Annotated in this window: 261 protein-coding genes, 1 tRNA gene, 3 pseudogenes, 3 riboswitches and 3 other annotated features (1 of these 271 only partly in view); of the genes and pseudogenes, 201 read left to right on the top strand and 64 right to left on the bottom strand. The window is 36.0% G+C overall.

Annotated elements, in window-relative coordinates; translation table 11 throughout:
- The first annotated feature begins 107 nt into the window (after positions 1-107).
- The 7 genes from AC1DMU_RS03350 (at position 108) to AC1DMU_RS03320 (ending at position 5072) form a co-directional block, all read left to right on the top strand.
- The gene (locus AC1DMU_RS03350) at positions 108-1055 is read left to right on the top strand and encodes an ABC transporter substrate-binding protein (RefSeq protein ID WP_048541454.1); all 948 of its coding nucleotides are present in this window, start codon (positions 108-110) and stop codon (positions 1053-1055) included.
- A 5-nt stretch (positions 1056-1060) separates the two neighbouring features.
- Complete coding sequence (locus tag AC1DMU_RS03345; RefSeq protein WP_137034970.1) at positions 1061-2089, top strand: FecCD family ABC transporter permease; 1029 nt, start codon at positions 1061-1063, stop codon at positions 2087-2089.
- Positions 2076-2894, top strand: coding sequence for an ABC transporter ATP-binding protein (locus tag AC1DMU_RS03340; protein ID WP_088064451.1), 819 nt, complete (start codon positions 2076-2078; stop codon positions 2892-2894). The genes AC1DMU_RS03345 and AC1DMU_RS03340 overlap by 14 nt, the downstream gene beginning before the upstream one ends.
- On the top strand, positions 2861-3256 hold the full coding sequence (locus AC1DMU_RS03335) for an ankyrin repeat domain-containing protein (RefSeq protein ID WP_088064450.1): 396 nt from the start codon (positions 2861-2863) through the stop codon (positions 3254-3256). Before AC1DMU_RS03340 ends, AC1DMU_RS03335 begins: the two co-directional genes overlap by 34 nt.
- Positions 3257-3493: 237 nt before the next feature.
- Entirely contained in the window at positions 3494-4072 is a 579-nt protein-coding gene (locus AC1DMU_RS03330) for a GNAT family N-acetyltransferase (RefSeq protein ID WP_223270625.1), read from the top strand.
- Positions 4073-4128: 56 nt separating this feature from the next.
- Entirely contained in the window at positions 4129-4587 is a 459-nt protein-coding gene (locus tag AC1DMU_RS03325; RefSeq protein ID WP_088064449.1) for a GNAT family N-acetyltransferase, read from the top strand.
- A 107-nt stretch (positions 4588-4694) separates the two neighbouring features.
- Positions 4695-5072: a hotdog family protein gene (locus AC1DMU_RS03320; protein WP_001101451.1), complete on the top strand. Its 378-nt coding sequence runs from the start codon at positions 4695-4697 to the stop codon at positions 5070-5072.
- Between the two features lie 33 nt (positions 5073-5105).
- Here the strand turns inward: AC1DMU_RS03320 and AC1DMU_RS03315 are convergent, their stop codons facing one another.
- A complete protein-coding gene (locus AC1DMU_RS03315) occupies positions 5106-5651 on the bottom strand; it encodes a helix-turn-helix domain-containing protein (protein WP_001020697.1) in 546 nt (181 codons plus the stop codon).
- A gap of 156 nt (positions 5652-5807) precedes the next feature.
- Here AC1DMU_RS03315 and AC1DMU_RS03310 point away from each other — a divergent pair, with 156 nt between their 5' ends.
- Together AC1DMU_RS03310 and AC1DMU_RS03305 are read left to right on the top strand one after the other, a co-directional pair.
- Positions 5808-6212 (top strand): DoxX family protein, encoded by a 405-nt coding sequence (locus AC1DMU_RS03310; protein WP_001071550.1) that lies wholly within the window; start codon positions 5808-5810, stop codon positions 6210-6212.
- A 21-nt stretch (positions 6213-6233) separates the two neighbouring features.
- Entirely contained in the window at positions 6234-7091 is an 858-nt protein-coding gene (locus tag AC1DMU_RS03305; RefSeq protein WP_088064448.1) for a VOC family protein, read from the top strand.
- 17 nt (positions 7092-7108) lie between these two features.
- Here the strand turns inward: AC1DMU_RS03305 and AC1DMU_RS03300 are convergent, their stop codons facing one another.
- The 3 genes from AC1DMU_RS03300 to AC1DMU_RS03290 all read right to left on the bottom strand — a co-directional run bounded on the left by AC1DMU_RS03300 (position 7109) and on the right by AC1DMU_RS03290 (position 12765).
- Complete coding sequence (locus AC1DMU_RS03300; protein ID WP_087985280.1) at positions 7109-7423, bottom strand: 4a-hydroxytetrahydrobiopterin dehydratase; 315 nt, start codon at positions 7421-7423, stop codon at positions 7109-7111.
- On the bottom strand, positions 7404-9158 hold the full coding sequence (locus tag AC1DMU_RS03295; RefSeq protein WP_088064447.1) for an aromatic amino acid hydroxylase: 1755 nt from the start codon (positions 9156-9158) through the stop codon (positions 7404-7406). The genes AC1DMU_RS03300 and AC1DMU_RS03295 overlap by 20 nt, the downstream gene beginning before the upstream one ends.
- A 162-nt stretch (positions 9159-9320) precedes the next feature.
- Positions 9321-9548: a binding site (T-box leader), on the bottom strand.
- 51 nt (positions 9549-9599) lie between these two features.
- Positions 9600-9829 (bottom strand) — a binding site (T-box leader).
- Positions 9830-10017: 188 nt separating this feature from the next.
- Entirely contained in the window at positions 10018-12765 is a 2748-nt protein-coding gene (locus AC1DMU_RS03290) for a S8 family serine peptidase (RefSeq protein ID WP_088064445.1), read from the bottom strand.
- A 298-nt stretch (positions 12766-13063) separates the two neighbouring features.
- Here AC1DMU_RS03290 and AC1DMU_RS03285 point away from each other — a divergent pair, with 298 nt between their 5' ends.
- Positions 13064-14302, top strand: a complete 1239-nt coding sequence (locus AC1DMU_RS03285; protein WP_087985277.1) for a TolB family protein — start codon at positions 13064-13066, stop codon at positions 14300-14302.
- A gap of 42 nt (positions 14303-14344) precedes the next feature.
- Here the strand turns inward: AC1DMU_RS03285 and AC1DMU_RS03280 are convergent, their stop codons facing one another.
- Positions 14345-14467 (bottom strand): DUF4023 domain-containing protein, encoded by a 123-nt coding sequence (locus AC1DMU_RS03280; protein WP_000071861.1) that lies wholly within the window; start codon positions 14465-14467, stop codon positions 14345-14347.
- 69 nt (positions 14468-14536) lie between these two features.
- Positions 14537-14875, bottom strand: a complete 339-nt coding sequence (locus tag AC1DMU_RS03275) for a phosphoglycerate mutase (protein WP_087985276.1) — start codon at positions 14873-14875, stop codon at positions 14537-14539.
- 70 nt (positions 14876-14945) lie between these two features.
- Between AC1DMU_RS03275 and AC1DMU_RS03270 the strand changes: the two are divergent.
- The 3 genes and pseudogenes from AC1DMU_RS03270 to AC1DMU_RS03260 all read left to right on the top strand — a co-directional run bounded on the left by AC1DMU_RS03270 (position 14946) and on the right by AC1DMU_RS03260 (position 16966).
- A pseudogene (locus AC1DMU_RS03270) lies at positions 14946-15651 on the top strand (histidine phosphatase family protein).
- 18 nt (positions 15652-15669) lie between these two features.
- On the top strand, positions 15670-16206 hold the full coding sequence (locus AC1DMU_RS03265) for a delta-aminolevulinic acid dehydratase (protein WP_088064443.1): 537 nt from the start codon (positions 15670-15672) through the stop codon (positions 16204-16206).
- Positions 16207-16465: 259 nt separating this feature from the next.
- Positions 16466-16966, top strand: a complete 501-nt coding sequence (locus tag AC1DMU_RS03260; RefSeq protein WP_088064442.1) for a DoxX family protein — start codon at positions 16466-16468, stop codon at positions 16964-16966.
- 41 nt (positions 16967-17007) lie between these two features.
- Here AC1DMU_RS03260 and AC1DMU_RS03255 read toward each other — a convergent pair whose 3' ends face one another.
- Together AC1DMU_RS03255 and AC1DMU_RS03250 are read right to left on the bottom strand one after the other, a co-directional pair.
- Positions 17008-17886, bottom strand: coding sequence for an alpha/beta fold hydrolase (locus AC1DMU_RS03255; RefSeq protein WP_088064441.1), 879 nt, complete (start codon positions 17884-17886; stop codon positions 17008-17010).
- 15 nt (positions 17887-17901) lie between these two features.
- On the bottom strand, positions 17902-18735 hold the full coding sequence (locus AC1DMU_RS03250; RefSeq protein WP_088064440.1) for a GNAT family N-acetyltransferase: 834 nt from the start codon (positions 18733-18735) through the stop codon (positions 17902-17904).
- Positions 18736-18996: 261 nt separating this feature from the next.
- Here AC1DMU_RS03250 and AC1DMU_RS03245 point away from each other — a divergent pair, with 261 nt between their 5' ends.
- Both AC1DMU_RS03245 and AC1DMU_RS03240 read left to right on the top strand, forming a co-directional pair.
- Positions 18997-20382 (top strand): alkaline phosphatase, encoded by a 1386-nt coding sequence (locus AC1DMU_RS03245; RefSeq protein ID WP_088064439.1) that lies wholly within the window; start codon positions 18997-18999, stop codon positions 20380-20382.
- 55 nt (positions 20383-20437) lie between these two features.
- Positions 20438-20905, top strand: a complete 468-nt coding sequence (locus AC1DMU_RS03240) for a hypothetical protein (RefSeq protein ID WP_048541481.1) — start codon at positions 20438-20440, stop codon at positions 20903-20905.
- 75 nt (positions 20906-20980) lie between these two features.
- Here AC1DMU_RS03240 and AC1DMU_RS03235 read toward each other — a convergent pair whose 3' ends face one another.
- Positions 20981-21631 (bottom strand): GTP pyrophosphokinase, encoded by a 651-nt coding sequence (locus AC1DMU_RS03235; RefSeq protein ID WP_000456212.1) that lies wholly within the window; start codon positions 21629-21631, stop codon positions 20981-20983.
- A gap of 338 nt (positions 21632-21969) precedes the next feature.
- Here AC1DMU_RS03235 and rpmG (AC1DMU_RS03230) point away from each other — a divergent pair, with 338 nt between their 5' ends.
- Positions 21970-22119 (top strand): 50S ribosomal protein L33, encoded by a 150-nt coding sequence (rpmG, locus tag AC1DMU_RS03230; protein ID WP_001265617.1) that lies wholly within the window; start codon positions 21970-21972, stop codon positions 22117-22119.
- 90 nt (positions 22120-22209) lie between these two features.
- Entirely contained in the window at positions 22210-23709 is a 1500-nt protein-coding gene (locus tag AC1DMU_RS03225) for a YcdB/YcdC domain-containing protein (RefSeq protein WP_088064438.1), read from the top strand.
- A gap of 58 nt (positions 23710-23767) precedes the next feature.
- On the opposite strand, the gene AC1DMU_RS03220 is transcribed toward AC1DMU_RS03225, so the two are convergent.
- The gene (locus tag AC1DMU_RS03220; RefSeq protein ID WP_088064437.1) at positions 23768-24634 is read right to left on the bottom strand and encodes a hypothetical protein; all 867 of its coding nucleotides are present in this window, start codon (positions 24632-24634) and stop codon (positions 23768-23770) included.
- 185 nt (positions 24635-24819) lie between these two features.
- Here AC1DMU_RS03220 and sigK point away from each other — a divergent pair, with 185 nt between their 5' ends.
- Entirely contained in the window at positions 24820-25533 is a 714-nt protein-coding gene (gene sigK, locus AC1DMU_RS03215) for an RNA polymerase sporulation sigma factor SigK (RefSeq protein ID WP_000051382.1), read from the top strand.
- A 290-nt stretch (positions 25534-25823) separates the two neighbouring features.
- Positions 25824-26612 (top strand): phosphatidylserine decarboxylase, encoded by a 789-nt coding sequence (locus AC1DMU_RS03210; protein WP_088064436.1) that lies wholly within the window; start codon positions 25824-25826, stop codon positions 26610-26612.
- A 148-nt stretch (positions 26613-26760) separates the two neighbouring features.
- Here the strand turns inward: AC1DMU_RS03210 and sda are convergent, their stop codons facing one another.
- Positions 26761-26916 carry a sporulation histidine kinase inhibitor Sda gene (gene sda, locus AC1DMU_RS03205; protein WP_000853283.1) on the bottom strand — a complete coding sequence of 52 codons (156 nt, stop codon included), beginning with the start codon at positions 26914-26916 and terminating at the stop codon, positions 26761-26763.
- A gap of 247 nt (positions 26917-27163) precedes the next feature.
- Here sda and AC1DMU_RS03200 point away from each other — a divergent pair, with 247 nt between their 5' ends.
- The 8 genes from AC1DMU_RS03200 (at position 27164) to AC1DMU_RS03165 (ending at position 32301) form a co-directional block, all read left to right on the top strand.
- The gene (locus AC1DMU_RS03200; RefSeq protein ID WP_000765308.1) at positions 27164-27676 is read left to right on the top strand and encodes a YqeG family HAD IIIA-type phosphatase; all 513 of its coding nucleotides are present in this window, start codon (positions 27164-27166) and stop codon (positions 27674-27676) included.
- Positions 27677-27679: 3 nt separating this feature from the next.
- Positions 27680-28786, top strand: a complete 1107-nt coding sequence (gene yqeH, locus AC1DMU_RS03195) for a ribosome biogenesis GTPase YqeH (protein ID WP_088064435.1) — start codon at positions 27680-27682, stop codon at positions 28784-28786.
- A 15-nt stretch (positions 28787-28801) separates the two neighbouring features.
- Positions 28802-29635 carry a shikimate dehydrogenase gene (aroE, locus tag AC1DMU_RS03190; protein WP_048541495.1) on the top strand — a complete coding sequence of 278 codons (834 nt, stop codon included), beginning with the start codon at positions 28802-28804 and terminating at the stop codon, positions 29633-29635.
- A gap of 5 nt (positions 29636-29640) precedes the next feature.
- Positions 29641-29943: a ribosome assembly RNA-binding protein YhbY gene (yhbY, locus tag AC1DMU_RS03185; RefSeq protein ID WP_000955225.1), complete on the top strand. Its 303-nt coding sequence runs from the start codon at positions 29641-29643 to the stop codon at positions 29941-29943.
- Between the two features lie 130 nt (positions 29944-30073).
- Positions 30074-30643 (top strand): nicotinate-nucleotide adenylyltransferase, encoded by a 570-nt coding sequence (gene nadD, locus AC1DMU_RS03180; RefSeq protein WP_060488253.1) that lies wholly within the window; start codon positions 30074-30076, stop codon positions 30641-30643.
- Positions 30633-31202 carry a bis(5'-nucleosyl)-tetraphosphatase (symmetrical) YqeK gene (gene yqeK, locus AC1DMU_RS03175; protein ID WP_001078363.1) on the top strand — a complete coding sequence of 190 codons (570 nt, stop codon included), beginning with the start codon at positions 30633-30635 and terminating at the stop codon, positions 31200-31202. Before nadD ends, yqeK begins: the two co-directional genes overlap by 11 nt.
- Positions 31199-31555 (top strand): ribosome silencing factor, encoded by a 357-nt coding sequence (rsfS, locus tag AC1DMU_RS03170; protein WP_000653210.1) that lies wholly within the window; start codon positions 31199-31201, stop codon positions 31553-31555. The genes yqeK and rsfS overlap by 4 nt, the downstream gene beginning before the upstream one ends.
- A complete protein-coding gene (locus AC1DMU_RS03165) occupies positions 31552-32301 on the top strand; it encodes a class I SAM-dependent methyltransferase (RefSeq protein WP_088064434.1) in 750 nt (249 codons plus the stop codon). The genes rsfS and AC1DMU_RS03165 overlap by 4 nt, the downstream gene beginning before the upstream one ends.
- Before the next feature lie 171 nt (positions 32302-32472).
- On the opposite strand, the gene comER is transcribed toward AC1DMU_RS03165, so the two are convergent.
- Entirely contained in the window at positions 32473-33300 is an 828-nt protein-coding gene (comER, locus tag AC1DMU_RS03160) for a late competence protein ComER (RefSeq protein ID WP_088064433.1), read from the bottom strand.
- A gap of 77 nt (positions 33301-33377) precedes the next feature.
- On the opposite strand from comER, the gene AC1DMU_RS03155 reads away from it, so the two are divergent.
- From AC1DMU_RS03155 to AC1DMU_RS03145, 3 genes are all read left to right on the top strand, one after another.
- Positions 33378-33977: a helix-hairpin-helix domain-containing protein gene (locus AC1DMU_RS03155; protein ID WP_088064432.1), complete on the top strand. Its 600-nt coding sequence runs from the start codon at positions 33378-33380 to the stop codon at positions 33975-33977.
- Between the two features lie 63 nt (positions 33978-34040).
- Positions 34041-34598 (top strand): ComE operon protein 2, encoded by a 558-nt coding sequence (locus AC1DMU_RS03150; RefSeq protein WP_000439786.1) that lies wholly within the window; start codon positions 34041-34043, stop codon positions 34596-34598.
- 13 nt (positions 34599-34611) lie between these two features.
- On the top strand, positions 34612-36933 hold the full coding sequence (locus AC1DMU_RS03145) for a DNA internalization-related competence protein ComEC/Rec2 (RefSeq protein WP_088064431.1): 2322 nt from the start codon (positions 34612-34614) through the stop codon (positions 36931-36933).
- Between the two features lie 29 nt (positions 36934-36962).
- On the opposite strand, the gene AC1DMU_RS03140 is transcribed toward AC1DMU_RS03145, so the two are convergent.
- The gene (locus AC1DMU_RS03140; protein WP_000997609.1) at positions 36963-37097 is read right to left on the bottom strand and encodes a YqzM family protein; all 135 of its coding nucleotides are present in this window, start codon (positions 37095-37097) and stop codon (positions 36963-36965) included.
- A gap of 345 nt (positions 37098-37442) precedes the next feature.
- Here AC1DMU_RS03140 and holA point away from each other — a divergent pair, with 345 nt between their 5' ends.
- Positions 37443-38453, top strand: a complete 1011-nt coding sequence (holA, locus tag AC1DMU_RS03135) for a DNA polymerase III subunit delta (RefSeq protein WP_001279932.1) — start codon at positions 37443-37445, stop codon at positions 38451-38453.
- Positions 38454-38534: 81 nt separating this feature from the next.
- On the opposite strand, the gene rpsT is transcribed toward holA, so the two are convergent.
- A complete protein-coding gene (gene rpsT / locus AC1DMU_RS03130; RefSeq protein ID WP_001274014.1) occupies positions 38535-38792 on the bottom strand; it encodes a 30S ribosomal protein S20 in 258 nt (85 codons plus the stop codon).
- 181 nt (positions 38793-38973) lie between these two features.
- Between rpsT and gpr the strand changes: the two genes are divergently transcribed.
- The 32 genes from gpr (at position 38974) to AC1DMU_RS02970 (ending at position 70064) form a co-directional block, all read left to right on the top strand.
- Complete coding sequence (gene gpr / locus AC1DMU_RS03125; RefSeq protein WP_000662625.1) at positions 38974-40077, top strand: GPR endopeptidase; 1104 nt, start codon at positions 38974-38976, stop codon at positions 40075-40077.
- A complete protein-coding gene (locus AC1DMU_RS03120; protein ID WP_002107663.1) occupies positions 40074-40439 on the top strand; it encodes a YqxA family protein in 366 nt (121 codons plus the stop codon). The genes gpr and AC1DMU_RS03120 overlap by 4 nt, the downstream gene beginning before the upstream one ends.
- 210 nt (positions 40440-40649) lie before the next feature.
- Positions 40650-42473 (top strand): elongation factor 4, encoded by a 1824-nt coding sequence (gene lepA, locus AC1DMU_RS03115; protein WP_001030960.1) that lies wholly within the window; start codon positions 40650-40652, stop codon positions 42471-42473.
- Between the two features lie 160 nt (positions 42474-42633).
- Positions 42634-43008: a winged helix-turn-helix transcriptional regulator gene (locus AC1DMU_RS03110; protein ID WP_001293536.1), complete on the top strand. Its 375-nt coding sequence runs from the start codon at positions 42634-42636 to the stop codon at positions 43006-43008.
- A gap of 51 nt (positions 43009-43059) precedes the next feature.
- Complete coding sequence (gene hemW, locus AC1DMU_RS03105; protein WP_000249446.1) at positions 43060-44199, top strand: radical SAM family heme chaperone HemW; 1140 nt, start codon at positions 43060-43062, stop codon at positions 44197-44199.
- Between the two features lie 133 nt (positions 44200-44332).
- The gene (gene hrcA / locus AC1DMU_RS03100) at positions 44333-45349 is read left to right on the top strand and encodes a heat-inducible transcriptional repressor HrcA (RefSeq protein ID WP_000954947.1); all 1017 of its coding nucleotides are present in this window, start codon (positions 44333-44335) and stop codon (positions 45347-45349) included.
- A gap of 114 nt (positions 45350-45463) precedes the next feature.
- Positions 45464-46030: a nucleotide exchange factor GrpE gene (gene grpE, locus AC1DMU_RS03095; protein WP_088064430.1), complete on the top strand. Its 567-nt coding sequence runs from the start codon at positions 45464-45466 to the stop codon at positions 46028-46030.
- Positions 46031-46056: 26 nt separating this feature from the next.
- The gene (gene dnaK / locus AC1DMU_RS03090) at positions 46057-47892 is read left to right on the top strand and encodes a chaperone protein DnaK (protein ID WP_000034697.1); all 1836 of its coding nucleotides are present in this window, start codon (positions 46057-46059) and stop codon (positions 47890-47892) included.
- 193 nt (positions 47893-48085) lie between these two features.
- A complete protein-coding gene (dnaJ, locus tag AC1DMU_RS03085; protein ID WP_088064429.1) occupies positions 48086-49201 on the top strand; it encodes a chaperone protein DnaJ in 1116 nt (371 codons plus the stop codon).
- 28 nt (positions 49202-49229) lie between these two features.
- Positions 49230-50168: a 50S ribosomal protein L11 methyltransferase gene (gene prmA, locus AC1DMU_RS03080; protein ID WP_000872122.1), complete on the top strand. Its 939-nt coding sequence runs from the start codon at positions 49230-49232 to the stop codon at positions 50166-50168.
- 145 nt (positions 50169-50313) lie between these two features.
- Positions 50314-51063, top strand: a complete 750-nt coding sequence (locus AC1DMU_RS03075; RefSeq protein WP_064474770.1) for a 16S rRNA (uracil(1498)-N(3))-methyltransferase — start codon at positions 50314-50316, stop codon at positions 51061-51063.
- Between the two features lie 6 nt (positions 51064-51069).
- Positions 51070-52422, top strand: a complete 1353-nt coding sequence (gene mtaB, locus AC1DMU_RS03070) for a tRNA (N(6)-L-threonylcarbamoyladenosine(37)-C(2))-methylthiotransferase MtaB (RefSeq protein ID WP_000108688.1) — start codon at positions 51070-51072, stop codon at positions 52420-52422.
- 465 nt (positions 52423-52887) lie between these two features.
- Positions 52888-53061: a 30S ribosomal protein S21 gene (rpsU, locus tag AC1DMU_RS03065; RefSeq protein WP_000048061.1), complete on the top strand. Its 174-nt coding sequence runs from the start codon at positions 52888-52890 to the stop codon at positions 53059-53061.
- 15 nt (positions 53062-53076) lie between these two features.
- Positions 53077-53520, top strand: coding sequence for a GatB/YqeY domain-containing protein (locus AC1DMU_RS03060; RefSeq protein ID WP_000054579.1), 444 nt, complete (start codon positions 53077-53079; stop codon positions 53518-53520).
- Positions 53521-53628: 108 nt separating this feature from the next.
- On the top strand, positions 53629-53922 hold the full coding sequence (gene yqfC / locus AC1DMU_RS03055; RefSeq protein WP_000732264.1) for a sporulation protein YqfC: 294 nt from the start codon (positions 53629-53631) through the stop codon (positions 53920-53922).
- A gap of 178 nt (positions 53923-54100) precedes the next feature.
- On the top strand, positions 54101-55300 hold the full coding sequence (gene yqfD, locus AC1DMU_RS03050; RefSeq protein ID WP_000792473.1) for a sporulation protein YqfD: 1200 nt from the start codon (positions 54101-54103) through the stop codon (positions 55298-55300).
- Positions 55301-55303: 3 nt separating this feature from the next.
- Positions 55304-56263, top strand: a complete 960-nt coding sequence (locus AC1DMU_RS03045; RefSeq protein ID WP_000840500.1) for a PhoH family protein — start codon at positions 55304-55306, stop codon at positions 56261-56263.
- A 193-nt stretch (positions 56264-56456) separates the two neighbouring features.
- Entirely contained in the window at positions 56457-58601 is a 2145-nt protein-coding gene (locus tag AC1DMU_RS03040; protein WP_048541521.1) for an HD family phosphohydrolase, read from the top strand.
- A complete protein-coding gene (ybeY, locus tag AC1DMU_RS03035) occupies positions 58598-59068 on the top strand; it encodes an rRNA maturation RNase YbeY (RefSeq protein ID WP_088064428.1) in 471 nt (156 codons plus the stop codon). Before AC1DMU_RS03040 ends, ybeY begins: the two co-directional genes overlap by 4 nt.
- Positions 59065-59418 carry a diacylglycerol kinase family protein gene (locus tag AC1DMU_RS03030; protein WP_000715485.1) on the top strand — a complete coding sequence of 118 codons (354 nt, stop codon included), beginning with the start codon at positions 59065-59067 and terminating at the stop codon, positions 59416-59418. The genes ybeY and AC1DMU_RS03030 overlap by 4 nt, the downstream gene beginning before the upstream one ends.
- A 99-nt stretch (positions 59419-59517) precedes the next feature.
- On the top strand, positions 59518-59916 hold the full coding sequence (locus AC1DMU_RS03025; RefSeq protein ID WP_001086294.1) for a cytidine deaminase: 399 nt from the start codon (positions 59518-59520) through the stop codon (positions 59914-59916).
- Positions 59909-60814: a GTPase Era gene (gene era, locus AC1DMU_RS03020; RefSeq protein ID WP_001080239.1), complete on the top strand. Its 906-nt coding sequence runs from the start codon at positions 59909-59911 to the stop codon at positions 60812-60814. The genes AC1DMU_RS03025 and era overlap by 8 nt, the downstream gene beginning before the upstream one ends.
- A 176-nt stretch (positions 60815-60990) precedes the next feature.
- Positions 60991-61134, top strand: coding sequence for a YqzL family protein (locus AC1DMU_RS03015; protein WP_000883924.1), 144 nt, complete (start codon positions 60991-60993; stop codon positions 61132-61134).
- Between the two features lie 33 nt (positions 61135-61167).
- The gene (recO, locus tag AC1DMU_RS03010) at positions 61168-61914 is read left to right on the top strand and encodes a DNA repair protein RecO (RefSeq protein WP_000487012.1); all 747 of its coding nucleotides are present in this window, start codon (positions 61168-61170) and stop codon (positions 61912-61914) included.
- A gap of 107 nt (positions 61915-62021) precedes the next feature.
- Complete coding sequence (ccpN, locus tag AC1DMU_RS03005) at positions 62022-62654, top strand: transcriptional regulator CcpN (RefSeq protein WP_002077328.1); 633 nt, start codon at positions 62022-62024, stop codon at positions 62652-62654.
- A gap of 29 nt (positions 62655-62683) precedes the next feature.
- Complete coding sequence (locus AC1DMU_RS03000) at positions 62684-63496, top strand: pyruvate, water dikinase regulatory protein (protein ID WP_000368941.1); 813 nt, start codon at positions 62684-62686, stop codon at positions 63494-63496.
- Positions 63497-64094: 598 nt separating this feature from the next.
- Positions 64095-64265, top strand: coding sequence for a DUF188 domain-containing protein (locus AC1DMU_RS02995; RefSeq protein WP_179862445.1), 171 nt, complete (start codon positions 64095-64097; stop codon positions 64263-64265).
- A gap of 82 nt (positions 64266-64347) precedes the next feature.
- Complete coding sequence (gene dnaG, locus AC1DMU_RS02990; protein ID WP_000528234.1) at positions 64348-66144, top strand: DNA primase; 1797 nt, start codon at positions 64348-64350, stop codon at positions 66142-66144.
- A gap of 59 nt (positions 66145-66203) precedes the next feature.
- The gene (rpoD, locus tag AC1DMU_RS02985; RefSeq protein ID WP_000764061.1) at positions 66204-67331 is read left to right on the top strand and encodes an RNA polymerase sigma factor RpoD; all 1128 of its coding nucleotides are present in this window, start codon (positions 66204-66206) and stop codon (positions 67329-67331) included.
- Between the two features lie 385 nt (positions 67332-67716).
- On the top strand, positions 67717-68073 hold the full coding sequence (gene cccA / locus AC1DMU_RS02980) for a cytochrome c550 (protein ID WP_000828141.1): 357 nt from the start codon (positions 67717-67719) through the stop codon (positions 68071-68073).
- Between the two features lie 165 nt (positions 68074-68238).
- Positions 68239-68946, top strand: a complete 708-nt coding sequence (locus AC1DMU_RS02975; protein ID WP_088064426.1) for a tRNA (adenine(22)-N(1))-methyltransferase — start codon at positions 68239-68241, stop codon at positions 68944-68946.
- Positions 68943-70064 carry a Nif3-like dinuclear metal center hexameric protein gene (locus tag AC1DMU_RS02970; RefSeq protein WP_088064425.1) on the top strand — a complete coding sequence of 374 codons (1122 nt, stop codon included), beginning with the start codon at positions 68943-68945 and terminating at the stop codon, positions 70062-70064. Before AC1DMU_RS02975 ends, AC1DMU_RS02970 begins: the two co-directional genes overlap by 4 nt.
- Before the next feature lie 38 nt (positions 70065-70102).
- Here AC1DMU_RS02970 and AC1DMU_RS02965 read toward each other — a convergent pair whose 3' ends face one another.
- Complete coding sequence (locus tag AC1DMU_RS02965; protein ID WP_088064424.1) at positions 70103-71053, bottom strand: 4-hydroxy-3-methylbut-2-enyl diphosphate reductase; 951 nt, start codon at positions 71051-71053, stop codon at positions 70103-70105.
- 89 nt (positions 71054-71142) lie between these two features.
- Positions 71143-71877 (bottom strand): VrrA/YqfQ family protein, encoded by a 735-nt coding sequence (vrrA, locus tag AC1DMU_RS02960; protein ID WP_097907663.1) that lies wholly within the window; start codon positions 71875-71877, stop codon positions 71143-71145.
- 180 nt (positions 71878-72057) lie between these two features.
- Between vrrA and AC1DMU_RS02955 the strand changes: the two genes are divergently transcribed.
- Together AC1DMU_RS02955 and AC1DMU_RS02950 are read left to right on the top strand one after the other, a co-directional pair.
- Complete coding sequence (locus tag AC1DMU_RS02955; RefSeq protein ID WP_000194012.1) at positions 72058-73368, top strand: DEAD/DEAH box helicase; 1311 nt, start codon at positions 72058-72060, stop codon at positions 73366-73368.
- 190 nt (positions 73369-73558) lie between these two features.
- Positions 73559-74455: a deoxyribonuclease IV gene (locus AC1DMU_RS02950; RefSeq protein WP_088064422.1), complete on the top strand. Its 897-nt coding sequence runs from the start codon at positions 73559-73561 to the stop codon at positions 74453-74455.
- A gap of 26 nt (positions 74456-74481) precedes the next feature.
- Here AC1DMU_RS02950 and AC1DMU_RS02945 read toward each other — a convergent pair whose 3' ends face one another.
- Positions 74482-74736 (bottom strand): DUF2624 domain-containing protein, encoded by a 255-nt coding sequence (locus AC1DMU_RS02945; protein ID WP_001048965.1) that lies wholly within the window; start codon positions 74734-74736, stop codon positions 74482-74484.
- A 149-nt stretch (positions 74737-74885) separates the two neighbouring features.
- Here AC1DMU_RS02945 and AC1DMU_RS02940 point away from each other — a divergent pair, with 149 nt between their 5' ends.
- The 4 genes from AC1DMU_RS02940 (at position 74886) to AC1DMU_RS02925 (ending at position 78036) form a co-directional block, all read left to right on the top strand.
- The gene (locus AC1DMU_RS02940) at positions 74886-75764 is read left to right on the top strand and encodes a YitT family protein (RefSeq protein WP_000435955.1); all 879 of its coding nucleotides are present in this window, start codon (positions 74886-74888) and stop codon (positions 75762-75764) included.
- Between the two features lie 241 nt (positions 75765-76005).
- Entirely contained in the window at positions 76006-76776 is a 771-nt protein-coding gene (locus AC1DMU_RS02935) for a metal ABC transporter ATP-binding protein (protein WP_001059648.1), read from the top strand.
- Positions 76776-77609 carry a metal ABC transporter permease gene (locus AC1DMU_RS02930; RefSeq protein WP_000613823.1) on the top strand — a complete coding sequence of 278 codons (834 nt, stop codon included), beginning with the start codon at positions 76776-76778 and terminating at the stop codon, positions 77607-77609. The genes AC1DMU_RS02935 and AC1DMU_RS02930 overlap by 1 nt, the downstream gene beginning before the upstream one ends.
- 13 nt (positions 77610-77622) lie before the next feature.
- Complete coding sequence (locus tag AC1DMU_RS02925) at positions 77623-78036, top strand: Fur family transcriptional regulator (protein ID WP_001054512.1); 414 nt, start codon at positions 77623-77625, stop codon at positions 78034-78036.
- A 79-nt stretch (positions 78037-78115) separates the two neighbouring features.
- Here AC1DMU_RS02925 and ispG read toward each other — a convergent pair whose 3' ends face one another.
- From ispG to AC1DMU_RS02910, 3 genes are all read right to left on the bottom strand, one after another.
- A complete protein-coding gene (ispG, locus tag AC1DMU_RS02920) occupies positions 78116-79219 on the bottom strand; it encodes a flavodoxin-dependent (E)-4-hydroxy-3-methylbut-2-enyl-diphosphate synthase (protein WP_075308387.1) in 1104 nt (367 codons plus the stop codon).
- A 164-nt stretch (positions 79220-79383) separates the two neighbouring features.
- A complete protein-coding gene (gene yqfZ / locus AC1DMU_RS02915) occupies positions 79384-79749 on the bottom strand; it encodes a protein YqfZ (RefSeq protein ID WP_048541536.1) in 366 nt (121 codons plus the stop codon).
- A gap of 71 nt (positions 79750-79820) precedes the next feature.
- Positions 79821-80579, bottom strand: coding sequence for a DUF1189 domain-containing protein (locus AC1DMU_RS02910; protein WP_000021902.1), 759 nt, complete (start codon positions 80577-80579; stop codon positions 79821-79823).
- A 242-nt stretch (positions 80580-80821) separates the two neighbouring features.
- Between AC1DMU_RS02910 and AC1DMU_RS02905 the strand changes: the two genes are divergently transcribed.
- From AC1DMU_RS02905 to glcK, 14 genes are all read left to right on the top strand, one after another.
- Positions 80822-80895: transfer RNA gene (locus AC1DMU_RS02905), tRNA-Ile, on the top strand.
- A 221-nt stretch (positions 80896-81116) separates the two neighbouring features.
- The gene (sodA, locus tag AC1DMU_RS02900) at positions 81117-81728 is read left to right on the top strand and encodes a superoxide dismutase [Mn] (RefSeq protein WP_001052034.1); all 612 of its coding nucleotides are present in this window, start codon (positions 81117-81119) and stop codon (positions 81726-81728) included.
- Between the two features lie 115 nt (positions 81729-81843).
- Positions 81844-83121, top strand: coding sequence for an MFS transporter (locus AC1DMU_RS02895; RefSeq protein WP_088064421.1), 1278 nt, complete (start codon positions 81844-81846; stop codon positions 83119-83121).
- Positions 83122-83230: 109 nt separating this feature from the next.
- Positions 83231-85363 (top strand): peptidoglycan D,D-transpeptidase FtsI family protein, encoded by a 2133-nt coding sequence (locus AC1DMU_RS02890; RefSeq protein ID WP_088064420.1) that lies wholly within the window; start codon positions 83231-83233, stop codon positions 85361-85363.
- 331 nt (positions 85364-85694) lie between these two features.
- A complete protein-coding gene (gene phoX / locus AC1DMU_RS02885) occupies positions 85695-86612 on the top strand; it encodes a phosphate ABC transporter substrate-binding protein PhoX (RefSeq protein WP_088064419.1) in 918 nt (305 codons plus the stop codon).
- Between the two features lie 27 nt (positions 86613-86639).
- Positions 86640-87590: a phosphate ABC transporter permease subunit PstC gene (gene pstC / locus AC1DMU_RS02880; protein ID WP_088064418.1), complete on the top strand. Its 951-nt coding sequence runs from the start codon at positions 86640-86642 to the stop codon at positions 87588-87590.
- Between the two features lies 1 nt (position 87591).
- Positions 87592-88458, top strand: a complete 867-nt coding sequence (pstA, locus tag AC1DMU_RS02875) for a phosphate ABC transporter permease PstA (RefSeq protein WP_088064417.1) — start codon at positions 87592-87594, stop codon at positions 88456-88458.
- A 28-nt stretch (positions 88459-88486) separates the two neighbouring features.
- Positions 88487-89302 (top strand): phosphate ABC transporter ATP-binding protein, encoded by an 816-nt coding sequence (gene pstB, locus AC1DMU_RS02870; RefSeq protein WP_000226689.1) that lies wholly within the window; start codon positions 88487-88489, stop codon positions 89300-89302.
- A gap of 165 nt (positions 89303-89467) precedes the next feature.
- The gene (phoU, locus tag AC1DMU_RS02865) at positions 89468-90124 is read left to right on the top strand and encodes a phosphate signaling complex protein PhoU (RefSeq protein WP_033657724.1); all 657 of its coding nucleotides are present in this window, start codon (positions 89468-89470) and stop codon (positions 90122-90124) included.
- A 384-nt stretch (positions 90125-90508) separates the two neighbouring features.
- Positions 90509-92863 carry a sugar phosphate nucleotidyltransferase gene (locus AC1DMU_RS02860; protein WP_087985250.1) on the top strand — a complete coding sequence of 785 codons (2355 nt, stop codon included), beginning with the start codon at positions 90509-90511 and terminating at the stop codon, positions 92861-92863.
- A gap of 68 nt (positions 92864-92931) precedes the next feature.
- A complete protein-coding gene (gene rpmG / locus AC1DMU_RS02855; protein WP_001265616.1) occupies positions 92932-93081 on the top strand; it encodes a 50S ribosomal protein L33 in 150 nt (49 codons plus the stop codon).
- A 104-nt stretch (positions 93082-93185) separates the two neighbouring features.
- The gene (locus AC1DMU_RS02850; protein WP_088064416.1) at positions 93186-93764 is read left to right on the top strand and encodes a 5-formyltetrahydrofolate cyclo-ligase; all 579 of its coding nucleotides are present in this window, start codon (positions 93186-93188) and stop codon (positions 93762-93764) included.
- A gap of 103 nt (positions 93765-93867) precedes the next feature.
- Complete coding sequence (locus AC1DMU_RS02845) at positions 93868-94068, top strand: YqgQ family protein (RefSeq protein WP_000253699.1); 201 nt, start codon at positions 93868-93870, stop codon at positions 94066-94068.
- Positions 94069-94087: 19 nt separating this feature from the next.
- Complete coding sequence (glcK, locus tag AC1DMU_RS02840) at positions 94088-95071, top strand: glucokinase (protein ID WP_476941467.1); 984 nt, start codon at positions 94088-94090, stop codon at positions 95069-95071.
- An 80-nt stretch (positions 95072-95151) separates the two neighbouring features.
- On the opposite strand, the gene AC1DMU_RS02835 is transcribed toward glcK, so the two are convergent.
- Positions 95152-95325, bottom strand: coding sequence for a DUF2759 domain-containing protein (locus AC1DMU_RS02835; RefSeq protein ID WP_000524847.1), 174 nt, complete (start codon positions 95323-95325; stop codon positions 95152-95154).
- 170 nt (positions 95326-95495) lie between these two features.
- Between AC1DMU_RS02835 and AC1DMU_RS02830 the strand changes: the two genes are divergently transcribed.
- Both AC1DMU_RS02830 and AC1DMU_RS02825 read left to right on the top strand, forming a co-directional pair.
- Positions 95496-96125, top strand: coding sequence for an MBL fold metallo-hydrolase (locus tag AC1DMU_RS02830; RefSeq protein ID WP_000871244.1), 630 nt, complete (start codon positions 95496-95498; stop codon positions 96123-96125).
- A gap of 9 nt (positions 96126-96134) precedes the next feature.
- Complete coding sequence (locus tag AC1DMU_RS02825) at positions 96135-97247, top strand: class I SAM-dependent methyltransferase (RefSeq protein WP_088064414.1); 1113 nt, start codon at positions 96135-96137, stop codon at positions 97245-97247.
- A gap of 151 nt (positions 97248-97398) precedes the next feature.
- Here the strand turns inward: AC1DMU_RS02825 and AC1DMU_RS02820 are convergent, their stop codons facing one another.
- From AC1DMU_RS02820 to metI, 4 genes are all read right to left on the bottom strand, one after another.
- Positions 97399-97689, bottom strand: a complete 291-nt coding sequence (locus tag AC1DMU_RS02820; protein WP_000894375.1) for an ArsR/SmtB family transcription factor — start codon at positions 97687-97689, stop codon at positions 97399-97401.
- 433 nt (positions 97690-98122) lie between these two features.
- Entirely contained in the window at positions 98123-98635 is a 513-nt protein-coding gene (locus AC1DMU_RS02815) for a cysteine hydrolase family protein (protein WP_088064413.1), read from the bottom strand.
- Positions 98636-98796: 161 nt separating this feature from the next.
- Complete coding sequence (metC, locus tag AC1DMU_RS02810) at positions 98797-99960, bottom strand: cystathionine beta-lyase (RefSeq protein ID WP_088064412.1); 1164 nt, start codon at positions 99958-99960, stop codon at positions 98797-98799.
- Positions 99957-101069, bottom strand: a complete 1113-nt coding sequence (metI, locus tag AC1DMU_RS02805) for a cystathionine gamma-synthase/O-acetylhomoserine thiolyase (protein WP_088064411.1) — start codon at positions 101067-101069, stop codon at positions 99957-99959. Before metI ends, metC begins: the two co-directional genes overlap by 4 nt.
- Positions 101070-101228: 159 nt before the next feature.
- A riboswitch (SAM riboswitch) is annotated at positions 101229-101338 on the bottom strand.
- A gap of 204 nt (positions 101339-101542) precedes the next feature.
- A riboswitch (SAM riboswitch) is annotated at positions 101543-101652 on the top strand.
- Between the two features lie 70 nt (positions 101653-101722).
- Here metI and AC1DMU_RS02800 point away from each other — a divergent pair.
- The 6 genes from AC1DMU_RS02800 (at position 101723) to AC1DMU_RS02775 (ending at position 109528) form a co-directional block, all read left to right on the top strand.
- Positions 101723-103555, top strand: coding sequence for a bifunctional homocysteine S-methyltransferase/methylenetetrahydrofolate reductase (locus tag AC1DMU_RS02800; RefSeq protein WP_088064410.1), 1833 nt, complete (start codon positions 101723-101725; stop codon positions 103553-103555).
- Positions 103555-106953, top strand: a complete 3399-nt coding sequence (metH, locus tag AC1DMU_RS02795) for a methionine synthase (RefSeq protein WP_088064409.1) — start codon at positions 103555-103557, stop codon at positions 106951-106953. Before AC1DMU_RS02800 ends, metH begins: the two co-directional genes overlap by 1 nt.
- A gap of 18 nt (positions 106954-106971) precedes the next feature.
- A complete protein-coding gene (gene murG, locus AC1DMU_RS02790) occupies positions 106972-108030 on the top strand; it encodes an undecaprenyldiphospho-muramoylpentapeptide beta-N-acetylglucosaminyltransferase (RefSeq protein ID WP_088064408.1) in 1059 nt (352 codons plus the stop codon).
- 200 nt (positions 108031-108230) lie between these two features.
- Complete coding sequence (locus tag AC1DMU_RS02785) at positions 108231-108491, top strand: DUF3966 domain-containing protein (protein WP_000817963.1); 261 nt, start codon at positions 108231-108233, stop codon at positions 108489-108491.
- A 94-nt stretch (positions 108492-108585) separates the two neighbouring features.
- Entirely contained in the window at positions 108586-108960 is a 375-nt protein-coding gene (locus tag AC1DMU_RS02780; protein ID WP_001012499.1) for a nucleoside 2-deoxyribosyltransferase, read from the top strand.
- Between the two features lie 79 nt (positions 108961-109039).
- Complete coding sequence (locus tag AC1DMU_RS02775) at positions 109040-109528, top strand: hypothetical protein (protein WP_000764275.1); 489 nt, start codon at positions 109040-109042, stop codon at positions 109526-109528.
- Positions 109529-109566: 38 nt separating this feature from the next.
- Here the strand turns inward: AC1DMU_RS02775 and AC1DMU_RS02770 are convergent, their stop codons facing one another.
- Complete coding sequence (locus AC1DMU_RS02770) at positions 109567-109878, bottom strand: hypothetical protein (RefSeq protein ID WP_001093232.1); 312 nt, start codon at positions 109876-109878, stop codon at positions 109567-109569.
- Positions 109879-110132: 254 nt separating this feature from the next.
- On the opposite strand from AC1DMU_RS02770, the gene AC1DMU_RS02765 reads away from it, so the two are divergent.
- The gene (locus AC1DMU_RS02765) at positions 110133-110348 is read left to right on the top strand and encodes a DUF3912 family protein (protein ID WP_001008334.1); all 216 of its coding nucleotides are present in this window, start codon (positions 110133-110135) and stop codon (positions 110346-110348) included.
- Between the two features lie 216 nt (positions 110349-110564).
- Here AC1DMU_RS02765 and AC1DMU_RS02760 read toward each other — a convergent pair whose 3' ends face one another.
- From AC1DMU_RS02760 to AC1DMU_RS02750, 3 genes are all read right to left on the bottom strand, one after another.
- A complete protein-coding gene (locus tag AC1DMU_RS02760; RefSeq protein WP_048562307.1) occupies positions 110565-111959 on the bottom strand; it encodes an L-cystine transporter in 1395 nt (464 codons plus the stop codon).
- Between the two features lie 106 nt (positions 111960-112065).
- Positions 112066-112308: a DUF2626 domain-containing protein gene (locus AC1DMU_RS02755; RefSeq protein ID WP_000440719.1), complete on the bottom strand. Its 243-nt coding sequence runs from the start codon at positions 112306-112308 to the stop codon at positions 112066-112068.
- A 125-nt stretch (positions 112309-112433) separates the two neighbouring features.
- Positions 112434-113129, bottom strand: a complete 696-nt coding sequence (locus AC1DMU_RS02750) for a helix-turn-helix transcriptional regulator (RefSeq protein WP_000434122.1) — start codon at positions 113127-113129, stop codon at positions 112434-112436.
- A 205-nt stretch (positions 113130-113334) separates the two neighbouring features.
- Between AC1DMU_RS02750 and comGA the strand changes: the two genes are divergently transcribed.
- The 10 genes from comGA to AC1DMU_RS02700 all read left to right on the top strand — a co-directional run bounded on the left by comGA (position 113335) and on the right by AC1DMU_RS02700 (position 118951).
- On the top strand, positions 113335-114381 hold the full coding sequence (comGA, locus tag AC1DMU_RS02745) for a competence protein ComGA (RefSeq protein ID WP_476941466.1): 1047 nt from the start codon (positions 113335-113337) through the stop codon (positions 114379-114381).
- Complete coding sequence (comGB, locus tag AC1DMU_RS02740) at positions 114374-115405, top strand: competence type IV pilus assembly protein ComGB (protein ID WP_088064406.1); 1032 nt, start codon at positions 114374-114376, stop codon at positions 115403-115405. Before comGA ends, comGB begins: the two co-directional genes overlap by 8 nt.
- 11 nt (positions 115406-115416) lie before the next feature.
- Positions 115417-115716: a competence type IV pilus major pilin ComGC gene (comGC, locus tag AC1DMU_RS02735; protein ID WP_088064405.1), complete on the top strand. Its 300-nt coding sequence runs from the start codon at positions 115417-115419 to the stop codon at positions 115714-115716.
- The gene (comGD, locus tag AC1DMU_RS02730; RefSeq protein WP_000810391.1) at positions 115713-116168 is read left to right on the top strand and encodes a comG operon protein ComGD; all 456 of its coding nucleotides are present in this window, start codon (positions 115713-115715) and stop codon (positions 116166-116168) included. Before comGC ends, comGD begins: the two co-directional genes overlap by 4 nt.
- Complete coding sequence (locus tag AC1DMU_RS02725) at positions 116161-116463, top strand: competence protein ComG (protein WP_097889617.1); 303 nt, start codon at positions 116161-116163, stop codon at positions 116461-116463. The genes comGD and AC1DMU_RS02725 overlap by 8 nt, the downstream gene beginning before the upstream one ends.
- The gene (comGF, locus tag AC1DMU_RS02720; RefSeq protein WP_098082024.1) at positions 116433-116903 is read left to right on the top strand and encodes a competence type IV pilus minor pilin ComGF; all 471 of its coding nucleotides are present in this window, start codon (positions 116433-116435) and stop codon (positions 116901-116903) included. The genes AC1DMU_RS02725 and comGF overlap by 31 nt, the downstream gene beginning before the upstream one ends.
- A complete protein-coding gene (comGG, locus tag AC1DMU_RS02715; protein ID WP_046956345.1) occupies positions 116900-117271 on the top strand; it encodes a competence type IV pilus minor pilin ComGG in 372 nt (123 codons plus the stop codon). Before comGF ends, comGG begins: the two co-directional genes overlap by 4 nt.
- A gap of 174 nt (positions 117272-117445) precedes the next feature.
- Entirely contained in the window at positions 117446-118096 is a 651-nt protein-coding gene (locus AC1DMU_RS02710; RefSeq protein ID WP_046957539.1) for a 2OG-Fe(II) oxygenase, read from the top strand.
- Between the two features lie 118 nt (positions 118097-118214).
- On the top strand, positions 118215-118712 hold the full coding sequence (locus AC1DMU_RS02705) for a shikimate kinase (protein WP_088064403.1): 498 nt from the start codon (positions 118215-118217) through the stop codon (positions 118710-118712).
- Between the two features lie 38 nt (positions 118713-118750).
- Positions 118751-118951, top strand: a complete 201-nt coding sequence (locus AC1DMU_RS02700; RefSeq protein ID WP_000106081.1) for a YqzE family protein — start codon at positions 118751-118753, stop codon at positions 118949-118951.
- 67 nt (positions 118952-119018) lie between these two features.
- Here AC1DMU_RS02700 and AC1DMU_RS02695 read toward each other — a convergent pair whose 3' ends face one another.
- Both AC1DMU_RS02695 and AC1DMU_RS02690 read right to left on the bottom strand, forming a co-directional pair.
- Complete coding sequence (locus AC1DMU_RS02695) at positions 119019-119651, bottom strand: VC0807 family protein (protein WP_088064402.1); 633 nt, start codon at positions 119649-119651, stop codon at positions 119019-119021.
- A 140-nt stretch (positions 119652-119791) separates the two neighbouring features.
- A pseudogene (locus tag AC1DMU_RS02690) lies at positions 119792-119909 on the bottom strand (GTP pyrophosphokinase).
- Positions 119910-119982: 73 nt separating this feature from the next.
- Here AC1DMU_RS02690 and AC1DMU_RS02685 point away from each other — a divergent pair.
- Both AC1DMU_RS02685 and AC1DMU_RS02680 read left to right on the top strand, forming a co-directional pair.
- Positions 119983-120210: a hypothetical protein gene (locus AC1DMU_RS02685; RefSeq protein WP_000032702.1), complete on the top strand. Its 228-nt coding sequence runs from the start codon at positions 119983-119985 to the stop codon at positions 120208-120210.
- A 97-nt stretch (positions 120211-120307) separates the two neighbouring features.
- Complete coding sequence (locus AC1DMU_RS02680; protein ID WP_000064661.1) at positions 120308-120439, top strand: hypothetical protein; 132 nt, start codon at positions 120308-120310, stop codon at positions 120437-120439.
- Between the two features lie 36 nt (positions 120440-120475).
- On the opposite strand, the gene AC1DMU_RS02675 is transcribed toward AC1DMU_RS02680, so the two are convergent.
- A complete protein-coding gene (locus AC1DMU_RS02675; protein ID WP_001183978.1) occupies positions 120476-121270 on the bottom strand; it encodes a YqhG family protein in 795 nt (264 codons plus the stop codon).
- Entirely contained in the window at positions 121257-122939 is a 1683-nt protein-coding gene (locus AC1DMU_RS02670; protein ID WP_046956347.1) for a DEAD/DEAH box helicase, read from the bottom strand. The genes AC1DMU_RS02675 and AC1DMU_RS02670 overlap by 14 nt, the downstream gene beginning before the upstream one ends.
- 392 nt (positions 122940-123331) lie before the next feature.
- On the opposite strand from AC1DMU_RS02670, the gene gcvT reads away from it, so the two are divergent.
- The 12 genes from gcvT to AC1DMU_RS02610 all read left to right on the top strand — a co-directional run bounded on the left by gcvT (position 123332) and on the right by AC1DMU_RS02610 (position 132483).
- A complete protein-coding gene (gcvT, locus tag AC1DMU_RS02665) occupies positions 123332-124432 on the top strand; it encodes a glycine cleavage system aminomethyltransferase GcvT (RefSeq protein WP_046956348.1) in 1101 nt (366 codons plus the stop codon).
- Between the two features lie 20 nt (positions 124433-124452).
- Positions 124453-125796: an aminomethyl-transferring glycine dehydrogenase subunit 1 gene (gcvPA, locus tag AC1DMU_RS02660; protein ID WP_000903246.1), complete on the top strand. Its 1344-nt coding sequence runs from the start codon at positions 124453-124455 to the stop codon at positions 125794-125796.
- The gene (gcvPB, locus tag AC1DMU_RS02655) at positions 125793-127268 is read left to right on the top strand and encodes an aminomethyl-transferring glycine dehydrogenase subunit 2 (RefSeq protein WP_000795689.1); all 1476 of its coding nucleotides are present in this window, start codon (positions 125793-125795) and stop codon (positions 127266-127268) included. Before gcvPA ends, gcvPB begins: the two co-directional genes overlap by 4 nt.
- Positions 127269-127630: 362 nt before the next feature.
- Positions 127631-127834 carry a DUF3929 family protein gene (locus tag AC1DMU_RS02650; protein WP_000639158.1) on the top strand — a complete coding sequence of 68 codons (204 nt, stop codon included), beginning with the start codon at positions 127631-127633 and terminating at the stop codon, positions 127832-127834.
- A gap of 70 nt (positions 127835-127904) precedes the next feature.
- Complete coding sequence (locus AC1DMU_RS02645; protein WP_000535935.1) at positions 127905-128096, top strand: hypothetical protein; 192 nt, start codon at positions 127905-127907, stop codon at positions 128094-128096.
- A 116-nt stretch (positions 128097-128212) separates the two neighbouring features.
- Positions 128213-128587: a GntR family transcriptional regulator gene (locus tag AC1DMU_RS02640; protein WP_001021351.1), complete on the top strand. Its 375-nt coding sequence runs from the start codon at positions 128213-128215 to the stop codon at positions 128585-128587.
- 3 nt (positions 128588-128590) lie between these two features.
- Positions 128591-129463, top strand: coding sequence for an ABC transporter ATP-binding protein (locus AC1DMU_RS02635; RefSeq protein WP_088064401.1), 873 nt, complete (start codon positions 128591-128593; stop codon positions 129461-129463).
- Positions 129444-130112, top strand: coding sequence for an ABC-2 transporter permease (locus AC1DMU_RS02630; protein ID WP_088064400.1), 669 nt, complete (start codon positions 129444-129446; stop codon positions 130110-130112). Before AC1DMU_RS02635 ends, AC1DMU_RS02630 begins: the two co-directional genes overlap by 20 nt.
- 12 nt (positions 130113-130124) lie before the next feature.
- Positions 130125-130757, top strand: a complete 633-nt coding sequence (locus AC1DMU_RS02625; RefSeq protein ID WP_088064399.1) for an ABC-2 transporter permease — start codon at positions 130125-130127, stop codon at positions 130755-130757.
- Between the two features lie 60 nt (positions 130758-130817).
- Positions 130818-131441 (top strand): ABC-2 transporter permease, encoded by a 624-nt coding sequence (locus AC1DMU_RS02620; protein WP_088064398.1) that lies wholly within the window; start codon positions 130818-130820, stop codon positions 131439-131441.
- Positions 131425-132048, top strand: a complete 624-nt coding sequence (locus tag AC1DMU_RS02615) for an ABC-2 transporter permease (protein ID WP_033662759.1) — start codon at positions 131425-131427, stop codon at positions 132046-132048. Before AC1DMU_RS02620 ends, AC1DMU_RS02615 begins: the two co-directional genes overlap by 17 nt.
- 249 nt (positions 132049-132297) lie before the next feature.
- Positions 132298-132483: a hypothetical protein gene (locus AC1DMU_RS02610; protein ID WP_141542702.1), complete on the top strand. Its 186-nt coding sequence runs from the start codon at positions 132298-132300 to the stop codon at positions 132481-132483.
- A gap of 16 nt (positions 132484-132499) precedes the next feature.
- On the opposite strand, the gene AC1DMU_RS02605 is transcribed toward AC1DMU_RS02610, so the two are convergent.
- The 5 genes from AC1DMU_RS02605 to AC1DMU_RS02585 all read right to left on the bottom strand — a co-directional run bounded on the left by AC1DMU_RS02605 (position 132500) and on the right by AC1DMU_RS02585 (position 135150).
- On the bottom strand, positions 132500-132757 hold the full coding sequence (locus tag AC1DMU_RS02605; RefSeq protein ID WP_087985176.1) for a DUF3975 family protein: 258 nt from the start codon (positions 132755-132757) through the stop codon (positions 132500-132502).
- A 15-nt stretch (positions 132758-132772) separates the two neighbouring features.
- Complete coding sequence (locus AC1DMU_RS02600) at positions 132773-133087, bottom strand: DMT family transporter (RefSeq protein ID WP_000312623.1); 315 nt, start codon at positions 133085-133087, stop codon at positions 132773-132775.
- Position 133088: 1 nt separating this feature from the next.
- A complete protein-coding gene (locus AC1DMU_RS02595; protein WP_088064396.1) occupies positions 133089-133421 on the bottom strand; it encodes a DMT family transporter in 333 nt (110 codons plus the stop codon).
- Positions 133422-133492: 71 nt separating this feature from the next.
- Entirely contained in the window at positions 133493-134074 is a 582-nt protein-coding gene (locus AC1DMU_RS02590; protein ID WP_141474868.1) for a TetR/AcrR family transcriptional regulator, read from the bottom strand.
- Positions 134075-134172: 98 nt separating this feature from the next.
- Positions 134173-135150, bottom strand: a complete 978-nt coding sequence (locus AC1DMU_RS02585; RefSeq protein ID WP_001273975.1) for a LacI family DNA-binding transcriptional regulator — start codon at positions 135148-135150, stop codon at positions 134173-134175.
- 314 nt (positions 135151-135464) lie between these two features.
- On the opposite strand from AC1DMU_RS02585, the gene AC1DMU_RS02580 reads away from it, so the two are divergent.
- Positions 135465-136001: a DNA polymerase III subunit delta gene (locus AC1DMU_RS02580; RefSeq protein WP_141555585.1), complete on the top strand. Its 537-nt coding sequence runs from the start codon at positions 135465-135467 to the stop codon at positions 135999-136001.
- A 39-nt stretch (positions 136002-136040) separates the two neighbouring features.
- On the opposite strand, the gene AC1DMU_RS02575 is transcribed toward AC1DMU_RS02580, so the two are convergent.
- Positions 136041-136424: a rhodanese-like domain-containing protein gene (locus tag AC1DMU_RS02575; RefSeq protein WP_000108656.1), complete on the bottom strand. Its 384-nt coding sequence runs from the start codon at positions 136422-136424 to the stop codon at positions 136041-136043.
- Positions 136425-136594: 170 nt separating this feature from the next.
- Here AC1DMU_RS02575 and AC1DMU_RS02570 point away from each other — a divergent pair, with 170 nt between their 5' ends.
- Complete coding sequence (locus tag AC1DMU_RS02570) at positions 136595-137431, top strand: lipoate--protein ligase family protein (protein WP_000514071.1); 837 nt, start codon at positions 136595-136597, stop codon at positions 137429-137431.
- A 28-nt stretch (positions 137432-137459) separates the two neighbouring features.
- Here the strand turns inward: AC1DMU_RS02570 and AC1DMU_RS02565 are convergent, their stop codons facing one another.
- The 3 genes from AC1DMU_RS02565 to AC1DMU_RS02555 form a co-directional block, all read right to left on the bottom strand.
- Positions 137460-138299, bottom strand: coding sequence for a hypothetical protein (locus AC1DMU_RS02565; protein ID WP_000111931.1), 840 nt, complete (start codon positions 138297-138299; stop codon positions 137460-137462).
- Positions 138300-138499: 200 nt separating this feature from the next.
- Entirely contained in the window at positions 138500-139171 is a 672-nt protein-coding gene (locus tag AC1DMU_RS02560; RefSeq protein ID WP_141542701.1) for a DUF1129 family protein, read from the bottom strand.
- Positions 139172-139176: 5 nt separating this feature from the next.
- Complete coding sequence (locus AC1DMU_RS02555; RefSeq protein WP_476941465.1) at positions 139177-139494, bottom strand: PadR family transcriptional regulator; 318 nt, start codon at positions 139492-139494, stop codon at positions 139177-139179.
- Positions 139495-139650: 156 nt separating this feature from the next.
- On the opposite strand from AC1DMU_RS02555, the gene splB reads away from it, so the two are divergent.
- From splB to AC1DMU_RS02540, 3 genes are all read left to right on the top strand, one after another.
- Complete coding sequence (gene splB / locus AC1DMU_RS02550; RefSeq protein WP_000802100.1) at positions 139651-140676, top strand: spore photoproduct lyase; 1026 nt, start codon at positions 139651-139653, stop codon at positions 140674-140676.
- A 144-nt stretch (positions 140677-140820) separates the two neighbouring features.
- Positions 140821-141249 carry a transcriptional regulator MntR gene (mntR, locus tag AC1DMU_RS02545; RefSeq protein WP_001143070.1) on the top strand — a complete coding sequence of 143 codons (429 nt, stop codon included), beginning with the start codon at positions 140821-140823 and terminating at the stop codon, positions 141247-141249.
- A 54-nt stretch (positions 141250-141303) separates the two neighbouring features.
- Positions 141304-141966, top strand: a complete 663-nt coding sequence (locus tag AC1DMU_RS02540; RefSeq protein WP_048546402.1) for an HAD family hydrolase — start codon at positions 141304-141306, stop codon at positions 141964-141966.
- Here AC1DMU_RS02540 and AC1DMU_RS02535 read toward each other — a convergent pair.
- On the bottom strand, positions 141963-142364 hold the full coding sequence (locus AC1DMU_RS02535; RefSeq protein ID WP_001014467.1) for an SA1362 family protein: 402 nt from the start codon (positions 142362-142364) through the stop codon (positions 141963-141965). The genes AC1DMU_RS02540 and AC1DMU_RS02535 overlap by 4 nt on opposite strands.
- A gap of 79 nt (positions 142365-142443) precedes the next feature.
- Positions 142444-143364: a DUF1385 domain-containing protein gene (locus AC1DMU_RS02530; RefSeq protein ID WP_000807116.1), complete on the bottom strand. Its 921-nt coding sequence runs from the start codon at positions 143362-143364 to the stop codon at positions 142444-142446.
- Positions 143365-143608: 244 nt separating this feature from the next.
- Here AC1DMU_RS02530 and AC1DMU_RS02525 point away from each other — a divergent pair, with 244 nt between their 5' ends.
- The 4 genes from AC1DMU_RS02525 to efp are packed head-to-tail and all read left to right on the top strand — an operon-like array spanning position 143609 to position 146235.
- Positions 143609-144097 (top strand): YqhR family membrane protein, encoded by a 489-nt coding sequence (locus AC1DMU_RS02525; protein WP_000076890.1) that lies wholly within the window; start codon positions 143609-143611, stop codon positions 144095-144097.
- Positions 144098-144149: 52 nt separating this feature from the next.
- Entirely contained in the window at positions 144150-144590 is a 441-nt protein-coding gene (gene aroQ / locus AC1DMU_RS02520) for a type II 3-dehydroquinate dehydratase (RefSeq protein WP_000757087.1), read from the top strand.
- A 4-nt stretch (positions 144591-144594) separates the two neighbouring features.
- Complete coding sequence (pepQ, locus tag AC1DMU_RS02515) at positions 144595-145656, top strand: Xaa-Pro dipeptidase (RefSeq protein WP_048562330.1); 1062 nt, start codon at positions 144595-144597, stop codon at positions 145654-145656.
- Between the two features lie 21 nt (positions 145657-145677).
- Positions 145678-146235 (top strand): elongation factor P, encoded by a 558-nt coding sequence (gene efp / locus AC1DMU_RS02510; protein ID WP_000626521.1) that lies wholly within the window; start codon positions 145678-145680, stop codon positions 146233-146235.
- A gap of 36 nt (positions 146236-146271) precedes the next feature.
- On the opposite strand, the gene AC1DMU_RS02505 is transcribed toward efp, so the two are convergent.
- Together AC1DMU_RS02505 and AC1DMU_RS02500 are read right to left on the bottom strand one after the other, a co-directional pair.
- On the bottom strand, positions 146272-146592 hold the full coding sequence (locus AC1DMU_RS02505) for a hypothetical protein (RefSeq protein ID WP_088064392.1): 321 nt from the start codon (positions 146590-146592) through the stop codon (positions 146272-146274).
- Complete coding sequence (locus AC1DMU_RS02500) at positions 146573-147151, bottom strand: GNAT family N-acetyltransferase (RefSeq protein WP_001165002.1); 579 nt, start codon at positions 147149-147151, stop codon at positions 146573-146575. The genes AC1DMU_RS02505 and AC1DMU_RS02500 overlap by 20 nt, the downstream gene beginning before the upstream one ends.
- A gap of 180 nt (positions 147152-147331) precedes the next feature.
- Between AC1DMU_RS02500 and AC1DMU_RS02495 the strand changes: the two genes are divergently transcribed.
- From AC1DMU_RS02495 to AC1DMU_RS02455, 9 genes are read left to right on the top strand one after another with little or no spacing between them, the layout of a single operon-like run.
- Positions 147332-147613, top strand: a complete 282-nt coding sequence (locus tag AC1DMU_RS02495; protein ID WP_000816054.1) for a YqhV family protein — start codon at positions 147332-147334, stop codon at positions 147611-147613.
- 27 nt (positions 147614-147640) lie between these two features.
- A complete protein-coding gene (gene spoIIIAA, locus AC1DMU_RS02490; RefSeq protein ID WP_088064391.1) occupies positions 147641-148567 on the top strand; it encodes a stage III sporulation protein AA in 927 nt (308 codons plus the stop codon).
- Positions 148561-149076, top strand: a complete 516-nt coding sequence (gene spoIIIAB / locus AC1DMU_RS02485) for a stage III sporulation protein SpoIIIAB (RefSeq protein WP_000238693.1) — start codon at positions 148561-148563, stop codon at positions 149074-149076. Before spoIIIAA ends, spoIIIAB begins: the two co-directional genes overlap by 7 nt.
- 14 nt (positions 149077-149090) lie before the next feature.
- Positions 149091-149294 (top strand): stage III sporulation protein AC, encoded by a 204-nt coding sequence (gene spoIIIAC, locus AC1DMU_RS02480; RefSeq protein WP_000020914.1) that lies wholly within the window; start codon positions 149091-149093, stop codon positions 149292-149294.
- A gap of 23 nt (positions 149295-149317) precedes the next feature.
- Positions 149318-149701 (top strand): stage III sporulation protein AD, encoded by a 384-nt coding sequence (spoIIIAD, locus tag AC1DMU_RS02475; protein WP_079998460.1) that lies wholly within the window; start codon positions 149318-149320, stop codon positions 149699-149701.
- Positions 149702-149711: 10 nt separating this feature from the next.
- The gene (gene spoIIIAE / locus AC1DMU_RS02470) at positions 149712-150884 is read left to right on the top strand and encodes a stage III sporulation protein AE (protein WP_000943696.1); all 1173 of its coding nucleotides are present in this window, start codon (positions 149712-149714) and stop codon (positions 150882-150884) included.
- Positions 150885-150896: 12 nt separating this feature from the next.
- Positions 150897-151529, top strand: coding sequence for a stage III sporulation protein AF (gene spoIIIAF / locus AC1DMU_RS02465; RefSeq protein ID WP_001161039.1), 633 nt, complete (start codon positions 150897-150899; stop codon positions 151527-151529).
- Positions 151519-152181 (top strand): stage III sporulation protein AG, encoded by a 663-nt coding sequence (spoIIIAG, locus tag AC1DMU_RS02460; RefSeq protein ID WP_087985167.1) that lies wholly within the window; start codon positions 151519-151521, stop codon positions 152179-152181. The genes spoIIIAF and spoIIIAG overlap by 11 nt, the downstream gene beginning before the upstream one ends.
- Before the next feature lie 15 nt (positions 152182-152196).
- Positions 152197-152853, top strand: coding sequence for a SpoIIIAH-like family protein (locus tag AC1DMU_RS02455; RefSeq protein WP_476941464.1), 657 nt, complete (start codon positions 152197-152199; stop codon positions 152851-152853).
- Between the two features lie 85 nt (positions 152854-152938).
- Here AC1DMU_RS02455 and AC1DMU_RS02450 read toward each other — a convergent pair whose 3' ends face one another.
- Positions 152939-153133, bottom strand: coding sequence for a hypothetical protein (locus AC1DMU_RS02450; RefSeq protein WP_002107729.1), 195 nt, complete (start codon positions 153131-153133; stop codon positions 152939-152941).
- Positions 153134-153603: 470 nt separating this feature from the next.
- Here AC1DMU_RS02450 and accB point away from each other — a divergent pair, with 470 nt between their 5' ends.
- The 16 genes from accB to AC1DMU_RS02370 all read left to right on the top strand — a co-directional run bounded on the left by accB (position 153604) and on the right by AC1DMU_RS02370 (position 170768).
- Positions 153604-154092, top strand: coding sequence for an acetyl-CoA carboxylase biotin carboxyl carrier protein (gene accB / locus AC1DMU_RS02445; RefSeq protein WP_000472875.1), 489 nt, complete (start codon positions 153604-153606; stop codon positions 154090-154092).
- Between the two features lie 16 nt (positions 154093-154108).
- Positions 154109-155461 carry an acetyl-CoA carboxylase biotin carboxylase subunit gene (accC, locus tag AC1DMU_RS02440; protein WP_000592872.1) on the top strand — a complete coding sequence of 451 codons (1353 nt, stop codon included), beginning with the start codon at positions 154109-154111 and terminating at the stop codon, positions 155459-155461.
- Between the two features lie 23 nt (positions 155462-155484).
- A complete protein-coding gene (locus AC1DMU_RS02435; RefSeq protein ID WP_000807630.1) occupies positions 155485-155877 on the top strand; it encodes an Asp23/Gls24 family envelope stress response protein in 393 nt (130 codons plus the stop codon).
- Between the two features lie 347 nt (positions 155878-156224).
- Complete coding sequence (nusB, locus tag AC1DMU_RS02430) at positions 156225-156617, top strand: N utilization substance protein NusB (protein ID WP_000830244.1); 393 nt, start codon at positions 156225-156227, stop codon at positions 156615-156617.
- Between the two features lie 23 nt (positions 156618-156640).
- A complete protein-coding gene (gene folD, locus AC1DMU_RS02425; protein WP_088064388.1) occupies positions 156641-157501 on the top strand; it encodes a bifunctional methylenetetrahydrofolate dehydrogenase/methenyltetrahydrofolate cyclohydrolase FolD in 861 nt (286 codons plus the stop codon).
- Between the two features lie 26 nt (positions 157502-157527).
- A complete protein-coding gene (gene xseA, locus AC1DMU_RS02420) occupies positions 157528-158886 on the top strand; it encodes an exodeoxyribonuclease VII large subunit (protein WP_000415269.1) in 1359 nt (452 codons plus the stop codon).
- On the top strand, positions 158876-159106 hold the full coding sequence (gene xseB / locus AC1DMU_RS02415) for an exodeoxyribonuclease VII small subunit (protein WP_000428423.1): 231 nt from the start codon (positions 158876-158878) through the stop codon (positions 159104-159106). Before xseA ends, xseB begins: the two co-directional genes overlap by 11 nt.
- Positions 159106-159996 carry a (2E,6E)-farnesyl diphosphate synthase gene (gene ispA, locus AC1DMU_RS02410; protein ID WP_000150365.1) on the top strand — a complete coding sequence of 297 codons (891 nt, stop codon included), beginning with the start codon at positions 159106-159108 and terminating at the stop codon, positions 159994-159996. Before xseB ends, ispA begins: the two co-directional genes overlap by 1 nt.
- 302 nt (positions 159997-160298) lie before the next feature.
- A complete protein-coding gene (gene dxs / locus AC1DMU_RS02405) occupies positions 160299-162191 on the top strand; it encodes a 1-deoxy-D-xylulose-5-phosphate synthase (RefSeq protein WP_046956368.1) in 1893 nt (630 codons plus the stop codon).
- Between the two features lie 3 nt (positions 162192-162194).
- On the top strand, positions 162195-163034 hold the full coding sequence (locus AC1DMU_RS02400) for a TlyA family RNA methyltransferase (protein WP_088064387.1): 840 nt from the start codon (positions 162195-162197) through the stop codon (positions 163032-163034).
- A gap of 142 nt (positions 163035-163176) precedes the next feature.
- Positions 163177-163626: an arginine repressor ArgR gene (argR, locus tag AC1DMU_RS02395; RefSeq protein ID WP_001032581.1), complete on the top strand. Its 450-nt coding sequence runs from the start codon at positions 163177-163179 to the stop codon at positions 163624-163626.
- 266 nt (positions 163627-163892) lie between these two features.
- On the top strand, positions 163893-165632 hold the full coding sequence (recN, locus tag AC1DMU_RS02390) for a DNA repair protein RecN (RefSeq protein WP_000947743.1): 1740 nt from the start codon (positions 163893-163895) through the stop codon (positions 165630-165632).
- 118 nt (positions 165633-165750) lie between these two features.
- Positions 165751-167049, top strand: a complete 1299-nt coding sequence (gene spoIVB, locus AC1DMU_RS02385; protein ID WP_048546381.1) for a SpoIVB peptidase — start codon at positions 165751-165753, stop codon at positions 167047-167049.
- 287 nt (positions 167050-167336) lie between these two features.
- Positions 167337-168131 carry a sporulation transcription factor Spo0A gene (gene spo0A / locus AC1DMU_RS02380; protein WP_033658812.1) on the top strand — a complete coding sequence of 265 codons (795 nt, stop codon included), beginning with the start codon at positions 167337-167339 and terminating at the stop codon, positions 168129-168131.
- A gap of 254 nt (positions 168132-168385) precedes the next feature.
- On the top strand, positions 168386-168949 hold the full coding sequence (locus tag AC1DMU_RS02375; RefSeq protein ID WP_088064386.1) for a PRK06770 family protein: 564 nt from the start codon (positions 168386-168388) through the stop codon (positions 168947-168949).
- Positions 168950-169241: 292 nt separating this feature from the next.
- Entirely contained in the window at positions 169242-170768 is a 1527-nt protein-coding gene (locus AC1DMU_RS02370) for a glycosyltransferase family protein (RefSeq protein WP_476941463.1), read from the top strand.
- Positions 170769-170954: 186 nt separating this feature from the next.
- On the opposite strand, the gene AC1DMU_RS02365 is transcribed toward AC1DMU_RS02370, so the two are convergent.
- Entirely contained in the window at positions 170955-171101 is a 147-nt protein-coding gene (locus AC1DMU_RS02365) for a YycC family protein (RefSeq protein ID WP_001247671.1), read from the bottom strand.
- A gap of 50 nt (positions 171102-171151) precedes the next feature.
- On the opposite strand from AC1DMU_RS02365, the gene AC1DMU_RS02360 reads away from it, so the two are divergent.
- The gene (locus tag AC1DMU_RS02360; RefSeq protein ID WP_048546379.1) at positions 171152-171880 is read left to right on the top strand and encodes a glycerophosphodiester phosphodiesterase; all 729 of its coding nucleotides are present in this window, start codon (positions 171152-171154) and stop codon (positions 171878-171880) included.
- Between the two features lie 48 nt (positions 171881-171928).
- On the opposite strand, the gene AC1DMU_RS02355 is transcribed toward AC1DMU_RS02360, so the two are convergent.
- Positions 171929-172162 (bottom strand): DUF2627 domain-containing protein, encoded by a 234-nt coding sequence (locus AC1DMU_RS02355; RefSeq protein WP_001190198.1) that lies wholly within the window; start codon positions 172160-172162, stop codon positions 171929-171931.
- A 136-nt stretch (positions 172163-172298) separates the two neighbouring features.
- Here AC1DMU_RS02355 and AC1DMU_RS02350 point away from each other — a divergent pair, with 136 nt between their 5' ends.
- The 19 genes from AC1DMU_RS02350 to AC1DMU_RS02260 all read left to right on the top strand — a co-directional run bounded on the left by AC1DMU_RS02350 (position 172299) and on the right by AC1DMU_RS02260 (position 190989).
- A complete protein-coding gene (locus AC1DMU_RS02350; protein WP_048546377.1) occupies positions 172299-174371 on the top strand; it encodes a sigma-54 interaction domain-containing protein in 2073 nt (690 codons plus the stop codon).
- Positions 174372-174566: 195 nt separating this feature from the next.
- The gene (yqiS, locus tag AC1DMU_RS02345; protein ID WP_088064382.1) at positions 174567-175466 is read left to right on the top strand and encodes a phosphate butyryltransferase; all 900 of its coding nucleotides are present in this window, start codon (positions 174567-174569) and stop codon (positions 175464-175466) included.
- Between the two features lie 34 nt (positions 175467-175500).
- Entirely contained in the window at positions 175501-176601 is a 1101-nt protein-coding gene (locus tag AC1DMU_RS02340) for a leucine dehydrogenase (protein WP_088064381.1), read from the top strand.
- Positions 176602-176688: 87 nt separating this feature from the next.
- Entirely contained in the window at positions 176689-177792 is a 1104-nt protein-coding gene (gene buk, locus AC1DMU_RS02335; protein ID WP_000056197.1) for a butyrate kinase, read from the top strand.
- A gap of 4 nt (positions 177793-177796) precedes the next feature.
- Positions 177797-179218: a dihydrolipoyl dehydrogenase gene (lpdA, locus tag AC1DMU_RS02330; RefSeq protein ID WP_000090438.1), complete on the top strand. Its 1422-nt coding sequence runs from the start codon at positions 177797-177799 to the stop codon at positions 179216-179218.
- Between the two features lie 27 nt (positions 179219-179245).
- Positions 179246-180247: a 3-methyl-2-oxobutanoate dehydrogenase subunit alpha gene (gene bfmBAA / locus AC1DMU_RS02325; RefSeq protein ID WP_000852549.1), complete on the top strand. Its 1002-nt coding sequence runs from the start codon at positions 179246-179248 to the stop codon at positions 180245-180247.
- A 13-nt stretch (positions 180248-180260) separates the two neighbouring features.
- The gene (gene bfmBAB, locus AC1DMU_RS02320; RefSeq protein WP_000290073.1) at positions 180261-181244 is read left to right on the top strand and encodes a 3-methyl-2-oxobutanoate dehydrogenase subunit beta; all 984 of its coding nucleotides are present in this window, start codon (positions 180261-180263) and stop codon (positions 181242-181244) included.
- 15 nt (positions 181245-181259) lie between these two features.
- The gene (locus tag AC1DMU_RS02315) at positions 181260-182576 is read left to right on the top strand and encodes a dihydrolipoamide acetyltransferase family protein (RefSeq protein WP_088064380.1); all 1317 of its coding nucleotides are present in this window, start codon (positions 181260-181262) and stop codon (positions 182574-182576) included.
- A 340-nt stretch (positions 182577-182916) separates the two neighbouring features.
- The gene (locus AC1DMU_RS02310) at positions 182917-184095 is read left to right on the top strand and encodes an FtsW/RodA/SpoVE family cell cycle protein (RefSeq protein WP_087985160.1); all 1179 of its coding nucleotides are present in this window, start codon (positions 182917-182919) and stop codon (positions 184093-184095) included.
- Between the two features lie 106 nt (positions 184096-184201).
- Positions 184202-184906: a DUF421 domain-containing protein gene (locus AC1DMU_RS02305; protein ID WP_048546371.1), complete on the top strand. Its 705-nt coding sequence runs from the start codon at positions 184202-184204 to the stop codon at positions 184904-184906.
- Between the two features lie 70 nt (positions 184907-184976).
- Positions 184977-185441: an NUDIX hydrolase gene (locus AC1DMU_RS02300; protein WP_087985159.1), complete on the top strand. Its 465-nt coding sequence runs from the start codon at positions 184977-184979 to the stop codon at positions 185439-185441.
- 122 nt (positions 185442-185563) lie between these two features.
- Positions 185564-185971 (top strand): YjdF family protein, encoded by a 408-nt coding sequence (locus AC1DMU_RS02295; RefSeq protein WP_073516449.1) that lies wholly within the window; start codon positions 185564-185566, stop codon positions 185969-185971.
- 144 nt (positions 185972-186115) lie between these two features.
- Positions 186116-186529, top strand: a complete 414-nt coding sequence (locus tag AC1DMU_RS02290; RefSeq protein ID WP_170968331.1) for a BrxA/BrxB family bacilliredoxin — start codon at positions 186116-186118, stop codon at positions 186527-186529.
- Positions 186530-186781: 252 nt separating this feature from the next.
- Positions 186782-187561 (top strand): transporter substrate-binding domain-containing protein, encoded by a 780-nt coding sequence (locus tag AC1DMU_RS02285; RefSeq protein WP_000735475.1) that lies wholly within the window; start codon positions 186782-186784, stop codon positions 187559-187561.
- Positions 187562-187597: 36 nt separating this feature from the next.
- A complete protein-coding gene (locus tag AC1DMU_RS02280; RefSeq protein WP_001046922.1) occupies positions 187598-188257 on the top strand; it encodes an amino acid ABC transporter permease in 660 nt (219 codons plus the stop codon).
- On the top strand, positions 188250-188972 hold the full coding sequence (locus AC1DMU_RS02275) for an amino acid ABC transporter ATP-binding protein (protein WP_087985156.1): 723 nt from the start codon (positions 188250-188252) through the stop codon (positions 188970-188972). The genes AC1DMU_RS02280 and AC1DMU_RS02275 overlap by 8 nt, the downstream gene beginning before the upstream one ends.
- A gap of 100 nt (positions 188973-189072) precedes the next feature.
- Positions 189073-190041 carry an aromatic acid exporter family protein gene (locus tag AC1DMU_RS02270; protein WP_088064379.1) on the top strand — a complete coding sequence of 323 codons (969 nt, stop codon included), beginning with the start codon at positions 189073-189075 and terminating at the stop codon, positions 190039-190041.
- A gap of 15 nt (positions 190042-190056) precedes the next feature.
- On the top strand, positions 190057-190602 hold the full coding sequence (locus AC1DMU_RS02265; RefSeq protein WP_106382652.1) for a L,D-transpeptidase: 546 nt from the start codon (positions 190057-190059) through the stop codon (positions 190600-190602).
- A gap of 147 nt (positions 190603-190749) precedes the next feature.
- A complete protein-coding gene (locus AC1DMU_RS02260; RefSeq protein WP_000281162.1) occupies positions 190750-190989 on the top strand; it encodes a DUF3894 domain-containing protein in 240 nt (79 codons plus the stop codon).
- 77 nt (positions 190990-191066) lie between these two features.
- Here the strand turns inward: AC1DMU_RS02260 and prli42 are convergent, their stop codons facing one another.
- Complete coding sequence (gene prli42 / locus AC1DMU_RS02255; protein WP_000549038.1) at positions 191067-191159, bottom strand: stressosome-associated protein Prli42; 93 nt, start codon at positions 191157-191159, stop codon at positions 191067-191069.
- Between the two features lie 190 nt (positions 191160-191349).
- On the opposite strand from prli42, the gene AC1DMU_RS02250 reads away from it, so the two are divergent.
- The gene (locus AC1DMU_RS02250; protein ID WP_002008488.1) at positions 191350-191895 is read left to right on the top strand and encodes a GNAT family N-acetyltransferase; all 546 of its coding nucleotides are present in this window, start codon (positions 191350-191352) and stop codon (positions 191893-191895) included.
- Positions 191896-192022: 127 nt separating this feature from the next.
- Positions 192023-193141: a tripeptidase T gene (locus AC1DMU_RS02245; RefSeq protein WP_048546358.1), complete on the top strand. Its 1119-nt coding sequence runs from the start codon at positions 192023-192025 to the stop codon at positions 193139-193141.
- A 44-nt stretch (positions 193142-193185) separates the two neighbouring features.
- Here AC1DMU_RS02245 and AC1DMU_RS02240 read toward each other — a convergent pair whose 3' ends face one another.
- A complete protein-coding gene (locus tag AC1DMU_RS02240; protein ID WP_046956380.1) occupies positions 193186-193386 on the bottom strand; it encodes a hypothetical protein in 201 nt (66 codons plus the stop codon).
- Between the two features lie 144 nt (positions 193387-193530).
- Here AC1DMU_RS02240 and AC1DMU_RS02235 point away from each other — a divergent pair, with 144 nt between their 5' ends.
- Positions 193531-194769, top strand: a complete 1239-nt coding sequence (locus AC1DMU_RS02235; RefSeq protein ID WP_088064378.1) for a DNA polymerase IV — start codon at positions 193531-193533, stop codon at positions 194767-194769.
- Positions 194770-194859: 90 nt separating this feature from the next.
- Positions 194860-194994 (top strand): annotated as a pseudogene (locus tag AC1DMU_RS02230) (DNA polymerase IV); the annotation flags it as partial.
- A gap of 34 nt (positions 194995-195028) precedes the next feature.
- Here the strand turns inward: AC1DMU_RS02230 and AC1DMU_RS02225 are convergent.
- Positions 195029-195280 carry a DUF3932 family protein gene (locus AC1DMU_RS02225; protein WP_000656495.1) on the bottom strand — a complete coding sequence of 84 codons (252 nt, stop codon included), beginning with the start codon at positions 195278-195280 and terminating at the stop codon, positions 195029-195031.
- A 189-nt stretch (positions 195281-195469) separates the two neighbouring features.
- On the opposite strand from AC1DMU_RS02225, the gene rnz reads away from it, so the two are divergent.
- The 4 genes from rnz to sdaAA all read left to right on the top strand — a co-directional run bounded on the left by rnz (position 195470) and on the right by sdaAA (position 198695).
- On the top strand, positions 195470-196393 hold the full coding sequence (gene rnz / locus AC1DMU_RS02220) for a ribonuclease Z (RefSeq protein WP_088064377.1): 924 nt from the start codon (positions 195470-195472) through the stop codon (positions 196391-196393).
- Between the two features lie 553 nt (positions 196394-196946).
- A complete protein-coding gene (locus tag AC1DMU_RS02215) occupies positions 196947-197093 on the top strand; it encodes a hypothetical protein (RefSeq protein WP_179194447.1) in 147 nt (48 codons plus the stop codon).
- A 45-nt stretch (positions 197094-197138) separates the two neighbouring features.
- On the top strand, positions 197139-197798 hold the full coding sequence (gene sdaAB / locus AC1DMU_RS02210; RefSeq protein WP_000877441.1) for an L-serine ammonia-lyase, iron-sulfur-dependent subunit beta: 660 nt from the start codon (positions 197139-197141) through the stop codon (positions 197796-197798).
- 18 nt (positions 197799-197816) lie between these two features.
- Positions 197817-198695: an L-serine ammonia-lyase, iron-sulfur-dependent, subunit alpha gene (gene sdaAA / locus AC1DMU_RS02205; RefSeq protein ID WP_000489470.1), complete on the top strand. Its 879-nt coding sequence runs from the start codon at positions 197817-197819 to the stop codon at positions 198693-198695.
- A gap of 51 nt (positions 198696-198746) precedes the next feature.
- Here sdaAA and proI read toward each other — a convergent pair whose 3' ends face one another.
- Positions 198747-199586 carry a pyrroline-5-carboxylate reductase ProI gene (gene proI, locus AC1DMU_RS02200; RefSeq protein ID WP_000027261.1) on the bottom strand — a complete coding sequence of 280 codons (840 nt, stop codon included), beginning with the start codon at positions 199584-199586 and terminating at the stop codon, positions 198747-198749.
- A 165-nt stretch (positions 199587-199751) separates the two neighbouring features.
- On the opposite strand from proI, the gene AC1DMU_RS02195 reads away from it, so the two are divergent.
- Positions 199752-200705: an MBL fold metallo-hydrolase gene (locus AC1DMU_RS02195; RefSeq protein WP_064474854.1), complete on the top strand. Its 954-nt coding sequence runs from the start codon at positions 199752-199754 to the stop codon at positions 200703-200705.
- Between the two features lie 9 nt (positions 200706-200714).
- Positions 200715-201509, top strand: a complete 795-nt coding sequence (locus AC1DMU_RS02190; protein ID WP_075308096.1) for an SDR family oxidoreductase — start codon at positions 200715-200717, stop codon at positions 201507-201509.
- 29 nt (positions 201510-201538) lie between these two features.
- On the opposite strand, the gene AC1DMU_RS02185 is transcribed toward AC1DMU_RS02190, so the two are convergent.
- On the bottom strand, positions 201539-201724 hold the full coding sequence (locus tag AC1DMU_RS02185; protein WP_088064376.1) for a YqzH family protein: 186 nt from the start codon (positions 201722-201724) through the stop codon (positions 201539-201541).
- 374 nt (positions 201725-202098) lie between these two features.
- On the opposite strand from AC1DMU_RS02185, the gene argC reads away from it, so the two are divergent.
- From argC to AC1DMU_RS02140, 9 genes are all read left to right on the top strand, one after another.
- Positions 202099-203136, top strand: a complete 1038-nt coding sequence (gene argC / locus AC1DMU_RS02180; RefSeq protein ID WP_088064375.1) for an N-acetyl-gamma-glutamyl-phosphate reductase — start codon at positions 202099-202101, stop codon at positions 203134-203136.
- A 10-nt stretch (positions 203137-203146) separates the two neighbouring features.
- Entirely contained in the window at positions 203147-204370 is a 1224-nt protein-coding gene (argJ, locus tag AC1DMU_RS02175) for a bifunctional glutamate N-acetyltransferase/amino-acid acetyltransferase ArgJ (protein WP_142291806.1), read from the top strand.
- Positions 204371-204381: 11 nt separating this feature from the next.
- Positions 204382-205149 carry an acetylglutamate kinase gene (gene argB, locus AC1DMU_RS02170; protein WP_088064373.1) on the top strand — a complete coding sequence of 256 codons (768 nt, stop codon included), beginning with the start codon at positions 204382-204384 and terminating at the stop codon, positions 205147-205149.
- On the top strand, positions 205146-206306 hold the full coding sequence (locus AC1DMU_RS02165) for an acetylornithine transaminase (RefSeq protein WP_476941462.1): 1161 nt from the start codon (positions 205146-205148) through the stop codon (positions 206304-206306). Before argB ends, AC1DMU_RS02165 begins: the two co-directional genes overlap by 4 nt.
- 12 nt (positions 206307-206318) lie before the next feature.
- Positions 206319-207269, top strand: a complete 951-nt coding sequence (gene argF / locus AC1DMU_RS02160) for an ornithine carbamoyltransferase (RefSeq protein WP_088064371.1) — start codon at positions 206319-206321, stop codon at positions 207267-207269.
- A 355-nt stretch (positions 207270-207624) separates the two neighbouring features.
- Positions 207625-208605 (top strand): WXG100 family type VII secretion target, encoded by a 981-nt coding sequence (locus AC1DMU_RS02155; RefSeq protein ID WP_088064370.1) that lies wholly within the window; start codon positions 207625-207627, stop codon positions 208603-208605.
- A gap of 3 nt (positions 208606-208608) precedes the next feature.
- Complete coding sequence (locus AC1DMU_RS02150; RefSeq protein WP_088064500.1) at positions 208609-209127, top strand: SMI1/KNR4 family protein; 519 nt, start codon at positions 208609-208611, stop codon at positions 209125-209127.
- A 466-nt stretch (positions 209128-209593) separates the two neighbouring features.
- Positions 209594-210154 (top strand): DUF2062 domain-containing protein, encoded by a 561-nt coding sequence (locus tag AC1DMU_RS02145; RefSeq protein ID WP_088064369.1) that lies wholly within the window; start codon positions 209594-209596, stop codon positions 210152-210154.
- A 58-nt stretch (positions 210155-210212) separates the two neighbouring features.
- The gene (locus AC1DMU_RS02140; protein WP_060488332.1) at positions 210213-210410 is read left to right on the top strand and encodes a hypothetical protein; all 198 of its coding nucleotides are present in this window, start codon (positions 210213-210215) and stop codon (positions 210408-210410) included.
- A 24-nt stretch (positions 210411-210434) separates the two neighbouring features.
- Here AC1DMU_RS02140 and AC1DMU_RS02135 read toward each other — a convergent pair whose 3' ends face one another.
- Positions 210435-210881, bottom strand: a complete 447-nt coding sequence (locus AC1DMU_RS02135) for a MarR family winged helix-turn-helix transcriptional regulator (protein WP_000445817.1) — start codon at positions 210879-210881, stop codon at positions 210435-210437.
- A gap of 72 nt (positions 210882-210953) precedes the next feature.
- The gene (locus tag AC1DMU_RS02130; protein WP_087985149.1) at positions 210954-211733 is read right to left on the bottom strand and encodes a GDSL-type esterase/lipase family protein; all 780 of its coding nucleotides are present in this window, start codon (positions 211731-211733) and stop codon (positions 210954-210956) included.
- 362 nt (positions 211734-212095) lie between these two features.
- Here AC1DMU_RS02130 and cpdB point away from each other — a divergent pair, with 362 nt between their 5' ends.
- Positions 212096-214480, top strand: a complete 2385-nt coding sequence (gene cpdB / locus AC1DMU_RS02125; protein WP_088064367.1) for a bifunctional 2',3'-cyclic-nucleotide 2'-phosphodiesterase/3'-nucleotidase — start codon at positions 212096-212098, stop codon at positions 214478-214480.
- A 49-nt stretch (positions 214481-214529) separates the two neighbouring features.
- Here cpdB and nhaC read toward each other — a convergent pair whose 3' ends face one another.
- Complete coding sequence (nhaC, locus tag AC1DMU_RS02120; RefSeq protein ID WP_476941461.1) at positions 214530-215903, bottom strand: Na+/H+ antiporter NhaC; 1374 nt, start codon at positions 215901-215903, stop codon at positions 214530-214532.
- A gap of 277 nt (positions 215904-216180) precedes the next feature.
- Positions 216181-216401 (bottom strand) — a binding site (T-box leader).
- 142 nt (positions 216402-216543) lie between these two features.
- Between nhaC and AC1DMU_RS02115 the strand changes: the two genes are divergently transcribed.
- The 8 genes from AC1DMU_RS02115 to AC1DMU_RS02080 all read left to right on the top strand — a co-directional run bounded on the left by AC1DMU_RS02115 (position 216544) and on the right by AC1DMU_RS02080 (position 223306).
- Positions 216544-216900 carry a hypothetical protein gene (locus AC1DMU_RS02115; RefSeq protein ID WP_137011333.1) on the top strand — a complete coding sequence of 119 codons (357 nt, stop codon included), beginning with the start codon at positions 216544-216546 and terminating at the stop codon, positions 216898-216900.
- 122 nt (positions 216901-217022) lie between these two features.
- Positions 217023-218411 (top strand): adenosylmethionine--8-amino-7-oxononanoate transaminase, encoded by a 1389-nt coding sequence (bioA, locus tag AC1DMU_RS02110; protein ID WP_088064365.1) that lies wholly within the window; start codon positions 217023-217025, stop codon positions 218409-218411.
- Entirely contained in the window at positions 218411-219139 is a 729-nt protein-coding gene (gene bioD, locus AC1DMU_RS02105; protein ID WP_088064364.1) for a dethiobiotin synthase, read from the top strand. Before bioA ends, bioD begins: the two co-directional genes overlap by 1 nt.
- A complete protein-coding gene (bioF, locus tag AC1DMU_RS02100) occupies positions 219105-220292 on the top strand; it encodes an 8-amino-7-oxononanoate synthase (RefSeq protein WP_088064363.1) in 1188 nt (395 codons plus the stop codon). The genes bioD and bioF overlap by 35 nt, the downstream gene beginning before the upstream one ends.
- Complete coding sequence (locus AC1DMU_RS02095) at positions 220289-221029, top strand: alpha/beta fold hydrolase (protein WP_087985143.1); 741 nt, start codon at positions 220289-220291, stop codon at positions 221027-221029. The genes bioF and AC1DMU_RS02095 overlap by 4 nt, the downstream gene beginning before the upstream one ends.
- On the top strand, positions 220995-221804 hold the full coding sequence (bioC, locus tag AC1DMU_RS02090; protein ID WP_087985142.1) for a malonyl-ACP O-methyltransferase BioC: 810 nt from the start codon (positions 220995-220997) through the stop codon (positions 221802-221804). Before AC1DMU_RS02095 ends, bioC begins: the two co-directional genes overlap by 35 nt.
- A 1-nt stretch (position 221805) precedes the next feature.
- Complete coding sequence (bioB, locus tag AC1DMU_RS02085) at positions 221806-222804, top strand: biotin synthase (protein WP_088064362.1); 999 nt, start codon at positions 221806-221808, stop codon at positions 222802-222804.
- 181 nt (positions 222805-222985) lie between these two features.
- Positions 222986-223306, top strand: a complete 321-nt coding sequence (locus AC1DMU_RS02080; protein ID WP_000549778.1) for a hypothetical protein — start codon at positions 222986-222988, stop codon at positions 223304-223306.
- 29 nt (positions 223307-223335) lie between these two features.
- Here the strand turns inward: AC1DMU_RS02080 and ribH are convergent, their stop codons facing one another.
- The 5 genes from ribH to AC1DMU_RS02055 all read right to left on the bottom strand — a co-directional run bounded on the left by ribH (position 223336) and on the right by AC1DMU_RS02055 (position 227609).
- Positions 223336-223797, bottom strand: a complete 462-nt coding sequence (ribH, locus tag AC1DMU_RS02075; protein WP_000230900.1) for a 6,7-dimethyl-8-ribityllumazine synthase — start codon at positions 223795-223797, stop codon at positions 223336-223338.
- Positions 223798-223815: 18 nt separating this feature from the next.
- The gene (gene ribBA / locus AC1DMU_RS02070; RefSeq protein ID WP_060488339.1) at positions 223816-225009 is read right to left on the bottom strand and encodes a bifunctional 3,4-dihydroxy-2-butanone 4-phosphate synthase/GTP cyclohydrolase II; all 1194 of its coding nucleotides are present in this window, start codon (positions 225007-225009) and stop codon (positions 223816-223818) included.
- Between the two features lie 12 nt (positions 225010-225021).
- Positions 225022-225666 carry a riboflavin synthase subunit alpha gene (gene ribE / locus AC1DMU_RS02065; RefSeq protein ID WP_088064361.1) on the bottom strand — a complete coding sequence of 215 codons (645 nt, stop codon included), beginning with the start codon at positions 225664-225666 and terminating at the stop codon, positions 225022-225024.
- On the bottom strand, positions 225648-226760 hold the full coding sequence (ribD, locus tag AC1DMU_RS02060) for a bifunctional diaminohydroxyphosphoribosylaminopyrimidine deaminase/5-amino-6-(5-phosphoribosylamino)uracil reductase RibD (protein ID WP_088064360.1): 1113 nt from the start codon (positions 226758-226760) through the stop codon (positions 225648-225650). The genes ribE and ribD overlap by 19 nt, the downstream gene beginning before the upstream one ends.
- Positions 226761-227070: 310 nt before the next feature.
- Positions 227071-227214: riboswitch (FMN riboswitch) on the bottom strand.
- Positions 227215-227402: 188 nt separating this feature from the next.
- Positions 227403-227609, bottom strand: a complete 207-nt coding sequence (locus AC1DMU_RS02055) for a CDGSH iron-sulfur domain-containing protein (RefSeq protein ID WP_001151582.1) — start codon at positions 227607-227609, stop codon at positions 227403-227405.
- 139 nt (positions 227610-227748) lie between these two features.
- Here AC1DMU_RS02055 and AC1DMU_RS02050 point away from each other — a divergent pair, with 139 nt between their 5' ends.
- Positions 227749-227994 carry a DUF2552 family protein gene (locus tag AC1DMU_RS02050; protein WP_000360794.1) on the top strand — a complete coding sequence of 82 codons (246 nt, stop codon included), beginning with the start codon at positions 227749-227751 and terminating at the stop codon, positions 227992-227994.
- A 10-nt stretch (positions 227995-228004) separates the two neighbouring features.
- Here the strand turns inward: AC1DMU_RS02050 and AC1DMU_RS02045 are convergent, their stop codons facing one another.
- Positions 228005-228928: an alpha/beta hydrolase gene (locus AC1DMU_RS02045; RefSeq protein ID WP_088064359.1), complete on the bottom strand. Its 924-nt coding sequence runs from the start codon at positions 228926-228928 to the stop codon at positions 228005-228007.
- Positions 228929-229009: 81 nt separating this feature from the next.
- On the opposite strand from AC1DMU_RS02045, the gene AC1DMU_RS02040 reads away from it, so the two are divergent.
- Positions 229010-229492 (top strand): GNAT family N-acetyltransferase, encoded by a 483-nt coding sequence (locus AC1DMU_RS02040; RefSeq protein WP_088064358.1) that lies wholly within the window; start codon positions 229010-229012, stop codon positions 229490-229492.
- A gap of 99 nt (positions 229493-229591) precedes the next feature.
- Entirely contained in the window at positions 229592-230455 is an 864-nt protein-coding gene (locus tag AC1DMU_RS02035) for a LacI family DNA-binding transcriptional regulator (protein ID WP_060488343.1), read from the top strand.
- Between the two features lie 23 nt (positions 230456-230478).
- On the opposite strand, the gene AC1DMU_RS02030 is transcribed toward AC1DMU_RS02035, so the two are convergent.
- On the bottom strand, positions 230479-230686 hold the end of the coding sequence (locus AC1DMU_RS02030; protein ID WP_088064357.1) for a Na+/H+ antiporter family protein. It continues 1112 nt past the right edge of the window; only the last 208 of its 1320 coding nucleotides appear in the window; the start codon falls outside the window, past its right edge — the gene reads right to left on this strand; its stop codon occupies positions 230479-230481.

Genomic DNA, 230686 nt, shown 5'->3' with positions numbered 1-230686 from the left:
TTTTGTTTTTGTAAAAAATGTATGCGGTTTATATTGACAATGATAATCTTTATCAATTAAAGTAGAATAGTAGTTAATGATTATCATTATCATTTAGAGGTGAAAGAATGAAAAAATCTATTACGCTATTCACAGCGATTTTATCTATTTTTTTCTTGTTAATAGGTTGCAATGCAAAGGGAGACGAAAAAGCATCTGCAACAAAAACAGAAAAAGGAAAAGAGAAAATCGAAGTTACCGACCTATCAGGAAGAAAGGTAACATTCGATAAAGTGCCAGAGAGTTTTGCAACATTAAGTATGGGGGACATGAATATTATTCATGCTTTAGGCGGAAAAATAGTAGGTCGTCCGGATGCAAAAATAACTCTTCCAGAGGATGTAAAGAAAGTACAAGTAATCGGGAATGCACATCAACCGAATTTTGAGCAAATCGCTAGTTTAAAACCGGATGTACTTATTGCTAACAATGGGTTTCAAAAGAATGTTCCAACGGTTGAAGGACAAGGAACGAAAGTAATGATTTCTTCTGCGAATTCTGTACAAGATATTCAAAAGAATATTGAACTATATGGAACGATAATGAAGAAAGAAGATAAAGCAAAAGAACTTAATCAAAAAATTAATGATCAAATGAAGACATATGAGAAAAAGAGTGATGTGAAAGCACTGTTAGTATACGGAGCACCAGGTACTTATTTAGCAGCATTACCAACATCTTTATCAGGTAATATTTTAGAAAAAACAGGCGGAAAAAATATTGCAGCTGATTTTCCGGAAATGAAGGAATATCCGCAATATGCGCAGCTAAGTGTAGAACGTATTATTGAGGCAAATCCAGATGTGATTTATTTAATTACACATGGAGATCCAAATAGCGTTAAAAAAGCATTTGAAGGCGAAATGATGAAAAATGAAGCGTGGAAAAATTTAGATGCAGTAAAACAAAATCGTGTAGTTATTTTGCCACCAGACTTATTTGGATCAAATCCTGGAACAAAAGTTACAGAAGCAATGGACTTTATGTATAAAAGTATACAAGATGTAAGGAAATGATACGTATGGAAAGTAGTGAAGTAGTAAGGGAAAAGGAACATCCTTTTGCGAAAAAAAGATGGATAATAGCAGTTACTTTAGTTGTATTAACGATTCTAGGTCTTTTTTACGGTCTTTTCGCAGGAAGCCTATCCTTTTCTTTACGAGAAATTCTAACAGGGATACAAGATGAAGGTTCGACGGTTCATCGAATTGTATGGGACCTTCGTATACCGAGAGTGCTCGTTGGATTTATAGTAGGAACATGTTTAGCAGCATCTGGTGCACTGCTGCAAGGGGTTATGAGAAATCCTCTTGCAGACCCTGGTATTATCGGGGTTTCATCTGGAGCAGGCCTTGTAGCAATTGTAATTATGATTTTATTCCCTCAGCATATGGCATTTTTACCGCTCGGGGCGTTTATAGGAGCTTTCATAACGGCGATGGTCATTTATGCTTTATCGTGGCAAAAAGGGGCACCGCCTTCAAGGATTGTCTTAGTAGGTGTATCAATCAATGCATTAATTGGTGCAGCGACGTCAGCGTTAATGTTATTACATAGTGACAAAGTACAATCGGTGTTACCTTGGTTAGCAGGTGGCATTGGTGGTGTAAGTTGGGCACATTTAAACATGATTATTTATTATGCAATATTCGCTATTATATTAGCCTTCTTTGGTATAAAACATATTCGAGTATTAATGCTTGGAGATGAAATGGCGAAATTATTAGGTCATAACGTGGAGAGAAGCCGGTTTTATTTAATAGTAGTAAGTACGTTACTAGCTGGAATTGCAGTTAGTGTTTCTGGTCTTATTGGATTTGTCGGTCTTGTCGTACCACATATGTTACGTTTATTAGTTGGAAATGACTATAAATATTTACTGCCATTATCATGTCTTGGCGGAGGGATATTACTTGTTTTCGCGGATGCGATAGCTCGAAGTTGGTTCGATCCAATTGAATTGCCTGTTGGTATTCTATTATCCTTCTTAGGCGGTCCATTCTTCTTATATTTAATTCATAGAGGAGGGAAACAGAGTGATTTCCGTTAACAAAGTGTTTTATGCACATTCTGAAAGGTTTCAAATGCAAAATATGAATGTACATATTAAAGCTGGAGAGGTCGTTAGTTTAATTGGGCCAAATGGATCGGGGAAATCTACTTTGCTTCGTTTAATGGCAAGACTACTTAAACAAAGCGAAGGGGATATCATTTTAGATGGAAAAAGTATTCATACGATGAAAAGTGCCGATGTAGCGAAGCAATTAGCGATGTTACCACAAATGCATGATCATCAATTAGATTTAACAGTGAAAGAATTAATCGAATTTGGAAGAGGACCTCATAAATCATGGAGAGGTCGCTTAAATAAAGACGATGAAAAAATTGTTGATTGGGCATTGTCTGTTACAAATCTTGAAGGGTACGAATATCGCCTTTTGCAATCTTTATCAGGAGGAGAAAGACAACGTGCCTGGATTGCAATGACGCTAGCACAACGTACAAATGTCTTATTATTAGATGAGCCAACAACCTTTTTAGATATCGTTCATCAGTTGGAAGTAATGGAACTTGTGAAACGGTTAAACGAGGAGTTTGGCATGACAATTGTAATGGTTTTACATGATATTAACCAAGCGGCTCAATATAGTGATCGTTTACTCGTATTAAAGCGAGGGCAGCTTCAGTATGACGGTATACCAGAAGAAGTGTTATGTCATGAAATGTTTCAACGTGTGTTCGGTATAGAGGTAGATATTTTTCAAGGAAGTGACAAGCCATTTTTTACACCAAAACGAATTTCTAAAAAAGGAGGAGCAAGATGCGAACAGAAGAATGTATTACCACTGAGTTAGTAAGAGAATTTGTTATGGCAGCTCACGGAGATTTAGAAAAAGTACAAGAACTGTTGGCTGAATCGCCAAGCTTACTTCATGCCTCTTACAATTGGGGCGGATCAGATTGGGAAAGTGCGTTAGGAGCGGCGGCACATGTAGGTCGTAAAGATATTGCTCTCTATTTACTAGAAAAGGGTGCTCGAATGGACATTTTCGCGGCCGCGATGCTTGGAGAATTAGAAGTTGTACAAGCTATTTTAGTAGCACGACCAGAGGCATTGCGTGCATCGGGTCCACATGGTATTTCCCTTCTTCAACATGCACGAATGGGTGGAGAACAGGCACAGCGTGTATTTGAGTACTTAACGGTGATCTCTTAATGACCGCAAAGGTTCTTATGTGCGGTAAACTTTTCACTTTCATATAATTGAAAAGTTTACCGCCCGTTAGAACGGGATAAGTATCTAGTATATTTGAAAATCCTACACCCCCCTCAATTGTAGTTTTCTTTATGCTAGTTATGATATGGATGCAGTAGACAACATTTGTCTACTGTCTTTTTTAGATTCTTGAGGGATTGAATATTCTGTATTTTATTCTTGGTTCATTTATAATAGATAGTAACATTTAGTATACATACAAAACATGATCGTGTAGTTAAGTACAAATTCGTGGGAAGGAGTGCAGAGATGTTTCATACAGATCGTTTACAAATTCGCAAATATACAATGGATGATTTGCAGTTCTATGCTTCGCTATGGGGAAATGAGAAGGTGATGCGCTATATTGGAAATGGGACGTTAAAAACATATATGCAATGTAAAAAAAGTTTGGAGGAGTGGGTGATTCCTAGCTATAAAAACGGTCTTGGTTTATTTGTATTGATTGAAAAGGAAACGGGAATACGAATTGGTCATGCAGGGTTAGTAAAGCAGCAGATAGATGGAAAAGAAGAAATTGAAATTGGTTATTGGTTATTACCTCAGTATTGGGAAAAAGGGTATGCGAAAGAAGCAGCGGCAGCATTTCGAGACTATGGTTTCCAAGCGTTACGAATGAATAAATTAATTTCTCTTATTAATCCGGATCACCCCGCCTCAATCTTTGTTGCTAGAAAAACAGGGCTTAGTTATGAGAAAACAACTTCATTTCATGGGATGGACGTTCTTGTTTATTCCATTAAACGCGTTGGATGAAAAAAGGTAAATTGCATCTTTTGAAGAATGGTATATAAAAATAAAGGGGGGATTACATGTATATTTATCATAATGGCCTTATTATTCGTGAGGGAACGAATGGTGTGCCAGCATATGCAATTAAAACTTTATTCGAAGATGCTGGTTGGAGTAATGATGATATCCCTTCTTGGCAAATTGAAAAATTCACGATAGCATTTGAAAATTCAACATGGGCATTCACAATTTGGGATGAAGAAGAGATGATTGCGATGGTTAGAGTCATTTCTGATGGAATCATGATCGCGAACATAGTAAATTTAGTTGTGAAATGTGAATATAGAGGGAAGGGATTAGGTAAGAGACTTGTCGCTCTTTGTTTGCAAAAGTTGCCACATGGAGACTGGTTTGCACATACATCTGCGAGTAATTTTGATTTTTATAGAAGTTGTGGTTTTGAGGTGAGAGAATTATCGAGAAATGGAACATGTGCGTACTACGGGTATCAAGTAGCAAAAAAAGATGGGCACCGATAAAAGTAAGATAGTGTAGAAAAAGGATGCTATTTAATAATATAAACTGAACTGAGACTCATTTTATGATAAAATAAAAGAAAATTCTGTTTATTAAACGGGGGATAAAAATGAATGTAAAAGTTGGGGATGTATTTAAATACGAAAGAAGATTTACTGAGGAAGAGGTTTTTGAATTTGCAAATATTACAGGAGATAAAGGTAGGCATCATATGGAATATGATGAAAAAGGACGTTTAATGGTTCATGGTTTATTAACTGCTAGTATTGGAACGAAAGTAGGAGAAGAATTACATTACATAGCAAGAGAATTAGTAAGTGAGTTTATTAGACCGGTTTTTACAGGAGATACGATCACTTGTGAATTAACTTTAACAAATATTGAACAGATGGAAGGATATAAAAAGGTTTCAATCGAGTCAGTTTATCGCAATCAACATGAAAAGACTGTACTAGTTGGAACAAGTTATGGCGTTATAAGGGGATAAAAAAGAAGCCTGATTTACAGGCTTCTTTTTTATTTAATAAACACGTTTTCGATTTTCTGCATGACTAGAGATGAGTAATAATGCAGTTTCTTCCCCTATATTACGAACGATATGAGGAACACATGCATTCCAGGAGAAAGAATCACCTTCTTCTACTATTGCAATATCTTCTCCATGTTGAACTTCTAGTTTTCCGCGTAATACAAGGTGACATTCTTCCCCTTCATGGGCATTTGGTATATTTTCTTTCGGAAACCCAGCAGGAATTTCCACGAGGTTTAGGCGGAGGCCACCTTGCTCTGCAACATGTTCAATTCTTTGTTCATCTTTTCCGTATACACTGTATTTACGCTCTACCTTTTTGACAACTTTCAACCGATCTTTTTGTTCTAATAATAAATAGGGAAGGGGAACGTTTAAAAAATTGGAGATTGTTTCTAAAGTTGAGATAGATGGTGATGTTTTATTATTTTCAACCTGACTCATAAATCCTTTAGAAAGACCTGTTCCCTCACAAATTTGTGCGATTGTTATGCCTCTACGTTGACGAATTTCACGTATTGCAGAACCAATATTCATAAAATCAAGCTCCTTTTTGTAAACAACTATTTGTATCATAGCAAAAAAAATATATTTTTTCCCAGTGAAAATGAATTGACGAATAAAAAAAATTAGTGTATGTTTTGTAATGTAAATAAAAGTTTTGTATAAGAAAACTATAAAGGAGAGAATGAAATGAATCAACATATCGGTAACTTAATTATTCGTATCGTGTTAGGGGTAACATTCTTTATGCACGGTTTAACAAAATTCCAATCGGGGATTGACAATATTGCAGGGTGGTTTACAAGCATTGGTTTACCAGGAGGTCTTGCATACGGTGTAGCAACAGCGGAAGTAGTTGGTGGTATATTGTTAATTCTAGGTTTAGGTGTAAGATATATTGGATTATTATTTGCACTTGTAATGGTTGGAGCAATTGTAAAAGTAAAATGGTCAGCTGGTTTATTAGGGGATGGAAAAAATCCTGGCTTCGAATTAGAACTTGCATTGTTAGCAATGGGTGCGTACTTATTTGTTGCGAAAGCAGACGGTTTTGTAGATAATTTCTTAAAAGAGAAAATGTCAAAGAAGAACTAAATTAAATGGGGGGCTAACAAGATGAGTTTTCAACTTCATCCCGATACAACACTTGATGTTGTTCATTTATATGTATCAAATATAAAGAAATCACTAGAGTTTTATACAGAAGTACTAAGTATGAAAGTACTAAAAGAAGATGAAATGGTCGTTACATTTGGGAATGAAAATAACGAACCACTCCTTATCATTGAAGAAAAGAAAGAAGCTTTACCAAAGCAAAGAGGGAGAACGGGGTTATATCATTACGCAATTTTACTACCACGTAGACAGGATTTAGCGAATATTCTTCGTCATCTTGTAGAAATGGTATATCCACTGCACGGCGGAGCCGACCATTACTTTAGTGAGGCCCTCTATTTAGCTGATCCAGATGGAAACGGGATTGAAATTTATCATGATCGCCAAAAAGAAGTTTGGCGTGATGAGAATGGAGAACTACCATTTGTTAGTAACCCGTTAGCTGGTGAAGAATTATTGCAGCAAGGAATTGCGTGGAATGGTTTTCCAGCTGGTACTGTGATGGGGCATATTCATTTCCATGTAGCTGATTTGGAAGAAGCGAAACGTTTCTATGTGGATGGTCTTGGTTTTGAAGTAACAATCCCAGCTCGTAATGGCGCGTTGTTCGTATCGGCAGGTGGCTATCATCACCATATCGGTTTAAATACGTGGCAAGGTGAAGGAATACCGCCGCAAATGCCAAATTCTGTTGGCTTGAAATATTTCACAATTGTACTAGCAGATGAAAAACAAAAAGAGCAAGTATGTGAAAGCTTAAAAAATATTGGAAAGATTGCTACGTACAAAGATGGAATATTACAAGCCCAAGATCCATTTGGACATTGTATCCATTTCAAAATTAAAGGAGAAGCCTAAAAAAGGCTTCTCTTTTTTTACTTTCTTATAATTGCTTTTTCGTTTTGTAAAAATAGTTCATTAAACTGCTTTGCAAGCTCAAAATCTAGTTTCGTTAAACCTTTTGCATTCCAAGATGACAAAGTAATAATGACTGCTTTATACTGGATAAGGATAAATGGATGGTGATTACGTTCTTCTGATAGTTTGGCGGCTTCAGAGACAAATTCGACTCCTTTTAAGTAGTCGGAAAACATATATTTTCGTTCAATCCATTTTTCATCTTTTATCATCCATTTATCCACCTTTAATAATTCCCCTTGAACTTCTTCTTCAGTTAATCGTAGCATCATTTTTCACATCCTTTACATGCAGTAGTGCAAGACCATTGTTAATAAGGCGTGTTACAGCTTCGTCAGTTGTGAAAGTAGAAAGTTGTTGTAATAATGCTGCTGATGTTTCGTGTCCTTTGTTATGCTCTAAAAGTAATTCTAATATTTCAAGGCGAAGCAGCCATTCTTTCAGATAAAATTTATTTAATACCTCTTGAATTGCTACTAATTGATCGACATGTGCGTCGTGTAAAATACCTCCACCTCGAATATCACGAACTGTTTGATACATACGATCCAGCTCAGTTAATGCAAGAGGTGCTGGAGTTTCCTCTGTTTCTTCATCAATTGGGAAAAATGATGCTGCATCTGCTGCTCCTGGGAATACTGAAATGATTTGTGAGCCAACAGCCATATCAAATGCGCCCCATGAAGCATCAAATAATACGCGGGCGTTATAAGTAACTGTGCAATCGATAAAGGAAATAAGAGCAATTTTCTTATCGTTTTTTATAATATCTGTTACTTTTCCTTTTACATGAATACCACTTGCAAAAGTAAACTCAGCAATATTTCCAATTGTAATTCCTAATGATTGTAGTTGTTCATCTGTACAATTTTCTAATGCAATATTTTCAGTGAGTAATCCAATTGGTGTTCCAAAGCCGTCACTGTGTATAGATGTAGAATGATTCGCTAGTTGTTTATTATGAATTGCTAATGCAGTTGGTGAATTTGTTCGCATGTAAATCACTTTACCTGCATCGTTTTCAATTGTCTCGCTGAATGTACCTGTAATCTGTAATCCACTAGTTAGTTCAGCAGTTGCATAGTTTTCAGAGCGAATCGCTTTTTCTAAACCTTCCTTTCCACCTGTTTTAAAGGCCATCGTTTCAGCAAATGTCTCAAGTGCTTCAGTCAGCTCTTCAAATGATTCACAAACAAATAGTTGTGGTTGCATTTTTGTTACGTCATAAGTTGTACCTGTACATGCCTCGATAGAGAATGGAACCTTTTCTACAGCGTCCGTTAAGCAATGTTTGCTTTCGCCAACAGAAGAAAGGAGACCAGCACCATATATTTTTGGAGCATCTATATTTCCGATTAACCCATATTCTACTGTCCACCAGAAAAGACGTGAAATTTGTTCAGCTTCTGATAAACCAGAAACTAATTTTTGTTTTTCAATTACAGTATTTTCAGCAGCGGCAACTTCGTCAGGAGTAGAAGTAGGGCTTTCTTTTACGATTGTTAATGTACGAACAGCTTCAAAAGCATCATGTTCTTCTTTTGTGGAGAAAGCTTTCGCACCAATTTGTCCAAAGCGTTTCACATACTTCGCATATGTAGGATCCAGTAAAATAGGTGCGTGTCCTGCTGCTTCGTGTACGATATCTGGAGCTGGTGTATACTCGATATTTTCTACTTTGCGAATATCTGTTGCGATTGGTAGTAATCCATGTCCTTGGAAATCAAAGAATGCTACGCCGGGAATAAGTCCATCAATTGTTACAGCTCCCCATCCGCTTGGTGCTAAACAGTCATTCATTTCTTCTACCTTTGGAATTGCATCTATATTTATACCAGATGATTGTAGTCCGTTCACATAGGCTGGATGAGCAACGTCTTTTAAGAAACTATGATTTTGTCTCATAATGTAACGCCAAACAGCGTGATTCACCGGTGTATATTGATCATAATGCTGCGTGGATACGAATGGTTTTAAATGCGATGGAATTTCTGTTTTCTTTGTCATTTAGACATCCTCCTTGTTTTCTATAAAATTGAATATTGGTTGGGTATAGCTGAAACCACCACCTTTCAAAATTGTAAGCGCTTATAAAATTTTATCATAAGATTCGGAATTATTTAACATTTGTTTCTGTGAGAAATAGAAAAAGCCCCTATCGGAAAATCCGATAGGGGCGAAAGAATCGCGGTACCACCCTATTTGTAAGTGAAAAAATACTTACATCTCAATTAATGATAACGGAAAAACTCCGTCTTTTCCTTCATGCGTACAAGCACTACGAAAAAGAAGCTCCAGAATTGTAATTCATATTTATATATGTGCTAATTTCCACCGACCATTAGCTCTCTGTAACAGGGATATAAGATATTACTGCGATTCTTTCAACGCGTATATATGAAATTGTGCAAAAGGGAAGGACGCAAAAAAGCCCCTATCGGAAAATCCGATAGGGACGATAAAAACCGCGGTACCACCCTAATTGTAAACAGAAAAATTGTTTACCACTCACTTTAAGATAACGGAAAGATCCGTCTTTCTCTTCATGCATTATGTGCACTACGGGAAAGAAGCTCCAGAATTGTAATTCACGCTTGTATATGTACTGATTCGCACCAACCATCAGTTCTCTGAGACAGGGATATAAGTCGCTACTAGTATTCCTTCAAAGCCGATATATAATTCGTTCAACTAAACTATGTTTCGTATTATAAAACTATTTTTAAAAGATTGTCAACAATAATTTTATCTCGCTATTTGTGGGCAGTAAAACTCCTACCTCAAAATTCGGCCGGAGCAAAGAAGTTAGATGGAAGCTTTACTGTCCGTAAACGTCCGATTAGTGAGGGCTGATTAAAGTTTCACTTTATTTCACTTCTAAATCAACATTTAAATTAGATGTATTTCCAGCTGCATCAGTTGCTACAATATGAATAGTATTTTTTCCTTCTTGTAATTGGTTACGATCGAAATAAATGTCGTAACTTTTCTCCCAAGGATTCAGGAACGCACTTTCCCACACACCATTGCCGTTAATTTCATATTGCATTCTCACTGGAATACCAGGTGCAACCCAACCAGATTCTGTCATCCAATCTAGTAGGATATCGTCAACTTTCCCTCTAATAACAAGATTTTCTTGATCAATTTCGTGTGTTAACTTAGGGGCTGTTCGGTCGATAAATACAGCTCCTGTTTGCTTTGTTTCTCCACCCGAGGTAGAAGCGACAGCTTCGATTTGGTATAAGCCATCAGGTAGAGGAGATCCATCAGTTTTTGTACCATTCCATTTGAAAGATTTATAACCTGGTGTTTCGTTTTTACCTTGATATACCGTACCTTGATATGTCACACGGTCTTTCGTGATTAAATTGGCATGAAACGCTATATCTTCAACTGGTGTAACTAAATAGTAATTGATTAGGTTGTCATCTAATATTTTGTCATTATTTGGACTGAAAGTAGAATTAACGATTTCAAGGCCATCAATACGTTTGTATTCTTTCGGATCGATACTAAATGTAAATGGAATACGCATTTCTTCAGTTTTCCCTTGCTCTTTTACATACAGATTCCCTGTATATACGCCTTGCGGTAAGGAGCTATCTACAGTAATAGTAAAAGGTTTTTCAATATTACTATTCGGTTTCATACTAATAGAAGAAGGGAAAGAAGTTTGGATTTTTGTTTTTGTATCTAGTAATTCAATACGAGTTGAAAAGTTTTTCTTTTTGTTAGAAAGATTTTGTAACGTAATATTTTGTGTTAGTTTCACTTTGCCGCTATTCGGTTTAATAAGACCGAAACTTATATTGTTCGGTTTTACTAACGCATCCGTTTGAGCTGCTTTCGGAATGTTAATTAAACCTGATCCTTGTGCCATAACAGGATATGTATTTTCCTTGACATCTTTTAATGTTTTTGCAGTGTTGGCAAGAGCAGATTTCAATTGTTCTGTCGTCCAATCAGGATGCATTTGACGTAGTAAGGCAACAGCTCCTGCTACTTGTGGCGCAGCCATACTTGTTCCGTTGTGAGATTCATAGCCACCCCTTGGTACCGTACTAGTAATTTGTACGCCAGGTGCAACAACATCAGGTTTTATGAGCCAACTTCCTTGTGATGGTCCTCTTGAGCTGAAGTTACCAATAAGTTCTGTTTTGTTCGGTTGTCCAATCTTTATATTTTTCTTTCTTTTTGTAATTAAATTTTTCAATTCTTCGCCATTTGTACTTGATAGTTGCATAACTGGAAGAGCTATCTCTTCACGGCCAAAATATTCAGGCATAATATTAATTTCTTTTTCATTAGAAATTAGTAGCACTCCGATAGCTCCAGCTTGTTTCGCTTGTTCTGCCTTTACTAACGTGCTCGAAGTTCCTTGTAAAACAAGGGCGAACTTCCCTTTCACATCTTGTTTAGCGTAATCACTTGAATTACCGTAGCCAACATAGACAAGCTGAGCATCGTTTCCTACTTGGAAATCTGCTTTTGATAACGGTAATCCTTGGTAAGATTTATTAGAACCAGCTACTTGGAATGTTGGGAATGGAATAGAAACAGTCGATGCGCCAACAGAGATGACACTACTTGCGTTACCAGGAGCATCAACAGACCAAGGTTTTGGTCCATCATTTCCATTTGAAACGACTGCAGTAACACCAAGTTTTGCTGCGCGTTCTAACGTCATTGTTACAGGTTGATCAGGGACATTCAAATCTTGACCGAGAGATAGATTTAAAACATCTGCACCATCTTGAATAGCGCGCTCAATACCTTGAAGAATATCTTCGGTCGTACCAGTACCGCTATCATTCATTACACGATAGGCTAGAATAGACGCATTTGGAGCAACGCCTTTAATTTTTCCGTTACCAGCAATAATACCAGCTACATGAGTACCGTGTACGTTACCATCCATCGGATCGTTATCCTCATCGACTGTATCGTATCCACCGATATAGTTTGCTTGTAAGTCGGGGTGTGTATAGTCTACGCCAGAATCAATAATAGCGACTTTCATACCTTTTCCATCAAGCGGTTTGCCAGATGGATCTTTTAAATTCCATGCTTCAGGTGCACCGATTGTCGGTCCGCCAATATTTGGCGCTTCTTCTTTAGTAGCGCTTTTTGCTGTTTCATGCAATTTATATGTTAAGTTCGGATAAACAGCTTTTACTTCGGGTAAAGAAGCTAAAGCAGCAACTTGATCTCCTGGGATAGAAATAGAGAATCCAGAAAATAACGTGCTATACGTTTCTTTTATCTTTGCTTTTGGTGCTTTTTCTTTAATTTTCTTTGTTGTATCCTCTTGCGTCTTTTTTAGTTGTGCATGGTATGATTGCACATTTCCATTTTTTAAATCTGGAGCATGCTGAATGTTACTTTGTGAAGCGAGCGGAGCATGTTGCAATTCTACAATGACTGAAATTTCTTTTGATGTTTTTGTTTCAACATTTTGCGCGATTTTGTTTTCTCCCCATTGCTCAATATTCGCTTTTAACTGTGGACTAAATTGCTTCTCCTTTTGCAGCGGTTCAGCATGCGCGCTTAAAGCTCCAAAACTAGAAAAGACAAGCGCCATACTTAATAGTGCAGATGTAGTTTTTTTCATTGAAACTCCCCCTAGTAAAAAGTGCTAATATTCCGAAAAGTTATCTTACATTTTTGTTCTGAAATATGAAATCGAATGTTGGCTAAACTATACTTTCGACATAATTCATACCAATCCTCTTTGAATTAAAAATTTCTTGGGAAATTTTTTGGAATTATGTCGAATGGCTCATACACAGTGGGGGGGAAGCACATCCTTACTGAGTATAAATCCACAACAATTTTGCAATTAATATGGAGCGAAATTAGCATATAGTAAGCGGAATATGAGGAATGCTATAAGAAAAATGGAGGGACGTATGAAAAAAATTATCGTGAGTAGTAGTGTGGTTTTGTTTATTTTTTTATCTTCAATTTTTAGTACTAGTGCGGAACATAATGGGGTGAAGGTTGCTTTTATTCGTCATCATGACCTTTGGATTAAAATTGATGGGAAAGAAAAACAAATAACAAAAGGTGAGTACATAACAGGGCCAAAATGGTCCCATGATGGAGAATGGCTTGCCTATGCTAAAGGAAAGAAGCAAAACACCTTGGAGTTGTACCAACTGGAAGATGGAAAGAAAGTTAGGCCATTGCAATCTGAAGTATCGAATTATCAATGGTCACCGAAAGAGAATATAATTGCATTTGTATTTATGAATACATTAAATACGTTTGATGTCAAAAATAAGAATACAGATTTTGAAAATGTATCGGCTGGTGTAGGTGATTATGCATGGTATCCTGATGGAAAGAAGTTTCTTGTATCTTCTGAGGCACACTTACTTCCAACAGGATGGACAGGAGCTCAGCTATATGAAGTGCAAAAAGATGCACATATGAATCCTCATAAAATGAAGCATTTGTATGCATTACCAAATGAACATGATGATTTTTTAGCACTAGTTGCAAGTGGGTTTGAGTGGTCGCCAGATCAAAGGTGGATTTCATTTTTAGCGGTACCGACAGCTTCATGGTCAGCTGATAGTAATACGCTTTGCTTAGTTCGAGCAGATGGCAGTCGATTTGAAAAAGTAGATCAAATGTTATTAAACACACAATGGTTCAAATGGGCGCCATCCAAGAATATTTTAGCTTATATTGAAGGAAGCGGAAGAGTTGCGTTAGAGAATAAACATTTAAAAGTAAAAGAGCTGCCGGCACTTCAGCAGAACACCTTTACGCCGAAAGGATATGTCGATTGGGATTTTGCATGGAAGAACGATAAAGTAATGATCGTTTCACGAGCAAAAGAGGCAGGGATAGAAACTCCGCCAGAAAAAAGGCCACTGCCATCCTTATATGAGATCGATAGTACAAGCGATAAACAACAGCAAATCACAAAGCCACCTCATAAGCAAGGTGACTATCATCCCATCTTTATGAAGAAGAACAATCAATTAATATGGATACGCTCAGACCGTAAGAAAGCCAATGTATGGCTGTCCAATAGTGATGGGAAACAGGAAAAGAAGTGGATTGAAAATATAGATGTACCAGAATGGTATTATGAGAGATGGAATTGGGGAAATGTTATCTCGGTGAAAGAAGAATAAAAAAACGTGCCTAAAAGATAATTTTAGGCACGTTTTTTATTGTTATTTATGTGTTTTATTTGGCTTTTTTTTCGCGGGGTTTCCGTTCCCCTGACGCTTTCTATTTTGTTCATCTTTTGCTTGTTTTTCATGTAGTGTATCTAAAAAGTCATTCGAGTTACTCATTTTTATATCGCTCCTTTCATTTCGTCCTAATTACTATAACCATTTAGGAGGATAATCATGAGATAAAAGTTAAGCGCTTAATTTTCTTCGATAGTATACGTAAAATATGCCATACGTAATAAATAGCATAGATAAAATTTGTAACTCTACATTTTCTTTTAAAATAGTTGCGACAGAAGATGGTAAGTAGGCTGATGTATTGCTCGTTCCTACACCTAACCATTTGTTTAAGAGGTTAATGAAACAAAACATAAAAACACCAGACCAGCTTGCAATAATTGCCTTCTGCTTAATTTTTGTTTCACGTTCATCATCTGTAATCCAAGGATTAGCAGTTTTATCACTACTAAAAAATCCATTTATATATCCCCATATAATCATTCCAATTAAGATGGTTATCCATTTCATATTTGTGATTCCCCTCTCTCTCTTGTAAAAAGTATTTTACATATATAATTGTAATATTTTCCAAAATGTTATATCAAATATTTTTTACATATTGATTTTTCATATGGCAGGAATAATGGATGAGATAGGGAAGAAATTATGTTGAAGGATTTCATAGCGAGAGGAGGTTGGGTATGAAACTAGTCTTTGTTCGGCACGGTGAAGGAGAACATACAAAAGATTTACCGTCAAGTTTACAAGTGTTGCATCCACCATTGACGAATGAGGGAAGGAATCAGGCTAAATTCATTCAATTCGATGTACCATTGCAAGAAACGGATATATTAATTGCCAGTCCTACACGTAGAACTTTACAAACAGCGGCAATATGGAGTGCGAAAGTAGCTTGTCAAAAAATCGTCCATCCATATGTATCCCCACGTATTTTTCCTTATCGAGAAGGAGCGAAAACATTACCATGTGATTACATAGTAGATCAGGGAATGATAACAGATTTATTTCCACATTTTTCGATAGAGAAAAGTACAAATAAGCAGTTATGGACGGAAGGTATAAATACTATTTCAGAGAATCGTTTTCAGCAAATAGTAGATGAATTTCTTCTTTGGTGCTATGAGCTAGGCGCTGAAAGAATTTGCATTGTATCTCACGACGGGACAATTACAGCGTATAGGCAATATGTACAGAAAGTCGTTTTAACTAGATCTGATTTTTTGCAAGAAACAGGTATATATGAAATGGATGTATCTTTTAAAAGTCTGATTGATGAGATCTAATTATAGGATGGAGGGTGTATGTTGAATGTTGCATTAGTAGTTGGTTTTAATTCGGATTTAGAGGCGCAATCAATCCGAGCATCGCTTGAATATTTTGGGGCAAAAGTTGTAACATACTGGATTGGTAGACCGAGAGAGTTCATTAATATTCTTTCTGGAAAGGGTTTATATAATGATATCAATTATGTTATTTTTTGCTTTCATGGTGAGGAAGGAAAGTTTGTCATGGAAGAGTTAGGTGAAGATATATATGAACAAGATGAACCGAGGGGATACTTTGGTGCAGCAGAAATTTATAAATATGCAAAATTGCATAATACACATATTGTAAATAGCGGGTGTACGTTAGGGGAGCGAAAACTAGCAGAATCTTTCTTACATAGTGGGGCGAAATCGTATATTGGATCGATAGATTATGTAGATGGGAATGCAGCACTTATGTTTACAATACGCTTATTTTATGGGCTTATTAGCCATGAAAAAACGTTAGAAGATGCTTTTCAAGAGGCGAAATTAATCGATGAGGAGACACGTACATTTCAATTCTATAAATAGTGAAAACGCATTTATTCTATATTTGAATAAATGCGTTTCACACTTAACTCACATTTTTTTTACATTTTCTTCAATGAAAATGATTATCACCTATGGTATGATATGTTCAAGTTTTTACAGGTAATAGAAGTTACTATATATTAGTATTTAATGTTTTTTATGTATGTCACAAATTATTCATGATTAACATTTTAAAAATAAGTAACTAATGATATTATATTATCTGTAACTAACTTAATTACAACTTTAGGAGGAAGATATGGTTATTCAATTTTTAAGAGAAAACAAAGCAGTTTCTTTTGTGTTGGCAGTAATTCGAGTGTATCTTGGTTATACATGGTTAATGGCTGGAATCGGTAAACTACAAGGAAAAGGGTTCGATGCAACTGGTTATTTACAAGGTACAATTGAAAAATCTAAAGGAGCACAACCGGCTGTTCAATCTTGGTGGGCATCATTTTTACAAGATTTCGCAATTCCAAACGTTGATCTATTTAATACACTTGTAACGTGGGGAGAAATTTTAGTCGGAATTGGTTTAATTGTAGGCTGTTTAACAAAAACAGCGGTCTTTTTCGGTCTTGTAATGAACTTTTCCTATATGCTTAGTGGGTCAATTGGTGTAAATCCTGAAATGGTTATCCTATCAATGTTCGTTCTAGTCTCTGGTATGAATGCTGGTAAATTTGGAATAGATGGTTTCGTTATTCCGAAAGTATTAGGATCAAAAACTCAAAAGCGCCAAAAGCAAGCTGCTTAATATATGAAAGCGGGTATCTCAAAATGAGATACCCGCTTATGTTATTTTTCAACTTTATTGTTCTTAAAGAATTCTTTTACATAACCTACAAATTCTTGTGGCTCTTGACGAAATGGTGCATGATAACCTTTTTCGATAATATGGAAAGTACTATTTTTTAAGAATTGATGATACGTTTCTCCTTCTTTCCAAGAAACGCTACTATCATTTCTTCCCCATATAATTAAGGTTGGTTGTTTAATTTCATTTGCATTGATTTGAAGACGTCTAGGCCATAATTTCATTTTATTGTAATGCTCTTCATCATTACGCTTGGATTTAACTTTGTTTTCATCATAATCTGCAATAGTAGAAACAGTATTTAAATCAGTCGACAACTGTGGTTTTGGTGAACCTTGTTTATTAACGAATGTATGAGGACCGCCTGTAGCATCAGTTAAAATAAGGTGGGTAACGGCTTCAGGATATAAATAGGTTAAATTAAGAGAAATTTCTCCGCCCATTGAGTGTCCTAGTATTGCAAACGAATCATAACCTAGTTTTTTCATTAATTTATAATACAAATTTGCATGGGTTGGGAAAGAATAGTAAAAATCCATTGGCTTAGATGAGCGCCCGAATCCTAAAGCATCTACAGAAATAATTGTATGATCTTTTGCTAAGTCTGAGTAAATCTTTTGAAAACCATCTGACGATCCTCCAAATCCATGGATCATAAGTAAAGGTGGTTTTTCATTACCAATCTTTTTAAAGTAAATGGTTTGACCATCTATTTCTACCATTTTTTCCTCGGTAGCTAGTTTCGCTGTAAGTGTATTTTTCACTTGTTTTACTTGCTCTACTGGCTTTTCTGCTGCACTACATCCTACTAATAGTGTAAGAGTAAGACAACCTACCATAAAATAGCTAAATCGCTTCAATTAGGTGTCCCCTTTCTAACATAACGCTGTGTCTATCATAGCAAATAGCATATTACGATTTCCAGGAAGTTGGCTACCATTTTTCATCATAAGAGGTGAAAGGAGCGTTTCTTGGGAATTTTCTGTTTGAAGAAATTTACGAAATGAAAATTGTGAATGTGGGACATCAATTCTTACTGTGCCATTCCAACATTCACAGATTCTCTTGAATAATTGAATAGCATCCTTCTCTTGTTTTGCGATAAGTGGAGTGACGCATAATATATTACCTTTTTGTATACATAAGGAAAAAGCTTCTATACAGTTATTTCTCTCAATTTTAAAAGAGTGTATAGCTCTTGGTAATAGCGATGAGTAAAGTAAGGAACGATTAGCTCCAGTTGTAATTTGATCGAGAAAAATAAGTGAGACAAGATCTTGTTCTTTTACTTGTTGTGTATGAGCAATATGTGTCTTAGTAGTTTGTTTTTCAAAACGATGAATCGTCGTTACTGTTTGAAATTCGCATGATGTATAAAGAGGCTCGCCAGCTTTTGTTGCAATAAGTACAATTGGTTGTTTTGGATGAGTGTGTTCTAAGCAACAATTTAGCAAAATACGTCCGATGCCTTGGCCTTGAAAATTAGGATGGACGATTAACATGCCAATAGTAGAAAAACTATCTTTAAAAGGAAATACTCCTCCAGCTGCAATCAGTTTATTTTCATGCATATAACCGATAAGTGTGCCGAGAGAAAGATACATTTCGAATTGTTTTTTCATAAATTCTTTATCTTGTAACCATCCAATAGCTTTACAAAGGTCGAGTAAATCAAAAATAAAAGATTCATCTAGCTTTATTGTTTTCATAAATAGGCCCCACATTTCTATTAATTTTCATAAAAGTAGATTGAAAATGTTAAATAAGAGATTTACGTTACATGAAATCCAACTTGTTTATATTTTAATTGTAAAGGGGAAGAAGGTTGATACGAACAGACAAACTTATACAAATTATAACTGATATTTACATAAGTTAACAAAAAATTTACATATAACTAATTTTCTCTTAATAGTCTTCTATTAAATTTGATAGTGGGAAATGAATAACCTAATTAGGGGGACAAGACAGTGAAAAAGTTTGTGAAAAAAGCATGGCCATTTGCAGTTGTGGCGTCGTTAGCAGTTACTTCGGTGGCAACATGGAATTTTACACGTTCTAGTGAAGTGAATGCAGATGAGAGCGGAAGCAATGCAAAGATTAAAAATGTTATTGTGTTAATTGGAGATGGTATGGGTCCTTCATACATGACGGCTCATCGTTATATGAAAGATAATCCAAAAACATTCGAGATGGAATCTACAGAGTTTGATAAGCATCTTGTAGGAACACAAAAAACATATCCGGAAGATGAACATGAAAATATCACAGACTCTGCATCAGCAGCAACAGCTATGTCAGCGGGAATTAAAACATATAACGCGGCAATTGCAGTTGATAATGATAAAGCAGAAGTGAAAACTGTTCTTGAACAAGCGAAAGAAAAAGGGAAATCAACGGGACTCGTTGCTACTTCTGAAATTACACATGCAACACCAGCTGCTTTCGGTGCGCATGACATTAGTCGTAAAAATATGGATGCAATTGCAAATGATTATTTTGATGAAAAAATTAAAGGGAAGCATAAAGTAGATGTTATGCTTGGCGGCGGTGTAAAAAACTTTGTTAGAAAAGATCGCAATCTTACAGAAGAGTTTAAGAAATCTGGTTATAGCTACGTAACAGATCGAGATCAATTGTTAAATGATAAAAACGATCAAATTTTAGGTTTATTTGCACCAGGCGGTTTAGATAAAATGATTGACCGTAATGAGAAGACACCTTCATTAGAAGAAATGACAAATGCAGCAATTGAGCGTTTGAACAAAAATAAAAATGGTTTCTTCTTAATGGTTGAAGGAAGTCAAATCGACTGGGCTGGACACGATAATGATATCGTAGGTGCAATGAGTGAAATGGAAGACTTTGAAGAAGCATTTAAAGCAGCGATTGAGTTTGCGAAAAAAGATAAAAATACGTTAGTCGTTGCAACGGCAGACCACGCTACTGGCGGATTATCTTTAGGTGCGAATGGTGAGTATAACTTTAAAGTAGATCCAATTAAAGCTGCAAAACGCACACCAGACTTCATGGCAAATGAGATTGCAAAAGGTGCAAATGTAGAAGAGACATTAAAAAAATATATTGATTTACAATTAACACCAGAAGAAATTAAAGCGGTAAATGATATTGCTCCTTCAAAAGATGTAACAAAGATTGATAATGCGATTGAGGATATTTTCAATAAGCGTTCGGTTACAGGATGGACAACAGGTGGACATACGGGGGAAGATGTAAACGTATATGCATTTGGCCCTGGTAAATACTTGTTCTCTGGCGTTCAAGAGAATACAAATATCGCTAAACGTGTCTTTGATATTGTTGGCGGTGGCGATCCGAATAAAGGAAGACGCTAATTATCAAGAAAAGTGAGGCGAAATGCCTCACTTTTCTTTTTAGGAGATGGGAAAGATGAGGACTTTTTTCAGAGGGATAGGAGCCCTTCTAATAGGTGTATTATTGCTAGTTGGATGTCAATCCAAGGAGAATTATATAGAACAAAAATCTACTACTAAAAAAATTGAGGAGAAGGTACAAATAACGAAAGAAGAAGAAAAATCGATTCAAGATGTTATGGAGAAATTTGTACGGACGACAAATGAAAAAAATCTTGCTGAACATATGGAGTTATTCTCAAAGAAGCTGCCTAGTGCTGAAGACTTAAAAACACAAAAAGAAGCCGCTTTTCAAAAGGGAAATAAGAAAATTGAATTGGAACATATAGACATGAAAGCTAGTAAAGCAGGGTATGTTGTAGTTGAAACAAAGGAAAAGGAAATAGATGGGGAGGTCACTCTTCAGAAAAATGTACAGTATGCGCTTGGAAAAGAAGAAGATGGCTGGAAAATTGAAGAGGTTCGCACGATAGGGAAGAAATAAAGTGAAACTTTAATCAGGGAGTCTTACTGCCCGTAAATAGCGAAATAAAAAAGGTTCTCATTGGAGAGAACCTTTTTATAGTGGTAATAGAATTTGATTTGAACATGCTTCGATATCATCAATATCTTGGCGAATTGTTGCCATTTTATTATCAAGATCTTCAGCCTTCATTGCCGCATCATGTAGTTCATCTTTTAAATACTCAGGTATTTTCCCTTCATATTTATAATAAAGTTTATGTTCTAAACTTGCCCAAAAGTCCATAGCAAGTGTACGTAACTGGATTTCTGCAAATACATCTTTTGTACCAGAATTCAGTGATAAAGGATACTTAATGATCATGTGTAAACTTTTATATCCGTTTCCCTTTGGATTAGCGATATAATCTTTTACTTCTATGATTTCCATATCCTCACGCTTTTGAATGACTTCTTTTAAATGATAAATATCTTCTACGAAGCAACATGTAATACGAATGCCGATGATATCTTGTAAATGTGTTTGCGCATTTTCAACTGTCGGTAATAAATTTTTACGTTCAAGCTTTTTAATAATACTTTCAGGTTGTTTTAATCTTGTTTTTATATGTTCAAACGGGTTGTAATCCTCTAAAAATTGAGCTTCCCGGTTCATAATTTCAAATTTAGTTTTTAACTCTTCTAAAGCAAATGTATATGGTAGTACAAAAGCTTTCCAGTAGTTAACTGTTGATTGATTATATTCCATTTATATACACACCTTTTCCTATTTACAAGTGAGGTTGTTATTATACTAAATACCAAAGCATATAAGCGCAAGCAGCAAATGAGGAGATCATAAAACGATATTTAGTTTTCATATTTTCAACTCCTTTCGAGTAAGATTCTATATGAATAAACGTGATTGTTAATAAATTTACTATGTACAATTCTTATAGTAATAGATTCGTGTGAATTTCGTATGAACTAATTGTTTCAGATTTTTGTCTTTTTTTTGTAATTGACAAATAGAATAAACTTATATAACATATAAATCGTAATCATTACGTTTTAGTTTGCGATCTTTGAAAGAAAGGAGAATTACATATGCGTGTAAATATTACATTGGCTTGTACAGAGTGCGGTGATCGTAATTATATTTCTAAAAAAAATAAACGAAACAATCCAGAGCGCATCGAACTAAAAAAATATTGTCCACGATTAAAGCGAGTAACGCTACATCGTGAGACGAAGTAGAAGACTAGAGATATCTCTAGTCTTTTTTGTTTATAGCCATTTAGTTTTATTTGTTATAATTACCTTAAATTGTAATGAAGGAGAGGTATGATGAATCAAAAAGATAAAGAAGGAAAAGGGCAAGTGGCTCATATTATTGACATTTCAGATGATTATAGGCTTGTCGTAGATGATCAAGAAGGTGTGGATGACCCATATCATCTATTATGGTGGGAACATAAAGAGGATGAGGAGAGAACGATACAAATTACGCTGAATAGACATACTGGTAATTTAATCGAATTTAGTATAGATGATAAAAAATATTTTTCGAGTTCGAGTGGTAAGGAAGCGATAGGAGAGAATAAAGCAAGAGAGATTGCAAATGCATTCTTAAAAAAATATACAAAAGAAGGATATGAATTTTATACATATGTAACGGTTAAGGACGACAGGCGTGGTCGGAAAGAAGTAAATTATATGCAAGAAGTAAATGGCTATCCATTGCCGAATACAGGGTGTGTTGTGCGAGTTCATCCTTCAGGGAATGTTGTGCATTTTCGTTATAATGGACAAAAAGCTATCGAGAAAAAACCGTTATGGCCAAGTGAATTTGTTGAGGAGAACGTCGTTTTAGAGAATTTAAAAGCTAGACAAGATATGAGACTTGTATTTGTAGATTTAACACATTCTTCATGTGAGTATGAAAATGGAGAAGAAGTAACAGGGAATCATCTTGTATATGAACCAGAACCTAGTCATACGTTTATTAATGCAAGTACAGGTAAAGATTTATTTGGGCCCGATCATTATAAATTGCCTTCAACTGTAGCTGTTGAAAAACCGAAAAAAGGTAGCCGGCCAGACGATATATTCGATTTGTTTGAATGGAATAAAGAAAATTTTACAAAAGTAGCTGAGACGGAAAATGATGATGAAATAAGAATGAAATTTGTTCCGAAAGAGGAATTACAAAARCAGAAAGAAGAAAAGAATCCATATTTAATGAATGAATTCTTTAAAAAGCATTTACCGATGTTAAAATATAATAATTTAATTGGCATTACGGTTGATAAATCTACCAATGAATTAACTGGTTTTATAAAACTGACAGACGATAAAGAAGTAAAGCAAATATTTCCTAGAGAGGAATGTTTACAAAAAGCACTTCAATTTTTGGAACAAGTTATTCCAGATGTCACACAATATCTACGTCTTTGGGAAGAACGTGAAGAAGCAGAAGATGGGATTGAAAGATTTACCTTTTCCGTATATGTGAATGGCATTCCGGCAGAGTATAAGCAATTTATGGTTAATATCAATGCGGGAAATGGGGCTGTGGTGCATTATTCCGGAGAGTCTAGCAACCTTATAAAAGAATTGCTTACATACGAAACAACACCAAAAGTAAAAAAGGAAAAAGCGTTAGCAATATACAGAGGGGCCATGCGAGTTAATTTAGAATGGTTTTTAGAAAATGACGTAGAGGAAACGAACTACGAACTACTGTATAAACAAACGACGGATGAAAATTATAAAGAATCCTTTGATTGTAGTCGAGAAATTCGTTATATTGATGCGCATACGGGGGAAAAGATTTGGAGTGAATAGTTTTATGAAAAGCCAATCGAGAATCTCGATTGGCTTTTAGTTATATGAATAAGAGATATTAGTGGATTTTAAGTACGCCTTTTTGAGCTTCATACCAATCATATATATTTCCATCCGAACCTACTGCAAAGTTGTAAACGCGTTGGCGCTCGCCCTCTCCACGTGCATAGAAAACATCGTATAGTTTAATTCCGTTGATTATTCCGATAGGTTCAGTTGTGGCGCCATAGTGTAGTTGAGCTGTTTGAGGTCCCATCGTTTTTTCTAAGATTTTTATGGCATCCTCACTTGTGAATGTAGTAATATCGGCGGGTTTGTTTATTGGTTCATTCGATTGTTTCCCAGTTTGTTTATTAACTTGTTGATTTTCTTGTGTATTTTTAAATTCTGATTCAGTTAATGTGCTACCGTCACTCCCATTAACAATAATTTCTCCTGTTTGTTTATGAACAGAAAAGGTGAAATCAGCACGATAATTATCAAATTGAGGCGTGAAAGTATAGTAATCAGTACCCAGTTTATTATTAATTTTATTTTTTGCCGAGCTTTCACTAGGTAGAAGATTGTATGTAACTTCATTTTTATCTAATGTTCCGAATTTTCGGATGAGGATTTCTTTAGCCTTGCTTGCTGTTATGTTTATATTTGCAGCGTTGTCTTGTTTTTCTTTAATTTTTGTCTGTTCTTCAGGTTTTACTGGATCTTCAGGCATTGCTTGGTTTTTAGTTTTTGTTTGATTTTTAGCTTTTTCCTGTTCTTCGGGTTTGTTCTTGTTTTCGGTGTTTGTATTATCTTTTGTTGTCACAGTTTCCTTTTTGTTGTTATCAGTTTGTGTATTTGTATTTTGTTGTTCACAGGCTGAAAGTAGGAAGAGTGATAAAATGAGTACGATAGAGTTTCTGATTTTTACAGTTGAGTATGGCATGAAAACACCTCTTTCTAATTTTTCGCACTTTGTAAATTATAATATAATGAAAATATAATTCAATCGATAGGGTTCATTTAGTTCTCCAATAAGTTAAGGGTTCCATATTTGCTTAGTACAGACACAAACAACCTCACGCCCACATACACATAGTAAAGACCACTATTTTGGCGGAGGTGAAAGGTTTGAGTCTATTCGCCGCAATTGGATATATGGTTCGAGAAGTGTTTGTCTTTGTTTCTTATGTGAAGAATAATGCGTTTCCGCAGCCGTTATCATCAGACGATGAGAGAAAGTACTTAGAGTTAATGGAGCAAGGTGATGCTCAAGCGAGAAATCTGTTAATTGAACATAATTTACGGCTTGTAGCTCATATCGTTAAAAAATTTGAAAACACAGGGGAAGATGCAGAAGATTTAATTTCAATTGGTACAATTGGGCTCATTAAAGCGATCGAGAGCTATTCGGCAGGAAAAGGCACAAAACTTGCGACGTATGCAGCACGCTGTATTGAAAATGAAATTTTAATGCATTTACGTGTACTGAAAAAAACGAAAAAAGACGTTTCACTTCATGATCCAATCGGGCAAGATAAAGAGGGGAATGAAATATCGCTTATCGATATATTAAAATCAGAGTCTGAAGATGTAATTGATATGATTCAGCTTAGTATGGAGTTAGAAAAGATTAAAGAGTATATCGATATTTTAGACGAACGAGAGAAAGAAGTAATCGTGAAGCGTTTTGGACTGGGGCTTGATAAGGAGAAAACGCAACGAGAGATTGCGAAGGCACTTGGTATTTCCAGAAGCTACGTATCAAGAATTGAAAAGCGCGCTTTAATGAAAATGTTCCATGAATTTGTAAGAGCTGAGAAAGAGAAAAAAGCGAAAGAATAATGTACATTGCAAGCAGCCATATTTTAAAATGGGCTGCTTTTCTTTTTGTAAATAAGGAAAGAAAAAGAGTTGTGTTCAGAAGAAATCTATGTTCACTGTTGAAAATGACGGATTCTATCTGTAATATTAGAGGGTGCTAAACAATTTAAGAATAATACCATACTTAGTTTTCCGCATGTATAATGAAACAGTTCTATATGATATGTGGGAATAAGAACCAATTTTACATATGATATAGAAGGAAAAGAAGGGGAAGCTAAAGTTATAGACTGATTAGGAGGTTTCGCAATTTGCGACGTACATTATATCGACTTATGATCGAACTTACAAATGGTCGTTTTACTTCTTATATATTACGTAAATTTGCACAATCTCGTTTGAGCTCTATCATTATTCCATCGTATGCGAAAGTTTTTCAAATTAACCAAGATGAGATGGAAAAGGGTTTGAAGGAATATAGAACATTGCATGAATTATTTACGCGTAAGCTAAAAGAAGGAAAGCGTAGTGTTGATACAGATGCATCGAGTATCGTTAGTCCTGTTGATGGTGTTTTTGCTGATCACGGTCCTATTGAGGACACAAAAACATTTGATATTAAAGGTAAGCGTTATTCAATCGTGGATATGCTAGGTAATGAAGAACGTGCAAAGCGATATGCAGGTGGTACATACATGGTTATTTATTTAAGCCCAAGTCATTATCATCGTATTCATAGTCCGCTTTCTGGTTCTGTGACTGAAAGGTTTGTACTTGGTAGAAAGTCATATCCGGTAAATGCAGCTGGTATGGAATATGGGAAAGAGCCATTGTCAAAAAATTATCGCTCTGTTACAGAAGTAAATAGTGACGGTAAACATATGGCACTTGTAAAAGTAGGAGCTATGTTTGTTAATAGTATTGAGCTGTTGCATGAAAGAGACACTGTTCAAAAAGGTGAAGAAATGGCATACTTTACATTTGGCTCAACAGTTGTGTTATTGTTTGAAAAAGATATGATAGAAGTAGTGCAGGAATTGAAGAGTGGACAAGAGCTTCGTCTTGGTGAAAAAATTGCTACTCGTTCGGCTCATAAGTAAAGAAAACATTTTATAACTGTAAGCAAGAGTTATGGACAAAGATGCTTAATGATGAAATTCCCTAGATGGGAGTACTTGTTTATTCGAGAGCCATCGCAGGATGGCTCTTTTTACAAGTTAGCTCATTAAAATTTCACTTTATATGTAATCAAGACGATTTGACAAGCTTGTCCTCTAATGAGCGTCTAATCATTTCTTGTTTTATAAGTAAAATGAAGTCGGGATTTAATTTTAGTTCTTTTGCTTTATAATAAGACTCAGTGAGTAACTCAGTAGACAACTGTTCCATATATTTTGTTTTCAAGGTGAGTCACCTCCTAATAATTTAAGGATTGATTCGTTGTTGCATTTAATGTACCAAAAAAATATGACAGTCACAAACGAGTGGTTATCCACATACCTAGGTGGATAAAATGTGTATAGATTGTTAGTAAATTCCAAATTAGCTGAAAAATTAATGTGGAAAATGTGTACAATTTTATCCACAGGTCATATATCGAAATATGTTGTCGAAAAATTTTTATGAAAACTCCTCAAAGAGGTGAAAGAAATTGAAGCTATTTTTACCAAATGAATATGTGAAAAATGTATATCATGTTCAACCAGAAGATTTGAAAAAACGTGGAATTAAAGGTGTCATTACTGATTTAGATAACACGTTAATTGAATGGGATCGTCCAAATGCAACGCCACAACTTGAAGAATGGTTTTTGAAAATGAAAGAGCAAGGTATTCAAGTAACGGTCGTTTCAAATAATAATGAGCAACGTGTGAAAGACTTTGCTGATCCATTAGGTATTCCATTTATTCATAGTGCGCGTAAACCATTTGTTCGCGCGTTTAAGCGTGCGATACAAGAGATGCACCTGCAACCAGATGAAGTTGTAGTAATTGGAGATCAGTTACTAACGGATGTTTTAGGTGGAAACCGAGTGGGACTTCATACAATTTTAGTTGTACCGGTAGCACAAACGGACGGATTAGTAACGCGCTTTAATCGAAAAATTGAACGAAGAATTATGAGAAATATGAAGAAAAAAGGTTTAATTAACTGGGAGGAATAAAGTTTGACTGAAACAATTAAATGTATTGGTTGCGGTGTAGAAATTCAAACAGAAGATAAAAACGAAGTGGGATATGCTCCTACCTCATCTTTAGAGAAAGAACAAGTAATTTGTCAACGCTGTTTTCGCTTAAAACATTATAACGAAATTCAAGATGTATCATTAACAGATGATGACTTCCTACGTATTCTAAATGGAATTGGAAAATCGGATGCGCTAGTAGTTAAAATTGTAGATATTTTTGATTTTAATGGTAGCTGGTTACCTGGCCTACATCGTTTCGTGGGAAATAATAAAGTATTACTTGTTGGAAATAAAGCTGATTTAATTCCTAAGTCAGTAAAACATGATAAAGTAAAGCATTGGATGCGCTATAGTGCAAAGCAGCTAGGATTAAAGCCAGAAGATGTCTTTTTAATTAGTGCAGCGAAAGGGCAAGGGATTGCTGAGCTGGCAGATGCTATTGAGTATTACCGCGGCGGAAAAGATGTTTACGTTGTTGGATGTACGAATGTAGGAAAATCAACATTTATTAATCGTATGATTAAAGAATTTAGTGATGAGACTGAAAATGTAATTACAACATCTCATTTCCCAGGAACAACACTTGATTTAATTGATATTCCGTTAGACGAAGAATCTTCTTTATATGATACGCCAGGTATTATTAACCACCATCAAATGGCTCATTATGTTGGAAAAGAAAGCTTAAAACTTATTACACCAACAAAAGAAATTAAGCCAATGGTGTTCCAATTAAATGAAGAACAAACATTATTCTTCAGTGGATTGGCACGTTTTGATTATGTAAGTGGTGGTCGTCGTGCATTTACTTGTCACTTCTCGAATCGTTTAACAATCCATCGTACAAAGCTTGAGAAAGCAGATGAATTGTATAAAAATCATGCTGGGGATTTACTAAGCCCGCCAACACCAGAAGAATTAGAAAATATGCCAGATCTAGTGAAATACGAATTTAATATTCGTGAACCAAAAACGGATGTTGTATTCTCTGGATTAGGATGGGTTACTGTGAACGAACCGGGAGCAAAAATTGTTGCACACGTACCAAAAGGAGTAAGTGTTTCGCTACGTAAATCTTTAATTTAATATGGAGAGGGATTTATGAAACAATTATATGGTGTAATCGGAAATCCAATTGGACATTCATTATCGCCTGTTATGCATAACGATGCATTTGAACACTTGAATATGGATGCCCATTATCATGCATTTCTTGTTAAAGAGGAAGTGCTAGGGGAAGCAGTAAGAGGTTTAAAAGCATTAGGTATTTCAGGATTTAATGTAACAACGCCGCACAAAGTTGCTATTATGGATTATTTGGATGAGATTGACCCGCTAGCAAAACAAATTGGTGCAGTAAATACAGTGGTTCATAAGGATGGGAAATTGATTGGTTACAATACAGATGGAATTGGTTTTGTCCGAGCGCTGCAGTCAATTAGTAGTGAACCACTTCAGGAGAAACGTATTTTATTGCTTGGCGCAGGTGGTGCTAGTCGAGCTATTTATTTTTCTCTTGCTGATGTAGGTGTGAAAGAGATTGATGTAGCTAATCGTACAGTAGATAAGGCGAAAGAACTTATTGCTGCATGTACAGCTACTGTTAATTCTGTTGCTTTATCGTTAGAAAAAGCAACAGAAGAACAAGGGAATTATGATATTATCATTCAGACGACAACAATAGGTATGCATCCACGCGTCGAATATACGCCATTACAAATTTCTTCGTTAAAAAAAGGGACGATTGTATCAGATATAATTTATAATCCATTTGAAACGAAAATTTTATATGAGGCAAAAGAGCAAGGTGCAATGATTCAAAATGGTATTGATATGTTTGTTTATCAAGGTGCGCTTGCATTTGAAATGTGGACAGGGCGTGTACCGAATATCGATAGAATGAAACAATTAGTTATAAGAAAGCTTGGAGGCTAACATATATGTTAACAGGAAAACAAAAAAGATTTTTACGTGCACAAGCACATCATTTAACACCTATTTTTCAAGTAGGAAAAGGCGGAGTAAATGAAAATATGATTAAACAAATCGCAGATACTTTAGAAGTTCGTGAACTATTTAAAGTAAGTGTGCTACAAAACTGTGAATTCGATCGTCGTGAAGTTGCAGAAGAACTTGCAAAAGGCGCACGTGCTGAAATCGTTCAAGTAATTGGAAGTACAATCGTTTTATACAAAGAATCTAGAGAAAATAAACAAATTAAACTTCCGCGATCAAAAGAATAGCATATGCTATTTTTTATCGTTAGTGCGTAATGATGTAGAGAGCGAAACCAATTGAACTTTTATTAACAGTGAACTCTCTTCGGATAGGAATGAAGAGAGTTACTGTAGGTAAAAGGAAGGGGCGTTTCTTTTGAGAAAAATTGGCATCATTGGCGGTACATTTGATCCGCCACATTATGGGCATTTGCTAATTGCAAATGAAGTATATCATGCTTTGAATTTAGAAGAAGTATGGTTCTTACCGAACCAAATTCCACCGCATAAACAAGGGCGGAATATTACAAGTGTAGAAAATCGCTTACAAATGTTAGAGTTTGCGACTGAGGCAGAGGAACATTTTTCTATTTGTTTAGAAGAGCTAAGCAGAAAGGGCCCATCGTATACGTATGACACTATGTTACAATTGACGAAGAAGTATCCGGATGTGCAGTTTCACTTTATTATTGGTGGAGATATGGTTGAGTATTTACCGAAGTGGTATAACATTGAAGCGTTACTCGATCTTGTGACGTTTGTTGGGGTTGCAAGACCTGGTTATACATTGCGTACACCTTATCCTATCACCACTGTGGAAATTCCGGAGTTTGCAGTTTCTTCATCTTTATTGCGTGAGAGATATAAAGAGAAGCGAACATGTAAATATTTACTTCCTGAAAAAGTACAGGTGTATATCGAGAGGAATGGGTTGTATGAATCGTGAGAAAGCACTTCATATTGTCAAACAACAAATGCATGAAAAACGTTATATACACACAATAGGTGTAATGGAGACAGCAATTGAACTTGCTAAGTTATACGGTGTGGATGAAAAAAAGGCTGAAGTTGCAGCTATATTCCATGATTATGCGAAGTGTAGAGCGATTTCTGAGATGGAAGAGATTATTAAAAGTGAAGATTTGCCGAAAGATTTACTTTGTTATAACAAAGAGTTATGGCATGCACCTGTTGGGGCATACTTAGTAGAAAAAGAAGTAGGCATTACGGATCCTGAAATCCTGCAAGCTATTACATATCATACAAGTGGTCATGAGAAAATGACGATGTTAGATAAAGTAATTTATGTAGCTGATTACATTGAGCCTGGGCGAAAGTTTCCAGGGGTGGAGGAAGCTCGTAAACTCGCATATACGGATATAAATCAAGCTTTATTATTTGCGTTAAAGCGAACAATTCAATTTTTAATGGAAAAAAATCAAACGATTTATCCATTAACATTCCAAACATACAACGCAGTTATCAAGGAGGAAATTAGTAAATGAAAGATAAAGAGTTATTAGTATTAGCAGCAAAAGCAGCTGATGATAAGAGAGCAGAAGATATGGTTGTCCTAAATATGCAAGGTATTTCACCAATTGCAGATTATTTCATTATTTGTCACGGTAACTCAGATAAGCAAGTGCAAGCAATTGCACGTGAAATTAAATCAAAAGCACATGAGTTCCAAATCGACGTACAACGTATGGAAGGCTTTGACGAAGCACGCTGGGTACTAGTTGACCTTGGAGATGTAGTTGCTCATGTATTCCATAAAGATGAGCGTAATCACTATAATTTAGAGCGTCTTTGGGGCGATGTGCCACGTGAGGATATTACAGACGAGCTAGACCAATGAAATACGAACAATTTGCATTGTTGTACGACGAACTAATGAATGATGTTCCTTATGATAAATGGGTGGAATTTACAGAGGAGAGTTTACAGCAAGCGGATATGAAAGAGGCGAAGATTCTTGATGTAGCATGCGGTACTGGTAATGTAACACTTCCGCTTGTACAAAAGGGTTACGATTTAATCGGTGTCGATCTTTCAGAAGAGATGTTAACGGTCGCTCAGCAAAAACTAGGCGGAGAAGGATACTTTATTCCTTTTTACCAACAAGACATGCGAGAGCTTGACGTTCCAGGTGAGTTTGACTGTGTAACGATCTTTTGTGACTCATTAAACTATGTATTGCAAGAAGATGGAGTGCAAGAAACATTTCGAAGAGTGTTTCACCATTTACGTCAAGATGGTTTGTTTTTATTTGATGTACATTCTTTATATAAAATACATCATGTATTTCAAAACGAAATATACACAGTGAATGGAGAAGAAATATCTCTTATTTGGAATTGCTTCCCTGGTGAAGAATCAAATAGTGTAGAACATGATTTAACATTCTTTGTTCAAGACCCAGAAGAAGATGTGTACCATCGTTTTGACGAATGTCACGTGCAACGTGCATATCAGGTCGAAGAGTTAACGAAATGGCTTGAAGAAGCTGGTTTTACCGTGCTTCGCGTCACTGGTGACTTTGAGCGACTTGAAGTTACAGAACAAACAGAGCGTATTTTCTTCATGGCGAAGAAAAATGGGTAAAACAAAAGCAACCGAGAAGGTTGCTTTTGTTTTGTAAAGAAGTTGTAATTTTAGTTCTAGCATAATAAGAAGATGATATACGTGAAGTATGAAAATACTAGTTTAAGTGAAAATGTAATGTAAAAAAGTAAGTATTTATAAAAAGGATTTGGAATGACGATGACGTATTTATTATGTGTGTTTATTGAATTGCTGATCGACGCATTTTAAATCTTCATCAAATTTCTCGTGTGTCCGCTCAATTAATTTATGAAACATATCCCCAACATGTTCTTCTAAAACACGAATGCCTTCTCCTGTAACGCCGCCTTTAACACATACTTTTTCTTGTAAAGTAGGCAATGTGAAAATCTCTTTTTCAAGTAGTTTCCCCATTCCAACGACCATTTCACTTACTAAAGTAGTGGCTTCTTCATGTGTAATATTTGTTTTATCTACAGCAGCGTTAATGAAACATTGTAATAAATAACTAAAGAATGCAGGGCCGCAGCTTGCTATATCAGATGAAACGCGCGTTATATCTTCTTCTATCATAAGAGGAGTAGAAATGTTTTTGAATAGGCGAAATAGCTTTTGTTGCCATTCTTCAGAGCATTTACTTCCAAATGTAAATAGTGATGCGCCAGACAGGGCGCGGTTTGTAATGCTCGGAATGATACGTGCAATGTGGCAAGGTACAAGCGTCTCTAATTGTGACGGAGATATTGGACTTGTGATAGAAACTAAGCACTTTTCATCAGAAAAATGTTCAGCGTATTTTTGTAGGATCGGGTATATATCTATCGGCTTTACGCAAATAAAAATAAGATGTGATCGTTTGATTACCTCATCGATAGTTTTGGCTATATGAACAGAAGGGTGTTTTTCCTTTATATGATATGCTTTGGCGGGCGTTCGATTAATCATTGTAAGGCACGAAGGTTTGACAGCACGGGTTTCTAAAAATGCGTCGATTAGTATATTCCCCATGTTCCCTGTCCCTATAATTCCTATGTTCAATGTTTCATCCCTCCTTCGTAACAGCTTTCTCCTAAACAATATGAATGATGTTATAAATTTATGATTAGAGGTGTAAAATGATGTGGGATTTTCCAAAGAAATGGTTAGGATTAGTAGCTATTATTGGAACTGTACTTTTTCTTCTTTTTTGGAAAACGAACCAGCATACAGAGCGAACGGTCATTGCAACGGATGTTCAAGCGAAAGAGCTAGAGAAGAAAAGTAAACCAAAAATATCGGATACAAAGCAGCAGAAAAAAATAATTGTAATTGATATGAAAGGGGCTGTTGTTAAAGAGGGGGTGTATGAAATGAAAGAAGGGGACCGGGTCAAGGATGCTATTGAAAAGGCAGGTGGTTTTTTACCCGAGGCAGATAGGAAGAAGGTGAATTTAGCACAAATGGTACAAGACCAAATGATCCTTTATGTACCGAATGAAAACGAAAAAGTGCAAGAGGTAGCTGCTATTTCAAAGGGGGAGGGGAAAGTTCAAATAAATGCGGCTTCTAAAGAACAACTTGAAAAAATTACAGGCATTGGTTCTCGGAAAGCAGAAAGTATTTTGAAATATCGAGAAGAACATGGTCCTTTTCAGAAAATAGAAGATTTGTTAGAGATTGATGGGATCGGTGTGAAGTCATTGGAAAAAATAAAAGATCAAATTATTATTCCGTAAAAGATTGACGAAGTTTTTCTTCATTCGCTACACTACAAGTAGACAAAAAAGTAGGTGAAAAATATGGAACGAATTTCATGGGATCAATATTTTATGACGCAAAGCCATCTGCTATCTTTACGTAGTACATGTACAAGGCTTGCAGTAGGAGCGACAATCGTTCGTGATAAACGAATTATTGCTGGTGGATATAATGGTTCAATTAAAGGTGGCGTACATTGTATAGATGATGGATGCTACGTTATTGATAATCATTGTGTTCGTACAATTCACGCAGAAATGAATGCTTTATTACAGTGTGCAAAATTCGGTGTGAAAACGGAGGAAGCGGAAATTTATGTTACGCATTTCCCTTGTTTACAATGCTGTAAGGCGATTATTCAAAGTGGTATTACAGCAGTTTATTATGCGCAGGATTATAAAAATCATCCATATGCCGTAGAGTTATTTGAAAAAGCGAATGTAACAGTGAAACACGTTCCGCTAGAATATAATATTGCAGCATTAGAGGATCAAAAGCGTCATATGGAGTTAAAAGAACTATTTGCATCTTTAGAAAAAGAAAACTTATCAATGGAAGAATTACAGCATGTATTCACGAAAGCAAAAATGATGCTATAAGGAGTGAGTATAGTTGTATGGACAATGGGGTTATGTTGCAATCTCATTTATCATAGGGATTGCAATTGCCTTTTCCACTTCAGTTTTACTGCTGACTTGTTTTCTCGTTTTGTATGTTTTCTATTGTTTATACCGTACTTCGCGTAAAACCTTCTTTTTTTGTATGTTAGCGTGTTTTAGTGGCGCTATGTACACTACGTATATTCAAGGGCAAAACAAGCCTCTAGGAGAGTCTTACGAAGTTACAAGGGGGCTAATACAAAATACACCTCTTATTAACGGGGATCGCCTAACATTTCAAGTTGAAGATCAGAATAAAAATATAGTGCAGTTAAGTTACAAAATTAAATCGGCCTTGGAAAAGAAACAACTGCGACAATTACACGCAGGAGTATCATGTGTATTCGAAGGTGAGAGGAAAGAGCCACCAATAGCTCGGAACTTTCATGGTTTTAATTATCGTGATTATTTGTATAAGCAAAATATTCATTTCATATTGGAGGCTACATATATTTCTGAATGCCAAAAAACATCGTTGTCACTCGTGCAATGGATTCTTCTTTTGAGACAGCAAGCAATCTCGGGCGTTACAGAAATGTTTCCGGAGCAATCAGGTGCTTTTATGAATGCATTAGTATTTGGTGATAGACAACAAATGACATTTGAAGTTGAAGAGCAATATCAGCAATTTGGTCTTGTACATTTGTTGGCGATTTCAGGATCGCATATCGTATTGTTAATGGTGATTGTGTATTTTATTTTGCTAAGAAGTGGTGTGACGAGGGAGATAGCGACAGTATGTCTTATCTTTTGCATTCCTCTATATATGATTTTAGCAGGAGCATCACCGTCTGTTATAAGAGCTTCTATAACAGGAGTGTTGATGTTGATTGCTTTCATATGTTCTATTCGTTTATCTAGCTTAGATGCTTTAAGCGTTACAGCTATATGTATGCTTATATTTGATCCGTATCTTGTCTTTAATATTGGCTTTCAGTTTTCGTTCGTTGGTAGTTTCGCCTTGCTTTTGTCAGCCCCGCTTTTACTAGATAGTAGTAATGGAGTAATCGGAAATTCCATTTATATTTCTTTTATTTCACAACTCGTTAGTACTCCGATTTTGTTATATCACTTCGGTTATTTTTCTCCATATAGTATTTTTCTTAATATCCTATACGTTCCGTTTTTATCTCTTATTGTATTGCCGTGTAGTATTATCGTTTTGGTATTTATACCGATCGTCCCGTTTCTTGCGAAAGGACTTGCGAATGTACTATCAATAGGTTTGAATCTTTCTAATGATTTTCTAAGTTATTGTGAAAATTTACCGTTTATCCGCCTTGTTTTCGGGCAAACATCTATACTTCTTGTAGCTCTATATTACGCGAGTATTGTTAGTATATTGATGGTTTGGGAAAGGCGGGTGTCGAAGAAAATTATGTTCGTAGCTTCGGGTATATTTCTTTTCGTTTGTACATGTCATTATGTATATCCGTATTTTCGAGAAAGTGGGAGTGTTACATTTCTTGATGTTGGACAGGGAGACGCAATTTTAATTCGCCTCCCGTACGATAAAGAGATTTACCTCATTGATACCGGTGGCACAATGCGTGCAAATAAGGAAGAATGGCAACGGAAAAAGCATGAATTTTCTGTTGGAAATGATATTTTAATCCCTTATTTACAAAAGGAAGGGATTAAAACAATTGATAAATTAATTGTAACGCATGGAGATGCGGATCATATAGGTGCTGCGCAAGAGTTATTATCAAATATAACCGTAAAAGAAGTTGTATTTGGCCGAAAAGAACAAGATGCGGTATTAGAAAAAGTATTAAAGAAACAGGCATTAGAAAAGGAAGTGAAAATAAGTGAAGTGGGGGAAGGAGAGAGTTGGAGCGTAAATGAAGCGGAATTTTTTGTGTTAGCTCCAACAGGAAAAGCGAGAAGTGAAAATAATGCTTCAATTGTAATATGGGCAAAATTAGGAGGGGCAACGTGGCTGTTTACAGGTGATTTAGAAGAAGAAGGAGAGAAATTTTTAATAGCTACGTATCCAGATTTACGGGCGGATGTTTTAAAGGTTGCTCATCATGGGAGTAATACGTCATCTATAGTGCCTTTTTTGAGCGCTGTACAGCCTGATGTAGCGATTATTTCTGTCGGTGAGCGTAATAGGTATGGGCATCCTCATAAGGAAGTGATAGGGCGTTTGGAGAAGATGGGGATTGAAATATGGCGTACGGATAAGCAAGGCGCTATTTCCTATGTTTTTAAAGTGGAACACGGAACCTTTCGTAGCAAAATCACATATGATGAAACACATGATAGATAAAAAAGAAGACTGCCAGTAAGCAGCAGTCTTTAAGAACCGATAAATTTAATAACAGTTGCAATGATGAAAAGTGTTGCGAAAAAACCAAATGAGACGATAAATCCTACCCCTGAATCAATAGCGTCATTGCGTTTACTTTGAACGTTCTGTTCAAAATCATTCATTTAGAATCCCTCCCCAACATTCCACTTTAGTATAAAATATTGTCAGAAAAAAATCTACAATTTCCATATGAAGAGAAATCGAGCGTTTTTACTACTTTAGATCATTAAGGAACGCGAGTTTTTTGTTTCCAAGCATGTTAACAGTTGGCACTTATACTCGAATTTTTATTGTGAATAATAAAGGGAAGGTGATTACCGCACACCAATAAGAAACCCGGGGCTTATTGCGTGGCGTTTAATATAAATAAAGGAACGGGTCATAAAGCCTGTTCCTTTGTACTTGTAAAACGAAAGCTAGGGCATTAGTATAAATATATATTGCCAAGTTAGGGAGTAGGAAAAAGTATGAGTGATATACATAAAAAGATTAAAAAGAAGCAGTTTGCTCCAGTGTATTTACTGTATGGAACGGAAGCGTTTTTTATAAATGAAACGATAAAGCTTATTACAACAGAAGCGCTTGAAGAGGAAGATCGCGAGTTTAATGTTGTGACATATGATTTAGAAGAAGCGTATTTAGAAGATGTGGTTGAGGATGCACGTACACTTCCTTTTTTCGGGGAACGTAAAGTGATATTAATAAAATCACCACTATTTTTAACTTCACAAAAAGAAAAATTAGAGCAAAATATAAAAATTTTAGAAGAATATATTGGGGAGCCTTCTCCATTTTCTATTCTTGTTTTTGTTGCGCCTTACGAAAAACTTGATGAACGAAAAAAAATTACAAAACTATTAAAGAAAACAGCGGATGTAGTAGAAGCGAATGCGATGCAAGTGCAGGATGTTCAGAAGTGGATTGTTGCTCGTGCAGATGAGGTGCATGTGCATATAGATAATGCAGCTGTTAGTTTGTTGTTAGAGCTTGTGGGAAGTAATGTAACGATGTTGGCGAAGGAAATGGACAAGTTAACGCTATACGTCGGTATGGGCGGAGAGATTACACCGAAACTCGTTGGGGAGCTTGTGCCAAAATCGGTTGAACAAAATGTGTTTGCTTTGACAGAAAAAGTGGTAAAAAAAGATATCGCGGGTGCGATGCAAATTTTGGATGGATTATTTACGCAGCAAGAGGAACCAATTAAACTGCTTGCGTTATTAGTAAGTCAATTCCGCTTGCTCTATCAAGTGAAAGAGTTACAGCAACGTGGTTATGGACAAAATCAAATTGCGTCTCATATTGGTGTGCATCCATATCGTGTAAAGTTAGCGATGAATCAAACGAAGTTTTTCTCTTTTGAAGAATTAAAAAAAGTGATTATAGAATTAGCGGAAGCTGATTATAGTATGAAGACTGGAAAAATGGATAAGAAACTTGTACTTGAGTTTTTCTTAATGCGGTTAAATCATATGTGATGAAACAAAAAGTTCACGTGCTTAGCACGTGAACTTTTTGTATATAAAAAAACGATCCAAATGGATCGTTTTTTAAACGCCTTACGCGTTTACTTGTTTCGCTAAGCGAGATTTTTGACGAGCTGCAGCGTTTTGGTGGATAAGACCTTTACGAGCTGCTTTGTCAAGTTTTTTAGAAGCAGTTTTGAAAGCTTCTTTAGCATTTTCAAGATCGTTATTAGTAACTAAAGCTTCTACAGTTTTAACAGCAGAACGCATGTCAGACTTGATAGAAGCGTTATGTGAACGACGCTCTTCGCTAAGTTTAGCGCGTTTGATAGCAGATTTGATGTTTGCCATACTTTTCACCTCCCTGGTGCAATCGAATGACTCGATTCTTAACATAGAACAAGTGATATTCTATCAAACGGTGAAGAGAATTGCAATAGTATATCAATGAAATTTCACGTAAAGGAAAGAATGACCTTATATAACTTTGGGAAATCTAACGATATTTACTATGAATTACGGAGGAGATACGATGAAAGAACCATTAGATTTAAGTAAATATAGTGTTAGAACGGACCTTGCTGTAGAGGCACATGAAATGCTGCAAGAGAGTCAAGAAGAGCAAAAAGGGATACAAGGAGTTATTGTCAAAGAGAGGGAAGAAGAAGGTATTACCATTACAAAAGTAACGATTGATGAAATTGCCTCTGAATCGATGGGTAAAAAACCTGGGAGTTATTTAACGCTTGAAGTACAAGGCATACGTCAACAAGATACGGAACTGCAACAAAAAGTAGAGCGCATTTTTGCAAAAGAATTTTCTTATTTCTTAGAAGAGGTTGGCGTTACGAAAGAAGCGAGTTGTTTAATTGTTGGTCTTGGGAATTGGAATGTAACGCCAGATGCGCTTGGACCAATCGTTGTAGAAAATGTATTGGTAACGAGACATTTGTTTCAATTGCAGCCTGAAAGTGTAGAAGAAGGGTTTAGGCCTGTTAGTGCAATTCGGCCGGGGGTAATGGGAATTACAGGAATCGAAACGAGCGATGTCATTTATGGAATCATTGAGAAGACGAAGCCAGACTTTGTCATTGCAATTGATGCATTAGCTGCCCGCTCTATTGAACGAGTAAATAGTACGATACAAATTTCTGATACGGGAATTCATCCTGGATCGGGTGTTGGGAATAAGCGTAAGGAACTTAGTAAAGAAACATTGGGTATTCCTGTTATCGCGATTGGTGTTCCGACTGTGGTTGATGCAGTTTCGATTACAAGCGATACAATTGATTTTATTTTGAAACATTTTGGACGGGAGATGAAAGAAGGAAACAAACCTTCCCGTTCTTTGTTGCCAGCCGGTTTTACATTTGGAGAAAAGAAAAAATTAACAGAAGAAGATATGCCGGATGAAAAGAGTCGGAATATGTTTTTAGGTGCTGTAGGTACACTGGAAGATGAAGAGAAGAGAAAATTAATTTATGAAGTGTTATCTCCTCTTGGTCATAATTTAATGGTGACTCCGAAAGAAGTGGATGCTTTCATAGAGGATATGGCGAATGTAATAGCGAGTGGTTTAAATGCAGCCTTGCATCATCAAATTGACCAAGATAATACAGGAGCATATACACATTGATGGGAAGAGACGATAATCGTTTAAGCCGTTTTTCGCTTTTATGTATATGTAGTGCGGCCTTATGTTTACTTATGATAATAGCAGGGGTGGCACTTGCTAATCATGGTTTGAAAAGTATGAAAGGTTATCAGCAAATGTCGTATGAACAAATCGCTCATATGACAGGAACAGAGGGTGCGGGTGCTGAATCAGAAATTTTGGGAAGTTCGTTTTCCGTTGCTGAAAAACAAAAACAATTAGAAAGCTTAAAAAGCTTTAATGTTGTAGAAGGAATTGGTATGGCAATAGCAAGTGCTACTTATGAAGTAACAAAGTTTGGAACGGATATAGTTGTTGGGAAAGTGAGAGAGATTTTTAGTTAAGGGTAGCAGGAAGAACGGTTGTCTTACCATTTTGTACGACAGCCGTTTTTAAATTTGAAAAAAGTTTGTCTCTTATGGTTTGTTCGCATAAGATATAGATAGAATGATTTGTATTGTAAGCAGCACGAGTTTTCATTGAATCTTTGCTGCTCTATTGATATAATCAGTGCTAGTGTATATTGGCGAGACTATTAGGAGTTGAGAACATAGATGAACAAAGAAGAAAGAGCAAAAAGACAGTCCAAAATCCGTAATTTCTCTATCATTGCTCATATTGACCACGGAAAATCAACGTTAGCAGACCGTATTTTAGAGAAAACAAACGCGTTAACACAACGTGAAATGAAAGCTCAATTGCTTGACTCTATGGATTTAGAGCGTGAGCGCGGTATTACAATTAAATTAAATGCAGTACAACTAACGTATAAAGCGAAAGACGGTGAAGAGTATATTCTTCACTTAATCGATACTCCAGGACACGTCGACTTTACGTACGAAGTATCTCGTAGTTTAGCGGCTTGTGAAGGTGCGATTCTTGTTGTGGATGCAGCACAAGGGATTGAGGCGCAAACATTAGCGAACGTATATTTAGCGCTTGATAATAATTTAGAAATATTACCAGTTATTAATAAGATCGACTTACCAAGTGCGGACCCAGAACGTGTACGTCAAGAGGTAGAAGATGTAATTGGTTTAGATGCATCGGAAGCTGTACTTGCTTCAGCGAAAGCTGGTATTGGTATTGAAGATATTTTAGAACAAATCGTTGAAAAGGTACCAGCTCCAACAGGGGATTCAGAAGAGCCTTTACAATGTATGATTTTCGATTCTTTATATGACCCGTACCGCGGTGTAATTGCATATATCCGTGTTGTAAATGGAACGGTAAAAGTTGGCGATAAAGTACGTATGATGGCAACTGGAAAAGAATTTGAAGTAACAGAAGTAGGTGTGTTTACACCGAAAACAACGCAACGTGACGAGTTAACAGTAGGTGATGTAGGTTTCTTAGCAGCATCTATTAAAAACGTAGGTGATACACGCGTAGGTGATACAATCACACATGCAAAACGTCCGGCTGCAGAGGCGTTAGCAGGTTATCGTAAATTAAACCCAATGGTATTCTGTGGTTTATATCCAATCGATTCTGCACGTTACAACGACTTACGTGATGCGTTAGAAAAATTAGAGTTAAACGATTCTGCTCTTGAGTTTGAACCAGAAACATCTCAAGCGCTAGGATTTGGTTTCCGTTGTGGTTTCTTAGGACTTCTTCACATGGAAATCATTCAAGAACGTATTGAACGTGAATTTAAAATCGATTTAATTACAACAGCACCAAGCGTTATTTATAAAGTTTATTTAACGAACGGTGAAGATGTTATTGTTGATAATCCATCTAATATGCCAGATCCACAGTCTATTGATCGTGTAGAAGAGCCGTTTGTGAAGGCTTCAATTATGGTTCCGAATGACTATGTTGGAGCTGTAATGGAAATTTGCCAAGGGAAACGTGGAACGTTTATTGATATGCAATATTTAGATGAAACACGTGTTACACTAACATACGAAATCCCGTTATCAGAAATCGTATATGACTTCTTCGATCAGTTGAAATCAAATACGAAAGGATATGCATCGTTTGACTACGAGTTAATTGGCTACAAACCATCGAAACTTGTGAAAATGGATATTCTTTTAAATAACGAACAAGTCGATGCTCTATCATTTATCGTACACCGTGATTCAGCGTATGATCGTGGTAAAGTAATCGTAGAGAAATTAAAAGAATTAATTCCAAGACAACAGTTCGAAGTACCAATTCAGGCGACTATCGGAAACAAGGTTGTAGCACGTTCTACAATTAAGGCGATGCGTAAAAACGTACTTGCGAAATGTTACGGTGGTGACATTTCTCGTAAGCGTAAACTTCTTGATAAGCAAAAAGAAGGTAAAAAACGTATGAAGTCTGTTGGTTCTGTAGAAGTACCGCAAGAAGCATTCATGGCTGTACTGAAAATGGATGACAACTAATAATTGATTGTTATTTCATGCGGATTGAGATAAAAAAAGAAGTCGTTTATACGGCTTCTTTTTTATGTATAATTACTTTTTAGACAACGTAGCTTCTCTCATTTACAATAGTGAGGTGGCTATATTTATGAATGATTGATATAGAGTTAGGAGACTATTAATGTCCGAAAATATTCGAAAAGATATTCACGAAAAAATACAAAATGGCAATTTTAATTGTGAAAAGGAATTGACGCTTTCTATTATTAGCGGGAAGTGGAAAGTTGTGATACTGTGGCATCTTGGTGTGGAAGGACCTCATCGTTTTAGTGAATTACAACGATTATTCCCAAGCATTTCTCATAAAGTTTTGTCGAACCAATTAAAAGAGTTAATGGAAGATGGGATTGTTGACCGAACAGTATACCCAGAAATTCCTCCGCGAGTAGAGTATTATATGACGGAATTAGGCATGTCGCTTTTACCGATCGTTGAAATGATGTATGATTGGGGAAAAATGCGAATGGAACAAATTCGTAATACGTTAGAGAAGTGAAGATTCCTCCGGAGTGCGGAGGTTTTCTTTTTAGAAAGGTAGGAGTTATATTTGGTTCAAGCTGCATATATTCATATTCCATTTTGTCAGCATATTTGTCACTATTGTGATTTTAATAAAGTGTTTATTGAACGCCAACCAGTCGATCAATATTTAGAGTATTTAGAGAAAGAAATAATAAATACAGTTCAAAAAGTACCGTTTGATAGTATGAAAACGATTTTTGTTGGTGGAGGAACTCCGACAGCGTTAAATATGGAACAGACAAAAAAGTTACTAGATATTATAAACCGTCGCTTACGTCCGTTTGCTCCAAATTGTGAATTAACATTTGAAGCGAATCCAGGTGATTTACCAAAAGAGAAGTTAAATGTATTGCTAGAAGGTGGAGTGAACCGAATTAGTTTTGGTGTGCAAACATTTCGGGATGAGTTGCTTGAGAAAATTGGGCGTAAGCATACGAGGGAAGATGCATTTGTAGCAATTAGAGAAGCGCAGGAAGTGGGCTTTAAAAATATAAATGTAGATATTATTTATGCTCTGCCAGGGCAGACGATAGAAGATGTAAAAGAAACATTAGACATTGCTTTTACGCTTGGTGTACAACATTTCTCAGCATATTCATTAATTGTGGAACCGAAAACTGTGTTTTATAACTTAATGAATAAAGGGAAATTAAGACTTCCAGGTGAAGATCATGAAGCAAAAATGTATGAAATGGTAATGGATGAAATGGAGAAACACGGCTATAGCCAGTATGAAATTAGCAATTTCTCAAAAGGTGATAATGAAAGTAGACACAATCTCACATACTGGAATAATGAGGAGTATTATGGATTTGGAGCTGGAGCGCATAGTTATGTAAATGGAGAACGTATCCAAAATGTAGGGCCGCTCAAGCAATATTTCAATAAAATCGATGAAACTGGATTTCCGTATTTAGATGTTCACGCGGTGACGGAGAAAGAAAGAATGGAAGAAGAGTTGTTCTTAGGACTTCGAAAAACACAAGGTGTATCTAAAATATTGTTTCAAAAGAAATTTAATATGGAGATGAATCAAGTTTTCGCGAAGCAGTTGCAAAAAAATCAAGAACAAGGCTTGCTTGAAGAGAAAGATGGATATGTTCGTTTAACGCGAAAGGGAAAATTATTAGGGAATGAAGTATTCCAATCATTTTTGATTGACTAATTAAATGTTCCATAAACGTGAAAAAGTTTCATTATTTCGTGACGTTTCCGTTGACAATTGAATGTCAATTTTGGTAAGTTATTAATAGATTTAGCACTCGAAGACAAAGAGTGCTAACAGAGGTGATGATGAGATGCTTACGGAACGTCAGCTCTTAATTTTACAAACAATTATTGATGACTTTATTGGATCAGCGCAACCTGTTGGGTCGAGGACGTTGGCTAAGAAAGATGAAATTACGTTTAGTTCAGCTACTATTCGAAATGAAATGGCTGATTTAGAGGAACTAGGATTTATTGAGAAAACGCATAGTTCTTCAGGACGTGTTCCTTCTGAAAAAGGATATCGTTTTTATGTAGACCATCTTTTAGCGCCGCAAAACTTACCGAACGATGAAATTGTACAAATTAAAGATTTATTTGCTGAAAGAATTTTTGAAGCGGAAAAGATTGCACAGCAATCTGCTCAAATTTTATCAGAGCTTACGAATTATACGGCCATTGTTCTTGGACCGAAGTTAAGCACAAATAAACTTAAAAACGTACAAATTGTACCGCTTGATCGTCAAACTGCAGTCGCTATTATTGTAACTGATACAGGGCATGTACAAAGTAAAACGATTACCGTTCCGGAATCTGTTGATTTATCAGATTTAGAAAAAATGGTTAATATTTTAAATGAAAAGCTGTCGGGTGTACCAATGGCAGAACTGCATAACAAAATCTTTAAAGAGATTGTTACAGTTTTACGTGGATATGTTCATAATTACGATAGTGCAATAAAAATGTTAGATGGTACATTTCAAGTTCCTTTATCGGAAAAGATATACTTTGGAGGCAAAGCAAATATGCTTTCGCAACCAGAGTTCCATGACATTCACAAAGTAAGATCCTTGCTGACGATGATTGATAATGAAGCCGAGTTTTATGACATTTTGCGTCATAAACAAGTAGGTATTCAAGTGAACATTGGTAGGGAAAACTCTGCGACGGCCATGGAAGATTGCAGTTTAATTTCTGCAACATATTCGATTGGAGAAGAACAGCTTGGAACAATTGCTATTTTAGGTCCGACAAGAATGCAATACTCTCGGGTAATTAGTTTGTTACAGTTATTTACGAGACAATTTACTGATGGACTTAAAAAGTAAATGAGAGTAATACATTCGCTCAAGTAATGAAATTTTCATTGCTGTGTGTAATATATAATGCTTAAGGAATTGTGTTCAGCATAATACCTAATACCTTTTAAGGAGGTGAATATTGTGGAAGAGCGTAACGAACAAGTGGTAGAAGAAGTAAAAGAAGCGCAAGTTGAAGAAGCTGTCACGACAGAAAACAGTGAAAAAACTGTAGAAGAAAAAAGTGAGGCTGCTCTTTTACAAGAAAAAGTAGATGAGTTACAAGCGAAGCTAACGGAAACGGAAGGTCGCACATTACGTCTACAAGCTGATTTTGAAAATTATAAGCGTCGTGTCCAAATGGATAAACAGGCTGCTGAAAAATATAGAGCACAAAGTCTAGTTTCAGATATTTTGCCAGCTCTTGATAATTTTGAAAGAGCGATGCAAGTGGAAGCAACTGATGAGCAAACGAAACCCTTGTTACAAGGTATGGAAATGGTGCATCGTCAATTGCTAGAAGCGTTGACTAAAGAAGGCGTTGAAGCGATTGAAGCTGTTGGTAAACAGTTTGATCCTAATGAACACCAAGCTATTATGCAAGTGGAAGATAGTGAATTTGAATCAAACGCGGTAGTTGAAGAATTCCAAAAAGGTTATAAACTAAAAGACCGTGTGATTCGCCCATCAATGGTAAAAGTAAATCAATAATTTACATAAAAGTAGGAGGATTCGCCATGAGTAAAATTATCGGTATTGACTTAGGTACAACAAACTCTTGTGTAGCTGTTATGGAAGGTGGAGAACCAAAGGTTATCCCAAATCCAGAAGGAAACCGTACAACACCTTCTGTTGTAGCTTTCAAAAATGAAGAGCGTCAAGTTGGGGAAGTTGCAAAGCGTCAAGCAATTACAAACCCAAATACAATCATGTCTGTTAAACGTCATATGGGTACAGACTACAAAGTAGAAGTTGAAGGTAAAGATTATACACCTCAAGAAATTTCTGCAATCATTTTACAAAACTTAAAAGCTTCTGCTGAAGCATACTTAGGTGAAACAGTAACGAAAGCTGTTATTACAGTACCTGCATACTTCAACGATGCAGAACGTCAAGCAACAAAAGATGCTGGTCGTATCGCTGGTTTAGAAGTTGAGCGTATCATTAACGAACCAACAGCAGCAGCGCTTGCTTACGGTTTAGAAAAACAAGATGAAGAGCAAAAAATCTTAGTATATGACTTAGGTGGCGGTACATTTGACGTATCTATCCTTGAGTTAGCAGATGGAACATTCGAAGTTATTTCAACTGCTGGTGACAACCGTCTTGGTGGAGATGACTTTGACCAAGTTATTATTGACCACTTAGTAGCTGAGTTCAAAAAAGAAAATAACATTGATTTAAGCCAAGATAAAATGGCACTTCAACGTTTGAAAGATGCAGCTGAAAAAGCGAAAAAAGATCTTTCTGGCGTAACACAAACACAAATTTCATTACCATTCATTAGTGCTGGAGCTGCTGGTCCATTACACTTAGAATTAACGTTAACAAGAGCGAAATTCGAAGAGATTTCAGCAGGTCTTGTTGAAAGAACGTTAGAGCCAACTCGTCGTGCATTAAAAGACGCTGGTTTTGCTCCAAGCGAATTAGATAAAGTTATCCTTGTTGGTGGATCTACTCGTATCCCAGCTGTACAAGAAGCTATTAAACGTGAAACTGGTAAAGAACCATATAAAGGTGTAAACCCTGATGAAGTTGTAGCATTAGGTGCTGCAGTTCAAGGTGGCGTACTTACTGGTGATGTAGAAGGCGTACTATTATTAGACGTAACTCCACTTTCTTTAGGTATTGAAACTATGGGTGGTGTGTTCACGAAATTAATCGAGCGTAACACTACAATTCCAACAAGTAAGTCACAAGTATTCTCAACAGCTGCTGATAACCAACCGGCAGTAGACATTCACGTATTACAAGGTGAGCGTCCAATGTCAGCTGACAACAAAACATTAGGTCGTTTCCAATTAACAGACCTTCCACCAGCACCACGTGGTATTCCACAAATCGAAGTAACATTCGATATTGATGCGAACGGTATCGTTAACGTACGTGCAAAAGACTTAGGAACAAGCAAAGAGCAAACTATTACAATCCAATCTTCTTCAGGTCTTTCTGATGAAGAAGTAGATCGTATGGTACAAGAAGCGGAAGCAAATGCTGACGCTGACCAAAAACGTAAGGAAGAAGTTGAACTTCGTAACGAAGCTGACCAACTTGTATTCCAAACGGATAAAGTTGTAAAAGATTTAGAAGGTAAAGTGGATGCGGCTGAAGTTGCAAAAGCAACAGAAGCGAAAGAAGCATTACAAGCTGCGATCGAGAAGAACGAGCTTGAGGAAATCCGTGCGAAAAAAGACGCTTTACAAGAAATCGTACAACAATTAACTGTTAAATTATACGAGCAAGCTCAAGCAGCTGCAGGGCAAGCAGAAGGTGCACAAGGAGCACAAGATGCTGGCGCGAAGAAAGACAATGTAGTAGACGCTGAGTTCGAAGAAGTAAAAGAAGATAAGTAATATAAATAAGTAAGATGACAAAAAGTCAAAGTCAAGCGTGCCTTGACTTTGGCTTTTTTCACGAATGAAAAGAAAAGTGTGAGGTTCTTAAGTTTTTTACTTTGCATACTGTAAGTGAGGAAACTTTGTTGCAAAGCACTTTCTTTCGGTGTTAAAATTACGTTTATGTGAAAGATTCGGGGGTTGTAAATTTATGAGTAAACGAGACTATTATGAGATCCTTGGACTTAGCCAGGGTGCTTCAAAAGATGAAATAAAAAAAGCGTATCGTCGTTTGGCTAAAAAATACCATCCAGACGTAAGTAAAGAAGAAAATGCAATTGAAAAGTTTAAAGAAGTACAAGAAGCATACGAAGTATTAAGCGACGATCAAAAGCGCGCGCAATATGATCAATTTGGTCATGCTGGTGCAAATCAAGGTTTCGGTGGCTTTGGCGGCGGAGGAGACTTCGGCGGTGGCTTCGGTTTCGAAGATATCTTTAGTTCGTTCTTTGGCGGCGGTGGCGGTAGACGTCGTGATCCAAATGCTCCGCGTCAAGGTGCTGACTTACAATATCAAGTTACTTTAGAGTTTGAGGAAGCTATTTTTGGTAAAGAATTAAATGTTGAGATTCCAGTAGAAGATCCATGTGATACTTGTAAAGGTAGCGGAGCGAAACCAGGAACTTCAAAAGAAACATGTAAACATTGTTCAGGATCAGGGCAAGTAAGTGTAGAACAAAATACACCATTTGGTCGTATCGTAAACCGTCAAGCTTGTGGTCATTGTTCAGGAACTGGTCAAATGATTAAAGAAAAATGTACGACGTGTCACGGTTCTGGTAAAGTACGTAAACGTAAAAAAATCAATGTTAAAATTCCAGCAGGTATTGATAATGGTCAACAAATTCGTGTATCTGGAAAAGGTGAAGCGGGCGTAAATGGCGGACCGGCAGGAGATTTATATGTTGTTGTTCATGTGAGAAATCATGAATTCTTTGAGCGTGAAGGAGATCACATTATTTGTGAAATGCCATTAACATTTGCGCAAATGGCACTTGGTGCTGAAGTGGAAGTTCCTACTGTTCATGGGAAAGTGAAGCTAAAAATTCCAGCAGGAACACAAACCGGAACAGAATTCCGCTTAAAAGGAAAAGGTGCTCCGAACGTACGTGGATACGGTCAAGGAGATCAATATGTAGTCGTTCGTGTTGTTGTACCGACGAAATTAACTTCACATCAAAAAGAGTTATTACGTGAATTTGCGGGACAAGAAGAGCAGGATGATAGTTTATTTGGAAAGCTTAAACGTGCTTTCAAAGGGGAATAATGGAAATAAAAAATGGAGTTGGTAAATTGTGAAATGGTCAGAAGTTAGTATTCATACAACAGAAGAAGCAGTAGAAGCTGTCTCTCATATTTTACATGAAGCTGGTGCTAGTGGAGTTGCGATTGAGGATCCAGCGGAGTTGACGAAAGAGCGCGAGCAACAATATGGTGAAATTTATGCATTGAACCCAGATGAATATCCGGCGGAAGGTGTATTAATAAAAGCATATTTCCCACAAACGGATTCTTTACAGGAAACGATTGCGGGTGTAAAATCATCTATTGATATGCTTCCATCTTACGACATCGAAATTGGTACTGGAAATATTACCGTTAACGAAGTCAATGAAGAAGATTGGGCTACTGCTTGGAAAAAATATTACCATCCAGTACAAATTTCTGATACATTCACAATTGTGCCGACGTGGGAAGAATATACACCAGCTTCTCCGGAAGAAAAAATTATTGAATTAGATCCAGGTATGGCGTTTGGGACAGGAACTCATCCGACAACAACGATGTGTATTCGTGCTTTAGAAAAAACAGTTCAGCCAGGTGATACTGTCATTGATGTAGGAACAGGTTCTGGTGTACTTAGTATTGCAGCGGCAAAATTAGGTGCGTCTTCTGTTCAAGCGTATGATTTAGATCCGGTTGCAGTGGAAAGTGCAGAAATGAATGTACGTTTAAATAAAACAGATGATATCGTGTCTGTTGGGCAAAATAGTCTTTTAGAAGGTATTGAAGGTCCTGTTGATCTAATCGTAGCTAACTTATTAGCAGAAATTATTCTTTTATTCCCTGAGGATGCAGCAAGAGTTGTGAAGTCGGGCGGATTATTTATTACATCGGGCATTATTGCAGCGAAGGAAAAGATAATTTCTGAAGCGCTAGAAAAAGCTGGATTTACAATTGAAGAAGTATTACGAATGGAAGATTGGGTAGCAATTATTGCACGAAATGCGTAATATAGATTTTAGTTTATAATGAAAAGGGGAGTCTCTCACTATAAGGTGAGGGACTTGCCGTTTGTTATATGAAAAAATGATAACGTTTCGTTCTTTTCGTAAGTGTTGACTTACGAAAGGAACGAAACTCTACTAAGGTGATTATATGCAACGTTATTTTGTAGAAGAGAAATATGTAAATGAGACAAGTATTCGCATTGTAGGTGATGACGTACATCATATCGCAAGAGTGATGCGTATGTCAGCTGGTGATCACATTTATTGCTGTGTAAACGGAAAAACAGCAGTATGTTCAATTGATGAAATTACCAGTGAATTTATTAATACGGCTATTGTAGAATGGGTAGAGGCGTCAAGTGAACTTCCTGTTTTCGTGACGATTGCAAGTGGACTGCCAAAAGGAGACAAGCTAGAGTTAATTTTCCAAAAAGGAACTGAGCTTGGGGCGGCCGCATTTTTACCATTTCAAGCATCTCGCTCTATTGTAAAATGGGATGCGAAAAAAGCTGATAAAAAAGTTGAGCGTTTAAGAAAAATTGTGAAAGAAGCTGCGGAACAATCGCATAGAAGCGAAATTCCAGAAGTGCATGCTCCGGCATCATTTAAGCAATTGCTTTCAATGAGCAATGAGTATGATGTATGTCTTGTTGCGTACGAAGAGGAAGCAAAACAAGGTGAGAAATCCAATTTTGCTAAAGCTTTAACGACGATGAAACCAGGCCAAAAACTATTGATTGTATTTGGACCAGAAGGTGGTTTAGCGGAGGAAGAGATTACTACGCTTCGTGAACATAAATTTGTACCATGTAGTTTAGGACCAAGAATTTTAAGAACAGAAACGGCGCCGTTATATGCGTTAAGTGCTGCTTCGTATCATTTTGAATTGATGGGGTGATGATCAATGTCAACTGTTGCGTTCCATACGTTAGGTTGTAAAGTAAACCACTATGAAACAGAGGCCATTTGGCAATTGTTTAAACAAGGTGGATATGAAAGAACTGAATATGAAAAGAAAGCTGATGTATATGTTATTAATACGTGTACAGTAACGAATACGGGGGATAAGAAAAGCCGTCAAGTTATTAGACGTGCTGTTCGTCAAAATCCGGATGCGGTTATTTGTGTAACGGGATGTTATGCACAAACATCTCCAGCGGAAATTATGGCGATTCCAGGTGTAGATATTGTAGTTGGTACACAGGATCGTGAAAAGATGTTAGGATACATTGAAGAATTCCGCAAAGAGCGTCAACCAATTAATGCGGTCCGCAACATTATGAAAACACGTGTATACGAAGAACTGGATGTACCTTATTTCACGGATCGTACACGTGCATCTTTAAAAATACAAGAAGGTTGTAATAATTTCTGTACATTCTGTATTATTCCTTGGGCACGTGGTTTAATGCGTTCTCGTGATGGAAAAGAAGTTATTAAACAAGCGCAGCAATTAGTAGATGCAGGTTATAAAGAAATCGTATTAACAGGTATTCATACAGGTGGGTACGGTGAAGATATTAAAGATTATAACTTAGCTGGATTACTTCGTGATATGGAAGCGGAAGTAGGCGGATTAAAACGTCTTCGTATTTCTTCTATTGAAGCGAGTCAGATTTCAGATGAAGTAATTGAAGTGTTAGATAAGTCTGAAGTAGTTGTACGCCACTTGCACATTCCATTGCAATCTGGATCTAATACTGTATTAAAGCGTATGCGTCGTAAGTATACGATGGAATTTTTCCAAGAGCGTTTAGATCGATTGAAAGAAGCGTTACCAGGCCTTGCGATTACATCGGATGTAATCGTTGGTTTCCCAGGTGAAACAGAAGAAGAATTCATGGAAACATACAATTTCATTAAAGAGAATCGCTTCTCTGAGTTACACGTATTCCCTTACTCAAAGCGTACAGGAACACCTGCAGCGCGTATGGAAGATCAAGTTCCTGAAGATGTGAAGAATGATCGTGTTCATCGTTTAATTGAATTATCTAACCAATTAGCGAAAGAGTATGCGTCACAGTTTGAAGGGGAAGTGCTTGAGATCATTCCGGAAGAGCAATTTAAAGAGGGCGACCGTAAAGGGTTATATGTAGGCTATACGGATAACTACTTAAAAATTGTATTTGAAGGATCAGAAGAGTTAATTGGTAAGCTAGTGAAAGTGAAAATTACGAAAGCTGGTTATCCATATAACGAAGCGCAATTTGTTCGTGTTCTTGAAGATGATGTAAAAAAGGAATCAGCAAGCGCATAAAATGAAACTTTAATCAGTGGGGTTTTTGTTCCTCCCCACTAATTATCAGCCGGATTCCTACCTAAGTTCTTTGCTTGTGCTGAATTTTGAGGTGGGGGGGCTTACTGCCCGGCAAATAGCGGAATAAAAAAAGCATGCAAACGGAAACGATTTGCATGCTTTCTTTTTTCGTGGAGAAGTTAAGTACTGAAAAAGGCAGGTACGTCGAATGAGTAGTTGTTTCGTACATTCCTGCATTAAAAAAGATGTAATGATAAAAATATAGTTGTCTTCAGGGGAAATGGATAATAGCTATCTACGTAGCTTTTGAACAGGAAAGGGCATCTATTCTTCTTTTATTCTGCCAAATAGTTGACCTGAAGTGATAAAATGTATTATAATCGTAAAAGACATGCTGAAGAAGGGTTTCTTTTTGCATGCTGAAATTAGTATGTAAGTGTGATGTTTCGGAGGGAGGGAAAGAGAATGTCAAAAACAGTCGTTCGTAAAAACGAGTCTTTGGAGGATGCACTTCGCCGTTTTAAAAGATCGGTTTCTAAAACTGGTACACTTGCTGAAGCAAGAAAGCGCGAGTTTTATGAAAAACCAAGTGTAAAACGTAAGAAGAAATCTGAAGCGGCAAGAAAGCGTAAATTCTAAGAGAGGGTGTAAGTGATGAGTCTTCTCGGTCGTTTAAACGATGATATGAAACAAGCGATGAAGAATAAACAAAAAGAAAAATTAACCGTTATTCGTATGGTTAAGGCTGCTTTACAAAATGAAGGTATTAAACTGCAACATACTCTTACTGAAGAAGAGGAATTAACAGTTTTAGCTCGTGAAGTAAAACAGTATAAGGACTCCCTCCTTGAATTTAAAAAAGCTGGTCGTGAAGACCTTGTTAATAAACTGCAAAGTGAAATTCAGATTTTAAGCGCATATTTGCCGGAGCAATTAACAGAAGAAGAACTAGCGAATGTAATTAAGCAAGTTATTTCTGAAGTTGGTGCAACTTCTAAAGCAGATATGGGTAAGGTGATGACTGCTGTTATGCCGAAAGTAAAAGGTAAAACAGACGGATCACTTGTGAATAAGTTGGTTATCCAGCTATTAGCATAAAAAAACGTCTCATTTCGTATGAGACGTTTTTTTATGCTTTTTTTCAGTTTGGACGTGATATTACAAGCTCTTTTTTCATACATATGGGATGAGAGGGGGTCTTTTGAGATGAAAAAATTAGAACAAATGAAGAATTGGTTAACAAAGCAAATAGACCTGCCAGTGGATGTGCTAATGGATCTACCTCGGATCACGCTTGTTGGGCAAGTGCATATCTATATAGAAAATCATCGGGGTTTATTAGTGTTTTCAGATAAAGAAGTAAGATTGTTATTAAAGCACGGTCAATTATTAATTAAAGGGCAATCCTTTATTATTAAAACAATCCTTCCAGAAGAACTTTTGCTTGAAGGAATAATTGAGCAAGTGACATTTTTAGAAAACGAAAAAAAAGAGGAGTGAGGGAAACTTCCATATGTGAAGTTTTTCTTCGTTATTTTCGTGATTCGACCTTACTATTCAGTTTATCTCGCTATTTATGGGTGGTAGAACTCTTTATTTCATTTTCGTACGAGCTATTTTGCTAATTAAAGTGAAAAAAGTAGTGTGTATACTTTTGGAAAGGTAGTGGAGATAGTAGATGAAAAATAAATGGTTTATAAAGTGGCTTGGATATGTAAAAGTACGAATTGAAGGTAGAGGTGCAGAACGGTTCGTTAACGAATGTGTACGTAGAAAATTATTAGTTTGGGATGTTAAGAAAATTGCTGATGAAACGTTAGTTTTTTGTATGTTATTACGAGATGTGAAGAAAATAAAACCAATTTATAGAAAAAATGAATGTAAATTATATTTTATTGGGCGTTACGGTTTTCCTTTTTTGAATAAGCGTTTAATTAAAAATAGTGGATTCTTAATTGGTTTTTTAATTTTCTTTTTTGGCATGATTGCATTATCCAATATGGTTTGGAAAATTGAAATTACAGGAGCGAAACCTGAAACAGAATATATATTGATGAAAGAATTGGACAAAATGGGTATTAAAAAAGGAAAATTACAATTCCAAATGCCTAATGTAGAAGATGTACAACGTCATTTGACAGACAATATTAATGCGATTACTTGGGCGGGATTAGAAATAAGAGGAACGACGTACCATTTTAAAATTGTTGAAAAAAACGAGCCGAAAAAAGAAAAGGAACAAAGACCGCAAAATTTAGTTGCAAAAAAAGAAGCGATTGTGACAAAAACATTTGTTGAAGTAGGAAAACCAGTTGTCTTGAAAAATGACCATGTCGAAAAAGGACAGCTTCTCGTATCAGGGATATACGGTAATGAGGAGAGTCCGACGATTGTTTCGGCGAAAGGTATTGTATATGGAGAAACGTGGTACACATCTGAGGTGAGTGTACCACTAAAGACGCAATTTCAAGTATATACTGGCAATGCGTATAATGAGCATTACCTTACATTTGGGAGTGCGAAAATAAAAATATGGGGATTTCAACATGATAAGTATAAACGCTCTCGTACTGAAAGTGTAAAACACGATGTGAAACTATTTGGTTTTACACTGCCGATCGCGTATGAAAAAGATATTGTACGAGAAGAGGAAGAAGCGAATCGGGAATATACAGAAAAACAGGCAATGAAAGTAGCGAAAGAGATGGCTGAAAAAGAACTAAAGAAAAAATTGGATGAACATGCTATGATTGTAAGTGATAAGATTTTGAGTAAAGAGGTTGAGGCGGATCAACTAAAAGTCACATTGCATTATACTGTGATCGAAAATATTGCAGAGCCACAACCAATATCCGAATCCGATATTCAAGGAGACTGAGTAATGGCAGAACAATTAGTAGAAATGAACCAACAATTGGAAAATGCTAACGAAGCAATCGCTCTTTTTGGAGTCAATGATGCTCATTTGAAAGTAATTGAACGGGAATTGAATGTATCGATTGTAACTAGAGGTGAAACTGTTCATGCATCTGGAGCAGTTGAAACTGTGACACTCGTAGAAAAAATCTTACAGCAATTACTTGTTGTTATTCGAAAAGGTATATCAATTACTGAAAGAGATGTTGCGTATGCAATTCAGCTCGCACAACAAGGGAAAATTGCTCAATTTGAAGAGTTATATGAAGAAGAAATCTTTAAAACGGCAAAAGGTAAATCCATTCGTGTAAAAACAATGGGGCAAAGAAGATATATTCATGCAATGAAGAAGAATGATATTGTATTTGGAATGGGACCTGCTGGGACTGGGAAAACATACTTAGCTGTAGTAATGGCTGTGAGAGCTTTAAAGCAAGGGTATGTAAAGAAAATTATTTTAACGAGACCGGCTGTAGAAGCTGGAGAAAGTTTAGGTTTTTTACCAGGAGATTTGAAAGAGAAGGTAGATCCGTATTTACGTCCATTGTATGATGCTTTGCACGATATTCTTGGACAAGAATATACGCAACGTATGATGGAGCGAGGGGTAATTGAAATTGCACCTCTTGCTTATATGAGAGGGCGTACGCTCGATGATTCATTTGTTATTTTAGATGAAGCGCAAAATACAACGGGTGCACAAATAAAAATGTTTTTAACTAGATTAGGTTTTAGTTCTAAAATGGTTATTACGGGGGACCCTTCACAAGTAGACTTACCAAAAGGGGTAAAATCAGGGCTTTCGCTAGCTTCTAACATTTTATCTGGTGTATCAGGTCTTTCATTCATTACATTAGAACAAACGGACGTTGTGAGGCATCCGCTGGTGCAACGTATTATTGAGGCATATGATAAAATGGAATGATCCTATTTGTCAGGATCATTTCTTTTTGTATTAAGGTTGGCGAACGGCATATTTTTTACTATCATAAAAGATAAGAGAAATAAACTATAGGTGCTGGTGTATCAAAATGTTACTTAAAAGTATTGTTGGCTAGAAGAAATGAAAGCTATAAATAGTTTCACTTTATTTCTGGAGAGGAGAAGGTATTGAAATCATGTTAAGATCTGAAGAAATTTCTAAGTGGTTTCGTAATTTACAACATTCGAAAAAACTAAGTTGGATTTCTTACGTTTTATTAGGAGCAGTGCTGTTTTTTGCACTTATGAATAATGTAAAACCAGAGCAATTAGATGTTGATATGTATTCTATTGCAAAAAAAACAATTCATTCTCCTATTAAAATTGAAGATAAGGTTATAACGGACAGAAAAAAACAAGAGGCCGCTCAAAAAGTTGGAGATCAATATACATATAGAAGTGAATATAAACAAAATAGAGTAGATATTGTAAATGATGTTTTTGCTAAGGTAAATGAAGCAATTCAAGAGATGAAAGCTGCTGGACCTGAAGAGCAAAAAAAGATGACCGATGCAAATAAATTAGAAAAATTGAAGAAGAAGTTGCCATCTAATTTAACAAAGGAATTATCTGATGAGAATTTATTATATTTTATTAATGCAGAACCGGATCAATTAGAATTAGCAAAGAACGCGGCTCTAACGTCTATTAGTGTTATTATGGGTGGAAATATTAAAATGTCCGAAGAAATAGCAGCAAAAGAGCGATTTGTTAATGAAATGAAAAGCCTCAATGTGAATAGTGGATTGAAGGAAGCTGTGAACGCGCTAGGATCATATGCGATTACAGCAAATTATTTTTATGATCCGGCTGTAACGAAAGAGAAGAAGAAAGCGGAAGAAGATTTAATTCCACCTGTTTATATTCTTCAAGGACAAGTTATTGTTAGAGAAGGTGAAACAATTTCAAGTGATATGTATAATCAGTTGAAATTAGTCGGTTTATTAGAGAAAGGTAATAGTTTTCAGCCTTATGTTGGATTAGCAGTGCTCATTGGTGTGTTACTGTACTTTATGCATAAGCAGTTTGAAGTATTTTTACAGCGTAAAAGAGAAGATAGACCGTATATTTTAGCGTATATTACAATTTTATCTATCACGATTGTTTTAATGAAAACGATTAGTTTGTTTCAAAAGCTTGAATATGCAGGAATTGCGTATGTTGTCCCGGTTGCGATGGGAACAATACTTGTAAAACTAATGATTGGCGACCGATTTGTATTTTTAACAAGTATGATTTTTTCTGTGTGCGGAAGTATTATGTTTAATGAAGGGGTAACAAGTACACTGAATTATAGTGTAGGTATTTATGTGTTGTTAAGTTCATTATCAGTAAGCATTTTCTTAAGAGAAAAAAATCGTCGTACGATGATTTTGCAAGCTGGTATACTCGTTTCTATCTTAAATGTGGTCGTCTTAGCGGCGTTATTATTATTACGTAATGGGAATTTTTCACCTCTTGAAATTGGAACGCAATTATTGATGGCTTCCGTTTCAGGAATTATCTCATCCGTTTTGGCTATGGGGATATTACCATATTTAGAGAGTGGACTTGGAATTGTATCAAGCATGAAGCTTATGGAACTATCAAGTCCGAATCATCCGCTTTTACGTAGAATTTTGTTAGAAGCGCCAGGAACGTATCACCACAGTGTAATGGTAGCGAATCTTTCTGAGGCAGCGTGTGAAGCGGTTGGAGCAAATGGTGTATTAGCACGTGTAGGGGCGTATTATCATGATGTAGGAAAAACAGTACAACCGCAATTCTTTATTGAAAACCAGATGGGAATTGAAAATCCACATGATAAATTAGATCCTGTGACGAGTAAAGATATTATCATTGCTCATGTAACAGATGGAGTCAGAATGCTCGAAGAATACCATATTCCGCAAGAAATTATCGATATTGCTGGACAACACCATGGTACAACATTACTTAAATATTTTTATTATAAGGCGATTAAAGAAGATAAAGAAAAATATACAGAAGAGATGTTTCGCTATCCAGGATCAAAAGCAACTTCTAAAGAGTCGGCAATTGTTGGTATTGCTGATAGTGTTGAGGCGGCAGTACGTTCTATGAATCACCCAACGCCAGATCAAATTAATAATTTAGTACAAAGTATTATTAAAGATCGCCTGCAAGATGGGCAATTTAGTGAATGTGATTTGACGTTTAAGGAACTACAAATCGTTGGAAAAACGTTATGTGAAACGTTAAATGGTATTTTCCATTCGCGTATTACATATCCGGAACCACCGGAAGAGAAGGAGAAAGAATGAGTTTATTAATTGATTTCATTGATGAAACAGAAGAAGTGAAAGAAGAATATGTGAATTTAATTCGTGAGATATTAGAAAAAGCAGCTCAAATGGAAAAAATAGAGGATGGTGCGGAGTTATCAGTGACATTTGTAGATAACGAACGCATTCGCGAGATTAATCGTGATTACCGAGATAAGGATCAGCCTACTGATGTCATTTCCTTTGCTATGGAAGAAATGGGAGAAGGAGAAATGGAAATTGTAGGTGCAGAGATGCCTCGTATGTTAGGTGACCTTATTATTTCTATTCCGAGAGCGAGAGAACAAGCTGAAGAGTATGGACATTCTTTTGATCGTGAACTTGGCTTTTTAGCGTTACATGGCTTTTTACATTTACTTGGTTATGACCACATGACAGAAGAGGATGAAAAAGAAATGTTTGGAAGACAAAAAGAAATTTTAGAGGCATTTGGATTAGGTCGATGAAAAAAGGAAAACTTATAAATAGTTTTGGATATGCTATAGCAGGTATATTCTTTTGTCTTCGTCATGAACGCAATATGAAAATTCATTATGTAGCCGCAGTTATTGTTATATGCTGCGGCTTTTATTTCCATATTACGAAAGTAGAGTGGATGGTATTACTTATTGTAATAGGAATTGTAATGAGTTTAGAGATGGTAAATACGGCTGTGGAAAAAACAGTAGATTTAGCGACTACCGATATACATCCGTTTGCGAAAATTGCAAAGGATGTCGCAGCCGGATCGGTTTTATTGTTTGCGATAATAGCCGTTATAATTGGTGCTATTATCTTTTTGCCGTATGTGGTATAGTTGCATTCCAAAGCTTTTATGAAGCTTTGAAAGTGCCGTAAAGGCCTTTAATGAGAGAGTGTATCTATTCACAGCTGTGGACAGGAAGGATGCGGGAATATGAATAGTAAACAATTAATTCAAGAAGCAATCGAAGCGCGTAAACAAGCGTACGTACCATATTCTAAATTTCAAGTAGGTGCAGCATTATTAACACAGGATGGAAAAGTATATCGTGGATGTAATGTTGAGAATGCATCATATGGCTTATGTAACTGTGCAGAAAGAACAGCTTTATTTAAGGCGGTTTCTGAAGGAGATAAAGAGTTTGTAGCTATCGCGATTGTGGCGGATACAAAGCGTCCAGTACCTCCTTGTGGAGCATGTCGACAAGTTATGGTAGAATTATGTAAACAGGATACGAAAGTATACCTATCAAATTTACATGGTGACGTTCAAGAGACGACAGTCGGAGAATTGTTACCAGGAGCATTTTTAGCGGAGGATTTACATGAATAGAAAAGGTTATAAATCAGGTTTTGTCTCTATTATTGGCAGACCGAATGTTGGGAAATCTACATTTTTAAATCGTATTATCGGCCAGAAAATTGCCATTATGAGTGATAAGCCACAAACAACTCGTAATAAAATTCAAGGCGTATATACAGAAAATGATTCACAAGTAATTTTTATTGATACACCAGGAATACATAAACCTAAACATAAATTAGGCGACTTCATGGTGAAGATGGCTCAAACGACATTAAAAGAAGTTGATATTGTTCTGTTTATGGTCAATGCAGTTGAAGGATTTGGTCGCGGTGAGGAATTCATTATTGAGAAATTAAAAGAAACGAAACAACCAGTATTTTTAGTAATTAATAAAATTGACCAACTTCATCCAGAGCAATTATTAGAGTTAATTGATCAATACCGTAAACTATATGAGTTTGCAGAGATTGTACCAATTTCTGCATTAGACGGCAATAATGTGGATGCTTTAATTGGAACAATTAAAAAGTATTTACCAGAAGGACCGCAATACTATCCAGATAATCAAGTAACGGATCATCCAGAGCGATTTATTATTTCAGAGCTTATTCGTGAAAAAGTATTACATTTAACACGTGAAGAAGTGCCGCACTCTGTAGCGGTTGTTATTGATGCAATTCAAAAACGTGAGGGCGGAGCGGTTTATATAAACGCAACGATTGTTGTTGAACGTGCATCACAAAAAGGAATTATTATAGGTAAGCAAGGAAAGATGTTAAAAGAAGTCGGTAAGCGAGCTCGTTTTGACATTGAAGCATTACTTGGTTCTAAAGTATTTTTAGAAGTATGGGTAAAAGTGCAAAAAGATTGGCGTAATAAAATGTCTCAGCTTCGTGACCTTGGTTTCCGCGAAGACGAGTACTAAAATAGAGTAAATCTGTAATCAGCGGATGTTTTGTTCATCCGCTGATTATTGGTTTTTATGAGTTTTGATAAATTAGGAAAAATTTTTCTCACATGAAAATGGACAAAATGGGTCAATTTAATAACAACAAAGGAAATTGGTTTATAGGCTACGCTTATTGAGAAAGGTGGATTCTTATGCTAGATTTTACCTGGAAGTTTTTCTCCAAAACAGGAAGCATTGAAACGTACTTGCTTTTGAAAGAAATGGAAAAAGACGTAAACGATGAGATGGATCAACATGAAGAGGAGCTAGCGCATCTAGACTCTCCAATTTCTTGACCCGTTTTGTTCAAACCTTGGATGGTGACGAACATGTTTCAAAAAGTTGAGGGCATCGTTATCCGTACGACAGATTACGGAGAAACGAACAAGATTGTTACAATATTCTCAAGAGAATTGGGTAAGGTAAGTGCAATGGCAAGAGGAGCGAAAAAACCGAAAAGCCGGTTAGCATCTGTTTCGCAACTTATGACCCATGGTAATTTTCTTATTCAAATGGGATCTGGACTTGGAACTTTGCAACAAGGCGAGATTATTTCAACTATGAAAGAAATTCGCGAGGATATATTTTTAACTGCTTATGCATCATTTATTGTTGAGTTAACTGATAAAGCAACAGAAGATAAAAAACATAATCCATATTTATTTGAAATGTTATATCAAACGTTGCATTATATGTGTGAGGGTGTTGATTCAGAAGTATTATCATTAATTTATCAAACGAAAATGCTTCCGGTATTAGGGATGCGCCCGTACTTTGATACATGTGCGATTTGTCATCAAGAAACAGATTTTGTCGCCTTCTCTGTCCGGGAAGGCGGTTTTCTGTGCTCGCGTCATGCTGAGCAAGACCAGTATCGTATACCAGTGGGGGAAGCTGTTCATAAATTATTACGTCTTTTCTACCACTTCGATTTACATAGACTTGGTAATGTATCGGTGAAGGATAGCACAAAAAAACAAATGCGTTTAGTATTGAATACATATTATGATGAATATTGCGGGATTTATTTGAAGTCAAGACGTTTCTTAGAACAACTTGATAAGTTTCAAATATAATTTGGGGCCGTATACGGTCCTTTTTACATCCTATCTTTTTCAAATAGCATATTTAGTATATAATATTTAAGAGATAGTATAACTTTTTTCGTTGTGCATTAAAGGTGGTGATTATCATAGAGCTGAATAAACGGCAAGAACATATCATTCAGATTGTAAAAGATCACGGTCCTATTACAGGGGAGTCAATTGCTGCGCAATTAGGATTAACACGTGCAACACTAAGACCAGACTTAGCAATTTTAACGATGGCTGGTTATTTAGAAGCGCGTCCACGCGTAGGTTATTTTTATACGGGTAAAACCGGGGGGCAGCTATTATCTGAGGCTGTTAAGAAAATTAAAGTACAAGATTATCAATCTAGACCAGCTGTAATTGATAAAAATGTATCAGTATACGATGCGATTTGTACAATGTTTTTAGAGGACGTAGGTACCTTATTTGTTGTAGATCAGGCGATTCTATTAGTTGGTGTTGTGTCTCGTAAAGATTTATTAAGAGCTAGCCTTGGAAAGCAGGATTTAACCTCTCTTCCGGTTAATATTATCATGACAAGGATGCCAAACATTGCGATGTGTCGTAGAGAGGATTCTTTGTATGATATTGCGATGGAATTAATAGAAAGACAGATTGATGCGATGCCGGTTGTGAAAGATACGAAGCAAGGTTTAGAAGTGATTGGACGAATTACAAAAACAAATATTACACGTGCGTTTGTAAACTTAGTAAATAACGAATAAGTGTAATTTGTTTAAAGTGAGGTAATATAATGGATAATAAAATCGTATATGTCGTATCTGACTCTGTTGGAGAAACGGCTGATTTGGTTGTTCGAGCAGCGATGGGGCAATTCCCATTTGCTCCTGATATTAGACGTGTACCGTATGTAGAAGATACAGGGACATTAAAAGAAGTGATTTCGATTGCTAAGAGCAATCAAGCGCTTATTTGTTTTACGTTAGTAAAGCCTGACATGCGTCAGTATTTAGTGACAGAGGCTGCGAAAGAAGGCGTAGAGGCATATGATATTATCGGGCCTCTTATCGATCAAATTGAAGAAATTACAGGGCAAGTACCAAGATATGAGCCGGGTGTTGTTCGTAGATTAGATGAAGAATACTTTAAAAAGATTGAAGCGATTGAGTTTGCTGTAAAGTATGATGATGGTAGAGACGCGCGTGGTATTTTAAAAGCAGATATCGTGTTGATTGGGATTTCGCGCACATCAAAAACACCACTTTCTCAATATTTAGCTCATAACAAACGTTTGAAAGTTGCTAATGTACCGCTCGTACCAGAAGTAGATCCGCCTGAAGAGTTATATCAAGTGGCTAAAGAAAAATGCTTCGGTTTGAAAATTACGCCAGAGAAGTTGAATCATATTCGAAAAGAGCGATTGAAATCACTTGGACTAAGTGATGGTGCAACATATGCCAATATTAATCGTATTAAAGAAGAAATTGATCACTTTGAGAATGTAGTTGGTAAAATAAATTGTCAAGTAATTGATGTATCGAATAAAGCGATTGAAGAAACAGCCAACATTATTGTGAATGCAGTGCAAAACCAAAAATTGTTTTAGCACATTTACCAAAGGTGAATGTGCTTTTTTCGCTCGTGAGAAACACAATACCTGTTAATTTCGTAATAGATTATAGCGGAGTGGTTATACTTATATTCTTCTGTCTTTTTATTATGCTAAAGGCAGGGTTTCGTTATCCTGAAATAGAAGATGAAAAAATAAAGGGATATGTAGCGTAGTTGAAGAAAATATATTATAATAAAAAATTGTGATAAAAACCTATATTTTACGTTTAGACTTTAATTTTTCAGAATAAACTAGGGATAGGATTTACGAAAAGACATGTAATTACGTTAAATCGACAAAATCTATACAAGAAAACGCACATTATGGAAGGATTCGCAGAAGGGATGTAGAATACAGAAATATGCAAAACATCAATATCGTATTAGTTGATGCAGATGCATAGCCTGTGAATGCTGAAAATTGTGCAAGTTGGAACGAAAGTTCATGTCGAAATTTTGTTTGTCACATCGTATGCTCATCGTTTAAGGAAGTAGCAAGGGAAATTGGATCTACGTAGATACTGAATAAGCTACAGTTGATTTTTTATATGTATCAACATGCAAAAAAAACAGATCTCGTGATCACATAGGATATGGTGCTTGCTAGTCTTCTTGTAAAAAGTGTATATGTATTGTCTCCAGGAGGTACATTTGTAACAGGTGAGCAAATGGATACAATTTTATATAGTAGGTACGTATCTGCGAAATTACGCAGAAAAGGGCCTACAAAATCGTTTGATAACGTGATCGACAACACTTTCTAATAAGTTTAGAAAAAATATTGTCGAATTATAAAGGAATTTTTTAATTTTTATCGAATACAAAATACGACACGGAGATGGATTTATGGGGAACAGAATTCCCGAAGAAGTTGTTGAACAGATTCGGACGTCATCGGATATTGTAGAAGTGATTGGTGAATACGTTCAACTTAGAAAACAGGGGCGTAACTATTTTGGCCTTTGTCCATTTCATGGTGAGAATTCTCCTTCATTCTCTGTTTCATCTGATAAGCAAATTTTTCATTGCTTCGGATGTGGAGAAGGTGGAAATGTATTTTCCTTTCTAATGAAAATGGAAGGATTGGCTTTTACCGAGGCTGTTCAAAAGCTAGGTGAAAGAAATGGAATGGCGGTTGCAGAGTATACATCAGGGCAAGGACAACAAGAAGACATATCTGATGACACTGTCATCATGCAACAGGCTCATGAACTTTTGAAAAAGTACTATCATCATTTATTAGTAAATACAGAAGAAGGAAATGAAGCACTTTCGTATTTGTTAAAACGTGGTATTACGAAAGAGATGATTGAGAAGTTTGAAATTGGTTATGCGTCACCTGCTTGGGATGCAGCAACGAAAATTTTACAAAAAAGAGGTTTATCGCTGTCTAGTATGGAACAAGCTGGTCTTCTCATAAGAAGCGAGAAGGATGGTAGTCATTATGATCGCTTCCGTGGAAGAGTTATGTTTCCAATCTATACGTTACAAGGTAAAGTGATAGCGTTTAGTGGAAGGGCATTAGGAGATGACACTCCAAAATATTTAAATAGCCCTGAAACACCGATTTTTCATAAAAGTAAATTGTTGTATAACTTCCACCAAGCGAGGCCGTTTATTAGAAAGCGTGGGCAAGTGGTCCTTTTTGAAGGGTATGCCGACGTAATGGCTGCGGTAAAAAGTGGTGTGGAAGAAGCTGTCGCGACAATGGGAACAGCTTTAACTGAAGAACAAGCAAAACTTCTGCGACGTAACGTTGAAACTGTTGTTCTTTGCTATGATGGTGATAAAGCAGGGCGAGAAGCAACGATGAAAGCAGGGCAATTATTGCTAAAAGTTGGTTGCCAAGTGAAAGTTACATCCTTGCCAGATAAGCTTGATCCTGATGAATATGTGCAACAATATGGGACAACTGCTTTTGAAAATCTTGTGAAATCAAGTATAAGTTTTGTTGGTTTTAAAATAAATTATTTGCGTTTAGGGAAAAATTTGCAAGATGAGTCTGGCAAAGAAGAATATGTGAAAAGTGTTTTAAAAGAGTTATCGTTGCTACAGGATGCGATGCAGGCAGAATCATATTTGAAGTCATTATCGCAAGAATTTTCGTATTCAATGGAAACTCTTTTGAATCAATTGCACCAATATCGCAAAGAACAAAAGGTACAGCAAAAACAAGTAAAGCAGGTTTCTAAGCCGTCTCAAATTGTTCAAACAAAACCGAAGTTAACAGGTTTTGAAAGGGCAGAAAGAGAAATTATTTATCATATGTTGCAAAGTCCAGAAGTGGCTGTTCGTATGGAATCCCACATAGAAGATTTTCATACAGAAGAACATAAAGGGATTTTATATGAACTATACGCATATTATGAAAAGGGAAATGAACCTTCAGTCGGAACATTTTTAAGTTGGCTCTCTGATGAGAAGTTGAAAAATATTATCACTGATATTTCGACGGATGAATTTATTAATCCAGAATACACAGAAGAAGTGTTACAAGGCCATTTGGAGACGCTCAGCCGTCATCAAGAAAAACTTGAAAAGATGGAAATCATCTTTAAGGTAAAACAAATGGAAAAAACAGATCCTGTAGAGGCTGCTAAATATTATGTAGCATATTTACAAAATCAAAAAGCGAGAAAATAGCTTTTTTGATAAATTTTTAGTATAATGAATGTTTGTATCTCGCGTAAGGAGGGGAACAGATGGCTGACAAACCAGCTCGTTCTAAACAAATTGAAACTGAAATGACCCTTGAGCAAGTGAAAGAACAACTCACTGAGCTCGGAAAAAAACGTGGCGTTCTTACATATGAAGAGATTGCAGAACGCATGAATGGATTTGAAATTGAATCCGATCAAATGGATGAATACTATGAATATTTAGGTGAACAAGGGATTGACTTAGTTGGTGACAATGATAACGACGAAGGTCCTAATAATCGCCAAATTACAAAAGCGGAAGAAGAATTTGACCTTAATGATTTAAGTGTACCACCTGGGGTTAAAATCAATGATCCCGTTCGTATGTATTTAAAAGAAATTGGTCGTGTAGATTTACTATCTGCAGAAGAAGAAATTCGACTTGCAACGCGTATTGAAGAAGGCGATGAAGAAGCGAAACGTCGTCTTGCAGAAGCAAACTTACGTCTTGTAGTAAGTATTGCAAAGCGCTACGTGGGCCGTGGTATGCTTTTCTTAGACTTAATCCAAGAAGGGAATATGGGTCTAATTAAAGCGGTTGAAAAGTTCGATTATCGTAAAGGTTTCAAATTTAGTACGTATGCAACTTGGTGGATTCGCCAAGCGATTACACGTGCGATTGCAGACCAAGCACGAACAATTCGTATCCCAGTTCATATGGTTGAAACGATTAATAAGTTAATTCGTGTACAACGTCAATTACTACAAGATTTAGGACGCGAACCATCTCCTGAAGAGATTGGTGAAGAAATGGATCTTGCTCCAGAAAAAGTACGCGAAATCTTAAAAATTGCACAGGAGCCAGTTTCTCTTGAAACACCGATCGGTGAAGAAGATGACTCCCATTTAGGTGATTTTATTGAAGACCAAGAAGCAACATCGCCTGCGGACCATGCAGCGTATGAATTGCTAAAAGAACAATTAGAAGATGTGTTAGATACACTAACAGATCGTGAAGAAAATGTTCTACGTCTTCGTTTTGGTTTAGATGATGGACGAACTCGTACGCTTGAAGAAGTTGGGAAAGTATTCGGCGTAACGAGAGAACGTATCCGTCAAATTGAAGCAAAAGCACTTCGTAAATTAAGACATCCAAGCCGTAGTAAGCGTCTTAAGGATTTCTTAGAATAGGCTACCTTTAAGTTTACTTCACCTTTGTGAAGTAAACTTTTTTATTTTGTTAACTTTTGTTAAACTTTAGCTATCAGCAACGATTACAATTTCTTGTAATTTATTTTACAGAATTGTCTTTTGATTTGCAAATGCTCATTTTTCGATTTTTCGATTAATTTTGTGTATTCTATACAAAAATATATGTAGAAAAGTGAAAAATATGATGAGAAACGTTAATAATTATCGAAATAATAAGCGATATAACAATAAAAAACAATAAACTGAATGTATGGAATATTTTTAACGATTAGTAGTTTACTCTTTTCTGATAGAGCGTTTTCAAGTACAATGGAAATGACTGAATCATCTAACTATTTAGGGGTATAGAGGGGGGAGAAGAGATATGAAACGTAATCCGCTGATTCCGTTCGCTCTTATTGCAGCATTAGGTATTATCGTTATGTTTGTATTTTCATTTCAGGGGCTAAATAAATCTAAAGAGTTAGCTGATGCAAAAAATGGCGGGAAGCCAGCACAAACAGCATCAAAACCAGAGGATATTGTGAAGCAAAGCTGTACGAGCTGCCACGGTGATCAGTTACAAGGGGCAGTAGGACCTAATTTACAAAAAATTGGTGGAAAACTTTCAAAAGATGAAATTAAAGAAATTCTTTCGAAAGGAAAAGGAAATATGCCTGCCAATATAGTTCCAGCTGATCAAGCCGCTAAAGTAGCTGATTGGTTATCGAAGAAAAAATAAAGTTCCGTATGACAAGCCTTTTGCTTATGCAAAGGGCTTGTTTTTCTATATTTTCTAAAATACGATGAGTGATAGAGAAGTGAATTGTTTTTATAGGCTTGCAACAACGACTATAAATTCATTATCATGGAGACAGACTGACAAGAGAAGGAGTAATGGAAATACATGAATGAAGTAAAGCTTTCAAAACGATTAGAAGAAGTAGTGCGTGAAATACCGGTAGGATCTACAGTAGCTGATATTGGATCGGATCATGCGTATTTACCGTGTTATACAATTATAAATAATATTGCTACAAAAGCAGTTGCTGGAGAGGTTGTAGATGGACCATTTCGCTCTGCACAAGCAACTGTAGCTGAAAGTGGCTTACAAGATAAAGTAGATGTGCGTAAAGGGAATGGATTAGCTGTTATCGCGCCAGGAGAAGTAGATGTAATTACGGTTGCTGGAATGGGCGGAGCGTTAATTCGTGACATTTTAGAAAGTGGTAAAGAAAAATTAGAAGGGGTAACTCGTTTAATTTTACAGCCGAATATTGCAGCGTATCACATTCGTGAATGGTTTATTGAGAATGGATGGGAGCTTATCCATGAAAAAATCGTAAAAGAAGATGGGAAAATTTACGAGATTTTAGTAGGCGAGCGAGGAGACGTTGCGGTGCCTTATTCTGAAAATAAACAAGCGGAATTATTTATGGGACCATTTTTAATAAAAGAAAAAGGTGAAGCTTTCGTTGAAAAATGGGAAGGGGAATTGAAAAACTTCCAAAATATTTTAAAGCAGTTAGAACGTGCGGCTGATTCTGAAGAAACAAAAGCGAAGCGTGCGGAAGTAGAAGCGAAAATGAAAATGATACGGGAGGTTTTATCATGAGTAAAATTCCAAATGGCCATGAAATTATTTCTTTATTTGAAAGTATGTATCCGAAGCATTTGGCGATGGAAGGAGATAAGATTGGCCTGCAAATTGGAGCGCTTAATAAACCCGTACAACACGTATTGATTGCGTTAGATGTAACGGAGGAAGTTGTGGATGAAGCAATTCAATTAGGGGCGAATGTCATTATTGCGCATCACCCTTTAATTTTTAATCCGTTAAAAGCGATTCATACAGATAAAGCGTACGGAAGAATTGTTGAAACGTGTATTAAAAATGATATTGCCATTTATGCAGCACATACAAATGTGGATGTTGCTAAGGGTGGGGTAAATGATTTACTTGCTGAGGCGTTAGGATTGCAAAATACAGAAGTTTTGGCACCGACATATGCAGAAGAAATGAAAAAAGTTGTTGTGTTTGTGCCAGTAACTCATGCAGAAGAAGTACGAAAAGCATTAGGAGACGCAGGTGCTGGTCATATCGGCAATTATAGCCACTGTACGTTTAATAGCGAGGGTACAGGTACGTTTGTACCTCAAGAGGGAACAAATCCTTATATCGGGGAAACTGGGCAGTTAGAACGCGTAGAAGAAGTGCGAATCGAAACGATAATTCCAGCTTCACTACAGCGAAAAGTGATTAAAGCAATGGTAACGGCACATCCATATGAAGAAGTAGCATATGATGTGTATCCACTTGATAACAAAGGTGAAACATTAGGGCTTGGAAAAATAGGATATTTACAAGAAGAAATGACACTTGGACAGTTTGCGGAACATGTAAAGAAATCATTAGATGTAAAGGGTGCACGAGTTGTTGGGGATTTAAATGATAAAGTGCGCAAAGTAGCTGTACTTGGTGGCGATGGTAACAAATACATCAATCAAGCTAAATTTAAAGGAGCGGATGTATATGTAACAGGTGACATGTATTATCATGTTGCTCATGATGCGATGATGCTCGGTTTAAATATAGTTGACCCAGGACATAACGTTGAAAAAGTAATGAAGCAAGGTGTACAAAAGCAATTACAAGAAAAATTGGATGACAAGAAACTCAATGTACACATTCATGCTTCGCAATTACATACAGATCCATTTACATTTGTATAAGAAAAATAAAAACCGTTGCTTATAGGCAACGGTTTTTATTATTGTTCTTTTTTCACTTTTACACGAGGCAATATTTTTTGTAATGGTACTTTTCGAAATCTCTCCCATGTAGCGGGATTCATTGGATCATATTGATCTAAGAAAGCGATAACTTCTTTTGTAATTGGAGTTGGAGTAGAAGCACCTGCTGTAACAGCTACGTTTTCTACACCTTGTAGCCACTCTAATTTAATCTCACTTACGTCTGCAACGCGGTATGCTTTCGTACCAGCGATTTCTTGTGATACTTGTGCTAAACGGTTTGAGTTGTTACTTTTCGGATCACCGACAACAATTGTTAAGTCTGCAACATCAGCTTGTTTAGCGACAGCTTCTTGGCGAACTTGAGTTGCTAAACAAATTTCCTTATGGAATTCTGCTGTTGGGAATTTCTTCTGAATGTCCTCCATTAAATGTTGAACATCCCATTGGCTCATCGTTGTTTGATTTGTAACTAAAATTTTATCTGTTGGAATTTCTAATGTTTTTAAATCATCAGCTCTTTCGATAAGGTGAACGATGTCAGGTGCAATACCAACTGCACCTTCTGGTTCTGGATGATTTTTTTTGCCGATATAAATGACATGGTAACCTTCAGCTTTCTTTGCTTCAATAAGGTCATGTGTTTTTGTAACATCTGGACAAGTGGCATCGATTGTCGTTAAACCTTTTTCTTTTGCACGTTGTTTAACTTCTGGAGAAACACCGTGTGCAGTGAAAATAACAGTACCAGAATCGATTTTATCTAAAATTTCTAATCGACTTGGACCGTCTAATGTAATGATGCCATCTTCTTCGAATGCATCTGTTACATGTTTGTTGTGAACAATCATACCTAAAATATAAATAGGTCTTGGTAATGATGTATCTAATGCGGCGTTACGTGCAATAACCATCGCGTCCACAACACCGTAGCAATAACCACGAGGGGAAATTTTAACAATTTTCATATGAGTAATCCTCTCCTTCTAAACAAGGGATACTTTTGTGCATAGTCTTTTACATTATAAAGGAGGAATGGATAGAAAACAAAGGATTGTTACACATATAGTTTTGGTTTTGTTGCTATTTTTTGAACAGGCTCCTCTCGTAATTCTTTTTCTATGACAGGCTCAATCACTATTTTTTTTCTTTTTCTTTTTTTTTGTGGAGGAGGCGGAGTTGCTACCTCAACCTTTTCTGTTATGTCTTCAGTTGGATTTTTAGTTGGATCTTCTTCCGTACTTTTTCCAGAGGTGAGGATTTTAACAATGCTTGGTAGGTTACGCATAATAGGACCGTACTGTTCGACGACAGGGCTTACAGATTGAACGACTTGGGATACTTTTTCAATATTGTTTATCATATTAGTTGGATTCGAAATTAAATTTGCAAAAAAACTGCCGATGCCGCTACTTGATGCTGCTGTAGTTGCTGCACCGCCGCGCGTTTCATTTGATTCATACATTTGAGGGGGAATCATTTGCTCTGGATGTTGCTGCATGTATGGTTGATATTGTTGTGAGTATTGCTGCGGGTATTGTTGTTGGTATTGGTATTGTTGTTGGTATTGGGGCGGCGGTTGCTGGTGCATCATTGGCGGCGGTCCATCCATTTGTCGATAAGGTGGAACCATTTGCATGAAAGGCTCGGTTGGATCGTGTTTTTTAAAGAGTTTAGCAAGGAACCCTTTCTTTTTTTGTGCCATCGGTGGTAGTTGTGGAATTGGATATGGTGTATAAGGTTGCTGTCCTTGATTCGGATACATTTGCCTTGTGTGGGATTTTGGAAACATGTGAGAAATCCTCCTTTCTTCAGTTAGGTATATACACATACAATATGCAATAAGAGGGAAGAAGGTTAGTTTTTGAAGTAAAAACCTAAACTAAAGATGGATTTTACTTGTAGATTTCGATATAATGTAGACTTGGCTGATTTGTGCGCGCAGTAGAAATTTAGAAAGAAGGTGTAACTTATGACACAACAAACTTTTACACAGTATGATTTTAAACCATTTTTAATAGATGCAGTTCGTGAACTACGCTTTACAGAGCCGACAGGAATTCAAAAGAAAATTTTCCCGGTCGTGAAAAAAGGTGTAAGTGTAATTGGACAATCCCAAACAGGTTCTGGGAAAACACATGCATACTTACTTCCTACATTGAACAGAATTAATGCAAGTCGTGAAGAAGTACAACTTGTTATTACAGCGCCTACTCGTGAGTTAGCACAACAAATTTACGAAGAAATCGTGAAATTAACAAAGTTTTGTGCGGAAGATCAAATGATTACAGCACGTTGTTTAATTGGTGGAACTGATAAACAACGATCAATTGAAAAGTTGAAAAAACAACCTCATATTGTAGTTGGAACACCAGGACGTATTAAAGATTTAGTGGAAGCACAAGCATTATTTGTTCATAAAGCAAATACTATTATTGTCGATGAAGCAGACTTAATGCTTGATATGGGATTCATTCATGATGTAGACAAAATTGCATCACGCATGCCTAGAAACCTGCAAATGCTAGTTTTCTCTGCAACAATTCCTCAAAAACTAAAACCGTTTCTGAAGAAATATATGGAGAATCCAGAGCATATTCATATCAATCCAAAACAAGTTGCGGCTGGGAATATTGAGCATTATTTAGTACCTTCTAAACATCGTAACAAAATCGATTTAGTGAACAAAATGTTGCTACAATTTAAACCGTATTTAGCAGTTGTTTTCACGAATACGAAGAAGATGGCGGATCAGGTTGCTGACGGATTAATGGAACGTGGCTTAAAAGTTGGACGAATTCACGGAGATTTATCACCGCGTGATCGTAAAAAAATGATGAAACAAATTCGTGATCTTGAATTCCAATATATTGTTGCAACTGATTTAGCAGCACGTGGTATTGATATTGAAGGAATTAGTCATGTTATTAACTACGAACTTCCATCAGATTTAGATTTCTTCGTTCACCGCGTTGGAAGAACAGCACGTGCGGGGCATTCAGGTATTGCAGTGACGATTTATGATCCAGCAAACGAAGAAGCGTTAGATAGTTTAGAAAAACAACGTCATATTGAGTTCAAGCATGTAGAGTTACGCGGAGATGAGTGGGCGGATTTAGGTGAACGTCGTCGTCGTAAGAGCCGTAAAAAACCAAATGATGAACTTGATGTTATGGCAACGAAAGTTATTAAAAAGCCGAAAAAAGTAAAACCAAACTATAAACGTAAACTTGCAACAGAACGTGATAAAGTGAAGAAAAAATATAGCAATAAAAAAAGATAAGGGGAGCCCCCTTATCTTTTTTTATCCGGATATTTGCGGGATAATAATCGGTGGGGAATGAAAAAACACTGATTAAAGTTTCAGTGTAGCTAGTTACAATTTGCGTAGTGTTTTAGGAACAAACAATTCGCTACATATTTCTACAAATTATGCTATCATTATATCTATTGTATATTGAAGAGGTGATTGTATGTTAAAGATTGGATCTCATGTTTCTATGAGTGGTAAGAAAATGTTATTAGCAGCAAGTGAAGAGGCTGTTTCATACGGTGCAACGACGTTTATGATTTATACAGGTGCACCGCAAAATACACGAAGAAAACCAATTGAAGAATTGAACATAGAAGCAGGAAGAAAACATATGGAACTAAACGGTATTGAGGAAATTATCGTACATGCGCCATATATTATTAATCTTGGGAATACGACGAAGCCAGAAACATTCCAATTAGGTGTAGACTTCCTTCGCATGGAAATTGAAAGAACATCGGCATTAGGTGTAGCGAAACAAATCGTTCTTCACCCAGGTGCGCACGTTGGTGCAGGAGCGGATGCTGGTATTCAACAAATTATTAAAGGGCTTAATGAAGTATTAATGCCAGAGCAGACGGTTAACATTGCGTTAGAAACGATGGCAGGAAAAGGAACAGAATGCGGTCGTAGCTTTGAAGAAATTGCAAAGATTATTGATGGTGTAAAATATAATGAAAAATTATCAGTATGCTTTGATACGTGTCATACGCACGATGCAGGATATGATATTGTAAATGATTTTGACGGCGTATTAAATAAATTTGATAAGATTGTTGGTATGGATCGTTTGCAAGTACTTCATATTAATGATAGTAAAAATGTATGCGGCGCAGGAAAGGACCGTCATGAAAATATCGGCTTCGGTCATATCGGTTATAAAGCGTTACATCATATTGTGCATCATCCGCAGTTAATGCACGTACCAAAAATTCTTGAAACGCCATATGTAGGTGAAGATAAAAAAGATAAGAAGCCACCATATAAATTAGAAATCGAAATGCTGAAAAATGGTACTTTTGATGAAGGAATTCTTGAGAAAATTAAAGCGCAATAAGCAATAAGGAGGGGATTTTCCCCTCCTTATTTTAGTAGTTGCTGAAATAAAGTATTTACTTGTTGGGCAGTAGCAGGGGAGGTTACTTTTGCTATTTGTTTTAAGAGCTCTAGCCGTTCGTCATTATCGTAAATGTTAATATTCTTTCCTTTCATAAGTAAAACAATTTGATCCGCTTGTGCAGTCGTAATAGAAACTTCATATTCTTTACTATATTTCAATAACTCTTTTGTAGAAATATGATTTAATTTTTTATTTACAAGTTGTTTAATGAGGTTCATCGAGTTATCCTCCTTCACACGTTCTTCTATCGAAATATATGAGTACGTAGCTTGTACATATTCGTATAGAGTTTCTTTTTCCATGAGAAAAAGAAGCGTATGTTATAATATAAGGACAAAACTATAGAAAAAGAGTATAAGGAGGACCTATGGAACAAAAGCAACATCGAAAAGAAAGTGTTATCCATCTTATTTATCGTTTAGTTATGATTATTTTTGGGGCAGCATGCGCAGCGGTAGCGATTGAACTATTTTTAATGCCAAATAAAATTATTGATGGTGGAATTATTGGTATTTCTCTTATATTAGATTATCTTACTCCTAATATTTGGTGGTTAAGTTTCTCTACTTTAGTCGTTATTCTCAATATCCCATTTATGTATTCAGGTTATAAGCAAATCGGGAAAACGTTCATGTTATCTTCGGCGTTCGGTATTGTAGCTTTAGCGTTTATTGAATCAACGTTACATGCTGTTCCGCCATTTACAACAGAGCCGATTTTAGCAACAGTGTTTGGTGGTCTTATTTTAGGTATTGGTGTAGGGCTCGTTATTCGCCATGGTGGATCAATGGACGGAACAGAAATTATGGGTATTTTATTAACGAAGAAATTACCTTTCTCTGTTGGCGAATTTGTAATGTTTGTGAACTTATTCATTTTTGCATGGGCAGCATTTGTATTTGGTGTTGAACAAGCTATGTATTCTGTTATGACGTACTATATCGCATTCAAAACAATTGATACAGTCATTCAAGGTTTAGATGAAACGAAAGCAGTTTTAATTGTATCAGATCAATATGAGGAAGTATCAAATGCGATTTTGCATCGTCTTGGTCGTGGAACTACAAAGCTTGTAGCGAAAGGCGGTTACACGGATAAAGAAAAAGAAGTTATTTATGCAGTTGTAACGCGTCTGGAAGTGACGAAGTTAAAATCAATTGTGTATGAAATTGATGCGAATGCGTTTGTTACGATTATGAATACACAAGAGACAAATGGTGGTAAGTTTAAATCGGCTATCCACTAGAAAATTTATCCAGTAAAAACCCTCGCCAATCGTTAGGGGATGGCCTCATCTGATTAAGGTTTCATTTTATAGGAATATTTTTCGGAAGCAGAGAATTTTTCTCTGCTTTTTGTTATAATAGTAAGGTTTCTTGAAAAAATTGATATATTTTAGGCAGATTGGTTTACAACTATAATAAGCTGTACTATAATTCAAATAGATATAAATCGGAATCATTCTGAATTAAAATAGGTGAGATGCTATGAATAATATATTAGAAATAGAAGGATTGTCATTTCGATATGAAGATCGAAATGTGTTAGAAGATATTAATTTGCAAGTTCCGAAGGGAGCTTTTTTAGGTTTAGTTGGGCCAAATGGTTCTGGGAAATCTACTTTGCTAAAATGTTTATTAGGCGTTTTAAAGCCAAAACAGGGAAGTATTCGTTTGTTTGGTGTTGACAGTAAGAAGTTTAAAGAATGGAACAAAGTTGGTTATGTGTCGCAAAAGGCAAATAGCTTTAATTCTGGTTTTCCGGCCACTGTTTTTGAAGTTGTATCAATGGGACTCGTTTCGAAAAAAGGGCTGTTTCGCTTTTTCACGAAAAACGATAAGGAAAAGGTAGAAAAAGCGATTGCTGATGTAGGGATGAGTGCGTTTCAAGGGCGCAATATCGGAGAACTTTCTGGTGGACAACAACAGCGTGTATTTATTGCTCGTGCGCTCGTTAGTGATCCTGAATTACTTATTTTGGACGAGCCCACTGTTGGAATCGATGTGAAGAATGTAGAAAGTTTTTATGAGATATTAGAGGATTTAAACAAAAGGTTAGGAATCACATTAATTCTCGTTACTCATGATATGGGAGCTGTTACAGAGAAGGTAACACATGTTGCATGCTTAAACCAACATCTACATTTCCATGGAAATGTAGAGAAGTTCCGAGAGTTAGAAGATGCAGAAATGTCCGTCTTATATGGACATCATGTTCATCGTTTAGAACACGAGCATGAGCATCACGGGAGGATATAATGATACAAGATTTTTTACAATATGACTTTTTACGGAACTCTTTATATGCAGGGATTTTAATAGGACTTGTTGCGCCGCTTATCGGTGTATTTGTTGTCATTCGCCGAATGTCGCTTATTGCGGATGCTTTAAGTCACGTGACATTATCGGGTATTGCTGCAAGTTTACTACTAGAAAAAACAATTTTCACAGGAGGATTTTTAAATCCGTTATATATGGGAATGATTTTTTCTATTGGTGGGGCGTTACTAATTGAAAAATTACGTACTGTATATAAACATTATCAAGAATTAGCAATTCCGATTATTCTTTCAGCAGGAATGGGGATTGGGGTTATTTTTATATCACTTGCAAATGGATTTAACACTGATTTATTTAGTTATTTATTTGGGAGTGTAAGTGCTGTAACAAGTACGGATTTAATAATCATCGGCATTGTAGCAATTGTTGTTATTGTAACGATCACTTTATTATACAAAGAGTTATTTTTACTATCGTTTGATGAGGAATATGCTGTATCAACCGGTTTGAGTGCAAAGTGGATTCACTTTATTTTCATTATATTGGTTGCTCTTGTTATTGCAGTATCAATGCGTGTAGTAGGGGTTCTTCTCGTATCATCATTAATGACGTTACCAGTTGCAGCAAGTATTCGTATTGCGAATGGATTTAAACAAACAATTTTCTTTTCCATTTTATTTGGTGAAATTGCAGTAATTGGTGGAATGTTTGCTTCATATCAACTTGATCTAGCACCAGGTGGTACAATTGTTATGATAGCAGTTCTTATTTTAATTGGTGCGATTTTATGGAAAAAGAAAAAAACTGCATAAAGTAGGGATAGATATGAATCTAACAGAAGCTTTACGCCTAATGAAAGATAAAGGATACAAACATACGGGGAAAAGGGAAGAAATGCTCAGGTTATTTGCAGCTCACAATCGTTATTTAACGGCGAAAGACGTTTTAGAGCATATGAAGGATGATTATCCAGGTCTTAGCTTTGATACGATTTATCGTAACTTAACGGTGTTTGCTGAAATCGGTGTTTTAGAACAAACGGAATTAAATGGTGAAAAACATTTTCGTTTTACATGTTCTATTATGGAACATCATCATCATTTTATTTGTTTAGATTGCGGGGGAACGAAAGAGATTACTTCCTGCCCGATGGATTTTATGAATAAAGATTTTAACGGTTATGAAGTAACCGGTCATAAGTTTGAAATATATGGCCGTTGTCCAAAATGTGCAAAATAAGAACTCGTCGGTTACATAACTGACGAGCTTTTTTACGTAAAAAAGAAGGTTGCCCACAAATATTGTGGCAACCTTCTTTTTATTGTTCTTGTGTTTCTTTTTCTTTTTCTCGTTCAGCAGCCATTTCAGCAGCAATTACATCAATTTCTTTTTTCAGTTCTTCTACCATTATTTCTTCTGGTACTTTACGAACAACTTGCCCTTTACGGAATAATAATCCTTCTCCACGTGCACCGGCAATACCGATATCAGCTTCACGAGCTTCACCAGGACCGTTTACAGCGCAACCAAGTACTGCAACTTTAATTGGTACTTTTAGTGTAGAGATGTATTCTTCCACCTCGTTAGCGATGCTAATTAAATCAATTTCAATACGACCACAAGTTGGACAAGAAATAAGTGTTGCTGCATTAGATGCAAGACCGAATGACTTTAATAGTTCACGCGCAACTTTTACTTCTTCAACTGGGTCAGCACTTAATGAAATGCGTAGTGTATTTCCGATGCCTTTATTTAAGATTGCGCCAAGACCAGCGGCACTTTTTACAGTTCCGGCAAATAATGTTCCGGATTCTGTAATACCTAAATGTAATGGGTAATCAAAAGCACGAGCAGCTTTTTCATATGCTTCAATTGCTAAGTTAACATCAGAGGCTTTCATAGATACGATAATATCGTGGAAATCTAAATCCTCTAAAATTTTAATGTGATGTAGGGCGCTCTCGACCATACCATCTGCAGTTGGGTATCCGTACTTTTCTAAAATGTGACGTTCTAATGAACCTGCGTTTACACCGATACGGATTGGAATACCGCGTTCTTTTGCTGCATTTACAACAGCTTCTACTTTATGGCGACGACCAATGTTACCTGGATTGATACGTACTTTATCAATGCCACCTTCAATTGCTTTTAAAGCAAGACGATAATCAAAATGAATATCAGCAACAAGTGGAATGTTGATTTGTTTTTTAATATCAGCAATAGCATTTGCTGCGCGTTCGTCTGGAACAGCAACACGGACGACTTGACAGCCAGCTTCTTCTAAACGTTTAATTTCAGCAACTGTTGCTTCAACATCATGTGTTTTTGTTGTTGTCATACTTTGTATAATTAATTCATTATTACCGCCAATTGTTAAATTACCGACTTTAACTGGACGTGTTTTTGTACGATGAGTCATTTCATTCACGAATAGATCGCTCTCCTTATAAAAGAAGTTTCTTATTTAGTCCCTCATATCAATGAAAGTATACGTGATACAGGGCTATAGAAACCGAAGTGCTCGGTTTCACTTTTACTATTGTATCAGCGCCTTTATGTAATTGACAAGGATTAAGTGATTGCTCATTGATATAACGGGAATTTATAAGACTTTCCAATTTGTATTTTTGTAGCAGATGTACTTTTGTTTAGTTGTTTAAAGTCATCAATTACCTTTTCAATGGAAGGGATTTTTTTCTTATTGATTTGTTCGGTAATAGAAAGAACTGTCTCACCTGTTTTGACTTCGATTGTTTTATAAGTTACATCTGTTTCTTTTTCTGCTTTGTTCTCTTTCTTTTGTTTTGTATCTGTATTTTCTTGCTTTATCGTTTGGGCAGCGGTTGTTTTTTTATATGAACTTAACATCGGTAAAGTGCCGATTTTTATATCGTAATAAAATATATAACCAAGAACAAGCACGAATAAGAATATACCTAATCTTTTCATATTCTTCACTCCTTTGCTAGGAATATATGCTTGTCCAAAAAAAAAATGCCTATTTAGGCATTTTTTCGTTTTTATTTTTCTTTCGGTTTTGGAACTTCTTTAATCGTTAAGTAAAGAACAATTAAAACAACTGCGATATAAATGAATGTTGAACCAGGTACAACAATTTTGAATAGATCCATAATCATAAAGAAGATTGTTGGAATTGTGTAGCTGTATGCAGTTAACGTCCATACTTGCTTATAAGATAATTTACGTTGACCGCTCATAGCAGAACCTATAAACGCAAGTAAAGTAATTCCTAAGAAAGTAATAAACAATTGGAATAGATATACTAACACGCCGATAACAGCTAGTAAAATTGGATAAATACTATCGAATACAGAAATGAAATCTTGCAAGTCTTTCTTCTCAAGAGATGTCCCTAATAAATCATTATAGGAGTATGTTTGTGTTTGACCATTTCCTATAGAAACTACTTTATCTTTTAAAATAAATAAACCAGTTTTGTTTTGATATGTTTCTATATCTGTTGTATTGGGATCAAATACGAAAAGAGCATCTCCTTCTTCCTTTAGAATAGGTTGTTCAATATCTGCTTTTAGTTCACCGTTTTCGATTTTAAAATCAGGTAAATCTTTTTCAATTGCTTGATTTACCATGGTAACACTATCTTGAATAAAGCTGCCGTAAAAGAATGTTCTTGGAATAGTAGTGATTAGACAAAGTAGCATAATATACAAAATGGTTTTTCCGATTTTTTGAAAACGGAATAACGCCATATCTTTAGGCGAATATACGCTTTTTGCTAATTGGGTAAATATGGACATAGATTCACTTCCTTTATGTATGTATAAAATCATTGTAACGTAGGAATCTAGAGAATCTCAAGATATATTATATTTACATATAGTGGAGATAACTAAATTTCTTTTTATTAATTTTCTTCTTTTATATGAGAAAAATACAATTGACACTTTTCTTTGCCATATGGTAAATTTATCTTACATTTCTTAAAGGATATATCCGATAGGAATTCCTTTATTTGATATGTTGTTACATACATAATTGTGGACCCTTAGCTCAGCTGGTTAGAGCAGACGGCTCATAACCGTCCGGTCGTAGGTTCGAGTCCTACAGGGTCCATATCCATTTCGCATGTTTATTATGTCAGTGGGAAGCTTCCTTGTAGAAGGGAGCTTTTTTTACGGAATATATGAGCATTTTAATTGAAAAGAAGTGGGATTTTTGCTACGTTAATGATAGCAAGACAATGTGATTTATTTGTTTGCACCCTATGGCAATTAGGGTAGAATGAAGTTGTATGTCACTTAAGTGGCAATACATAAACTGGGAGGAATATAACAATGGCAAAACACGAATTACCAAATTTACCTTATGCGTATGATGCTTTAGAGCCTCACTTTGACAAAGAAACAATGAACATCCATCATACAAAACATCATAACACTTACATTACAAACTTAAACGCTGCTTTAGAAGGTCATGCAGAATTAGCTGACAAAAGCGTAGAAGAATTAGTTGCAAACTTAAACGAAGTACCAGAAGCAATCCGTACAGCAGTACGTAACAATGGTGGCGGACATGCTAACCATACATTCTTCTGGACAATCTTATCTCCAAACGGCGGCGGACAACCAGTAGGCGAACTTGCAACTGCAATTGAAGCGAAATTCGGTAGCTTCGATGCATTCAAAGAAGAATTCGCAAAAGCTGGCGCAACTCGTTTCGGTTCTGGTTGGGCTTGGTTAGTAGTAAACAATGGTGAGCTAGAAGTAACAAGCACGCCAAACCAAGATTCTCCTCTAACTGAAGGTAAAACTCCAGTTGTAGGTTTAGATGTTTGGGAACATGCTTACTACCTAAATTACCAAAACCGTCGTCCTGACTACATCGGTGCATTCTGGAACGTTGTAGATTGGAACGCTGCTGAAAAACGTTACCAAGAAGCAAAATAATTGTAATAACGATAGAAAAAGCTAGGAGAATGCTCCTAGCTTTTTTCTATGCTTCCTTTTACATAATTGGGCTTGTCTTTGGAAGACTAGAACATGAAGTAAAGGAGAGTTGTGTATGAAGTGGAAACATATAATTGGTGACGTTGAAGTGAATCGGGATTTAGTGTTGTTGCTCCTTATTGGAGGTTTATACACGCTCGCAATTTCTTTATCGAATACGTTTGTTAACATTTATTTATGGAAACAAACACAAAATTATGTGAATCTTGGCTTGTATAATTTGGCCAGCGTTGTATTACAGCCTCTCACATTTCTTATAGGTGGGAAATTAGCGAAGCGTATTGATCGCTCAATCTTGTTACGAATAGGCGTAGGCACGTTAGCTATTTTTTTTATCGTTGTTTTAGTAGCGGGAAAAAGCGCTTCTCACTATATTTTATTAATGGGGGCTCTTTTAGGAGTCGGATATGGTTTTTACTGGCTCGCGTTTAACTTATTAACATTTGAGATTACAGAACCAGAAACAAGAGATTTCTTTAATGGGTTTCTTGGACTTCTTACATCCTTCTCTGGCATGATTGGACCGATAGCAGCTGGATACACAATTTCACGTATGGAAAAATGGAGCGGCTATACGGTCATATTCTTTCTTTCGTTAGTGTTATTTGCAATTGCTGTTATTTTAAGCTTTTTTGTATCTAAGAGAGAATGTGAAGGACGGTATGAAATTGTACAAGTATTGAAAGAGCGGCAGATTGATAAAAATTGGGGAAGAATTACACGTGCTCATTTTTTCCAAGGGTTGAGAGAGGGAACGTTTATTTTTGTGATTTCCGTGTACGTGTATTTAGCGACGGATAGCGAACTCGCCTTAGGAAAATATAGCTTAGTAAATTCTGCTGTATCATTTGTATGTTACTACTTAGTCACTCGTATGTTAAAGAAAGAGTGGCGGAAAAAAGCAATTTTGCTTGGAGGCATTATTTTATATGCTGTCGTATTTTTAGTTATATTCGACGTTACATACGCAAAATTACTTATTTATGCAGCGTGTATTGCGGTTGCATACCCTATTTTGCTCGTTCCGTACGGGTCCATGACATATGATGTAATTGGCAGAGCGAAAAATGCGAGAGAGTGGCGTGTAGAGTATGTAGTTGTCCGGGAATTATGGTTAAATGCAGGAAGAATTTGTTCGATTTTAAGTTTTTTATGTGCTGTATTATTCTTTCCGCCTGAAAAAAGTTTACCTTACTTATTATGTATTTTAGGTGCAGGACATTTCCTTATTTATTTTGCAGTTAAAAATGTCAAATATGATGAGGGAAATGCAAGTAAAACAAGTGTTGTAAGGCAAGGGACTGCGCAGAATCAAACAGAACCAGAAGGTTAACTTCTCGGTTGTTTTATGCTAGAATAGAAAAAGATGTAAGACAGCAGTGAGGACACCTGTATGAAGGTGTCCCTTTCACATTACATAGCTGTTGGTAGAGGGGGTTTGTATGAGCAAGAAGCAGAAACAACAAAAGAAAAAGACTCACGTTCCTTTTCGGTTAAACGTGCTGTTTTTCTGCGTGTTTTTAATGTTCTCCGCGGTTATTGTAAGGCTTGGATATGTACAAATTGTTCGCGGTGAGGAATATAAGAATGAAGTGGAGAGGAAAGAGAACTCGACGATAAGTAATCCTGTACCACGTGGGAAAATATTTGACCGTTATGGGCGAGCTGTAGTAGATAATGCAGCTGTACGTACGATTACATTTACAAAAATGAAAGGGTCAACTGCAGAGGCTCGCTTAGAAACAGCGGAAAAGTTAGCAGATTTGATTGAAGTCCCGACAGATAAATTAACAGATCGCGATAAAAAAGACTATTGGCTTGCTACGCACAAAGAGGAAGCTAAAGAAAAAATTACGAATAAAGATCGTCAAGAGTTAAAAGATAAAAAAATTGACGATAAAGAAGTAGATGAGCGTCAACGAAATCGCGTGACAGAAGAAGAAGTGAATCAATTATCCGCAAAAGATTTAGAAGTGCTAGCGATTAAAAGCAAAATGGACGGCGGATATGCGATGACGCCACAAGTCATTAAAAAGGATGCTACAGAAAAAGAATACGCGATTATTAGTGAAAATCTAGCAACATTACCGGGTGTAGATACAAATGTTGATTGGGATCGAAAGTATATTTATGATGATTTATTCCGAAGTGTACTTGGCGGGGTGTCAACGTCTGATGAAGGTTTACCGAGAGAAAGACTAGATTACTATCTTGTTCGTGATTATAATCGAAATGACCGCGTAGGGAAAAGTTATCTTGAGCAGCAATATGAAGATAGTTTGCACGGTAATAAAGCGGAAGTGAGAAATATTACAGATAAAAACGGTAATATTTTAGAAACGATTAATGTATCAAAAGGGCAAAGTGGTAACAATCTGAATTTAACAATTGATATGGAATTACAAAAGCGTGTAGAAGAAATTATCACTAAAAATTTATTGAGATATAAAGGGGGACAACCTCTTTTAGATCGTGCATTTGTTGTAATGATGAATCCGAAAAATGGTGAAGTTTTATCTATGGCAGGGAAACAGTTAGTGGAAGAAAATGGCGAAACGAAAGTGCAAGATTTCGCATTAGGAACGATGACAAGCTCTTATCCGATGGGATCAACTGTAAAAGGTGCGACGGTACTTACAGGATATCAAACAAATGCCATTCAACCAGGTTCCTACCAACTTGATGAACCAATCGTATTGAAAGGAACGCCGAAAAAATCTTCTTGGAAGACGATGGGATCTATTAATGATTTGACAGCATTAAAAATGTCTTCTAACGTTTATATGTTTAAAACGGCGATGAATCTCGCAGGTGTTCAATATGTGAGAGGTGGTACGTTAGATATACCACAAAAAGCATTTGATACGATGCGTTATTATTTCGGACAGTTTGGACTTGGTGTGAAAACAGGTATTGATTTACCGAATGAATCAGCGGGCCAAACAGGTAAAGGAATTCAGCCAGGTTTCTTATTAGATTTATCAATTGGACAGTATGATACGTATACACCACTTCAATTAGCGCAATATGTTTCAACAATTGCAAATGGTGGTTACCGTATGCAGCCGCAAGTTGTGAAAGAAATTCGTCAACCGGCAGTGAAACCAGACGAAGTTGGAAAAGTGGTTCATTCAATGGAACCGAAAGTACTAAATCGTATTGATATGCCTGAATCACAAATTAAACGTGTTCAAGAAGGATTTAGACAAGTATTTAACGATTCTGGTGGTACAGCTACGAAATACTTTACAGGTGCACCATATAAAGCTGCTGGTAAAACAGGTACAGCTCAAACTGTGTATGGCGGAGATAAAGAGATAGGTAGAAAGGCAAACGGTGAGCGTAAAGAAACATATAACTTAACGTTAGTAGGTTATGCGCCACTTGAAGACCCTGAAGTAGCATTTTCTGTTGTTGTACCTTGGGTGGATGATAAATCAGGTATTAACGGATATATTAGTCGTGATATTATGGACGCGTACTTTGATTTGAAAAAAATAGAAAATGGCGAAGCTTCAAAAGAGGAAATAGATAATAAAAAGAAAAAGAAAAATCAAGATCAAGATGACGAATAAAAAAGTTGTAAAAAAAGCACACTATCTGAAAAGATAGTGTGCTTTTTTTTATGGTTCATGCATACGTTTTAATAAAATGGACAAGCATATCATATCGGAAAATTGAGGAATCTCACAAATGATATGTATGTATCTCCTCTGAAGGAGAACGGTTTTATAGACCAATCATCAGTGAAGATGAACGGTGGCTACGGATTCAAGTTTCCCCTTATGTTGATTCTTGTGGAACTTTACAAAACTTTTACAAACAATTAAAACCGAATTAATAGTTTAGCAGTATTCTTATATCTGTAATCCTGTTATTTCCGGTTACTTCTAGGAGGAAGAACACGTGAAATGGATAAGTGCATCGATTAAAGTTTTCATGCTGTCGACATGTTTTCTTTATGTTGGCACGTCTACTGTATTTGCTGTGAATGAAATGGGAGAAGTGAGAGTTGATGGATCCTCAACAGTTTTCCCTATTATAGAAGCAGTAGCGGAGGAATATACAAAGGCGCATCCAAACGTGAAAATTTCTATCAGTGTTTCTGGAACAGGAGGAGGATTTAATCGTTTCAGTAAAGGAGAAGTAGATATAAATAATGCTTCGAGAGCAATGAAACAAGTGGAAGAAAATGAAATGAAGAAAAACTCTATTCAGTTTACACCGTTTGAAGTCGCTTACGATGGTCTTACGATCGTTGTGAGTCGCCAAAATACTTGGGTAAACAATATGAAGGTAGACGAGTTACGTCTATTATGGAGTGAAGATGGAAACGAAAAGCGATGGTCACAAATTCATTCTTCATGGCCACGTGAACAGGTGAAGTTTTATGCGCCAGGTGTAGACTCTGGTACGTATGATTATTTTCAAAATGTCATCTTACAAAATAGTCGCATTGTAAAAAAAGTCTCTTTGTCTGAAGATGATCAAGTTATTATGCAAGGGGTAATGAATGATAAAAATGCCATTGCTTTTGTAGGATATGCTTATTATATGGCCAATCGAGATAAGGTGAGAGCAATAAAAGTGAATGGTGTACTTCCGACGAAAGATACCATTCAATCAGGTAAGTATAAGCCATTATCTAGGCCACTATTTGCTTATGTGAATGATGCATCTATCCGAAATAAAATGAATGTAGCAAATTATATTGAGTTTATGATTCAGCATGTTGGTAATCTCGCTGAAGAGGTTGGATATGTAAAATTACCAAAAGAAAAATATAATGAACAGCTGCGGATGTTAACAGAAATAAAAAGGTAATGTCAGGGTGGAAAGGGGTTTTCATCTTTGGCTCATAATGACAAAAGTCAAATTACATTTTCTGTACAAAATTTGATTGAAAGAAATACAAAACAAAGAAAAAAAACGCAGCGAATCAATCGAATAGTTCCGTTATTACTAAAAATAATTGCTAGCGTGTCTATTGTAACGACACTTGGAATTATTTTTACATTGGCAAATGAAACAATGATGTTTTTTCAAAAAATACCATTACACTCCTTTTTGACGGGAAAAGAATGGTTACCTTTTTTTGAAAATCCTAAATTCGGTATATTACCACTTATATGTGGAACGTTCCTTGTAACAGCAATTGCCATGTTCGTAGCAATTCCTATCGGTTTAGCGTGTGCCGTATTTTTAAGCGAATATGCTTCAAGCAGTGCAAGGAAAGTATTAAAACCGATGTTAGAACTATTAGCAGGTATCCCGACAATTGTATATGGTTTTTTTGCATTAACAGTTGTCACACCACTTTTACAACGGATTATACCAGATTTACAGTTTTTTAATGCGATTAGTCCAGGTATTGTTATTGGCTTTATGATGATACCTACAATTGCATCTCTATCTGAAGACGCGATGAGAGCTGTAGCGAAAGGAACGAAAGAAGCTTCGTTAGCACTTGGAGCAACTCGGTTTGAGATGGTAAAACAAGTCGTGTTTCCTTCGGCTTTTACAGGGATTATGGCAGCAATCCTATTAGCTGCTTCCAGAGCAATTGGCGAAACGATGATAGTTGTAATTGCAGCGGGATCCACGCCGAATGTATCGCTCGATCCGACACACTCTATTCAAACGCTAACAGCCTATATTGTGCAAGTGAGCTTAGGTGATGCTCCGCATGGAACAATTACGTATTACAGCATGTATGCTGTAGGCGCAACGTTATTCTTGTTTACTCTTATAATGAACATCATTTCACACTCTATTATGCGCCGCTTTAGGAGGGTGACATAATATGCGAATGTTGAATCATAAAAAAATACAAGAAAATATGGCATCACGTTTTTTTAAAGACCGAGTTTACAAGTTGTTATTTTATATAGCAATTTTGTTTTCAATAGTAATACTGCTTATTTTGCTTTTTCAAATTTTTGAAAAAGGTATAAGTTACCTTTCGTTAGATTTCTTTACAAACTTCGCTTCGCGTAATCCGAAAGAAGCTGGGATTGCTGCAGCTTTGTCAGGAACAATATTATTTATGAGTATTGTTATACCAGTCTCCTTTATATTTGGAGTTGGAACTGCTCTTTATTTGGAGCAATATGCGAAGGAATCTATATTTAAAAAGGTAATAGAAATTAATAATCAAACGTTAGCAGGAGTACCTTCCGTTGTATTTGGATTACTCGGCTTAACTATTTTTGTATATGCTCTTCATTTAGGAGAGAGTATTATTGCGGCGGCACTGACGATGAGTTTACTCGTTTTACCGACAGTTGTTGTAGCGAGTCAAGAAGCGATACGATCTGTACCAAGTTCATTATTAGAAGCCTCTTACGGATTAGGTGCTACGAAGTGGCAAACGATGTATCAAATTGTATTGCCATCTGCTTTCCCAGGAATTATAACGGGTTGTACGTTAGCGATATCAAGGGCGATTGGAGAAGCGGCACCGCTATTAGTTATCGGGGCACTTGCATTTGCAAATTATGTTCCATTTAGTATGTTTGATAGATTTACAGTTTTACCAATTCAAATTTTTAATTGGATGAGTAGACCGCAAGAAGAATTTCAGTATGTAGCAGCTGCTGGGATGATTGTTTTGTTAGGTTTATTACTCTTTATCAATATATTTGTCTTATGGTTACGAAATCGAAAATAAGTTGGAAATGGATGAAAGGGGAATTCAAATGGTAGCAACAGTAGTAAATGTACAGGTGAAAAACGAGGAGAAAATCGAGACTGCACCAAAGAAAGTAGTATTTGATACGAAAAACTTAAATTTATGGTACGGAGAAGACCATGCTTTAAAAGATATTAACTTAAGCATTCATGAGAATGAAGTTACAGCAATTATCGGGCCAAGTGGTTGTGGTAAATCAACGTACTTAAAAACATTAAATCGTATGGTAGAGTTAGTACCAATCGTGCGAACTACAGGTGTAATTGAATATAGAGAGCGCAATATATTTGAAAAATCATACCCAGTTGAAGAATTAAGAACTCATGTGGGAATGGTGTTCCAAAAGCCAAACCCATTTCCGAAATCTATTTATGAAAATGTAGCATATGGCCCGAAAATCCATGGTATTCGTGATAAAAAAACATTGGATGAAATTGTTGAAAAAAGTTTACGTGGAGCAGCGATTTGGGATGAGTTAAAAGATCGTTTGCATGATAATGCATACGGTTTATCTGGTGGACAGCAACAGCGTCTATGTATCGCACGTTGTTTAGCAATTGAACCAGACGTTATTTTAATGGATGAGCCAACATCGGCACTAGATCCAATTTCAACATTAAAAGTAGAAGAATTAATTCAAGAGTTAAAGAAAGACTTTAGTATTGTGATCGTAACGCATAACATGCAACAAGCGGCACGTATTTCAGATAAAACTGCTTTCTTCTTAAGTGGAGAAGTTGTGGAGTATACAGATACAAATAAATTATTTACGACACCTTCAGATAAGCGTACAGAAGATTATATTACAGGCCGATTCGGTTGATATCGTTGCAAGGCTAAGAGCAAATACCCTCTTAACAGAGGGTATTTCTTATTTTTACCTCATTTAATTAGAGAAGTAATACTTCTCCTATCTTAAGGCTTATTACAAGTAGGCTAGGTAGGAGATCTATATATAATGGCACATAATATTGAGGGGGAAGAAACAATGGTAAGAGAACAGTTTCAATGTGATTTAAAAATGTTACAGCAAAAGGTGATTGAGCTTGGAGAGCTAGCGAGGGAAGCTTTATTGCTTGCTATGGAAGGTCTTCATAAAAGGGATGTAGAGAAAGCGTTAGAGGTAATAGATGGTGATTATCGTATGGATAATTTAGAAGAGGAAATAAATGATCTTGCGCTTATGCTTATTACGAAGCAGCAACCTGTAGCAAGTGATTTAAGAAGGATTTTCATTTCAATTAAAACAGCGACAGATTTAGAGCGTATTGCAGATCATGCTGTTAATATTGCGAAATCAACAATTCGTCTTGGGGAAAAAGAGGTGGTTGTTAGTTTGCACAATCTTGATGAAATGTTTGCAATTGCAAATAAGATGCTACAGTTAGCGCTAGAAGCATATGAGCAAGAAAATTTAACTTTTGCGAAACAAATTGCCGAAATGGATGATTCAGTTGATGAAATATATGGGAAAGCGATTCGTGAATTTATATCTTCAGTTCCAGAACAACCAGAAGCAATTACACAAATTACACAATTATCCTTTGTGGCGAGATATATCGAGCGTGTAGCAGATCATATTACAAATATTGCTGAAAATGTTTTTTATTTAGTAAAAGGAAAGCATTACTTATTAAATGAATAAAGAAAAAAGGCAGGTGAAACATCACCTGCTTTTTTTAGTCAAAACATGACAAAAAAAGCTCGTTGTTTCCTTTAGTTTATGATGATAAGATGTATCATAATATAATGGAAAAAATAGGACATATATGTTGTTCACTTATTAAGGGATATTTTACTAAGTTAATGGTAAGCGCTTTCTTTTGTGGTGTTGAAAAGGTACATGTATATAGGGAGTTTTACTGCCTGTAAAAGCCCGAGTCGAGTGGTCAAGGCTAATAATCAGTGGGAGATGCACAAAATCCCTACTAATTAAAGTTTCATTTTATACTGCTAGTTAATGCGGGGGAGATAATATACATATCGTATATGAAGTTACTGATCATTATATAAGTGGAGGCTGAAGTATATGAAGGGGGTTATTTTAGCTGGAGGAAAAGGACGACGCCTTAGACCATTAACATGTAATACTCCAAAGCCGATGTTACCGTTATTAGAAAAGCCAGTTTTGGAATACAATATTGAATTATTACGTCAGCATGGGATTCGTGAAATTGCAATTACTGTTCAGTATATGAGTACGGCCATTAAGCAATATTTTGGAGACGGTAGCAAATGGGGAGTTAACTTGTACTACTTTGAAGATTCTCCCCCGCTTGGAACCGCAGGGAGTATTAAACAAGCGGAAACATTTTTAGATGAAACGTTTGTTGTGATAAGCGGGGATGCGTTAACTGATTTTCAATTATCAGAAGGAATTACGTTTCATGAACAAAAGAAAAGAATGGTAACTATGTTTGTAAAGGAAGTAGAAAACCCACTCTCATTCGGTTTAGTTGTAATGAACAAAGAACAAGAGGTTACACGATATATAGAAAAACCGAGCTGGAATGAAGTAGTCTCTAATATTGTGAATACAGGTATATATATTATGGAGCCAGAAATTTTTTCTTACATACCGCCCCGAGAGTTTTTTGATTTCAGTCAAGATGTGTTTCCGCTCTTGGCAAATAAGAACGCGTTATTTGCATATTTGTCAGAAGGTTATTGGTTAGATATCGGTACATTTGATCAATATCGACAAGCACAATTTGATTTGTTAACGAAAAAATTGCAAGTACCTATTCCTTACACGGAAGTATTGCCGATGGTATGGATGGGGGAAGGTGTGACGATTGGAAAAGGAACGAAAATTCACGGTCCTTCTTTTATTGGAGAAGGAGCAAAGATTGGTGTTGGAGCTGTAATTGAGCCATACTCTATTATCGGGAAAAATAGTGTTGTTTCAAGTTATTCTCATCTTCAAAAAAGTATTGTTTTTGCAAATGCGCACATTGGTCAGTATTGCGAGCTATTAGAAACGACCATAGGAGAGCATACAATGGTGGAAGATGACGTTACACTGTTTCAAAAAAGCATTGTAGCGGATCATTGTCATATAGGGAAAAGTACGGTAATTAAGCAAAAGGGAAAACTATGGCCATATAAGGCAATTGACAGCTATTCAGTAGTAGGATCGGCTGGTGTTCAAGAAAGTGAAAAGAGTGCAGGATGGTTGCAAAAAAGCCGCATTGTAGGAAGAGGTAATGTTGAAATCACTCCTCAATTTATTGTGAAGGTTGCGATGGCGTATGGATCTCTTTTTGCCAAAGGAGAAAGTATATTAATTGGGAGTCAAGAACATATAGAAACGACTTCTTATAAAAATCTCTTTCTTCATGCGATTCATGGTATCGGGGTTCATACGATGGAATGCAAAGAAATGAACGAATCGCTTTTTCAGTATAGCATTCAGGATTTACAATGTGCTGGTGGGGTTTTCATTCAAGTAGAAAATGAAAAAGAGGTTGTTATAAAGTTATATGGTAAGGATGGGGTACAATTAACGTATAAGCAGCAAAAAGCGATAGAACAAGTATATATGTCTGAGTCGTTTTATTACGTATGTGAGAAAGAAATGGGACGGAATAAGCTAGTCCACGTTTCTTTACATGATTATATAGAGGCTGTATTAGAGCGCGTTGATATTGAGAAAATACAAAAACAAAAGTTTCATCTTCTTATTAATAAGAGGAATGATATGTTACAACATTTATTGATGCTCTTTTTACAAAGGCTCGGATGCACAGTTACATGGATTTATGCGGGCGAACAAAAGGATCATGTGAAAGCTTTGATGAAATCAAGTAAAGCAAATATGGCACTTATGTTTTCAGAGCAAGGAAATTATTTCGAGTTATATGATAATCATAGTAATATTTACCAAGGAACAGATTTTGAAGAGGTGGATATTCCAGATTTATTACTTGAATCGGCAGGAAATATTTACCCGATGTCTTTGAAATTAGGAGAATGTTACCTTCTATTTTATACGCAGGATGAAAAAAAGTCGTTTCAAGCGAGATGGAAGCGAGATATTTTATATCGAATTGGAAAATTATTCGAGTTAATAGCATTGCAGGGGAAAACATTTCTCAGCATAGTAGAGCAATCACCGCCGCTCTATCTACTTTGTGATGAAGTTGTATGTTCATGGAATGAAAAAGGAAAAGTAATGAGGAAATTATTGGCTGATATGGAAAGAAAGGAAGAAGGTATATTTGAAGGAGTACAGTTCAAATATACCGAAAAAGAGTGGTCTTATATCGTTTCTGACACAAAACAACCGAAATTTTTAGTGTATTCGCATGCCAGAAACCCAGTAATAGCAAGGGAAAACATGAAAAATCTTATAGAAAAAATTAGACAATATCAAAAGGTGTAGAATTTTTATTTTAAAAGTGGTATTATAGTATAGTCTGATTTAAGTTATTAGTACTGGAGGGAATAAGAATGCGTGTGAATATTACTCTAGCATGTACAGAATGCGGAGATCGTAACTATATCTCAAAGAAAAACAAACGTAACAACGCTGAGCGTATCGAGCTTAAAAAGTATTGCAAGCGTGACAAGAAGTCTACGTTACACCGTGAAACAAAGTAAGCAGTAGGAATATTTTCCTACTGTTTCTTTTTTTATTCGATTCCTCTGTTAAAAGTGATACACTATCATCGTAGAGCAAAGTATCACTGTGAGGAGGAAAGTGTGTGAGAGAAGAGAAAGTACGTTTACGTAAACAAATAATAGAGCACATGAATTCTTTATCAGAAGAACGGTATACAACTTTATCAGAGCAAATTGCATTTTCGTTGTATGCGCAAAAAGAGTGGGCTGAAGCTAAAACAATTGGAATCACTCTCTCAATGGAAAATGAAGTGAATACATATGCTATTATCGAAAAAGCTTGGGAAGAAGGAAAGAAAGTTGTTGTTCCAAAGTGTAACAAAGGAACACGAACAATGTCTTTCCGGCAAATTAGTAATTTTGATCAATTAGAAATAGTGTATATGAATTTACGTGAACCAATTCCAGCGCGTACGGAAGAAGTGAATGCAGATGACATTGATCTTCAAATCGTGCCAGGCGTAGCTTATACAGAGCGAGGAGAACGGATTGGATATGGCGGTGGGTATTATGATCGTTATCTCGTGCATTATAAAGGGAAAACGCTATCATTAGCTTATAGTTTTCAAATAGTAGAACATATTCCAGTAGAGCCGTTTGATAAAAACGTAGAAAAAATTATTACAGAAAAAGGAACAGTGGTTAAAAATGGGCTTGTATAGACAAATAAAAATTGACGAGACTTTTTCTTCTTGATTATAATAAAATATGTGAACGTTTTCTTATTATAATTTTTTATAGTAAGTGAGCATAGAGGGTGATAAAATGGTATCTATTTATGATATTCAGCAATTGCTAAAGAAATTTGGTACGATTATTTATACGGGTGATCGAATTGCAGATTTACAATTAATGCAAGATGAATTGCGTGAATTAAATCAATCACAGTTAATCGATCCACAAGACTATCAAACAGCTTTATTTTTATTGAAGCAAGAAATTCAAAAAGAGCTAAATAAGAATTAGATAAAGGTAGGTAAGCAACATGGAAGAGAAATGGTTAGTTGGGGTTGACCTTGGTGGTACAACAATTAAATTAGCATTTATTAATGTGTACGGTGAAATTTTACATAAGTGGGAAATCCCTACGAATACAAATGAGCAAGGAAAACATATTACGCTTGATGTAGYGAAAGCTATTGATAAAAAGTTAGAAGAGTTAGGTGAATTGAAAAGCAAGTTAATCGGTATTGGTATGGGAGCTCCTGGTCCTGTACACGTGGCGTCTGGAATGATTTATGAAGCGGTCAATTTAGGATGGAAAAACTATCCGTTAAAAGATTTATTAGAAGTAGAAACAGGATTACCTGTTGTTATTGATAATGATGCAAACTTAGCAGCACTTGGTGAAATGTGGAAAGGTGCTGGTGAAGGAGCAAAAGATTTAATCTGTATGACACTTGGCACTGGTGTTGGTGGTGGTGTAATCGCCAATGGTGAGATTGTACACGGCGTAAGCGGAGCTGCTGGTGAGATTGGACATATTACAGTAGTTACAGAGAATGCTTTCCCATGTAATTGCGGGAAGTCTGGTTGCTTAGAAACTGTAGCATCTGCAACGGGTATTGTGCGTGTTGCTATGCAAAAAATACAAGAGACTAATAAAGAGAGTGTTCTACGTTCTATGTTAGCAGAAGAAGGGCGTATTACATCAAAAGATGTGTTTGAAGCACTTGGACAAGGTGACGAGCTAGCAGGCGAAGTAGTAGAAAAAGTAGCTTCTTATTTAGGGTTAGCTGTAGCGAACCTTGCTAGTACGTTGAACCCAGAGAAAATTGTTATTGGCGGGGGCGTGTCTAAAGCTGGAGATGCACTATTAGAGCCAATTCAACGTTATTTCGAGCAATATGCTTTCTCACGTGCTGTAAAGAGCACAAAGTTAGCGATTGCAATACTTGGTAATGATGCAGGTGTTATCGGAGGAGCTTGGCTTGTAAAAAAGCACAAATACGAAGCGAAGATGGTATAAGTTGTGAAATATGAAAAGAGGAAGGGGAAACCCTTCCTCTTTTTGTGTGAAATCTTGATGAAGAATAACATGTAAATGAATTAAGCTGCTGGTGGGTACCCGTTATATAGAACAGTCATGATCGTAAACCATCCGAAAACGAGTACAGTTGCAATTGCAAAGCCGCCCGCGAATAAGTTTTTTTCGCGAAGAGTTCTAAGCGTAGCGAATACAGCTAACAGAGTGACTAGCGCAAAAATAATAACAAGGCCCATACAATATCCTCCTCTGTCTACCCATTCCTCAATATGAGTTTTTAGAATATTAACTCTTTTATATTGTACATGTTTTAAAAATGATTGTCGAGATAGCATCCTTTCTTTTCCTAAGAGAAAAAAATGTTGTATCATTGAAAGTAAGTTTAATAATTGGAGGAGATTTTCATATGAAATGGATACAAATGCCGTTAGGCCCATTACAAACGAATGCTTATATTTTAACGAATGATCAAAATGAGTGTATTATCTTTGATCCTGGTCACGAAGGAGAGAAGCTCGTTACATATTTACAAGAAGAACAATTAAAGCCACTTGCTGTTTTATTAACACATGCTCACTTTGATCATATTGGTGCTGTTGACGCGGTAAGAGACGCTTTTCATATTCCAGTGTACGTACATAAAGAAGAAGCAGATTGGTTAGGCGATGCAACTGTAAATGGCTCTCAAATTTTTATGATGAATCGCAGTATTACAGCAAAACCAGCAGATCATATTATTGATGCAGAAGGTGCATTAGCAATTGGTTCATTTAATTTTGAGATTTTTGAGACGCCAGGACATTCTCCAGGCAGTATTTCTTATTATTGTAAAGAGGCGAATGCTGTATTTTCTGGTGATGTATTGTTCCAAATGAGCATCGGAAGAACAGATTTACCCGGTGGAAGTTTTGCTGAATTGATTGGAAGTATTGAAGAAAAATTATTTGTATTACCAGATGAAACAGCGGTGCTATGTGGACATGGTCCAGAAACAAGCATTGGTTTTGAAAAAGAAAATAATCCATTTTTACAGTAAGGAGCTAGTATGGAGATGGAGCTCATTTTAAAAGAATGGATGGAGAAAGAGAAGGATTATTCAATTTCATATAGTACGTATATGAACCTCGTATTGTACACAGAGGGACATGGCTATTATATGAAGGAACGTGAAAAAATTGGAAGACAAGGGGATTTTTTTACAAGTAGCAACGTATCCTCTGTTTTTGCAAAAACATTTGTTAAATTTTTTATTCGTCTTGTTGAAAATGGTGAAGTTGCTCCGAATATTTGTGAGATTGGTGGGGGAACAGGAAGGTTTGCCTATGATGTTTTACAAGAGTGGAAGCAAGTATCTCCAGAAACCTTTATTGATTTAAACTATTCAATGATTGAAATGAGCCCTTTTCATAGAAACTTACAGCAGAAAAATCTTTGTTCGTTTTCTAATGTGTCGTATTATACGTCGCATAGTGAAATGGGAGAATCGTTCGAAGGGATTCTTTTTTCGAATGAGTTATTTGATGCATTTCCTGTTGAAGTAATTGAGAAGAGAAATGGAATATTGTATGAAGTACGTGTTACGTACACAGAGGAAGGGAAACTCGCAGAAGTATGTAGACCGCTACAGAAAAGTATTGGTCGATACTTATTGAAATATAATATTCATCTTGCTGAAGGTCAGCGTTTTGAAGTGCCACTTGCGATGGAAGAATATATAGAAGAAATTGCGAAATGGTTTCAACGAGGTGTATGTATTACCGTTGATTATGGATACACAAAAGAAGAATGGATGCATCCTGCACATCAAGAAGGAAGTTTACGAGGATATTACGAGCATAAGTTAATCCGTAATCCTTTAGCGCATCCAGGTGAAATGGATCTTACTACTCATATTCATTGGGACGAGCTGAAAGAGATGTTTAGCCTGCAAGGCATGAATATAGTATGGCATAAGAAGCAATCTGAGTTTTTGTTAGCAGCAGGAATATTAGATCAGCTTACGGGTCACCAAGATCGAAATCCTTTTTCTGAAACTCAAAAACAAAATCGTGCAGTTCGTTCTATGATTTTGAGCGGAGGATTAGGGAGTGCATTTGATGTTGTGATACATACGAAACATATGCAACAGTTACACTTGGATCAGTATTTAAAAATATAAAAAAACAAGACACAGCATATTTCTGTGTCTTGTTTTTTAATACGACTTTTTAATTATGTAGCATCATATATTTTCTCTCATGATATATATTTATATTAAAGATATGAGATGAAAAATATAAAATACGCCCTTTTTCTCTGTTTATGAGCTCTTAACCTAATAATACGCGAACGAGTTGAATGATTGTCTCGTTTTCTACTTTGTAATAAATTTCTAATCCTTTTCTTTCACTGGAAACGATTTTAGCACTTTTTAATTTTGCTAAATGCTGTGAAATTGTAGATTGTGGCATATTTAAGCCAGTGTACATTGTAGAAACGTTGCTTGGACCACGTTCAATTAATCCTTTTACAATACATAAGCGAACAGGATGAGCAAGTACTTTCAATAATTCTGCATTGCTTTCATATAGTTCTATTTCTTTTTGAAAGGTTTCTAACATGTTCTTTTCCACCTCCGTGTGAGCTGTTATACCATACTATACATACCAAAAAATTAAAGAAAAGAAAACAGTTGTTGCAGAAAAAAAGTCCTAAAGTAAAGAAATTGTAAGAAAAGAGACCCTGATGTAAATAAAGTAGATAAATTTGCATGGTTTTGTAAAATGACATTTTTGGGTGAAAATTTTAATGCGTTTTAAAAATTGAAAGATATAGATATATTTGTAACACAATTTTATCATGATTTTCTTATTCTTTCAAATGAATATACAAAATTTTTAAAATAATAAGAAAAAGGAATTATAATGTTATATATAGAATATAAAACAGGTTAAAAGAAAAGAAGCTGAATGTAGTCAGCTTCTTTATGGTGATAACAAAATATTTGAGTATAGCTGATAAATTTTAGAATTACCAAGACATTAGTTATATATTCTAGATTTCATCTTTTATCAGCTTTAAAAATCTGCAGTTCCATATATTTTCATAAAAATCAATTGTCTCTTTTGCGGACATAAATGGATTATTTAACGTAGAGGTTGCTTTCTGTACCATGAAGTTTTCGTATTCTAGTCCATGGGAAAATTTAATCGTAGCATCCATACAGTACTCTGTTTGGGCACCACAAAATTCAATACGGTGTACAGATAATTGTTCTAAAATCTCTTTCAAGTTTGTTTTATAAAATGAATTGGCATGTGTTTTTCTTACAAAAAAATCTTGTTCCTGAACATCTAGATCAGCATGAATAGCCCAAAGTTCTTTTTCGGGTACTAAATCATCATCACAATGTTGAATAAAAATGATTGGTTTATTTGATTTTCTGTATGAAGAAATTCTTTTATTTACTTTTGTAAGTAAATTTTGTAAATCGAATAAATGCTCTTCGCTATAACATACTCCATTTTGTAAATCGATAACGATTAAAACATCTGCACAAGTATCCATTATTTTTGCCCCTTTTTTACTTCTTAATATATCAATTAATTCATTATTTAGAAATAGATGGTGCTCTTTCGTTTTTTTATGAACTATACGAAAAGTAAAAAATATACTTAATGGCATAAAACAGAAGATATGAAAAATTAATTTCATATCTTCTGTTCGTTCTATGCATTGACAGGTTCTTCTACATAAGAAAGGGCATTTTCAAAATCGGATATTAAATCGTCAACATTTTCAAGGCCGACAGATAACCGAAGTAATGAATTAGAAATCCCTCTTTCATCACGAGCTTCTTGCGACAGTGCTGCATGTGACATTTTAGCTGGGTAGGAAAGAATCGATTCGACAGCTCCTAAACTCACTGCAAAGACAGGTAATTTTACTTTTGATAAAAATTGGCGGAGTGCGTCTTCTGATTGTAAAGTGAAAGATAGGACAGCTCCGGCTGATGTAGCTTGAGATTGTTGAATATCAAATCCAAGATGTGTTTGTAAGCCAGGATAATAGACATTTTTAACTTTAGTGTGCTCTTGTAAATAATGTGCAATTTTATTGGCGTTTGCAGCTGAATGCTCAAGACGTACATGCAATGTTTTTAGACCGCGAAGTACTAGAGAACAATCTTGAGGACCTAAAATAGCGCCGAATGCATTTTGTAAAAATCCAAGTTTTTGAGCGAGTTCGGCATCTTTTACAACCGCTAATCCGGCAGTAACATCACTATGACCGGCAATGAATTTTGTGGCACTATGAAGAACGACATCGGCACCAAGATCAAGTGGTTTCTGGAATAGTGGTGTCAAAAATGTATTATCAACAAAAGTAAGGGCGTCAATAGATTTTGCAAGTTTAGAAACAGCACAAATATCTGTCACTTTTAAAAGTGGATTAGAGGGTGTTTCCACATAAAAGAGTTTTGTGTTTGGCTTAATGTTTTGCTTTATTTCTTCTACATTTGTCATATCAACAAATGTATGTGACACACCGTAACGGGAGAGCACTTCAGTTATAATTCGGTAAGTTCCTCCATATACGTCTTCTGAAATGAGTACGTGATCGCCTTGTGAAAGAAGGAGGAATGCAGTAGAAATCGCTGCAATTCCTGATGCGAAGGCAAATCCCTTTGTTCCTCCTTCTAATAAAGCAATGATATCTTCAAGAGCTTCACGAGTTGGATTACCAGAGCGACTATAGTCATATTTTCCGAACGTATCTACATCAAACTGGTGGAATGTTGATGTATTATAGATGGGAACGTTAACAGCTCCTGTTTGTGAGTCATGTTTATATTGGTTGTGCAGTAAGAGTGTATCTATAGAATAACTCATATTCTTACACCTTCTTTTACAAGTTTAATGGCTTGCTTTAAGTCTTGAATTAAATCGTTACTATTTTCAATGCCAACGGAAAATCGCAGAAGACGATTACATACACCGTTTGCTGTTCTGATTTCTTCAGGAATATCAGCGTGTGTTTGCGTTGCTGGATACGTCATTAAACTTTCAACACCACCAAGACTTTCAGCAAATGTAATTAAGGATAAAGATTGTAAGAATGGATTAATCCATGTTTCATCTTTCAGACGAAATGAGATCATGCCACCTCTTCCAGGATAAAATACATCTGTCACCCCGTCTTCATCATTTAAATAAGCAACAACTGCTTTTGCATTTTCTTCATGTTGTCTCATGCGAAGCGCTAACGTTTTCATACCACGAATTAATAGCCATGAGTCAAATGGACTTAAGACCGCACCAGAGGCATTATGATAATGAGCGATTTCCTCACAAAGTTCCTTTCCTTTTGCAACGACAAGTCCGCTTAGGACATCGTTATGTCCCCCTAAATATTTCGTTGCGCTATGAAGTACAATGTTGGCACCTTCTGTTAATGGCTGCTGTATATAAGGCGTATAGAATGTGTTGTCTACAATAAGAAGTAGTCCGTGTCTTTTCGCTACAGTTGCGACAGCGGCAATATCAGTAACTTGCATTAACGGATTAGTTGGAGTTTCTATGAAAATAGCTTTCGTTTCAGTTGTGATAGCTTGCTCAATTTGTTTAATAGATTGTGTATTTACGTATCTACATCGAACATTCCACTTTTTTTCGTGCTCAGAAAATAATCGATAAGTGCCCCCGTATAAATCTTCGGATACAATAAGTTCGTCTCCAGAACGGAATAGGGAGAGGACGAGGAGAACAGCTGCCATCCCTGAACTACAGGCATAACCTTGTTCACCATATTCTAAGTCTGCGATTGCCTGCTCTAAAAGACCACGAGTTGGATTGCCAGTTCGTGAATAGTCAAAGCCAGTAGAGTTACCAATTCCTTCATGACGATAAGCAGTTGAAAAATAAACAGGTGGGTTAACAGTTCCTGTTGTAGTTTCGCTCCGGTTTCCGATTTGTGCTAGTTTTGTTTCAATAGTTGACATGTGAAAATTCCTCCTTTTTAAATTAACAATTAAGTGAATGTAAAGTGAAACTTTAATCAGTGAGGGGGGCATCCCCCACTGATTATTAGCTCTCACCAATCGGGGTAAAATAAAAAAAGCCTTCTAAAGAAGAAGGCTTTCGGTTTGAATAGAGTCTTCTTCTCATCTGTCAAATCTTTCACAATTTGCTGGAATTAGCACCTTATTAACAAATGTTAATGGTTGCTGAGGCGTCATAGGGCCAGTCCCTCTACCTCTCTAGATAAGAATGTTCGTATGAAATTTTTATTATGTTTTTAACTTTACAACAAAAGATAATTGAATTGCAACTTTATTTTAAATAATTTTTATTTTTCCGCAAGTGTCATTGACTTTTGCATTTGTGCATGCTAAATTTATTAAAAAATTAACAAACATTGTTAAAAGGGGAACGTATTTCCTTTTAGCTACATAAATAAAATAATAAAGACAAACTCTTATTGAGAGCGGTGGAGGGAAAGGCCCTGTGAAACCCAGCAACCTTCAAACGAAATGTTTGAAACGGTGCTAATACCTGCAAAACGAATGTTTTGCATAATAAGAGGAGGAACAATTATGTCCCCCTCTTCAAAGTGAAGAGGGGGTTTTTATATTGATAGAAATGAGGGAGATTTGTGAAATTACTAGATTTATTATCAAAAGGAATTGTAATAGGTGATGGTGCGGTTGGGACGTTATTACATTCACATGGTTTGCAAAGTAGTTTTGAAGAATTGAATATATCTGATCCAGATTTAATTATATCGATTCATAAGCAATATGTAGCTGCTGGGGCTGATGTGATTCAAACAAATACGTACGGAGCAAATGAAGCGAAATTACGTATTTATGGTTTAGAAAATCAAGTTACTGAAATTAATAGAGCCGCAGTAAAACTGGCGAAAGCATCTGTTACAGACAGAAATGCAATTTTAGGAACAATTGGTGGTATGAAACATATCGGAGCTGTTACGACAACTGATATGGAAAGAGAATTTATGTTACTGGAACAGGCAAGTGCATTACTAGAAGAACAGGTTGATGGACTGCTATTAGAAACTTTCTATGATGAGTTTGAATTACTTCATGCTGTTCAGGTGTTACGAAAACAAACGAATATTCCAATTGTAGCTCAATTAGCATTGCATGAGGCAGGTACAACTCAAAATGGAAATGATGTAAATGAAATATTAAAACAGCTTTTAGATTACGGTGCAAATGTCGTTGGATTGAACTGTCAACTAGGGCCACTTCACATGACGGAAGCTTTTAAAATGATATCGATTCCGCAAAATGGCTACTTGTCAGCATATCCGAATGCAGGTCTCCCAAATTATGTGGAGGGACGTTACGTATATGAGGGAAGTCCAGCTTATTTCGAAGCGATGACACCGAAATTTATTGAGCAAGGTATTCGGTTATTAGGTGGTTGTTGTGGCACGACTCCAGAACATATTGAAAGTATGAAACGTGCAATTGCAAATGTTACACCTGTAATAGAAAAGGATACGATTCAAAGACCGAAAGTAGTTCATACACACGAGAAACGTTCAAAAGCTCATGTCACATTAGCAGAGAAAGCAAAAAAACAAACGACAGTAGTAGTGGAATTAGATCCACCGAAAACGTTAGATACGCAGCGATTTTTTGAAGGCGCAAGAGCATTGAAAAGAGCTGGGGCAGATGCTATTACTCTAGCAGATAATTCATTAGCATCGCCTCGCATCTCGAATATGGCAATGGGGGCATTATTAACGAAGCACGATATTCCGGTATTGACGCACTTAACGTGTAGAGACCATAACGTCATCGGACTACAATCTCATTTACTAGGCCTATCAGCGTTAGGTATGGAAGAGGTGTTAGCTTTAACTGGGGATCCAGCACGCGTTGGTGATTTTCCAGGTGCCACTTCTGTATATGATTTGTCCTCTATTGAGCTCATTAAAATGATTAAAGAAATGAACGACGGGCGCTCGATTTTAGGGAAATCAATTGGTCCAGCAACAAGGTTTTCAGTGGGAGGTGCGTTTAATCCGCATGTAAGACATTTAAAAGCAGCGGTTAAGCGAATGGAACGGAAAATAGATGCTGGAGCGGAATATTTCTTAACTCAGCCAATTTATGATATCGCGTTAATTGAAGAAGTGTATGAAGCGACAAAGCATTTGGAACAACCTATTTTTATTGGGATTATGCCATTAATAAGTAAAAGGAATGCAGATTTCCTTCATTTTGAGGTACCGGGTATTACTCTACCTGAAGAAATAAGGGAGAGAATGGATGGACATGAAACGAAAGAGGCAGCAATTGAAGAAGGGATTCGCATTTCACAAGAATTGATCGATGCGGCGATGAAATATTTTAACGGCATTTATCTTATTACACCATTTCTAAAATATGAAATTACAGAACATCTTGTTAAATATGTGAGAGAAAAGCAAGAAGTGAAAGAAGGTATTAATTGATGAAATGTATAGAAGAAAAATTACAAAATAACATCTTAATATTAGATGGTGCAATGGGAACAATGATCCAGCAAGAGGACTTAACTGCGGAAGATTTCGGAGGAGAAGAGTACGAAGGTTGTAATGAATATTTAGTAGAAACAAGGCCTGATGTCATTTTAAAGATTCATAAAGCTTATATTGAAGCTGGAGCAGATATTATTGAAACAAATACATTTGGGGCGACAAACATTGTATTAAGTGATTATGAGTTGTCTCATTTAGATGAGGAATTAAATGAGAAGGCAGCACGTTTAGCGAAGCAAGCGGTCAAAGCAAGCGGGAAGGAAGTATATGTTGCGGGAGCAATGGGACCAACAACGAAAGCGATTAGTGTTACAGGTGGTGTGACGTTTGAAGAATTAATTGAAGCCTATACACGGCAGGCTAGAGGCTTATTGAATGGCGACGTAGATGTATTACTCGTTGAGACGAGTCAAGATATGCGTAACGTGAAGGCTGCTTATATTGGAATTCAAGCAGCTTTTGATGAGCTAAATAAAATTGTACCTATTATGATTTCAGGAACGATTGAACCGATGGGAACGACTCTGGCCGGGCAAACAATTGAGGCTTTTTACTTATCAGTAGAACATATGAAGCCATTATCTGTTGGATTAAACTGTGCGACCGGTCCGGAGTTTATGAGAGACCATATTCGTTCACTATCTGAGTTGTCGGAGTGTTACATTTCTTGTTATCCAAATGCAGGTCTTCCTGATGAAGATGGACATTATCATGAATCTCCATCTTCTCTCGCTGAAAAAGTGAAGCGATTTGCTGAAGAAGGATGGGTTAATATTATCGGTGGTTGTTGTGGCACAACACCAGAACATATAAAAGCAATAAAATCCGCGTTAGCTTCTCTTAATCCACGCGAACACCACGAAAGAGCTGGACACGGGGTTAGTGGATTAGAGGCACTTCAATATGATGACTCTATGAGACCATTATTTGTTGGTGAAAGAACAAACGTTATTGGGTCACGTAAATTTAAACGATTAGTAGCAGAAGGGAAATTTGAAGAGGCTGCTGAAGTCGCAAGAGCGCAAGTGAAGAAAAATGCTCATATTATTGATATTTGTATGGCAGATCCTGATCGCGATGAAATAGAAGATATGGAAAACTTCTTGGCAGAAGTTACGAAAGTGTTAAAAGTACCAATTATGATTGATTCAACAGATGAAAATGTGATGGAGCGAGCTCTTACTTATATTCAAGGAAAAGCTGTTATTAATTCAATTAATTTAGAAGATGGAGAAGAACGATTTAAAAAAGTGACGCCGCTTCTTCGGAAATATGGTGCTGCTATTGTTGTAGGAACAATTGATGAAGATGGTATGGCGGTTAGTGCAGAACGAAAACTCGAAATCGCGAAAAGAAGTTATGAGTTATTGACGACGAAATATGGTATACGCCCGTCAGATATTATTTTTGATGCACTTGTATTTCCTGTAGGTACAGGTGATGAAGAATATATTGGTTCAGCGGCAGCGACGATAGAAGGAATTCGCCTTATTAAAGAAGCCTTGCCAGAGTGTTTAACGATTTTAGGTGTAAGTAACATATCTTTTGGTTTACCACCAGCTGGCCGAGAAGTATTAAATTCCGTCTTTTTATACCATGCAACGAAAGCAGGATTAGATTACGCAATTGTGAATACGGAAAAATTAGAACGGTATGCGTCAATTCCAGAGGAAGAAAAACGTCTTGCTGATGCACTACTTTTTGAAACGACGCAAGAGACGTTAGAAGAATTTACAAATTTTTATCGCGCGGCAAAAAAGAGAGATGTCGTTACCCAAGAAACATTAACTCTTGATGAAAGGCTGGCAAATTACATTGTAGAAGGTACGAAACAAGGACTACAAGAAGATTTAAGCCTTGCACTTACAGAAGGAAGAAAACCTTTGGATATTATTAATGGCCCACTTATGACAGGAATGGATGAGGTGGGACGATTATTTAATAATAATGAGCTTATCGTTGCCGAAGTATTGCAAAGTGCTGAAAGTATGAAAGCTGCCGTAAGCTATTTAGAGCCACATATGGAATCTAGCGAGAGTGCGAAAAAGGGGAAAGTATTATTAGCAACTGTTAAAGGTGACGTACATGATATTGGGAAAAACCTCGTTGAAATTATTTTATCGAATAACGGATATGAGATTATTAATTTAGGAATCAATGTTCGTTCGGATCGAATTGTTCAAGAAGTACAAGAAAAGAAGCCTGACATTATTGGTCTTTCTGGTTTATTAGTAAAATCAGCGCAACAAATGGTAACGACTGCTGAAGATTTAAAAGCTGCAAATATTGATGTTCCAATCGTTGTAGGCGGGGCAGCGTTAACGAGAAAATTTACAGAAAATCGTATTTCACCATCATATAAAGGGCTCGTATGTTATGCGAGTGATGCGATGACTGGTCTTGATATTATTAATAAGCTTCAAAAAGAAGAAGAGCGTGAGAAGATGAAACAAGATAAAAAAGAGCGTCATCTTCATATCGTAAAAAAAGAGGAGAAGAAAGTAGAAATTCCAGCAGTAATTGAGCCATTACCGAAGGCAGAGGTTATGATACCTGATTCAACAAAACGAATTGTATTACGTGATATTCCAGTTGCACATCTCGCTCCATTTTTAAATAGACAAATGCTACTTGGACATCACCTTGGATTAAAAGGAAATGTGAAGAAGCTTTTGCGAGAGGGAGATAAGAGAGCACACGAATTAAATGATTTAATAGATGAATTATTGCAGGAAGGACAATCCTGGTTAAAACCGAAAGCGGTGTATCAATTTTTCCCAGCGCAAAGTGACGGACAAAACATTGTAATATATGATCCAGAAGATCATACGCGTGTTATAGAGCGTTTCACATTCCCAAGACAAGGAAAAGCACCATATCGTACTTTAGGTGATTATTTACGACCAGTTGGAGATGAGATGGACTATGTTGCTTTCCTATCTGTTACGGTTGGGGAAGGCGTTCGGGACATTGCTGAAGAGTGGAAGGCGAAGGGTGATTATTTACGCAGCCATGCGATCCAATCGTTAGCGCTTGAACTAGCAGAAGGTCTTGCTGAAAAAACACATATGCTCATTCGTGATCGCTGGGGTATTCCAGATTCACTAGAACTGACGATGGAAGAACGTTTCCGTACGAAATATAGAGGGATACGAGTGTCTTTCGGTTATCCAGCATGTCCAGAACTTGCGGATCAAGAAAAGTTATTTCGCCTTATTCATCCAGAAGAAATAGGTATTTCATTAACAGAAGGATTTATGATGGAGCCAGAAGCATCTGTGACGGCTATGGTATTTTCTCACCCTGAGGCAAGATATTTTAGTGTATTATAGTGTAGAAGGGGGAGACGTATGAAGAAAATAGTCTTTACAGGTGGCGGTTCGGCAGGGCATGTAACACCTAATTTAGCCATCATTCCACATTTACAAGAACAGAATTGGGATATCTCGTATATTGGTTCTCATCAAGGGATTGAGAAAACGATTATAGAAAAGGAAGGCATTCCGTACTATAGTATTTCAAGTGGAAAGCTACGTCGTTATTTTGATTTAAAAAATATAAAAGATCCTTTTCTTGTAATGAAGGGTGTTATGGATGCGTATGTAAGGATTCGAAAACTAAAACCGGATGTGATTTTTTCAAAAGGTGGTTTCGTATCTGTACCAGTCGTAATTGGAGGCTGGCTAAATAGAGTCCCTGTTTTATTACATGAATCTGATATGACGCCAGGACTAGCAAACAAAATTGCGCTCCGTTTCGCTTCGAAAATATTTGTTACATTTGAAGAAGCTGCGAAACATTTACCGAAAGAAAAAGTAATCTATACAGGATCTCCTGTACGTGAAGAAGTGCTAAAGGGAAATCGTGAAAAAGGTTTAGTGTTTTTAGGTTTTTCACGTAAAAAGCCAGTTATTACAATTATGGGAGGAAGTTTGGGCGCAAAGAAAATTAATGAAACGGTTCGAGAAGCGTTACCAGAACTTCTGAAAAAATATCAAATTGTTCATCTTTGCGGAAAAGGTAATCTTGATGAAAGTTTACAAAATAAAGAAGGATATAAACAATTTGAATATATACATGGGGAACTGCCAGACATATTAGCGATAACAGATTTTGTTATTTCACGTGCGGGCTCTAATGCCATTTTTGAGTTTTTAACATTGCAAAAGCCGATGGTTTTAATTCCGCTATCGAAATTTGCAAGCCGTGGAGATCAAATACTAAATGCAGAGTCTTTTGAAAGACAAGGATATGCTTCCGTATTGTATGAGGAAGATGTGACTGTGAAATCACTTATAAAGCATGTCGAAGAATTAAATCAAAATAATGAGATGTATAAAACAGCACTAAAAAAATATAATGGAAAAGAAGCAATTCAAACAATCATTCAACATATTTCAGAGGCATGATGAAACAATCATGTCTTTTTTAGTAGGATGAAAGATTCCAAGGATTGATATTTTTATGTTACAATAAAGTGAAACTTTAATCAGTGGGGAAGGGGTTAATCCCCCACCTAACTTCTTTATTTTTGCTGAATTTTGAGGTGGGGGTTTTACTGCCCTCGAATAGCGGGGTAACAAATGGATTAGTAGGGAAATTCCAATTAATGAAGCGTGAAAATACGAATGGATTAGGAGTGACTGTGTTGGAGCTAAGTCTCTATGAAAATACTGCACTTATTATATGCTTTGTGTTGTACGTTGGTAGTGTTATTGTTTATATTTCAAGGAAATTTTCGCAAGAAAGAGAGCTTGAAAAATCAGAAATAACAGCTGAACTAGAAATGTTAGCTGATGAAAGTTATAAAAAGAAGAAAATAAAAGAAGAGCATGAAGAATCCCATCATTTAAACGCAAATAAGTTTTAAAGATGGGGATTTTTTTTTGAAGTCGTTCTTTATTATGTTTATAGCAAGTAACGCTAAAAGGAGTTTCCCGTACATAATGAAGGAGTGTATATAAATGAATTTTTATGTCGCCTCAGGATTCCAAAATAAACATCTTGTACGTTCTATAGCAAATGAACTGAAACATGCAGGATGGCACCATACATATGATTGGACAAGAAACGAAAGAGCAGTGAATCAAGATCAATTAAGAGAAATTGGGCAGGCAGAAAAGAATGCTATTAAAGAAGCGGATGTCTTTTTACTTATATTAGATGGCGGAAACGGGAGCCATACAGAGTTTGGAATGGCGATTGCGCTAGAGAAAAAGATATATGTATATCATGAAAGAAACCCGCTTCAAACAACGTTCTATCATTTGCCAGAAATAAATATTTTTGAAGGAGATGCAACTGAATTTGCATCTTATGTTATGAATCATGTGAAATAATAGTAACGACCTAAAAGGTTATAAAAGTGATCTTTTGGGAACAGTGATGATAAGAAACGTATATAAAGGAGTATATAATATGAAATTAGAAAATGGATGGGAAACGAGCTTTTTAGAAGTTGTACAAAATAGTGAATTTAAGAAAGAGGCCGTTCTTAGTCAATTGCTTTGTGAGGATAGTGAAGAAGTAGAAGAGCTTGTGGATGATTATGGATATGAAGAGATTATTGAACGCGAACATGATGATGAATTAGCAGAAGTTTTAGGTGAAGAACTTTTCGATGAGATGGAACGACACGTATTCTTATCTTCACAGCCAGAAGAAAAACTTATTTCATTCGTAAATGGATTAGGTTTTCATGTGTTAGATTGGATCGTTCTTCTTGAAACAGAATTTGGCATTGATAGTGTACACTTTACGTCGGACGCCGTGAAAATGTTAGAAAAGCGCTTTAGACAATTTCCATACATAGAGGATAAGACGATATTTGATATGACATTTGGAGAAGCAATGGATGTATTAGAATCCATTACAGGATTACAACTGAAGGAAAAGATGAACGTATAATGTAAAAAAAAGAACGTGATATTCTCACGTTCTTTTTTTTACATTATAATAATTTTGTCATCTAGTTTTGTTTGTCCGCTAAGAAGTGCGTTTAAATATTCCACTTTTCTTATACAGGCCTGTATATGTCTTTCAACCTCTTGTAACTCTGCTTGGTGATGTGTTTCAATCGGATGAATTTGTACGTTGAATTTTTCAAATTGACTACTATATGTTATTTCTGCATAGCCGCTCATAATATCCATTTCGTTATGAAATAAAAATTGTTTCGTTTTGTCACAGAATGATACATTCTGAAAGCCATATACTTTTAATGCGTCAATTACTTTTTTAATCATTTTTGTATTCATTTTTTTTAACCCTCTTTGCGAAGTTCTACTTATATATTATAACATAAAAAATTACATAGAAAGCGCTTCCAAGTGTATTTTATTATAAACTTTACGTTTCAATCACAAAAATGAAACAAAGAAAAAATAATTGTAAAGAAGGGAGGACTCTTTTATTGTTTCGTCATATATATAGAGAAATAGTGCAAGGAAAGGAAAATTTCCGAATTTGAGTTCGTATTTCAAATTTAAGCGCAATAAAAGAGGTGAGAGACTTGAACTTTGATATTGTAGGACAAAAAGCATATATAAAAGATGGACCGCATCGGAACCGAATTGGAATTGTAAAGAACAGCGAGACAAAATTAGAATCGCAGTTTGCTATTGTAATTGGAGAACAAATCATTGATGTAGAGCTAAAGGATATCGTGTTAGTTGGAGTAGACGTAGGACAATTTCATAAATGGTGCGAACAAAATGGTTATTTGTGAAAAGGACGGGCTGTGAGATAATGAAGTATATTTGAGAAAAGAGAATATGTTATTGTATTCTCTTTTTCTATGTGTAAGGAGATAGAAATGAAGTATAAAGAACGAGATTTTACATAGTGTTTGAAACAATATGTTATGCCTTATGTATAAAAGACAAAGAGGAAGATGAAAAGAACTAAAAAAGGACGCTAACAGTTTTTGTTAGCGTCCTTTTTATTATGAAGCAATTTCACCAGTTTTTGTATCATCTTGATTGTACGTATCTTGATCTAATTCACCAAGCCATTTACTAGAAATAAGACCTGCTGTCATAGAACCACTTACGTTAAGAGCTGTACGACCCATATCGATTAATGGTTCAACTGAGATAACAAGAGCGACAATACCGATTGGTAAGTTCATTGTAGATAGTACGATTAACGCTGCGAATGTTGCACCACCACCAACACCGGCAACACCGAATGAGCTAATCGCAACGACAGCGATTAAAGTTAAAATAAATTGTGGTTGTAATGGATCGATTCCTACAGTTGGAGCGACCATCATTGCAAGCATTGCTGGATAAATACCTGCGCAACCGTTTTGTCCGATAGATACTCCAAATGATGCTGCGAAGTTTGCAATCCCTTCGGAAATACCAAGCTTTTCTTTTTGCGCTTCAATATTTAATGGCATTGCACCAGCACTAGAGCGAGATGTGAATGCAAATGTTAATACAGGGAACACCTTTTTTAAATATTGAATTGGATTTAAACCAGATAGAGCAATTAATAATAAGTGGATAACGAACATTACGATAAGTGCCACGTAAGACGCTAACACGAAGTTACCAAGTTTTAAAATAGCATTAATGTCGCTACCAGCAACTGTTTTTGCCATAAGAGCTAATACGCCGTATGGAGTAAGACGTAAAATTAATGTTACCATACGCATTACGATTGCATATACAGCATCAAGCATTTTCTTAAATAGTTCTGCTTGTTCTGGATATTTTCGTTTTACACCTATAAAGGCGATACCGATAAAGGCTGCAAATATTACAACAGAAATTGTTGATGTTGGACGAGCTCCTGTTAAATCAAGAAACGGATTTGTAGGTAACAGCTCTAATAATTTATCTGGAATTGTTGTTTTTTCAATAGAAGTAAATCTTTCTTCAACTAGTTTCAGACGAGCAGATTCTGCATCACCTTGTTGCAGGCCAGTTGCAGATACATCAAATCCTGCACTTGCGGCGATACCGACAGCTGCAGCGATTCCTGTAGTAAGAATTAAAATTCCGATAATAAGACCACTAATTTTACCAAGGTTTTTCGTTAACTGTAATTTTGTAAAGGCTGAAATAATAGATACTAAAATAAGTGGCATAACGATCATTTGAAGTAATTTCACATAACCGTTACCGATCAAGCTAAACCAAGTATTTGATTCAATAATTACTTTAGAAGTTGGCTCATAAATAAATTGTAATATAAGACCGAATATAATTCCGACTCCTAAAGCAGTAAATACACGTTTATTAAAAGATACATGCTTACGTTGCATATAATATAATACGCCAACTAAGATGAGCATGACTGCAACGTTAATTCCGACAAGCAGTGTATTCATGTTGATTCCCCCTAATTCCAATCTGTTATATAGAATATAAGGTAATAAAACCTATAAGTCAACTAGGGAATTGCGGAATTAAAAAAAAGATGGCAAAATGCCATCTTTAATGTCCAGCTCCAGGGACAAGTAAAAACGTCGTGTAGTATGTAAATCCTATGAAGAAAACAGTTAAATATGCCCCGAATACGTATATATACATACGCTCTGTTAAATTTAAATAGCTTAAAAGTACGAAGAAACCTGTTTGTCCTAAAAATAGTAGTGCGGCCTGTTGCATATCCCCTACGTAAAACATAACCGAGAAAATTCCAGTCCAAAAGCCGAGAACGCGAAACATGCGCTCCATGCCATCTCCCTCCTTTTCTAAAAAAAGTAAACCTCTCCTCATTATAGTTTATTTTTCTTACTATTGTAAATATTCATTCATATAAAAAGAAGCCAATTATAATTGGCTTCTTTTTATATGAGAAATTAAATTGTTAGTTTATAATTACAAGATTTACATCCATCTAGTAGACTATCGTTTCGAGTTAATTCCGTGTTAGGGAATAGGATTTCAAAAATCCCTTTCATCATATCTCCGTGCATATTACAAATTTCAGTTGGGTGATGAACAGCAACTTCTTTAAATGGACAATTGTGCACATCATAGAAAATTTTCGTTCCATCTGCACTTAATTCAAATGCAGGTGATAAACCAGCTGTTGAGAAAGCTTCTTTTGCAATTTGGACTTTTTGCTCTACTGTTAAAGCATCTTCGTTCACATGTAAACGCTGCATATGTTGTTGCATTAACTCGGCCCCGAATTGTTTTCCCGTTTCGTATAGCGCTTTTTCACCAGCGGCGCCAAGGCTAAGTAAAGAATTAAATGCTATTCTTGCTAACAATTGATAATCGCGGAATGGAAATTGTAATTGAATCACATCTTCAGATAATACATATAATCTACTTGGTCTTCCGCCTTTTCCAGTTTTCTTCGTTTCCGATTTCAGCATATGAACATCTTCTAATTTAGATAAATGTAAACGTGCTACGTTTGGATGAATGTCAAACTCATCTGCAATTTCTTGTACAGTTACGTAACTATGTTTTTGAGAAATATATTTATAAATGTAATAACGAGTTGGGTCAGATAATACACCTGTAATTTTTAAAGCTTGTTCCATGAGGATCTCCACCTTTATCACTTTATCCAAGATAATAACATTATAATACAGATAAACATAAGTATAGGTAATTTCAGACAATAATTCGGAAATTGTTCATAATTTCACAAACATATTTTTCCTTTTTCCTCTATTGAAAATACAAAAATACCGATTTTTCTTATGAATTTTTTCATGCTATATACATAGTGGGGAGGGAAAAATGATGAATGGAATTGAAATTTTTGCGAATACGATTTTGAAAGAGGCGTGCAGGGTACAAGCTTCGGATTTACATATTGTGCCCCGGAAGAAGGATGTAGCGGTTCAACTGCGTATAGGAAAAGATTTAATGACGAAACACTGTATCGAAAAGGAATTTGGAGAAAAACTTGTTTCACACTTTAAATTTTTAGCATCCATGGATATAGGGGAGAGACGGAAGCCACAAAATGGTTCACTGTATTTACAAATGGATGGACAAGAAGTGTATTTACGCCTTTCCACGCTTCCAACCGTATACCAAGAAAGTCTCGTTATTCGTCTTCATTTACAAGCATCTATTCAGCCGTTATCTCATCTTTCGTTATTTCCAAGTACAGTGAAAAAACTACTCTCTTTTTTACACTATTCACATGGGTTACTCGTATTTACTGGACCGACTGGTTCGGGGAAGACAACAACAATGTATGCATTATTAGAGGTAATTAAAAAAAAGAAAACACGTCGCATCGTTACACTTGAAGATCCAGTTGAAAAAAGAAATGACGATGTATTACAAATTCAAATAAATGAAAAAGCAGGTATCACATATGAGGCGGGACTAAAGGCCATTTTACGTCATGATCCAGATATTATTTTAGTCGGTGAAATTCGTGATGAAGAAACAGCGAAAATCGCTATAAGAGCAAGTTTGACTGGACATTTAGTAATGACGACACTGCATACTAGTGATGCGAAAGGGGCGATACTCCGATTTATGGATTTCGGTATAACGAGGCAAGAGATTGAACAATCTTTATTGGCTATAGCTGCACAGCGACTTGTCGAATTGAAATGTCCGTTTTGCCAAAGAAAGTGCTCAACTTTATGTAAATCAATGAGGCAGGTAAGACAAGCGAGTATTTATGAGTTGTTATATGGATATGAGTTAAAACAAGCAGCAATTAAAGAAGCAAACGGGGAATGTGTCACGTACAAGCACGAAACATTAGAATCTTCGATACGAAAAGGATACGCTTTAGGATTTTTAGAAGAGGATGTGTATGTTTAAGAAAATATGGAGTTTAAGTGATCAAGTAGTATTGCTGAAACGATTAGGAGAACTATTAGAAAAAGGATACTCCCTTTTGCAGGCATTAGAATTTTTACAGTTTCAATTACCTTTAGAAAAGAAAGTACAATTGCAGCGCATGATTGATGGATTAAAAGATGGAAAAAGTCTACATGATTCTTTTCATCAATTAATGTTTCATCAGGAGGTGTTAAGTTATTTATTTTATGCTGAGCAACATGGTGATATTTCTTTTGCGTTGCAACAAGGGAGCGCACTTCTTTATAAAAAGGATAAGTATAGGAAAGATATGATGAAAATAATGCAGTATCCTATGTTTTTGGCGTTCTTTTTAATAATCATGATTTTTGTTTTTAACCGCATTTTATTACCGCAGGTTGACATGGTATATAGTTCATTCGGTTCTACAGCACCGTTACTTACAGAACAAATATTAAGTGCAATTAAGCTGCTACCCAGCCTTATTTTTAGCACTATTTTTATCATTATGATTGGATGTAGTGTATATATGTTTTACTTTCGGAAACTCCCGCATATGAAGCAGGTAAAAATTATGCTTCGTATCCCCCTCGTAAAAACATTTCTTATTTTAAAGCATTCACATTATTTCGCCACTCAATTGAGCGGTTTATTACAAGGTGGACTATCAGTACTTGAGGCCCTAACAATAATGATGGAGCAAAATTATCATCCGTTCTTTCAATATGAAGCGGGTCGAATTGAACGCCAATTAATTGCAGGAGAACCGTTGCAATCTATTATTGCTAAAAGTGGATATTATGATGAAGAACTTTCTTATATTATTACGCATGGACAAGCAAACGGTAATTTGGCGCTTGAATTAGGTGACTATAGCGATCTTATTATGGAAAAGATGGAGCAAAAAGTTAAACGTATGTTAGTGATCATTCAACCAATTTTATTTACGTGTATTGGAGGAATAGTCGTTCTTATGTATTTAGCGATGATTATGCCAATGTTTCAAATGATGAATTCTATTTAGGAGGCATTTACATGCAGAATGAAGAAGGGTTTACCCTTTTAGAAATGTTATTAGTTATGGTCGTCATAACTGTACTATTACTATTAATTATTCCGAATGTAGTTACACAGCGTTCATCCGTCGAAGGAAAAGGATGTAAAGCCTATGTGAAATCTATAGAAGCTCAAATACAAGCATACCATTTACAACATAATAAAATTCCCTCGCTAAAAGAGCTAAGGGATGAAAAATATATTACAGCTGATGAGTGTCCGAATGGTGAAGCCATTCATATTTCAAATGATGGCACAGTAACAACTGGGAAACTGTGAAACAAAAAGGTTTTACTCTGTTAGAAATGCTACTCGTTCTATTTGCAATTTCTGTACTAAGTATGGTCACGTATTTTAACGTACATTCATTACATGAAAAACAAAAAGTGGAACAATTTTTAAGACAGTTTTCAAACGATATTTTGTATATGCAACAATTAGCGATAAACCGTCAAAAACACTATACATTACGATGGTATAAAGATAGACATACGTATTATATAGGGGAGCTAAGTGAGAATCTTACTATCATTAAAAGAGAATATGATAGCGATATACAAATTGATTTGAATACTTTTCCAAATCCGATGACATATAATCCGAGTGGAAATATTAATAGAGGTGGCACTATTTTACTTTCGTATCGAAGTTATAAATATGAGATTGTATTTCAGCTTGGGAGAGGGAGATTTACGTATCGTGAAATGTCAAAAAGGGTCAGTGATGGCTGAGATGCTTGTAGCATTAAGTATAGTAATGATGGCAGTATCTTTACTACTTCCGCAAACAGTATTCGTTATGCAAGAACGAAAAAACATACAAATTCGTTATAAAGCATTTGTATTATTAAAAAGGGAAGCAGCTTTATATATGTATGAGAATGGGGCGAAACGACCGCAAGAAAAAGTCGTAAACGGAAATGTATATTACACATATTGGGGAGGAAATGAAGTTTGTGCTATGTGGAAAGATGTGAAAGGAAGAATGATGGAACAATGCTTTTATGCAGGAGAAAAAATAAATTAGAAGTTGGGTTTACATTAATAGAAATGATCGTATGTTTTTTTCTGTTATCACTGTTCTTTTTACTCTTGCCACGTTTAAATTTTATTGGAATGGAAAACAACCAATCAAAAGGATTAAATAATTGGGAATGGGATGTGTTTATAGGACAAGTACAGTTAGAGTTTCGTAAAGTATCTTTTGTAGAAAAAATAGTCCCTGAAAATAAAGATAATCTTTTGCGCTTCCGTCTTCGCACTGGAGATGAAGTGACGTATGAAAAATTGAATAATCATCTTATAAGAAAAGTGAATATGCGCGGAAGAGAAGTTATATTGCAAAATGTTGAAATGGTTTCGTATGAAGTAACACCTCATTTGCTCTTTATAAATGTGAAAGATATGAGTGGGAAAATATATGAAGGTGTAGCTGTCAGGTATAGCGAAATGGAAATAAATATATGAGAAAACAAGATGGATTTACGATGCCAGGAACAATCATTTTTCTTGTATTATTAACTTCGTTCTTTGTATACGAAACGAATATGTTGCTTATAGATAAAAAATTTTATATTGAAATAGAGCAAAAGTTTGTACTGGAGGAACTACTAAATCGATCTATTACAAATATAAAAAAAGACTTACAGCAAAAAGAAAAGGAAGATACTTTTTTCTTTCAATATGAAAAGGGCGAAGCAAGTGGGAATTACGTCTTTGAAAACGATGTTATACTCGTTTCGTTGCAGTGCAAAATAAAACAAGAAGTTTTCTACAAGGTTAGTTTCCGGTATAGAAAAAAGGATGAGAAAATATTCGATTGGATAGAAGGATAGCATGTAAAATATACGGATGAAAACCATAATTTCTTATTTTAAAATAGGTTATTTTTTTATAGGAAATGGATAAATAAAACAATTGAAAGTTTAAATTTTCTCAAAAAAGAGAAAGGTAGAAAGAATATGATATATTCAAGCTATCCAAACATATTTTTTAGGGAGAATAGGGAAATGACAAATAACAATCAAATAGGTGAAAATAAGGAACAAACTATTTTTGATCATAAAGGAAATGCAATTATGACGGAAGATAGGGAAATACACATTATTTCAAAATTCGAAGAACCTCTTATTGTCGTGTTAGGAAATGTATTAAGTGATGAAGAATGCGACGAATTGATTGAATTGTCTAAAAGTAAAATGAAACGTTCTAAAGTTGGTTCATCACGTGATGTAAATGATATTCGAACGAGTAGCGGTGCATTTTTGGAAGACAATGAGCTTACTGTAAAGATTGAAAAACGAATTTCATCTATCATGAATGTTCCTGTAGCGCATGGAGAAGGATTGCACATTTTAAATTATGAAGTGGATCAACAATATAAAGCGCACTATGATTATTTTGCGGAACATAGTAGATCAGCTGCTAATAATCGTATCAGTACGCTTATCATGTACTTAAATGATGTAGAAGAAGGCGGAGAAACGTTCTTCCCGAAATTAAATCTTTCTGTGCACCCTAGAAAGGGAATGGCAGTATACTTTGAGTATTTTTATCAAGATCAATCACTAAATGAGCTTACGTTACATGGAGGGGCACCTGTAACGAAAGGTGAGAAATGGATTGCAACGCAGTGGGTGAGAAGAGGCACTTATAAGTAAAAACGTGTATGTGACGTTTTGTTCTTCATTGTACAAGGAGAACAAAACGTTTTTTTATTAAATAATGTAATCTTTCGTTATAATAACAAATAATAACGGATGATTGAGAGGAACGAACATGAAAACTATATACATAACCGGTTATATGGGAGCTGGGAAAACAACAATTGGAAAAGAATTAAGTAAAGAACTTCATATGGATGTTGTCGATACCGACCAAAAGATTGAAGAGAAGCAGGAGAAGGCAATTCGTGATATTTTTGCCGAAGAAGGGGAAATCGCTTTTCGGGAATATGAAAGTGAAATGTTACGTTCACTACCCAGTTGTAATGTAATTATTACAACTGGTGGTGGAATCATTGAGCGAGAGGAAAACCGAAAGTGGATGAAGGAAAATGGAACTGTCGTGTATTTATATTGTGATCCACATGTAATTGCAGAAAGGCTTCGTGAAGATACGACACGTCCACTATTTCAGAAGAAAGATATAGAGGCATTTGTGGCAAAATTTGAATCGCGCCGAGCTTATTATGAAGAGGCTCATATTCATATCGATACGACGAATAAATCGGTAAAACAAATCATGAATGAATTAAAAGAAAAGATTAATGAATAAAAAAGTGGACATACTAATCAAGTAGAGGTGATGATAATATGTCTACTAATGATTATGTTCGCTTTGTGACACAGCAGTTTGTGTCGTATATGGATGCTCCAAAAGAAGATCGTAAACAAAAGAAAGAACAACGCCGTGCTGAAAAAGAGCCATTTATGAATAAGTGGTTTGGTGTTATGCCGCTTAGTGCTGCTTTGTTTTATCGAAACGTAAAAAATAAAAGAAAAAAATCAAGTTAACGATTTCTTAATATGTGTAGTAAAATGAAAATCCCCTAGTAGTATGATGCTACTAGGGGATTTTCATTTACTGTACAGATTCTTTTTCTTCTGTAACAGCATGTATTTTGTTGTTTACCCAAACAAATCCAATTCCGATACAAATGGAAATGCCCCATCCAACAGCGGTCATAATCGCTCTCATTTCACCATAGCCATCTACACCGAAAACAGAGATGAAATAAATTTTTAAGAAGCTTTTTAATATGAATTGTAGCCCGAAAAATAGCGTTAAATATTTTAGTGCTGGATAGATACGACTATCACGATACAGTTCACGACTTTTATCACGGTCATGGCCTTGCAATGCGGCAATATCTGCTGCGAAATATAACATAAGTGGTTTTTTTATAAAAATGGTACATATAACGATAATACCGAGCACGATGTGATAATACGCATCGTTCCATAACATTCGTTCAGCTGATCCAGATAATAGGTCTACCGTTGTATTAGAAATGAGTGTAATTAAAATAAAGAATCCTGTTACGTTAAACTGTTTTTCTTTTTTAAAGGTATACAGTGTATAAATAATCCCCGGAACAGAGGAAAGTAACATCGCGTAATAAGGATCGATATAAGGTTTTGCAAATTTCCAAATGAGGAATGGGATTACGAGATAAAAGACAAGATCTAATATAGCTTTTTTATTTTGATTCATATAAATCCTCCTTAAGTCATACATATATTTTATAATATAATTTCTGAAAATTGTATAATGTTTAATGGGAAAAGAAAAAATATATCACTTTTTGAGGGATTAGTAGATTGAAAAAATTGCCCCTAGCGTAGTAAGTTTTTTTAGTATATAATAAAGGAAACGCTTTCATTTTTTGGTTTGTTCACAAAATGGACGGAAAATCACATATTTACTATCGATATGTTGCTTTATAATGAAACTAATTAAATATACATGCATACAATATTGTGAAATAAATAACATAAATAATCTATATAAATGTAAACGTTATCAAAATAGAGAGGTGGAGACAATGAGTAAATTTTTCTTCAATCATAATCCAGCAACAGTAGAGGATGGAAGGCTTGTTAAGTATGCTGAAATTATTTATGGAGAAGGTGGCCGTTCTGTATTAGAAAATTTAATGGTGAAGGCATCTATCAGATTGCGTGATCGTTATCCGAATAAATCTGACGAGCAGATCTCGAACCTCGTAAATAAAGGCATCCATGATATGTTTCAAAAATATGTGAGTGAGTAAGAGTAGCCAATGGCTGCTCTTATTTTTTTGTATAAGGATTGTATCTCTAGCTGAAAATAAGGATGTATTTTGAAAGATATAAAAAGGAGTGATAAAGATGAGTAATGGAATTGGTCGTTCAAAAGAAAATCTTCCAACTGATGCTAATCATGTGAGCGCAAAGGATCGTGCGCATCAAAAACGTATGGCAAAGCAAAAACAACAAGAGCGTAATGGCGATAGAGGATAACTCAAAAAAAGCTCCTTCTAAAACAGAAGGGGCTTTTTAAGAAAGAAAATGATTCGCGGTAACATAAAAGAGTCCGCCGTTAATAATTTGTACTGTAATGCGTGGTTCATATTGCTCTTGCAAGGCTTGTTTTTCAATTTCATAGCTTTCGGGGAGTTCATCACTTTCTTCATAAAAACGATTTAAAAGATCTAAATCGTGATTCCAGCGCACTCTTGCTTCTTTCGCCCACGTATGGTCATCTTCTGCAATAATATTTTTTAAAGCATCCTCTATACGTTGTAAACCGCTTTGCGGTTTAATGATAGGCGAGAGCGTAAAGCAAAAGTCAGGTATTTTCGGTGTAAGTTTAATTTTAGCTAATGTTTCATGAAAGTTTGCAATCATTGTGCCAGAAATGAGATGAATCCCAATGGAGTGAAGGATGTCTTTTTTTCGATCACATTGATAGGAAACTTTAATATTTACACCGAGCCAAGGATGGAGTGGTGTATGTGTCGCTCCGCTATGCCGTACTTCCTCATATAAACGTATGTAAGAGCCTAATTCTTTTGTCGTTTGGAAAATTTGATGAAGACGTGGTGAACCGTAGTGAATAAGCTCACCATCGCTTTCTTCACTTTCTGGATTTGTAAGAAGAGTAAGGCGCATCGGATTCGGTACGCCTCCTGTTTTCTCAAGATAGTGCCAATAAAAAGGACGGTTCATTAATAATTTATCCATCTCAATTGTTAACTGCACATCTAATAGATGAGGGGAGCGCTTTAAAATTTCGCAGTTATTCGCCTCAAAAAAATTGTATAAGTAATTATGAATTTCATGTTGCTGCATAGCCTTGCACCTCAGCTTCATTTCGTTTCGCGAAGTCGATAATAGATGTTAAGTTTTCCATCTTAATTCGGATTTCTCCTTCGCTTTTTGATTGCGCAAATATTTCTTGAATATGTGCGTCGATGTTTTTCATATTAATTCTCGTTAAAATTTCATCAAGTTCACCGATAACACGCTCAAATAAATTGATTTTTTCATATAACAGTTTCAAAATATGTTCTTCAACAGTATGTTTTGTAGCTAAGTTATAAATATGAACATCATTCTTTTGACCAAGACGGTGAATACGTCCGATTCTTTGTTCAAGACGCATTGGATTCCACGGTAAGTCATAATTAATCATATGGCTACAAAACTGTAAGTTAATCCCTTCACCACCAGCTTCGGTTGCAATTAATACTTGTGCGTGGTTTTGGAAAAGCTCCTTCATCCAATCTTTCTTCCCACGTTTAAACCCGCCGCGGAATGGAACGGAAGAAATACCGTGTTGTTGTAAAAACCATTGTAAATACATTTGTGAAGCTCTATATTCAGTGAAAATAATGACTTTATCGTCAATTTCTTTTATAAGTTCTAGTGCTTTATTCGCTTTTGAGTTGAAAGGAATATGATTAATTTTGTCCATTAGCACATCAATATGCGGGTCTTTTATGTAATGCTCATTTTCTTTCTGCCTTTTTTCCACATGTTTTTTTAATGAATAGTAAACAGCTTCACGACTACTACACGCTTCCCGTTTTAAAGTTAACGATGAGAAAGCAGATGTGAAGGCATCTTGTCCTCGCCAATTTTCAATACCATTATACAAAGCTTGCTCTTCTTCATTAAACTCAACAAAAATTGTACGTACATGTCTCTTTGGCCAATCAATTCCGGTATTATGACGTCGATTTCGGACCATCACTTTGTTAATAAGAGATTTTAAATCTTCATCAGATTCGGCGGAACGATTTTTTGAAGCATAATATTCTTCAAAGTTGGATTGATTGCCTAAATGTCCTGGCTTTAATAAAGAAACGAGGTTGAAAATTTCATCAATCTTATTTTGAACAGGCGTAGCGGTTAATAATAAGCAAAATTTCTTTTTTAATCGTTGTGCAAATTCATAGTTTTTTGTTTTATTATTTTTAAGTTTATGTGCTTCATCGATAATAATAAGGTCATATTCTAAATTCAAAACGATATCGCGATGCGGTGAACGTTTTGCAGTATCAATTGATGATACAATCACATCGGCTTGTTCCCACGAGTAGCTTTTCTTTTGGGCTACAGCTGGAATAAAAAACTTTGTATTTAATTCGTATGCCCATTGTGATACGAGAGAGGCAGGGACGAGTATAAGTACTTTTTTCACAAGGCCGCGGACCATATATTCTTTTAAAATCAGCCCAGCTTCAATCGTTTTCCCAAGTCCCACTTCATCTGCTAGTATCGCTTTACCATTCATTTGTTCAATGACATTTTGAGCGACTTCTAATTGATGAGGAAGTGGTGTGAAATGAGATAAATGCTTCGGTGCTTGTAATCCATCGAAAGTAGGAACAAGTAACGATTTTTCTGTTTTATAAGCTAAATGATATAAATCCCAATTTGTCCAAGGACCATCTTCGTTAATTCTATTTAAAAAATTGTTTTGCCACGTTCGATCTACGGAAATATCGACATTCATTACGACTCTCCCACCTTTTATAAACTAAAGTAATTATTAAAAAAATCTTTATTATATAAGCCTTGTAATAAGGCTCTATTACACTTGCTGAAAGTTAAAGAATAGGCAAAGATAAAGGGCTAAATTTTGAAAATTGTATTTAATAAGATTAAGAATGAAAAATTCTAAATTATTTTTTATGCTAGAATATTGATGAAATATAGCGAATAATGTTAGGATAATGGTGTGAAATGTGTGGAATCTTTCGTATTTTATCCAAGAAAGTGATTTTTTATTTACGCTTTCATAAAAAAATATAATGAGATTCCGTATATCCTATCTTTTCAGAGTGAAAATGTTTAGATATGGCGAGCAACTTTTATTGATTTGTCAAAGCATAAGGGGGAGAGAGCATGATTACATTACAACGTACACCGTTATTTGATGTATACGCGAAGTATGGTGGAAAAACAATCGACTTCGGTGGTTGGGAATTACCAGTTCAATTTTCAAGCATTAAAGAAGAACATGAAGCTGTACGTACGGCTGCAGGTTTGTTCGATGTGTCTCATATGGGAGAAGTTGAGGTAAAAGGTGTAGATAGTTTAGCATTTTTACAACGTGTTGTTACAAATGACGTTTCTACCTTAAAGGTAGGAGGCGCACAATATACAGCTATGTGCTACGAAAATGGTGGTACAGTAGATGATTTATTAATCTACAAACGTGGTGAAGAAGACTATTTATTAGTAATCAATGCATCAAATATCGAGAAAGATTACGAATGGTTAGCTAGCCATGTAATTGGCGATGCGACAGTAGTCAATGTTTCTAGTGAAGTTGCACAGCTTGCAATTCAAGGTCCAAAAGCAGAAGGCATTTTACAAAAAGTTGTGTCAGAAGATTTGAAAGAAATTAAGTTCTTTAAATTTAAAAACGATATTCTTGTAGATGGAATTCCAGCACTTGTATCTCGTACAGGTTACACAGGTGAAGATGGATTTGAAATTTACTGTAAGAGTGAAGATGCTGCAAAACTTTGGGAGAAACTTCTTGAAGTTGGAGCAGAAGAAGGCTTAAAAGCATGTGGTTTAGGTGCTCGCGATACACTTCGCTTCGAAGCAACATTACCACTTTATGGTCAAGAATTATCAAAAGATATTACACCGATTGAAGCTGGCATTGGCTTTGCGGTAAAACCAAATAAAGAAGCAGACTTCTATGGAAAAGAAACGTTAAAAGAGCAAAAAGAAAACGGTGCGTCTCGTAAGTTAGTCGGCATTGAAGTAATCGAACGTGGAATTCCTCGTACACATTACCCTGTATTTATTGGAGAAGAAAAAATCGGGGAAGTAACGAGTGGTACACAATCTCCAACGTTAAAGAAAAGCATTGGTTTAGCACTAATTGATGTAAAATACGCAGCAGTTGATACAGAAGTAGAAATTGAAATTCGTAATAAACGCGTCAAAGCAGTAGTTGTTCCAACACCATTTTATAAACGTTCAAAGTAACGGGGAGAGGGGTAGATTTCATGTTGCATCGTTATCTTCCAATGACAGAAGAAGACAAAAAAGAAATGTTACAAACGATCGGCGTTCAAACGATCGATGAGTTATTCTCTGATATTCCAGAGAGTGTTCGTTTTAAAGGGGATTTAAAAATTAAAGAAGCAAAATCAGAGCCGGAGCTTTTAAAAGAGTTAACTCAAATGGCTAGTAAAAATGCTAACTTAAAAGAATACGCTTCTTTCTTAGGAGCAGGTGTATACGATCATTACGCTCCAGTAATTGTAGATCACGTTATCTCTCGCTCAGAATTTTATACAGCTTACACGCCATACCAACCAGAAATTTCACAAGGGGAATTACAAGCGATCTTTGAATTCCAAACAATGATTTGTGAATTAACAGGAATGGATGTAGCAAACTCTTCTATGTACGACGGAGGTACAGCTTTAGCTGAAGCGGCAATGCTAGCAGCTGGCCATACTCGCAAAAAGAAAATCCTTGTATCTAGTGCAGTTCATCCAGAATCAAGAGCAGTACTTGAAACGTATGCAAAAGGTCAACATCTTGAAGTTGTTGAAATTAATCATAAAGATGGTGTAACAGATTTAGACGTATTACAAAGTGAAGTAGATGATACAGTTGCTTGTGTAATCGTTCAATATCCAAACTTCTTCGGACAAGTTGAAAAATTAGCTGATATTGAAAAAATCGTTCATCAACAAAAATCATTATTTATCGTTTCTTCAAATCCATTATCATTAGGCGCATTAACACCACCAGGAAAATTTGGTGCTGATGTTGTAATCGGTGATGCACAACCATTTGGTATTCCAACGCAGTTTGGTGGACCACACTGTGGTTACTTTGCAACAACGAAAGCATTTATGCGTAAAATTCCAGGACGTCTTGTTGGACAAACTGTAGATTCAGATGGTAAACGTGGATTTGTATTAACGTTACAAGCACGTGAACAGCATATTCGCCGTGATAAAGCGACGTCTAACATTTGTTCAAACCAAGCGTTAAATGCATTAGCAGCATCAGTTGCAATGACGGCACTTGGTAAACAAGGTGTGAAAGAAATGGCACGTCAAAACATTTCTAAAGCACAATATGCAAAACGTCAATTTGAAGCGAAAGGCTTCACTGTAACATTTGCTGGACCATTCTTCAATGAGTTTGTTGTAGATTGCAAGCGTCCAGTGAAAGAAGTAAACGATGCATTATTACAAAAGAATATTATCGGCGGTTACGACCTAGGCCGTGATTATAAAGAGCATGAGAACCATATGCTTGTAGCAGTAACTGAGCTTCGTACAAAAGAGGAAATTGACACACTTGTAAACGAAATGGGGGCTATCCAATGAAGAACCAAGACCAAGCACTTATCTTTGAAGTGAGTAAAGAAGGACGCATAGGATATAGCCTACCAAAATTAGATGTAGAAGAAGTGAAACTAGAAGATGTGTTTGAGAGCGATTATATTCGAGTAGAAGATGCAGAGCTACCAGAAGTATCTGAACTTGACATTATGCGCCACTATACAGCACTTTCAAACCGTAACCACGGTGTAGATTCTGGATTCTATCCACTTGGATCTTGTACGATGAAATATAATCCGAAAATTAATGAGAATGTAGCTCGTTTCGCAGGATTTGCAAATATTCATCCATTACAAGATGAAAAGACAGTACAAGGTGCAATGGAATTAATGTACGACTTACAAGAGCACTTAATTGAGATTACAGGTATGGATACTGTTACATTGCAACCAGCAGCGGGTGCACACGGAGAATGGACAGGTTTAATGTTAATTCGTGCATACCATGAAGCAAATGGTGACTTTAACCGTACGAAAGTAATTGTTCCTGACTCTGCTCACGGAACGAATCCAGCATCTGCAACTGTAGCTGGTTTTGAAACAATTACAGTAAAATCAAATGAACATGGTCTTGTTGACTTAGAAGATTTAAAACGTGTTGTAAACGAAGAAACAGCAGCACTTATGTTAACAAATCCTAATACATTAGGTCTATTCGAAGAAAATATTTTAGAAATGGCAGAAATCGTCCATAACGCAGGCGGTAAATTATACTATGATGGTGCAAACTTAAATGCGGTATTAAGCCAAGCGCGCCCAGGAGATATGGGATTTGACGTTGTGCATTTAAACCTTCATAAAACATTTACAGGTCCTCACGGCGGCGGTGGCCCAGGTTCGGGTCCAGTAGGTGTGAAAGCTGATTTAATTCCGTACTTACCAAAACCAATTTTAGAGAAAACGGAAAATGGCTATCACTTTAATTATGATCGTCCAGAAGCAATTGGGCGCGTAAAACCATTCTATGGTAACTTCGGAATTAACGTTCGTGCATACACATACATTCGTTCTATGGGTCCAGATGGACTACGTGCAGTAACGGAGTATGCGGTATTAAATGCGAACTATATGATGAGAAGATTAGCACCATTCTATGATCTTCCGTTCGATAGACATTGTAAGCATGAGTTTGTATTATCAGGTCGTCGCCAAAAGAAACTTGGCGTACGTACATTAGATATCGCAAAGCGCCTGCTTGATTTCGGTTACCATCCACCGACAATTTACTTCCCATTAAATGTGGAAGAATGTATTATGATTGAGCCGACAGAAACAGAATCAAAAGAAACATTAGATGGTTTCATTGATAAGATGATTCAAATTGCTAAAGAAGTAGAAGAAAATCCAGAAGTTGTACAAGAAGCGCCACATACAACGGTAATTAAACGTTTGGATGAAACATTGGCTGCTCGTAAACCAGTTTTACGTTATGAAAAGCTAGCTCCTGTACAAGTTTAATTAGAATAAAAAAGGAAGAACTCGCTATATGCGGGTTCTTTTTTTGTATGGAGAATTTGTCCCGCGATTTGCGGGCGGATAATCAATGGGGATGAACAAAAATCCCCCGCTGATTAAAGTTTCACTTTATGCAGAACTAGTGAAGAAAATGTTAAAATTTTATATTTTTTGTTTCATAATGGTGTAAAGAAGTAGTTTCATAGGTGATTTTGTTGAAAAAGTCAGTTTGATAAAAGTATTTATTTTTGTTAGAATTTTATTGAAATTAAGAAGATGCAATGAGATAGGAATGACTCATTTTTATGTATATGTGAAAAAACGAGCAAGTTGGGGGTGAAAATGTGGGATATCGGTGTTATAGAATGATATACCATTTAGAAAACGGAAAAACGATTAAAGATGTAAAAGAATTTTGTTATCGAGATCAAGGAAAAGTATTAGAAAGAGTAGCACATCGTGTAATGGATAATAGAGAAGTGACGGCAATTGATAAGAAAGGAACAATCATTTCAATAGCATGTGAGGACATTGTAAAGGTGGAACTTGATTACATAACAGAAAGTTAACCTTGAGTCATATCGAATTATTCGATACAATATACTGTTGAATGGTGACGAGAGAAGAGAGGAGTTTATTATGGGTAGTACAAGACACTTTTATATGTTTATCTTAGCGTTTGTTCTTGTTGTAGCATTAACGATTTATTTAATTGTTGATAGCACTTGGTACAACACAGTTCATCCGGCGTTCCTTCTGTTTATGTATGTAGGAATTGCGGTAGTGAGTTTCGGAATGAGAGATGAGATGTTAGATCGCTTTGAAAAGTGATACATATACGAAAGACCAACAGGAAAATGTTGGTCTTTTTTTCTTGCCAAAAATAGGATGGTGTGTATATACTGTGTATATAAGGTATATACAGTATATACACACTGGAGGAAAACATGAATATTATTATTTCGAATTCTTCCCAAGACCCTATTTATGTACAAATAAGAAAACAATTAAGCCAGCTTATTTTAAATGGTGGTTTAAAGGGTGGAGACCAATTACCGTCTATTCGTAGCTTAGCGAAGGAATTACAAATTAGTGTAATTACAACGAAGCGTGCGTACGAGGAGCTTGAAAAAGAAGGATATATAGAAACTGTTGCTGGGAAGGGGACTTATGTTTCACGTAAAAATAATGAACTACTAAAAGAACAAAGGCTTCGTCTATTGGAAAGTAAAGCGGAAGAGATTGTAAATGAAAGTAAAGCGTTGCAGCTTTCACTTGAAGATTTACAGCAGATGATTGCGTGTTTATATGAGGGGGAATAAGAGATGTTAGAGCTAAAAAATGTTTGTAAAAGTTATCAAGATTTTGCAGTGAAAAATATAAGTTTTACGTTACCACGCGGATATATTATGGGATTTGTCGGACCGAATGGCGCAGGGAAAAGTACGACAATCAAAATGATTATGAATTTAATTCGAAAAGATAGCGGCGATATAAAAATTTTTGGCAAAGACAATAAGAAAGCTGAAAAGGAAATAAAACAAAATATTGGTTTTGTATATGATGAAAACCATTACTACGAAGGTTTAACGTGTGAACAAATGAAACGTATTATTGCACCATTATATAAAAAGTGGGACGAAGAGCAGTATCAATCGTATATGCACAGATTACAAGTTCCGAAGTATAAAAAAATTAAAGAACTATCAAAAGGGATGAAAATGAAATTTGCGATTGCTATCGCACTTTCACATCACGCAGAGTTTATCATTATGGATGAACCGACAGCAGGATTAGATCCAGTTGTTCGAAGTGAATTACTTGATATTTTGCAAGAAATTGTAATGGAGGATGAAGTATCTGTATTATTCTCAACGCACATTACAACAGATTTAGAGCGCATCGCAGATTATATTACGTTCATCAATGATGGAGAAATTATATTTACTGGTGAGAAAGATGAACTAATGGAGAACTACGTAATCGTAAAAGGAAGTAATGATTTATTAGACCGAGAAGGAAAAGAATTATTTGTTGGATTACGAAAAAATAAATTTGGTTTCGAAGGTTTAGCGAAGGATAAACAAGCAATTATCGATTGGTTTGGAAATGAGGTTGTACTAGAAAAGCCTACATTAGATGATATTATCGTTTACACCGCAAAAGGGAGAGGTGCCTGTGCGTCAGCTCATATATAAAGATTTGTTCTTTTTTAGGGTAACGTGGTTAGTGAATCTAATTATGCCTCTTGTATTATTTATGTTAGATCCAAGTGGTGAATTGTTATTTTCGATGAGTTGTCTATTTATAACCCTTTCTTCCGTTATGACGTTAACTTTTATGGATGAAAGGAATAACAGTGACATTATTATAAATAGTTTACCGGTAAGCCGAAAGGATATCATAATTGCTAGATATGTTTCCAGTGCAATATTTATTGTTGTTGGCATACTCTCTACGATGTTAGTTGTTTTTCTTGTAAGAGGCATTGTGGTCATTGGTGATATCGGTGCCTATCATCCGAATCTATACATTGAAATTCCATGGTATGAAGTAATAAATGGAGCTGTTTACGCCGTATTTTTTGTTGTAACATTCTTTCCTAGTTATTATATTACAAGGTCAAAGATAGCACGAAGTATAGTGTCAGGAGCATCAATGGCAGTTGGTGGAATTGCTTGGATATTCATAGGAGATGGATTGGATGAAACAACACCTTCATTCATTGAGTGGATTATGAATCCAGTGCATATCGGTGTACTTATAGTTGGAGGAATGATATTAGCTAGTGTCTATATCGTTTCTATGTTTCTTACAATTAAAATTTATGAAGCACGTGATTTGTAGGGGAGGAATTGTATGCAACAGTTAATTTTGAAAGAGTTTTTCTTACAAAGAAAAATGTTTCTTATCTATTTAATCTTACCAATATACGGAGCATTCCAAAACACTATAGAACCATTTCAATTAGCATATGTTTGTTTTGCTATATGTCTTTTGATGATTTCAATCTCTTTATCAAATGAGGAGAAAAATAGTACGGAAAAAGTGTTAGTAAGTCTACCTTTTACTAGGAAAGATCTTGTCATTGCGAAATACATATCGACACTATTATTTATGGCATTCAGCTTAATCATTACATTCGTTTTCTTTGTACTACCTGTATTTGTATTAAAAGAAAATATAAATATTCCTTGGTATGCAGCATTTATAGCTATTTTCTTTTCTATTCTGTATGCTGTTATGATCCTTCCCATAAAATATAGTGAGGATAAGCGAATGGTTACTATGTTGGGATTAGTTATGCTTTTTCCTATAATAGGCTTACTAGGATTTATGTGCAATATATTTACGGATGAAAGGCTTATGCTAATAATTTTTCGAACTTCCGATGTGCTATTAGTCATAAGTATTTTAAGTATAGGCGCTTGTGTAAGTTATTTAGCTTCAATGTTTGTAGCTATTGTGAGTTTTAAAAAGAAAGAGCTTTAATCCTTCTTATATAAAAATTAATAAGTGATGTTAAGGAATTGGTTTAGTGAGGTGTAATACATGATTAAGCAACTAGTTTTAAAAGATATGATGTTGCAAAGAAAGTTGGGATTTATTAGTTTTATATGTTTGTTTTTCCTTACAATTGTTGATTTTGGTAGCGAAAATCTTCTTTTGAAGCTTAGCATATCTATACCTATCCTTGGAACAATATGGTCGACGAGTTATGAGGCTAGAAGTAAGAGTGAAAAAATATTAAATAGTTTACCGTTTGATCGTAAAGACATTGTCGTAGCAAAATACATATTTGTAAGCATTTTAGTTTTTTTAGGTGTGGTTTTCTCACTTTTAGTTGGTCTAATTCAGTTGCAAAATGAACATATAAATGGATTTATGCTGTGGGGAGCGATTCTTGGCGGAATAACGGGAGGATTGGTTTATAGCACGATCGTACTTCCAATTGAATTTTCGGTAGAATATAGCAGTTCGAAACAGGCTGCTTATTTTATGGGAATTATAGTTGGTGGATTAAGTGGAGTGATTGTAAGTAACGTCTGGTTAGATGTAGAAAATGCTTGGAACACGAGTTTAGTCGTAAATATTTGTTTTATAGCAGGGCTGCTTCTTTTATATGTTATGTCCATGTTTTTCTCAATTCATTTTTATAATGAGCGTGATCTGTGAGGGGGGAATAGCATTGAAACAACTAATTTTAAAAGATTTCATCATTCAATGGAAATTTTTAATTTGGTACATACTGTATCCTGTTTTCTTTTATATGGCCTTAACAGATACGAAAAATCTGTTCATAATTATGTCAGTAATTTTTACAATTGGGGCAACAGTAAAAACATTTGAAGCAGATAGTAAAAATGAGAGTGAAGTTATAGTAAATAGCTTACCAATATGGAGAAAACAAATTGTGTATGCAAAATATATAGTAGCAATGATTATTCTTTTTATAAGCGCAACGGTCGGTTGTTTCACGATGGGAATGAAGAGTGGGGTTAACCTATTTGAATTTATTGAAACGACAATGGTTGCTAGTATTAGCTTTATTTTAATGTATTTAAGTTTTGTTTTACCAATATCGTTTTGGTTAGCGTATAAAAAAACTATTTTTATTGCGATTTTTATATTGATAGCACCTATGGCTGTTTCCTCTATTTTCTTTGGAATCAACCTAGAACAAATTCAACTATATAACAGCATGTTATTCGTTAGTTCAATATGCATGTTCATAATATCTATCTTCGTTTCAGTCAAATTGTATGAGAAAAGAGAATTTTAAAAGGTGCCTTATATAAGGCACCTTCTTCAATAACGACAATATGAAAGTAAAAGTTTATAAACAGAGAGGCTATTCGGTACAACATCTTTTGGAGTATGTAATATAAAGCTGAAAATGATAACGAGAATGAGAAAGAAGAAAAATAAAAATAGGATCTGCTTATGTATAGAATTTTGCATATTATCCACTCCTTTTTTAGGTAGTATGTCCAAAAGAAAGGAGTGTATGAAAAATGTTAGGGGGAGAATGATGAACAAAAGAAAATGGTTATATAGAATAGGGGTACTTTTATTTTCAATCGGTCTCATATTAGCAAATTTCTATTCAGATATACCATCACCAATTCCTAATTTACATAAAGGAATTGGTATAAGTATTGTCATAGTTGGTCTTCTTTGTCTTATCACATCAAACTTCTACAGAAAGTCTGAATGAATGTAAAAAAGGACAGTTACTCTTTTTCAGAAGTACTGTCCTTTTTAAATAATTTATTCCATAGTTTGGCGATACTCCATATAATGACGATTGCAATGGAGGCAATAACTGACCAAGCAATAGATGCAATTTCAAGTGCCATGCTAGGAAGGAAGGTAAGAATGGATACTATTTTATGAAACAACCATTCTATTATATGAAAACTGATTTGCAATAGAATGACACTCCCGAGTGTAATCCATGCTAACATTTGTTTTCCTTTTTCTTTCCACATGACATTCACCTCACGTTAGCTTAATAGTTTTAAGCCAACAGCGCCGCATAGAATGCAACTTAAGAAGGCAAGACGACGCCAATCCGCTGATTCGCGGAAAATAAGAATACCTAGAAGTGCACTTCCCGCAGTTCCGATTCCAGTCCAAATCGCGTAAGCAGTTCCCATCGGTAACGTGTTCATCGCAAGGGATAAGAAGAAGAAACTTACGCCGAAGTTAGCGATTAAAATAACTTTTGGTGCCCAGCCTTTCTTTTCAGTGGCTACTTTCATAAAGAGTACACCAATAATTTCACAAATACCAGCTAGAATTAAAAATACCCAAGCCATTTTATGCGGCCTCCTTCGCTTCTTTTTCTTCTGTTACTCGTTTTAGCCCAATTACTCCGAAGAAGATTAAACCGATTAATAAAACTTTTACAATAGAGAAAGGTTCTCCGAAGACGAAAATCTCTGTAAGAACGATCCCACCAGCTCCAATTCCTGTAAAGACTGCATATACAGTGCCGACAGGTAAATCTTTATAAGCTCTAAATAATAAGACGAAACTAATTGTAATTAATAACGCAACACCAGCCCATTCAAGTGGTGCCCCCGCTTTTTTAAGTCCAATAACCCAAAAGATTTCAATAATACCAGCTATGATTACATAAATCCATGCCATATGTCATTTCTCCTTCCTACCAGTCGTTAGGTAAAGGGCTTAAAAACGACGCATTGCAAAGGAGCAATCCGTCAGTTTGAAAGACCTCGCCAAAATACTTGCCAAGAGGCGTTTAAACGAGTCTCAAAGCGATTTAAACCTGCGAATAGTAGTTCCACCATAAGTCCGTCCAGTAAGCATAGAAAAGCTTCTAGAGCGTCTTTTACTTCAATGTTATGCAGTTCACTTTGCTCGTTTGCCTGTTTAAATATAGGGAATAAAAGTTTTCCGACGTTTTCAATGTGTGCATTCGCTTTTTTGATAATTTGTACGCGGAATGCATCAGGCGGAAAATAAGAAGTTCGTAACCAAAACATTGATTCTTCACTTTCACCAAATCGTTTTGCGTAGCCCTTTAGTAACTGTAAGAGCAATTCTTCAGTAGACGAATTTGAAAATTTTTCGATATCGTCTGTGAAGCTCTGTAAATCTTTTTGAAGAGCAGATTCTAAACATATAAAATATAGCTCTTCTTTTCCTTTAAAGTGTGCGTAAATCGATGGTTTTTTAATCCCAACTTCTTGAGCAATATTTGCCAATGAAGTTCCTTCGTAGCCGTAGCGTGCGAAATGAGAAAGTGCTACAGCTTTAATGCGGTTTGCTGTCATTTTCATCCCCTACCTACCGTTCGTTAGGTTCATTATATGAGATGGAAAATATAAAGTCAATAGGTGAAGAGCTGAAAAAGAGCGCTACAGGTAACGCTCTTTTTTTAGACAGTATCTCGCTCAATTAAATGGAATGAAAGCTCTTCTGCCTTCCCGGCAATTTGCTCGCTTTGGATTTGTTTATGGAATAAAGAAAAAGCATGTGAGCCCATTGCGAGACCGGGGTGTTCAATTGTGGAAATTTCTAACGCCTTTGAAATTTCATGATTATCAAATCCAAGGATAGCAAGTTCTTCAGGGACCCGAATGCCATGTTTTCGCGCCTCTGTTAATAAACCAGCTGCAACTTGATCGTTCGCTGTAAAAATAGCGGTTGGGCGATTTTTCATGTTTAAAATGCGATGAAGTATTTTTGCACCATCCTGCATCGTATAGCATTGATGAAAAATCCAATCTGGATGTACCGTTTTACCTTCGTTATGCAGCGTATCAGCAAATGCTTTTTCGCGCTCCATAGAATTTGCACTCGTTTTTCTTGCTAAACAGATTCCGATTTTTTCATGGCCTTTACTGAGTAAATAGGCAGTGCCGAGACGGAAGCCTTCATAGTGATCTACGTAGACGGATGAAATGAGGGGATGCTTTATCTTTTCACATGAAATAATAGGGGCAAATTTTGCGAAAGGTTCAATTTGTTCCCAAGAACTCGTTCGAGAGCAAATAATCATTCCATCGAATTGTTTCATTTTCATCATTTCAAGAACACGAATCTCTTCGAGGCTATCGTAATTTGTTTGACATAAATTAATGTGATATCCAGCTGTTAACGCTTCGTTTCCGATTCCTTCAATAATTGTACTGAAGTATGGAAGATTAATGAAAGGGAGCATAACCCCGATTGTATATGTTTTTCCCTTTATTAAATGAATAGCATTTATATTTTTTGCATAGTTCAATTCTTCAACAGCATCTAGAACACGCTTACGTTTTTCTTCTTTTACGTAAGGGTGATTATTAAGGACGCGGGAAACAGTTGATATGGATACACCAGCGGTTTTTGCAATTTGTTTTATATTGGCCATATGTATCACCTCTCTCCCATATTATAAGGGGAAAATAATAAGAATGAAAAAATCTTGACCTGAAAAGCTTTTCACAAACTATGGTATGAATAAGGCTTCTTTTTATTCGCGTAACCTTTTCACTTGGGCGTAAGAATGATAGGGGTCTTTTTGTTTGCAAAATAGTTTTGTCAAAATGTGTGAGAATAACGTGGAAAGTTTTCAAAGGTGGAGTTTGGTAGCGAAGCGAATATGAAGAGCATATAAACGCTTCGTTCGTTAAGAGGGCGGTATGAAAGGGCGGAAACAAATTGAAAAAAAGAATCATTTGTTTCGTGTTTTCTAGTTTCGTACTAAGTTCATGTTCGTTTCAGCAAACGATGCAAGAAGAAAAACACTTTGTGGGAACAACAGGAGGAACTATGGATCGTGTTACGGATCCAATTCCGCTGAAGGAGCTTCCAAAATATTTTCCAGTGAAATTTAAAGTGCCAGCGTTTTTACCGTATGACATTACGAGTGATGTGAAGGGGGAAGTCAGAACGATTGGAAAAAAGAAGGCTGTTGTCATGATTAAATATAAACAGCAGGAGCCAGGTAGACATGAATATATTGAGTTAAATGTTGCGAACTTTCCTTATAGTTTTCCAAATCTCGTGGAAGAGAAGCGAGTTCAAGAACAAATGAAATTGAATAATGGAGCACTCGCTTATTTTAAAAATAAGGATGATTCTGAGCGAGGGGACGAATTTGCCACGCTTATCTGGAAAGAGAAAGGACTTGAATATCAGATTTTGTATCGTAATGCACAAGAGAATGATAAAGATGTGATTAAGCAAAATTTATTATACATTGCGAATAATATGGAATGAAAAAACTAGCTGAATGATTCAGCTAGTTTTTGTATGTTATTATTTCTTTTTAATTTTTCCAGTCCACGTTTTGAATCCACCTTGTAATTGGTAGAAATCTTTGTAGCCTTGTTTTTTTAAGTATTGAGCTGCACGACCAGTACGGAATCCGCTTTGGCAGTATAAGTAAACTGGTTGATCTTTGCGAAGTTCTTTATGACGAAGGCGAATTTGTGATAACGGAATGTTACGTGCGCCTAAAATATGTCCTGCAGTATATTCGTCTGCTTCGCGAATATCGATAAGCTGTGCTTTACGGTAGCCAGCGCGAAACTCTTCTTCTGAAAGTGTTTTAATTAATTTTCTCTGATAGAAATACATCCATACAGTGTAGCCGATGAACGCTACGATTACGGCTAATAAAATAATCCAAGTTGTTGACACGGTTCTATCGCTCCCTTTTTTCTTATCCTACTTTCAATATTATAATGCCCGTATGTATTTATGCAACAGATTCATTTGCATATAAGAAGAAATTTCGTATTCTTTCACAAATTTTGTCGAATTTGGTAGACTAGAGAATGTGAAAAATAATTGGTTATATGAGGTGCAGGATGGGAAAAGAAAAATGGTGTTATATTAACTCTGGTCAATGTTCACCGGCATTTAATATGGCGTTAGATGAATGTTTATTAAATTGGCAAAGTGAAAAGAAAATGCCACCAACCATTCGTTTTTATGAATGGGAAGTACCAACATTAACAGTTGGGTATTTCCAGCGTGTTGAAAAAGATATTAATATGGATGTAGTTAACGAAAAGAAATATGGATTCGTTCGTCGTCAAACAGGCGGCAGGGGTGTACTACATGATAAAGAATTAACGTACAGTGTTATTGTGTCTGAAGATCATCCAAATATGCCAAAAACAGTTACAGAAGCGTATCGTATTATTTCGCAAGGTTTATTAGACGGTTTTAAGGCATTAGGATTAGAAGCATATTATGCAGTTCCAAAAACAGAAGCAGACCGTGAAAATTTAAAAAATCCACGTTCAGGAGTATGCTTTGATGCACCATCTTGGTATGAAATTGTAGTAGAGGGAAGAAAAATCGCAGGTAGTGCTCAAACACGTCAAAAAGGTGTGATTTTACAGCACGGATCGATTCCGTTAGAAATAGATTTAGATGAATTATACGATCTGTTTTTATTCCCGAATGAACGTGTAAAAGAGCGTATGAAGAGTATGTTCTCTTCTAAAGCGGTAGCAATTAATGAATTAACAGACCGTACGTTTACAATTGAACAGTTAATTAAAGCGTTTGAGGTTGGGTTTGAAAAAGGATTAGATGTAGAGCTTGTTCCGTATGAATTAACAGAAGAACAGTTACATGAAGTGCAAACATTAGCAAAAGAGAAGTATGAGAGTAAGGAATGGAATTATAAAAAATAAGAGGTGGCAATTGCCACCTCTTATTATTTTATAGTAAATTAAGTACTTTTTCTACTTTGATTCCTTTATCTTGTAAAGAACGAAGGCGATTTACAACGTCCATAATTTCTTTGTCAAATGTAACGCTAATACCTTGGCTTTGTAGTTCTTTTTTTAAGCTTTCAATAGAATCATCTATGTCGATGCCAAGCTCGTAATCTTGACAAACTTCAATTGTCTTTTTCACAAGTTTCACATAATTTTCTTGTAGTTTTGTATTTGTTTCAGTCAAAGCAGGTTGCTTCGGTTTTGCAGGAGCGACCGGTGCTGTCTCTTGCTTTGTAACTGGAGTTGGTGCTGCTTTTTTCACAGGTGCTGGAGTAGATAATTCCACAGCTGCTTCTACACTTACTGGCTTCGGTGTCGGTACCGGAGTAGGTTTAGATGCTGCAGGTGTTTCTACTCGCGTAACAGGTTTTGGAGCAGGTGTAACTGCTTTTGGAGCTTCTACAACTACTTCTTTTTTCGGAGTAGCTTCTACAACAGTTTCTTCTTGCTCAGCAGCTTCTTTATTTTCTTTGCTCCACATAACGCGTTCAACTTCTAGAGAAACATTATTTTTGTTCATCGCTGTTAATGTAACTTTACCAACCTCAGCGTTCCCAGTGAAATCAACAATTTTATAAATAACACTCTTGTTCCAATCCACGTTTCCGCTCAAAAATAATTCTTCGTTACATTTCGGCGTTAAGCCCTCGATTTTAATTTCTGCGTTTACACCGTTTTCACTATATACCATAATTAGCGAAGCATTTACATCTTCGTCTGCTAACATTAGTTCACGTACCATTTTGCCGGTGCGTACTTGCGTTTTCTTCTTAACTGACATTTAATTTCTCCTCTCAAAAATTCAGTAATAATAAAAAAATCGTATAACGAAAAATAATTGCTCACGAAGATTTATGATACCGATAATAAAAGCATCACGTCAACAATTAACTTTAATTATTTTGCATTTTTCTTATTTTCTTTATGAAATTTTTCAATTTGTAAAATTAGACAGAAGAAAAACAGCCTTTTGAAAGGCTGTTAAAAATTTGATTTTTTATATAGTAATTTATATAAAACAAAAAATAAGATAGCGATTAAGGCGTTTTGCCAAAAGGTTAGATGATAAATGAGATAAGGTTGTTTTTTAAAATAAATATTTAAGAATATAGCGGAACAAAATGGGATAGCAAATGCGAATCCAAATAGAATTCTTCTTTTCCAATTCATTTTCTGATCAAAGGAGTACCGCTTTAATAAATATAAAATGAATAGTATACCTAGTATAATTATTGAAACCGACAAAGTAGTTCCAAGGATACTAAAAGGTGGACTTATTATTTCGGTGTTCTTTTCAAAAAAGAAAATGAAAAGAGAAGCAATGGTGTCCATTCCAAACTGTATAGCGAGAAGTAAGCTAATAACAAAGCCGATTAAAGAAGTTTTTTCTGACATTGTTTGAACCGGCAAAGCCGATATGAGTTCATCACAATAAGATTGTAAGTCATCACCAAAAATGTCATAAGCATTTTTATTTTCTGTTTGTGCTTCGATGAGATGGTCTAATATTTCTAGTAATAGTTCTTCTACTTGTTGTTCTGGCACGTTAGATAAACGAAGATAAACTAACATATCGCTATAAACAACTTCATTTTCAGGTGTTAGAAGTTCGCGTTTTTTGTTGTTCAATTTAATCATGTCTTGCGCATTCATCCTCATCACTCTCCCTGTAATAAATTGTTCACCGTTGTTGAAACCATTCCCCAGCTTTGTTTAAATTCTTCAAGCTGTTCTAATCCTTTATCGGTTACGTGATAATATTTACGTTTTGGACCGAGTGAGGAGGCTTTTAATGTTCCTTCAATCAATTTTTCTTTTTGCATACGTAACAATAACGGATATATGCTTCCTTCGCTTACGAATGTAAATCCGTGTTTATTTAATTTTGTACTCAGTTCATATCCGTACACTTCTTCTTGTGAAATGATGTATAGGATGYAACCTTCGAGCACACCTTTTAACATTTGGCTGTGCATGATTTCACCACCTTTTACTCAGGTAACTTGCGTTGCAAGGTAGCTGTTATCCAAATTATAACATTCAGTAACTTGCAACGCAAGTTACTGAAGTGGAAAACTTTAATGAGTGTTAATTTTTCATCGTTTCCCATACTAACGAGAGGAGGGAAGTATATGAAACCATTTATGCCAAAACTCGTTTACTTTGAACCGAAGGCACTCGAATATCCGCTTGGAAAAGAGCTGTATGAGAAGTTTACGAAGATGGGATTAGAAATTCGTGAAACGACATCCCATAATCAAATTAGAAATTTGCCAGGTGAAAATGACTTGCAAAAGTATCGTAATGCAAAGGCAACACTTGTCGTTGGGGTGAGGAAAACATTAAAGTTTGATACGTCAAAACCGTCAGCTGAATATGCAATCCCGCTCGCAACGGGGTGTATGGGACATTGTCATTATTGCTATTTGCAAACAACACTTGGGAGTAAGCCTTACGTTCGCGTATATGTCAATCTTGATGAAATATTTGAGAAGGCAAAGCAGTATATGGATGAAAGAGCACCAGAAATAACAAGGTTTGAAGCGGCTTGTACATCAGATATTGTTGGAATTGATCATTTAACACATGCATTAAAGCGGGCGATTGAATTCATTGGAGAAAGTGAGCATGGGCGTTTACGTTTCGTTACGAAATATTCGCACGTTGATCATTTATTAGATGCAAAACATAATGGGAAAACTCGTTTTCGATTTAGTATTAATTCACGGTATGTAATCAAAAATTTTGAGCCGGGGACATCACCTTTTGAAGAACGAATTGAAGCAGCTCGTAAAGTAGCAGGTGCGGGTTATCCACTTGGGTTTATAGTTGCGCCACTTTATATGCATGAAGGATGGGAAGAAGGATACCGTGAACTATTTGAGCGACTGTACAATGCGCTAAAAGATTTGTCGATACCGAATTTAACATTTGAATTAATTCAACATCGCTTTACAAAACCAGCAAAAAAGGTCATTCAAGAGCGTTATCCGAATACGAAGCTTGAAATGGATGAAGAGAAGCGCAAATATAAATGGGGACGATATGGCATCGGGAAATACGTATATAAAAAAGATGATGCAGAAGTATTGGAAGAAACGATTAGAGGATATATTCATCACTTTTTTCCTAACGCAGAAATTCAATATTTTACATGAAAAGAACTTGTATTGGAATGCAAGTTCTTTTTTCTTTTAAATATTTAGGCTTGTTTTCAACTTGTCACGTTATTCTTTCTGGTGTATCATTTTATTGATTGCTTCGTACGGAATGAGCAAAATGAAATTGGATGGAGGAAACCGATGCCTACCCCTAGTATGGAAGATTATATTGAACAAATTTATTTGTTGATTGATGAAAAGGGTTATGCCCGCGTATCTGATATTGCTGAAGCGCTGAGTGTACATCCATCCTCTGTAACAAAAATGGTGCAAAAATTAGACAAAGATGAATATCTAATTTATGAAAAATATAGAGGGCTTGTATTAACATCAAAAGGTAAAAAAATCGGAGAGCGTCTCGTATACCGTCATGACTTGCTAGAGCAATTTATGCGTATTATCGGTTTGGATGAAAGTAAAATTTACAATGATGTAGAAGGAATTGAACATCATTTAAGTTGGGAAGCAATTGACCGCATTGGTGATCTAGTGCAATATTTTGAACAAGATGAGATTCGAGTGGAAACACTTCGTGGCGTTCAAAAAGCAAATGAAGAGAAAAGTAATTAAGGGGGAACGTATGTCGTTTCCTTTTTTATTTCAACCGAAAAGGATGGGGAAATTATGAAAGCAATTATTTTTGATTTTGATGGATTAATTGTGGACACAGAAACAATATGGTTTCACTCTTTCAGAGACGCCGTTCGTGAGTACGGTGGGGAGTTACCTTTAGAGGAATTTGCAAAATGTATTGGAACGACAGATGATGTACTATATGCATATTTAAATGAGCAATTAAAAGAGAAGTTTAACAAGGATGCATTAAAAGAAAAAGTGAAAACTTTACATAAAGAGAAAATGAAAATACCAGAAGCTCGTGACGGGGTAAAAGAATATTTAGAGGAAGCGAAAGAAATGGGATTGAAAATCGCATTAGCTTCCAGTTCATCTAGAGAATGGGTTACTTCTTTTTTGGAAGAGCTACAAATTCGAGATTATTTTGAAGTCATTAAAACAAGGGAAGATGTTGAGAAGGTAAAACCGGATCCAGCACTTTATCGAATTGCGATAGAAGATTTAGGGATTGATCCGTCTGAAGCTGTTGTATTTGAAGACTCGTTAAACGGATTAAAAGCAGCGATTGCAGCAGGATTAAAGTGCGTTGTTGTACCTAATGATGTGACACGGAATTTACCATTTGAAAATCATCATCTTCGAATTGAAAGTATGAAAGATAAAAGTTTGAAAGAAGTACTACAAAATATAAAAAAAGACCGTATTTCCTAAAAGGAAGCACGGTCTTTCTTTTTGTTTTTTTTACCTTCAATGACAGTTAAATGAGATTGTTTTCTTTTTCGCTTCAAAGTGGAAGGAGCGCCTTTCTTACCTTTGTCATTAGAAGCGTTTGATTTCAAGAAAGAATTGCTTAGGGGTGCTACATTTTGTTTCCCATGTTTGCGGTTCGATTGTTTCGCTGCACGCTTATAAGAGCTTTGCGAATTTGCAGAACCACTAGAATTTGTAAACATCTTGTATAGCAAATAAAAGATACCGACAACAAGTAACATGTACCCAATATTTCTTAATACACCCATTGGATTTGTAATGACAGATGAGACAAGGCCGAATATTGCTAATCCGATAATAAGCATAACTATAGCGAATGTAAACGAACGACCGTTCATAAGGGACACCTCCTAAAAACATATATTAAAATTAGTATATTAACGATGAGGAAAGGAGTTGAACACCAATTTTAAATAATTATTGTTTGTTTTCTAAACGTAATAATTCTTCAAACGATGCAATGGCTACTTCCACTTGATCATCTGTTGGTTCTTTCGTTGTTAATAGTTGCAGCCATAATCCGGGATATCCAAGTATGCGTAATACTGGAATATCGCGTAATCGATTTGTAAATTGTAACACTTCAAAAGAAATGCCGAGAACGACTGGAATTAATAAAATTCGGTTTACGACTCTGGCCCAAAGTGGATCTGTAGGGACAAGGAAATAAACAAACATTCCAATAATGACTGTAAATATAATAAAGCTACTGCCACAGCGATAATGAAGGCGAGTTTGTTTTTGAACATTTTCTACAGTCATTGGAAGATTATTCTCATAGGCATTAATTACTTTATGCTCCGCACCATGGTACTGAAATACCCGCTTAATAAGTGGGGTTAAAGAAATAAAGTATATATAGCTCAATAATAGCATGAGCTTAATGACACTTTCGACAATGATTTGCCCTGTATGAGAAGGGAAAATCGGTCTCGTTAATTCAGCTAGTAGTGCAGGAACTGCTGTGAAAATGACTTTACCGAATATGAAAGATAAAACGCCAACTGCTGCAACTCCTAATACCATCGTTAATTTCGATTGTTCTTCTTTGTTATTTGCAATTTGTTCGTCTTCTTCTGGGTGGACATCAAATCGTTCTGAAGCAAAGTTTAAATGTTTTGCTCCATTCGCACTTGCATCCACAATAGCGGCAATCCCTCGTAAAAATGGAATTTTTTTCAGGATAGATAATGCTTTATTACGAACGCGTGGTAATCGATAAAATTCAATCGATTTGTCTTTACGACGAACCGCTGTAACAGTATATTCTCTACCGCCAAACATAACTCCTTCTATGACTGCTTGCCCGCCATATATTTGTTTTGACTCTTCTGCCATGTTAACACCAACCTGTATTTGTTTCTCTCTTATGTAGAAAAAGAGGCAATTGTCATACTGGGTTCTGTCATTTTGAAATAAGACAATCACCGAGTTTCCTTTATTTTATCGACAAATACAAGTATATGACAAGGAAAAATGTTACGAGAGTCGGACATTTCTTATTCTTTTTATAGACAAATTTCGCAGTATTTAAACATGGTTCAAAATAGTTTCGGGCATACTATTGAGCGGAGGTGTCGATGTGAGTCAAGAACAATTAGGAACAAGGAATTTTGTACAAATTGGTTTATTTGGTGGAATCTTTTGGGGGGGGATATGGTATTTCCTTCATATATTTTCATTTACGGAAGCAGGACCGAACTATTTACTTTTACCATTTGCCTTTGGAAGCTGGAAAGAAGGGGTATGGGGCAATGTGTCAGGAATTGTTTGTATGGGACTACTTTCGATTTTAATTGCCTTTTTGTATAAAGCGTTTTTGGCAAAGTTTGAAGGAATTATTCCAGGGATGATTTATGGGCTATTTTGGTGGGCGTTACTATTTTTCGGAATGGGATTAATAGCGCCTGCCATTAAAAGTGCACTCCATTTACCGAAAGAAACAATTGTGACGACGATATGTATTTTTATATTGTATGGTGTGTTTATAGCATACTCTGTTTCCTACGCAGTAAATACCAATAAAGCTGAGCGAGAAGGGGAAGAGAAGACAAACTATTCAAATAAGTGACTCCTATGTTAAAATGTTGTATAGATATTTAATATTAAGGAGTTTTAAACATATGAAAAAGGTACTCCTCGTAAACGGTCCTAACCTAAATCGCCTCGGTGTCAGGGAGGTAAATGTATATGGAAAGGGCACGCTAGCGACACTTGAAGCAGATATGAAGCAAGAAGCAGAAACAATGGGAGTGGAGTTAGAATGTTTCCAATCGAATCATGAAGGTGCGATTATCGATCGTATTCATGAGGCGGAAGATATATATGAAGGGATCATTTTAAATCCTGGAGCATTTACGCATTATAGCTATGCGATTCGAGATGCAATTGCGAGCATTTCGATTCCTGTTATTGAAGTACATATTTCTAACATTCACCAGCGTGAGTCGTTCCGTCACGAATCTGTGACGGCAGCTGTTTGTGCGGGACAAATTGTTGGATTTGGTTTTTATGGCTATAAGTTAGCGTTATTTGCATTAATGGAGAAATTGAGGGAGGCATAAAGTAATGGAGAAAATCGAAAGAGTAAGAAGTGCATTTGATGAGGCTGGTATTGACGGTATTTTGTTAACAAATGAACATAGTCGTAGATATATGGCTAACTTCACAGGAACAGCTGGTGTTGTACTGATTTCGAAAAATCGTGCTCAATTTATTACAGATTTCCGTTATGTAGAGCAGGCTAGTAAACAAGCGGTTGGATACGAGATTGTACAGCATGCAGGATTAATCATTGATGAAGTTGCAAAGCAAGTGAAGGAACTGGGAATTCAAAAGCTTGGCTTTGAGCAAGATACTCTTACATATAGTTCTTATTCAGCGCATAAAGAAGTAATCGATGCTGAATTTATCCCAACTTCTGGGCTTGTAGAAAAGTTACGCTTGATAAAGACTGATTCAGAGATTAAGATATTAAAGGAAGCTGCACAGATTGCAGATGCTGCCTTTGAACATATTCTATCATTCATTCGCCCGGGAGTATCTGAAATTGAAGTGTCAAATGAACTTGAATTTTTCATGAGAAAACAAGGAGCAACATCTTCTTCGTTTGATATTATCGTTGCTTCAGGTCTTCGTTCGGCATTACCGCACGGCGTGGCATCTGAAAAAGTGATAGAAACAGGAGATTTCGTTACATTAGACTTCGGCGCTTATTACAAAGGATATTGTTCTGATATTACTCGTACGATTGCAGTTGGTGAACCATCTGATAAATTGAAAGAAATTTATAATATCGTTTTAGAAGCACAATTACGTGGTGTGAACGGTATTAAAGCTGGTTTAACAGGCCGTGAAGCGGATGCGTTAACGCGCGATTACATAACGGAAAAAGGATATGGTGAATACTTTGGACACTCTACTGGTCATGGAATTGGTCTTGAAATCCATGAAGCACCAGGTTTAGCGTTCCGTTCTGATACAGTACTTGAACCAGGAATGGCTGTAACAGTAGAACCAGGTATTTATATTCCAGGTATTGGCGGCGTACGTATTGAAGATGATATCATTGTAACAAGTGAAGGTAATGAAGTAATTACGAAATCACCAAAAGAACTTATTATTTTGTAATATACAGGAGGATTTTTTTACATGATTTCAGTAAACGATTTTCGTACAGGTTTAACAATTTCAGTGGACAATGCCCTTTGGCAAGTAATGGATTTCCAACACGTAAAGCCAGGTAAAGGTGCTGCATTCGTTCGCTCTAAACTACGTAACCTTCGCACAGGATCTGTTCAAGAGAAAACATTCCGTGCAGGTGAAAAAGTAGAAAAAGCACACATCGAAAACCGTCGTATGCAATACTTATACGCGAGCGGTGAGTCTCACGTATTTATGGATAACGGAACTTACGAGCAAATCGAACTTGGTGAAAACCAAATCGAGCGCGAACTTAAATTCCTAAAAGAAAACATGGAAGTATCTATTATGACATACCAAGATGAAGTACTTGGTGTTGAACTTCCGAACACAGTTGAATTAAAAGTGTCAGAAACAGAGCCTGGTATTAAAGGCGATACAGCTTCTAACGTAACAAAACCAGCTACATTAGAAACTGGTCTTGTTGTACAAGTACCAATCTTCATTAACGAAGGCGAAATGCTTATCATCAACACTGGTGAAGGTAAATACGTTTCTCGTGCATAGTAGAAAAGCACTCGTGATCATCACGAGTGCTTTTTTTTATAGGAAATAGGGTAGATAGTAAATAGCAGTGATAATAAAACTAACTAAAACAAGTGAAAGAGTACCCGCCATATATGGAGTGAAAACAATTTGAAATGGTTTTATTTCGCCAGTCTCAACGCCAGTCAGTGTTTTACTTATTGCGTGATCCGTAATGTTGTTTCTATGAGTATTCATAATAATTAACCACATAATTGCAAATATCGCTAAACTACCAAGGAAAAAGGTCTCCATAAATGACCAACCGACCAATTTTGAAAAAAGATAAATAAGAGCTAATTCTACTACGACTGTTAAACTAATTTTTACTACCTTCATATTTTTCCTTCTCCTTTTGTAGGTCTAGCCAATTTAGAAATTTTTCACGTGACACGACATGTAGTACACAAGAAGATTTTACTTCATTCTCTAAGGCAGAATGTTCACCAGGGAATCTATCTTCCACATGCAATGAAATATAAGGCAGTTTTTCTTGTGCTTTTAACGAGCGGACATTATTCGTTTTAGCTCCAGCAAATACGTAGGAAAGTTGTAAGTCCAAAAAAGCAATTTTAAAGATTTCTTTTTTAGCAGCCTCATTATATCCTTTTCCCCAGTATGGATAGCCGAGCCAACTACCAATGTGAGATTGTTTCTTCTCATAATTAATATGTTTAAGTGTGGTGAGACCAATTATTTCGTTTTCTTCATTTACAATCATTCTCGATAAAGACCTCTTTTGGCGCTCTTCTTCTATTGCGAAAAGAAGAAATGCTTTCGTGTCTTCGATCTTTTCTACTTTTATTCCTAATGCATTTTTTACGTGTGGATCACTTGATAGCTTGAAAATCACATTTGCATAGCGTAAATCGAGTGGTACTAAAGTAACGTGTTGCATCGTCTATACCCCTTTTAAATTAAATATACCATAAAATAATAGGAATATTCAGATTTAATAAAAGTGTTAGAGAAAAGTTATGTTTTTAATTCTGAAATAGACAACCCCTGCATATGGTTGTACAAATATATTCTTTTTTGGAATGTAGCAATAGTAACCGTTATGGGAGAAGGTGGGAGAATGAAACAGTGGCTAGCGGCAATGGAAACATCCGTGCTTGTAATGGGGTTACTTCGGTTGTTTTCAGGTAGCGCGGAAATATTCGCCGCTTTGCTTATGCTTTATGTGAATGATGCGAAGAAAGCATTGTTTATAAATGGTATGTTGGCGTTTGTTGGACCGACCGTATTAATTTTAACAATGACAATAGGCATAGCGAGTGTAGCAAGTGAGATTTCTTTCTTGAAACTCTTTTTTCTAGCGCTTGGAATTGGCTGCATTTTTATCGCGTTGTTGAAATAGTAAGTCGAGTATAGTGGGGAGAAGCTGATGAAAGAAGTATTAGAAGTTTTACCGAAAACGATGAAGCAGCTAGTGGAAAGTTGTAAGCAATACGATGCTCTAGAGGAAATTCGTGTTCGAATTGGAAGACCGCTAGAGTGTATTGCTCATGGCGAAGTGTTTTTTTATGACTATATCGTTACAGCAGAGGATGCCATTTACTTATTGAATAAGTTAAGTCAATTCTCAATTTATACGATGGAAGAGGAATTAAAACGTGGGTATGTGACACTTCGAGGAGGACATAGAATCGGCTTAGCTGGAAAAGTCATTACAGAAAAAAGCGCAGTGAAAATGATTCGAGATGTCTCTTCCTTTAATATTCGTATCGCTCGTCAAAAAATAGGAATTGCTGAACCACTTTTGCCGTATTTGTATGAATCACGATGGTTAAACACGATGGTAATTGGCCCACCGCAAACGGGGAAAACAACACTTTTAAGAGATGTAGCACGTTGCATGAGTCAAGGTGTAAGTGCTTCGAAAATTCCTTCTTGTAAAGTGGGGATTGTTGATGAGCGGTCAGAAATTGCAGGCTGCGTGAAAGGTATTCCGCAATATGACTTTGGCACACGAGTAGATGTGTTAGACGCATGTCCAAAAGCTGAAGGAATGATGATGATGATTCGTTCTATGAGTCCAGATGTTTTGATTGTAGATGAAATTGGACGTAAAGAAGATAGTGAAGCAATTATGGAGGCGGTGCATGCTGGGGTTCAGCTTTTTATAAGCGCACATGGATTTTCTTATGATGATGTTGTGAAACGTCCATCACTAAAAGCGGTGCTGGAGCTCGGTATATTTGATAGGTTTGTGGAGCTATCAAAAGCAAGAGGGCCAGGAACAGTTATGCAAGTAAAAGATAAATATGGAAAATCGGTATTACCTCATAGAAAGGCTGAGGGCGTATGGTAAAAATATTTGGTGCAGTGTTAATCGTTGCGGTCAGCACCTTTTTCGGATTTTCATACGCTAAAAGATACAGTGAGAGACCAAGGCAACTTAGATTATTAAAAGCGGCACTTCAATCATTAGAGGCAGAAATTATGTATGGGCACACACCTTTGTCTGAAGCTGCCGAGCGATTAGTGAAACAAATGCCTAAGCCGTTAAATTGGATATTTCAAAGTTTTGCTAGAAGGCTAGAAGGCGGAGAACAAACAGTAAGAGAAGCTTGGATAGATAGTTTGAAAGAAAATTGGAAGCTAACAGCATTTCAACAAACTGAGTACGAAATTTTGCAGCAATTTGGCGAAACGCTCGGACAACATGATCGAGAATCACAACAAAAACATATTCGCTTATGTATTACACATTTAGAGAGAGAAGAAGAGGAAGCGAAAGCATTACAACTGCAATACGAAAAAATGATCAAGAGCTTAGGGGTACTAGCGGGTCTACTTATCGTAATTTTACTGCTATAGGAGGGAGAAAGGCGATGTCCATTGATGTTGGATTAATATTTCAAATCGCCGGAATCGGCATTGTTTTAGCTTTTATTCATACCGTACTAAAAGAATTAAAGCGAGAGGATATTGCAAATTGGGTTATCCTTGTCGGTTTTGTCGTTATTTTATTTCATGTGGCATTTTTAATTAATACGCTATTCGACAAGATTAAGAGTGTCTTTCTCTTCCAGTAAAGGAGGCGGTTCGAATCGAAATTATACAAATTGTCGGATTAGGCCTCGTTGCTACGTTTTTAGCAGCTGTATTGAATCAGCATAAATCTAGCATTACGTCGTTATTTATTGTGTTCGTAGGTAGCGTGATGTTTCTTCTTTTAATTGATCAAATTCACTCTATTTTACAAATGATTGAGAGAGTAGCGAGTGAAGCAAAAGTTAGCAACGTATATGTAGAAACGTTGCTAAAAATTATTGGAATTGCTTATATTGCTGAGTTTGGAGCACAAATTACAAAAGATGCAGGGCAGGGGGCAATCGCTTCGAAAATTGAATTAGCTGGAAAAATCTTGATTTTAGTAATGGCGATTCCTATTTTGACGGTTGTCATTGAAACTATTCTCGGATTTTTACCGACGGGATAAGGGGGAGTGAATGTTGAGGGGGTTTGGAGCTAAGCTGCTATTTGCTTGCTTCCTTTTCTTTTCTTTACCGGTTGTTGTACAAGCTTCTCCTGTAGAAACAAACGTCGTTGATCAACAATTGGATAAGCTCGGAATTGAAGATGTGAAGCAATTTTGGGACGGGCTTGTTACAAAATATGGAGGTTATTTACCAGAGAGTCAAAAAGGTAGTTTTATGGAGTTTGTAAAGGGAGAAAAAGAAATTTCTATAAAAGAGTGGATGCTAGGTTTATTAAAGTATTTATTTCACGAGCTTGTTGCAAATGGGAAGCTGCTGGGAACGCTCATTATGCTTACAATTTTTAGTGCATTGTTGCAATCACTGCAATCTGCATTTTCAAAGAGTAGTGTAAGTAAAATTGCGGATGCAGTTGTATATATGGTACTTATTATTTTCGCTTTAAATAGTTTTTATGTCGTCATGACATATGCAAGAGAAACGATACAAACAATGGTAGATTTCATATTAGCGCTATTGCCAATCTTGCTTGCACTCATAGCAACTGGAGGTGGTGTTGTATCTGTATCGTTTTTTCATCCGATTATCATCTTTTTAATGAACACGAGCGGGCTTTTGATGAATTATATCGTTCTACCACTTTTATTACTTGCAACGATATTAAGTATTGTAAGTACGATGAGTGATCAATATAAAGTTACGAAATTGTCCAAGCTTCTGCAAAATGTTAGCGTTGGGATTATCGGTATTTTTTTAACGATTTTTTTAGGGGTATTATCTGTACAAGGAACAGCGACAGCTGTTGCTGATGGAATAGCTGTGAAAACTGCTAAATTTGTAACAGGGAACTTTATTCCCGTAGTAGGAAGAATGTTTACAGAGGCGGCGGATACTGTTATTAGTGCATCGGGATTATTAAAAAACACAGTCGGAATTATCGGGCTCGTCATTCTATGCTTAATTGTTGCTTTTCCAGCGATTCAAATTTTTTGTATCGCGTTTATTTATAAATTCGCAGCAGCAGTATTACAGCCAGTTGGCAGCGGAGCAATTATTCAATGTTTAGATATTATCGGGCGAAGCATCATTTATGTATTTGCTTGCTTAGCTATCGTATCATTTATGTTCTTTTTAAGTATCACAATTATTATTGCTGCGGGGAACATTACACTTATGATGCGGTAGGAGGTGAAGGGTATGCAATTTGTTACAGAGTGGATTAGAAATATTATCGTTTTTTTACTCTTAGCGACAATGCTTCATCTTATTCTTCCAAATTCAAATTTGCAAAAGTACGTTAAATTCGTTGTAAGTCTATTATTAGTTGTTTTAATCTTAACGCCTCTTTTTAAACTACTGCAAACAGATGTGAATGAAGTAATCGCAAATTTTAATGAAGAGAAGTACGTAGCAGAAGGATCTGTAAAAAATTCAATAGATTCGAAGAAAAAAGAAATACAAGCTCTAACACGTGCATATAGTTTAGAAGAGATGGCTACCAAAATGAAAAAAGAAGTAGGAAAAGAATTCGAGAAAAAGTATGGTATGACAGTCTCTGAAATACAAATAGTCGCAGCGGAAAGTACAGCGGAAGTAAAGTCAGCAAAAGATATTCAAACTGTTGTTGTGACGTTGAAAGAAAAAGAACGTAGTAAAAATGATGCAATCGAAACAGTAAAACCAGTTGAAATTAACACGAAGGAACCTCCGAAAAAAGTAGAAGAAACGAATGTGGAAATGAAAGATTTCTTTTCAAGCAGATGGCAACTAGAGAATAAACAAATCCAAGTTCAAATGGAAGGGAGGACAGGTAGAGTAAATGGACAATAAAGATAAAAATTCGAAGTTCTCATTTTTTCGAAACTTATTGAATGGGGATGAAAAAGAAAGCAATGAGAAGGGAAAAAAGATAACACCTAAGTTTTTACTTGTCCTACTCATACTTGGGATTTTGCTTATGTTTTCTAGTAGTCTTTTTTCAAGTAAAAAAGAAGAAGTACCTGTATTTAAAGAACAAAAAACGCAAAACCAAGAAAAAGACGTACCAACTTTTGGACAAAAAAATAATGATAGTATGTCAAATGTAGAAAAGTATGAAAAAGCGTATGAACAAGAATTAAAAGCAGCTTTAGAAGAAATAGCGGGAGTAAAAAATGTAACGATTAAAGTAAATTTAGATTCATCTGAAGAAAAAATATTAGAAAAAAATACAGTGAAACGCTCACAAACAACAGGTGAAACAGATAAAACAGGCGGTCAGAGGAAAGTAGAAGATGAGTCCCTTGATGAAAAGACCGTCATTATACGTGAAGGGGATAAAGAAACTCCCGTTGTTTTACGAACAGAGAAACCGAAAGTGCGAGGTGTTCTTGTCGTAGCAAAGGGAGTGGATAATATACAAGTTAAAGCGATGGTAAAAGAAGCTGTCATACGGCTGCTAGATGTACCAGCCCATCGCGTTTCAGTTTCACCGAAAAATTGATAGGGAGGAAATAAAGTGTTAAAAAAACAAACGGTTTGGCTATTAACGATGTTAAGTTTAGTTGTTGTACTATCTGTTTATTACGTAACAACTCCTGACAAAATGAATACAGCATCGCCGGCAACAGGTGAAAAGATTGGACAAGAAAAACAAGGTACTGACAAAGCAGTAACAAATGAAGCAACTAAAGAAACGCCAAAAAAAGAAAATACAAGCAAGGAAACATCAAATAAAGAAACAAATAAAGAAACAGACAAAAAAGAGAATGCTAACAAAGAAACAAGTAAAAAAGATGCTAACGTAACAGTTCAATCAAGTGATGAAAATTTCACAGCGTTACGTATGCAAATGGAAGATCAGCTAAGTGAACAAAAATCAAGATTACAAGAAGTGATGAATTCAGCAAAATCTTCAGCAACAGAAAAGAGTAAAGCGAAAGATAATTTTGATGCAATTACTACAATGGAAACGAAGCAAGAATTACTTGAGACAGTGATTAAGTCTCAAGGAGGATATAAAGATGCCCTTGTAAGAGCTGATGGAACTGACATTAAAGTAACTGTGAAAGCAGCAAAGCATTCACAAAAAGAAGCGAATAAAATTATACAGCTTGTAAGAAGTGAAGGCGGATCAAAAGATGTAGGTGTGAAATTTGATCCACCAACAAAATAAAAACTAATAATCCGCGGGGGAATCCCTCGCGGATTATTAGTTTTTACGAATCGGATTGTTTGAAAATAGTTATAGAAAAAAGCTATCATTTTCGATAGCTTTTTTCTGTTTCGTCTTTGTAGTTGTTTTTATTATGTTCAACTCGGAACGGAGAAATACGTTGTGAGTAAAAGATTAGCGGTTCATGGTAATGATGATTACTTTTTCCGGATTTGACGTGGATGAAGAGAACGAATGCCCAGACCATTACGGCAGGTAAGAAGAGAATGAGCCATATCATATGTCCACACCTCGATACGATATATTTTCTACACTTTGAACATACTATTCTTATATGAAGGAATGATGAACGGTGTGTAAACAAAAAAATAATATTTGGTAAAAATATGTTGTTGACTATAGATGAGGTGAAGAGTGGAGCGGTAATGATTTGTTTATTGTGTAGCATTGTGAAAAAAGTAAGGAATGTTTTTTTAGAAGTGGTCTTGCCAATTTTGTGTGAAACTTGGTATTATTACTAGGTAATAAATTTTTATTGAAATAATATTTTTACAGGAGTTTCGATTTATTATAAAGAAATATAAATTGGAATGTTTAAAAAATTTATCGTAAGATGGAAATAGCAATTATTTCTATTAGTAAATGAAATGCATTTTCTAATAGAGTACATCGTATTTTTACAGTCAATCTAGTTTTAGTGACGATAATCTGTAAAAACGGGACAAACAAGAGTATGGGAGTGGATTTTACATGTTTAAAATTCAAGAAGTTCGTGAATTAATTAAATTAATTGATAGCTCTAATATTGATGAATTTGAATACAAAAAAGATGGTACGACAATCAAAATGAAAAAGCGTGGTAATGAAGTTGTTGCGGTGCAAGCACCTGTAGCAAAACAAGTCGTGCAACCAGTAGCACCTGTTGAAGTTGAAACAACAGTAGCGGCAGCACAAGTGGAAGTACCAAAACAAGAAGAGCAAAAAGTGGTTCAAAATGAAAACCTACATAAAATTACATCACCGATGGTAGGTACATTCTATTCTTCATCTTCGCCTGATACACCTGCATATGTAAGTGTAGGAGACAGAGTATCAAAAGATTCTATCGTATGCATTGTTGAGGCTATGAAGTTATTTAATGAAATCGATGCAGATGTAGATGGGGAAATTGTTGAGATTCTTGTTAATAATGGACAGCTTGTTGAGTATGGACAACCGCTATTTCTTGTAAAAGCGTAATAAGGGAGTCTTTGTGATGATAAAAAAAGTATTAATAGCCAATCGTGGGGAAATTGCTGTACGAATTATTCGTGCTTGTAAAGAAATGGATATTGAAACAGTCGCAATTTATTCAGAAGCAGATAAAGAGTCACTTCACGTACAAATTGCTGATGAGGCGTATTGTGTAGGACCAACGATTTCGAAAGAAAGCTATTTAAATTTGACGAACATTATTAGTGTTGCGAAGTTAACAGGCTGCGATGCTATTCATCCAGGATACGGATTTTTAGCAGAGAATGCAGATTTTGCAGAGCTATGCCGTGAATGTAACTTGATTTTTATCGGTCCAAGTCCAGAAGCTATTTCAAAGATGGGCACAAAAGACGTTGCTCGTGATACAATGAAAGAAGCAGGGGTTCCGATTGTACCAGGTTCACAAGGGATTATTAAAAATACCGAAGAAGCGATCGAGCTTGCTAATCAAATTGGATATCCAGTTATTATTAAAGCAACTGCAGGTGGCGGCGGAAAAGGTATTCGTGTTGCACGCCATGAAGAAGAGCTTGTAAAAGGAATTCAAATTACACAGCAAGAAGCTAGTACCGCTTTTGGGAACCCTGGTGTATACTTAGAAAAGTACGTTGAAGATTTCCGCCATGTTGAGATTCAAATAATGGCAGATACACATGGAAATGCCATTCATTTAGGAGAGCGTGATTGTACAATTCAGCGCCGCTTGCAAAAACTACTAGAAGAAAGTCCATCACCTGCACTTGATGAAAATGTTCGCAAGCAGATGGGTGATGCGGCAGTTAAAGCGGCGGTAGCGGTTGATTATACAGGTGCTGGTACGGTTGAGTTTATTTATGAATATAGAACGAAAAGCTTTTATTTCATGGAGATGAATACGAGAATTCAAGTTGAGCATCCAGTTACTGAAATGGTAACAGGGATGGATTTAATTAAAGAACAAATTCGTGTTGCTTCTGGAGAAAAGTTATCGTTACAGCAAGAAGAAGTACAATTTAATGGTTGGGCAATTGAATGCCGAATTAATGCGGAAAACCCTGCCAAAAAATTTATGCCATCCCCAGGTAAAGTAGAAATGTACTTGCCACCAGGCGGATTTGGTATTCGCGTCGATTCAGCTGTATATCCGGGATATTCAATCCCACCTTTCTATGATTCGATGGTTGCTAAATTAATTGTTCACGGAAAAACACGTGAAGAGGCAATTGCAAAAATGAAGCGTGCACTCAGTGAGTTTGTCATTGAAGGCGTACATACAACAATCCCGTTCCATTTGCAATTGCTAGATCATCCTGATTTTGTAAAAGGTGAGTTTAATACGAAGTTTTTGGAAGAGCATGAACTTGTGACGCAGTGATACATTAAAGGAGGTTTTTTTTCATGGCTGAACATATGTTAGATATGGGTCAAGATACAACTCTTGGTAAAGTAGAAATTGCACCAGAAGTAATTGAAGTAATCGCAGGTATTGCAGCTGCTGAAGTAGAAGGTGTAGCGGCAATGCGTGGTAATTTTGCTACAGATGTTGTTGAGAAGTTAGGTAAGAAAAATCATGGTAAAGGTGTAAAGGTTGAATTAGCAAACGAAGATATTATCGTTGACCTTTATGTTGTAATGTATTTTGGCGTAGCAATTCCAGTTGTTGCACAAAAGATTCAAGACAACATTCGCCAGGCACTCTTTACAATGACAGGGCTTGAGCCAAAAGAAGTGAATGTTCACATCGTTGGCGTAACATTCGAAACACAAAAAACAGAAATTGAACCAGTGTAAGAATGAAAAAGGTGCCTAGTAACATAGGCATCTTTTTTATCGTTTCATTTCTTCACAAATTAAAACCCTCTAATTATTATACTATTTCAAAAAATGAGAAATCAAAAAGAAGATGTTTCGTTTTTCCAAAAAACGTACATTGTGATAAGATATGGAACTTGAAGTTAATCTTTTTATTATTTTTCAGCCTTGTAACCCGTGTATGAAACGATAAATTGTGTTATTATCATTGTATTATAAGGTTGGAAAATCAATGAAAACTGTAAGAGTAAGTGAATTGACGGCTTATAAATTATAATAATATAACAAAGCATAAGGAAAGACTTGAAGCATAAAGGAGAGTTACAATGAAACGTAGGACGGCTAGAGAAAGAGCTATGCAAGCATTATACCAAATGGATATTACAGGTGAATTAGAACCGAAAGTAGCGGTGGAAAACACGCTAGATGAAGGTGAAGAAACAAATGATTTTCTAGAATCACTTGTAGTAGGTTTTGTAGAAAATAAAGAAGTAATTGATGAAGCGATTCGTCAAAACTTAAAAAAATGGAAGCTGGAGCGTATTAGTATTGTTGATCGCAGTATTTTACGTGTAGCTGTGTATGAAATGAAATACATGGAAGAAATTCCACACAACGTAACAATTAACGAAGCGATTGAAATTGCTAAAACATTTGGGGATGAGGAATCTCGTCGTTTTATTAACGGCGTTTTGTCTAATATAAAAGATACACTGTAATTTCTTTAAGGGGGAATCTTAAAATGGTAGCAGTAATCATCAAAGGAAATGAAGTTGCGGAGAAAAAACGAGCACAATTAACAGAAGAAGTTGTGAAGTTGAAAGAGCAAGGGATTGAACCAGGATTAGCAGTTATTCTAGTTGGAGAAGATCCAGCATCTCGTTCTTATGTAAAAGGAAAAGAAAAGGGCTGTGAACAAGTAGGAATCTATTCAGAGCTAATTGAACTTCCTGAAACAATTACTGAGGAGCGTTTGCTTGCTGAAATCGATCGCTTAAATGGCGATGACCGTATTAATGGCATTTTAGTGCAATTACCTTTACCAAAACATATTGAAGAAAAAGCTATCATTGAAAGAATTTCACCAGAAAAAGATGTAGATGGATTTCACCCAATCAGCGTGGGACGTATGATGACGGGACAAGATACATTCCTTCCATGTACACCGCACGGTATCGTAGAATTAGTAAAAGAAACAAATCTTGATATCTCAGGAAAACATGTTGTAGTAATTGGAAGAAGTAATATTGTCGGCAAGCCAGTGGGGCAATTGTTCTTAAATGAAAATGCAACTGTCACATATTGTCATTCTAAAACGCAAAATATGAAAGAGTTAACGAAGTTAGCTGATATTTTAATCGTAGCTGTTGGACGACCTAAAATGGTAACAGCTGATTATATTAAAGAAGGAGCGGTTGTAATCGACGTTGGTGTGAACCGTTTAGAAACAGGTAAACTTTGTGGTGATGTTGACTTTGACAACGTGTTAGATGTTGCAGGGTACATTACACCTGTGCCAAAGGGTGTTGGTCCAATGACGATCACAATGCTTCTTCATAATACTGTTGAATCTGCTAAGCGTGCAGGTGTCGTTTGTAAATAATTTGAGTCGGCTATGAGGAGAGAGAAATGGAAAAACAATATTTAACCGTTACAGCGTTAACACGCTATATAAAAACAAAAATAGAATATGATCCGCATTTGCAGTCTGTTTGGTTAAAAGGTGAAATTTCCAACTTTAAAAATCATAGTCGTGGCCACATGTACTTTACATTGAAAGATGAAAATGCAAGAATCGCAGCGGTTATGTTTGCGGGTCATAATCGTAATATTAAATTCAGACCTGAAAATGGGATGAAGGTACTTGTGAAAGGGAAAATTTCCGTTTACGAGGCGAGTGGTTCTTATCAAATTTATATTCAAGACATGCAGCCTGACGGAGTCGGAAACCTGCATTTAGCTTACGAACAATTAAAGGTTCGTTTAGAGGAAGAAGGTTTGTTTTCTCAAGTTTATAAAAAAACAATTCCTCCTTATGCTAAAACAATAGGTGTGATTACGTCGCCAACAGGGGCAGCGATTCGTGATGTTATAACAACGATTAAACGTCGTTATCCAATTGGAAATGTTATTGTGTTTCCGGTACTTGTACAGGGGGAGTCAGCAGCTCCCTCAATTGTACAAGCGATTCGTACAGCGAATGAAATGGGAGAGATAGATGTCCTAATCGTTGGGCGAGGGGGAGGCTCTATTGAAGAGTTATGGGCTTTCAATGAAGAAATGGTAGCAAGGGCAATCTTTAAGAGTGAGATCCCTATTATTTCGGCAGTAGGCCATGAAACGGACTTTACAATTGCGGATTTTGTTGCCGATTTACGTGCGCCAACACCGACTGCAGCAGCTGAGCTGGCAGCGCCTAACATTATAGAGTTACAAGAAAAGGTATTACAAAGAACTCTAAGATTGCAAAGAGCAATGAGAGAGTTAGTACATAAAAAAGAAGAAAAACTACAAGTATTGCAAAAATCTTATGCGTTCCGTTATCCAAGACAAGTATATGAGCAAAAAGAAGAGCAATTAGATAGAGCGTTAGAACAGCTTGTTTTAGCGAAAGAGCGCTATATTGATAAAAAGGTAAATCAGTTAAAACAGCTTTCATTTTATTTAGAGAAGCACCACCCAGCTCAAAAAATTATGCAAACGAAGGTAGCGGTTGAAACATTGCAAAAGCAATTGCAACGTGAAATGCAAACATTACTTCAAACGAAAGAATTTGCCTTTGTAAGAGCTGCTCAAAAACTTGAAGCGTTAAGTCCGCTTAAAGTAATGATGAGAGGGTACGGGCTTGTATATGATGAAGAGAAGCAAGTGTTAAAAAGTGTGAAAGATGTCAGCCTTGGAGATGCTGTTTCAGTTCAATTACAAGATGGAATACTAGATTGTAGCGTATCAGGCATAGAGGAGCGTGAATTGAATAATGGAAAATAAATTAAGCTTTGAAGAGGCAATTTCGCAACTTGAGCACCTCGTTTCTAAGCTAGAGCAAGGTGACGTACCTTTAGAAGAAGCAATTTCTTATTTTAAAGAGGGTATGGAATTATCTAAGCTTTGTGATGAGAAGTTGAAGAACGTACAAGAACAAATGGCAGTTATTCTTGGGGAAGATGGAGAGCTTGAACCGTTTACTGCTTTAGGAGATGAAGCATAGTGACTATTGCTTTTGATACTTTTTTGAAAGAAAGTAAAACTTTCGTAGAAGAGAAGCTTGTAAGCTATGCAAATGAATTACAATGTCCAAATGTACTTCGTGAAGCGATGGCATATTCTTTGGAAGCGGGTGGAAAGCGTCTCCGCCCGTTACTTTTATTTGCGACATTACAAGCGTTTGGTAAAGAAAGAAATCTTGGAATAGGTGCAGCTTGTGCTCTTGAAATGATACATACATACTCGTTAGTTCATGATGATTTACCTTGTATGGATGATGATGATTTAAGAAGAGGTAAGCCCACAAATCATAAAGTATTTGGTGAAGCGATGGCAGTTTTAGCAGGCGATGGTTTGTTGACGTATGCTTTTCAAGTTATTATGGCATATGAACAAAAGGAAATCTCTGCTGAAAAAAAAGTAAGACTTGTACTTGAGCTTGCAAAAGCGGCAGGACCAGAAGGAATGGTTGGCGGACAAGTGGCAGATATGGAAGCTGAAGGGAAACAGCTTACGATTGATGAGTTGGAGTATATTCATAAGCATAAGACTGGGAAACTACTTGAATTCGCTGTACTTGCAGGATCGATACTTTCTGATGCCACAGAAGAACAAGAAGAAAAGTTACTTGCGTTTGCAAAATATATCGGCCTAGCTTTCCAAATTCGAGATGATATTTTAGATGTGGAAGGAACCGAAGAAGAGATTGGAAAACCGATTGGTAGTGATGTTTCCAACGAAAAGAGCACATATACGACGTTATTTACTGTAGATAGAGCGAAGGATATTTTAGAAGAAACAATTGCAAAAGCAAAAGGTGCTATTGGTTCCTTGCAATTACAAGATGAATATTTACTATCTATTTGCGATTTGATTGCAAAACGTAATAACTAATATAACAGCGTTTCCATTTGTTGAGTCATTCATCATTTTATGATATAAATGTAGGAAAAGGTTTTTCTTTTCTTGTTATTGGCAAAAATATATGTAGATTACATTGCCGTTATCACTTCGTGTTAGCGGCTATTTTTTTCATCGCCTAAAGAAATATGGTTTATAATAGGATTAGGGCGCAATAGACTGGTTAATTGCAGGACAAGGTGAAAAATAAAAAAAGATAATTTCTTGTTTTGTGTAAATGTTTTTTATAATATTTGACATGTTGACAGATTATGAAATGAAAGTGAGTGATCCATGTGGATCTAACGCAAATTCAAAACCCTAGTTTTTTGAAAGATATGTCTATCGGTGAACTAGAGGGATTGAGTGAGGATATTCGTAAGTTTTTAATTGAAGAGCTCTCTCAAACAGGTGGACATATTGCACCTAATTTAGGTGTAGTAGAACTCACAATTGCTCTGCATAAATTATTTGATAGTCCGAAAGATAAATTTTTATGGGACGTAGGACATCAATCCTATGTACATAAAATTTTAACAGGACGTGCAAAGGAATTCGGTACATTAAGGCAATATCAAGGTCTATGTGGTTTCCCAAAACGTTGCGAGAGTGAGCATGATGTATGGGAAACTGGCCATAGCTCAACATCATTATCTGCTGCAATGGGAATGGCTCTAGCACGTGATTTAAAGAAAACGAAAGAATATGTTATACCAATCATTGGAGATGGTGCTCTAACCGGCGGAATGGCTTTAGAGGCATTGAACCATATTGGACATGAAAAAACAGACATGATTGTTATTTTGAATGATAATGAAATGTCAATTGCACCAAACGTTGGTGCGCTTCATAATGTACTTGGACGTCTACGTACCGCAGGGAAATACCATTGGGTAAAAGATGAACTAGAGTATATATTAAAGAAAATCCCAGCAGTCGGTGGGAAAGTTGCTGCGACAGCAGAGAAAATAAAAGATAGTCTTAAATATTTACTAGTATCCGGTGTCTTTTTCGAAGAATTAGGCTTTACATATTTAGGTCCAGTTGATGGGCACGATTATGAAAAGTTATTCGAAACGTTGCAATATGCAAAGAAAACAAAAGGCCCAGTGCTTGTTCATGTTATTACGAAAAAAGGAAAAGGTTATAAACCAGCTGAGAGTGATGTTATTGGAACTTGGCATGGAACAGGACCTTATAAAATTGAATCAGGTGACTTCGTTAAACCGAAAGAAGTTGCACCAGCATGGAGTGCTGTTGTTAGTGATACAGTACTTAAGCTAGCGAGAACGGATGAGCGTATCGTTGCAATTACACCTGCAATGCCTGTTGGATCGAAACTTGAGAAATTCCAAAAAGAATTCCCGGATCGTATGATTGATGTAGGTATTGCAGAACAGCATGCTACAACAATGGCGGCGGGTATGGCAACGCAAGGAATGAAGCCATTCTTAGCGATTTATTCAACATTTTTACAAAGAGCATATGATCAAGTTGTTCATGATATATGTCGCCAAAATTTAAATGTCTTCATCGGAATCGATCGCTCTGGTTTAGTAGGAGCAGATGGTGAAACGCATCAAGGTGTATTTGACATCTCATTCTTACGTCATTTGCCGAATATGGTACTTATGATGCCGAAAGATGAAAATGAAGGGCAACATTTAGTATATACGGCGATGCAATATGAAGATGGACCAATCGCATTACGTTATGCGCGTGGTAATGGACTTGGTGTTCATATGGATGAAGAACTAAAGGCGATTCCAATCGGTACTTGGGAAACGTTAAAAGAAGGTACACAAGCGGCTATTTTAACATTTGGTACGACAATACCAATGGCAATGGAAGCAGCTGAGCGTCTTGAAAAGGCTGGAGTTTCAGTGAAAGTAGTGAACGCTCGCTTTATTAAACCGATGGATGAAGCATATTTACATGATCTCTTAGGGAAAAATATACCGATTTTAACGATTGAAGAAGCTTGCTTAATTGGTGGTTTTGGAACGGGAGTAGTTGAATTTGCATCTGAGAACGGGTACCATAGTGCGTTAATTGAACGAATGGGTATTCCAGACCGTTTCATAGAGCACGGTAGTGTAACAAAATTATTAGAAGAAATTGGTTTAACGACAGATGCTGTTGTAGACCGTATTCATACAATGATTCCATCAAAACAAAAAAGGGCGTAACAAATGAGTGCAAAAAAAGAAAGAGTAGATGTACTATTAGTAGAGCGAGGACTTATAGAAACACGTGAGAAAGCAAAACGCGCCGTTATGGCCGGACTTGTATATGCGAATGAGATGAGACTTGATAAGCCAGGAGAGAAGATCCCACAAGATACAGAGATTACGGTGAAGGGACAAGTTATGCCGTATGTAAGCCGTGGTGGTTATAAACTTGAAAAGGCATTGGAGACATTTCACCTGGATTTACAAGATAAAGTTATGATAGATATTGGTTCATCAACTGGTGGCTTTACAGATTGTGCGCTTCAAAACGGAGCGAAATTATCTTATGCATTAGATGTAGGATACAATCAACTTGCGTGGAAATTGCGTCAAGATGAGCGTGTTGTCGTAATGGAACGGACAAACTTCCGTTACGTGACACCAGCAGACTTAGAACGTGGTTTACCGCAATTTGCTAGTATCGATGTTTCATTTATATCATTAAAGCTTATACTGCCGGTTTTAAAAACAATGCTTATGCCTAATGGGGATGTAGCAGCGTTAATTAAACCACAGTTTGAAGCTGGAAGAGAGCAAGTTGGGAAAAAAGGTATCGTTCGTGATCGAAAAGTACATGAGGCTGTCGTAGAAATGATTGTCGACTTTGCTATAAAAGAAGGATACGACGTAGAAGGTTTAACATTCTCACCAATTACCGGCGGGGATGGTAATATTGAATTTTTAATTCATCTGAAATGGCATGGTGAACGTGAGAATGGCGAAAATCATTCTCCAGTTTCTGTTGAGCAAGTAGTTACAGAGGCGCATGATATCCTAAAACAAAAAGGAAAAGGGGAATAACATATGTTGTTCCTCTTTTTGTTGTAATTGTATAATGATTGTAAAAACAATTGTGTACAAGCAACGAATAATAAGTTAACATAAATAAGTGAAGTATACCAATGTTTAAACTATGGTAAGAGATAGTGTGAGGTGCAAATGTATGAATAAAGGTCAGCGCCATATTAAAATCAGGGAAATTATTGCGAACAAAGAAATTGAAACACAAGATGAATTAGTTGATATTTTACGTAATGAGGGATTTAATGTAACGCAAGCAACAGTATCGCGCGATATTAAAGAACTGCACTTAGTGAAAGTGCCATTACATGATGGGCGCTATAAATATAGCTTGCCAGCAGATCAACGATTTAACCCGTTACAAAAATTAAAACGCAATCTAGTGGATTCATTTGTAAAATTAGACACGGCAGGACATATGCTTGTGCTAAAAACATTGCCTGGTAACGCTCATTCACTTGGAGCACTTATTGATCATTTAGAGTGGGATGAGATCATCGGAACCATCTGTGGTGATGATACTTGCTTAATTATTTGCCGTACACCTGAAGATACAGGTGTTGTCTCTGATCGTTTCTTAAATATGTTGTAAAAAAAAATCTTGTTTGCTTTCCTCTGTAAAGTGGAAAGTGAACAGGATTTTTTTATTGGTTAAAAATGTGAATTCTTAATTGTAATATAATATTTTCTTTGAATAAAATTAGAAAATAGGTGGATTGACCCGTAAAACGAATGTTTGGTACAATGGAGCGGTTAGAAAAGTAATTTATACATACAAACATATAGTTTGACTATTTGAATGAAGAACTGAGAAAAGCCCTTAATAGGGGATTAGTTTATAACGAGGTGAATGGGGCATTGTTATCGGAATTATCGATTAGAAACTTTGCTATTATTGAGGCATTAAATATTTCTTTTCAAAAAGGGTTAACGGTTTTAAGTGGTGAAACAGGGGCCGGAAAATCGATTATTATTGATGCGATTAGTTTACTTGTAGGTGGCCGTGGTTCAGCGGAATTTGTTCGATACGGAACAGAAAAAGCTGAGATAGAAGGGCTATTTTATGTAGAAGATGATAAGCATCCGTGTATTGAAAAGGCAGAAGAGTTGGATATAGAAATAGAAGACGGCATGATTATTTTGAAGCGTGATATCGCTGCAAACGGAAAAAGTGTATGTCGTGTAAATGGGAAACTGGTCACCCTTAGTATATTAAAGGAAATTGGAAAAACACTTGTTGATATTCATGGGCAGCACGAAACACAAGATTTAATGAATGAAGAGCGTCATATGTTTATGCTTGATCATTTTGATGGAGATCGCATTGTTAAACAATTGGGTATATATCAAAATGTATACGCTGACTATGAGAAATTAAAAAAACAGTTAAAATCGTTAAGTGAAAATGAACAACAAATGGCGCATCGCTTAGATTTAATTCAATTCCAGCATGAAGAAATCAGTAAGGCGGATTTAAAGATGGATGAAGAAATTGAATTAACTGAAGAACGATTGCAAATTTCTAATTTCGAAAAAATTTACAAAGCATTAGGCGATGCATATCGCTCATTAAGCGCTGACGGACAAGGGTTAGATAATGTACGAAGCGCAATGGGACAAATGGAGAGTATTACACATTTAGATGAAGTTTATCAAGAAAATCATGATTCAATTGCAAATAGCTACTACTTATTAGAAGAAGTTGCATATCAACTTAGAGAAAAGCTCGATATGATGGAATATGATCCGAAGCGTTTAGACGAAATTGAAACGCGTTTAAATGAAATTCGTATGCTAAAGAGAAAATATGGAAATACTGTAGAAGAGATTTTAGCGTATGCTGATAAAATTGAACAAGAAATTTTTACGATTGAAAATAAAGACGTTCATATTGAAACGACGAAGAAGCAATTAAAGGAATTAGAAAGTGTTATTCTGCAAGAAGCAACGTCGTTAAGTAATATGCGTCATGAGCTTGCAGAGCATCTTACAAATGCCATTCATCAGGAATTAAAAGAATTATATATGGAGAAAACAAAATTTGAAGTGAGAATCATGAAGAGAGAAGGAAATGCTGAAGAGCCTCTTGTTGAGGGTGCCCCGGTAAGACTTACGGCGGATGGCTACGATCATGTGGAATTTTATATTTCAACAAATCCAGGTGAGCCGCTAAAACCACTTTCAAAGGTCGCTTCTGGCGGAGAGTTATCTCGTATTATTTTAGCTTTAAAAAGCATTTTTTCTAAGCATCAAGGTGTTGCATCTGTTATTTTTGATGAAGTGGATACTGGTGTAAGTGGTCGGGTTGCACAGGCTATTGCGGAAAAAATTTATCGAGTATCAGTAAACTCGCAAGTACTTTGTATTACGCACTTACCTCAAGTAGCTTCAATGGCGGATTCACATTTATTTATTCGAAAACAAGTAGCGAATGATCGGACAATTACATCAGTTACCGTTTTAACTATGGAGGATAAAGTAACAGAAATAGCTCGAATGATTTCTGGTGTGGAAATTACAGATTTAACGACAGAACATGCGAAAGAATTACTTACGCAAGCGCATCATTTTAAACAGACAGCAGAGGCTATCCAGTAATGGATAGCTTTTTTTCTCAAATAATGATTTCTTAATTCTTCCGGTTATAAATAAAGCACTGCAAGGAGAGATTAAAAAGTGAAGCCAAGAGGCTGAATGTGGGGTAGGAGCGAGGAGAGTGAACAAATTGAGATTAGAAAGATTTCGCAAAATAATAGGTCTTTGTCTCCTTGTTTCTTTAGTTTTTATTGGGTGTTTTAAACCGCTTCGGACGTTTATTTCATCCCCGAAGCAACTTGTTGTTTTTGAAGGGCAACAATCAGAAATAGCTTCATTACCAGTTTTTCACGCTTCATCTACAGATCGTCATGTGTTTACAGTAAGTTCCAATGAACAAAAACAAGGACTTATGGTAAATCCTCATCAAAATGGTGAAGCAGATATGGTGTTTCAGCTTGCTGGTTTTCCAGTGAAAAAAGTAAATGTGAAAGTATTGAAAGATTTTAAAGTTATTCCAGGTGGACAATCAATTGGTGTGAAGTTAAATACAAAAGGGGTACTTGTTGTAGGCCATCATTTAATTCAAACTGAAAAAGGGAAAGTATCTCCTGGTGAAACAGCTGGTGTGCAAATTGGAGATATGATTACTGAAATTAATGGTAAAACAATTGAAAGAATGAGTGATGTAGCACCATTTATTCATAATAGTGGTGAAACAGGTGAACCGCTTAATCTTGTTTTGTTAAGAGATGGAAAACATATCCGCACTAAGTTAACACCACAAAAAGACAGTGGAGAATCGTCTTATCGTATTGGTTTATATATTCGTGATTCGGCAGCTGGAATCGGAACAATGACATTTGTTCATCCTGATTCTATGAAATATGGGGCACTTGGTCATGTCATTTCTGATAACGATACGAAAAAGCCGATTCAAGTCGAAGATGGACAAATTATGCGTTCGACAGTTACATCAATTGAAAGAGGTAGTCATGGGAATCCAGGAGAGAAATTAGCGAGGTTCTCACCAGATCGTGAAGTGATTGGTAATATTACAATAAATAGTCCATTTGGTATATTCGGGAAATTGAATACAAATATACCAAATGGTGTAATGGATAAAGCGATGCCTATTGCACTATCTCATCAAGTAAAAGAGGGACCGGCAAAAATATTAACAGTTATTGATAAAGATAAAGTGGAAGCGTTTGATATTGAAGTTGTAAGTACAGTACCGCAAAAGTTTCCAGCTACAAAAGGCATGGTAATAAAAGTAACAGACAAACGTTTATTAGCGAAAACGGGTGGTATCGTACAAGGCATGAGCGGAAGTCCAATTGTACAAAACGGGAAAGTAATTGGTGCTGTTACACATGTATTTGTAAATGATCCAACGTCAGGATATGGTGTTCATATTGAATGGATGTTACATGAGGCTGGAATTAACATTTATGAACAAGAAAGAAAAGCGAGCTAATTATTAATTAGCTCGCTTTTCTTTTGAAAAATTCGTTGAAATTTTGTAAAAGCTCCGCAAGAGGTGTTTTTTGTTGTAAAATAAAAGAAAAGGGTTGAACGTTTCGTTGTATTTCTATGATGGAATGTGTTGCGAAAGGGAATAAATGAACGATAAACATATTTTTTTGTGATTTTATCGGAAAGTAACAAACTTTAAAAGGGAATTTTCACACAATTGTCGAACAATTCATGTAGCCTAGAAGGATACACATGTCGGAGAATCGATTCGGTAAGGGAGGAAAAGCTGTGGAGAAAATTAAAGTCTGTCTTGTAGATGATAATAAAGAATTAGTATCAATGCTAGAGAGTTACGTAGCTGCTCAAGATGATATGGAAGTAATCGGTACTGCTTATAATGGTCAAGAGTGTTTAAATTTATTAAATGATAAGCAGCCGGATGTACTTGTTTTAGACATTATTATGCCACATTTAGATGGTTTAGCTGTACTAGAGAAAATGCGAAATATTGAAAGGCTAAGACAGCCTAGCGTAATTATGTTGACAGCATTTGGACAAGAAGATGTGACGACAAAAGCTGTTGACTTAGGTGCTTCATATTTCATATTAAAACCATTTGATATGGAGAATTTAACGAGTCATATTCGTCAAGTGAGCGGTAAGGCGAACGCTACCATTAAACGTCCACTTCCATCTTTCCGTTCAGCAACTACAATAGATGGAAAACCGAAAAACTTAGACGCGAGCATTACGAGTATCATTCATGAAATCGGTGTGCCTGCTCATATTAAAGGGTATATGTACTTAAGGGAAGCAATCTCTATGGTGTACAATGATATCGAATTACTTGGATCTATTACGAAAGTATTGTATCCAGATATCGCGAAGAAATATAATACAACAGCAAGCCGCGTCGAGCGTGCAATCCGTCACGCAATTGAAGTAGCATGGAGTCGTGGGAATATTGATTCTATTTCGTCCTTATTCGGTTATACAGTATCCATGTCAAAAGCAAAACCTACGAATTCCGAGTTCATCGCAATGGTTGCGGATAAGCTGAGACTTGAACATAAGGCTAGCTGAGAGTAAAGATAGTAAGGGATTTAAGTTTTAGTAAAGCTTAATCATTCTTTAAATTTATACTCGATATTAAATGTAAAACCAATGAACTTTTTATTTAATGACCAATGAATTTTAGAATTCGTTGGTCTTTTTATTTTATTGAGAACAAGAGATCATTTGATATCATGGAAGATAAATCCTGTTTTTAGTAATATTACATATAAGTGAGTTTTTTTTATAAGATAATTAAATAGGTATAGATAGGGAGAAGGGGAATGAAAAATAAAATATTAACTTGGCTAGGAATAGTAGCAGCTATGGGAGTTCTTGCTGTTGCAGTTACATTTGGAATGTTAGAACTTGCCGATAATCCAGTAGATAAAGAAGTGAATGCTCAAATAGATAAAAAAGAAGATCCAACGATAGTAGGTAGAGAGGTAGATGGAGTCTTTGTTGATGTGTATGTTACTGAAAATTCTACTGAAAGCGAAGTCATTACAGTGATGCATCACATGACTCATCAAAAAGTAGTAGCAGAACGAAAATCAGAATCCATTCCAATGATTCAAAATAATGCTGAAAAATTAAAAAATATCATAAATAAGAGTGGCTTTGCGAAAAAAAATGAGCTTTTAGAGATTGCTGATAGATGGGCGAAAAAAGATTTTAGTCAAATTGTAGAAGATCACAATTATTTCTCGGATGCCCAAGAAGGTAGCACTTGTAAAGCCACTAGAGCGATGGATGCGGTAGAAGAGCAACATTATATTTTAACTACATTCGGGGAGGAAAAAGCGAAAGAACTATACGATTCAGGAGATGCGCCACATGTGCAATAAAATGAACCTTTAATTAGTAGGGGCTCCCATCCCGCACCTAACGCCATCGTCAAATTGTGTGCCGGGATTCTTACTGCCTGTAAATAGTGAGATAAACTATAGATTACGAAGAAGCTTCCTTTTAGGGAGTTTTTTTATTTCCTTCGATTTAAGGGTTTTGAGGGAATATATAAATTTATGTGAAAAAATGTAGTGAAAAGAAGGATATGTACAGGAAATACGTGGGTTTGACATCATAATTTCCATAACGTATCATTGATTTGGAAAGTTAGAGATATAGGAGAATGGATGAATGACTTTTAAAAAAATAGTGAATCGAGCTTACCCAATCATTGTTATGACGGTGTTTTTATCTATATTTTCAATGATAGTAAGTAAATTTTTTATCCCCAAAACAATTTTGATGAGTGGTGAATTTCCTTATCCGACTGAGGAGTACACTCCCCAAAAAGTCGGTGCTGTTCTAGCGGCGACGTTGCTTTTATTTGCGCTCTTCTTTATGTATTATAAATGGGTTATTAATAAAATGAAAAGAACGTACACAAATATTATGATTGCTTTAGGTATCGTAATCATTTTGACGACGGAAATAATGATTACTTCTATCGCATTTAACCCTGTTGTAGGAGATTATGCCATCCTTAAACAAGGAATTGTCTCTGTGTTTAATGGAGATAATCAATTTTTAGAAATGGGACAGCTTCTATTTTATCCATATAATACACATATTGTATTATTAGGAGGATATTTTGCTAAATTGGTAGGAAGCGTAGATGTGGCGATAAAAATATTACCAATAGTATGTATAACAGGTAGTATTATTTTAAATGTATTGATTGTAAGGAAAATTACAAACTTTAAAGTTGCTCACATATCGATCGTGTTAACTGTGCTAAACATTTTTATATATTGGCAGGCGCCAGTTTTCTATACGCATACATTAGTAATATTTTTTATTTCAGCAACGATGTATACATATTTATGTTTGAAAACAGCGGAAACAAAAAGGTTGAAGATTATTTTATGGATTTTATTAGGAGTTTTTGCGGCTTGTACTTATATTATAAGACCGACAGCATTGGCGTTAGCGTTAGCGATTTTAATTGAGAATATTTTTAAATTTCGTAAGAAGTATTCTGTAAAGGTGTTAAGTAGTGTTTTATTTTGTTTAATCCTTATTGTAAGTTTTAAAAGTATAACGACAAAGCTAAATCTCAGTACCGATAATGAAATTGAAAAAATTCCATTCACTCATTGGGTGAAAATGGGGTTGAACAAAGATACGTACGGTGTGTGGAATCAGGCAGATGCAGATTATATTGATGATGAAAACATAAAGAATACGAAGGATTTAAATGAACACAATAAAGGAGTTATAGTGCAGCGTTTCAGTGAATTTGGTGTAACGGGTTATGTACACCATTTAAATGAAAAAATAACTAGAGAATGGGTATCAAGTCAGTTCTCCATGTACCGTATTGGACAATGGTTTGAGCAGAAGAACGACACGATAACTAATTACGTATCGAACTATAGTACAACGAAGTATAAAATCGTTACTGTATATTCGTATGTTATCAAATTATTTGTTTATGTAGCTGTTCTGGCGGCTGTTATACTTTATAAAAAGAAAGATGAAAATGAATCGGAAGTTATACGAATTGCGATGATTAGTACGTTAGGGGTGTTTACTTTCTTATTACTATGGGAAACAGCTCCTCATTATACTTATGAAGCATTTGCATTTATGAATATTCCAGCTTCTTTAGGGTTGTATAAATTGTTTATGATTTTTAATAAAGAAAAGAAACATGCATAATTTGAGTAACTGAAATGAGTAGTAAGAAACCCCTCTTTTATTAAAAGAGGGGTTTTAATTTATTGATTATAAATGTTTGAAAAAAAGATTAAATGGAATCATAGTATATCTGTTAAAGGATTTTAGTAGGGAAGTCATCCGTGATATAATAGAAAATAATAAAAAGCCCTGCAAAACAGGACTGTATTATTCCTCGTCTTTATTTTGTTTTTCTAATTCAACTAACTTTTGAATTAGAATGTGCTGCGGCATATGCATAAGTTGTTCAAGTGGAACACCTAATGCTTTTGATAGGCGGACTGCAGTGTCTGGAGAAATTTGTAATGGTCTCATAGAAGTACCTCCTTTTTCGTATAGTATAGCATAAGATTGGGGGAGTGAGGATGACTCTTATATTTGCACATCGTGGTGCAGCGGGAACGTACCCAGAAAATACAATGATTTCATTTGAAGCAGCTGAATCTTTTAGAGCAGATGGAATTGAGCTTGATGTTCAATTAACGAAAGATGGAAAAGTTGTCGTCATTCATGATGAAACAGTGGACCGGACAACAAATGGAAAAGGTGCGGTTCGTAATTATTTATATGAGGATTTATGTAAATTAGATGCGAGCTATAAATTCGGTGATAAAGTAGGCTTTTGTAAAATACCTCTTTTAGAAGAGGTGTTAGAATGGATTGATAAAACAGAGTTGCTACTTAATATTGAACTGAAAAATAATAAAATTCCATACAGAGGTTTAGAGGAAGAAGTTATAACGCTTGTACGGAAATGTAATCTAGAAGATCGTGTTATATTTTCTTCATTTAATCACTACAGTATGAAAAGGTGTCATATGATGGCTCCTGATATTCAAACAGCGATTTTATATCGTGAAGGTTTGCATAGTCCGTGGGCGTATGCGAAAAAAATGGGCGCTACAGCAGTGCACCCTAATTATCGTTATCTTCAAGATGCTGTTGCTGAATTAACGATGGAAAGTGGTGTAGAGGTTCGGCCCTATACAATAAATGAAGAAACGCTTATGCGTAAATATTTTGATATGAATATTTCGGCGATTATTACTGATTACCCCGAAACAGCAAGAATGTTATTGCCAATAAAAAAATGAGACCGCGTGTAACGGTCTCATTTTTTATTTATAAATAGTGGGGCCTTCCTACCTTCTAAAGCGAGCTTGTACTTTATTTCGTTTACGGTCTCGGTGTAAGACGAAGCCTCCGAAGATATAAAACCCGAGCCCGAAGCAGAGAGCGCCGATTAAAAATTGTAACCATAGTATAGAGAGTGGAGGAAATAGAATCCCGAATACAGTATCTCTCATTAACTTAATGCCAAACACAGCTAATGAAATAGGGATGAGTGCTAATGATAGAGCAAGGTAACGCTGCATATAAACGCTCCTTTTCAGATTATTTTGTTTATTTCAATGATGTTATATGAAAAGGGGGTTTGTCAAGAGGGGGCTGAACGAGTAAGATAAGGGTGTGAAAAATTTTGCAGAGATACTTCGAGAGGAAGTGTAATATATGAAACAAAAAGTTTTAATTGTTGGTGCAGGTGAAGGTGGTAGTACACTGCTGAATCTGTTACAAAGTTCAAATATATTTCAAATTATAGGGATTATTGATATAAATCCGATAGCAAAGGGATTACAAATGGCTAAGGAATATGGGGTTACAATTGGAGAGAGTGTAACGCCGTTTCTTTCTATGCATATTGATGTAATGTTTGATATGACGGGTGACGATGATTTACATAAAGATTTAATAAAGAAAAAGCATAAAGATACTCTTCTTATACCAGGTGATATTGCGAAAATTGTTACGAGATTAGCACATGAGAAGGAAAGTTTAATTGGAAAATTAGAAGAACAGACGCAGCAAGGGGATTTAATTTTAAATTCTACGCATGACGGTATGATTGTGATTGATCGAGAGGGACAAGTACGCCTATTTAATAAAAGTGCAGAGCGTATTATCGGATATAAAAAAGAAGATGCGGTAGGGAAATATATTTTAGAAGTTATTCCGACTAGTAAGTTGCTTCGTATTATACGTACGAAACAAATAGAAGTAAATTATGAACTGACATTAGAGAATGAAAAGAAAATTATTACAACCCGTATTCCAATATTAAAAGAGGGAGGAGAGGTACAAGGGGCATTTGCGATTTTTAAAGATATAACAGAGGTTGTAGATCTTGCGGAAGAAGTTACAGATTTAAAGGAGATTCAAACGTTACTTGAGGCGATTATCAACTCGTCTGAGGAAGCAATTTCGGTCGTGGATGAAAAGGGAAGAGGATTAGTAATTAACCCTGCGTATACGAAATTAACAGGTTTAACAGAAGAGGACATTATTGGGAAACCGGCTACAACTGATATTGTAGAAGGTGAAAGTATGCATATGAAAGTACTTCGAACGCGTAGGGCGGTACGCGGAATACATATGAAGATTGGACAAAAGAAGCGTGATGTAATTGTAAACGTAGCGCCAGTTATAGTGGATGGGATATTGAAAGGAAGCGTTGGTGTAATTCGTGACGTATCAGAAATTCAAAAGTTAACAAATGAATTGAATAGAGCAAGGCAAATTATTCGAACGTTAGAAGCGAAATATTCATTTGATGACATTGTCGGAAATTCAGATGAAACAACGGCCGCTATTGAACAGGCGAAACTTGGAGCGAATACACCGGCAACAGTATTACTACGCGGAGAATCTGGAACGGGTAAAGAATTGTTTGCACATGCAATTCATAATGGAAGTAATCGAAAATATAATAAATTCGTCCGGGTAAACTGTGCTGCTATTTCCGAGACTTTATTAGAAAGTGAATTATTCGGTTATGAGGAAGGTGCATTTTCAGGAGCAAAAAGAGGCGGAAAACGAGGTTTTTTTGAGGAAGCGAATAACGGTAGTATCTTTTTAGATGAAATAGGAGAATTGTCTGCAAATACGCAAGCGAAACTCCTTCGCGTGTTGCAAGAAAAAGAAATTGTAAAAGTTGGTGGAACGAAAGCGATACCTATAAATGTCCGGGTAATTGCAGCGACACATGTGAATTTAGAAAAGGGCATTCTAGAAGGAGAGTTTAGAGAGGATTTATATTATCGATTAAATAAAATTCCAATTCAAATTCCGTCTCTTCGTCAGCGAAAAGGAGATATACCGGCAATTGCAGACAGATTGATTCAAAAAATTAACCAAGATTATGGTCGGAATGTAGAGGGGCTCACTGATTCGGCTATTTCATATTTACAATCATATGAATGGCCAGGAAATGTGAGGGAGCTTGAAAACATTTTAGGACGAGCTATTATCTTTATGAATTATAACGAAATATATATTGATGTCCATCATTTACCACCTTTACATACAGAGGAGCAGACTGAGGTAAAACAAAATAACTTATTACCTGAATTAGAAGAAAAGCCACTTGAACAATTAGTGACAGAGTTTGAAGGGCATATCATTCATGAATGTTTAGAGAGGTTTGATGGAAATAAAACAAAAACTGCAAGAGCATTAGGAATTTCGGTTCGAAATTTATATTACAAGCTAGAAAAGTATGAGTGTGCAAAAAATAGCATGCAATAAATTGCGTACCGTGCAATTTATTGCATGGTATACAAAAAGCGACAAAACAAGACAGAATGTTTCGTTATTTTCCAAAGTATTGATTTTACTGCATTTTGAATGCGTTTTCATTATTGGTAAGACCACTTTTGAAAGTTGGCACGGTATTTGCTTTATAAATAGACGAGGGACGACGGAAAGGGTTGATTACAAAATATGAAGTTAGAACACTTAATTGATCAAGCAGCAGGACAGCCTAAAAAAACTGTGGCTGTAGCAGTAGCTGAAGATCATGAAGTAATTGAAGCTGTAGCGAAAGCAATTAAATTACAGCTAGCTCAATTTCGTCTATATGGAAATCAAGAAAAAATAATGGGGATGCTACAAGAACATGGTTTACAAACTTCAGAATACATTGAAGTGATTGCAGCAGCGTCAAGTGCTGAGGCTGCAGAACTTTCTGTTAAAGCTGTAAGAAATGGCGAAGCAGATGTGCTTATGAAGGGAAACATCCCAACAGCAAATATTTTGAAAGCTGTATTAAATAAAGAGTGGGGACTTCGTAAAGGTAGCGCACTTTCACACGTTGCAGCATTTGAAGTTCCAAATTACGATCGTCTTATCTTTGTTACAGATGCAGCGATGAACATTGCACCTGATGTAACACAAAAAGCTGCTATTATACAGAATACTGTAGAAGTTGCCCAGGCAATAGGAATAGATTTGCCAAAGGTAGCACCAATTGCAGCAGTAGAGGTTGTGAATCCTGCGATGCAAGCGACAATTGATGCCGCGATGTTAACTCAAATGAATCGCCGCGGACAAATTAAAAATTGTGTCGTTGATGGACCACTTGCTTTAGATAATGCAGTATCACAAATTGCAGCAGAACATAAAGGCATAGTAAGTGATGTAGCAGGTAAAGCAGACATTTTACTCGTCCCAACGATTGAAGCTGGAAATGTGCTGTACAAATCACTCGTATACTTTGCGGATGCAAAAGTAGGAGCTATGATTGCTGGCGCAAAAGCACCGATTGTTTTAACATCTCGTGCTGATTCAGCAGAAACAAAAGTATATTCATTAGCATTGGCAGTTACGACTGCTTCAAAATAAACCAAACAGGGTAAAACACTAGGGGGAAACGACAATGACATTAGAAATCTTCGAATACTTAGAAAAATATGATTATGAGCAAGTAGTATTTTGTCAAGATAAAGAATCTGGTTTAAAAGCAATCATCGCAATTCATGATACAACACTTGGACCAGCTCTTGGTGGAACAAGAATGTGGACATATGATTCTGAAGAAGCGGCGATTGAAGATGCATTGCGTCTTGCAAAAGGGATGACATACAAAAACGCAGCAGCTGGCTTAAACTTAGGTGGTGCGAAAACAGTAATTATCGGTGATCCACGTAAAGATAAGAGCGAAGCGATGTTCCGTGCATTAGGACGATACATTCAAGGACTAAACGGACGTTACATTACAGCTGAAGATGTTGGTACAACAGTAGATGATATGGATATTATTCACGAAGAAACTGATTTTGTAACAGGTATTTCACCATCATTCGGTTCTTCTGGTAACCCATCTCCAGTAACTGCATACGGTGTTTATCGTGGTATGAAAGCAGCTGCGAAAGAGGCTTTCGGTACTGATAATTTAGAAGGAAAAGTAATTGCTGTTCAAGGTGTTGGTAACGTAGCGTATCACCTATGCAAACATTTACATGCTGAAGGAGCAAAATTAATCGTTACAGATATTAATAAAGAAGCTGTACAACGCGCGGTAGAAGAATTCGGTGCATCAGCAGTTGAGCCAAATGAAATTTACGGTGTTGAATGTGATATTTACGCACCATGTGCATTAGGCGCAACAGTTAATGACGAAACTATTCCACAACTTAAAGCAAAAGTAATCGCAGGTTCTGCAAATAACCAATTAAAAGAAAATCGTCACGGCGACATGATTCATGAAATGGGTATTGTATACGCACCAGACTATGTTATTAATGCTGGTGGTGTAATTAACGTAGCAGACGAATTATATGGATACAATAGAGAACGTGCACTAAAACGTGTTGAGTCTATTTATGACACAATTGCAAAAGTAATCGAAATTTCAAAACGTGATGGCATTGCAACTTATGTATCAGCAGATCGTTTAGCTGAAGAGCGCATTGCAAGCTTGAAAAACTCTCGTAGCACATACTTACGCAACGGTCACGACATTATTAGCCGTCGCTAATCATTCATATATTACTTTTACAAAAGGTGTGGTTACCTCTTATGAGGTTTCCACCTCCTTTTGAATTTATTAGTGGAGGTAGCAACAGTGTCTTTAAATCGAATTCTTGTTATTAATCCGGGTAGTACATCCACAAAAATTGGTGTTTTTGATAATGAAAGGCCCGTTTTAGAAGAAACTATTCGTCATGACGAAGAACAAATTGGAAAATATAAGAGAATTATCGATCAATATGAGTTTCGCAAAGAAACGATTTTAGAAGTTCTACATTCTCACGGTATTAACATTTCAAAGTTAAACGCAGTTTGTGGGCGTGGGGGATTACTTCGTCCAATCGAAGGCGGAACATACACAGTAAACGATTCGATGTTAGAAGATTTGAAAAATGGGTTTAGCGGTCATCATGCTTCAAACCTTGGAGGTATTTTAGCATATGAAATCGCTTCTGGATTAAATATTCCGGCATTCATAGTAGATCCTGTCGTTGTAGATGAAATGGAGCCGGTTGCTCGTATAAGTGGTATTGCTGGTATGGAACGTAAAAGTATTTTCCATGCATTAAACCAAAAAGCAGTTGCTCGTAAAGTGGCTGAAGAATTAAATCACAAATACGAGGATTTAAATTTATTAGTTACACATATGGGTGGCGGTATTACAGTTGGTGCTCATAAAAAAGGAAAAGTTATTGATGTGAATAACGGCTTAAACGGAGAAGGCCCATTTAGTCCAGAGCGTGCGGGTACAGTACCGGTAGGGCAATTAGTGGAGATGTGTTTCTCTGGTGAGTATTACCGTGACGAAATGGTTAAAAAACTTGTTGGACAAGGTGGACTTGTAAGCCTAATCGGTACAAATGATGCGATCAAAGTAGAACAAATGGTTGAAAAAGGTGATCCGGAAGCAACTCTTATTTATAAAGCAATGGCATATCAAGTTGCAAAAGAGATTGGCGGAGCTAGCGCTGTACTTCACGGGAAAATTGATGCAATCGTTTTAACTGGTGGACTTGCGTACAGTAAAATTCTTGTTGATGAAATAAAAGAACGTGTTGACTGGATTGCAGATGTTATCGTACATCCAGGGGAAGATGAATTACAAGCATTAGCAGAAGGAGCACTTCGTGTATTACGTGAAGAAGAAGCGCCGAAAGAGTATGTTGTACGAGAAAAACAAACAGTAGCTAGGGGTTGAGATAATGGCAAGAGAATATGATTTAGTCATCGTTGGCGGCGGTACTGGTGGATATGTTGCTGCTATTCGAGCATCACAACTAGGTTTAAAAACTGCACTTGTTGAAAAAGAAAATCTTGGTGGTACTTGTTTGCACAAAGGATGTATTCCTAGTAAAGCTCTTTTACGTAGTGCGGAAGTATACGCAACTGCTAAAAAAAGCGAAGAGTTCGGAGTTATTGCAAGTAATGTAGAACTAAACTTTGCGAAAGTGCAAGAGCGTAAAGAGAAGATTGTAACGCAACTTCATAAAGGTGTTCAACACTTAATGAAACAAGGTAAAATTGATGTGTTTGAAGGTATCGGCCGTATTCTTGGCCCATCTATTTTCTCTCCAATGCCAGGGACAATTTCAGTTGAACTTGCAAGTGGAGAAGAGAATGAAATGTTAATTCCAAAAAATGTACTTGTTGCAACAGGTTCTCGTCCGAATTCGTTACCAGGTTTAGAATTAGACGGAGAGTATGTAATGTCTTCCGATCATGCCCTAAAAATGGAAACGCTTCCTAGCTCAATTATTATCGTTGGTGGCGGTGTAATCGGTATTGAGTGGGCATCTATGCTTGCTGACTTCGGTGTAGAAGTTACAGTATTAGAGTATGCGAAAACGATATTACCACTAGAAGATCAGGACGTTTCAAAAGAAATGCAACGTCTATTCAAGAAAAAAGGTATTAAAGTGGTAACTGGTGCAAAAGTATTACCAGAAACATTGGTAAAAGATAACGGAGTAACAATTCAAGCTGAACATAACGGTGAGAATAAAGAATTTAAAGCAGAAAAAATGCTTGTATCTGTAGGAAGACAAGCCAATACGCAAAATATTGGTTTAGAGAATACGGATATCGTTGTGGAAAAAGGATACATTCAAACAAATGAGTTTTATCAAACGAAAGAATCTCATATTTACGCAATCGGAGATGTAATCGGCGGCTTACAACTTGCTCACGTTGCTTCTCATGAAGGAATTGTTGCAGTGGAACATATTGCTGGTAAAGAAGTTACACCAATTGATTACTCTATGGTATCAAAATGCGTATATAGCAGTCCAGAAGTTGCTTCTGTCGGTTTAACAGAACAAGAAGCGAAAGAAAAAGGCTATAAGTTAAAAGTAGGTAAGTTCTCATTCCGTGCAATCGGAAAAGCACTTGTATACGGCGAATCAGATGGTTTCGTAAAACTTGTAGTTGATGAAGAAACAAATGACATTCTTGGTGTTCATATGATTGGACCACATGTAACAGATATGATTTCTGAAGCTGGTCTTGCAAGAGTACTTGATGCAACACCGTGGGAAGTAGCACATACAATTCATCCGCATCCATCATTATCTGAGGCGATTGGTGAAGCAGCATTAGCTGTAGATGGAAAAGCGTTACACGCATAAAAATGTGGATTTAGGAGGTTATGAAAAATGGCAGAAGTAAAAGAAAAGCGCCATGAAGAGCTTGGCTTAAGTGATGAGCAAGTATTAGAAATGTTCCGTACGATGTTACTTGCACGTAAAATCGACGAACGTATGTGGTTATTAAACCGTGCGGGTAAAATTCCATTCGTAATTTCTTGTCAAGGACAAGAGGCTGCACAAGTTGGAGCAGCATTCGCTCTTGATAGAGAGAAAGATTATGCATTACCATACTACCGTGATATGGGTGTTGTACTAGCGTTCGGTATGACAGCTAAAGAGCTTATGTTGTCTGCTTTCGCGAAAGCTGGAGATCCAAACTCTGGTGGTCGTCAAATGCCTGGTCACTTCGGTCAAAAGAAAAATCGTATTGTGACAGGATCATCTCCAGTAACAACGCAAGTACCACATGCAGTTGGTATTGCATTAGCTGGAAAAATGGAAAAGAAAGATTTAGTAACGTTTGTTACATTTGGAGAAGGTTCTTCAAACCAAGGTGACTTCCATGAAGGGGCAAACTTTGCTGGTGTACACAAACTACCTGTTATTTTCATGTGTGAAAATAATAAATACGCAATCTCTATTCCAGTTGAAAAACAATTAGCATGTAAAAACGTATCAGACCGTGCAATTGGTTACGGTATGCCTGGATATACAATAGACGGAAACGATCCACTTGCAGTATATAAAGCTGTAAAAGAGGCAGCAGACCGCGGCCGTCGTGGTGAAGGCCCAACTTTAATTGAAACAGTATCATATCGTTTAACAGCACATTCTAGTGACGACGATGATCGTGTTTATCGTGATAAAGAAGAAGTAGAAGAAGCAAAGAAAAAAGATTCAATCATAACATTTGCAGCTTATTTAAAAGAAGCTGGCGTGTTAACTGAGGAATTTGAAAAACAAATGTTAGACGAAATTATGCATATCGTAAATGAAGCAACAGAATATGCAGAAAATGCTCCGTATGCAGCACCTGAAGATGCATTGAAGCACGTATACGCAGAATAGGGGGGAACGTTTCATGGCTGTAATGTCTTATATTGATGCTATTACATTAGCAATGCGCGAAGAAATGGAACGCGATGAGAAAGTATTTGTTTTAGGTGAAGATGTTGGTAAAAAAGGTGGCGTATTTAAAGCGACACACGGATTATATGATCAATTTGGTGAAGATCGTGCGCTTGATGCACCGCTTGCAGAATCTGCAATTGCTGGGGTAGCAATTGGTGCGGCAATGTATGGTATGCGTCCAATCGCTGAAATGCAGTTTGCTGATTTCATCATGCCAGCAGTAAACCAAATTGTTTCTGAGGCAGCAAAAATTCGTTATCGTTCTAATAACGATTGGACTTGTCCAGTTACAATTCGTGCGCCATTTGGCGGCGGTGTTCACGGTGCATTGTATCATTCACAATCTGTGGAAGCGATGTTTGCGAACCAACCAGGTTTAAAAATTGTCATTCCTTCTACACCGTATGATGCAAAAGGTTTATTAAAAGCAGCAATTCGTGATGAAGATCCAGTATTATTCTTTGAGCATAAGCGTGCATATCGCTTAATTAAAGGTGAAGTGCCAGAGGATGATTACGTATTACCAATCGGAAAAGCAGATGTAAAACGCGAAGGTGATGATATTACTGTTATCACATACGGATTATGTGTTCACTTTGCTCTTCAAGCAGCTGAAAAGTTAGCGCAAGATGGCATCTCTGCACATGTTCTTGATTTACGTACTGTATATCCATTAGATAAAGAAGCAATCATTGAAGCAGCTTCTAAAACAGGTAAAGTTCTTCTTGTAACAGAGGACAATAAAGAAGGAAGTATTATAAGTGAAGTGGCAGCAATTATTGCTGAAAACTGTCTGTTTGATTTAGATGCGCCAATCGCACGTCTTGCAGGTCCAGACGTTCCAGCAATGCCATATGCACCAACAATGGAAAAATTCTTTATGGTAAATCCAGATAAAGTTGAAAAAGCAATGCGTGAACTTGCGGAATTTTAATCGGGGGGACTATACATGGCTGTAGAAAATATCACAATGCCTCAGCTCGGGGAGAGCGTTACAGAGGGTACAATTAGTAAATGGCTCGTTAATGTTGGCGATCATGTAAACAAGTATGATCCACTTGCAGAAGTAATGACTGATAAAGTAAATGCTGAAGTACCATCTTCTTTCACTGGTATTGTGAAAGAATTAATTGCTGGTGAAGGTGAGACGTTAGCTGTAGGTGAAGTAGTTTGTGTTATTCAAGTAGAAGGCGCAGATGAAGTAGCAGCGACAGCTGTTGAGGAAAAAACTAAAGAAGAACCAAAGTTAGAAGTAGCTACGTCTGAAAAAGCACCGAAAGCAAAACAACCAACTGATGGAAAACCACGTTTTTCACCAGCTGTTTTAAAACTTGCAGGTGAGCATAATGTTGATTTAGATTTAGTAGAAGGTACGGGAGCAAATGGCCGTATCACTCGTAAAGATATTTTAAAGCTAGTGGAATCTGGAAATATTCCGCAAGCAGGTGCGAAGAAAGAGGAAGCGGTAGCAGCAGTAGTAGAAGAGCGTCCAGAAGCACCAAAAGCAGCGCCAGTAGCACAAAAAGTAGAAACTGCAAAACCAGTTTCTGTACCAACAATGCCTGGCGATATCGAAATTCCAGTAACAGGTGTGCGTAAAGCAATTGCAGCGAACATGTTACGTAGTAAACACGAAGCGCCACATGCTTGGATGATGATTGAAGTAGATGTGACAAACCTTGTGTCATACCGTAATTCAATTAAAGGTGATTTCAAAAAGCGCGAAGGCTTTAATTTAACGTTCTTTGCTTTCTTCGTAAAAGCAGTAGCGCAAGCGTTAAAAGAGTATCCTCAAATCAATTCAATGTGGGCTGGCGATAAGATCGTTCAGAAGAAAGATATTAACCTTTCTATCGCTGTTGCAACAGAGGACGAACTATTTGTACCAGTAATTAAACACGCGGATGAGAAGACGATTAAAGGTATCGCTCGTGAAATTACAGAGCTTGCAGGAAAAGTACGTACGAAATCGTTAAAAGCGGACGAAATGCAAGGTGGAACATTTACAATTAATAACACAGGATCATTTGGTTCTGTTCAATCTATGGGTATTATTAATTATCCACAAGCGGCTATTTTACAAGTTGAATCAATTGTAAAACGCCCAGTAATTATGGATAATGGTATGTTCGGTGCTCGCGACATGGTTAACTTATGTTTATCACTTGATCATCGTGTACTAGATGGCTTAATTTGTGGTAAGTTCTTAGGACGTGTAAAAGAAATTTTAGAAAATACGTCAGAAAATAATACATCTGTATATTAATAAAAAGCTCGCTTATGCGAGCTTTTTATCATCTTATTTCTTCATCTACATCCTACTATATGTATAATATCTTCCCCAGTAATCTTACAATGAACGATTATGTATTAGGAATTTATGAAAATACATTGCTGATATATGGTATATGGATATAAAATAAGAAAAGAATAATTTTTTTGGCAAATCTTACTGACGAAACTGTAGTATAATATATTGTATTGTATGAAAAAGAGAGTTATTCTATATAAGTGTTTTATAGATAATGTGTAATCAGTCGTCAAAACATGAAGAATGTTGACTCCTGGTTTTTTATTTTGCTGTAACAATGTTTCAGGAGGATGTCATGAAAAGAAGTACCGAGTTTCTAAAAAGTTTAGATGTAAAATTAATATTAATTTTGTTAGCATTATGTGTTACGAGTATAGCCGCTATATATAGCAGTCAGCAAACTGGCCAATATGGAGAGGCAAACTTTGCGATGAAACAGGGTTTGAACTACATAATTGGAGTTGTATTGTTATTGCTTGTTGCAAGCATCGACTTAGATCAATTACAAAAATTGTCTTGGCCACTTTATATCGTTGGATTTGGTTCACTTATTCTTTTGAAAATACTACCGGTTTCCACTTTCACACCTGAAAAATTAGGTGCAAAAAGATGGTTTGTATTTCCGTTAGTTGGACAAATTCAACCATCTGAGTTTTTCAAAATTTCATTGCTTCTCGTAGTAGCAAGTATAGCAGTGAAACATAATGCACAGTATATGGCAAGGACATTCCAAACGGATTTACAATTAGTAGGTAAAATTGTGTTAGTATCCCTTCCGCCTATGGCTGTTGTATATAGCCAACCGGATACAGGGATGGTGTTCTTATATGCTGCTGCTATTGCATGTATTTTATTTATGTCAGGTATTCAGAAGAAATTGATAGCGTTATGTACAGTTATTCCGGTGACCGTATTATCTACGTTAATATTTATTTACGTAAGGTATGAGGATTTCTTCTTTAATAAGTTAGTTACGTTACTAAAACCTCACCAACAATCACGTATTGTAGGTTGGTTAAATCCATTTGAAAATGCAGATCAAGGTTATCAAACACAGCAATCGATTTTAGCTGTAGGTAGTGGCGGTATGGAAGGGAAAGGATTTGGCGAAGGGAACGTCTATATCCCTGAGAAGCATACTGACTTTATTTTTGCTACAATTGCCGAAGAAGGTGGATTTATCGTAGCCGCGTTAGTTGTATTTTTGTTCCTATTACTACTATATCGAACAATTATTATCGGTTATTCTGCTGATAATTTATTCGGTACATTATTATGTGCTGGAGCAATTGGAATATTAACGGTTCAAATATTCCAAAACATCGGTATGATCGTTGGATTAATGCCTGTAAAAGGGATTGCATTACCGTTCTTATCGTATGGGGGAAGTTCCTTGTTCTCGAATATGATTATGATGGGTCTCATATTATCGGTACGGAAAACGTATAAAAAGTATATGTTTTCTGTTAAGTAAAAAAGCTGGTTCGTGTAAATACGAACCAGCTTTTTTACATATATGCTCTTAAACGTTGCAAACTAAAACAAAGTAGCAGTTTGAGACGGGTAAGGAGTGCAAAGTGATGCATATGCATATTTTTGAAGGGGCACGGCATCTTTCCAATAGTGAATGGGTTATTCGGGCTATTATAGCATACATATTTTTAATATTAGTTGCGAAAGCGATGGGGCAAAGATCCATCGCGCAACTTCGTTTTTTAGATGTCGTATTAGTATTATTGCTTGGTGGAAATATTTCTAACGCATTATCTGATGAAAAAGTAGGATTACTCGGATCAATGATTACAACGTTCATACTCGTTGTACTTCACATTATAAGCTCAGTCTTAATGTTGAAATGGGATAGATGGAGACGCTTTTTAGAGCCAGCACCTATTATTCTTATACACAATGGTTCCATTGATTTTAGCAATTTGAAAAAAGCGAGAATTACGGTGGAATATTTATTTTCGGAACTTCGTATGCGAAATGTGAGTGATATTCAAAAGATTAAATTAGCATTATGGGAAGCGAACGGTGTCGTTTCTATATTTCAGTATCCAGAATATGAAGCAGTTTCGCGGCTTGATCTGAAAGTGGCGGGAAAAAAATCTCCAGTTTCATTTGTATTAGTAAAGGATGGGAGCATTCAGAAAGATGTTCTTGCTTTATTAGGGAAAACAGAAGAATGGGCGAGAGAATTTCTAGAGAAAAACGCAGAAGTTGAATCCATTATGTTAGCTACAGTAGATGAAGCACATAAAATAAATATTTTGTTAAAAAAATGAAAAATATACGCATTTTGTCGTTTCATACATATGATACAATAGTGTGGACAACGAAAAAGGAGGCGATACGATGGGATATGTAGAAGAATTACGAAAAATAGTTGGTCATCGCCCTTTAATTTTAGTTGGTGCTGTTGTACTCGTTATAAATGAAAATGGGGATGTTTTATTACAGCAAAGAACAGAGCCTTACGGAAAATGGGGATTGCCTGGCGGATTAATGGAGCTTGGCGAATCACCAGAAGAAACAGCTTGCCGTGAAGTATATGAAGAGACAGGAATAGAAGTGAAGAACTTGCGATTAATTAATGTATTTTCGGGAGCGAATTATTTTACAAAACTAGCAAATGGTGATGAATTTCAATCCGTAACGACAGCCTATTATACGGATGAATATGAAGGGGAGTTTGTTATGAATAAAGAAGAAGCGGTTCAGCTTACATTCTTCCCACTAACAGAACTACCTGACTATATTGTAGGATCGCATAAAAAAATGATTGGTGAATATATGAAGATTATGGAAAAAGAGATATAATAATAGTGAAAGAAATACAAAAACACAGTTCTGGTCGGTAGTCCAGACGCATGATTTCATGTCAGTAACCTTCCCCTCCGGGATGTCCAGTATTTCTAATTTTTTTAAAGGAGGGGCTGTCAATGGATTTGACAGTATATCACGATGGTCAATTTTTCGTAGGAATTATTACGCATAAAGAAAAAGGAAAATTGTATGGAGCAAGGTATATTTTTGGAATGGAACCTTCAGATGAAGAAGTACTTATATTTGTGAATGGTCCAATGTTAGCATATTTCCAGCATGTTGCAAAATGCGGTGTGGAAGTGGAAGAAAAACAGCGTCCAAAAAATATAAAACGTATCATACGACAAGCGGCAAAAGAAGTAAATGTAAAGCGTTTTACTAAGGCACAAGAAGCGATTAGTTTATCTTATGAATTGTATAAACAAGAAAAGAAAGTGCAGTCTAAAGAGAAGCGAGAAGCTGAAAAACAAAGAAGACGTTTAATTAAAGTACAAAAAGCAAAGCAAAAGCATCGTGGCCATTAAAAAAAAGGTGTTAGAGCAAGGGCTCTAACACCTTTTCTATGCCTAAATACAAGTAAACTTACTTGTATTTCATAAACATTAACTGGTAAGATACAAATAGATAGTTTTAGAGGAGGGAAAAGATTGATTAATTTTAACTTTTTTATGAATGATGTTGTCCGCCAAGCGCGTGAAGAGATTGTCTCTGCTGGATATACAGAATTGACGACGCCGGAAGCAGTAGAAGAAGCGTTTAAAAGAAATGGAACAACACTTGTAATGATAAACTCTGTATGTGGTTGTGCAGGTGGTATTGCTCGTCCTGCTGCTGCGCATTCCGTACATTATGATAAACGTCCTAACCATCTTGTAACGGTGTTTGCAGGTCAAGATAAAGAAGCGACAGCAAAAGCTCGTGAATATTTCGAAGGATATCCACCTTCTTCTCCATCATTCGCTTTATTAAAAGATGGAAAAATTGTAACGATGGTAGAACGTCATGAAATTGAAGGTCATGAACCAATGCAAGTTATTGCAAAACTACAATCTTATTTCGAAGAGAATTGTGAAGAACTATAAATATAAGCGAAAAGGCGGTACGTCCACAATGAAGTGGATGTACCGCCTTTTTTTATTTAGTATTAAAATTTATGGGATATGCATAGTTATGTTGTTTTATGCAATGTTTTATACATGACAAACGTTGTTTGTATTGATATTTTATTTATTTTTATTTTATATATTGCATAAAAATTAAACTGCTGATACAATACAAACATCGAATAAATATTCTATTAAACTTTTAAATATACATTATTAGGGGGAAGAAAGATGAAGAAGTTATTATCAATATCGTTTGCACTTATTTTAATTGTAAGTATGTTCAGTGCTTGTAGTAATGGGGAAGAAAAGGCTACTGGAAAAAATAAGAAAGTACTGGTTATGGGGACTTCAGCAGATTATAAACCATATGAATACGTAGAGGCTTCAAAAAGTGATGAAATTATCGGCTTTGATGTTGATGTTGCTAAATATATCGGAAAAGAACTTGGTTATGAAGTGAAAGTGAAAGATATGGATTTTGGTGGTTTATTAGCATCCCTTAGCTCAGGAAAAGTTGATTTCGTAATGGCAGGTATGACGCCAACGGCAGAGCGTAAAAATAATGTTGACTTCACAGATATATATTTTGTTGCGAAAAACATGGTCGTTTCTAAAAAGGATTCTAATATTCAATCTGTAGAGGATTTAAAAGGGAAAAAAGTAGGAGTACAAACAGGATCTATCCAAGAAGAGAAAGCAGCAGAATTTAAAAAACAAGTAGATTTCAAAGTTGAGGGACGTGACCGTATACCAGAAATCGTACAAGAAATTAAAGCTGGTCGTTTTGACGCTGCAATTATAGAAGACACAGTTGCTAAAAATTATTTAGAAAAAATGAAAGAATTACAAGGAATTGAAATTAAAGAAGCACCAGAAGAAGTAGGAGCAGCAATTGCCCTTCCGAAAAATAGTGATAAAACAGCAGAATTTAATAAAGTAATTAAAAAAATGCAAGAAAATGGAGAAATGGATAAATTAGTGAAGAAATGGTTTGGCAGCGAAAAATAAGCTGCCTTTCACTTTTCTGTGAGGAGAATGAAAAGAATGAACTTAGATTTTTCGGCGATTACGCCTTCGATACCATATATACTAAAAGGCCTAGAAGTTACTTTAAAAATTGTAGCAGTATCAGCGTTAGTTGGGTTTATTTTAGGAACGTTATTAGCGCTTTGCAAAATTGCTAGAATACGAGCATTAAATATAGCGGCAGATTTTTATACATCAATTTTCCGTGGTACACCACTTGTATTGCAATTAATGATTATTTATTTCGGTGTCCCGCAAATAATTGGTTATGAAATACCAGCATTCGTAGCAGCTGTATTAGCATTTAGCTTAAATTCAGGTGCATATATGTCAGAGGTAATTCGTGCCGGCATTCAAGCGGTTGATAAAGGACAAACAGAAGCAGCGATGGCTTTAGGAATTCCTTACGGGAAAATGATGCGAAATATCATTTTCCCTCAAGCATTAAAAAATATATTACCAGCGCTTGTGAACGAGTTTGCGACACTTACGAAAGAATCGGCTGTAGTAACAGTAATAGGAGCGACCGATTTAATGCGCCGTGCTTACATTGTAGGCGGTGAAACGTTTAAATATCTTGAACCATTACTTTTTGTTGGACTCATTTATTATATGCTAGTCATTATTCTTACATTAGTCGGGAAGGCAATTGAAGGGAGAATGAAGAAAAGTGATTAAAATTGAAAACCTTCATAAATCATTTGGAAAAAACGAAGTATTAAAAGGGATTACAACAACGATTGAAAAAGGGGAAGTAGTAGCAATTATTGGACCGTCTGGATCAGGGAAATCAACATTTTTACGTTGTATGAATGTGCTAGAAGCACCGACAAATGGTCACATTTGGATTGGAACGGAAGAAGTAACGAATCCGAAAACGAATATTATGCACGTTCGTGAAAATGTCGGAATGGTATTTCAGCATTTTCACCTATTTCCTCATATGACTGTATTAGAAAATATTACGTATGCTCCTATCAATGTAAAAGGAGTAACGAAACAAGAAGCTGACAAGAAAGCCGAGAAACTTTTAGAAAAGGTCGGTTTATTAGATAAAAAAGATACGTATCCGAATCGTCTTTCGGGAGGACAAAAGCAACGTGTAGCAATTGCGAGAGCGTTAGCGATGGAACCAGAAGTGATGTTATTTGATGAACCAACATCAGCACTAGATCCAGAGATGGTAAAAGAAGTGTTAGAAGTTATGAAATCATTAGTTACGACAGGAATGACAATGGTGATTGTTACACATGAAATGGGATTTGCAAAAGAAGTAGCAGATCGTGTTCTCTTTTTAGATGGTGGAAAGCTTGTAGAAGATAGCGCGCCAACAGAATTTTTTGTAGCACCGAAAAGTGAACGTGCGCAACAATTTTTACAAAAAATATTGTAATATGTAAAGGTTGCGTGAATAATAAGTAGAAAAGGATGACATTGTGTCATCCTTTTTTTATACTAACTGTAAATACGTTTATACATATAGGAGCAGTGCTATGTTCAAAATTGGATACCGTACAGTAAAAACAGCAATAGGGACAGGCGCAGCCGTTTTTATTGCGCAGTTATTAGGATTAGAATTTTATAGTTCAGCGGGCATTTTAGTTATATTATGTGTACAAAATACGAAACGTAAATCACTTCAAGTGTCTTTACATCGTTTTTTAGCTTGTGTATTATCAATGGTATTCGCTTTTTGTATTTTTGAAACAATTGGATATACACCACTTGCAATTAGTATATTATTACTTACATTTATTCCGACTGCAGTTATGCTCAAAATTCAAGAAGGTATTGTCACGAGTTCAGTTATTGTGATGCATCTATATTCATTGAAACAAATTACATGGCTTATTGTTGGGAATGAAATTGCGATATTAACGATAGGAATTAGCGTGGCTTTATTAGTGAATATGTATATGCCAAGTAGTGAAAATAAGCTAAAAGAGTATCAGGATACAATAGAAAGTAACTTTAAAACAATTTTGTTTGAAATGGTCGTGTATTTACGAAACAGAGAAAGTAGCTGGAGCGGGGCAGAACTTATTGAAACTGAAAATATGCTAAATGAAGCAAGGGATGTATCGTTTAAGAAACTTGAGAATGCATTTATGCGAGAAGATGGCTATTACTATCGTTATTTTAATATGCGCATGCAACAATTCGAAATTTTAGAACGGATGATACCATTAGCAGCTTCTTTATCATGGACATATGAACAAGCTGATATGATTGCGGATGTGGTTGAAAACATTGGAAATGCTATTAGCCCTGAGAGTACTGGGGTTATTTCCTTAAGACAGCTTCAAGAAATGAGAGAATTATTTAGAGACATGCCATTGCCCGTTACACGTGAAGAATTTGAGATACGTGCGAAGCTTGTTCAACTTGTGTATGAAATGGAACAATATTTACTCATTAAAAGCCGTTTTAAGGGAAAGGATAATATAAAAGAACTTATATAGAAGGTAGGAATTATTATGCCGTATCTTCTCTCTTTCATATTATGTCTTTCTTTATCGCCTATTTGGCCTCTTGGTGATAATCCACGTGCCGGAGATCCTTTTATTATTGTAAATAAAGCGACGAATAAACTAGCTTATATTGACGATGGAAAGATCCAAAAGGTTTTTCCAGTAGCGACAGGGAAAACAAATGAATTAACTCCAGAGGGAACTTTTGATGTTGTAATGAAAGCGAAGGATCCGTATTATATTGCGAAGGATATTCCAGGTGGGTCACCGAAAAATCCACTTGGGTCAAGGTGGATTGGATTTAATGCAAGAGGAACTGATGGAAGTAAATATGGAATACATGGAACAAACCAACCTAGTTCAATTGGAAAGTATATTTCACAAGGATGTATAAGAATGAAGAAAAACGATGTGGAGTATTTATTTGATCGCATTCCAATTGGAACGAAAGTATGGATTGTGAAGTCGAAAAAATCATTTCAGCAATTGGCAAAACAAAAAGGAGCCATTGCATATGAAAAAGCCAACAAAGGTTGGCTTTTTCTATTGTAATAAGTTGTCTTGACATGTGTACATAACCATGAGTTAATGAGAGTATAGAAAGATAAAGTGAAACTTTAATCAGTGGGATGTTTTTTACCCGCGGATTATCAGCGCTCACCGATCAGGATAAAAAAATTAGATAAAGGGGTTGCTCATATGTACTTGAATCCTAAAATTTCGTATATGCAATTTTTTATGGGATTTCTATTTGTTATTACATTCATATTGGCAACTTTTAATATATGTTCTTATCTTGTAGCAATTGTATGTATGGCATTACTCAATCTTACTTTTGTTATTGGAGCATTTCAGCAGAAACAATATACAAGTTTTATAACAGCACTTGTAATGTCATTCTCCTTTAGTATTGTAGCGATTGTGCTTTATATAAAATAAACCATCTCGATATCGAGATGGTTTATTTTATTATGTTATGTGTAAAAAGTAAAAAAAGGACGAACACATCGTCCTTTTTACCAAAACATACTTGCGCCAGCAAGTAATGTTGTTACAAGCATAGAAATTAGCATTACATAAATCATAACTTTTTGAGCTTTTTTATGCATCGTTAAGCCTCCTTGCAAATCAGTACAATATTATTGTAACGAGAAATGATATTGTGGACAAGGGGAGAGAAGTGACAAAATTCGAGAAGTGCGTGTAAAGTATAACAGGAAATTTGTATGTATGTAGAGAATATATAATTAATGATAGAGTATAAGTTTTTTGTTATGCAAGCTGAAGAATGGAGATACGATGATGAAAATATATGAAACAAATCGTTTACATTTAAGGGAAATTGATGAGTCGTATGCTGAAAAAGTTCTTCAATATTACGACAGAAATCGTGAATTTTTAAAAGCTTGGGAAGAGTATAGACCGGATGATTTTTTTACGTTAGATTATCAGAAGAAAAAGTTACAAAAGGATAGAAAAGAGTTTGCAGAAGGTAAAATCATCAGGCTTTGGATTTTTAAAAAGGGTGATGATACGAAAATAATTGGATGTATTTCATTTAATTTAATTGTTCGCGGAATTTATCAATCTTGTGTACTCGGCTATAAATTAGATAAGGCAGAGTTAAACAAAGGTTATACGACAGAAGCGCTTAGAAAAGCGATTCAAGTTGCTTTTGAGGAATTTCAGTTACATCGTATAGAAGCACCGATTATGCCACGAAATTTAGCATCTATACAAGTAGTGACGAAGATAGGCTTTCAATATGAGGGCGTGTCTAGGAAAATGTTAATGGTTAATGGAGTATGGGAAGATCATATGCGCTGGGTATTGTTAAATGAGTAATAGAAAGCAGATGGTTATCTAGACATATAAACCGTCTGTTTTTTGTCTTGTATTTCGAAACTTTTGCGAAATTCTGTTATAATTAATAGTGTTACATACATAATGGTAGTGCAGGAGGCGCAGTCTTATGATTAATCAAGAACGTTTAGTAAATGAATTTATGGAATTAGTACAAGTAGATTCTGAAACGAAATTTGAAGCAGAAATTTGTAAAGTATTAACAAAGAAGTTTACAGATTTAGGTGTAGAAGTATTTGAAGATGACACAATGGCTGTTACTGGGCATGGTGCAGGTAATTTAATTTGTACTTTACCAGCAACAAAAGATGGTGTTGATACAATTTACTTTACTTCTCATATGGATACAGTAGTTCCTGGTAATGGAATTAAGCCTTCTATTAAAGATGGATATATCGTATCAGATGGTACTACGATTTTAGGTGCGGATGATAAAGCTGGATTAGCATCAATGTTCGAAGCAATTCGTGTTTTAAAAGAGAAAAACATCCCTCATGGTAAAATTGAATTTATTATTACAGTTGGAGAAGAATCTGGTCTTGTTGGTGCAAAAGCATTAGATCGTGAGCGCATTACAGCGAAATACGGTTACGCATTAGATAGCGATGGAAAAGTTGGTGAAATCGTTGTTGCAGCTCCAACACAAGCGAAAGTGAATGCAATTATTCGTGGGAAAACAGCTCATGCTGGTGTAGCACCAGAAAAAGGTGTATCTGCAATTACTATCGCAGCGAAAGCAATTGCGAAGATGCCACTTGGTCGTATTGATTCTGAAACAACTGCAAATATTGGACGTTTTGAAGGTGGTACACAAACTAATATCGTTTGCGATCATGTACAAATCTTTGCAGAAGCGCGTTCTTTAATCAATGAGAAAATGGAAGCACAAGTTGCGAAAATGAAAGAAGCATTTGAAACAACTGCAAAAGAAATGGGTGGTCATGCAGACGTTGAAGTAAACGTTATGTACCCAGGATTTAAATTTGCTGAGGGCGATCACGTTGTAGAAGTTGCAAAACGTGCAGCTGAAAACATTGGTCGTACACCTTCTCTTCACCAAAGTGGTGGCGGAAGTGATGCAAACGTAATTGCAGGACACGGTATTCCAACAGTTAACTTAGCGGTTGGTTATGAAGAAATTCATACAACAAACGAAAAGATTCCTGTTGAAGAATTAGCGAAAACAGCAGAATTAGTTATAGCAATTATTGAAGAAGTAGCGAAGTAATGTAATAGAAAAAGCGTGTAAATCACAATTGATTTACACGCTTTTTATTTTGATTCGATTGCTTTTACAAGGCGGATCAGCCAATACAAGAAAATCCATGGCAATATATAAGTTGTTGCTATATGTACTAGACGAGGGAAGAATCCAAATGTATTAAAGTTGAAAATAGGAAGCAGTAAATAATTAATGGCTATGATTAATATAATCACAAGGAACGTATAGTTGAGTTTATTAGTTGATTTCATCATAATCACCCCTTTTTGTAATTTGATACATTTTATGTAAATTGTATCAAATGTATGAAAGGAAAAGAACAAGTAATTATTATAACTATTATGCAAAATTTGATATAATGAAAGAACGAACGTTCTGATTAGGGAGTGAGTACTATGCGAGAAATGTATCCGAAAAATGGTCGTGTTATTTTGCATGTAGATATGAATTGTTTTTTCGCATCTGTTGAAATTGCTCATGACCCATCATTACAAGGGAAGCCGTTAGCAGTTGCTGGAAATGAAAAAGAAAGAAAAGGAATTATTATAACATGTAGTTATGAGGCAAGAGACTATGGAATACGTACAACGATGCCTCTTTGGGAAGCAAAAAGGTTATGCCCGCAATTAGTTGTAATGCGTCCTAATTTTACATTATATCGTGAAGCTTCATTTCAAATGTTTCAAATTCTTTCACGTTTTACGGAAAAAATACAACCAGTCTCTATAGATGAGGGGTATTTAGATATTACAGATTGCTACGCACTCGGTTCACCTCTTGAAATAGCAAAGATGATTCAGCAGGCGTTATTAACAGAGTTACAGCTTCCGTGTAGCATCGGAATTGCTCCTAACCTTTTCCTAGCAAAAACAGCTTCTGATATGAAAAAGCCTCTCGGTATTACCGTGCTTCGAAAACGAGATATTCCAGAAATGATTTGGCCACTTCCAGTTGAAGCAATGCATGGAATTGGAGAAAAAACAGCTGAAAAATTAAATGATATTCATATACAAACAATTGAGCAGTTAGCAAAAGGAAACGAACATATCATTCGCGCTAAAATTGGAAAGCATGGCGTTGATTTACAAAGGCGGGCAAAAGGTATGGATGATAGGGAAGTTGACCCGAGTCAAATGGGACAACATAAAAGTGTCGGTAATTCGATGACTTTTTCAAAGGATATGGATGAAGAGAAAGAATTACTTGATATGTTAGAACGGCTATCAAAATCAGTGAGTAAAAGATTACAAAAGCGAACTCTTGTCAGCTATAATATTCAAATTATGATTAAATATCATGATAGGCGGACAGTAACACGGAGTAAGCAATTGAAAAATGCGATTTGGGAAGAACGAGATATTTTTCAGGCAGCATCTCGTTTATGGAAGCAACATTGGGACGGTGATTCTGTTCGTTTACTAGGTGTTACAGCCACTGAAATAGAGTGGAAGACAGAATCGGTGAAACAATTAGATTTGTTTTCATTTGAAGAAGATGCGAAAGAAGAGCCGCTACTTGCTGTCATCGATCAAATTAATGATAAGTATGGAATGCCGATTTTACAACGAGGTAGTCAATTATTACGTAAGCAAGAAAAGTCTTTTCAGCAAAAATTAGAAAATAAGTTTATGTAGAAGGTGTCATGAAGCTGTAAATATCATGACACCTTTTATTTTTACAATTAACTATGAAATTTTTTACTATAAAGTTTTTATAGAAAATAAATTGTTTCTTTTGCACTACAAGCAAAAGAATTATTTAATAAATCAAGTGAAAGGATAAATTTAGATGAGTTTGATCAAAGTATGTATACAAATTTTTTGACGGAATATGACGATTTGCTAAATAAGTATAAATAAAAAAAGCACTGTAACCAGTGCTTTTTATTATAGATTATGAGATTGTAGCATTTTCAAAAATAACAATTTCTGAACTGTTTGTTGTTGAAACGCGTTGTGCGTAATATGTTAAAGCTGAAGAAATATATGTTGGTAATGAATCATTTGTATGTGTTGTTGTATATTCATGGATTAATTCTTTCAAAGTCGTCCATTCTAATTGTGCTGGGTGATCAGAAACGAAAGAACTTACCCAGCGATCAAATGAAGATGAAAAATCAGTTTGTAAACGAAATGCTTCTTTCATAATAAAACGCTCCCTTAAAATGTAGTATAATCATTTTAACATAAAACACGAACGATTACTAAGTTTTTTGAGTATAACGTTCGTGATATATAGTTGTCTAGATGATTGGTTATGTAAATTCGATTTGCCATTTGAAATAACATTCCGTAAGATGAAAGGTAGATTATATAAAGAGCTGGAGGAAAGAAAGTGGAATTTGTATTTTTAGGAACTGGTGCAGGTGTTCCTTCGAAAGGAAGGAACGTTTCGGCAATTGCTTTGCAATTGTTAGAAGAACGAGGACAGACTTGGTTATTTGATTGTGGCGAGGCGACGCAACATCAAATATTACATACATCAGTACGCCCACGCCGCATTGAAAAAATATTTATTACGCATTTACATGGTGATCATATTTTTGGCTTGCCTGGTTTATTAGGAAGCCGTTCATTTCAAGGAGGGACTACACCTTTAACAGTGTATGGACCAAAAGGAATTAAACAATTTATTGAAGTGGCATTATCAGTAAGTACGACACATGTAAAATACCCACTTGAAATTGTGGAGATAATAGAAGAAGGTACTGTATTTGAAGATAATGAATTTCACGTGGAAACGAAAAGATTGTCACATGGTATTGAATGTTTTGGGTATCGTATTGTAGAGAAAGATATACAAGGTGCTCTTTTAGTCGATAAATTACTGGAGATGGGTGTGAAACCTGGCCCGCTCTTTAAACGTTTAAAAGATGGAGAAGTAGTTGAATTAGAAAATGGTACGATACTAAATGGAAAAGACTTTATTGGTCCACCTCAAAAGGGAAGAATTATTACCATTTTAGGTGATACAAGATATTGTGAAGCGAGTAGAGAGCTGGCACAAGACGCTGACGTACTTGTTCATGAAGCCACTTTTGCAGCAGAGGATGAACAACAAGCATATGATTATTTTCATTCTACATCTAAGCAAGCTGCGAGTATTGCACTTCAGGCAAATGCAAAACGATTAATATTGACTCATATTAGTTCTCGTTATCAAGGAGATACATATAAGGAATTATGGAAAGAGGCAAGAGAGCTATTTTCTAATACAGAAATAGCTACGGATTTGAAATCATTTCCAGTAGATAGATAATAATGGTGTGAAAAAATGGTGACGAAAGGTTGCCATTTTTTTATTTCTAAAAAAAATTTAAAATAAAACTGTTATCATTTTATGTTTATATTGGATGAAACAGAAAGTTTTAATGATGTGAAGAAATAGGATAAAAATACATAGTACCGATTGTTTAGAGAAACTGTTATATAAGTCAGACGACATACGAGTGGTACAAATAGCAAAAACGGATCGTTATTCAGAACTTTTAAAATTTATTAAAAGTAAGCGTTTTATTAAAAACAAGATATAATGAGGGCAGATTATAATTTATTGTAGGCTACATGCGTTTTAGCCATTTGTCGTAACAAGTGGAGTTGACTAAATCGTGAGAGGGAAACATGAGAATTATAAATAAGAAGGATATTACTATTATTTGTACTAAGTCTTTTTTCATTTTTTAGCTTTAAAGCACTAAAAGGTATGAAAGCAATGGGAGTTTCACTTGTTTATGCTATGCTTGTAAGGGGTTCTGTGTTAAACTTTGGATTGCTACAAGACTTTATTGTGGATTAGCTTATATGATTAGTAAATGAAGGTAATGCTAAGTTTCTTATTTATTATGATAATTGGTATTATTTCAGGATATATTGTTTCACTGTTATTCAAAAACTATCCAATTCGTATAGCGGAACAAATTCGTCGTACAACTGGAAAAGCAACCGATTCGGTAGCTTAATAGAATAGTAAAAAATTTTTGCACAGAGGTTTAGGGGGAGTTATGATGAAGTATCGCTCAGTATTTGATATTATTGGTCCAGTTATGATTGGTCCATCAAGTTCACATACAGCAGGCGCAGCAAGAATGGGGCAAGTTGCTCGCCAGCTGTTTCGTCATGAACCAGAAAGAGTAAGCATTTCATTATATGGATCATTTGCAAAGACGTATCGTGGGCATGGTACAGATGTAGCGTTAATAGGTGGGATATTAGGGTTTGAAACAGATGACTTACGTATTCCAGAAGCGCTAGACATAGCAAAAGAGCGCAAAATCGAAGTAGAATTTATTGAAGAAGATGCAAATGCACCTCACCCAAATACAGCGAGAATTCGTTTGTATAAAGGTGAAGAAGAAATTGAAGTTGTTGCTTGCTCAATTGGTGGCGGTAAAATTGAAGTTGTAGAATTAAACGGATTCGATCTTCAATTAACAGGCACGAGTCCAGCACTACTTATTGTAAATAACGATCGCTTCGGTGCTATTGCAGCAGTAGCTTCAATCCTTGCGAAACATGAAATTAACATTAGTACAATGAGTGTTTCTCGTAAAGAAAAAGGAAGAAGAGCGCTTATGGTTATCGAAACAGATGAATTATTAGCAGATGAAGTGATTGAAGAAATAAACGCGCAACAAAATATTTGTCAAGTAACTATTATGGAATAATTGCAGGGGGGACACACCATGTTTCGGAACGCAGCGGAACTAGTGGCGCAAGCTAAAGAACAAAATGTAAAAATCGCAGAAATTATGATTCAATGTGAAATGAAAACAAGAAGTATTTCACGTGAAGAAGTAATTGCTGGTATGGAAAAGAACTTAGTCGTGATGGAGCAAGCAGTAGAACGTGGTATTCGCGGAGTGAAATCACCAACTGGTTTAACTGGCGGAGATGCTGTAAAAGTTCAGGCGTATATGAATAGCGGAAAAGGCTTATCTGGAGATACGATTTTGGACGCGGTGAGTAAAGCTGTTGCAACAAATGAAGTAAACGCAGCGATGGGAATTATTTGTGCAACACCAACAGCAGGGTCTGCTGGAACAGTGCCAGGTGTACTGTTTGCACTGCAAGAAAAATTACAGCCGACACGCGAAGAGATGATCGAATTTTTATTTACAGCAGGAGCTTTCGGTATGGTTGTTGCGAATAATGCTTGTATTTCCGGCGCGGCAGGAGGTTGCCAAGCTGAAGTAGGTTCAGCAAGTGGAATGGCAGCAGCAGCAGCAGTTGAGATGGCTGGTGGAACACAAGATCAAGCAGCTACAGCGATGGCGATTTCATTAAAGAATATGCTTGGTTTAGTATGTGATCCTGTTGCAGGGCTTGTAGAAGTACCTTGTGTAAAACGTAATGCAGCAGGAGCTGCGAATGCGATGATTTCAGCTGATTTAGCATTAGCTGGCGTAACGAGTACAATTCCATGTGATGAAGTGATTGAGGCGATGTTTAGAATCGGACAAACGATGCCAGTAGCACTTCGTGAAACAGCTGAAGGTGGACTTGCAGCAACACCAACTGGTCGCCGTCTGCAAGAAGAGATTTTTGGGAAGACTAATAACTAAACAATATATGTTAATAAAAAAATGGAGCTCAAGTAAGATTGAGCTCCATTTTTATTTTTCTTTTGTTAGTTGTTCTAATGTTTTCCCAAGATTATGTGATCGTTGTGTAGCCTGTGTAATACAAGAAATAAGTGCTTGTTGAAATTTATGTTCTTGTAATACTTCAATGCCTGCTTCGGTCGTTCCGCCAGGAGAAGTAATTTCCTTTCGCAAAACAGAAGGGTGTTTTTCACTTGCTTTTAGCATTTCAGCAGCACCAATCATCGTCTGAAGAATAAGTGACTTTGCAACATCTTCTTTTAAACCAATTGTTTTTGCGGCTTCTTCCATCGCTTCCACTACGTAATAAATATAAGCAGGCCCACTTCCAGATAATGCAGTGACAGCATGCATATCTTCTTCCTCTACAACAGAGACGAGACCGATCGTTTCAAATAAAGCTATGGCAGTCTGAATATGTTCCGCTGTTGCATGTTTTGAAGGCGAGATAGCAGTAGCTGATTTTAAAATAGCTGCAGATGTATTTGGCATCGCACGAATAATCGGAACATCTTTTTGAAGTAGGTTTCTAATCGAGTGAGTAGAAACACCTGCTAATAAGGAAATAATAAGCAGGTTATTATGTATATCTTCTTTAAAAGGAGTAAGCGCTTCTGCAACATCCTTTGGTTTCATTGCTAGAAAAAGAATAGTTGTATCAGTAAGTAGCTCTTTTTTATTATGCGTACCTTTTACGCCATATTTTTTATGTAGCTCCTGCAATCTTGTCTCGTTAGAACGATTACTTACGGTAATTTGTTCGCCTTTCACAACATTTGCATGTAACAAGCCACCAATAATAGCTTCAGCAATAGAGCCTGCACCGAGAAAGGAAATGTTTTGAATAGACATGATGTTCCTCCTTTAAATTTGGTTAGAAATTCTTATAAATGTACATACATTCGTTTTTTTACAGGAAACACCTCTTTTTATCTGAAAATAATGACAAATATATATAGAAGTTGTAAACTGAAGAAGTATTCATTTTTGAACCGGAAAGAGACAGGGGGGCTAAGCATGACGGCGATTCACCGAATGGAGATTCCTGTGCCATTTGCAGTTGAAACTGTGAATGTGTTTTTAGTTGAGGGGGAGACATTAACATTAATTGATACAGGGACGAATACAGAAGAGGCAAGAAGTGCTTTAGAAAGGCAATTAGGTACATTAGGATATGCGATAGAAGATATTAAAACGGTAGTCATTACGCATCATCATGCGGATCATTGTGGGCTTTTAAATATATTTTCTGAGAAAACGAATATTATTGGACATCCTTGGAATGAGCCTTGGATCACGCAAAATCCAGAATTTTTAAAGTGGTATCATGAGTTTTTTAGAGAGACAGCTTTGCAATTTGGTGTTCCAGCGGCATTTTTGAAAGACGAGGCGTTATTGACGACGAAGACACTTAAATATTCTTGTAATAGATCGTTAACGCATACTGTGAGAGAGGGAGATCGTATTGATTCTTTACCTGGGTTTACAGTAATCGAAACACCAGGTCATGCTTCCACTCATATTTCATTATATAGAGAATCTGATGGAATATTAATTGGCGGGGATGCTCTCATTAGCCATATTTCTTCGAATCCCATATTAGAACCACCATATGAAGGACAAACAGAAAGGGCGCGCCCGTTATTACAATATAATCAAACATTAAAGCGTTTAAGTGAAATGAATATTTCGCGCATTTTATCAGGACATGGAGAAGATGTTCTAAATGTGAAACAACTTATTGAAACGAGATTACAAAAGCAAGAAACACGTGCGTTTAAAGTGCTTGAGTTATTAAAGGAAAAACCAATGACAGCATTTGAAGTATGTGTAAAACTATTTCCGGTATTATATAAGGAGCAATTGCCGCTTACTATTTCAGAAACTGTTGGACAATTAGACTTTTTAGCATATAATCAACAAGTGATGATTGATGAATCTTCGCAACAATTGATTTATTATGCAAAGTAGGTGACAGCAATGACGGGACGTTTACAAGATAAAGTAATCGTCATTACAGGTGCTTCTAGTGGAATTGGAGAGCAAGTTGCAATGCAAGTTGCAGAGCAGGGGGCGACTCCAGTATTAATGGCTAGAACAGAAGAGAAATTAAAAGCGTTAGCAGAGAAAATTAAAGAAACTTATAATACGCCTTGCTATTATTATGTATTAGATGTAAGTGAAGAGATGGAAGTACAATCTGTTTTTTCAAAGGTATTACAAGAAGTGGGACGTATTGATATATTAGTAAACAATGCGGGATTTGGTATTTTTAAAACATTTGAAGATGCGTCAATGGATGAAGTGAAAGATATGTTCCAAGTAAATGTATTTGGATTAGTAGCTTGTACGAAAGCGGTACTACCCTATATGGTGAAAAGGAACGAAGGACATATTATTAATATTGCTTCACTTGCTGGGAAAATTGCAACTCCAAAATCGAGTGCGTATGCAGCGACGAAACATGCAGTATTAGGATTTACGAATAGTTTACGCATGGAGTTGTCTAGTACAAATATTTTCGTAACAGCGATTAATCCAGGTCCGATAGATACAAACTTTTTTGAAATAGCGGATCAATCCGGTACATATGTGAAAAATATGGGACGGTACATGTTAAAACCAACATATGTAGCAGAGCAGATCGTAAAATCGATGCAAACGAAAAAGCGTGAAGTAAACTTACCGAAGTGGATGGGCATTGGTCCGAAACTTTATGCACTATTCCCAGGTTTATTTGAGCGTGTTGCAGGTAAATCATTAAATAAAAAATAGGAGATTTCCATATGGAAATCTCCTATTTTTTATTTTCCAGTCACATAATCGTAAACGATATCCTCAACTGCCTCGTATACATCAATTTCAGTATTTGAATGAATTATCGTTTGAATATGTTTAATTAGCATTTCCTGATCCTCATTTGACATAGTATTACATTGATATTGTTGAAAACTTTTTATGATCATTTTCTCAATTAATTTTTCATTCATGTTTTTCCCCGCCTGTATGTACGTATGTATTGTTTTACCCGGCATTAACGGGCAGTAAAACTCCCACCTTAAAATTCGGCTAGAGCAAAGAAGTTAGGTGGGAGATCGACTGCCCCTAAACGCCCGATTGGTTCAACTAATAATCAGTGAGGATGAACAAAACCCCACTGATTATAGTTTCACTTTATTGTACTTGAAGTGAAATGAAAAAACTACTATACACTATTTGTGTATAAAAATTCTATTGTGTATATTGTTTTTCTAGTAAAATTAAGTTTTTTAAGTTTGTAAGATTTATAAATATTTAATTGACTCTATAAATATACAATATTATAATCATACTTAATTTAAAGAATTGATATGAGGAGGAGCATATGAAAGTCGCGATTATTGGAGCAACTGGGTATGGAGGTATTGAGTTAATTCGGTTATTAGAGCAACATCCATATTTTTCGATAGCATCTCTTCATTCTTTTTCGCAAGTTGGCGAGTGTATAACAAATGTATATCCGCATTTTCAAAATGTTCTTGTTCATACGTTACAAGAAATTGATGCGGAAGAAATAGTGAAAGAAGCAGAAATTGTATTTTTGGCAACCCCAGCAGGAGTATCAGCAGAGCTAACTCCAAAATTATTAGCAGTAGGTTTAAAAGTAATTGACCTATCTGGAGACTTTCGTATGAAAGATCCTTTCATATATGAACAGTGGTATAAAAGGACAGCTGCAAAAGAAGCAGTTCTTAGTAAAGCTGTATATGGGTTAAGTGAATGGAAAAGGTCCGAGATTCAAAATGCAAATTTAATTGCAAACCCAGGATGCTTTGCTACAGCTGCATTATTAGCGGTATTGCCGTTAGTTCGTAGCGACATAATTGAAGAAGATTCCATTATTATTGATGCGAAATCAGGAGTATCTGGAGCAGGCAAAACGCCAACGACAATGACTCACTTTCCTGAGTTATACGATAACCTGCGTATTTATAAAGTAAATGAGCATCAACATGTTCCTGAGATTGAGCAAATGCTCGCGGAGTGGAATAGGGAAACGAAGCCAATCACGTTTAGTACACATTTAATACCGATATCACGGGGAATTATGGTTACACTTTATGCGAAAGTAAAACGAGAAATGGAAATAGGGAAACTTCAAAAATTATATGAAGAAACGTATGAACAATCGCCTTTCATTCGAATTCGTACGCAAGGAGAGTTTCCAAGTCCGAAAGAAGTGAGGGGCTCAAATTATTGTGATATGGGGATAGCTTACGATGAAAGAACCGGAAGAGTGACAGTCGTTTCTGTTATAGACAATATGATGAAAGGTGCGGCTGGGCAAGCGATTCAAAATGCAAATATAGTAGCGGGACTAGAAGAAACAACAGGTTTACAGCATATGCCGCTTTATTTATAAGGGGGACATGATGATTAAAGTAGAGTCTATTACAAAATTAGATAATGGTTCAATTGTAACGCCAAAAGGCTTTTCGGCAGTCGGTACTGCAAATGGTTTGAAAAAAGACAAAAAGGATTTAGGTGTAATCATTTGTGAAGTGCCAGCATCATGTGCTGCCGTTTATACAACGAATCAAATACAAGCAGCTCCCCTGCAAGTAACGAAAGACAGTATAACAGCTGAGGGGAAATTGCAGGCAATTATCGTCAATAGTGGAAATGCAAATGCTTGTACAGGAATGAAAGGGTTACAAGATGCTTACGAGATGCGTGCATTAGGAGCGGAACATTTTGGATTGAAAGAAAATTACGTTGCAGTAGCTTCAACAGGTGTAATTGGTGTCCCTTTACCGATGGATATAATCCGAAAGGGAATTGCAACTCTTATCCCGACGAAGGAAGAAAGTGAAGCTCATTCTTTTTCTGAAGCAATCTTAACGACGGATCTTATAACGAAAGAAACTTGCTATGAAATGATGATTGATGGGAAGAAAGTGACGATTGCTGGTGTTGCGAAAGGTTCAGGGATGATTCATCCAAATATGGCGACGATGCTAAGTTTTATTACGACAGACGCTCATATAGAGCATGACGTATTACAAACAGTATTATCACAAATAACGAATCGTACATTTAATCAAATTACGGTAGATGGAGATACTTCTACGAATGATATGGTCATCGTTATGGCAAGTGGATTATCAGAAACGAAACCAATCAATATGGAACATGCAGATTGGGAAACTTTCGTATTTGCTTTACAGAAGGTATGTGAAGATTTAGCGAAAAAAATCGCACAAGATGGTGAGGGCGCTACGAAGTTAATAGAAGTAAATGTGTTAGGAGCTCGAACGAATGAAGAGGCAAAGAAAATTGCAAAGCAAATAGTCGGTTCGAGTCTTGTGAAAACAGCAATACATGGTGAAGATCCAAACTGGGGGCGAATTATTAGCAGTATTGGACAAAGTGAAGTCACGATTAACCCAAATACAATTGATATTACTCTTCAATCTATTACGGTGCTGAAAAATAGTGAACCTCAAATGTTTTCTGAAGAGGAAATGAAAAAGAAATTAAAAGAACATGAAATTATGATTGATGTGTATTTACATTTAGGAGAAGAGACAGGATCAGCTTGGGGCTGTGACTTAAGCTATGAATATGTGAAAATAAACGCTTGTTATCGTACATAAGGAGAGGGAAGATGAGCGATTATATTGTAGTGAAATGCGGCGGTAGTATGTTGGATCAATTAAATGATGTGTTTTTTGATTGCATAAAGAAATTGCAACAGAAGTATAAAGTAGTGATTGTCCATGGCGGCGGCCCAGAAATTGATGCCCAATTAAAAGATTGTAACATCAAAGTAGAAAAAAGAGATGGATTACGAGTAACACCAAAAGAAGTTATGGATATTGTTCAAATGGTGCTATGCGGAAGTACGAATAAAAAGTTTGTAATGAAGTTGCAAAGGCATAATTTACTTGCGGTAGGTTGCTCAGGGTGTGATGGCAAGTTACTTCAAGTTCAACCTGTCAGTGAGGAGATAGGATATGTGGGAGAAGTAAGTTATGTCGAAACGGCCTTACTAAAAGGATTAATAAATATGAATTATATTCCTGTTATTGCTCCGGTCGGCATAAATGATAATGAGATTTATAACATAAATGCGGATACCGCCGCAGCTGGAATTGCGGCTGCATTATCTGCAAAAGAACTCATTTTTATTACAGATGTAGATGGGGTATTACATGAAGGAAAGTTACTAAAGAAAACGGATGAATTTGAAATTGTGAATTTAATAGAAAAAGGAGTTATTACAGGCGGGATGATTCCGAAAGTACAGGCGGCACTAGCGTCATTAAAAATGGGAGTGCAAAAGATAAGTATTGTGAACGGTACAAAAGATTTTACTGAAGTTACGGGAGAGTGTATTGGAACGACGGTAACGAAAGGAGTAAGTATCGTATGACARGTCATCTTTTTCAAACGTATGGGAGAAGAAATATTGAGCTTGTAAAGGGAAGTGGAACGAAAGTCGTTGATGAAAATGGTAAGCAATATTTAGATTTCACATCAGGAATTGGCGTATGTAATTTAGGACATTGTCACCCTACTGTTATGAAAGCTGTACAAGAGCAACTTCATGATATATGGCATATATCTAACCTGTTTACAAACAGCTTACAAGAAGAAGTCGCGTCATTATTAACAGAAAATATTGCATTAGATTATGTGTTCTTCTGTAATAGCGGGGCAGAGGCGAATGAAGCAGCTTTGAAGTTAGCCCGTAAGCATACTGAAAAGTCTCTCGTCGTAACATGCAAGCAGTCTTTTCACGGTAGAACATTCGGAACGATGAGTGCGACGGGGCAAAATAAAGTGAAAGAAGGATTTGGTCCATTACTTCCATCTTTTTTACATATTCCTTTTAATGATATTAAGGCATTGAAAGAGGTAATGAATGAAGAAGTTGCGGCAGTAATGGTAGAAGTTGTTCAAGGAGAGGGAGGAGTCATACCTGCTAATCTATCTTTTTTGGAAGAGATTGAAACATTATGTAATAAGTTCGGCTCCTTATTTATTATAGACGAAGTACAAACGGGGATAGGAAGAACAGGAACACTATTTGCTTACGAACAAATGGGGATAAAACCTGATATCGTTACCGTTGCAAAGGCACTAGGAAATGGTATTCCTGTTGGAGCGATGATCGGCCGTAAGGAACTCGGAACGTCGTTCACTGCAGGATCACACGGTTCAACGTTTGGCGGGAATTATATTGCGATGGCTGCAGCGAAAGAAGTATTGCAAGTAAGTAAGAAACCATCGTTTTTAAAAGAAGTAAAGGAAAAGGGCGAATACGTATTAGAGAAGTTGCGAGAGGAATTACGACATGTCGACTGTATTCAAAATATACGTGGTAAGGGGCTTATGATTGGGGTTGAGTGTAAGCATGAAGTTGCAAGTTTTATAGAACAACTAGAGAAAGAGGGTCTTCTCGTATTACAAGCAGGATCTAATGTGATAAGACTATTACCACCACTTATTGTAACGAATGAAGAGTTAGAACAGGCAGTATATATGATAAAAAAAGTAGTTTGTACAAAAAACGTATCAATCATATAAGGGGGAAATTCCATGTCAACTGTACAAGTACCGAAATTAAATACGAAAGATTTTTTAACATTAGAAGAACTGACACAAGAAGAAATCATTTCTTTAATTGAGTTCGCTATATATTTAAAAAAGAATAAGCAAGAGCCTTTATTACAAGGGAAAATATTAGGGCTTATCTTTGATAAACATTCGACTCGTACTCGCGTATCTTTTGAAGCGGGAATGGTACAGCTCGGAGGACATGGCATGTTTTTAAGTGGGAAAGAGATGCAAATTGGAAGAGGGGAGAGCGTTTCAGATACTGCGAAAGTATTATCTCATTATATTGACGGGATCATGATACGTACATTCTCACATGCCGATGTAGAAGAGCTTGCAAAAGAATCGAGCATACCTGTTATTAATGGATTAACGGACGATCACCACCCTTGTCAAGCGTTGGCAGATTTAATGACGATTTATGAAGAAGTAAAGACATTTAAAGGAATTAAATTAGCTTATGTAGGTGATGGGAATAACGTATGTCATTCATTGTTGTTAGCGAGTGCGAAAGTTGGAATGAATATGACTGTTGCGACGCCTGTAGGATATGAACCGAATGAGGAAATTGTAAAAAAAGCGTTAATGATTGCTGAAGAAACAGGGGCTGTAATTGAAATTTTGCATAATCCTGAATTAGCGGTGAGTGAAGCAAATTTCATTTATACTGACGTTTGGATGAGCATGGGGCAAGAAGGAGAAGAAGAGAAATATACTTTATTTCAACCTTACCAAATCAATAAAGAACTTGTTATGCATGCGAAGCAAACATATCGTTTCTTACACTGTTTACCTGCCCATCGTGAAGAAGAAGTAACAGGAGAAATTATAGATGGACCACAGTCTATCGTCTTTGAGCAAGCTGGTAATCGATTGCACGCGCAAAAAGCATTATTAGTAAGTTTATTTAAAAATGTAGAAGAACTTTCTTAAATGAAGTGCACCTCAATTGTTAGATACGAATAACAATTGGGGTGTTTTTTATGGTTAAATTCTTTTTAGAAGAGAAAGTAAATACAATAAAAAGATATTACTTTGAGTATATACTGAATGTACTTAATTATATGGGTAGAGGGGGGATATCTATTAGAGAAACAGCTACTAAATTTTTTGTATAACCTTTTGTGCCTAGTTTACTAAGAAGACTCTTTACTTCACATACACGTAGGCTTCATTTGCTGTTAAGCAGGCTTTATGTTGTATAAAGATTTTTGGATGTTCTGAAATTTCTGTATTTACATTTTTTTCTTTTTATCTCATAATTTTAATTGGGAGAGGGAGGAAAAAAATGGTTCAAATTAAAGTTACACCTGAAATGCTAGAAGAAGTTGCGAATCGTGCAAGCAATACCCGAATCGCATTAGAATCTATACATAATAATTTATGTAATGAAATAGATCAATTGTGTTTTCAGTGGATTGGTGCCTCTAATCAACAGTTCATTCAAATGTTCAATGATGCGAGACTAAAAGCTTTTACATCTATTCATTCACTTGTAAAAGTAGAAGAAGATTTGAAACGAATTGCTGAAAAATTCCGCAATACAGATAATCAAGATGTTACAATGGAACAAGGAGCGATGTGTGGACCACTATCATCAGAAAAAGAGGATTTTGATGGTGAAAAACTTGCTAGGGATATAGTAGGTGAAATAAGTGGTGAGTATGATATTCGTCGTGCTTGGGATGGGATTGATCCATCTACTGGCGAAAAACTATCTACTTTGGATAGAGTATTTGCTGGAGGAATGGCAGTAGCAGGGATTACACCCTTTGGGAAGATAGCTAAAGTAGGCAAAGGAGTTAAAATGACTGCTAAGGCTACTGAGGCTGTGAATAAAGCTAAAAAAGTATCTGTGGAGAAAGTCAATGGAGTTAAGGGGGCCGGTAAAGCTGGGGGACCTGTAGAGGTCAAAGCACCTCCTGGAGCGACAGATGAACAGATAGCGCAAGTTAAGGCTTATGTTGAGGGATCTAATAAAGCCTTAGAAGCTGGTGCTTTATCACCAACAGGAAGGGTATCAACTAAAGGTAAATTAAGACAAGAAGCTTCACGTGCGGCAAGGCTAGAAGGTAAGCGAGCTGCTGATAATGGAGAAGCATACAAGGGACATGTTGGTCATGTTCCTGATACAACTTGGATGGGGAAACCGGAGCCTCATAGTTGGTTAGACCTTGATCCAAAAGTTAATATGAGCATAGGTGGACAGGCTAATAAATATCCAATTGGTTATAAACCTACAAAATTTAAGTTTGTAGAGGAGGAGTAGATGATGAATAATTGGAAAGATAAGATAGCTACAATGATTTTAGTGAAGCAGGAGCTAATGAAACAAGATGTAGAAAAAATATGGCCACACCATTTTCCAGAGGTGGGAGCAAATGAAAAATCTATTCGCATTATTGAACAAGAATTGGGATATAAGCTTGATTTAATGTATCGAGAATTTCTTCAATATGCCAATGGTTGGGCAGGCTTTTATCAAACGGTGGATTTATTTGGTACGGAGCAATTAAAGGAATCATCTATAATGGATTATGCTCAGGTATTATTAGAAGCTATAGATGATGTTGTTTTAGAAGAAAGCGGTGTTTTAAGACAGGAGCTATTACCAATAGCAGTTTCTGAATTTGATAGGGATTTATTTGTTTTATGTTTACCTAATTCTTCTAGACCAGGAGAGATAATTTGGTTTGCGGGTGAAGAAATAGATAGATTTGAGAATTTTGACGAGTACTTTTTAGCAATGATCGACTATAATAGAGAAGAGATATTAGCTTTAAAGGGGTAGTTTATGCAATCGTGTTTTTTAAGTGTATGTTAATGTGCGGCTATAAAAACATAAATACTAATACGGCTAAAGCAAAATATATTTGAAGTGAACAGAAAAGAAAATGAATATTAATCGTCAAGATATACAAGTTTTAAGGTTACGATAAAATCTAGAGCAATTTAAAAACAATATGAACTGAAAGTACTTGATTGTCGATTAAAGGCAACAAGTGCTTTTTTCGTCTTGATATAAAAATAAATGAAATGGGACAAACATTAGGAGAATAAATAAGAACAAAGCTGCTCAATTTGAACTGCACCGCAATTGTTAGACACGAATAACAATTTGAGGTGCACTTTTTATATTGAAATGTCATATGTATATTTAGTTAACCATTTCGATATCCTTTATAATAAAAGAGAAAGTGAAATTTGTTTTTCAGAGTATGTAAGGGCATACTACATATAAAAATATAGTTAAAGAGATGATGAGAGTGAAAACACCTAAGAAAACATATTCGTTTTTCCAGCGGATGTGGAGAATATTAAAGTTTCAATATTATAAGTTACTTCGATCGCCAGAAGGAGCAAAGAAAGTATCATTAGGCTTTGCGATAGGCTTTGGTTTAGAGATGCTGGTCCTATATACGGCATCGCTCGTATATGTAATATTTTATCCGATCGTTCGATTGGCAAAGGGATCTTTTCCTGCGGCGGTTATTGGCAATATTATTGGGAAAATATCATTTTTACCAGTATTTTTATTTCCATTTGCATATGCGTTAGGAAAAATGATTTATCCATTTCATGTGAAAAAGATACATCATGAACCATTTACGATCTCTGACTTGTTTTCAAGCCATATTTTCACAATGTTAAAGAGCTTGTTACAGAGTGAAGTGTATGTATTAATTGGTATGACGATAATAGGAGTTGTGTTTGGGGTAATTTCATATTTTGTTGTGCATTATTTATATGAAAAGAACCGTAAGCTACGTTTGAAGAACAGAAAGAAACGAGTGAGAGAACCACTCGTGCAAATATAAAGAGTGTCACATTCATTTTCTCCTTGGAATATGTTTAAGAAAAAGGAGGAGAGAATGAATGTATTATTATTACGTACCGCAAGTATATCCATATGTAAATTATTATCCGGTAAATGATATGAGGCAGCAATTTGGAGTGTATCAGCAGCAGCAATTACCACAAATACCACAACAACAGCCTACGCAAGAACAAAAACCATATTTAACGACATGGCCATATTCAAATGTATACTATGGTAATTATTACGAATCATAAAGCTGCTTCTATGTAGAAGCAGCTTTATGCGTTTGTTTTCAAAATTAAATTTTGAATGGTTTGAAGAGAGTGAATGAGCTTTTCGCGCTCTTCCTCAGATAATGTTTGGAAATTTTCTTTTAATTTGTCTAAAATGAATTGTTGATACTGATTTACTAACAATTTCCCTTCAGCTGTTAGGGAAATTAAAATGACCCGTCGATCTTTTTCGCTATAATGACGCTCTATTAGTTCTTCTTGAATCAATTTGTTTAATAGAGGTGTCATGTTAGGCCGTGAAATCGCTAGCCGCTTGCCGATTTCGGAAACTGCTAATGTACCATTTTCATGCAGAAGTAGCAATACTTGTGTATGTGATGGCGGCATATGTCTTTGAGAAGAAAATTCTCCAGGAAGCATAAATTTGCGATAAAAAAGAGGCACTAGCGAAAGAAGATGATCAACAATACGTTCCCACTCGCGTGATTCCATATAAAGGCCCCCTTCCACTATCATTGTAACAAAAAAGACATGTTATAAAAATAGAATTGTTTCATGGAAATTTTAATATTTGTAGGCCAACACTTTTTTTGTAAATGAATCGGCAATAATCGCGTAGCCATTATCATTTGGATGCACTTGGTCAAAGAGTAAATCTTTTTTATCATTTGATATTAATTTACGAATTGGTAAAACGATAGATGGTTGATTTGCTTTTGAAATGGAATAAACGGATTCATTCCATCCATCTAAAAACATATCTGCATAACTGGCAATGGAGTCATCGAGTTGTAACGGATTATAGAGTTCTGAGAGAATGAGTAAAGCGTTCGGATTTTGATCTCGAACTGTCTTTACAATATTTTTTATATCCGCTTCAAAATGAGCTTTTTCTTTATTTAACATTTTAATACCATCTATAACACCGACATCACGATTTAAACGGAATAAATTATTTCCTCCAATATTAATTGTAATGATATTTGCTGCTCTAATTTTTTGTTTTACATCTTCTGATTGCACTTTTTTAGCGAGACGATCTGTTGTAAGACCGTTTATCCCAAGGTTTTCTACTGTAATTGGCTTATGAATTTGTGCTTCTATTTGTCTAGAAGCTAATTCAGCAAATCCCCCTTGTGTCGATCCATATCCTTTGGCGAGTGAATCACCTAGTACGAGATGATAAAAGGAATCGTTTGTTTGCTTATCAATCCAACTTGGAGTAGATGTTTTTTCTGTGTTTTCTTCGGGTTCATTTTGTTTTGTCTCATCGTTCTTTTCAAAATAAGAATAAGAAATGATTAGAAGGAGGAGACAAACAATTGTTAAGATGACTTTTTTCATATATTCATCCTCCTTGTAATTGGTAATTGTATCATATTCAGCAGTATTAACAATGTAAGGGCATATTATATGTTTATGAAAAGTTTACAACAACTTTACAGAAAATTTGTAGAAGTATGTCAAAAAATATTGACGATATGAAAGTACATTATATATGATAATGTCAGATAAGGTGAAATTTTAATGAGTAGGGCTTTATTTCCCACTAATTAAAGTTTCACTAATCAGGCGTTTAAGGGGACTACTCATTAGCGCAGGATGAAATGAAAATCTTGTCTCTAATAGAAGAAAAAAGGTATGTGGTTAGAGGCAAATAGAAGTTTATTTCATTATTTTTGGTAATTGTATAAGGGGGATTTTTTGTGAAAAAGTCAAAAAAAATGCTAGCTGGAGCAACTCTTGCTATAGGTGTAATAGCGCCGCAAGTATTGCCAGCAACAGCTCATGCGGATGAGAACAATGGGGAGAGTACGGTTAACTTACGAATTCTAGAAACATCAGATATTCACGTTAACTTAATGAATTACGATTATTATCAAACGAAAACAGATAATAAAGTAGGTCTCGTGCAAACGGCAACACTTGTTAATAAAGCACGTGAAGAAGCGAAGAACTCTGTCCTATTTGATGATGGGGATGCATTGCAAGGGACACCACTTGGAGATTATGTAGCGAATAAAATAAATGATCCGAAGAAGCCTGTGGATCCTAGTTATACACATCCATTATATCGTTTAATGAATTTAATGAAGTATGACGTCATCTCTCTTGGGAATCATGAATTTAACTACGGTTTAGACTATTTAAACAAAGTAATTAGTAAAACAGAGTTCCCGGTTATTAACTCCAACGTCTATAAAGATGATAAAGATACTAATGAAGAGAACGACCAAAATTACTTTAAACCATATCATGTTTTTGAAAAAGAAGTAGAAGATGAATCAGGACAAAAACAAAAAGTGAAAATTGGCGTAATGGGATTTGTTCCACCTCAAGTTATGAACTGGGATAAAGCAAATTTAGAAGGAAAAGTGAAAGCGAAAGATATAGTTGAAACAGCGAAGAAAATGGTGCCAAAAATGAAAGCAGAAGGTGCAGATGTTATCGTTGCACTAGCGCATTCGGGCGTTGATAAGAGTGGATACAACGTTGGCATGGAAAACGCTTCGTATTATTTAACAGAAGTTCCTGGTGTAGATGCAGTATTAATGGGACATTCACATACTGAAGTGAAGGATGTATTTAATGGTGTTCCAGTTGTAATGCCTGGTGTCTTTGGAAGTAACTTAGGTATTATTGATATGCAATTGAAAAAGGTAAACGGAAAATGGGAAATACAAAAAGAGCAATCGAAGCCACAACTTCGTCCGATTGCTGATAGTAAAGGGAACCCATTAGTACAATCTGATCAAGAATTAGTTAATGAAATTAAAGATGATCATCAAGCGACAATTGATTATGTGAATACAGCTGTAGGAAAAACGACAGCGCCAATTAATAGTTATTTCTCATTAGTACAAGATGATCCTTCTGTACAACTTGTGACAAATGCACAAAAATGGTATGTAGAAAAGTTATTTGCTGAAAATGGACAGTATAGCAAATATAAAGGAATTCCAGTTTTATCTGCAGGCGCACCATTTAAAGCAGGTGGCCGAAACGGTGCTACATATTATACGGATATTCCAGCTGGAACGTTAGCGATTAAAAACGTTGCAGATTTATACGTATATCCAAATACGTTATATGCTGTAAAAGTAAATGGGGCACAAGTGAAAGAATGGCTTGAAATGTCTGCAGGTCAGTTTAACCAAATTGATCCAAAGAAAACAGAAGAACAGCCGTTAGTAAATATAAGCTATCCTACATATAACTTCGATATTTTAGATGGCTTAAAATACGAAATTGATGTAACACAACCAACGAAATACGATAAAGATGGAAAAGTTGTAAATGCAAATACGAATCGTATTATAAATATGACATATGAAGGTAAGCCAGTAGCTGACAATCAAGAGTTCATCGTCGCTACAAATAACTATCGCGGAAGTAGCCAAACGTTCCCAGGTGTAAGTAAAGGCGAAGTTGTATACCAATCACAAGATGAAACACGTCAAATCATTGTGAAGTATATGCAAGAAACACCAGTTATTAATCCAGCAGCAGATAAAAATTGGACGTTTAAACCGATTGTTGCAGATAAATTACATACAACATTCGATTCTTCACCAAATGCACAAAAGTATATAAAGAAAGATGGGAAAATATCATATGTTGGACCATCTGAAAATGAATTTGCTAAATATGCAATTGATATAACGAAGAAGAACGATGATGATAAGGAAACTGGTGGAGAGAATCCAACGACACCGCCAACAGGTGAAGGGAATAATGGAGGAAATCCAACGACACCACCAACAGGTGAAGGGAATAATGGAGGAAATCCAACGACACCACCAACAGATGAAGGAAATAATGGAGGAAATCCAACGACACCACCAACAGATGAAGGTAGTAATGGAGAAAATCCAACGACACCACCAACAAATGAAGCAAATAATGCAGGATCTGGACAAACTACAACGGATAATCAAAACTCAAAAGAAACAACAACTGTAAGTGAAAATAAAGAAGACCGTGATTTACCGAAAACAGGTACAAGTGTTGCTTCTACAATTGGAGCAGGCTTGGCGTTTGTTGGAGCGGGATTACTTCTGTTATTTAGAAGAAAGAAAGCAAATAGATAGTGGAGAAATATAAAAAGGATTACCGATTCAGGTAATCCTTTTTAATATATTATGAAAGTGTTACAGCTTTTTCTTTCTTCCATGAAAGGCCAAATCCAGTGAAACCAACAATAATTGTTAAGACTGGGCAAGCTAAACAGAAAATTGCGAATGGAAGGTAATCAAATGTCGGAACGCCAAGGACGTTCGATAAGAATACACCACTTACTCCCCATGGTACGAGAGGGTTAATAACTGTACCTGCATCTTCTAGTACTCGTGATAAATTCCGACGTTCTAAACCGACTTCATCGTATTTATTAGCAAATGCTTGTCCTGTTAAAACGATGGATAAGTACTGCTCACCAAGTAAGAAGTTTACACCAATTGCAGTTGAAGCAGTAGAAATAATTAAGCGTGTACTATTTTTTACGAAGCTAGAGATGATATTCATCAGCTGCGCGATAATACCCATTCCTTGTAATAATCCTCCCATACAAAGAGCTAGGAAAATAAGTGYAATCGACATCATCATACTTTGTAGACCACCGCGAGATAGTAAGCTATCAATGTCTTTAATACCAGTTTTAGAAACGTATCCGTCTTGCATAATTTTCATTAAATCAGCTAAAGAAGTGCTAGGTTTAAAAATAAAGAGAATAATAATTCCTACCACAATTCCTGCAAGTAATGTTGGAACTGCTGGAACTTTTTTAAATGCGAATAGGAACAGTAATAAAATTGGAATTAGTGTAACGATAGAAATCGTCGTATTTTTCTCTAAAGTGCTAATAAAGTTTGTGAAGTCAACGTCTCCGCTAGTACCGCCTCCTAAAATGAAAAATGCGATAAAAGCAATAATGAAAGCTGGAACTGTTGTCCAAAGCATGTTACGAATATGCTCAAATAAATCTACACCCGTTACAGCAGGAGCTAAGTTTGTTGTATCAGATAAAGGAGACATTTTATCTCCAAAGAATGCACCAGAAATAATTGCACCAGCGATTAGAGCTGGATCGTATCCGAGAGCACTACCCATACCCATAAAGGCAAGTCCTACAGTTGCGGCAGTTGTAAAGGCACTACCGATACTTGTTCCAACAATTGCACAAACAACAAAAACAGTTGGAACGAAAATCTTTGGAGATACAAGCTGGAAGCCGTATACCATTAAAGTTGGAATTGTTCCAGCAGCGATCCAAACACTAATTAATACGCCTACAAGCAAGAAAATAAAAATAGATGGAATACCAGCTGAAATACTACTAATCATCCCTTTTTCCATCGTAGACCAAGAAATTTTTTTCATAAATCCAAATGCTAATAAAAGAACGATACCAAATAAAATTGGGATGTGTGGTGAAACTTCTAATTGAATAACACTAAAGCCAATACAGAAAAAGATAAATAATGTTAAAAGAACAGATTCAATTTTTGAAACCATTGTTTTCCCCTCCTAAGTAATTTAAAATAGCTCTTTTTTATATAAAATTCGCCAATATTGTGTATTTCCTTCTAAAATTTAGAATTTTGTGACAAATTATCGGTAATTGTTGGTCCTTCAATATGATACGGAAATGATTGGATAAAAAAACGTCCCTGCATATAATTATGCAGGGACGAAGATATCGCGGTACCACCCTAGCTTGTGAAATGAATGTATCACAAAATAAAGGGTCGTATGATATGCGCTAATAAAATAAAAACGCCCCTGCAATATATGCAGGGACGAAAAATTCGCGGTACCACCCTAAATTGTGAAACAGTTTCGTTTCACCACTCTTTAGATATAACGGTCTATAACCGTCTTTCACTACTCCTTACGTTTCGCAAAAGAAGCTCCAGGGGGTAATTCATAATTCGCTCTGTACTGGTTCGCACCGACCACCAGCTCTCTGAAATCAGAAATCGAAATACTACTAAATCCTATCAATGCCGATTCATATGATGTTAGTTAAATTTTTATCACATTTTCATCTTATATGTCAATAAAAATGTTCAATATTTTTTTAGGGAAATAAAGGTTAAATGTTTTTAATGTTCTAAATTTGTACGTTATAATGAATTTGAAAGGGGAGGAAAGAGTGAAGAAAAAAATAATTCTTTTTACCACCTTACTAGTCATTGGCGGAAGTGCTGGAATTTACACAGCTTTTGCAGCTGAATCAGAGCAGGCGAAACAAAAGCAAATACAGCAGTTAGAAGTGAAGAAAGCGAAAGAAACGGAAGAGAAGAAGTCGATGGAAAAAGCAGCTGAGAAACTAGGAGTTTCTACTGAAGGGAAAACAAAAGAAGAGGTTACGAAAGAAGTAAATACTGCAAGATTTGAGAAGCGCCATGATTTATTAATTGAACATGCAAAACAACTTGGAATTGATACAGAAGGAAAAAAAGATGAAGAGATTATTTTAGAAATCGGAAAGGTACAACACGGAAAGTAGAACAACTTATCGTATGATAAGTTGTTCTTTTTTAAGAACTATTTGATTTAAAAATAATTGACAGTCATTTAAATTTAATGTTAACTTTATTTATAAATTAGTTAACATTAGGGGTGACAATTGTGACTGTTAATAGTAATACGACTGAAAAATCGTCTTATACATATGAAGAATTATCGGAGAAAAATAAAGCTTATGTATGGCATCCGTTTACACAAATGAAAGATTATTTAGAAGAAGACCCTGTCATTATTGAACGTGGAGAGGGAAGAAAGCTATACGATGTAAATGGAAATGAATATTGGGATGGTGTTTCATCTATTTGGTTAAATGTTCACGGACATCAAGTACCAGAATTAGATGAAGCAATTCGTGAGCAATTAAATAAAATTGCCCATTCTACTATGTTAGGACTTGCTAACGTTCCATCTATTTTATTAGCAGAAAAAATAATTGAAGTTGTGCCAGAAGGTTTGAAGAAAGTATTCTATTCAGACTCCGGTTCTAGCGCCGTTGAAATTGCAATTAAGATGGCCTTTCAATATTGGCAGCATAAAGGAAAACCGAAGAAACAAAGATTTGTTACATTAAAAGAAGCGTATCACGGTGATACAATTGGAGCTGTTTCAGTAGGAGCGATAGACTTGTTTCACCAAGTGTATAGTTCACTTTTATTTGAGGCAATTAAAATGCCGTATCCATATACATATCGTTCTCCTTATGGAAATAATAAGGAGGAAATTGTGAAAAAACATTTAGAAGAAATGGAAGAGCTGCTGAAAGAAAAGCATGAAGAAATTGCGGCGATTATTGTAGAGCCTTTAATGCAAGGTGCTGGCGGTATGATTACAATGCCAAAAGGATACTTAAGAGGGCTCCGTAATTTATGTACAAAATATAATGTTTTATTTATTACAGATGAGGTAGCGACTGGATTTGGGCGTACCGGGAAAATGTTTGCATGTGAACATGAAAATGTAACGCCGGACATTTTAACAGCCGGAAAAGGTTTAACAGGTGGATATTTACCAGTTGCAATCACCGTAACGACAGATGAAATTTATAATGCCTTTTTAGGAGACTATGAAGAACAAAAAACATTTTTCCACGGTCATAGTTATACAGGGAATCCGTTAGGGTGTGCGGTAGCCATTGCGAATCTAGAGCTATACGAGAAAACAAATTTAATAGAAGAAGTGGCAAGTAAGACAGAATATGTAGCGACGCAATTAGAATCGCTCTTTGCGTATAAACATGTAGGGGATATTCGTCAGTGCGGGTTAATGGTTGGAATTGAACTTGTGAAGAATAAAGTAACGAAAGAAGCGTTTGAATGGACAGAGAGAGTCGGTGTTCAAGTATGTAAACGTTCAAGAGAGCTGGGCATGATTTTGCGACCACTCGGTAATACGATTGTATTTATGCCTCCTCTTGCTTCTACAATTGATGAGATTGATGATATGTTACGTATTTTGTATAAAGCAATCTCGGATGTTACGGAGGGAGAATAATGGGCGGTTTTTTTGTTACAGCAACGGATACTGAAGTGGGGAAAACTGTAGTTGCGGGTGCATTAGCAGGTGTATTTAGAGAATTGGGATATAACATCGGGGTATATAAACCGTTGCAAAGTGGACATGTTGCATTAAATCCAGAGGGAGATGCAGCAAGGTTAAAAGCATTATCGGGTGTACCAACAAAAGAAGATGAAATTTGCCCTTATTCTATTGAAGAACCTCTTGCTCCGAGACTTGCCATGAAAAGAGCTGGAAGAGTAGTACATTTAAAAGACATTATGGATCATTATAATGAACGATTGAAAGAGTTTAATAGCCTATTTGTAGAAGGAGCAGGTGGACTGGCTGTTCCATATACAGAAGACGCTTTAGTAATTGATTTCGCAAAGGAATTACAGCTTCCTCTTATTATAGTCGCACGCCCTACATTAGGAACAGTAAATCATACAGTTTTAACAATTGCTTATGCAAAGGCACAGGGCTTAACAGTAGCAGGTGTAATTTTATCCGGCTGCAAAGAATGTGAAATGGAAAGAGTACAAGAAAATAAAGAAATGATTGAAGAGCTAAGTGGGGTACCGGTTTTAGGTTTATTACCATTCTTTGAAGGTGCGTTTACAAAAGAAGAAGTCTTGGAATCTGCAAAAGAGTATATAATGATTTCAAAATTAGAGGAGTTCATCCGAAATGAATCAAACGTGGCGCACACATCTTCAATCTAAATTGCAACAATTAAATGAACAAGGACAGTATCGCAATTTGCATGTAACAGAACAAGCAGAAGAGACATGGCTTATTCGAGATGAAAAAAGGATGCTAAATTTAGCGTCAAATAATTATTTAGGGTTAGCTGGAGATGAGAGGTTAAAAGAAGCTGCTATTGCATGCACAAGAAAATATGGAACTGGAGCGACAGCATCAAGGCTCGTTGTAGGAAATTATTCACTGTATGAAGAGGTTGAGAGAAGTATATGCGAATGGAAAGGCACTGAAAAAGCCTTAGTTGTAAATAGTGGATATACCGCAAATGTTGGAGTGATTTCTTCATTAGCCTGTCGTCACGATATTGTGTTTAGTGACAAATTAAATCACGCAAGCATCGTTGATGGGATTATATTAAGCGGAGCAGAGCATAAAAGGTATCGTCATAATGATTTAGATCATTTAGAGAAGCTGTTGCAAGCAGCGCCGCCCAAAAAGAAGAAATTAATCGTAACGGATACTGTTTTTAGTATGGATGGTGATACTGCGTATTTGAGAGAGTTAGTGGAGCTGAAAGAGAAATACGGGGCAATCATTATAGTCGATGAAGCACATGCGAGTGGAATATATGGAATTGATGGAGCAGGGTTATCTCATATAGAAAAAGAGATTGCTCAAAAAATTGATATACATATGGGGACGTTTAGCAAAGCTCTAGGGTGTTATGGCGCGTATTTGACAGGTGATGCAATGTATATAGAGTATTTACAAAATATGATGAGAAGCTTTATTTTTACAACAGCTTTACCACCAGGAACGTTAGGAGCAGTGCAAAAAGCAATTGAAATTGTGAAAGAAGATAATGAAAGAAGAGAGAGGCTTATAGAGAATGGAGCATATTTTAGGACACATTTGCAAGAAGCTGGTTTTGATATTGGGAATAGCTCAACTCATATTGTACCAATTGTAGTCGGTTCAAATGAAGCAGCTTTACGGTTTAGTAGAAGGCTGCAAGAGGTAGGTATTGCAGCAATTGCAATTCGTCCACCAACGGTTCCAGTTAATAGTTCACGGGTCCGTTTTGCAGTTACGTCCCAACATACAATAGCTGATTTGAAATGGGCTATTCAGCATATTATACGCATTGGTAAAGAAGAGGGGTTTTTCGTATGAAAGAGCTAAAGGTTATTTTTATTCCTGGATGGGGAATGGAAGAAGGTGTTTGGACTTTAGTTCTGCCGTATTTTAAAGGATATTCTGTTCAATGTATCAATTGGCGTAATGTGAAAGAACAAAGTGAATTTGCGGGGCGAATAATAGATGTAGCAAAAGATGAAAATGTAATTTTAGTTGGATGGTCACTAGGAGCGTTAGCAGCAGTTCAAGCTCATAAAAAGGTTAAGGCAAAAGGTATCGTACTAATTGGTGGTACTGCCAAATTTACAAATACGAGCGATTATACGAGTGGATGGAATACTCTGCATGTAGAACGGCTGAAAAAGAATTTAGCGAGAAAGAAAGAAGATACGCTCAAGCGGTTTTATGAAAATATGTTTACAAAAGATGAGCTGAAAGAGAATAAAAGGTTTGAAGATATGATAAAACGCTTTAAAGGTGATTCTATTCAGTCTTTGCAATTAGGTTTGGAGTATTTAATAGAAGCAGATATGAGAGAAGAACTGAAAGAAATTAAAGTCCCTATACTACTTATTCACGGAGAGCAGGATGTAATTTGTCCATTGTCTGCAGCTCGTAGTATGGCTGAGAATGAGACTGCCACGCTCAAGGTAGTAAGTGAGGCTGGACACGCATTATGCGTAACGAATTTCGAATATTGCGGAAATGAGATAATTCAATTTGTAGAGGGGATACGACATGATCAACAAAACGTTACTTCAAAAACGGTTTAACGCGGCATCTGTATCCTACGATCAATATGCAAATGTACAAAAAAAGATGGCACATTCATTACTTTCTACATTGAATCGGCGATATAGTGCAAATTCATCGATACGTATTTTAGAACTTGGATGCGGAACAGGATATGTTACAGAGCAATTATCAAACTTATTTCCGAAAGCACATATTACAGCCATTGATTTTGCTGAAAGTATGATTGCAGTTGCGAAAACTAGACAAAATGTGAAAAATGTAACGTTTTACTGTGAGGATATCGAAAGATTACGACTAGAAGAAACATATGATGTCATTATTTCAAATGCCACATTTCAATGGCTAAATGATTTAAAACAAGTAATAAGAAATTTATTTCATCATTTGTCTATAGATGGGATATTACTCTTTTCAACATTTGGACATGAAACATTTCAAGAATTGCATGCTTCGTTCCAGCGGGCGAAAGAAGAAAAAAATATACAAAATGAAACATCGATTGGGCAACTTTTTTATTCGAAAAATCAGTTGCGCCATATGTGTGAAATAGAAACAGGGGATGTGCATGTTTCTGAAACATGTTACATAGAGAGATTTACAGAAGTTAGGGAGTTTCTACACTCTATTCGAAAAGTAGGAGCGACCAATAGTAATGAAGAATCATATTGTCAAAGTCCCTCACTCTTTCGTGCGATGCTTCGCATATACGAAAGAGACTTCACGGAAAATGAAGGGATAATGGCGACGTATCATGCTTTATTTATGCATATAACAAAAGAGGGGAAGAGATGAAATGAAACAAGTACAAATAAAAAGGGATTGGAAAAAACTTGCACATGACGTAGTAGAAGAGAAAATGATTACGAAAGAGGATGCAATTGCAATATTAGAAGCTGATGATACAGAAGTGTTAGAAATTATGAATGCAGCTTACATCATTCGCCATCATCACTTTGGTAAGAAAGTAAAATTGAATATGATTATTAATACGAAATCTGGATTATGTCCTGAAGATTGCGGATATTGTTCACAGTCTATTATTTCAGAGGCGCCGATTGATAAATATGCATGGCTAACGCAGGAAAAGATTGTAGAAGGAGCACACGAAGCAATTCGCCGTAAAGCGGGTACATATTGTATTGTAGCATCTGGTCGTCGCCCGACGGATAAAGAGGTGAATCACGTAATTGGAGCAGTTAAGGAGATTCGTGAAACGACAGATTTGAAGATTTGTTGTTGTTTAGGTTTCTTAAACGAAGATCAAGCAGGACGTTTAGCAGAAGCGGGTGTACATCGTTATAACCACAACTTAAATACACATGTAAATAATTACGAAAGTATTTGCTCCACTCATACGTATGACGATCGTGTTGATACAGTTCAAAAAGCGAAACAAGCAGGCATTTCACCATGCTCTGGGGCAATTTTTGGAATGGGGGAGACAATAGAAGAACGTGCTGAAATTGCATTTGAATTACAACGTATAGATGCAGATTCAATTCCATGTAATTTCCTTGTTGCTGTAAAGGGTACGCCGCTTGAAGGACAAAAAGAATTAACGCCGATAGAATGTTTAAAAGTACTGGCGATGATGCGTTTCGTAAACCCAACGAAAGAAATTCGTATTTCAGGAGGACGTGAAATCAATTTACGCTCTGTGCAGCCAATCGGTTTATTTGCAGCAAATTCTATTTTTGTTGGAGATTACTTAACGACAGCTGGACAAGAACCGACTGCAGACTGGGGTATGATTGAAGATTTAGGGTTTGAGATTGAAGAATGTGCATTATAAGATAGATAAAAAGCAAACTTGTAAAAGAGTTTGCTTTTTTTGTAAATAAAATGTAATAAATAGTTGTGAAAGCTTGATACTATTGGTTTTTGAGCGGAAAAAAGAATTTTGGTGGACGAATTTTCCAAGCCCCAATTGTACATAGTAAATATGTAATTTATATTGGGTTGGAGGATTTTACATGCACAAATATATATTAGCGATTATGACTTGTCTAATTTTACTAAAAGCAATAAGTGCTGATCCAGTTAAGGCTGCCGAAAATCCTGAACAAAAAGAAATGCAACAACGAATTGAACAACATTTTCGAACGAAAGCTGAACATTTTGGATTGAAAACAGAAGGGAAAGATTTAAAGGAAGTGCGAAAAGAAATTACTATTATAGAAGAAGCGAAGAAAAGAGAGAATGTATGGAGAACAGCACAAACGCTTCGTATACAAACAGAAGGAAAAACAATGGATGAATTAATAAAAGATGTACGGAAAAAAGTAAAAAAATAAAAAAGAGGCCGCAGCCTCTTTTTTATTTTTTATGCCCATTGTTTTGATAAATGAGCCATTTCAATCGCAGCAACGGCGGATTCATAGCCTTTATTACCTGCTTTCGTGCCCGCGCGTTCAATCGCTTGCTCGATCGTTTCAGTCGTTAATACACCGAAAATAACTGGGATGTCTGTTTGTAGTGATAAAGATGCAACTCCTTTTGCTACTTCATTACAAACGTAATCGTAATGTGTTGTAGCACCACGAATTACAGTACCTAACGTAATTACAGCATCATACTTTCCGCTATTAGCCATCTTTTTAGCGATTAAAGGAATTTCGAATGCGCCAGGAACCCAAGCAACATCGATATCAGTTTCTTCTACACCGTGACGCTTTAATCCATCTAAAGCTCCGCCGAGTAACTTACTTGTAATAAATTCATTAAAACGTCCAACAACAACCCCAACTTTTAATCCTGTACCAACTAAATGACCTTCGAATACCATAATAAACCTCTCCCTTAATTATAAGTTTAATAAATGTCCTAATTTGTTTACTTTCGTTTGTAAATACGTTTTATTCTCTTCTTTTGTTGGCATTTGCAATGGTACACGCTCGATTACTTCTAAATCGTAACCTTGTAAGCCAGCAATTTTTCGTGGATTATTCGTTAATAATCGTAAATGTTGTAAACCTAAATCTTTTAAAATTTGAGCGCCAATACCGTAATCACGCAAATCAGCTGGGAACCCAAGTTTTTCGTTTGCTTCTACAGTATCGAATCCTTCTTCTTGTAACTTATAAGCGCGAAGCTTATTAAGAAGGCCAATGCCTCGTCCTTCTTGTCTCATATAGAGAAGAACGCCTTTTCCTTCACGCTCAATTTGAGCAAGTGCAGCATGGAGTTGTGGTCCGCAATCACAGCGGCACGAGCCAAATACATCTCCTGTTAAGCACTCTGAATGAACGCGTACAAGTACAGGCTCTCCTGTTGAAATATCACCTTTTACGAGTGCGATATGTTCTTTCGTATCTAATGAATTAGAATAGCCAATTGCATGGAAAGTACCGAAATCTGTAGGCAATGTAATTTCCACTTCTCGCGTCACTAGTGTTTCATGGTGGCGGCGGTAAGCAATTAAATCTTCTATTGTAATCATTTTTATATCAAATTGTTTTGCACACTGTAGTAAATCAGGTACGCGTGCCATCGTACCGTCCTCATTAATAATCTCGCAAATGACTCCAGCTGGTTCTGCTCCGCAAAGTCTGGCTAAATCGACAGCAGCTTCTGTATGACCAGCTCGGCGTAGGACACCGCCTTCTTTCGCGATTAATGGAAAGATATGTCCAGGACGATTGAAATCAGCACCTTTTGATGCAGGGTTTAATAATTCTTGTATCGTAGTTGCCCGTTCGTGAGCGCTAATCCCTGTTGTTGTAGAAACATGATCAATACTCACTGTAAATGCAGTATGATGCGAATCTGTATTATGAGCTACCATTGGTTCTAATTGTAGACGTTCTGCGTATTCTTCCGTAATCGGTACACAAACGAGACCACGCCCATGTGTAATCATAAAGTTAATCGTTTCTGGCGTAATATACTCTGCTAAAGCGATAAAGTCGCCTTCATTTTCACGGTTTTCATCATCGCATACGATAACGACTTTTCCTTGTTTTAAATCTTCTAGAGCTTCTTCAATACGATGAAACATAATGCTTCCCCCTTATAGAAATCCGTTTTCTTGTAAAAAGCTTTCGCTCATTGAACCTGTTCGTTTTACAGGTTTAGAAATAAAGCGTTCGATATATTTACCGATCATGTCACACTCAATGTTTACGATGTCACCGGCATTCTTTGCTCCGATAACAGATTCACTTACTGTGTGCGGGATGAGTGAGATTGTGATGGAAGATTCGTCTATATCAAATATTGTTAAACTCGTTCCATCAACAGCAACGGAACCTTTATGCAAACAATAGCGCAGCAATTCATCAGAAATAGCTATTTTGTAATAGACGGCATTATAGTGCTGTTTTTTGTTTAATATCGTTCCAATGCCATCAATATGTCCTGAAACGAAATGCCCACCGAATCGTCCGTTTGCAGCCATCGCCCGCTCTAAATTTACTTTAGAGTGTTGTTTAAGCATGCGAAGTGATGTTGATTGCATCGTTTCAGGCATTGCATCCACTGTGAATGAAGCTGTTGTGAAACTCGTTACAGTTAAGCAAATACCGTTAACCGCGATACTATCACCTAAGTGAACATCTGATAAAATATTATTTGCATGGATCGTTAACTTCATCGCTTCTCCGCTTTGTTGCATGTTTGCAATCGTTCCTAATTCTTCTACAATTCCTGTAAACATTCCGTCACCTCACTTCGGGCATTCGCAACGATTTTTATATCATCACCAATTTGTTTCATCTCTTGAATTTCCAAGGAAAGTGCATCTTGTAATGCTTTGAAACCATCTCCGCCAAATAAAGTAGGGGCATCATTCCCACCAATTAATATCGGGCTTATATAAGTTATAATTTCATTGAAATGCTTTGTTTGTAAGAAGCTTGCGTGAACTGTTTGACCACCTTCAACGAATAGAGAAAGAATTTGCTTCTCTCCAAGAAAGAAAAGGAGGTCCTTGATTTCTATATGTTTTGTTTTCATTTGGAATATAGCTATATTTTCAGATTCATAAGAAGCTATTTTCTCTTTATTTACATCCTTACCGACAATAATCCATGTCGGTGCTAAACCATCTGTTATGACATGAGAAGATGGTGGCGTTCGTAAATGGGTATCTAAAATAACACGAATAGGATTTTTACCTCCGTTAGGAATTCTTGTCGTTAAATGCGGATTATCAGCTATAACTGTATTCACTCCAACGAGAATCGCATCATGTGTATGACGATATTGGTGAACATCAGCTCGTGCTTCTTCACCTGTAATCCACTTACTTTCACCCGTGACAGTTGCTGTTTTTCCATCTAAGCTCATCGCTGTTTTTATTGTTACAAATGGACGCTTCGTTTTCATGTAGTGAAAAAAGTAGCGATTTAGTAAAACTGCTTCCGCTTCAAGAACACCAGTCGTTACTTCGATTCCAGCTTCTTCTAATCTCCTTTTTCCATTACCAGAAACGAGCGGATTACAATCAAGAGTAGCGATTACAACGCGCTTAACTTCTTTTTTGATGAGCAATTCACAGCAAGGTGGTGTTTTTCCAAAATGGCTACACGGTTCAAGTGTTACATAAACGGTAGCTCCTTTTGCTTTTTCACCAGCCATATGAAGCGCGTGAACTTCTGCGTGTTCTTCACCAGCACGTAAATGAGCGCCAATACCGACGATGTTTCCTTCTTTTACAACAACAGCACCAACCATAGGGTTTGGACTTGTTTGTCCAGATGTCCCTTCTGCTAACTGTAGGGCAATCTTCATATATTCTTGATCTGTCATTCTCTTCACCTCTCCTGAAAAAATCAAAAAACCCCAAGGATTTTATATCCTTGGGGTTTGGGAGACGTGATTTCTAGAAATATAGTTCGAATACGAAAGTACAGGAAAGAAACCTAACGTTGATTGGTATTTTTGCATAAGGAAAAAACCTAGCAAAAATATCGAATTTTTCAAACGCTAGTCGTATCTTTTTATTTCAGTATAGAAACATAAGTATACAAAATAAAACATATATAAAGATTCAAAACGAAACTTTAAAAATATGCATACTGAAATAAAAGTGTATTCGCTATATAAAATTACTAGAAAACATATCCTTCTCCCATCCAGACTATACTGTCGGCCCTAGAGTTTCACTAGATCCACCGTTTTCGAGTTGAAAACGGGTCACGGACTTAGAAGTTTGCACTTCATCACCGCCGGTTGGGAATTTCACCCGACCCCGAAGGATGTTGTTTGCTCAAATTATAGCACAAAAAAAATAAAAGGCTAGAAAAAAATATTCGAATGTGAAGAATTGTGTGAAAATATATGTAAGTTGGAATGAGGACAAAAGTACGAGGAATGTTGTAAGGAAAAGGGGGACGAGAGTTAATGAAAAGAAAAAACATGCACAAAAAAATGTGCATGTCACATGTGAAATTATTCTGCCTCTGGTGCTCTAACGACAGACTCGAATTTCCCTTTATGCGAAGCATCGCAATAAGGCATATTTTTTGATAAACCACAACGGCATAAAGAAAATGCCGGTTTTGCTGGGAATACATTCCCTTGTGAATCGACTAATTCCACGTCCCCTGTAACGCGAAAAGAGCCATTATCATTTACTTTAATTTGTACTTTCGCCAACGCTATCCCTCCTTCCCAAACGCTTAATTTCATCATATAATTAAGAGAAGTACTTGACAATATAAAATGAGCACTTTCTTTGGGAGAGAAGAGAGTGTTATAATGTTTTTTATAACTGACTAGAGTAAGGTGACGAGAGATGGATAAACAATTACATACATTACGAAACATTGCAAATGAGCGCACGTGGGCATCATTTTTGAATGATAATCATCCATATAGTTTGTTACATTGGTCCATTGCAGGTGTAGGGCAAGAGGCAAAGGATGTTTGGTTACTTCAAGATGAAGTAACATTTCAAACGACAGAATTTCCAACGTTAGATGATGCAATGCAATGGATTTCTGTAAATATGGAACAAGTTACAGACGTTTTAGCGCAATAAAAAAACAGGCTTATGCAAGCCTGTTTTTTGTTTCTTTTACATATGAGTTTAAAAATTGATCAACGGCTGCTTCATACTCTTCTTTATTTTCGTTATAAGAGCAAGCGTGTGCACCGCGTTCTGCAATATAAAGTTGTTTATTGTTTTCTTTTGCTTTATATAGTGATTTCGTCATATCAGCTAAAATATAATCATCATCTTTACTATGAATAAAGAGGACGGGATTATTAATATTTTTTATACAATCGATTGGTGAAACTTCGCGAATCGTATAACCGTCACGTACTTTTAAAAAAGCATTTGCTAAAGGTAATAAAGGCCATTTAGGTAAATGGAATTCAACCTTTAAACGGTGTTGTAATTGCCCGTAGAAATCAGAAAAAGGACAATCTGCAATATAGAAATCAGCACCATCTTCTACAAGTCCTGCGTATTGAAGAAGTGTTGCAGCTCCCATAGATTCACCATGAATACCGAGTGTTATATTTGTTCCAAAGCGACTTTTTAGCCAGTCAACTACAGATTTTAAATCATGTTTTTCATAGTATCCATAGCTTGTTGTTTTTCCGCCAGTTTTACCATGACGACGATGATCATAAATAACGACATTATACCCTCTGTTTAAAAATAACCTTGCATATTTTACAGAGTTCATTTTATTTACAGTTACGCCGTGACAAAAAATCATAAACTTATTGGAATGACCAGCAGGAATGTAATATCCGTGAAGATCATATCCGAATTGCGAATGAATATGAATTTCTTCTTTATGAAGAGCATCAAAATCCTCTAAACGAAAATGTTTTTTCGTTTCTCTTTCGAGTACTTCTTCCTCTGTTTTTTTCTTTAAGTACATCACTTTATTTGTAAAGAAAATCCCAAGGGCAGTTATCGCACCTAGTATAGTAAACAATGCTGCAAAAAAACGTTTCATACTTTACCTCATCCTCCAAATACCGTTACATGTGATACACTTACATTGTATCACAATGATAGAAAAGGGGAGAAATAGGAAATGGTGTATATACAAAAAATTACGCCAGCGATGAAAGAAACAATCCGAATGTTCATGTGTGAGAACTGGGGGAGTTCATTGATGGTTTCACGTGGTAAGGGGCATCAGTTAGAAGAGTTGCCAGGATTTGTTGCGCTCTTGGATGACAGAATAATCGGAATTATAACGTATGAAGTGACCGGAAATATGTGTGAAATTGTATCGTTAGATAGCTTTGAAGAAAGAAAAGGAATAGGGACGAAACTTGTAGATTGTGTATTACAATTTGCAGAAGAAGAACGGTGCGGGCGGGTTTGGCTCATAACAACAAATGATAATATGAATGCGTTACGTTTTTACCAAAAACGTAATTTTGTGATGACTAATTTATATGTGAATGCAGTGGAAGAGGCACGAAAAATAAAGAAAGAAATTCCGCGTATCGGATATGATAACATCCCAATTTTACATGAAATACAGTTGGAGTATCGTTTAATAAAATGATGTAACAATTTTCAGAAATATAAGTTATTAACCTTGACGAATATTGTAATTTAGGTTACCGTAAAATTGTAATCTATTACCATATTAAGGGGTGACGATGTGGCAACTATACGTGATGTTGCAAAATTGGCAGGTGTTTCAGTCGCAACCGTTTCACGAGTTATTAATGAAAAAGGATACGTTCATGAGGACACAGTAAAACAAGTAAAGGAAGCAATTGGGGAATTACGTTATAGGCCAAATAATGCAGCAAAGCCATTATTTAAAGAGAATTCAACGATAATTGCATTACTTGTAGATAATCTATATGACCTATCAAACATCCCTTTGCTACATTGTATTGAGGAAATAGCATATAAAGAAGGATATCAAATCATTGTTTGTAATATAGAGAATAAAGATAGATACATATATATGTTGAAGGAAAATAACGTTGCAGGTGTTATTTTAACAAGATCCGTTTTTAAAAGTATAGGAGAAATTCCACTTCCGTTTGTTGTGATTGATGAACAAAAATCCCATGCAAATTATTATGAAAGTGGACAAAGAACGGTTTCTTTATTAAAAGAAAAAGGCTGTCAATTTCTTGCTTATTTCGATGAGGGAGAAGATAGTGAAGAAATGGAAGAGCGCATATCAGGATTTTTAGACGCTGTTTGGGAGGAAGGGATCTCTTATCGAGAAGTATGTGTACAAGGGTATACGAATAAACAGTTTATTACATTCTTACAAACTTACCCGTATATAGATGGAATTGTAACTTCAAGTGAAAAGGTTACTTTTGAGTTAATTCAAGCAGCGAAAAATTTCAATATCCGTATACCGGATAAGTTGAAAATTATTGGACCGAACGGGAGCATAGACAGTGAATGGATAGGCTCGTCACTCATGAAAATTGAAAGTTGCGCCGAAGAAAATGGGAAAATAGCTTTACAACAATTAAAAGAAAAAATAAAAAAGTAAAAGGTGCGTATAAAACGCACCTTTTATAATGTAATTGCGGCAATAAAGCCGAATATAAGTAACGGTATATTATAATGCAGAAAAGTTGGTACACATGTATCCCATATATGATGGTGTTGACCATCAGCATTTAAACCGGATGTTGGCCCAAGTGTACTATCTGATGCTGGAGATCCCGCATCGCCTAGCGCTCCAGCTGTACCGATAATTGCAATTGTGGCCATTGGACTA

It is taken from the genome of Bacillus sp. 01N45 (assembly GCF_056399205.1).
Note: the sequence above shows the minus strand (reverse complement) of the source record. Positions and strands in the feature narration are given on the sequence as shown.

Coding starts and splice junctions, on each gene's coding strand:
- AC1DMU_RS03350 (WP_048541454.1), top strand. CDS start 108: ATGAAAAAATCTATTACGCTATTCACAGCGATTTTATCTATTTTTTTC.
- AC1DMU_RS03345 (WP_137034970.1), top strand. CDS start 1,061: ATGGAAAGTAGTGAAGTAGTAAGGGAAAAGGAACATCCTTTTGCGAAA.
- AC1DMU_RS03335 (WP_088064450.1), top strand. CDS start 2,861: ATGCGAACAGAAGAATGTATTACCACTGAGTTAGTAAGAGAATTTGTT.
- AC1DMU_RS03325 (WP_088064449.1), top strand. CDS start 4,129: ATGTATATTTATCATAATGGCCTTATTATTCGTGAGGGAACGAATGGT.
- AC1DMU_RS03320 (WP_001101451.1), top strand. CDS start 4,695: ATGAATGTAAAAGTTGGGGATGTATTTAAATACGAAAGAAGATTTACT.
- AC1DMU_RS03315 (WP_001020697.1), bottom strand. CDS start 5,651: ATGAATATTGGTTCTGCAATACGTGAAATTCGTCAACGTAGAGGCATA.
- AC1DMU_RS03310 (WP_001071550.1), top strand. CDS start 5,808: ATGAATCAACATATCGGTAACTTAATTATTCGTATCGTGTTAGGGGTA.
- AC1DMU_RS03305 (WP_088064448.1), top strand. CDS start 6,234: ATGAGTTTTCAACTTCATCCCGATACAACACTTGATGTTGTTCATTTA.
- AC1DMU_RS03300 (WP_087985280.1), bottom strand. CDS start 7,423: ATGATGCTACGATTAACTGAAGAAGAAGTTCAAGGGGAATTATTAAAG.
- AC1DMU_RS03295 (WP_088064447.1), bottom strand. CDS start 9,158: ATGACAAAGAAAACAGAAATTCCATCGCATTTAAAACCATTCGTATCC.
- AC1DMU_RS03290 (WP_088064445.1), bottom strand. CDS start 12,765: ATGAAAAAAACTACATCTGCACTATTAAGTATGGCGCTTGTCTTTTCT.
- AC1DMU_RS03285 (WP_087985277.1), top strand. CDS start 13,064: ATGAAAAAAATTATCGTGAGTAGTAGTGTGGTTTTGTTTATTTTTTTA.
- AC1DMU_RS03280 (WP_000071861.1), bottom strand. CDS start 14,467: ATGAGTAACTCGAATGACTTTTTAGATACACTACATGAAAAACAAGCA.
- AC1DMU_RS03275 (WP_087985276.1), bottom strand. CDS start 14,875: ATGAAATGGATAACCATCTTAATTGGAATGATTATATGGGGATATATA.
- AC1DMU_RS03265 (WP_088064443.1), top strand. CDS start 15,670: ATGTTGAATGTTGCATTAGTAGTTGGTTTTAATTCGGATTTAGAGGCG.
- AC1DMU_RS03260 (WP_088064442.1), top strand. CDS start 16,466: ATGGTTATTCAATTTTTAAGAGAAAACAAAGCAGTTTCTTTTGTGTTG.
- AC1DMU_RS03250 (WP_088064440.1), bottom strand. CDS start 18,735: ATGAAAACAATAAAGCTAGATGAATCTTTTATTTTTGATTTACTCGAC.
- AC1DMU_RS03240 (WP_048541481.1), top strand. CDS start 20,438: ATGAGGACTTTTTTCAGAGGGATAGGAGCCCTTCTAATAGGTGTATTA.
- AC1DMU_RS03235 (WP_000456212.1), bottom strand. CDS start 21,631: ATGGAATATAATCAATCAACAGTTAACTACTGGAAAGCTTTTGTACTA.
- rpmG (WP_001265617.1), top strand. CDS start 21,970: ATGCGTGTAAATATTACATTGGCTTGTACAGAGTGCGGTGATCGTAAT.
- AC1DMU_RS03220 (WP_088064437.1), bottom strand. CDS start 24,634: ATGCCATACTCAACTGTAAAAATCAGAAACTCTATCGTACTCATTTTA.
- aroE (WP_048541495.1), top strand. CDS start 28,802: ATGAAACAATTATATGGTGTAATCGGAAATCCAATTGGACATTCATTA.
- yhbY (WP_000955225.1), top strand. CDS start 29,641: ATGTTAACAGGAAAACAAAAAAGATTTTTACGTGCACAAGCACATCAT.
- yqeK (WP_001078363.1), top strand. CDS start 30,633: ATGAATCGTGAGAAAGCACTTCATATTGTCAAACAACAAATGCATGAA.
- rsfS (WP_000653210.1), top strand. CDS start 31,199: ATGAAAGATAAAGAGTTATTAGTATTAGCAGCAAAAGCAGCTGATGAT.
- AC1DMU_RS03165 (WP_088064434.1), top strand. CDS start 31,552: ATGAAATACGAACAATTTGCATTGTTGTACGACGAACTAATGAATGAT.
- AC1DMU_RS03155 (WP_088064432.1), top strand. CDS start 33,378: ATGATGTGGGATTTTCCAAAGAAATGGTTAGGATTAGTAGCTATTATT.
- AC1DMU_RS03150 (WP_000439786.1), top strand. CDS start 34,041: ATGGAACGAATTTCATGGGATCAATATTTTATGACGCAAAGCCATCTG.
- AC1DMU_RS03140 (WP_000997609.1), bottom strand. CDS start 37,097: ATGAATGATTTTGAACAGAACGTTCAAAGTAAACGCAATGACGCTATT.
- holA (WP_001279932.1), top strand. CDS start 37,443: ATGAGTGATATACATAAAAAGATTAAAAAGAAGCAGTTTGCTCCAGTG.
- rpsT (WP_001274014.1), bottom strand. CDS start 38,792: ATGGCAAACATCAAATCTGCTATCAAACGCGCTAAACTTAGCGAAGAG.
- gpr (WP_000662625.1), top strand. CDS start 38,974: ATGAAAGAACCATTAGATTTAAGTAAATATAGTGTTAGAACGGACCTT.
- lepA (WP_001030960.1), top strand. CDS start 40,650: ATGAACAAAGAAGAAAGAGCAAAAAGACAGTCCAAAATCCGTAATTTC.
- AC1DMU_RS03110 (WP_001293536.1), top strand. CDS start 42,634: ATGTCCGAAAATATTCGAAAAGATATTCACGAAAAAATACAAAATGGC.
- hrcA (WP_000954947.1), top strand. CDS start 44,333: ATGCTTACGGAACGTCAGCTCTTAATTTTACAAACAATTATTGATGAC.
- dnaK (WP_000034697.1), top strand. CDS start 46,057: ATGAGTAAAATTATCGGTATTGACTTAGGTACAACAAACTCTTGTGTA.
- dnaJ (WP_088064429.1), top strand. CDS start 48,086: ATGAGTAAACGAGACTATTATGAGATCCTTGGACTTAGCCAGGGTGCT.
- AC1DMU_RS03075 (WP_064474770.1), top strand. CDS start 50,314: ATGCAACGTTATTTTGTAGAAGAGAAATATGTAAATGAGACAAGTATT.
- mtaB (WP_000108688.1), top strand. CDS start 51,070: ATGTCAACTGTTGCGTTCCATACGTTAGGTTGTAAAGTAAACCACTAT.
- rpsU (WP_000048061.1), top strand. CDS start 52,888: ATGTCAAAAACAGTCGTTCGTAAAAACGAGTCTTTGGAGGATGCACTT.
- AC1DMU_RS03060 (WP_000054579.1), top strand. CDS start 53,077: ATGAGTCTTCTCGGTCGTTTAAACGATGATATGAAACAAGCGATGAAG.
- yqfC (WP_000732264.1), top strand. CDS start 53,629: ATGAAAAAATTAGAACAAATGAAGAATTGGTTAACAAAGCAAATAGAC.
- yqfD (WP_000792473.1), top strand. CDS start 54,101: ATGAAAAATAAATGGTTTATAAAGTGGCTTGGATATGTAAAAGTACGA.
- AC1DMU_RS03045 (WP_000840500.1), top strand. CDS start 55,304: ATGGCAGAACAATTAGTAGAAATGAACCAACAATTGGAAAATGCTAAC.
- AC1DMU_RS03040 (WP_048541521.1), top strand. CDS start 56,457: ATGTTAAGATCTGAAGAAATTTCTAAGTGGTTTCGTAATTTACAACAT.
- ybeY (WP_088064428.1), top strand. CDS start 58,598: ATGAGTTTATTAATTGATTTCATTGATGAAACAGAAGAAGTGAAAGAA.
- AC1DMU_RS03030 (WP_000715485.1), top strand. CDS start 59,065: ATGAAAAAAGGAAAACTTATAAATAGTTTTGGATATGCTATAGCAGGT.
- AC1DMU_RS03025 (WP_001086294.1), top strand. CDS start 59,518: ATGAATAGTAAACAATTAATTCAAGAAGCAATCGAAGCGCGTAAACAA.
- era (WP_001080239.1), top strand. CDS start 59,909: ATGAATAGAAAAGGTTATAAATCAGGTTTTGTCTCTATTATTGGCAGA.
- AC1DMU_RS03015 (WP_000883924.1), top strand. CDS start 60,991: ATGCTAGATTTTACCTGGAAGTTTTTCTCCAAAACAGGAAGCATTGAA.
- recO (WP_000487012.1), top strand. CDS start 61,168: ATGTTTCAAAAAGTTGAGGGCATCGTTATCCGTACGACAGATTACGGA.
- AC1DMU_RS03000 (WP_000368941.1), top strand. CDS start 62,684: ATGGATAATAAAATCGTATATGTCGTATCTGACTCTGTTGGAGAAACG.
- AC1DMU_RS02995 (WP_179862445.1), top strand. CDS start 64,095: ATGGTGCTTGCTAGTCTTCTTGTAAAAAGTGTATATGTATTGTCTCCA.
- dnaG (WP_000528234.1), top strand. CDS start 64,348: ATGGGGAACAGAATTCCCGAAGAAGTTGTTGAACAGATTCGGACGTCA.
- rpoD (WP_000764061.1), top strand. CDS start 66,204: ATGGCTGACAAACCAGCTCGTTCTAAACAAATTGAAACTGAAATGACC.
- cccA (WP_000828141.1), top strand. CDS start 67,717: ATGAAACGTAATCCGCTGATTCCGTTCGCTCTTATTGCAGCATTAGGT.
- AC1DMU_RS02975 (WP_088064426.1), top strand. CDS start 68,239: ATGAATGAAGTAAAGCTTTCAAAACGATTAGAAGAAGTAGTGCGTGAA.
- AC1DMU_RS02970 (WP_088064425.1), top strand. CDS start 68,943: ATGAGTAAAATTCCAAATGGCCATGAAATTATTTCTTTATTTGAAAGT.
- AC1DMU_RS02965 (WP_088064424.1), bottom strand. CDS start 71,053: ATGAAAATTGTTAAAATTTCCCCTCGTGGTTATTGCTACGGTGTTGTG.
- vrrA (WP_097907663.1), bottom strand. CDS start 71,877: ATGTTTCCAAAATCCCACACAAGGCAAATGTATCCGAATCAAGGACAG.
- AC1DMU_RS02955 (WP_000194012.1), top strand. CDS start 72,058: ATGACACAACAAACTTTTACACAGTATGATTTTAAACCATTTTTAATA.
- AC1DMU_RS02950 (WP_088064422.1), top strand. CDS start 73,559: ATGTTAAAGATTGGATCTCATGTTTCTATGAGTGGTAAGAAAATGTTA.
- AC1DMU_RS02945 (WP_001048965.1), bottom strand. CDS start 74,736: ATGAACCTCATTAAACAACTTGTAAATAAAAAATTAAATCATATTTCT.
- AC1DMU_RS02940 (WP_000435955.1), top strand. CDS start 74,886: ATGGAACAAAAGCAACATCGAAAAGAAAGTGTTATCCATCTTATTTAT.
- AC1DMU_RS02935 (WP_001059648.1), top strand. CDS start 76,006: ATGAATAATATATTAGAAATAGAAGGATTGTCATTTCGATATGAAGAT.
- AC1DMU_RS02930 (WP_000613823.1), top strand. CDS start 76,776: ATGATACAAGATTTTTTACAATATGACTTTTTACGGAACTCTTTATAT.
- AC1DMU_RS02925 (WP_001054512.1), top strand. CDS start 77,623: ATGAATCTAACAGAAGCTTTACGCCTAATGAAAGATAAAGGATACAAA.
- ispG (WP_075308387.1), bottom strand. CDS start 79,219: ATGACTCATCGTACAAAAACACGTCCAGTTAAAGTCGGTAATTTAACA.
- yqfZ (WP_048541536.1), bottom strand. CDS start 79,749: ATGAAAAGATTAGGTATATTCTTATTCGTGCTTGTTCTTGGTTATATA.
- AC1DMU_RS02910 (WP_000021902.1), bottom strand. CDS start 80,579: ATGTCCATATTTACCCAATTAGCAAAAAGCGTATATTCGCCTAAAGAT.
- sodA (WP_001052034.1), top strand. CDS start 81,117: ATGGCAAAACACGAATTACCAAATTTACCTTATGCGTATGATGCTTTA.
- AC1DMU_RS02895 (WP_088064421.1), top strand. CDS start 81,844: ATGAAGTGGAAACATATAATTGGTGACGTTGAAGTGAATCGGGATTTA.
- AC1DMU_RS02890 (WP_088064420.1), top strand. CDS start 83,231: ATGAGCAAGAAGCAGAAACAACAAAAGAAAAAGACTCACGTTCCTTTT.
- pstA (WP_088064417.1), top strand. CDS start 87,592: ATGCGAATGTTGAATCATAAAAAAATACAAGAAAATATGGCATCACGT.
- pstB (WP_000226689.1), top strand. CDS start 88,487: ATGGTAGCAACAGTAGTAAATGTACAGGTGAAAAACGAGGAGAAAATC.
- phoU (WP_033657724.1), top strand. CDS start 89,468: ATGGTAAGAGAACAGTTTCAATGTGATTTAAAAATGTTACAGCAAAAG.
- AC1DMU_RS02860 (WP_087985250.1), top strand. CDS start 90,509: ATGAAGGGGGTTATTTTAGCTGGAGGAAAAGGACGACGCCTTAGACCA.
- rpmG (WP_001265616.1), top strand. CDS start 92,932: ATGCGTGTGAATATTACTCTAGCATGTACAGAATGCGGAGATCGTAAC.
- AC1DMU_RS02845 (WP_000253699.1), top strand. CDS start 93,868: ATGGTATCTATTTATGATATTCAGCAATTGCTAAAGAAATTTGGTACG.
- AC1DMU_RS02835 (WP_000524847.1), bottom strand. CDS start 95,325: ATGGGCCTTGTTATTATTTTTGCGCTAGTCACTCTGTTAGCTGTATTC.
- AC1DMU_RS02830 (WP_000871244.1), top strand. CDS start 95,496: ATGAAATGGATACAAATGCCGTTAGGCCCATTACAAACGAATGCTTAT.
- AC1DMU_RS02825 (WP_088064414.1), top strand. CDS start 96,135: ATGGAGATGGAGCTCATTTTAAAAGAATGGATGGAGAAAGAGAAGGAT.
- AC1DMU_RS02820 (WP_000894375.1), bottom strand. CDS start 97,689: ATGTTAGAAACCTTTCAAAAAGAAATAGAACTATATGAAAGCAATGCA.
- AC1DMU_RS02815 (WP_088064413.1), bottom strand. CDS start 98,635: ATGGATACTTGTGCAGATGTTTTAATCGTTATCGATTTACAAAATGGA.
- metC (WP_088064412.1), bottom strand. CDS start 99,960: ATGAGTTATTCTATAGATACACTCTTACTGCACAACCAATATAAACAT.
- metI (WP_088064411.1), bottom strand. CDS start 101,069: ATGTCAACTATTGAAACAAAACTAGCACAAATCGGAAACCGGAGCGAA.
- metH (WP_088064409.1), top strand. CDS start 103,555: ATGAAATGTATAGAAGAAAAATTACAAAATAACATCTTAATATTAGAT.
- murG (WP_088064408.1), top strand. CDS start 106,972: ATGAAGAAAATAGTCTTTACAGGTGGCGGTTCGGCAGGGCATGTAACA.
- AC1DMU_RS02785 (WP_000817963.1), top strand. CDS start 108,231: ATGAAGCGTGAAAATACGAATGGATTAGGAGTGACTGTGTTGGAGCTA.
- AC1DMU_RS02780 (WP_001012499.1), top strand. CDS start 108,586: ATGAATTTTTATGTCGCCTCAGGATTCCAAAATAAACATCTTGTACGT.
- AC1DMU_RS02775 (WP_000764275.1), top strand. CDS start 109,040: ATGAAATTAGAAAATGGATGGGAAACGAGCTTTTTAGAAGTTGTACAA.
- AC1DMU_RS02770 (WP_001093232.1), bottom strand. CDS start 109,878: ATGAATACAAAAATGATTAAAAAAGTAATTGACGCATTAAAAGTATAT.
- AC1DMU_RS02760 (WP_048562307.1), bottom strand. CDS start 111,959: ATGAATACACTGCTTGTCGGAATTAACGTTGCAGTCATGCTCATCTTA.
- AC1DMU_RS02755 (WP_000440719.1), bottom strand. CDS start 112,308: ATGGAGCGCATGTTTCGCGTTCTCGGCTTTTGGACTGGAATTTTCTCG.
- AC1DMU_RS02750 (WP_000434122.1), bottom strand. CDS start 113,129: ATGGAACAAGCTTTAAAAATTACAGGTGTATTATCTGACCCAACTCGT.
- comGA (WP_476941466.1), top strand. CDS start 113,335: ATGAATGGAATTGAAATTTTTGCGAATACGATTTTGAAAGAGGCGTGC.
- comGB (WP_088064406.1), top strand. CDS start 114,374: ATGTTTAAGAAAATATGGAGTTTAAGTGATCAAGTAGTATTGCTGAAA.
- comGC (WP_088064405.1), top strand. CDS start 115,417: ATGCAGAATGAAGAAGGGTTTACCCTTTTAGAAATGTTATTAGTTATG.
- AC1DMU_RS02725 (WP_097889617.1), top strand. CDS start 116,161: ATGGCTGAGATGCTTGTAGCATTAAGTATAGTAATGATGGCAGTATCT.
- comGF (WP_098082024.1), top strand. CDS start 116,433: ATGCTTTTATGCAGGAGAAAAAATAAATTAGAAGTTGGGTTTACATTA.
- comGG (WP_046956345.1), top strand. CDS start 116,900: ATGAGAAAACAAGATGGATTTACGATGCCAGGAACAATCATTTTTCTT.
- AC1DMU_RS02710 (WP_046957539.1), top strand. CDS start 117,446: ATGACAAATAACAATCAAATAGGTGAAAATAAGGAACAAACTATTTTT.
- AC1DMU_RS02705 (WP_088064403.1), top strand. CDS start 118,215: ATGAAAACTATATACATAACCGGTTATATGGGAGCTGGGAAAACAACA.
- AC1DMU_RS02700 (WP_000106081.1), top strand. CDS start 118,751: ATGTCTACTAATGATTATGTTCGCTTTGTGACACAGCAGTTTGTGTCG.
- AC1DMU_RS02695 (WP_088064402.1), bottom strand. CDS start 119,651: ATGAATCAAAATAAAAAAGCTATATTAGATCTTGTCTTTTATCTCGTA.
- AC1DMU_RS02685 (WP_000032702.1), top strand. CDS start 119,983: ATGAGTAAATTTTTCTTCAATCATAATCCAGCAACAGTAGAGGATGGA.
- AC1DMU_RS02680 (WP_000064661.1), top strand. CDS start 120,308: ATGAGTAATGGAATTGGTCGTTCAAAAGAAAATCTTCCAACTGATGCT.
- AC1DMU_RS02675 (WP_001183978.1), bottom strand. CDS start 121,270: ATGCAGCAACATGAAATTCATAATTACTTATACAATTTTTTTGAGGCG.
- AC1DMU_RS02670 (WP_046956347.1), bottom strand. CDS start 122,939: ATGAATGTCGATATTTCCGTAGATCGAACGTGGCAAAACAATTTTTTA.
- gcvT (WP_046956348.1), top strand. CDS start 123,332: ATGATTACATTACAACGTACACCGTTATTTGATGTATACGCGAAGTAT.
- gcvPA (WP_000903246.1), top strand. CDS start 124,453: ATGTTGCATCGTTATCTTCCAATGACAGAAGAAGACAAAAAAGAAATG.
- gcvPB (WP_000795689.1), top strand. CDS start 125,793: ATGAAGAACCAAGACCAAGCACTTATCTTTGAAGTGAGTAAAGAAGGA.
- AC1DMU_RS02650 (WP_000639158.1), top strand. CDS start 127,631: ATGATATACCATTTAGAAAACGGAAAAACGATTAAAGATGTAAAAGAA.
- AC1DMU_RS02645 (WP_000535935.1), top strand. CDS start 127,905: ATGGGTAGTACAAGACACTTTTATATGTTTATCTTAGCGTTTGTTCTT.
- AC1DMU_RS02640 (WP_001021351.1), top strand. CDS start 128,213: ATGAATATTATTATTTCGAATTCTTCCCAAGACCCTATTTATGTACAA.
- AC1DMU_RS02635 (WP_088064401.1), top strand. CDS start 128,591: ATGTTAGAGCTAAAAAATGTTTGTAAAAGTTATCAAGATTTTGCAGTG.
- AC1DMU_RS02625 (WP_088064399.1), top strand. CDS start 130,125: ATGCAACAGTTAATTTTGAAAGAGTTTTTCTTACAAAGAAAAATGTTT.
- AC1DMU_RS02620 (WP_088064398.1), top strand. CDS start 130,818: ATGATTAAGCAACTAGTTTTAAAAGATATGATGTTGCAAAGAAAGTTG.
- AC1DMU_RS02615 (WP_033662759.1), top strand. CDS start 131,425: ATGAGCGTGATCTGTGAGGGGGGAATAGCATTGAAACAACTAATTTTA.
- AC1DMU_RS02610 (WP_141542702.1), top strand. CDS start 132,298: ATGAACAAAAGAAAATGGTTATATAGAATAGGGGTACTTTTATTTTCA.
- AC1DMU_RS02605 (WP_087985176.1), bottom strand. CDS start 132,757: ATGTGGAAAGAAAAAGGAAAACAAATGTTAGCATGGATTACACTCGGG.
- AC1DMU_RS02600 (WP_000312623.1), bottom strand. CDS start 133,087: ATGGCTTGGGTATTTTTAATTCTAGCTGGTATTTGTGAAATTATTGGT.
- AC1DMU_RS02595 (WP_088064396.1), bottom strand. CDS start 133,421: ATGGCATGGATTTATGTAATCATAGCTGGTATTATTGAAATCTTTTGG.
- AC1DMU_RS02590 (WP_141474868.1), bottom strand. CDS start 134,074: ATGAAAATGACAGCAAACCGCATTAAAGCTGTAGCACTTTCTCATTTC.
- AC1DMU_RS02585 (WP_001273975.1), bottom strand. CDS start 135,150: ATGGCCAATATAAAACAAATTGCAAAAACCGCTGGTGTATCCATATCA.
- AC1DMU_RS02570 (WP_000514071.1), top strand. CDS start 136,595: ATGGGAAAAGAAAAATGGTGTTATATTAACTCTGGTCAATGTTCACCG.
- AC1DMU_RS02565 (WP_000111931.1), bottom strand. CDS start 138,299: ATGTCAGTTAAGAAGAAAACGCAAGTACGCACCGGCAAAATGGTACGT.
- AC1DMU_RS02560 (WP_141542701.1), bottom strand. CDS start 139,171: ATGAATGCGCAAGACATGATTAAATTGAACAACAAAAAACGCGAACTT.
- splB (WP_000802100.1), top strand. CDS start 139,651: ATGAAACCATTTATGCCAAAACTCGTTTACTTTGAACCGAAGGCACTC.
- mntR (WP_001143070.1), top strand. CDS start 140,821: ATGCCTACCCCTAGTATGGAAGATTATATTGAACAAATTTATTTGTTG.
- AC1DMU_RS02540 (WP_048546402.1), top strand. CDS start 141,304: ATGAAAGCAATTATTTTTGATTTTGATGGATTAATTGTGGACACAGAA.
- AC1DMU_RS02535 (WP_001014467.1), bottom strand. CDS start 142,364: ATGAACGGTCGTTCGTTTACATTCGCTATAGTTATGCTTATTATCGGA.
- AC1DMU_RS02530 (WP_000807116.1), bottom strand. CDS start 143,364: ATGGCAGAAGAGTCAAAACAAATATATGGCGGGCAAGCAGTCATAGAA.
- aroQ (WP_000757087.1), top strand. CDS start 144,150: ATGAAAAAGGTACTCCTCGTAAACGGTCCTAACCTAAATCGCCTCGGT.
- pepQ (WP_048562330.1), top strand. CDS start 144,595: ATGGAGAAAATCGAAAGAGTAAGAAGTGCATTTGATGAGGCTGGTATT.
- efp (WP_000626521.1), top strand. CDS start 145,678: ATGATTTCAGTAAACGATTTTCGTACAGGTTTAACAATTTCAGTGGAC.
- AC1DMU_RS02505 (WP_088064392.1), bottom strand. CDS start 146,592: ATGAAGGTAGTAAAAATTAGTTTAACAGTCGTAGTAGAATTAGCTCTT.
- AC1DMU_RS02500 (WP_001165002.1), bottom strand. CDS start 147,151: ATGCAACACGTTACTTTAGTACCACTCGATTTACGCTATGCAAATGTG.
- AC1DMU_RS02495 (WP_000816054.1), top strand. CDS start 147,332: ATGAAACAGTGGCTAGCGGCAATGGAAACATCCGTGCTTGTAATGGGG.
- spoIIIAA (WP_088064391.1), top strand. CDS start 147,641: ATGAAAGAAGTATTAGAAGTTTTACCGAAAACGATGAAGCAGCTAGTG.
- spoIIIAB (WP_000238693.1), top strand. CDS start 148,561: ATGGTAAAAATATTTGGTGCAGTGTTAATCGTTGCGGTCAGCACCTTT.
- spoIIIAC (WP_000020914.1), top strand. CDS start 149,091: ATGTCCATTGATGTTGGATTAATATTTCAAATCGCCGGAATCGGCATT.
- spoIIIAE (WP_000943696.1), top strand. CDS start 149,712: ATGTTGAGGGGGTTTGGAGCTAAGCTGCTATTTGCTTGCTTCCTTTTC.
- spoIIIAF (WP_001161039.1), top strand. CDS start 150,897: ATGCAATTTGTTACAGAGTGGATTAGAAATATTATCGTTTTTTTACTC.
- spoIIIAG (WP_087985167.1), top strand. CDS start 151,519: ATGGACAATAAAGATAAAAATTCGAAGTTCTCATTTTTTCGAAACTTA.
- AC1DMU_RS02450 (WP_002107729.1), bottom strand. CDS start 153,133: ATGATATGGCTCATTCTCTTCTTACCTGCCGTAATGGTCTGGGCATTC.
- accB (WP_000472875.1), top strand. CDS start 153,604: ATGTTTAAAATTCAAGAAGTTCGTGAATTAATTAAATTAATTGATAGC.
- accC (WP_000592872.1), top strand. CDS start 154,109: ATGATAAAAAAAGTATTAATAGCCAATCGTGGGGAAATTGCTGTACGA.
- AC1DMU_RS02435 (WP_000807630.1), top strand. CDS start 155,485: ATGGCTGAACATATGTTAGATATGGGTCAAGATACAACTCTTGGTAAA.
- nusB (WP_000830244.1), top strand. CDS start 156,225: ATGAAACGTAGGACGGCTAGAGAAAGAGCTATGCAAGCATTATACCAA.
- folD (WP_088064388.1), top strand. CDS start 156,641: ATGGTAGCAGTAATCATCAAAGGAAATGAAGTTGCGGAGAAAAAACGA.
- xseA (WP_000415269.1), top strand. CDS start 157,528: ATGGAAAAACAATATTTAACCGTTACAGCGTTAACACGCTATATAAAA.
- xseB (WP_000428423.1), top strand. CDS start 158,876: ATGGAAAATAAATTAAGCTTTGAAGAGGCAATTTCGCAACTTGAGCAC.
- AC1DMU_RS02400 (WP_088064387.1), top strand. CDS start 162,195: ATGAGTGCAAAAAAAGAAAGAGTAGATGTACTATTAGTAGAGCGAGGA.
- argR (WP_001032581.1), top strand. CDS start 163,177: ATGAATAAAGGTCAGCGCCATATTAAAATCAGGGAAATTATTGCGAAC.
- AC1DMU_RS02375 (WP_088064386.1), top strand. CDS start 168,386: ATGAAAAATAAAATATTAACTTGGCTAGGAATAGTAGCAGCTATGGGA.
- AC1DMU_RS02370 (WP_476941463.1), top strand. CDS start 169,242: ATGACTTTTAAAAAAATAGTGAATCGAGCTTACCCAATCATTGTTATG.
- AC1DMU_RS02365 (WP_001247671.1), bottom strand. CDS start 171,101: ATGAGACCATTACAAATTTCTCCAGACACTGCAGTCCGCCTATCAAAA.
- AC1DMU_RS02360 (WP_048546379.1), top strand. CDS start 171,152: ATGACTCTTATATTTGCACATCGTGGTGCAGCGGGAACGTACCCAGAA.
- AC1DMU_RS02355 (WP_001190198.1), bottom strand. CDS start 172,162: ATGCAGCGTTACCTTGCTCTATCATTAGCACTCATCCCTATTTCATTA.
- AC1DMU_RS02350 (WP_048546377.1), top strand. CDS start 172,299: ATGAAACAAAAAGTTTTAATTGTTGGTGCAGGTGAAGGTGGTAGTACA.
- yqiS (WP_088064382.1), top strand. CDS start 174,567: ATGAAGTTAGAACACTTAATTGATCAAGCAGCAGGACAGCCTAAAAAA.
- AC1DMU_RS02340 (WP_088064381.1), top strand. CDS start 175,501: ATGACATTAGAAATCTTCGAATACTTAGAAAAATATGATTATGAGCAA.
- lpdA (WP_000090438.1), top strand. CDS start 177,797: ATGGCAAGAGAATATGATTTAGTCATCGTTGGCGGCGGTACTGGTGGA.
- bfmBAA (WP_000852549.1), top strand. CDS start 179,246: ATGGCAGAAGTAAAAGAAAAGCGCCATGAAGAGCTTGGCTTAAGTGAT.
- bfmBAB (WP_000290073.1), top strand. CDS start 180,261: ATGGCTGTAATGTCTTATATTGATGCTATTACATTAGCAATGCGCGAA.
- AC1DMU_RS02315 (WP_088064380.1), top strand. CDS start 181,260: ATGGCTGTAGAAAATATCACAATGCCTCAGCTCGGGGAGAGCGTTACA.
- AC1DMU_RS02310 (WP_087985160.1), top strand. CDS start 182,917: ATGAAAAGAAGTACCGAGTTTCTAAAAAGTTTAGATGTAAAATTAATA.
- AC1DMU_RS02305 (WP_048546371.1), top strand. CDS start 184,202: ATGCATATGCATATTTTTGAAGGGGCACGGCATCTTTCCAATAGTGAA.
- AC1DMU_RS02300 (WP_087985159.1), top strand. CDS start 184,977: ATGGGATATGTAGAAGAATTACGAAAAATAGTTGGTCATCGCCCTTTA.
- AC1DMU_RS02295 (WP_073516449.1), top strand. CDS start 185,564: ATGGATTTGACAGTATATCACGATGGTCAATTTTTCGTAGGAATTATT.
- AC1DMU_RS02290 (WP_170968331.1), top strand. CDS start 186,116: ATGAATGATGTTGTCCGCCAAGCGCGTGAAGAGATTGTCTCTGCTGGA.
- AC1DMU_RS02285 (WP_000735475.1), top strand. CDS start 186,782: ATGAAGAAGTTATTATCAATATCGTTTGCACTTATTTTAATTGTAAGT.
- AC1DMU_RS02280 (WP_001046922.1), top strand. CDS start 187,598: ATGAACTTAGATTTTTCGGCGATTACGCCTTCGATACCATATATACTA.
- AC1DMU_RS02270 (WP_088064379.1), top strand. CDS start 189,073: ATGTTCAAAATTGGATACCGTACAGTAAAAACAGCAATAGGGACAGGC.
- AC1DMU_RS02265 (WP_106382652.1), top strand. CDS start 190,057: ATGCCGTATCTTCTCTCTTTCATATTATGTCTTTCTTTATCGCCTATT.
- AC1DMU_RS02260 (WP_000281162.1), top strand. CDS start 190,750: ATGTACTTGAATCCTAAAATTTCGTATATGCAATTTTTTATGGGATTT.
- prli42 (WP_000549038.1), bottom strand. CDS start 191,159: ATGCATAAAAAAGCTCAAAAAGTTATGATTTATGTAATGCTAATTTCT.
- AC1DMU_RS02250 (WP_002008488.1), top strand. CDS start 191,350: ATGATGAAAATATATGAAACAAATCGTTTACATTTAAGGGAAATTGAT.
- AC1DMU_RS02245 (WP_048546358.1), top strand. CDS start 192,023: ATGATTAATCAAGAACGTTTAGTAAATGAATTTATGGAATTAGTACAA.
- AC1DMU_RS02240 (WP_046956380.1), bottom strand. CDS start 193,386: ATGAAATCAACTAATAAACTCAACTATACGTTCCTTGTGATTATATTA.
- AC1DMU_RS02235 (WP_088064378.1), top strand. CDS start 193,531: ATGCGAGAAATGTATCCGAAAAATGGTCGTGTTATTTTGCATGTAGAT.
- AC1DMU_RS02225 (WP_000656495.1), bottom strand. CDS start 195,280: ATGAAAGAAGCATTTCGTTTACAAACTGATTTTTCATCTTCATTTGAT.
- AC1DMU_RS02215 (WP_179194447.1), top strand. CDS start 196,947: ATGAAGGTAATGCTAAGTTTCTTATTTATTATGATAATTGGTATTATT.
- sdaAB (WP_000877441.1), top strand. CDS start 197,139: ATGAAGTATCGCTCAGTATTTGATATTATTGGTCCAGTTATGATTGGT.
- sdaAA (WP_000489470.1), top strand. CDS start 197,817: ATGTTTCGGAACGCAGCGGAACTAGTGGCGCAAGCTAAAGAACAAAAT.
- proI (WP_000027261.1), bottom strand. CDS start 199,586: ATGTCTATTCAAAACATTTCCTTTCTCGGTGCAGGCTCTATTGCTGAA.
- AC1DMU_RS02195 (WP_064474854.1), top strand. CDS start 199,752: ATGACGGCGATTCACCGAATGGAGATTCCTGTGCCATTTGCAGTTGAA.
- AC1DMU_RS02190 (WP_075308096.1), top strand. CDS start 200,715: ATGACGGGACGTTTACAAGATAAAGTAATCGTCATTACAGGTGCTTCT.
- AC1DMU_RS02185 (WP_088064376.1), bottom strand. CDS start 201,724: ATGAATGAAAAATTAATTGAGAAAATGATCATAAAAAGTTTTCAACAA.
- argC (WP_088064375.1), top strand. CDS start 202,099: ATGAAAGTCGCGATTATTGGAGCAACTGGGTATGGAGGTATTGAGTTA.
- argJ (WP_142291806.1), top strand. CDS start 203,147: ATGATTAAAGTAGAGTCTATTACAAAATTAGATAATGGTTCAATTGTA.
- argB (WP_088064373.1), top strand. CDS start 204,382: ATGAGCGATTATATTGTAGTGAAATGCGGCGGTAGTATGTTGGATCAA.
- argF (WP_088064371.1), top strand. CDS start 206,319: ATGTCAACTGTACAAGTACCGAAATTAAATACGAAAGATTTTTTAACA.
- AC1DMU_RS02155 (WP_088064370.1), top strand. CDS start 207,625: ATGGTTCAAATTAAAGTTACACCTGAAATGCTAGAAGAAGTTGCGAAT.
- AC1DMU_RS02150 (WP_088064500.1), top strand. CDS start 208,609: ATGAATAATTGGAAAGATAAGATAGCTACAATGATTTTAGTGAAGCAG.
- AC1DMU_RS02145 (WP_088064369.1), top strand. CDS start 209,594: ATGATGAGAGTGAAAACACCTAAGAAAACATATTCGTTTTTCCAGCGG.
- AC1DMU_RS02140 (WP_060488332.1), top strand. CDS start 210,213: ATGTATTATTATTACGTACCGCAAGTATATCCATATGTAAATTATTAT.
- AC1DMU_RS02135 (WP_000445817.1), bottom strand. CDS start 210,881: ATGGAATCACGCGAGTGGGAACGTATTGTTGATCATCTTCTTTCGCTA.
- AC1DMU_RS02130 (WP_087985149.1), bottom strand. CDS start 211,733: ATGAAAAAAGTCATCTTAACAATTGTTTGTCTCCTCCTTCTAATCATT.
- bioD (WP_088064364.1), top strand. CDS start 218,411: ATGGGCGGTTTTTTTGTTACAGCAACGGATACTGAAGTGGGGAAAACT.
- bioF (WP_088064363.1), top strand. CDS start 219,105: ATGAATCAAACGTGGCGCACACATCTTCAATCTAAATTGCAACAATTA.
- AC1DMU_RS02095 (WP_087985143.1), top strand. CDS start 220,289: ATGAAAGAGCTAAAGGTTATTTTTATTCCTGGATGGGGAATGGAAGAA.
- bioC (WP_087985142.1), top strand. CDS start 220,995: ATGATCAACAAAACGTTACTTCAAAAACGGTTTAACGCGGCATCTGTA.
- bioB (WP_088064362.1), top strand. CDS start 221,806: ATGAAACAAGTACAAATAAAAAGGGATTGGAAAAAACTTGCACATGAC.
- AC1DMU_RS02080 (WP_000549778.1), top strand. CDS start 222,986: ATGCACAAATATATATTAGCGATTATGACTTGTCTAATTTTACTAAAA.
- ribH (WP_000230900.1), bottom strand. CDS start 223,797: ATGGTATTCGAAGGTCATTTAGTTGGTACAGGATTAAAAGTTGGGGTT.
- ribBA (WP_060488339.1), bottom strand. CDS start 225,009: ATGTTTCATCGTATTGAAGAAGCTCTAGAAGATTTAAAACAAGGAAAA.
- ribE (WP_088064361.1), bottom strand. CDS start 225,666: ATGTTTACAGGAATTGTAGAAGAATTAGGAACGATTGCAAACATGCAA.
- ribD (WP_088064360.1), bottom strand. CDS start 226,760: ATGACAGATCAAGAATATATGAAGATTGCCCTACAGTTAGCAGAAGGG.
- AC1DMU_RS02050 (WP_000360794.1), top strand. CDS start 227,749: ATGGATAAACAATTACATACATTACGAAACATTGCAAATGAGCGCACG.
- AC1DMU_RS02045 (WP_088064359.1), bottom strand. CDS start 228,928: ATGAAACGTTTTTTTGCAGCATTGTTTACTATACTAGGTGCGATAACT.
- AC1DMU_RS02040 (WP_088064358.1), top strand. CDS start 229,010: ATGGTGTATATACAAAAAATTACGCCAGCGATGAAAGAAACAATCCGA.